The sequence below is a fragment of the Rathayibacter oskolensis genome, from assembly GCF_900177245.1.
GTDB lineage: Bacteria > Actinomycetota > Actinomycetes > Actinomycetales > Microbacteriaceae > Rathayibacter > Rathayibacter oskolensis.
Genome location: NZ_FXBM01000001.1, coordinates 781244 through 1011929, shown reverse-complemented (window position 1 = coordinate 1011929; position 230686 = coordinate 781244). Strand labels below are relative to the sequence as shown.

Here is a 230686-nt window from a genome sequence, read left to right as displayed (position 1 = left end):
TCCCGCTCGGGCGCGCGGCACTAGGTTTGTAGCCGTGAGTTCCGCCAGAGTCTTCGTCGCGCGATTGGCCGGATGCACCGTCTTCGACCCCGCCGGCGATCGCGTCGGCAAGGTCCGCGACGTGCTGCTGGTCTATCGGCAGAACGACCCCCCGAGGGTCGTCGGGCTGGTCGTCGAGATCCCCGGACGCCGACGCGTCTTCGTCTCGATCGGTCGGGTCACCAGCATCGGCAGCGGCCAGATCATCACCACCGGCCTCATCAACGTCCGCCGCTTCGAGCAGCGCGGAGGCGAGGTGCGCGTCATCGCCGAGCTCCTCGGACGGCGCATGAGCTTCGTCGACGGGTCGGGTGACGCGATCGTCGAGGACGTCGCGATCGAGGAGGTCGGACCCGGGGAGTGGCAGCTCGCTCAGCTCTTCGTCCGCCGGCCCAAGACCAGCCCCTCCCCCTTCGCCAAGGGCGCGACCACGTTCGCCGGCTGGCGCGAGGTGCGCGAGGCCGTCTCGACGGAGGCTCAGTCGGCGGAGCAATACGTGGCGAGCCTCTCCGAGCTCAAGCCCGCCGACCTCGCCAGCACCCTGCTCGACCTGCCGACCCAGCGGATGCTCGAGGTCGCGGGTGAGCTGTCGGACGACCGGCTCGCCGATGTCCTCGAGGAGATGCCCGAGAGCGAGCAGGTCGAGATCCTCGGCGAGCTCTCGGACGACCGCGCCGCCGACGTGCTCGACCAGATGCAGCCGGACGACGCCGCCGACCTGATCGCGCAGCTCTCGGAGGAGCGCGGGGAGGCGCTCCTCGGCCTGATGGAGCCGGAGGAGGCGGACGACGTCCGCATGCTCCTCACCTACGCTCCCGAGTCGGCGGGTGGTCTGATGACGACCGAGCCGATCATCGTCTCCTCCGAGGCGACCGTGGCCGAGGGTCTCGCGCTGATCAGACGGCACGAGCTCGCTCCCGCGCTCGGGGCGGCCGTCTGCGTGACCCTCCCTCCGTACGAGCCGCCGACCGGGCGGTTCCTCGGCATGGTGCACTTCCAGCGGATGCTGCGCTACCCGCCGCATGAGCGGCTCGGCACCCTCATCGACCCGAGCCTCGACCCGATCACCCCCGACACCTCCGCCGCCGAGGTCGCGAGGATCCTCGCGAGCTACAACCTCGTCTCGGTACCCGTGGTCGACGAGACGCACCGCCTCGTGGGCGTCGTCACGATCGACGACGTGCTCGACTACCTGCTCCCCGACGACTGGAGGAGCCACGGCGACGACGACGAACCGCGCAGACCCGTGACGACCGCGACGCAGGGCATCCCCGTCGCGACGCAGCAGAAGACGATGTTCGGACGACGACGAGGACGGAGGGGCACCCGTGGCACGGAGGACTGAGCAGGACAAGCGGCTCGACGCCCCGAAGGGGCTGCGGACGAGGGTCCTCCCCCTGCGCGGCCGCACCCGGAGCGACCGGTTCGGGCGCCTCACCGAGACCTTCGCGCGCGGCATGGGAACCCCGTGGTTCCTCGTGGGCATGACGGTCTTCTGCGTGTTCTGGCTGCTCTTCAACACCTACGGCCCGGAGGAGTCGCGCTTCGACTCCCAGGCCCTCGGCTTCACGGTGCTGACGCTGATCCTCTCGCTTCAGGCGTCGTACGCCGCGCCGCTCCTCCTGCTCGCTCAGAACCGCCAGGACGACCGCGACCGCGTCCAGATCGAGCAGGACCGTCAGCGCGCGGAGCGGAACCTGGCCGACACCGAGTACCTCGCCCGCGAGGTCGTCGCCCTCCGGCTGGCCATCCGCGACATGGCCAGCAAGGACTTCATCCGCTCCGAGCTGAGGAGCCTGCTCGAGGAGCTCGAGAAGGACAGGGCGGAGTCGGGCGCGCCCGAGCGCGGCGATGCCTGACCCCGAGGACCTCGAGCGCGCCGTCCGCGAGTCGCTCGCGCACGTCGTCGACCCCGAGATCCGGAAGCCGATCACCGAGCTCGACATGGTCGAGTCGGTCACCGCCACGGCCGACGGGGCCGTGAGCGTCGAGATCAGGCTCACGATCGTCGGCTGCCCGGCCGCCTCCGCGATCGAGCGCGACGTGCGCGAGGCCGTCGCCGGAACTCCCGGCGTGACGACGGCCCGCATCGAGGTCGGAGTCATGACTCCGGCTCAGCGCACGGCCCTGACCGAGCGACTCCGAGGTGCGCGGCGAGCGATGCCGTTCGGGCCCGACTCCCTGACGCGCATCTACGCGGTGACGAGCGGCAAGGGCGGAGTCGGCAAGTCGACGGTGACGGCGAACCTCGCGGTCGCCCTCGCGCAGCAGGGCCTCTCGGTCGGCCTCGTGGACGCGGACGTGCACGGCTTCTCGATCCCGGGCCTGCTCGGCCTGATGCACGAGGGCCGCGTCGCCGGTCCGACGCGCGTGGGCGAGCTGATGCTGCCGCCCGTCGCCCACGGCGTGAAGGTGATCTCGATTGGCATGTTCCTCGAGGGCGACACCCGCGGAGCGGCCGTCTCGTGGCGGGGACCGATGCTGCACCGGACGATCTCGCAGTTCCTGACCGACGTCTACTTCGGCGATCTCGACGTCCTGCTGCTCGACCTGCCGCCGGGAACGGGCGATGTCGCGATCTCGATCGGACAGCTGCTGCCGCACGCCGAAGTGCTGATCGTGACGACTCCGCAGCCGGCGGCCGCCGACGTCGCGGAGCGGAGCGGGGCGCTCGCCCGGCAGTCCGGTCAGCGCATCGTCGGAGTGGTCGAGAACCTGGCCGGGCTCCCCCAGCCCGACGGCACAGTCCTCGACCTGTTCGGCAGCGGAGGCGGGGCCGACGTGGCCCGACGGCTCTCCGCGACCGGCGACGAGGTGCCGGTGCTGGCCTCCCTGCCGATCAGCGTGGCTCTGCGGGCGGGCGGCGACGAGGGCGTACCGGTAGTGGTCGGTCATCCCGAGGACCCGGCCGCGCGGGCGATCACGGAACTGGCGCGGATGCTCGCTGCGCGGCCCCGGGGGCTGACGGGGAGACGACTCCCGATGTCGCTCGGCTGAGCGCCGACGGATCGACCACTCGTGCACCGGCAGACACTGCGCCGACCGCCGCACCGAACCCGCCGTCACGGCGGAAGGGCTAGGTGGCCTCGGAGTCGATCGGCGGAGGCGCGACCGTGGAGAGCTGCCCCGCTACCGCTGAGCGCTTCATCGCCGTGTAGTAGCTGTCCTGCTTCGAGCCGGCGGCCGCGGTGCCCGCTGCTGCGGTACCGGCCGAAGCGGTACCGACCGAAGCGGTACCGACCGAAGCGGTACTGACCGAAGCGGCGACGGCGGTCGGCGGCTTCACCCGCGGAGCGGGCTCGTCGTCCTCGAGGAGGGCGTCGCGGATGATGCGGCGCGGGTCGTACTGACGGGGATCGAGCTTGCGCCAGTCGACCTCGTCGAACTCCTCGCCCATCTCGTCCTTGACCCGCTCGCGCGCCTGCGTGGCGAACCCGCGCACCTTGCGCACGAGCTGGCCGAGCTGCGCGGCGTAGTGCGGGAGGCGGTCGGGGCCCAGCACGAAGACGGCGATCACTCCGATGATGAGGAGCTTGTCGAACGTCAAACCGAACACGAGACAAGAGTAACCCGCCGCGCCTGCGTCACCGACCCTGCGCGCCACCGTAACCTGGCAAAACGCAGGCGCGATCCGCCGGCGCACCGACGAGAGGAAGTCCATCCGTGTCCGACAAGGATGCCAACTGGAAGTACGCCGAGGACGCCATCGTCGAGCCGGAGGCGATCGCCTCGGCCCGTCGGCTCTCGGTCGAGCTGGGCATCGATGCGGTCTCCCCCTCCATCGGCGCGCAGTCCGCCCTCGTCGCCGCGGCGGCTCGAGCGACCTCCATCATCGAGATCGGCACGGGCACCGGGGTCAGCGGGCTCTGGCTCCTCGACGGGGCACCCGAGGCGATGCTCACCTCCATCGATTCGGAGGCGGTGCACCAGCAGCACGCGCGGGCGCAGTTCCACGAGGCGGGCATCTCCCCGAACCGGCTGCGGCTCATCCCCGGTCGTGCGCTCGAGGTCCTCCCCCGGATGAACGAGAACTCCTACGACATCGTCTTCGTCGACGGCGATCCGCTGCAGGTCATCGAGAACGTCGAGCACGCCCTGCGTCTCGTGCGGCCGGGTGGCACCGTCCTCGTCCCGCACGCGCTCTGGCGCGGTCGGGTCTCCAACCCCGCCCAGCGCGACGAGATCGCCTCCGCCTTCAGAACACTGGTCGCCGAGGTCTGCGCGTCGCCTGCCGTGGTCAGCGTCCTGTCCCCGATCGGCGACGGCCTGCTTCAGGCGAACAAGCGCCGCGCCTGAACGGCACGCCGCCCTCGCGGGGCGAACGGACCCCGGGAACGAGGGAACGCCCGCCGCACGGGGTGCGACGGGCGTTCTCGATGGAGCAGATCAGGCTGGTGCCACCACTGACGCGAGTGCGTCGTGGAGTTCTCTCGCCTCTGCATCGTTGACCGAGACGACGAGGCGTCCGCCTCCTTCGAGCGGAACGCGCACGACGATGAGTCGCCCCTCCTTAACAGCCTCCATCGGTCCGTCTCCGGTCCTCGGCTTCATGGCCGCCATAGAGTTCCCCTTTCGTGACGTATCCCTCTATTATCGTGCATCCGCGGCCCTCACGAAATCCGCCCCTGTACGGACGCGCTCCGGTGCGCCCTCAGGACGCGACTCGGAGCGGACGGACGCCGAGGATCACGGCGGTGTCCAGTCGTATCCGTCGACGGCCCAGCAGATCGTGATCCAGCCGATCTGACCCAGGATCCCGAGTGCCACGAGCGTGACGCGGAAGAGCGGCGACCGGGGGACGGCGAGCGCACCGACCAGCGGGAACATCGGTCCGAGGAGCCGGAACGTGCTCGACTGCGGGAAGAAGAACGCGAAGAGGTAGACGCCGTATCCCGCGACCCAGGCCCGGCTGAACAGGTCGAGGCGCCGCGTCCACGGAGCGGCGAGGATCGCGACGAAGACCGCGACCAGCACGATGACGAGCGCGATCCCCAGCAGGGGCGCGCCGAACCACCAGCTCCCCCACCAGGCGCCGCCCTGGAACCACGACGTGAAGGGGAACAGCTCCTGGTAGCCGATGTAGGCCGCGCGCCACGCGAGCTCCGTGTCGGTGTAGGCGGTCGGCGACCCGGTGACGGCCCACGCCGCCGCCGGCCACGAGAATCCGACGACGAGCCCCCATCCGGTCAGCGCGACGGCGGGCAGCCAGTCGGAGCGCGGGAACGGCTCGCGCGCACGGCGCACGAACCGGTACACGACGTACAGACCCATCGCCGCGGCGAAGGCGAGACCGCTCGGCCGGGTCAGGCCCAGCAGGAGCACGACCGGGAACACCCAGGCGAATCGGCGCCGCACCAGGAGCAGGAGGACGATCGCCGTCAGCATCATCGCCATCGACTCGGCGTACGCGAGCTGGAGCATCGGAGAGGTGGGGGCGACGCAGAAGAGCAGGACCGCCACCAGCGACTGCCCCTCGCTGAGCGAGTGCCGGAAGAGACGGTAGAGCACGAGGCAGGTCGCGGCTCCGCAGAGCACCGACACCGCGACGGCAGCGGTCGCCCAGCCGAGACCGGTGACGGCCATCAGCAGCCGCACGACGGCCGGGTACATCGGCATGAAGGCCCAGGCGTTCTCGCCGATCTCGCCCGCCTCCGTGACGGGGAGCACGGAGGGGTAGCCGGCCGTCGCGATGATCTCGTACCAGCGGCCGTCCCACATCGTCGCGAAGTCGACGTAGGAGGGCGAGGGCCCGGTCCAGGAGTTCTGCGCCTGGTTCGCGGCGAACCCGAGCAGGATCACCGTCGTGACCGCGCGGGTCAGCAGGTAGACGGCGAGGACGCGCACCCACCACGGCACCAGCCGCAGCCTCGCCCTCCGTCGCACCGAGGGCGTCGCAGCCACGGCGCTCACGCCGGACCGCTCAGCCAGCGGCGCAGGCCCGCGGCGCAGGCCGTGATCTCGTCGACCGCCACCCGCTCGTCGTCGGCGTGAGCCCTCAGCGGGTCGCCCGGACCGTAGTTGACCGCGGGGACACCCATCGCCGAGAAGCGGGCGACGTCCGTCCAGCCGTACTTCGGCTTGGCCTCCGCGCCCACCGCGAGGAGGAACTGCTGCGCGAGCGGGGCGTCGAGGCCGGGACGCGCGCCCTCCGCGAGATCGACGACCTCGACCTCGAAGCCCTCGAAGAGCTCGCGGAGGTGCTCCACCGCCTCCGCGCCGCTGCGATCGGGGGCGAAGCGGTAGTTGACGTGCACCGTGCACAGATCGGGGACGACGTTGCCGGCCACTCCCCCCGAGATGCGGACGGCGTTCACGCCCTCCCGGTAGACCAGGCCGTCGACCTCGACCGCGCGCGGCACGTAGCCGGCCAGCCGGCCGAGGATCGGGGCGGCGGCGTGGATCGCGTTCTCGCCGACCCAGCTGCGGGCGGAGTGGGCGCGCACCCCGCGCGTGACGACGTCGACGCGGACGGTGCCGTTGCAGCCTCCCTCGACCTCGGCGCTCGTCGGCTCTCCGAGGATCGCGAAGTCGGCGGCGAAGAGGTCGGGGCGCCGGCGGGCCAGTCTGCCGAGGCCGTTCAGGTCGGAGGCGACCTCCTCGTTGTCGTACCACATCCAGGTGATGTCGACGGCCGGGTCGACGAGCTCCGCGGCGAGCACGAGCTGCACCGCGACTCCGGCCTTCATGTCGACGGTGCCCCGGCCCACGAGGTGCTCGACGCCGTCGAGGGTCTCGGAGCGGACCGGCAGGTTGTCGTTGACGGGCACGGTGTCGAGGTGCCCGGCGATCACGACCCGCTGCGAGCGGCCGAGGTGCGTCCGCGCGACGACGGTGTCGCCGTCGCGGACGACCTCGAGGTGATCGAGGGCGCGGACGGCGAGCTCGACGGCGTCCGCGAGAGCGGCCTCGTCTCCGGACACCGAGGGGATGTCGCAGAGCACCCGCGTCAGAGCGATCGGATCGGAGCGGAGATCCAGCGCCGCGACGGCGGGAGCGGCGGAGGTCGGAGCGGCCATGCGTCCCAGGCTACCCGCCGCGCCCGCCGCGCTACCCTGAGCGCATGACCCCCGAGCACTCCGCAGACTCCGCCGTGCCCACCTCCGCACCCGCGTCGGCCTGGGGCTACGGGCTGGCCACGATCGCCTCGGACGGCACCGTCCTCGACACGTGGTTCCCGGAGCCGCGCCTCGGCGCGATCCCCGCCGGTCGCGACCCGTGGATCGTCCCGGCCGAGTTCGAGGCGCTCGCGGGCGAGGACCCGCGGCGCGAGGTCCGCATCGACGTGGTGACCCTGCAGATCGACACCCAGGCGCCTCCCGCGTCGACTCCGGACGCCTACCTCCGGCTGCACCTGCTCTCGCACCTCCTCGTGAAGCCCAACACCGTCTCGCTCGACGGCGTCTTCGCGCACCTGCCGACCGTGGTCTGGACCAACGCGGGACCGGTGTCGCCGGAGTCGTTCACGCGGCTCCGCCCGTCGCTCCGACGCCACGGGATCCAGGCCGCCGGCATCGACAAGTTCCCGAGGCTGACCGACTACGTGACTCCCGCGAAGGTGCGCATCGCCGACACCTCTCGCGTGCGGCTCGGCGCTCACCTCGCGCCCGGCACCACGGTCATGCACGAGGGGTTCGTGAACTTCAACGCCGGCACGCTCGGCAGCTCGATGGTCGAGGGGCGCATCTCGCAGGGAGTGGTCGTCGGCGACGGCTCCGACATCGGCGGCGGCGCCTCGATCATGGGCACCCTCTCGGGCGGAGGCGTGCAGCGGATCTCGATCGGCGCACGCGCGCTCCTCGGGGCGAACTCGGGGATCGGAATCTCGATCGGCGACGACACCGTCGTCGAGGCCGGGCTCTACGTCACCGCCGGGACCAAGGTCGTCGTGGTCGGCGGCGCCCCGCGCGCCGACGGGCGGCCGCAGACGGTGAAGGCCGTCGAGCTGTCGGGGGTGCCGAACCTGCTGTTCCGCCGCAACTCGCTCAGCGGAGCGGTCGAGGTGCTGCCGCGCACCGGCGCGGGGATCGAGCTGAACACGGCGCTGCACGCCTGACGCTCGAGCAGGGTCCGCGCCCTCGGCCGGCGCGGATCCCGATGCGCCCGCGGCGCGGGCTACTCGATCAGCAAGGGGAAGCCTCCCGCCCGCCTTCTCGTCGGGTGGCCCCGGAGGGGCGTATCGAGACCCGCCTCCGGCTCAGCGGTCGGACGGCCAGTGGCGCTCGGGGGCGCCGATGTAGAGCTGCTGGGGGCGGCCGATCTTCGTCTGCTTGTCGATGTTCATCTCACGCCAGTGCGCGATCCAGCCCGGGAGGCGGCCGATGGCGAACAGCACGGTGAACATCCGCGTCGGGAAGCCCATCGCCTTGTAGATCACGCCGGTGTAGAAGTCGACGTTCGGATAGAGGCGACGCTCCTTGAAGTAGTCGTCCTCGAGAGCGAGGGCCTCGAGCTCCATCGCGATGTCGAGGAGCGGGTCCTTCACGCCGAGCGCCTGCAGGACCTCGGATGCGCTCTCCTTGACCAGCTTCGCGCGCGGGTCGTAGTTCTTGTAGACCCGGTGGCCGAAGCCCATCAGGCGCACGCCCTCCTCCTTGTTCTTCACCCGCTCGACGAAGGTCTGCACGCTCTCGCCCGACTCGCGGATGCGGCCGAGCATGGTGAGCACGGCCTCGTTCGCTCCGCCGTGCAGCGGGCCGAACAGCGCGTTGATGCCTGCCGAGACCGACGCGTAGAGGTTCGACTCCGTGGAGCCGACGAGGCGGACCGTCGACGTCGACGCGTTCTGCTCGTGGTCCTCGTGCAGGATCAGGAGGCGGTCGAGCGCCTTCGAGAGGACGGGGTCGATCTCGTACGGCTCGGCCATGGTGCCGAAGTTCAGGCGGAGGAAGTTGTCGACGAAGCTCAGTGAGTTGTCGGGGTAGAGGAACGCCTGCCCGATGCTCTTCTTGTGGGCGTAGGCCGCCATCACCGGCAGCTTCGCGAGCAGGCGGATCGTGGTGAGCTCGACCGCCTCCGGGTCCTTCGGGTTCGAGCTGTCCTCGTAGTAGGTGGACAGTGCGGAGACGCCGGCCGAGAGCACGGACATCGGGTGGGCGCTGTGCGGGAGGGCGTCGAAGAAGCGCTTGAGATCCTCGTGCAGGAGGGTGTGCCGCCGGATCCGCTCGTCGAAGCCGGAGAGCTCGTCGGGCGTGGGAAGCTCGCCGTAGATGAGGAGCCATGCGACCTCGAGGTAGGTCGCGCTGGTGGCGACCTCTTCGATCGGGTAGCCGCGGTAGCGGAGGATGCCCTGGTCGCCGTCGATGTAGGTGATGCGGGACTTGGTGGCCGCGGTGTTCACGAAGCCGTAGTCGAGCGACATGAATCCGGTCTGCTTCGACAGCGTCGAGAAGTCGATGCTCGAGGCTCCGTCGACGCTGCGCAGCACGGGGAACTCGGCCGTGCGATCGCCGAACGTCAGGGTGACCTTCTCGATCGGGGGCTGCTCCCCCGTCGTTCCGGGCTCGACCGCCGCCTGCGCGCTCTCCGTGGCGGGCTCGGGCGTCTCCACCGTCGCGGTTCCGTCGCTCTGCGTGCCGGATTCGGTCACAACGCCTCCCAGGTCGTCTCGTCGCACTCCTGCACACGCTCGCGCGGGGCGGGCGGCGCCGGGTCTGGATGGTGGAGCAGCCGGGGCCGTGTGAGGCGACGTCGACCGAACCGCATACAGCCTATGGGCAAAGCGGGGGAACAGTGACACCGCTCAGTGCTCCCCGCGAGTACTTGTGGGAACCCGCCAGGCACGGCCGTCGGAGCCGCGCGGCGGGCCTCAGAGACCGACGGCGAGGCGGGCCGCCGCGGCGGCGATCCGCTCGTCGGAGGCGGTCAACGAGAGCCTCACGTGCTCGGCCGAGTGCTCACCGTAGAAGACCCCGGGGCCCGCGAGCACGCCGATCCGCGCGAGGCGCTCGATCGACTCCCACGCCGGTCTCCCCTCGGTCACCCAGAGGTAGAGCCCCGCCTCGCTCCGATCGATCCGGAAGCCGGCCGCCTCGAGAGCAGGACGGAGCACGTCGCGGCGCGACCGGTAGCGCTCCTTCTGCTCGGCCACGTGCGCGTCGTCGCCGAGGGCGACGATCATCGCCTCCTGGAGGGGCGCCGGCACCATCATGCCCGCGTGCTTGCGCACGGTGACGAGCCGCTCGATCAGGGCACGGTCACCGGCGACGAAGGCGGCGCGGTAGCCGGCGAGGTTGGACTGCTTGCTGAGCGAGTAGACGCCGAGGACGCCGCTGCGCTCCTCGCCGACGACGCGCGGGTCGAGGATGCTCGGGATCGGCTCGTGCGCCCAGCGCCCGTCCCAGCCGAGCTCCGCGTAGCACTCGTCGCCCGCGATGACGGCACCGAGCTCGCGCGCGCGCTCGACCGCACGCCGCAGCGCGGGCACGTCGAGCACCGCGCCGTCGGGGTTGCCGGGCGAGTTCAGCCAGACGAGGCGGGTCGACTCCGGCCACTCGTCGGGGTCGTCGGAGGCGAGCACCTCGGCACCCGCGATCGCGGCGCCCATGGCGTAGGTGGGGTAGGCGGCCCGGGGATGGACCACGACGTCGCCGGCGCCGAGGCCGAGCAGGAGCGGGAGCCACGCCACCAGCTCCTTCGAGCCGATCGTCGGCAGGACCTCGTCGAGACCGAGGCCGTCGACTCCGCGGCGCCTGGCGAACCAGGAGACGATCGCCTCGCGCAGGGCCGGCGTGCCCACCGTCGTCGGGTAGGAGTGGGCGTCGGTGGCCCGTGCCAGGGCCTCGCGGATGGGGGCGGGCGTCGGATCCACCGGCGATCCGATCGACAGATCGACGATCCCGTCGGGGTGGGCGGCCGCGGTCCGGGTGACGGGACCCATGAGGTCCCAGGGGTAGTCGGGCAGCGCTCCGAGTGCCACGGCCCGGCTCAGTGGCTCTGGGGAGGCAGGACGGCGATGACCGGGTGGTCCTTCGCGATCACTCCGACCTTCGCGGCACCGCCGGGCGAGCCGATCTCGTCGAAGAACTCGACGTTCGCCTTGTAGTAGTCCGACCACTCCTCGGGCAGATCGTCCTCGTAGTAGATCGCCTCGACGGGGCACACCGGTTCGCAGGCGCCGCAGTCGACGCATTCATCGGGGTGGATGTAGAGCGAGCGCTCGCCTTCGTAGATGCAGTCGACCGGGCATTCGTCGATGCAGGCGCGGTCTTTGACATCGACGCACGGAAGTGCGATCACGTAGGTCACGGTCGTGGACGTCCCTTCGAACAGAGGTCTCTATCGTACGGGGCTCTGCTGCGACCCGCCGCGCGCCTGCTCGCGGGGAGCGCGCACCCTCGGCCAGGCGATCACCACGAGAGCGATCAGGGCGGGGAGGAACGTCCAGGCGATGCCGAGCCCGTTGGCGGGGACGAGCACCGACCCTCCGGCACTGCGCAGGGCCAGGAACCCGATCGCGACGAGGAGCCCCATCGCGGTGCAGAAGGCGACGAAACGGTCGACCATGACCAGGCGCAGCCCGAGCAGGAGCAGGAGCACCGCTGCCAGCGACGCGAGGAGCCCGAGCGGCACGACGACTCCGGCGACCGTCACGGTGCTCTGGTGAGCGATCGTGGTGATCGCCCCGACGACCGCGCCGACGGCGACCGCCACGACTCCCGAGGTGATGCGCGACCGCAGATCGGGGCGCTCGTCGCCGATCGGCTCCGGCTCGATCTCCGTGACCGCAGGGCGGAAGCGCTCGAGGCGGCCGATGGGGAAGGGCGGCCCGCTGGAGAGCCTCGCCTCGTCGCCGTCGACGACGAGCTGGGTCTCGTGAGCCTGCAGCGCGGCGCGCTTGCGCGCGTAGTCCTCGGCGCCGAGCTCGACGACGACGTCGCCGGCGCGGGGCTCGGCGTCGGCGGGGAGCACCGCGAGGAACCGGAGTCCGAGGCGCGCCGCCGCCGCCCTGGCGACGAGGGCCGTCCGGATGTGGTCGGGGTGCCCGTATCCGCCGGTCTCGTCGTAGGAGAGCACAGCGTCGGCGTCCGTCTGGCCGAGGACCGCGACGAGATCCGCGATCGCCTCCTCCGGGTCGGCGCTCGTGAACGAGGCGGGATCGGCCGGCTCCAGCGGCACCGGCACTCGGCCCGGCCCCCACTGCATCCCGGAGTCGCGGTAGACCCGCGGAGGGCGTCCCGGCGCACGCGCTCCCGGATCGCCGAGGAAGCGGTGGTCGGCGACACCCAGCGCTGTCAGCGCCACGACGAGCTCGGTGGTGCGGTGGGAGGCGAGCTCGTCGGAGCCCTCCAGCGTCGCGAGATCGTCGGGGATGACCTCGCCGCGTTCTCCCCGGGTCGCCGTGACCACGGCGACGGCGGCTCCCCGCGCCACGAGCCGGGCGAGGGTGCCGCCCATGGTGATGCTCTCGTCGTCCGGGTGGGCGTGGACCGCCACGACCCGCTCCACCGCCACGTCTCGGCTCGCGTCCACGATGCGCCTCTCCTCCCGGACCTCGTGTCCGGGCCTCTCGTCCGGACCTCGCGTCCGACGTCTCTCCTCCGGGCCTGCCGTCCGGCGCGTTCCCCGGCCCGCGCCGCTTCTGGACAGGCGCGCGAGTGGCGGGATACAGTCGACTCCGGTAAGGCAAGGCTTACCAAACGAAGCGGCCCGAGGCGGGCGCCGTTCCGGCCCTCCCCGCCCTCGATCAAGAGAACACGCGTGCTCCCAAATTACCTCATCGGCCTCCGTGAAGGCCTCGAAGCCGGACTCGTCGTCGGCATCCTCGTCGCCTACCTGACCAAGCTCGGGCGCCGCGACGTGCTCCCCCGTCTGTGGACCGGGATCTCCGCGGCGATCGTGCTGTCGCTCGGTGTCGGCGCGATCCTCACCTGGGGTCCCTACGGGCTGTCCTTCACGGCGCAGGAGCTGATCGGAGGCGGTCTCTCGATCGTCGCGGTGGCACTGGTCACCTGGATGATCTTCTGGATGGGCGCGAACGCGCGCAGCCTGAAGGGCGAGCTCGAGTCGAAGCTCGACGGCGCCGTCGCCGGATCGGCGGTCGGCATCGTCGTCCTCGGCTTCATCAGCGTCGGCCGCGAGGGCATCGAGACCGCCCTGTTCGTCTGGGCGAGCGTGTCCTCGAGCAGCGCCTCCTCCGGATCGAACGCGTGGGTCGGCACGATCGGCGCGTTCCTCGGGATCGTGAGCGCGGTGGTGGTCTCGTACCTGATCTTCCGCGGCTTCGTCCGCATCGACCTCGGCCGCTTCTTCACCTGGACCGGCGGCTTCCTGATCCTCGTCGCAGCGGGAGTGCTCTCGTACGGCGTCGGCGACCTCCAGGAGGCGTCGCTGCTGCCCGGAGGAGGCGCGCCGCTCTTCTCGCTCGGAAGCATCCTCCCCTCCCCCGTCACCGCGGTGCTCGGCGGGCTCTTCAACTACACCCCCGAGCCGACCGCCCTGCAGTTCGCGGCCTGGCTGCTCTACCTCGTCGTCGTCGGCGTCCTCTTCGTCCGCCAGGTCCGCCTCCGCGGTCCGCGTCGGGGCAGCGCGGCCCCTGCCGCCTCCCCGGTCCCCGCCCGCTCCGTCTGACCGCTCCCCGGCACCGCCGGGAAGTCCCTCCCCCACTCCAGGAGAACCATGCCCTCGCGCGCTCGCTTCCGCAGCCTCCCGCTCCCCCGCCTCGCCACCGGCCTCGCCGGTGCCGGCGCCCTCGCGCTCCTCCTCACGGGCTGCGTGCCGAACACCACGGCCGCGTCCTCCTCCGCCGCCCTCGACGTCGCGATCAGCGACGACGCGTGCGAGGTGTCGGCCACGACCGCCGAGGCCGGCGCCGTGACCTTCGCGCTCGAGAACACGGGCTCCGACGTCAACGAGTTCGAGATCCTCGCCGACGACAAGCTGCGCATCGTCGGCGAGAAGGAGAACGTCACCCCGGGGCAGAGCGTGTCGTACGTGGCGCAGCTCGAGCCGGGCACCTACTACACGGCCTGCAAGTACCAGCAGGTCGGCGCCCCGATCGGGCTGGCCGAGTTCACCGTGACGGGCGAGGCGACCGAGCAGTCGGCCGACGAGGAGGCCGCCACCGAGGCCGCGGTCACCAACTACATCGCCTACGTGAAGTCGCAGGCCGGCGAGCTGCTCCCGGCGGTGACGGCGTTCACCGACGCCTATGTCGCGGGCGACGACGAGACCGCACGCAGCCTCTTCGCCTCGGCCCGGGTCTTCTACGAGCGCATCGAGCCGACCGCGGAGGCGTTCGGCGACCTCGACCCGAAGATCGACTACCGCGAGGTCGACGCGGTCGCCGAGGGCCTGGACTGGACCGGCTTCCACCGCATCGAGAAGGACCTGTGGGTCCCGGCTCCGGACGCCCTCAACTCCGACGGCACCAGCGCCTACCTCGACTGGGCGCCGTCGACCACCGAGCAGCGCGCCGAGTTCGGCCAGGGGCTCGTCGACGACGTGCAGAGCCTCTACGACCTGGTGACCGCCTCCGACTTCACCGTCTCGGTCGGCGACATCTCGAACGGCGCGATCGGCCTGCTCGACGAGGTCGCCGCCGGCAAGATCACGGGCGAGGAGGACTGGTGGTCGAGCACCGACCTGACGGACTTCGCCGCCAACGTGCAGGGCGCCGAGGTGGCCTTCGGCAACGTCGAGCCGATCGCGACCGCGACCGGTGACGACGGAGCCGAGCTCACCGCCGAGATCAGCGAGCAGTTCACCGAGCTCGACACGATGCTCTCGCAGTACGGATCGATCGACTCGGGCTTCGTCGCCTACTCCACGCTCACCGCGGAGCAGAAGAAGGAGCTCTCTGACCAGGTGAACGCCCTGTCGGAGCCGCTCTCGCAGCTCACCCACACGGTCCTCGGCGTCGAGGAGCCCGCGGAGTAGTGGTCGAGGACATCACGGTCACGACCGCGGAGGAGCCGACGGCTCCGGCCGAGCAGCCCCGCCGCCTCTCGCGGCGCGGGCTGCTCGGCCTCGTCTCCGCGGGCACGGCGGGGCTCGCCGCCGGAGTCGGCGGCACCGTCGCGATGACCGCGGCGGCGAACGCGGACGGGTCCGGATCGGGCACCACCGTGTCGTTCTTCGGCGCCCACCAGGCGGGCATCACGACGGCCGCCCAGGACCGCCTGCACTTCGCGGCGTTCGACGTCGCCGCAGGGGCGACGCGCGAGGATCTGATCGAGCTGCTCCAGGACTGGACGGTGGCGGCGTCCCGGCTCACCCAGGGCCTCGACGTCAGCGAGGAGGGGGCGGTCGGCGGTCCCGACACCGCGCCTCCGGACGACACCGGCGAGGCGCTCGGCCTGGACGCCTCCTCGCTGACGATCACCTTCGGCTTCGGCCCGACGCTGTTCGCCGACGCCGACGGCGCCGATCGCTTCGGGCTCGCCGACCGCAGACCGGCGCAGCTCGAGACGCTGCCGCGCTTCCGCGGCGACGCCCTCCTGCCTGCGGGCAGCGGAGGCGACCTCTGCATCCAGGCGTGCGCGGACGACCCGCAGGTCGCCGTGCACGCGATCCGCAACCTCAGCCGCATCGCCTTCGGGCGTGCCTCGCTGCGCTGGTCGCAGCTCGGCTTCGGGCGGACGTCGTCGACCTCGACCGCCCAGACGACCCCGCGCAACCTCTTCGGGTTCAAGGACGGAACCGCCAACGTCAAGTCGGAGGAGTCGGACGCCGTCCAGGAGCACGTGTGGGTGCAGGACGACGACGGCCCGGCCTGGCTCGCGGGGGGCAGCTACCTCGTCGCCCGCAAGGTCCGCATGATCATCGAGACCTGGGACCGCAGCCAGCTCGGCGAGCAGGAGCGGGTGATCGGACGCAGCAAGGGCTCGGGCGCTCCCCTGTCGGGCGGCGGGGAGTTCACCGAACCCGACTTCGCTGCGGCCGGCGCCACCGGCGCGCCGCTCATCGACGGGCAGTCGCATGTGCACCTCGCGCACCCGAGCGTGAACGGCGGTGCCCGTCTGCTCCGCCGCGGCTACAACTTCGTCGACGGCAACGACGAGCTCGGGCGACTCAACGCGGGCCTGTTCTTCCTGTCGTTCCAGCGCTCGCCCGAGCAGTTCGTGACGGTGCAGCGCAGCCTCGCCGACGACGCGCTCAACGAGTACATCAAGCACGTCGGCTCCGCGGTCTTCGCCGTGCCTCCCGGCGCCCGCGACGCGAGCGACTTCGTCGGCTCCGCGCTGTTCGCGTAGCGGCGACGCGTCCTGAGGAGACGCGTACACGGTCCCAGCCGCTCCGAGGCTCGCTCTTGGGCTCCGCAGAGAGCGGCTGCCTAGCGTCGCGACGATGTCTGCGAACGGTGCGAAGAGCGGTCTGACCAAGCGCGAGCGTCAGGAGCTCGCTCGCGAGGAGGCGCGGGAGCGCCGCGAGGAGGAGAGGAAGCGCCGGCGGCGGAACCGGATCCTCGGCCAGAGCGGTGCTGCGGTGGCCGTTCTCGCGGTGGTCGCCCTGGTGGCCTGGAACATCCTCTCGCAGCAGGCCGTGGCCAGCATCGGCCCCGCGAACATGCTGAGCGACGGCATCGTCCTGAGCGGCGACGGCTCGACCGTCTCAGCGACCACCACGGCCGCGATCGAGCCCGGAGCCGAGCCCGTCTCCACCGACGAGACCGCGGCGCGCGCGAGCGGAGTCGTGACCGTCGACCTCTACGTCGACTACCTCTGCCCCTACTGCGGCCAGTTCGAGTCGACCAACATGGAGAACCTCGAATCGTGGCTGACGCAGGGGGCGATCACCCTCGAGATCCACCCGATCGCGATCCTCGACTCGTCCTCCGCCGGGTCGGAGTACTCGAGCAGGGCGGCGAACGCAGCGGCCTGCGTGGCGGACGAGGATCCCGACAGCTTCCTCGCCGTGCACAAGGCGCTCTTCGCGCAGCAGCCCCAGGAGGGGACGACCGGCCTCGACGACGACGCGCTGCGGACCCTCGTCACGGACGCCGGGGTGACGGACGAGAACGTGCTCGCCTGCATCACCGGCGGCGAGTTCAGACCGTGGGTCGAGGCCGCGACCGAGCGGGCCACGACGCAGCCGCTCGCGAACTCCTCCCTCGAGAAGCTCGAGTCGACTCCGACGGTGGTGGTGAACGGCGAGTACTACACCGGGGCCCCCGACGACGCCGATGCGTTCGTCTCGTTCATCACCTCGACGCTGGAGGCCGAGGAGTCGACCTCGACGGCCACGCCTGCTCCGACGGAGTGAGGCGGGGCCGGTCCCGACGGCTGCGGTCGTCTCCACCGCCCGGACGACGAGAGACCGGCCGGAGGCGAACCTCCGACCGGTCTCGACGCCACGGGCTCACCAGGAGCCCGAGGGGATCAGTTCTGCTTCTTCAGGCGGCTCGTCGCGCGAGCGCGCGCGTTGGCGTCGAGCTCGACCTTGCGGATGCGCACGATCTCGGGGGTGACCTCGACGCACTCGTCCTCACGGGCGAACTCGAGGCACTCCTCCAGGGTCAGCTGACGCGACGGCGTCATCGACTCGAAGGTGTCGGAGGTCGACTGACGCATGTTCGTCAGCTTCTTCTCCTTGGTGATGTTCACGTCCATGTCGTCGTTGCGCGAGTTCTCGCCGATGACCATGCCCTCGTAGACCTCCTCGGTGGGGTTCACGAAGAAGGTCATCCGCTCCTGGAGCGCGATGATGGCGAACGGAGTCACGACGCCGGTGCGGTCGGCGACGATCGAGCCGTTGTTGCGGGTGACGATGGCGCCGGCCCACGGCTCGTAGCCGTGCAGGATCGCGTTGGCGATGCCGGTGCCGCGAGTGGTGGTGAGGAACTCGGTGCGGAAGCCGATCAGGCCCCGAGAGGGCACGATGAACTCCATGCGCACCCAGCCGGTGCCGTGGTTCGCCATGTTCTCCATGCGGCCCTTGCGGGCGGCGAGGAGCTGCGTGATCGCGCCGAGGTACTCCTCCGGAGCGTCGATGGTCAGGTGCTCGAAGGGCTCGTGCACCTTGCCGTCGACCTGGCGGGTGACCACCTGGGGCTTGCCGACCGTGAGCTCGAAGCCCTCGCGGCGCATCTGCTCGACGAGGATCGCGAGCGCGAGCTCGCCGCGGCCCTGGACCTCCCACGAGTCGGGGCGGCCGATGTCGAGGACCTTGAGCGACACGTTTCCGATCAGCTCGCGGTCGAGCCGGTCCTTCACCATGCGCGCGGTGAGCTTGTGGCCCTTGACTTTGCCGACGAGCGGCGAGGTGTTGGTGCCGATCGTCATCGAGATCGCCGGGTCGTCGACCGTGATGGCCGGCAGCGGTCGGATGTCCTCCGGGTCGGCGATGGTCTCGCCGATCGTGATCTCGGGGAAGCCCGCGATCGCGACGATGTCGCCGGGGCCCGCCGACTCGGCCGGGTAGCGGTCGAGCGCCTTGGTGATCAGCAGCTCGGTGATGCGGGCGTTGGTGTGGGTGCCGTCGTGGTGAACCCAGGCGACGGTCTGCCCCTTCTTGATCGTGCCGTTGAAGACGCGGAGGAGGGCGAGGCGGCCGAGGAACGGCGACGCGTCGAGGTTCGTGACGTGGGCCTGGAGGGGCGCGTCGTCCTCGTAGGTCGGCGCGGGGATGTGCTTGAGGATCGCCTCGAAGAGCGGCTCGAGGTCTTCGGCGTCGGGCAGGGTGCCGTTCTCGGGCTTGTTCGAGGACGCGCGGCCCGCCTTGCCGGAGGCGTAGACGACGGGGACGTCGAGGATCGCGTCGAGGTCGAGGTCGGGGACGTCGTCCGCCATGTCGGAGGCGAGGCCGAGCAGGAGGTCCTGGCTCTCGGCGACGACCTCGTCGATGCGCGCGTCGGGGCGGTCGGTCTTGTTGACCAGCAGGATGACGGGGAGCTTCGCCTCGAGCGCCTTGCGGAGCACGAAGCGGGTCTGCGGGAGGGGGCCCTCCGACGCGTCGACCAGGAGGCAGACGCCGTCGACCATGGAGAGGCCGCGCTCGACCTCGCCACCGAAGTCGGCGTGGCCTGGGGTGTCGATCACGTTGATGGTGATGGGGCCGTCGATCGCGTGCTTGCCGCTGTACGAGACAGCTGTGTTCTTCGCGAGGATCGTGATGCCCTTCTCGCGCTCGAGCTCGTTCGAGTCCATCGCGCGCTCGTCCACGTGGGCGTGCGCGTCGAAGGAGTTCGTCTGCTTGAGCATGGCGTCGACCAGCGTGGTCTTGCCATGGTCGACGTGGGCGACGATCGCGACGTTGCGCAGGTCGGAGCGGGTGGCACTTGCCATGTGAACGGACTCGTCTCGTGTTCTCGTGCAGTAAGGGGGACCATCCATCGTACCGCAGGCGCACCGCGGAACGACGAGGGGCCCCGTTCTCCACCGGAGGCGCCCGCGCGGCGGGCTCTCTCGGCGGGGATCGGGGCCCCTCGTCGGCGCTGGTCAGACCGCGAACTCGATCCCGGCGCCCGGGATGGCGGCGAGCAGCTCGCGGGTGTACTCCTGCTGCGGCGCCTCGAAGACCGCGTCGGTCGACGCGTGCTCGACGATCCGCCCCTTCTGCATCACGCAGACGTCGTCGGCGATCACGCGGACCACCGCCAGATCGTGCGTGATGAACAGGTAGGTCAGGCCGAGCTCGGCCTGCAGATCGGCGAGGAGCCGGAGGATCTGCGCCTGGACGAGGACGTCCAGCGCAGAGACCGCCTCGTCGAGGACGACGATCTCGGGCTTGAGCGCGAGCGCGCGGGCGATCGCCACGCGCTGGCGCTGACCGCCCGAGAGCTCGTTCGGGTAGCGACCGGCGATCACCCGCGGGAGGGAGACCTGGTCGAGCAGCTCGAGGACCCGCTCGCGCTGGGACGCGCGATCGCCGACCTTGTGCACCCGCAGCGGCTCCGAGATGGTGTTGCCGATGTTGTGCAGCGGGTCGAGGGAGCCGTAGGGATCCTGGAACACCGGCTGCATCGACCGGCGCAGCGCCAGCATCTCCTTGCCGCGGAGCTTCTCGGTGCGGCGTCCGTCGATCGAGATGGCGCCCGAGGTCGCCGTCTCGAGTCCGAGCACGAGTCGCGCGATCGTCGACTTCCCCGAGCCGGACTCGCCGACCAGGGCGGTGGTGGTGCCCTTGGGGATCGAGAACGAGACGTCGTCGACGGCGGTGAAGTCCTCGGCTCTCAACCCTCCGCGGCGGATCTTGAAGACCTTCGTCAGGCCCTCGACCTCGATCATCGGCTTGGCGATGACCGGCGCCGCATGGACGTGCGCGCCGGCCGCCCCGACGAGGTCGACCTCGCGAACGTCGGCGGACTCGCCGGGGAGCGACTCCGTCGCCGCGCCCGCCGTCGACTGGATGCGACGCGAGGCCAGGCTCGGCGCCGCCGCGATCAGCCGCTGCGTGTAGGGGTGCTGCGGGTTCTTCAGCACCTCGACCGAGGCGCCCGACTCGACGATGCGCCCCTTGTACATGACGATGAGCTTCTCGGCGCGCTCGGCGGCGAGGCCCAGGTCGTGCGTGATGAAGAGCAGGGCGGTGCCATCGGTCTTCGTCAGGGTCTCGAGGTGGTCGAGGATCCTCCGCTGCACGGTGACATCGAGCGCCGAGGTGGGCTCGTCGGCGATGAGCAGCTGCGGAGACGCTGCGAGGCCGATGCCGATGAGCACGCGCTGCCGCATGCCTCCGGAGAACTGGTGCGGGAACTGCTTCAGCCGCTTCTCGGCGTCGGCCAACCCGGCGTTCTGCAGCACCTCGATCGCCTTGGCGCGCACCTCCTTGCGGCCGGTCGCGAGGCCGTTGGCCTTGATGGTCTCCTCGACCTGGAAGCCGATCGACCAGACCGGGTTCAGGTTGGACATCGGGTCCTGCGGCACGTAGCCGATGCGGCGACCGCGGATGTCCTCGAGCTCGGTGCGCGTCGCCTTGGCGAGGTCCTTGCCGTCGAACAGCACGGAGCCGCCGGTGACCTTGCCGCTGCCGGGGAGCAGGCCGATGATCGCGGCCGCGGTCGTCGACTTGCCCGAGCCGGACTCCCCCACGATCGCCACGGTCTGGCCGTGCTCGATCGTGAGGCTGACTCCCCGCAGGGCGGGGACCAGGCCGCTGCCGGTCTGGAAGCCGACCTCGAGGTCGGTGACCTGGAGCAGGGGGCCCGACGGGTTGTTCGGTGTCGTGGTCGTCATCGGAGGGCCCTCGCCTTCGGGTCGAGCGCGTCGCGGAGCGACTCGCCCAGGAGGATGAAGCTCAGCACGGTCACGGTCAGCGCGATGGAGGGGTAGATCAGCGTCTGCGGGTTGGTCCGCAGATCGCGCTGGGCCTGGCTGATGTCGTTGCCCCACGACATCACGTCGCCGGGGAGGCCTACGCCGAGGAACGACAGGGTCGCCTCCGCGGTGATCGCCGCGCCGAGCGAGATCGTCGTGACGACGATCACGGGGGCGATGGAGTTGGGCATCACGTGGCGGAACAGGATCGCCATCCGGGACAGTCCGGTGGCCGTCGCCGCTCCGACGAAGTCGGACTGCTTGACGCGCAGGACCTCCGAGCGCAGGACGCGCGCCGTGGTGGGCCAGGCGAACGCCCCGATCGCGAGCGCGATGACGAAGACGTTCCGGTACGCCGAGAAGACCGACATGATCACGACCGCCGCGAGGATGTAGGGGATCGAGAAGAAGATGTCGCCCGCGCGCATGATCACGGTGTCCACCCAGCCGCCGAAGAAGCCGGCGAGGGCGCCTCCGATCACACCGGTGATCGTCGTGATCAGGATCACGATCAGACCGACGGTCAGCGAGGTCGACGTGCCGTGGATGATCCGCGAGTACACGTCGCACCCCTGCTTGGTGTAGCCGAGCGGGTGACCGGCCGACGGGCCCTGGTTGCTGAACGAGAGGGCGCACTGCCTCGGGTCGACCGAGGTGAACAGGCCGGGCAGCAGGGCCACCGCGATGATCAGGAGGATCAGCGCGCCGGAGATCCAGAACATCGGGCGGTGGCGGAGATCGCGCCACGCGTCGGTCCAGAGGTTGCTGGGCTTCTCGTCGAGGTTGACGGCGTCGATCGACGCGATCGGCGTGTCCTCGAGCGGAGCCACGAAGTGATCGATGCGGCGGGCCGAGCGGGCGCCGCCGGGAGTCTCATTTGGCATAGCGGATCCTCGGGTCGAGTACGGCGTAGAGCAGGTCGACGAGGATGTTCACCACGAGGTAGAACAGCACCATGACCGTGACGAAGGAGACGACGGTCGGTCGCTCCCCTCGGATGATCGCCTGGTAGAGCGTGTTCCCGACTCCGGGAACGTTGAAGATGCCCTCGGTCACGGTCGCGCCGACGATCAGGAGGCCGAAGTCGGCGCCGAACTGGGTCGTGACGGGGATGAGCGAGTTGCGCAGGATGTGCACGGGGACGACGCGGCGGCGCGTGAGGCCCTTGCTGTAGGCGGTGCGCACGAAGTCGGAGCCCGCGGTCTCGATGACCGAGCCGCGCGTCAGGCGGATCGCGGAGGCGACCACGAACAGCGCGAGCACGATCGCGGGCAGCAGCAGGCGCCCGAAGGTGGCCTGACCGCCCACCGTCGGCGGGAACCATCCGAGCTGCACGGCGAAGAACGACTGCGCGATGAAGCAGAGCACGAAGATCGGGACCGAGACCAGGAGGAGGCTGACGACCAGCGCGCTCGCGTCGAAGAACGAGCCCTTCCGGAGACCGCTGATCAGGCCGATGGTCAGGGCGACGACGATCTCGATGATGATCGCCATCATCGCCAGGGTGAGGGTGACGGGGAAGGTGCGGGCGAGGATGTCGTTGACCGGCTGACCGGAGAACGAGATGCCGAAGTCGCCGCGGACGACGCCGCCGAGGTAGTACAGGTACTGGACGATGAACGGCTCGTTCAGGTGGTACTGCTCCTCGAGGCGCGCGAGCAGTGCCGCGTTCGGCGTCTTGTCGCCGAAGAGCGAGAGGAGCGGGTTCCCGGGCATGGCGAAGACCATGAAGTAGATCAGGAACGTTGTTCCGATCAGGACGGGAACGGCTTGCAGGATGCGTCGGACGATGTAGGCGAGCACGTCAGCCCTGCCTGTTCCGGTGTCGCATGGAGGACCTCATTCGATCGTGACCTGACAAGGCGCTCCGCCCGTGGGAACGGCGATGCCGTCCCACGGGCGAAGCGCCCGTCGTGTCTGATGTCAGCTCTTGGTGATCTGGTAGAACAGCGGAACCGAGTTCCAGCCGAACTCTACGTTGGACACGGACTCGCCGTATCCACCGGTCACGTTGGAGTACCAGAGCGGGACCGCGGGCAGGTCCTTCAGCAGGACCTCCTGAGCCTTCTGGTAGTCCTCGTTCGCGGTGTCGAGGTCGGTCTCGGCCGAGCCGTCCTGCAGGAGCTGGTCGAACTCGGGGCTGGAGTAGTCACCGTCGTTCGAGGAGGCGTTGGTCGCGTACAGCGGTCCGAGGAAGTTGTACAGACCGGGGTAGTCGGCCTGCCATCCGGTGCGGAACGCGGTCTCGATCGTGCGGTCCACGATGAGCGTGCGGGCCTCGGCGAAGGTCGGGTAGGCGACACCGGAGGCGTCGATCCCGAGGGTGTTCTTGACCGAGTTCATGACCGCGTCGACCCAGCCCTGGTGGCCGCCGTCGGCGTTGTAGGCGATCGAGAAGGTGCCGCTCCACGGGCTGATCGCGTCGGCCTGAGCCCACAGCGCCTTGGCCTCGTCGGGGTTGTACGCGAGCACGTCGGCGCCCTCGAGGGAGTCGCTCCAGCCGTCGATCACCGGGGAGGTGAAGTCGGAGGCGGGGGTGCGGGTGCCCTCGAAGATCACGTCGGTGATCTCCTCGCGGTTGATCGACATCGAGATCGCCTGACGGCGCAGCTGGCCCTCTTCACCGCTGAAGTGCTCGAGGCGCTCCGGGATGGTGAAGGACTGGAACACGGCCGCGGGCTGGTTGACCGCACGGTCGCCGAGGTCGCTCTCGAAGGTGCCGAACGCCGAGTCCGGGATCTGGTCGACCACGTCGACGTTGCCGGCGAGGAGGTCGGCGTAGGAGGCGTCCTGGGTCGCGTAGAACACGATCGAGATGCCGCCGTTGACCGGGACGCGGGGTCCGTCGTAGTCGGGGTTCACGACGAGGTCGATCTGCACGTCGTGCTGCCACGCGCCGTCGCCGTCGAGCATGTAGGGGCCGTTGCCGATCGGGTTCTCACCGAAGGCGTCCATGTCGTCGTAGGCGACGCTGGGCAGCGGGTAGTAGGCCGAGTAGCCCAGGCGCTGCGGGAAGTCGGACTTGGGCGAGGTGAGGGCGACGGTGAAGGTGGTGTCGTCGACGACCTTCAGGCCCGTGAGCTCGGTGTCCTCCTCGTAGCTGAAGCCCTCGATGTCCTCGAAGAAGTAGCTCTGGAGCTGCTCGTTCGAGTACTTGGCTCCGTAGTTCCACGCGTCGACGAACGACTGCGCGGTGATCTCCTCACCGTTGGTGAAGGTGCGGCCCGACTGGATCGTGATGGTGTAGTTCTGAGCGTCGTCCGACTCGACCGACTCCGCGAGGTCCGCAACGGCGGCACCGTCGGCGTCGTAGTAGTAGAGGCCGGCGAAGATCTCGTCGAGGATCTTGCCGCCGCCCACCTCGTTGGTGTTCGTCGGAACCAGCGGGTTCTGCGGCTCGGAGCCGTTGGTGGTGATGATGGCGGCGGAGTCGCCTGCCGCGTCACCGCCTCCGGTGTCGCCCGAGCTGGTGCAGCCCGCCAGGACCAGCGTGCTCGCGGCGACGAGCGCCAGAGCTCCGAGGCCGAATCGTCTGATTTTCACTATTCCTCCAGTGATGTGGGGGCGCGCGAGAAGTGGTTTCCCTGACGCGGAGAGGGCCGTGCGCGTGGCGACGGCGTCGGCGCACGAGGACTGTTGGCCACCGCGCGAATGCCTTGCACGAGACTATGTATTGACTCGCTATCTCTGCAAAAGCATGTGGGAACCGTTACACAGCGGTAACCGGGAGGTGGAATCCTTGCGTCGTTCCGCATGAATCGTGCGTCCAGGGGCGCCATCACGCACATCATCGAAGTTTCGAAAGGATCCGGCCGGTGTCCATCGACCTTCCAGGAAGCACCCCGTCGAGGCGGCGGATCAGGGCCGAGATCCTCCTGGTGCTGGGGCTCTCGCTCGGCGCGTCGGCCGTCTACTCGATCGTCTCGATCACCAACAAGCTGACCGGGCCGACCGCGCTCGGCGACCAGACGGCGACCATCAACGGATCCCTCAGCGACCGGCCCGTGTTCGACCTGATCTACCAGCTCCTGGCGCTGTTCTTCGACCTGGTGCCCGTCGCCCTCTGCGCCTTCCTGCTCTGGCAGAGCTCGGGGCGCCCCCTCGGCCGCCTCGGTCTCGACCTGCGCCGTCCGGGATGGGACCTCGGGACGGGCGCCGTCCTCGCGGTCGCGATCGGAGCCCCGGGCATCGGCCTCTACGTCGTCGGCCGGGCGCTGGGCATCACCGTGGCGGTGAGCGCCGCGCCAGAGGACTGGCTCTGGTGGACGGTCCCCGTGCTCGTGCTGTCCGCGATCCGCGCGGGGATCCAGGAGGAGGTGATCGTCGTCGGCTACCTGTTCGCGCGTCTGGAGGATCTGGGCTGGGGACGCTGGCGGATCCTGTTCGCCAGCGCGCTCCTCCGGGGCAGCTACCACCTCTACCAGGGCATCGGCCCGTTCATCGGGAACGTGATCATGGGCGTGGTGTTCGGGCTGTTCTATCAGCGCTTCGGACGCACGCTCCCGCTCGTGATCGCGCACTCGATCATCGACATCGTGTCGTTCGTCGGATACCCGCTGGCGGTCGCGCTCTGGCCGGAGCTGTTCGGCGCGCCGACGCCGCCCGGCACTCCGACTCCGACTCCGAGCGGCTGAGCGGGCGTCGACGTCGGTAGCGTCGGCGCCGCACAAGTAAGGCTGGACACCCGATTCCGGGAATTCCGCGACGGTTCGACGCTTTCAGCCTTCGTTCTGCAGGCGTCGTCGCTGAGACGGCGTCCACAGGTGCACGCGACGACGCACCAGACCGGCGAGGGACGCCTCAGTGGCCGGCCAGTCGTGCAGCACCTGACGAGAGGACAGCCGCACGACGACGAAGCCGCGCGCCTGCAACGCGAGCGTGCGGCGATAGTCCTCTTCGAGCGCAACGGAGCCGGTGTGGAAGGCACGACCGTCCGTCTCGACCGCGAGGCAGTCGCCGATCACGTTGTCGACGGAGCCCACCCCCTCCACCGGAACCTGTGCGCGAACGCGTGTCCGGAGGCGCACTGCGGCCAGGCGGATCCTGGTCTCGAGACCCGACTGGCAGCCCCTCACGACCAAGTCGAAGACCCGTCGTCGCCCAGCGGACGCGAGAGAGCTCAGTTCGATCAGGTCGTCGTAGGGCAGGAGGCCCCTGTCCACCACCGAGTCGAGGGCCATGACCGCCTCCTCTTCGGGGAGGCAGGCGACCGCGTGCAGGGCGCTGGCACGGATCCCGTCGCGCGAGGACGTCTCCTGACCGCATCCCGGCCACCGACTCCAGTGCAGGCGGACACCTCGCGCGGGCGACCGCACCGCGTTCGGTGCGACGGCGACATGCAGCTCCCGCTCTGCGAGGACCCAGACCTTCCGGGAGGCGAGCGCGGACGCGCAGGTGAGCACTCCGCCTGCTGCGACGGCTCGTCGCTCGTCGACAGGGACGGACGGCAGAGCGAACCAGCCCCGTCGCAGTCGGATCACGAGCCCGTCGCGCACGGCCGACTCGAGGAAGTGCCGGCTGCACCCGGCGGAGGCGAGCTGACGGGCTGACGCCACCCCGCCGCGAGCGGCGAGGGCGAGGAGGAGGCGGTCCATGCGGCGAGGATGGCCTCGTGGGCGGGGGCGCGCGCGGCGCAGGCCGGCAACAGTGGAGAGCTGACGGGTGCCATAACCTCGGGAGGAGCGCCCAACCGCCTCACAACTCAGGCTGGATGGCCCGAAACGCCGAGCATCCTCGGGAATCGTGCATCCAGCCTCAGTTGTGCGGGTCAGCAGCGGACGTCAGGCGAAGGCCTCGATCGGCGGGCAGGCGCACACGAGGTTGCGGTCGCCGTAGGCCTGGTCGACGCGCCGGACCGGCGGCCAGTACTTGCCGCGCACGAGCGAGCGGACGGGGTAGACCGCCTCCTCGCGCGAGTACGGGTGCGTCCACTCCTCGGCGACGAGGGACTCGGCGGTGTGCGGCGCACCCCGGAGCGGGTTGTCGTCGACCGGCCACTCCCCCGCGCCCACGCGGTCGGCCTCGGCCTTGATGCCGATCATCGCGTCGATGAACCGGTCGATCTCGGCGAGGTCCTCGCTCTCGGTCGGCTCGACCATCAGTGTGCCCGCGACCGGGAAGCTCATGGTCGGTGCGTGGAAGCCGTAGTCGATGAGCCGCTTCGCGACGTCGTCGACGCTCACTCCGGTGGCCGCGGTGAGCGGTCGGATGTCGAGGATGCACTCGTGAGCCACGAGTCCGTTGTCACCGGTGTAGAGCACGGGGAAGTGCTCGCGGAGTCGCGTCGCCACGTAGTTCGCCGAGAGGACGGCCGCACCCGTCGCGGCCCGCAGCCCCTCCTCGCCCATCATCCGGGCGTAGGCCCACGAGATGGGCAGGATGCCCGGGCTGCCGTAGGGCGCGGCCGAGACGGGTGCTCCGCCGTGCACGACGGTCGCGCCGTCCTGGCCGACGGCGTGCTCGAGGCGCTGCGCGAGCGGGTGCCCGGGCAGGAACGGCGCGAGGTGCGCCTTCGCTGCGACGGGACCGACTCCGGGGCCGCCTCCGCCGTGGGGGATGCAGAACGTCTTGTGCAGGTTGAGGTGCGAGACGTCGCCGCCGAAGTCGCCGAAGCGGGCGAACCCGAGCAGCGCGTTGAGGTTCGCGCCGTCGACGTAGACCTGGCCGCCGGCCTCGTGGACGAGGCGGCAGATCTCGGCGACCTCGTGCTCGTAGACGCCGTGCGTCGACGGGTAGGTGATCATCAGCGCCGCGAGGGACGCCGCGTGCTCGGCGATCTTCACGCGCAGGTCGTCGAGGTCGACGTTGCCGAGCTCGTCGCAGGCGACGACGACGACGCGCATCCCCGCCAGCACGGCGCTGGCCGCGTTCGTGCCGTGCGCGCTCGAGGGGATCAGGCAGACGGTGCGGTCGAGATCGCCGTTCGACCGGTGGTAGCCGCGGATCGCGAGGAGCCCGGCGAGCTCGCCCTGCGAGCCGGCGTTGGGCTGCAGCGAGACGGAGTCGTAGCCGGTCAGGTGCGCGAGCCAGCGCTCGAGCTGGTCGATGAGCGCGAGGGAGCCCTCGACGTCGGACTCGGGCGCGAACGGGTGCAGGTTCGCGAACTCGGGCCAGCTGACCGCCTCCATCTCGGTGGCGGCGTTGAGCTTCATCGTGCAGGAGCCGAGCGGGATCATGCCGCGGTCCAGCGCGTAGTCGGCGTCGGCGAGGCGCTTGAGGTAGCGCATCATCGACGTCTCGCTGCGGTGCGTGTTGAAGATCGGGTGCACGAGGAACGGGGTCGCGCGCTCGAGATCGGCGGGGATCCGGCGCGCGGCGCCACCGATGAAGCCGGAGGAGGTGGGCAGCTCGCCGATCGCGGTGGCGACGGCGATCACCTCCTGGGTGGTGACGGTCTCGTCGATCGACACGGCGACCGTGTCGGCGTCGATCAGCCGCACGTCGAAGCCGGCGTCGCGGGCGCGCACGAGCGCCGCCTCCGCGCCGCCCGGCACGACGACGGCGACGGTGTCGAAGAAGTCGTCGTGCAGGAGGGTGCGGCCGGCGTCGGTGAGCAGGCGGGCGAGGAGCGCGGCGTGCGAGTGCACGCGCTCGGCGATCCGGGCGAGCCCGTCGGGGCCGTGGTAGACCGCGTACATCGCCGCCATGACGGCGAGCAGCACCTGGGCGGTGCAGATGTTCGAGGTCGCCTTCTCGCGCCGGATGTGCTGCTCGCGGGCCTGCAGCGACAGTCGGTAGGCGGGATGGCCGACCGCGTCCTGGCTGACGCCGACGAGGCGGCCGGGGAGCTGTCGCTCGAGCCCCTTGCGCACCGCGAGGTAACCGGCGTGCGGGCCGCCGAAGCCCATCGGGACGCCGAAGCGCTGCGAGGTGCCGACCGCGACGTCCGCGCCGAGCTCGCCCGGCGAGCGGACGAGGGTGAGCGCGAGGAGGTCGGCGGCGACGACGCCGAGGCCGCCGTGCGCCTTGACGGCGGCGAGGACCGCCGACGGGTCCCACAGGCGGCCGGAGGCGGCCGGGTACTGCACGAGCGCGCCGAACGCCTCCGGGACCTCGTCGGGCGGGGTCTCGGACAGCGGCAGCTCGACGATGCGGATGCCCACCGCCTCCGCGCGGCCGCGCAGCAGCGCGAGCGTCTGCGGCAGCGCGTCGGAGTCGACGACGAAGACGTCGGTGCGCGCCTTCGAGGCACGGCGGGCCAGCAGCATCGCCTCGACGACGGCGGTGCCCTCGTCGAGCATCGAGGCGCCGGCGGTGTCGAGACCGGTGAGGTCAGAGACCATCGTCTGGAAGTTGATGAGCGCCTCGAGGCGGCCCTGCGAGATCTCGGGCTGGTACGGCGTGTATGCCGTGTACCAGCTCGGGTTCTCGAGGACGTTGCGCTTGATCACGGCGGGCACGTGCGTGCCGTGGTAGCCGAGACCGATCAGCGGGCGGCGCACCGTGTTGCGCGAGGCGAGCGCGCGCAGCTCGGCGAGCGCCTCCGTCTCGGTCGCGGGGGCGGGGAGGACCGGCTCGAGATCGCGGACCTGGATCGAGTCGGGCACGGCGGCGGCGACCAGCGCGTCGACGGAGTCGTAGCCGAGCGCGGCCAGCATGGTGCGCTGGGCGTCGGCGTCGGTCCCGATGTGGCGCGACTCGAAGTCGCCGGGGATGCGGGGGGACGACATCTACTCTCCGACCAGCTCGCCGTACGCGGCGGCGTCGAGGAGGCCGTCGGGCAGGGTGTCGAAGCGCACCTTGATCAGCCAGCCCTCGCCGAACGGGTCGGAGTTGACCAGCTCGGGGCTGTCGACGACGGCGGTGTTGGTCTCGAGGACCTCTCCGTCGACCGGCGCGAACAGCTCGCCGACCGACTTCGTCGACTCGATCTCGCCGACGACGCTGCCGCCCTCGACGCGGGAGCCGGCGTCGGGCAGCTCGACGAACACGACGTCGCCCAGCTTGTCGGCCGCATAGGCGGTGATGCCCACGGTCGCGGTGTCGCCGTCGACGAGGATCCACTCGTGATCGGAGGTGTACTGCAGGTCGGCCGGAACAGCCATGTCAGTTCTTCTTTCTCGAGTAGAAGGGGAGCTCGGTGACGGTCATCGGGAGGCGGCTGCCGCGGATGTCGACGGAGAGCGTCGTGCCGGGCTGCGCGTGGCTCGGGGCGACGTAGGCCATCGCGATCGGGACGCCGAGCGTGGGCGAGAGGACGCCGCTGGTCACGACTCCGATCGCGTCGGTCGCGTCGTCGGAGGCGTAGACGCTGTAGTTGGCACGGGCGGCGCGGCGGCCCTCGCCGGTGAGGCCGACGAGGACGGGGGCGTCCCCCGCCGGGCCCTCCTCGCTGGCGGCGCGCCCGACGAAGTCGATCGGCTTGCCGAACGCGACGACGCGCCCGAGACCGGCCTGCGCCGGGAAGATCTCGCGGGAGAGCTCGTGGCCGTAGAGCGGCATGCCCGCCTCGAGCCGCAGGGTGTCGCGCGCGGCGAGACCGGCGGGAACGAGCCCGGCTCCGGCCCCGGTCTCGGCGAGCGCCTGCCAGAGGGACGGCGCGGTGTCGGGTGCGACGTAGATCTCGAAGCCGTCCTCGCCGGTGTAGCCAGTGCGCGCGATGAGGATGGGATGCGCCTCGAACGTCGCGGGGACGGCGCGGTAGTAGCGGAGCTCGGCGAGCAGTCGGGCGGCGTCGTCGGTGTCGAGCACCGACTCCGCACCGCGCTCGGTCTCGACGGCCAGTCCCTGCACGTTCTGCAGGATCTCGAGCGAGCGCGGACCCTGCAGGGCGAGGAGCGCGACGTCGTCGCTCTCGTCGAAGAGCTCGCAGTCGAACATCGCGGTGCGGTCGCGGAGCTGCTCGGCGACGACGTGGCGGTTCGAGGCGTTGGCGACGACCATGAAGCGGTCCTCGCCGGTGCGGTAGACGACGAGGTCGTCGATCACGCCGCCGGTGCGGTCGAGGAGGAGCGTGTACTTGGCGCGTCCGACGGCGACGGCGGTGAGATCGCTCGCCAGCGCGTAGTCGAGGGCGTCGACCGCCTCCGGACCGACGACGAGGATCTCGCCCATGTGCGACAGGTCGAACAGGCCCGCCGCCGTGCGGACGGCGTGGTGCTCGGCGAGATCGCCGGAGTAGCGGACCGGCATCTGCCAGCCGGCGAAGTCGGTGAAGGACGCGCCGGCGGCGACGTGCACCTCGTGGAGGGGCGAGTAGCGGGGCTCTGCGGCCTCGGGCACCGGGGTGGCGTCGGGAGACACGGCGCCGGCGTCGGCGGTGTTCTCGGCTGCGGTGGTCTCGCCGGCGGGGGTGTCGGACATGGGAGTTCTCCGTTTCGTCGCAGTGCCGTCTCCGCGTCCGCTGGTCGGCGATGCGTGGCACAGCAGTGCCGTGGGAACTCCCCCTCTGTCGTGGTGCCTGAGAGATTCGCGGCGCCCTCGGAGGGACGTTCGCTTTCACCATGGGCGGATCCGTAGGCGGATCGCTTTCCAGAGTGGCCAGTTCGACGCGGTACAAGACCTGAGAGATTGGCGGGGAGGCTTGCTCCTTCGGTGCCGACCGGAGTCGGCTCTCCCGCGTCGCGTATGCGGCCCGGTATTCGGTTGTCCTGTCAGCCTAGCGGGGGCCTGCACGCACTGTCCCCTCCTCGAGAGGCCACTTCGGAGCGCCTCCTCCGGCGTGTGTCGTTCACCGGTGGCGTCTCGCGAGTCCGACCTGCATGGTTTGGTGTTCGGGTCGGGATGACACTAAGCTCGCTCCAGCACTTAGTGTCACGACGACTCTTAGTAGGGACATCCCGTGGATCGAGACGATCAGCCGCAGCTCGCGGTGTCGACCGTGATCTTCGCGCTGCGCCCGCACCCCGAGACGGGGGCGAGCACGGTGTGGATCCCGGTCGTCCGACGCATCCGTGAGCCGTTCGAGGGTCTCTGGGCGCTCCCCGGCGGGCCGCTCCGTCCCGACGAGGACCTCGCGGAGGCGGCGCGCCGCACTCTGCGCGACACCACCGGCCTCGCCCCCCGCTACCTCGAGCAGCTCTACGCCGTCGGCGGCACGGACCGCTCCCCCGGCGAGCGCCGCGTGGTCTCGATCGTCTACTGGGCGCTCGTGCGCACCTCGGAGGCGGACGAGGCGCTCGACGATGAGAACGTCACCTGGCTCTGCACCGATCTGCCCCTCGAGCTCGCGTTCGATCACGGGGTGATCGTCGAGTACGCGCTGTGGCGCCTGCGCAACAAGATGGAGTACTCCCGCATCGCCCACGCGTTCCTCGGCGAGACGTTCACCCTCGCCCAGCTGCGCGAGGTGCACGAGGCCGTGCTCCAGAAACCCCTCGATCCGGCGAACTTCCGCCGCACGATCGAGGCCTCCAAGACCGTGGTCCCGACCGAGGAGCGCCTGACGGGCACCCGTCACCGCCCGCCCCGGCTGTACCGCTACGACGGGTCAGTGGCACTCGTCGACAACGGTCCGCTCCCCGTCTGAGCGCCCCGTCAGTCCGCACCATCCGAGGAGACACCGTGACATCGGTCGACAGCACCATCCAGCTCATCGAGCGGGGAGCCCCCGGCGCGACCTGCGCCCCCGAGCTCGCCGACGCGCCCTGGTCGTTCGACCTCGGCCTCCCCGCGTACGGTCCCGGCGCCTCCCAGGCCGACCCGATCCCGGCTGCGGCACCGGTGCAGGGCCGACTGCCCGACGAGTACACCTCAGCGAGCGCCGACGAGCTGCACCGCCGCGTCCTGGCGGCGAAGGAGACCCTCGGCGACCGCGTCGTGGTGCTCGGGCACTTCTACCAGCGCGACGAGGTGGTGCAGTACGCCGACTTCGTCGGCGACTCGTTCCAGCTCGCCAAGGCGGCGAAGGGCCGCCCGGAGGCGGAGGCGATCGTCTTCTGCGGCGTGCACTTCATGGCCGAGACGGCCGACATCCTCTCGCGTCCGGAGCAGGCCGTGATCCTTCCGAACCTCGCGGCCGGCTGCTCGATGGCCGACATGGCCGACATCGACTCCGTCGAGGACGCGTGGGCCGAGCTGACCGAGCTCTACGGCACCGAGCCCGACGCCGACGGCCGCGTGCCGCTCGTCCCGGTGACCTACATGAACTCCTCCGCCGCGCTCAAGGCGTTCTGCGGCCGCAACGGAGGCGTCGTCTGCACGTCCTCGAACGCCGCGACCGTGCTCGAGGACGCCTTCGCGCGCGGGCAGCGGGTCCTCTTCTTCCCCGACCAGCACCTCGGCCGCAACACCGCCAAAGCGATGGGCGTGCCGCTCGAGCGGATGCCGATGTGGAACCCGCGGAAGCCGCAGGGCGGCTCCGACACCGCGACCCTGCTCGACGCGCAGGTCATCCTCTGGCACGGGTTCTGCTCGGTGCACAAGCGCTTCACCGTCGCGCAGATCGAGAAGGCGCGCCTCGAGCACCCCGGAGTGCGCGTGATCGTGCATCCCGAGTGCCCGATGGCGGTCGTCGACGCCGCCGACGAGTACGGCTCGACCGACTTCATCGTGAAGGCGATCCAGGCGGCACCCGCCGGCAGCACCTTCGCGATCGGCACCGAGATCAACCTCGTGCAGCGGCTCGCGGCTCAGTACCCGCAGCACACGATCTTCTGCCTCGACGACGTGGTCTGCCCGTGCTCGACGATGTACCGGATCCACCCGGGCTACCTCGCCTGGGTCCTCGAGGGCCTGGTCGAGGGCCGCGTGCTCAACCGCATCTCCGTCGCCGAGAGCGTGCAGGCCGAGGCTCGCGTCGCCCTCGAGCGGATGCTCGCCGCCGTTCCGCCCGCGGGACCCGTCGCCCCGACGGCGGCCTGACGTGCCGCGCGTCGTCGTCGTCGGCAGCGGGATCGCCGGACTCGTCACCGCTCTGCTGGCCTCGCGCCGGAACGAGGTCGTCCTCGTGACCAAGGCCGAGATCGCGGAGTCGAACACGCGCTGGGCCCAGGGCGGGATCGCGGTGGTCACCTCCTCCGCCGACTCCGTCGCCCTGCACGTCGAGGACACCCTCGCCGCCGGCGCCGGGCTCTGCTCGCGCTCGGCCGTCGAGGTGCTCTGCTCAGAGGGCCCGGCGGCGGTCGCGGCCCTGCAGGAGTGGGGTGTCGGCTTCGACCGCGACGGAGGCGACCTCGCCCGCGGTCTCGAGGCGGCGCACTCGCGCTCGCGCATCCTGCACGCCGGAGGGGACGCGACCGGCGCCGCGATCGAGGCGGCGCTCGTCACCGCCGTGCGCGCCGCCTCCGTCACCGCTCTCGAGCGGACCGCGCTCGTCGACCTCGTGCGCCCCGCCGACGCTGTCACCGGCGTCGATGTGCTGCGCGACGGTCTCGTCGAGCGGATCGACGCCGACGCGGTGGTCCTGGCGACGGGGGGTGCGGGCCGGCTCTTCAGCCACACCACCAACCCGTCGGTCGCGACGGGCGACGGGCTCGCGGCGGCGATCCGCGCGGGAGCCGTGACGGCCGACCTCGAGTTCTACCAGTTCCACCCCACGGCGCTCCCGAGCGGCTTCCTCGTCTCGGAGGCCGTGCGCGGCGAGGGCGCCCTGCTGCGCGACGCCGCCGGCGAGCGCTTCCTCACGGCCGTGCATCCGGACGCGGAGCTCGCGCCGCGGGACGTCGTGGCGCGCGCGATCGCCGAGAGGATGCGCCTCCAGGGCGGTCTGCCCGTGCACCTCGACGCGAGGGCCGTCCCGGCGGAGGTGCTGGCGCGCCGGTTCCCGACGATCTCGGCCGCGTGCCGCGCCGGCGGCCTCTCGCTCGCCGACGATCTCATCCCCGTGACGCCCGCCGCTCACTACTGGATGGGCGGGATCGCGACCGATCTCGACGGGCGCACGAGCCTCCCCGGGCTCTTCGCCGTCGGCGAGGTCGCCTGCACGGGCGTGCACGGGGCGAACCGGCTCGCGTCGAACAGCCTGCTCGAGGCCGTCGTGTTCGCCCGACGGGCCGCCGAGGCGCTCGGGAGCGAGCCGACGGAGCCCTCCCCCACGCCCGCCCCTGCCCGCACCGTCGTCCCGCTCGACCTCGACCGGCAGGCGCTGCAGGCCGCGATGTGGGCAGGAGCCGGCGTCTCGCGCAGCGAGGCCGGCCTCGAGACGGCGCGAGCCGAGCTCGCCGGAGGCTCTCCGGCGGCCCTCAGCGTCGAGACCCTCGAGAACGCGAACCTCCGCACCTGCGGGCTCGCCCTGATCGAGGCGGCGCTCGCCAGGGCCGAGTCGCGCGGCGCGCACCACAGGACAGACCACCCCCGGACCTCGGCGACCGCCTACCGCGTCGCCGGAAGCAGAAAGGTCGCCGTGCCGTGCTGACCCGTCAGAGCATCGACCGCCTCGTCACCCTCGCCCTCGAGGAGGACGCGCCCTGGGGCGATCTCACCTCGGACACGCTGATCCCCGCCGAGGCGACCGCGTCGGCCGCACTCGTCGCGCGCGAGCCCGGCGTCTTCAGCGGAGGGGCCGTGCTGGTCGGCACGATGCTCCAGGCCGACTCGCGGATCCGCACGAGCGTCCTCGTCGAGGACGGGACCGTCTTCGACGCCGGAGCCGTCCTCGCCACGATCGACGGGCCGGCCGGCGGGGTGCTCCGCGGCGAGCGCGTGGCCCTCAACCTGGTGCAGCGGATGAGCGGGATCGCCACGCTGACGGCGCACTACGTCGCCGCGGTGGAGGGCACGAGGGCGCGCATCGTCGACACCCGCAAGACCACGCCGGGCCTCCGGGCGCTCGAGCGCCACGCCGTGCGCAGCGGAGGCGGCCACAACCACCGCTTCTCCCTCTCGGACGCGATCCTCGCGAAGGACAACCACCTCGCGATCCTCGCCCAGCGCGGAGTCGACCTCACCGCTGCGCTCCTCGCCGCGCGCGCCGCCGTGTCGCACACGACGCACATCGAGGTCGAGGTCGACCGCCTCGATCAGATCGAGCCGGCGCTCGCGGGCGGTGCCGACACGATCATGCTCGACAACTTCTCACCTGACGAGCTCCGCCAGGGCGTCGCTCTGATCGGCGGCCGCGCGGTCGTCGAGGCGAGCGGCGGGGTGAACCTCGAGACGGTGCGGGCCATCGCGGAGGCGGGAGTCGACGTGATCTCGGTCGGTGCGCTGACCCACAGCGTGCGGTCGCTCGATCTGGGTCTCGACATCGCCGTCGACGCGGCGTGATTTACCTCGACCACGCCGCGACCTCTCCCGTGCGCCGCGAGGTGCTCGAGGCGATGTGGCCGTTCCTGACCGGCGAGTACGGGAATCCGTCGAGCCGCCATTCTCTCGGCGATGCGGCCGCTCGTGCTCTCGAGCAGGCGCGGGCGCGCGTCGCGGCGTTCCTCGGAGGGCGCGCCTCCGAGACCCTGTTCACCTCGGGCGGCACGGAGTCGATCAACACCGCGGTCAAGGGCATCGCGCTGGGGGCGCCGCGCGGCCGCCACCTCGTGATCTCGGCGATCGAGCACGAGGCGACCGTCGAGTCGGCCGATCACCTCCGTCGCCTGCACGGCTTCGAGGTGTCGGTCGCGCCGGTCGACGCCGACGGGCGGCTCGACCTCGACGCCTTCGCCGCGCTGCTCCGGCCGGACACGGCGCTCGCCTCGATCGTGGCGGCGAGCAACGAGATCGGGACGGTGCAGGACGTGCCTGCGATCGCCGCGCTGTGCCGTGAGCAGCGCATCCCCCTGCACGTCGACGCGGTGCAGGCCGCGGGGTGGCTCGACCTCCCGTCGCTCGGCGCCGACGCCGTCTCGATCTCGGGGCACAAGCTCGGCGCACCGAAGGGGGTCGGGGCGCTGATGCTGCGCAGCCGTCTCCCGTTCGAGCCGCTCGTGCACGGCGGCGGGCAGGAGCGCGCCCGGCGCTCGGGCACCGAGAACGTCGCCTTCGCCGTCGCGCTCGGGGCGGCGGTGGGGCTCGCCGACCCGACGCGAGTCGAGCGCACCGCCGCCGTGCGCGACGCCTTCGCCGCGCGCGTCGCCGAGCTGGCGCCGAGCGCCGTGCCGACCGGATCGCCCGCGCACCGGCTCCCGTCGGTCGCCTCCTACGTCGTCCCGGGCCGCGGCGGCGAGTCGATCCTGCTGGCGCTGGAGGAGCGCGGCGTCGTCGTCTCGAGCGGCTCGGCCTGCGCCGCCGGTCGCGACGAGCCGTCGGCGGTGCTCCTGGCGCTCGGGATCGAGCCCGCGATCGCGCAGACGGCCGTGCGGTTCAGCTTCTCCGGGTCCTCGACGACCGAGGAGGCCGAGGCGGCCGCTGCGGCGTTCGCGGCGGTGCTCGCGGGCTGAGGCTCCGGCGACACGCCGCTCGGCGACGGATGTCGGGCGATCGGGAATGTCGGGGGTGCCTGGCAGTGTTCTGAGACTCGTACCATCCGTCGCATCGGCGTCTGCTCCGACGATGCGCCCCTCACACGATCCCCCTCACGACCGGAGACGAACCTGTGACCGAGCGCACCCTGACCGACACGCGCACGACCGCGCCCGACCGCTCGGCGGTCCTCGACCCCAAGAGCAGGCTCGTGATCAGCCTGCTGCTCGTGTCCGCCTTCGTCGTGATCCTCAACGAGACGATCATGAGCGTGGCCCTGCCCGACCTCATGGCCGACTTCGGCGTGGAGGCGCACGTGGGCCAGTGGCTCTCGACCGCGTTCATGCTGACCATGGCGGTCGTCATCCCGATCACGGGCTACCTGATCCAGCGGCTGAACACCCGCACCCTCTTCGCCGCGGCGATGACCCTCTTCAGCATCGGGACGCTGACCGCGGCCCTCGCGCCCACGTTCGCCGTCCTCCTGGCCGCACGCGTCGTCCAGGCGGGTGGCACGGCGATCATGATGCCCCTGCTCATGACGACCGTGATGACCCTCGTCCCGCCGGCGATCCGCGGCCGGATGATGGGCAACATCTCGATCGTCATCTCCGTCGCCCCCGCCGTCGGTCCCACGATCTCGGGCGTCATCCTCAACTTCCTCAGCTGGCGCTGGATGTTCTGGATCGTGCTGCCCATCGCGATCGGAGCGCTGCTGCTCGGGCTCCGCAAGGTCGAGAACGTGACGGAGCCGCGCTCCATCCCCATCGACGCCCTCTCGATCGTCCTCTCGGTCTTCGGCTTCGGCGGCCTGGTCTACGGCCTCAGCAGCCTCAGCGAGGGCGGCGAGGCGATCGTGGCTCCGTGGGTCCCCTTCGTCGTCGCTGGGGTCGGCCTCGCGGGATTCATCCTGCGTCAGCTCTCCCTGCAGAAGAACGATCGGGCCCTGCTCGACCTGCGCACCTTCACCTCGGCCAACTTCACCATCGTGATCGTGATGATGGCGATCAGCATGTCGGCGCTGTTCGGCACGCTCATCCTGCTGCCGCTCTACACGCAGAACGTGCTCGGGCTGACGCCCCTCGAGACCGGTCTGCTGCTGCTCCCCGGCGGCCTGCTGATGGGGCTGCTCGCGCCGTTCGTCGGCCGCGCCTACGACCGGTTCGGTCCGAAGGTGCTGCTGGTCCCGGGCTCCGTCGTCGTCGCCACCGCCCTCTGGGGGTTCACGGCGCTCGACGAGAACTCGACCTCGTGGTTCATCCTCGCCCTGCACGTGGTGCTGAGCCTCGGTCTGGCCTTCGTCTTCACCCCGCTGTTCACCGCGGGTCTCGGCTCCGTCCGGCCCCGGTTCTACTCCCACGGCAGCGCGATCATCGGCACGGTCCAGCAGCTCGGAGGCGCGGCCGGTACCGCCCTGTTCGTCACGGTCCTCTCGATCCAGTCGGCGGCTCTCACCCGCGACGGCGTCGACCAGGTCGCGGCCTCGGCCGGCGGCATCCACTCCGCCTTCGTCTGGGGTGCGTCCATCGCGACGGCGGCGATCGTCGCGGCCTTCTTCGTGCGACGCCCGGCCGAGTCGGACGCCCCGCTCCCCATCGGCCACTAGGCTGCGGCGAGCGCGGAGGCGGCACGCCGCCCGCGCGGCACCGTCCTCGCCGGCGGGGCTCCGGTCGTTCACCTCCGCGTCACCGGGCCGCCCTACCGTGACGCCCCGGCTGCCGCGCGTTCGATCGCGCGGCCGGAACGGAGACGACACGTGGGCGAGACGAGCATCGGGAACCAGGACCTCCTCGACGCCGGAGAGCTCGCGCCGTCGCCGAGGACCCTCGTCGACGTGCTCCGCGGGAGCGCGGAACGGCACCCCGACGCCTCCGCCCTCGAGGATCCCGCCGGAGCACTGAGCTACCGGGAGCTGCTCGCCCGCGTCGTCGCCACGGCCGGCGAGCTCACGGCCGCCGGAGTGCGGCGCGGCGACCGCGTCGGCGTGCGGATGGCCAGCGGCTCGCGCGAGCTCTACATCGCGATCCTCGCCGTCCTGGCCGCGGGTGCCGCCTACGTTCCCGTCGACGCGGACGACCCGGAGGAGCGCGCGCAGCTCGTCTTCACGGAGGCGCGGGTGCGCGGGGTGATCACCGGGTCCGGCCGGTTCGAGCGCCGCGACGGCGAGTCCGACGGCGCCTCGACCCGACTGTTCGTCGGGAGCGCGCCGCACCCCAGCACCGCGTCGATCCCGCTCCTGCAGCCGCCCTCGCTCGAGGACGACGCCTGGATCATCTTCACCTCGGGCTCGACCGGCACCCCGAAGGGCGTCGCCGTCAGTCACCGCTCGGCGGCCGCCTTCGTCGACGCCGAGGCGCGCCTCTTCCTGCAGCACGAACCGCTCGGACCGGGCGACCGCGTGCTGGCCGGCCTCTCAGTCGCGTTCGACGCCTCCTGCGAGGAGATGTGGCTGGCCTGGCGCCACGGAGCCTGCCTCGTGCCGGCGCCGCGCTCTCTCGTGCGCAGCGGCATGGACCTCGGGCCGTGGCTGACGACCCACGGCATCACCGTCGTCTCGACCGTGCCGACTCTCGCGGCGCTCTGGCCCGCGGAGTCGCTCGAGAACGTGCGCCTGCTCATCTTCGGCGGCGAGGCGTGCCCGCCCGAGCTGGGCGAGCGCCTCGCGGTCGACGGCCGGGAGGTCTGGAACACCTACGGGCCCACGGAGGCGACCGTCGTCGCCTGCGCCGCGCCGCTCGGCGGCCCCGGACCGGTCCGGATCGGGCTCCCCCTCGACGGCTGGCGTCTCGCCGTCGTGGACTCCGCGGGAGAGCGCGTCGGCGAGGGCGAGGTCGGCGAGCTGATCATCGGCGGAGTCGGACTCGCCCGCTACCTCGACCCGGCGAAGGACGCCGAGAAGTACGCGCCCGCTCCGCTCCTCGGCTGGGACCGCGCCTACCGCTCGGGCGATCTCGTGCGCTTCGAGAACGCCGGCCTGGTGTTCCAGGGCCGCGCCGACGACCAGGTCAAGCTGGGCGGTCGGCGCATCGAGCTCGGCGAGGTCGAGGCGGCGCTGCAGGCGCTGCCCGGCGTCTCCGGAGCGGCGGCCGCCGTCCGCACCACGACCGCCGGCAACCAGGTGCTCGTCGGCTACCTCGCTGTGCCGGAGGGTCGCGGGTTCGATCGCGACGCGGCCCTCGCACGGCTCCGCGCGGAGCTCCCCGCGGCCCTGGTGCCCCTCCTCGCCGTCGTCGCCGAGCTGCCGACTCGCACCTCGGGCAAGGTCGACCGCGCCGCACTCCCCTGGCCGCTCGAGGACGACGGCGGCGAGGACCACACACTCGATCCGGAGACCGCCTGGCTGGCGGCGCACTGGCGCGAGGTCCTCGGTGTGCCCGTCTCGGAGGCGGCCAACTTCTTCGATCTCGGCGGCGGATCGCTGGCGGCCGCCCAGCTGGTGGCGCGCATCCGCGAGCGCGATCCCGAGTTCACCGTCGCCGACGTCTACGCCCACCCCCGCCTCGCCGCGATGTCGGCCGAGATCGCAGGCCGGGCGACCGGGGTCGGCGAGGTGTCCGAGCACCGCATCGCGCCGGTGCCGAGACGGATGCAGGTGCTGCAGACCCTGCTCGGCGCACCGCTGCTCGTCCTCGGCAGCGCGCGCTGGCTGACGGCGATCCTCACCGTCACCGCGATCCTCGACCTCCTCCCCGGCTTCGACTGGCTGCCGACCGTGTGGCTCTGGGCGCTCGTCCCGGCGTTCGTGCTCTTCTGCACGCCCTTCGGTCGGATGGGCCTCACCGTCCTCGCCGCACGGCTGCTGCTGCGCGGGGTCCGCGCCGGCGACCATCCCCGCGGCGGCGGGGTGCACCTCCGGCTCTGGCTGGCGGAGCAGATCGCGCACCAGCTCGGAGCGGTGAGCCTCGCCGGAGCCCCCTGGGTCGCCTACTACGCGCGCGCGCTCGGCGCCCGCATCGCCGACGACGTCGACCTGCACTCGCTGCCGCCGCTGACGGGGATGCTGACGCTCGGCCGCGGTGCCGCGATCGAGCCCGAGGTCGACCTCTCGGGCTACTGGATCGACGGCGACACCGTGCGCATCGGCGCGGTCCGGGTCGGCGCCGGCAGCACGGTCGGCGCGCGCAGCACGCTGCTCCCCGGCGCTCGGATCGGGAAGAACGCGCAGATCGAGCCCGGCTCCGCCGTCTTCGGGCGGGTCCCGGCCGGTCAGCGCTGGGGCGGCTCCCCCGCGCAGCGCCTCGGCAAGGCGAACGCGGGCTTCCCCGCCGAGCGGCCGCCGCGCCGCACCGCGTGGGTCTGGGCCTACGGGCTCTCGGCGGTCGGCCTGGCAGCCGTCCCCGTCCTCGCCTTCGGCGCCGGGACCGGCGTCGTCGCGATCGCGACGCAGGGCTCGAGCGATCTGGCGGAGGCGCTCCCCCGCGCGCTCGTCGCGCTCGTCCCCGCGGTCGCCGTCACCGGTCTCGTCCTGGCCGCACTCGTGGTCGCCTTCGTCCGCCTCCTCGGCCGCGGGGTCGACCGGGGCACCTACCCCGTCCGCGGACGCATCGGCTGGCAGGTCTGGTCGACCGAGCGCCTGCTCGATCAGGCGCGCACGCTCCTCTTCCCGCTCTACTCCGGGCTGTTCACCCCGGTCTGGCTGCGACTGCTCGGCGCGAAGGTCGGCCGAGACGTCGAGGCCTCGACGGTGCTCCTGCTCCCCGCGATGACGACCATCCGCGACGGTGCGTTCCTGGCCGACGACACGCTGGTCGCCTCCTACGCCCTCGGCGGCGGCTGGATGCGGCTCGCGCGCGCCGAGATCGGCGAGCGCGCGTTCCTCGGCAACTCCGGGATGGCGGCGCCCGGGCACACCGTCCCGGCGGGCGGGCTCGTCGCGGTCCTCTCCTCGGCACCGCGCAAGTCGAAGGCCGGTTCGTCGTGGCTCGGCTCACCGCCCGTGCGGCTGCGGCGGACGGTCGTCGAGGCGGAGTCGGCGCGCACCTTCCGACCCGCGGCGAGCCTCCGGTTCGCCCGCATCGTCTGGGAGCTGCTGCGCTTCGTCCCCGTCGTCGTCTCGGTCGCGATCGGCTTCGGAGTCGTCGTGAGCCTTCTCGCGCTGGTCCCGGTCGTCGGCGCCCTCGTCACCGTCCTCGCCGGCGGAGTCGTCCTCCTCGTGGCGGGCGCCGTCGCGGCGGCGGTGTCGACCGCGGCGAAGTGGGTCCTCATCCAGCGCGTGCAGCCGAGCGAGCATCCGCTCTGGTCGTCGTTCGTGTGGCGCAGCGAGCTCGCCGACACCTTCACCGAGATGGTCGCGGCGCCGTGGTTCGCCCACGCCGCCGCGGGCACCCCTGCTCTCGTCTGGTGGCTGCGCAGCCTCGGCGCGCGCATCGGCCGGGGTGTCTGGTGCGAGAGCTACTGGCTGCCCGAGGCGGATCTCGTCGAACTCGGCGACGGAGCGGCGGTCAACCGGGGCTGCGTCGTGCAGACGCACTTGTTCCATGATCGAATCATGAGCATGGATCTCGTGAGTCTCGACCCCGGTGCGACCCTCGGCCCGCACAGCGTGATCCTGCCCGCGGCGCGCATCGCCGAGCACGGCACGGTCGGGCCGGCCTCCCTGGTGATGCGCGGCGAGCTCGTGCCCGCCGGCAGCCGCTGGAGCGGCAACCCCATCGGCCCGTGGCGCGAGGTCCGTGTCGGCGACTACCACGCACCCGTCGCGTGAGCCCGGCGCCGACCGCCCTCGAGACCGCCGGTGACCCCTACCTCCCGGGCATCGGGAACACGGGCTACCGCGTCGAGTCGTACGACCTCGACCTCGACTACCGCGTCGCGACGAACCGGCTGGCCGCCCGCGCCGTGCTGCGCGTCGTCGCCCTGCAGCCGCTGCGCCGCTTCTCCCTCGACCTGAGCCGGCTGAGGGTGACCCGGGCCAGGGTCGCCGGCCGCAAGGCGCGCACCGAGCAGACCGCGCACAAGCTGCGGATCACACCGGCGGAGCCGCTCGAGGCGGGCGAGTCGTTCGTCCTCGAGATCGAGTACGGCGGGCATCCCGGGCCCCGTTCGAGCCACTGGGGCGAGCTCGGCTGGGAGGAGCTCGCCGACGGCGTGCTCGTCGCGTCGCAGCCGTCGGGCGCCTCCACCTGGTTCCCCTGCAACGACGACGTGGCCCAGAAGGCGCCCTACCGGATCCGCATCACGGCCGAGGAGGGCTACTCCGCCCTGGCGAACGGTGTGCTCCTCGAGACCAGCGAGCGCTCGGGCCGGCGGACCTGGCTCTACGAGCAGCGCGAGCCGACGGCCACCTACCTCGCCGCCGTGCAGATCGGCCGCTACGTGCTCGAGGACCGCCTGCTGGGAGGCGTCGCCGTAACCCTCGCGCGCCCCGCGGCACTCGCCGCCCGGGTCGCCCGCGACTTCGCCCCGCTCCGCGCGATGATCACCTTCTTCGAGCGGGTCTTCGGCCCCTACCCGTTCGCGGGCTACACCGTGGTCGTCACGGCGGACGTGCTCGAGATCCCCCTCGAGGCGCAGGGCATGGCCGTCTTCGGGGCGAACCACGCCGACGGCCGCGGCGGCTCGGAGCGGCTGATCGCGCACGAGCTCGCGCACCAGTGGTTCGGCAACAGCGTCGGCATCGCGCGCTGGCGGCACATCTGGCTCAACGAGGGCTTCGCCTGCTATGCGGAGTGGCTGTGGTCGGAGGAGTCGGGCGGCGCCTCCGCCGACACGCTCGCCCGGCGGCACCACGCCCTCCTCCGCTTCCAGCCGAAGGACCTCGTGCTGGGCGACCCGGGCCCGGTCGCGCTCTTCGACGACCGCGTCTACAAGCGCGGCGCGCTGACCCTCCACGCGCTGCGACTGCACGTGGGCGACACCGCCTTCTTCGATCTTCTGCGCGCGTGGACGACGCGGCACGCGCACACGGCGGTCACCGAGGACGACTTCCGTCTGCTGTGCTCGGAGTCGACGGACGGCGTCGACTCGCTGCTCGACGCGTGGCTGGTGGGCGAGGCGCTGCCTCCGCTACCGAGTCGCTGACAGGAGCGAGTCGGCGAGCGCCTCGCCGTCCTCGCGGCGCCAGCCGATGATCGGCCCGGCGCTGCGGCCGTCCAGCGGCCCCAGTGCGACGCTGACCCGGAACGCCGGATCCAGGCGCGGCTCCGCGAGCCGGAAGCGCGCCTCGTCGATCCTCGCCTCGGCCGTCAGCCGCGACTCGTGGATGCGCACCCGGCGCGGATCGACCTCGAGCCCGCGCCCATCGGCCTTCAGCGCCGCCTCCACCCGCGTCCAGTGCAGGATCGGGTCCGGCGGCCGCATCGCGCCCATCGAGAACGGCGCTCCCGCGATCTGCGTGATCCTGGCTCCCCGATCGGCGGCTCCCTCGACCGGTTCGATGTCGACCCCGACCGTGCCGGCGCTGCTCACGGCCACCACGACAGCACCGGCGCAGTGCGCGATGCTCACGGAGAGGCGCGGCAGCGACGCGTCGCTCCCCTCCAGGCGCGGGCGCCCGTGCGGACCGCCGCAGCGGGGGCAGCACGCGACCACGTCGATCTCGGAGGGGTGCCCGCCGGTCAGCTCGGCGGCCAGCATCCGCAGCAGCACGCGCCCGAACACGAAACGCTCGGCCGTGCCCGCCGCGGGCGTCGACTCGTACCTCTCGCGCTCCAGCGGTGTCAGCAACGGGAGCAGCAGCCCGGCGTCCAGGCTCTGCTCATCCAGCGCCAGCCAGCGCAGATGCACCCCCGGCAGATCGTCGTCGACTGCTCTCATCCTGCGTCCCCCATGCCCTCAGACCCCCGGCCCGCCCTCAGCTCGAGCGAGCAGGAGCGGCCTGCTCGCCGCGCTCGTAGACATCGGCCGCCGAGCCCACGATGAGCGGATCCGGTCCGAGCAGCGAGACGACCTCGTCGTCGCGGCCGTCGTAGTCGTACAGGCTCAGCACGTAGCGCATCGCCTCGAGTCTGGCGCGCTTCTTGTCGTTGCTCTTGACGATGGTCCACGGCGCGTCGGAGGTGTCGGTGGCGGCCATCATCGCCTCCTTCGCCGCGGTGTAGTCGTCCCACTTGTCGAGCGAGGCGAGGTCCATCGGCGAGAGCTTCCACTGGCGCACGGGGTCGATCATCCGGATCGTGAAGCGGGTGCGCTGCTCCTCCGCCGAGACCGAGAACCAGAGCTTGACCAGGTCGATCCCATCGCCCGTGAGCATGCTCTCGAAAAGCGGGGCCTGCCGGATGAACTCGTCGTACTGCTCCGGGGTGCAGAAGCCCATCACGCGTTCGACACCGGCGCGGTTGTACCAGGAGCGGTCGAACAGCACCATCTCGCCCGCGGCAGGCAGGTGCGAGACGTAGCGCTGGAAGTACCACTGGCCGCTCTCGCGCTCGGTCGGCTTCTCCAGCGCGACCACGCGGGCTCCGCGGGGATTGAGGTGCTCGGTGAAGCGCTTGATCGTGCCGCCCTTGCCCGCGGCGTCGCGCCCCTCGAACACGACCACGAGGCGACGGCCGTTCTTCTTGATCCAGTTCTGCAGCTTGAGCAGCTCGATCTGCAGGAGGCGCTTGCCCGCCTCGTACTCCTCGCGCGACATCCGCTCGTCGTAGGGGTAGCCCTCGCGCCAGGTGTCGATCTGCGTGCCGTCCCGCCGCACCAGGACCGGGTCGTCGTCGTCCTCGTCGAGGACGACGAGATCGCGGGCGTCCTCGGGCGTCAGCGTGCGGAGCAGCTCGGGAGTCGGGACCAGCTCGGTGGTCGCGGGGAGCTCGGTGGTCTCGGTCGTCGAGGGCTGAGCGGGGTCGGTGGAGGCAGGCACGGGGCGACGCTAGAGCCCTCGTGCGACGGCACGGTGAACGGCGGGTGTCCCTCGCGGATGTCGGCGCCCGGACGTACCCTCGTCGCATGTGCCGGAACATCCACACCCTCCACAACTTCGAGCCCTCCGCGAGCGACGAGGAGGTGCACGCCGCCGCCCTCCAGTACGTCCGCAAGATCAGCGGGACGACCAAGCCCTCGAAGGCGAACCAGGAGGCGTTCGACCGCGCCGTCGCCGAGATCGCCCACGTCACGGGTCACCTCCTCGAGGACCTCGTGGCGGTCGCCCCGCCGAAGGACCGCGAGGTCGAGGCGGCGAAGGCGCGCGAGCGCTCGGCCAAGCGCTTCGCGACGGCCTGAGCGTCAGAACGCGGCGGGCGGCAGGTCCGTCTCGCCGCTCTCGATCGCGTCCACGATCCTGACGGCGACCGACTCCGGGCTGTGTCCGGCGCCGAACTTCGGGGCCGAGCCGGCGAGCGGGTGCGTCGACAGCTCCGTCTCGGTGTGACCGGGCCGCGCGTCGAGCAGGAGGACGCCCGCGCGCTTGTACTCGCGCTGGGAGGCCCTGACGAACGAGTGCAGCGCCGCCTTGGAGGCGGAGTACGCGGCGAGACCGGCGGTCGGAGCCTCGGCGACGACTCCGCTGATCGTGACCGCGAAGGGCTCGCGCCCCTCGCTCGCCGACTGCTGGAGGAGGCGGAAGGCGAGCGTCAACAGGCGGATCGGGGCGAGCGCGTTGACCTCGACCAGCTCCTCCAGCACGGCCGGATCGAGCTCGGCGGACGGCCCGAAGGCGACGACCCCGGAGGCGGCGACGACGCCGTCGAGACGGCCGTGCCGCCGCACGACCTCGTCGATCAGCCGCTGAGGCGCCTCCTCGCCGCGCAGGTCGGCGACGAGCGGCTCCGCCCCCAGCGCTGCGGCGTCACGCCCCGAGCGGATGACGGCCGCGCCTCTCGACTCGAGCTCGTCCGCGATCAGGCGGCCGAGGCCTCCGGAGGCTCCGAGGACGAGGACGACGGCACCATCGAGTCGAGTCATGCTCTCGAGCCTAGGCGGGGGGTCTGTCGCGGATCGCCTCTACCGCCCTCGGTCAGGCGCACCTAGCCTGTTCGGCATGTCGAGCCTCGCGACCCGTGCCTCGCTCCGCCGTCTCCACGAGGTCCTCGAGGATCCGGCACCGATCAACCGGGGTCACGCCCGCTACGTCCGGCGCCTGATCACCGGCGCCTCCCTCGCCGAGGCGCGGCCGCGGAGCGGCTCGGGTGCCACGGAGCAGCGCGCGGCGATCGCCCCGGACGACGCGGCGGAGGACCCGGCGCTCTGAGCCCCTCCACTCCTCAGAAGTTGCGGTAGTGGCGCGCGATCACCGCAACTTTCGAGGAATCGGGCCTGCCCGCGCTCCCCTCGTAGACTCGATCGGCCGAGAGAACGGGGAGCCGGTGGACGAGAACGTGAGCGCCCCGGCGGGCTGGTACCCCGAGGGCGGCGCGATGCGCTGGTGGGACGGCACCCGGTGGACCGAGGACCGCATGTCCGCCGACGACCGCATGCCCGCCGTCGATCGACCGTTCTCGCCCCTTTCTACTGTCCTCCGCCTCCCGAACGCCGACGGCACCCCGACAATCGATGCGATCGACGAGGCTGAGCGGATCGAGGAGATCGCCGACGCCCTCGGCCGACCGGTGCGTCCCGGCGAGGTCGTCGAGGAGTGGCTCGACGTCGAGCTGATCCCCGAGCCCGACCATCCCACTGGCGCGCCCGCCGTCTCGATCCGCGCGCGTGGGCGGGTCATCGGCTACCTCCCCGAAGCGGCGTCCTACCGGCCCTCGATCGACCGCATCGTCGCGAGCAGAGCCGTCCCCGTGACCCGCGCCCGCCTCCGGGTCGAGCGCGGGGAGGAGGGGCTGCGCGCCTCACTCCGCATCGCGCTGCCGTCGCCCGACCTCGTGGTGCCGCTCAACTCACTCCCGACGTCGCGGTACTCCGTGCTGCCCTGGGGTCGCGGGCTGCAGGTGCTGCGCGAGGACGAGCACTTCGCGCAGCTGACCGGCATCGTCGAGGGCCGCGGGCTCGTCCTGGTGACGCTGCACCTCCTCCCGAGCGACCTGATCGAGGTGCGACTGGACGGCGACCGGGTCGGCGAGCTGTCGGCAGGCACGTCTCCGAACTTCGCACCCACGGTCCGCCACCTCAAAGGGATGGGCCTCACGCCGACCGCGTACGCCGCCCTGCGCAGCTCACCTCTGAAAGCCGAGCTGACGCTCCAGGCCGCGCGCGCGTCCGAGCTGCCCGCGCACTGGGTGGACGGGCCCGCGGTGACACTGCCCGCGCTCGTGCCGACGGCCGCACGGTACGACGTGCCCGCCGCCTATGTCCGCCCGCTGCGGCGCTCCTCCCGCACCTCGGAGGCGGTCACCCGCTCGACCCGCCGCGTCATCGCCTGGGTCGTGGTCGGCATCGCGACCCTCGTCGGTCTCTCGAGCTGGATCATCGGCGACCTGCTCAACTGACTCCGGAGGCACCTCCGGCTCGCAGAAACACGTTCGGCTCGCAGAGTAGGTCAAATGCGAGAAACCGGCCACAATTCGACGAACCGATGGTCAAACGGACCTCCACCGAACGATGTCCTCACATCATCTGGTGCTGCACCATCGACATCCGCCCCAGCCGCGATAGCGGCGGAGAGCGGTCGGGCGTGAAATGCCAGTGGAGAGCAAGCCGGACCATCTCACCGCCCTCAATCGAACGGTTTGCGCGAGATATTTGGAAATGGGCAATGGGCCGTAACGAACTGGTTCCGTCCGGCCAATTTGTTGCGTGCCCGGAACCGGGAAGTATGCCGAGACACAAAAGCTGGAAGCGAAAGCGTTAGCTGCTTTCCGGACCGACAGGACCGACGCTGAGTACGCCACCAGGACAGCAACGGCCGACGCCGGCCGTCAATAAGGAACGCCAGAAAGTTGCACGGCATGCGGTGAGGCAATCCGGGGAGCCCGCGCGCAGGTTGTCAATGGGGTCTATGGAGGCGTGGGCGTTGCCGTGCTGAAAGCAACTCAGGCCACTGCAGTCGTCCTTAACTGCGGGATGCCCGCAACTGAAATGCCCTGGCTCGTGACCATCAGTTCCGTGCCTACTCGCTTGACGGCGGCGGTGTAATTCAGGTCGAACGCATACTGAGGAAAGCCCGCATACAGATCTTGGATCTGTGGTACTAGATCATATGTAAGCACCCATGGTTGCCCGAGACCGCGCACCACATTCGATAGCGCTGCATGGTCTTCGTCGGTGTAAAAGTTTGTGTAAAGGCCGGAACCCTTACCGAAGTAGGGCGGGTCAATGAAGTACACGACCCGGTCGGTTCGGTGAGACATGCCACGCAGAAAGTCCTGACCATCACTCCGTGCAATAGAGATTGATCGCTTGTATCGCGCAATGCGCTCGATCTTTTCGACAATTATAGGCTTCTGAAAGCGGCAGTCGAGCTTGTACTCGCCCTTTTGCTCAAGGCCGCCGATGACGCCACCCTTGATAACTCCCGATCTGTTGGTGCGATTCAGAAACAGGGTTGCGAACGCAAGCTCAAGTGACGGAACATCCTTCATAGCGCGGTAAATTTCTCGCTGCCGGTACCACTCATCCATAGTGATCGGCGTCCTGGTGACCAGCTGCGTCAAAGCGTCGGTTCGATTCAGCATCGCATCCCAAAGAGAGTAGATACCAGGATCGATGTCGTTAAGGACGATACGACGCACCATGCCCTCAAAGAGAAGGGAGAGCGCCAGCCCACCACCACCCGCGAAGGGCTCGGCGTATGTCGTCTTGCGCAGACCGTTCCACTCCAAGAGCGGTTCTGCAAGCTTGAAGAGGGCGGTCTTACCCCCCGGGTATCGCAGGGGTGAAGGCGTTGAGGGCATCCAGGTCCGTCCAGTCCGACTCGTGGTCACCGGGAACGCTACAGGGTTGCGTCCACGTTGGCCAGCAGGGGCGCCTGTTTGCTACGCGGGTTCGATGGCAGGTTCCGCGTTCGAGGCGATGTAGCCGAGAATCGGCTCGATTTCATCCCACTTCTTCGTCAACACCTCCCACTGCGGGAACGCAGAACCGTGGGCGATGAGGCCCAGATAAAATGCACTATAGACATAATCGGGCGCCGTCACCTGACCTTTGAGGAGACCAAGTGCGCCATTCTCCGCCTTCGTGAGGTGAATCGCACCACTCTTCCTCTCCTTTTCGATCTGTGCCAGGACATTATGTACGAGGAGGTGCAGTTTGTCGTTGTGATTGATCTGCGAGCCGCGAGTCTCCAAGTACACGACCGTGACCGACTCCATGAACACGCGCACTACGAGCGCCGCTGCTATCGGACTGAAACGCCGAACCGACTCGAGTTCCGCGAGGATGCGTTTCAGCCGTTCGTCCCGCAGGCTGGGTGCGAACGAGTCCGGCACAAGCTTGAGTCGCTTATCGGGGTGAAGGCCGCCCCCGCCCGGCTTACTGTCCCCGTCGGTTTGCGGTTCGTCCTCTGCGGAAGGATCGTTCTGTTGCTGATCAGAATCAGACGAAGATGCGTTCTCCGGCTCCTCCGGCAGGTCAGAGTCAGACCCACCCGAGGACTCCACTGACGGCTCAGTGAGGTTCACGAGGTGGTCTTGCGCGTACTTGGTGCGGTCCGCGCTGGACGTCCTCGAAGTCGCGCCATTTTCGCGCGCGACAATGTCCTCCAGAAGACGCCGCAGGCGAAGATCGAACAGGGTCTGGGTACCTAGAAACTTGAACTCAGGATCAGACGCACTCGTCGCAATACCGAGGCCGTGCTTTCGAACAAATGGGTTCGAAACGAACCGAGTAATCGTGGTGAGGATGTCTGCGGACTGGGCCTTCGTCAGGATTCCGTGCTTTTGACCGTAGTCGAGAAGGGCTAGCGCGAGGGCGTTGCCAGTCCGATCTCCGTACCGCCTAGCCAACTGCACCGGGTTCCAAGGCCGAGGACCGTTTCCTGAGCCAGACCCCGCATGCTTTCTATCGATCCAAACGTCGGCTTCGTCCTCATCCTTGAACACGGTCAACTCGATCGTGATGTGCTCGGAACTGAACGAACGAGTCAATCGCTCAAACGCCCGCCGCTCGGATGACGGGGCGAGCGTCGGATCATGAAGGAGGATCAAGGCGCAGAGTCTGCGATTGCCCTCAAGGATGACGTAACCGCCTCCAGGAGCGGAAATCGCCCCGAACATGTCCAAGGGGCTGAGGCCTACCTTGACGATGTCCCTCGCCAGGCCAAGTACGCTTTCTTTCTCTACCAGGTATTTGATGATGTCGCGACGCGGCATCCCAGGATCGTGCCGGGGGTTGTCCGGATCAAGGTCCAGGTCAGCCAGGTCGTCCCAGTCGATCACCACTCGTTCCGGCACTTCATCCCCCATCGCCACGACGCCATTTCTAGAAATCTATCGGCTGTCGCGCTCCGTGGCTACACCACAGAGCAGACCGGGGCGGTCCACACGGCCTGAGAACCCGGATGCGCTGCGTCGTCGCTGGGCGTGGCGATGTAGCCAGCGCCCGTTGAGGCGCTGATGCCATGTGTCGTGGCGATACCGGAGGTGTTCACACCTTCGTCGCTCAGGCCGACCGGGAACGCTGCCGACTTGCCGTCCAGAGCGCGGGTTTCCCCCAAAAACATCCTGGCCTTTCCCCTACAAGTCCGACCTTCGCGCGGCGCTCGACGAAGCGGACTCCGATCTGCATAAGAGATAGCACATCGCTTCGCCTATCCTATTCAAAGCCGCACCATCGGCGCATGCTTGGACGTAAGTGCCTCTAGTGGATGAGTTGGTACTATTGATGACGGCTTACACGCGTTAGGGCCAACGCCACTGATTTCCGGAACTGCGACGACATCGCCGGTTGACAGGTCCCCTCGCATGCGCGCAAAGCCCGGCTGACCGCACTTCACCTGACCCGTGATCGGTATGGAGCGCGAACTGTTGATACGAGCAACTTCTGTGGTCGCTAGCCAAGTTCTTCGTTGTCGGCGCCGTCGCGAGTGTACCCCAGAATACGGCTGGTCGCGGCAAAAGGGATAGTCTCGGTGTGAATCAGATTTTGAGATACTAGGCTGTACAAATGATAATGTTGTCAACTCTGCGTTGACCACTGGGACCAGTGCTAGGCGCATGCCCCCGCGTTGCCAATGTTCGTTTCGCGTGGGATACCATAGGACAGTATTTGCATCTTGTGGTTCGCGTGCGCTAGGTGCCGATAAACCTACTACGTCTTGCCTTTATTAGGGGCGGTCAACCAGTTCCTGCAAGTATGAACGGATAGTGCGAACGCTGCCCCCTATTTGCTCGACCTCGATTGCACCGTCCAGGCTCTCCCGCTTTCGATTGAGAGGCGGATCGGTGATTAAAATAGCGATAGCTTCGAGCGTCTCGACCATCTGCTTGGTGCTCAGGTGTCGAGAGCCCGCGATGTTCACGGCCAGAGTTGTCTTGCTCGGCTTCGAAAGCGAGTACCACGAAAACATATCCCACCGACCAACGAGACGATCCGATAAGTGGTCCGCGAGCCTCTTCCCAACACCTGAACTGTCAGCGAGCGCCTTGCCAACATACAGCGGCTTGAACTCTTGGTAGAGCACGTAGATGCCCTTTGCGCTCCAAAAGTTATTCTGTTTGTTGCTCCCTGCATTGCGCCACGTGCCCAGCAGTTCCTTCGCTCCCCAGTTTACCGCGTCTGGATTCCAGAACTCCCCATAGCTCTTCACGATAGACATTCAATCCCCATTTTTTCGGCGAGATTTTTTCTACGAGCACAGACACTTCTACACGTTGAAGCGGAACTCCACCACGTCGCCGTCCTGCATCACGTAGTCCTTGCCCTCGATGCGGGCCTTGCCCTTCGCGCGGGCCTCGGCGATCGAGCCCGTCTCGACGAGGTCGTCGAACGAGATGATCTCGGCCTTGATGAAGCCCTTCTGGAAGTCGGAGTGGATCACACCGGCCGCCTGCGGGGCGGTCCAGCCCTTGCCGATCGTCCAGGCGCGCGACTCCTTCGGACCCGCCGTCAGATAGGTCTGCAGGCCGAGCGTGTCGAAGCCGATCGTCGCGAGCTGGTTCAGGCCCGACTCCGTCTGGCCGGTCGACTCGAGCATCTCGGCGGCGTCGGCCGCGTCGAGGTCGATGAGCTCCGACTCCAGCTTCGCGTCGAGGAAGATCGCGTGCGCGGGCGCGACGAGCGCGGCCAGCTCGGCCTTGCGTGCGTCGTCCGTCAGCACGGCCTCGTCGACGTTGAACACGTAGATGAAGGGCTTCGCGGTGAGCAGCCCCAGCTCGCGGATCGGCTCGAGGTCGATCGAGGAGGCGGACAGCGGCTTGCCCTGATCGAGGAACTCGCGCGCCTTCTTCGCCGTCTCGAGGACGATCGGCTCGATCTTGCGGCCCTTGAGCTCCTTCTCGTAGCGCGCCTCGGCCTTCTCGAGGGTCTGCAGGTCGGCGAGGACCAGCTCGGTGTTGATCGTCTCCATGTCGCTCGCGGCGTCGACCTTGCCGTCGACGTGGACGACGTCCGAGTCCTCGAAGCCTCGTATGACCTGCGCGATGGCGTCGGCCTCGCGGATGTTCGCGAGAAACTTGTTGCCGAGCCCCTCCCCCTCGGACGCACCGCGGACGATGCCCGCGATGTCGACGAACGAGACGGGGGCCGGGAGGATGCGCTCGGAGCCGAAGATGCCGGCGAGGACCTCGAGGCGGGAGTCGGGCAGGTTCACCACGCCGACGTTGGGCTCGATCGTCGCGAACGGGTAGTTCGCCGCGAGCACCGTGTTCTTGGTCAGGGCGTTGAAGAGCGTCGACTTGCCGACGTTGGGGAGTCCGACGATTGCGATAGTGAGAGCCACGGGCGACCATCCTACGCGGGCCCCGCGTGCCGCGAGCGGCGCCGTCGGTGGTGCGTGAGAGGGTGCAGTCGTGCCCATCGACTTCACTGCCATCGACTTCGAGACCGCCAACTCCCACGGGGCCTCGGCCTGCTCGGTGGGCCTCGTGAAGGTCCGTGACGGCCACATCGTCGACCGGGCCGGCTGGCTCATCCGCCCTCCCTACGGCTTCGACGACTTCCTCGAGTGGAACACCCGGATCCACGGCATCCGCAAGCACGACGTGCACGCCGCCGCCTCGTGGGCCGAGCAGTTCGCCGACCTGGTGGCCTTCGCGGGTGACGACGTCTTCGTCGCCCACAACGCCGGCTTCGACATGGGAGTCATCCGCGCCGCCTGCGCCGCGACCGCGCTCGAGCACCCCGAGTACGACTACCTCTGCTCGCTCCAGCTCGCCCGCAAGACCTACGAGCTCGAGTCCTACCGCCTGCCGGTCGTGGCGATGGCCGCCGGCTTCGAGGACTTCCGCCACCACGACGCCTCGGCCGATGCCGAGGCGTGCGCGGCGATCGTCGTCCACGCCGCGCGTCGGCACGGTGCTGCGAGCATGGCCGAGCTCGGCGACCTCGCCGGCGTCTCGGTCAAGCGGCTCCGCCCGAAGACGCCGGTCGCCGCCTGACGGCGGACGTCACTCCCCGGCGCGCGGGTCCCCGAACCAGTTGCTGAAGATGCGCCAGAAGTTGCGGTTGCCGTACGCCGAGCACGCGTCGCCCTCGCCGTAGAGGTTCTCGAGCGCCGCCTCGTTCGGCTGGTACGGCGTGTAGTAGTAGAGACCGGCCGTCGCGGCGTTCTCGATCACGACCGGCGCCGTGCCGCAGGTAGCGTCGGGCGAGAACTGGATCTCGCTCGTCTCACCCACCGGGTACCAGTCGAAGCTGCTGTCGGGGTTCCGGTAGCGCTGGAACTGCCAGGCCGCGCCGTAGACCTGACCGAAGAACCCGAAGTAGTCGCTGTCGCAGTCGGCCGTGTCGGGGCAGCCGTAGCCGGTGGCGCTGCGGAACTGCCGCTCGCTCGGCGCGTCGTCGGTGACGAGCGACTGCTCCTTCTGCAGCAGCACGAGCAGGACCGACGGACTCACGTCGCACGCGACGGCGACCGAGCCGATGATCTCGGCGGCCGAGCGGCCGACTCCGCCGCGGTAGTCGCCGCACTGCTCGTCCGCGGCGACGTCGCCCGTGTCCTCCGCGTAGTCGCGCAGGCAGGGCACGTCGACACCGGCGCACTCGGGGACACGGGCGTTGAGGAACGCCTGGATCGTGAGTGGTCCGAGAGCGCCGCCGTCGAAGAAGACGGCGTCCGAGACGATGTCTCCCGGCTCGAAGCCCGACCCGTCGACTCCGCCGGCGAGGTCGGTCCACATCCGCACGCTCGATGCCGCACCCGGAGGCGCCGCCCGCGCGGTGAGATCCGTCGCCCCCGCGAGGAGCAGGACGAGGACCAGGGCCAGCAGAGCGGCCGCCCCTCCCCTCCGACGTCGGGCGTCGGTCGGGGACGGGGCGGCCGAGCTCATCCCTCCACGCTACTTGCCCGGAGGTGGCCGATCGGACGCGCGATCAGCCGCACGGAGTGAGTCGCGCGACCGCGTCCGAGAGCGTTCCCGTCCCACCGAGCAGCACGACCTTCTTGGCGCCGAAGCGCGTGATGTCGTCGAGGACCGCCTGGGGGACGCACGTCGGCGGGACCGCGAAGAGCGGGCTGCTGGTGTAGCCGGCGGCGGTGGCTCCCGCGAGCGCATCGGGGAAGTTCTCGCCGGTCGCCAGGAACACCGTGCCCGCCCTCGTGAAGGCGGCCCGGTTCAGCTTCTCGGAGGTGTCGTAGCGGTCCGACCCGGCGATGCGGGTGATCGAGGCCACGGGGAGCGAGCGCTGGATGCCGTCGCTCACCGAGAGCGAGTTGCCCGCGATGGTCAGCGACCTCACTCCGAGGCGCGACAGCAGCGACTTGGTCGTCGCGTCGGCCGTCGAGAGCCCGCCGTTGACGAGGAGGACGGGAGCGTCGACCGCTCCGGCCGCGGCACTGGCGCCGAGGGCGTCCGGGAACTTCTCGCCCGTCGCCAGCCACGCCCTGCTCGAGCCTCCGGAGAAGGCGTACTCGATGACCTTCCTGGCCGTGTCGTAGCGGTCGACCCCGCCGAGCCGGGTCGGGGTGGCACCGGTGCGCACGTACTGCTTCAGGTCGTTGAGCAGTGCGTCGCTGACGCTCAGCGACGAGCCGACCACGACGATCTTCGCCGGCTTCAGGCGGGTCAGCTCGGTGCGCACGGTCTGCGACATCGAGTTCCGGTCGACGAGGAGCAGCGGCCCACCCTGCTTGGCGGCGGCCGGCGCCGCGCTGAGCGCGTCCGGGAACGCGCCTCCGGTGGCGATGTAGACGACGGGCACGTTCGCTCCGAAGGTCGCCTTCGAGATCTCGACGGCGGTGCCCTGACGATCGCTGCCTGCGAGGCGCGTCACGCTCACCGCGCCCTGCGAGCTCACACTCGAGCAGCCGAGGTCCTTCGAGCCCGGCGCCTTACTGTCGCCCGAGCCGGTCCAGAGGTTCCAGTCGACGGAGGCGGCGGTGGCGCACACCGTGTAGGTGCCGACGGCCGAGGCGGGCGCGGTGGCGGTGAAGCCGTGGTTCGATCCCGCGGCGGGGTACTCGCCGGGGATGTCCCCGCGGGCGCCGTTCGCGGTCTGCGTGCGGACGGTCCTGGAGCCGTCGGGGGCGGTGATGGTCACCGTGGTCGTGAGGCCGGCCTGCTGCGTGGTCGGGTCGACCGCCCAGCCGGTCGCGGTGAGCGTGCCGCCGGAGATGCGGGGAGCGTCGACCCGGCCCGCGGGGGCGACTCCGGCGTTCGCGAGCGAGCCGTTCCAGTCGCTGAAGATGTACCAGAAGTTGATGTTGCCGTAGGTGGCGCAGTTCGCGTCGCCCGTGTTGGTGAGGGCGTACTGGTTGGGCTGGTAGGGCGTGTAGTAGTAGAGGTTCGCCGTGGCCTGGTTGCGGATGGTCACCGGGGACGAGCCGCAGGCGGTGTCGGGGTGGTAGAGGATGCTCGCCGTCGTGCCGGGAGCGTAGGCCGTGAAGTTCGCGCCGGATCCGGGCGGGTTGGCGTAGCGCTTGAACTGGCGGGCCGCGCTGTAGACCTGGGTGAAGAAGCCGGCCGAGCCGGGGTCGCACTCGGCGGTGTCGGGGCAGTTGTACCCCGTCGCCTTCGCGTAGTCGGCCGAGGTCGGCGAGGTGGTGGTGACGAGGCTCCGCTCCTTCTGCACCAGGACGGCGAGCACGAGCGGGTTGATCCCGCAGGCCTCACCGACTCCGGCGAAGATCGAGGCAGCCGACTCGACGACGCCGCCGCGGTACTGCTTGCACATCGCGTCGGCGGCCTTGGTCGGCGTCACCTGGCTGAAGGCCTTGAGGCACGGAACGCCGTTGGGCGTGCCGCTGCAGTTGCGGCCCTTGTCGTCGAGCAGGGCCTGCATCTGCGAGGCGGAGCGAGCGTCGCTGTCGAAGAAGTTGGCGTCGCTGAAGATGTAGCCGGCGCGGAAGCTCTTGGTGCTGCTCGCCGGGTACTGCACCTTCTGGTCGGGCAGGTCGCTGCCGTCGGCGACCGAGAGCGTGGCCTCTCCCGCTCCGGGATCGACGAGGACGGACGCCGGCGGGAGCGTCTCGTCGGCGGCGGACGCGGCGGCGACCGGGACGAGGGCGGTCCCGAGACCGACGGCGAGGGCGAGCGCGGCGGTGAGCAGGCGCGATGGACGGCGGTGATTCCCCATGATCTCGAAGCCTAGGGGCAGGGACCGGCACGACCGTCATCCGCCTCTCTCACCCTTCCGAGGGGTACAACGGTCGATGTCGGAGGTCCGTGATCTTCTTCGACCATGGACTCCAGCTTCGTCATCGGCCTCGCGCTCGGCGCCCTCCTCGCCGCCGTCGTGGCCGTGCTCCTCGCCCGATCCCGCACTCCGGATGCGGCGCTCTCGCTCGAGCTCGCCACCGCGCGCGCCCGGGCCGAGGGTCTCGAGGAGCGGCACGACGCCGTCGTCGAGCAGCACCGAGAGCACCTCGGCTCGGCCCGCGAGCAGATCCGGGAGCTGCAGGAGCAGCTGCGCGTCGTCGCCGAGCGCGAGCGCCACGACGCCCGGATCCTGCAGACCCTCTCCCCCGTCGCCGAGAGCCTGCGCGGCATGCAGGAGTCGGTGCGCCGGCTCGAGCGCGAGCGCGCCGCGCAGTTCGGTGCGATCACCGAGCAGCTCGAGGGTCAGCGCGCGGCGGGCGAGCGGCTCCGGTCGACGACCGAGACGCTCGCCTCGGCGCTGCGCTCGAACACGAGCCGCGGCGCCTGGGGAGAGACGCAGCTGCGCAACGTGGTCGAGGCCGCCGGACTCACCCAGAGGGTCGACTTCGACGTGCAGTTCGGGCTCGAGGGCGAGGCGGGTCGCGGGCGCGCCGACATGGTCGTCCGCCTGCCGGGAGGCAAGGCCATCGCCGTCGATGCGAAGGTCCCGTTCGACGCCTACCTCGAGGCGAGCGCGATCCGGGCGGGCGCGGGAGCCGACGAGGAGGCGCGTCGCACGACGCTGCTGCGCGCGCACGTGAAGGCCCTCCGCGGCCACATCGACGAGCTGGCCGCCCGCGAGTACTGGAGCGGCCTCCCCGCGAGCCCCGAGTTCGTGATCGCCTTCGTGCCGAGCGAGCCCCTGCTCGCGAGCGCACTCGACGCCGATCCGAGTCTGCTCGAGTACGCGTTCCGCAAGCGCGTGGCACTGGCCTCCCCGGTCACCCTGTGGTCGGTGCTGAAGACCGTCGCCTACACCTGGCAGCAGGACGTCCTGACCGACGACGCCAAGCGGCTCCTCGATCTCGGCAAGACGCTCTACGCCCGTCTCGGAACGCTCGCCGACCACGCCGAGGGGCTCCGCCGCTCGCTCGAGAAGACGGTCGACTCCTACAACGCCTTCGCCGGCTCGCTCGAGAGCCGCGTGCTCGTGACCGCGCGCCAGTTCGACTCCCTCGACGAGTCGCGGGTGATCGCCCCGATCGGAGGCGTCACCACGTCGCCGAGGAGGCTCACCGCCGTCGAGCTCGTCGACCCCCCGTCGCTCGACGACGAGCGGAGCGCGTGATCCGGTGCCCGGACGCCCGAGGAACGGCCTAGATCCACTTCTCCGCGAGGTGCTGCGCGGTGACTCGGCGGATGGTGCCCGAGCGCGAGCGCAGGACGATTGACTCCGTCGTGATGACGTGCCCCTCCTTGCGCACGCCCTTCACCAGGCCGCCGTTCGTCACGCCTGTGGCCACGAAGTAGGTGTTGTCGCTGCGGACGAGGTCGTTCGCGTGGAGCACCCGGTCGAGGTCGTGCCCCGCATCGAGGGCGCGCTGGCGCTCGTCGTCGTCCTTCGGACGGAGGATCCCCTGGATCACGCCGCCGAGGGCGCGGATCGCGCACGCCGTGATGATCCCCTCCGGCGTGCCTCCGGTGCCGACGCACATGTCGAGGCGGGAGTCGTGACGTGCGGCGTTGATGCCTCCGGCCACGTCCCCGTCGAGGAGGAGTCGCGTGCCCGCTCCCGCCGCGCGGATGTCGTCGATGAGCTGCGCGTGCCGCGGGCGGTCGAGCACCGCGATGCGCATCTCGTCGACCGGCTTGCGCTTGGCGCGGGCGAGCGCGCGGATGTTCTCGCCGATCGGGCGCTGGATGTCGATGATCCCGACGCCCTCGGGCCCAGTGACGATCTTCTCCATGTAGAAGACTGCGGAGGGGTCGAACATCGCCCCGCGGTCGGCGACGGCGATCATCGAGAGGGCGTTCTGACGACCGGCCGCGGTGAGCGAGGTCCCGTCGATCGGGTCGACGGCGATGTCGGCGGCCGGCCCCGAGCCGTTCCCGACGTGCTCGCCGTTGTAGAGCATGGGCGCGTTGTCCTTCTCGCCCTCGCCGATGACGACGACGCCGTCGAAGTTCACCGTGCCGAGGAAGGTGCGCATCGCGTCGACCGCGGCACCGTCGGCGGCGTTCTTGTCGCCCTTGCCGATGAACGGCACGGCGCGGATCGCCGCGGCCTCGGTGGCACGGACCAGCTCCATGCCGAGGTTGCGGTCAGGGTGGAGATACAGAGAGTCGTTGTCGGTCACAGCGCGGAGTCCTTCGCGGTCGATTTCGTGCGTACGGCGTCGTCGCAGGACCCGCTGGAGCGGATCCCCATCCCGGTCGAAGCCTAGCGGAGGAGCCCCTCACGCCCCGGGGGACGGCTCAGCCCCGCCTCGCTAGACTCGTCGGCGACGCGGGCCTCGCCCGACCCACTCCCGTTCATCCGTCAAAGGAGATGCCATGCCCGTCGCTACCCCCGACCAGTACGCAGAGATGCTCGACAAGGCGAAGGCCGGCGGCTACGCCTACCCCGCATTCAACGTCTCGTCGTCGCAGACCGTCAACGCGGTGCTGCAGGGCCTCACCGAGTCGGGTTCCGACGGGATCATCCAGGTCACCACCGGAGGCGCCGACTACTTCGCCGGACACACCGTCAAGAACCGGGCAGCGGGAGCGATCGCCTTCGCGAAGTTCGCCACCGAGGTCGCCAAGAACTACCCGGTCACCGTCGCGCTGCACACCGACCACTGCCCGAAGAACGCGCTCGACGGCTTCGTCTACCCGCTGATCGCCGCCTCCGAGGAGGAGGTCAAGGCCGGTCGCGAGCCGATCTTCCAGTCGCACATGTGGGACGGATCCGCGGTGCCGCTGGACGAGAACCTCGCCATCGCCCGCGAGATCCTCCCCCGCGTCAAGAACATCAACGCGATCCTCGAGGTCGAGATCGGCGTCGTCGGCGGCGAGGAGGACGGTGTCTCGCACGACATCAACGAGCACCTCTACACCACCCTCGACGACGCGATCGCGACCGTCGAGGCGCTCGGCTTCGGCGAGCAGGGCCGCTACATGGCGGCGCTCACCTTCGGCAACGTCCACGGCGTCTACAAGCCGGGCAACGTCCGCCTGCGCCCCGAGCTCCTCCGCGAGATCCAGGACGGCCTGCAGCAGAAGTACGGCACCGCCGCGCTCCCGCTCGACCTCGTCTTCCACGGCGGATCGGGCTCGACCGACGAGGAGATCGCGGAGGCCGTCCGCAACGGCGTCGTCAAGATGAACATCGACACCGACACCCAGTACGCCTTCAGCCGCGCCATCGCCGGCAACGTGCTCTCCAACTACGACGGCTTCCTCAAGGTCGACGGCGAGGTCGGCAACAAGAAGGTCTACGACCCGCGCGCCTGGGGCAAGATCGCCGAGACCGCCATGGCCGCCCGCGTGGCCGAGGCCACCCGCCAGCTCGGGTCCGCCGGGCACTCCGGAAAGTAGGACACCGCTCCGTGACGAACGCACACGACCAGCCGGGCCGCGCCGAGCGCCCGAAGCCGCAGTACGGCGAGTACGCGCCGCCCGGCTGGTCGTGGCAGCCTCCGGAGGACGCCGTCGTGGTCCCGGATCCGCGCGGCTCCGACACCGACCCGCGGCCCGCCTCGCAGCCGGCCGCCCCGGGCGTCGCCCACCCCGTCGATCGGCTGCTCACCATCGTGCTCCTCGCGCTCGGCGTGTTCTTCGCCGTGCCGACCCTGCTCGACCCCTCGAGCTTCGCGACCACCCTCGAGCAGCTGTACACGAGTCAGGGCATCGGCACGTATGCCTCCCCCGAGCTCGCTCGCGCGCTCGGAGTCGTCATCGCGCTGGCGCAGTCGCTGACCGTCGCCTTCGCCGTGTGGATCTCGATCCGCCGGCTGCGCGCCGGCAAGCGCGCCGTGCTCGTGCCGGTCGTGGGGATCGCCGCGACCGTCGTGCTCTCGATGATCGTCGCCGCGATCGCGATCCTCGGCGATCCGACCTTCGCCGAGTACGTCTCGCGGATGTCGACGCAGGGGGCGACCGGTCAGGGCGTCTGACCCGCCACCGCTCGGAACGAGCACCGATACGAACGAGGCCGCCGCTCCGGAGGGAGGGCGGCCTCGTTCGTACGAGTGGCGGTGTCAGCTCGCGGCGCTGATGCGACCGCCGACGGCGCGCGCGTCGCGCTTGCCTGCGACGTCCTTCCGGAGCTCCTTGGGGAGCGAGAACATCAGGTCCTCCTCGGCCGTCTTGACCTCTTCGACGTCGCCGTAGCCGGCGGCGGCGAGATCGTCGAGCACCTCGCGCACGAGCACCTCGGGCACGGAGGCGCCGCTGGTGACGCCGACGGTGCGGATGCCGTCGAGCCACTCCTGCTTGATCTCGCTCGCGTAGTCGATCCTGTAGGCCGCCTTCGCGCCGTACTCGAGCGCGACCTCGACGAGGCGGACCGAGTTGGACGAGTTCGCGGAGCCGACGACGATCACGAGCTCGGCGCCCGCGGCGACCTTCTTGATCGCCACCTGGCGGTTCTGCGTGGCATAGCAGATGTCGTCGCTCGGCGGGTCCTGCAGGTTCGGGAAGCGCTCGCGGAGGCGGCGCACCGTCTCCATCGTCTCGTCGACCGAGAGAGTGGTCTGCGAGAGCCAGACCACCTTGTCGGGGTCCTTCACCTGGATGTTCGGCACATCGTCGGGGCTGCCGACGAGGGTGACGTGATCGGGCGCCTCGCCTGCGGTGCCCTCGACCTCTTCGTGGCCCTCGTGGCCGATGAGGAGGATCTCGAAGTCGTCGCGAGCGAAGCGGACGGCCTCGCGGTGCACCTTCGTGACCAGGGGGCAGGTCGCATCGATGGCCTGGAGTCCGCGGTCGGCCGCGCCCTGCACCACGGCGGGCGAGACGCCGTGCGCGCTGAAGACGATGTGCGACCCCTCCGGGACCTCGTCGACCTCGTCGACGAAGATCGCACCCTGGCTCTCGAGCGTCGAGACGACGTGGACGTTGTGCACGATCTGCTTGCGGACGTAGACCGGGGCGCCGTAGTGCTCGATGGCCTTCTCGACGGCCACCACCGCGCGGTCGACGCCGGCGCAGTAGCCGCGAGGAGCGGCGAGGAGGACGCGCTTGGGTCCGTCGACGGGAACGTCGCGCAGACGCCCCGAAGCGCGGGGCATGCGCGGCATGGGCAGACTGATCAGGGCTTCACTCACCTCACGATTCTACGTGCTGCATCCTGTGCGGGGGCCGTCGCGGTGTCGGAGGCATCCCGTACCGTGGTCGTCGCGGCACCGCCCTCCCGCTCCCCCCGCCCGCCCGCACCGAAGGCACCGATGACAGACGCCCCTCCCACCGCCGATGCTCCGTGGCCGGTCGCTCTGCTCGCGAGCAAGATCAAGGGCTGGATCGAGCGCCTGGGCACGGCCTGGGTCGAGGGCGAGATCACGCAGTGGGGCGTCTCGGGCGGCAACGTCTACGGCAAGCTGAAGGACCTCTCGGGCGAGGCGACCGTCGGATTCACGGTGTGGTCCTCCGTGCGCTCCCGGCTCCCGGTCGATCTCGCTCAGGGCGATCGCGTCATCGCGCTCGTGAAGCCCAACTACTGGGTCAAGGGCGGCACGCTCTCGATGCAGGTGTTCGAGATGCGGCACGTGGGTCTGGGCGACCTGCTCGAGAAGCTGGAGCGGCTCCGGCGCCAGCTCGCGTCGGAGGGACTCTTCGAGCGGAGCCGCAAGAAGCCGCTCCCCTTCCTCCCCCACGGCGTCGGTCTGATCACCGCGAAGGACTCCGACGCCGAGAAGGACGTGCTGCGGAACGCCCAGCTGCGCTGGCCGGCGGTCCGCTTCCGAGTCGTCCACGCCGCCGTCCAGGGCGAGCGCACCGTCCCGGAGGTGCTCGCCGCCCTGCGAGCGCTCGAGTCCGACGAGAGCATCGACGTGATCGTGATCGCCCGCGGGGGCGGCGACTTCCAGAACCTCCTCGGCTTCAGCAACGAGAGGCTGATCCGCGCGGTGGCGGCCTGCTCGACCCCCGTGGTCAGCGCGATCGGGCACGAGGCCGACCGGCCGCTGCTCGACGACGTCGCCGACCTCCGCGCGTCCACGCCGACCGACGCCGCGAAGCGCATCGTCCCCGACGTCTCCGACGAGCTCCTGCGCGTGCAGCAGGCGAGGCTCCGGATGACCACCCGTGTCAGCGGGCTGGTCTCGCACGAGGTCGACCGCCTGTCGCAGCTGCGCTCGCGGCCGGTGCTGGCCCAGCCGCGCGTCCTCGTCGATCGTCACGCGGAGGAGCTCACCCGCTGGGTCGCTCGCGGTGCCGAGCTCGTCGAGCGGAGGATCGAGCGCGCCCACCTCGAGGTCGAGCGCCTGCACGGCCACCTGCGCGCCCTCTCCCCGCAGCACACCCTCGACCGCGGCTACGCCATCGTGCAGAACGCGAGCGGTCACGTGGTCCGGACACCCGACGACGCGACCGCCGGAGAAGCGCTCGTGCTGACCCTCGCGGCGGGCGCCGTCTCGGCCCGGTCCGAGGGTCCCGCGGCCGATCCGGCCGGACGCGGCTGACCGCGCAGCCGGGCTCCCCCTCAGCACCGATCGATAGGATCTCCCCCATGGCCGACGCCCGCACCGACTCCCCCTCCGCGGAGCGCACCGACTCCGCCGCCCCCGGCCCGAGCGTGTCCGAGCTGAGCTACGAGCAGGCCAGGGACGAGCTGGTCCGCGTCGTCTCGGAGCTCGAGCAGGGCAGCTCCACCCTCGAGCGCTCGCTCGCCCTCTGGGAGCGCGGCGAGGCGCTCGCCGCACGCTGCGAGGAGTGGCTCATCGGTGCTCGCGCGCGCCTCGACGCCGCCCGCTCCGGCGGATCGAGCGCCGGATGAGCCGCAGCAAGCCGCCCCGCGTCGTCGCCGAGCTCGGACGACCGGAGACCCCGGCCGAGATGGCCGCCCGCAAGGCCGAGAACTCGCGCCTCTACCGCCAGCGCAAGACCGTCAACAACCTCGTCTTCTCCCTGCTCGCGACGGTGGGCGTGGTCGCCCTGATCGTGCTGATCGTCCCCCGCGGCGACGGCACGGAGCGTCCGCCCGTCGACGTCGCGGCCGTCGCCTCCCAGCTCCAGCCCGGTGAGGAGCAGACGCTCGCCGTCCCCGATCTGCCCGAGGGCTGGTCGGCGAACGCCGCCGAGGTACGCACCGACGACGGGGTCGACTTCTGGTACGTCGGCCTGCTCACGCCGAAGAACGGCTACATCGGCCTCAGCCAGGGCTTCGACGCCGACGAGGACTGGGTCGCCTCGCAGCTCGATCGCGTCGGAGCGACCGGAGTCGAGCAGATCGACGGCCGGGAGTGGACCGTGTACGACCGGCGCGACTCCGGTGCGGACACGGGGAACACCCCGTACGCTCTCGAGACGACGGACGGGGTCAGCACCTACCTCGTCTACGGCACGGCCCCGGTGGAGGAGATCCTCGAGGTCGTCGACGCGATCGCCCCCCAGATCGGCCAGGAGGAGTCCCGATGAGCCACGACCTGAGCACCCCCGATCCGGAGGCGCCGCAGACGATCCCCGTTCCCCGCGAGTCCCGCCCACCGGCCTGGGTCTGGAAGGAGATGCTCCGCGGCAACCAGCGCTTCGTCGCCGGCGAGCCGCGGCATCCCCGTCAGGACGTCGAGCGCCGGGCCGAGCTCGCCGCCGAGCAGAAGCCCCTCGCCGCCCTCTTCGGCTGCAGCGACTCCCGCCTCGCCGCCGAGATCATCTTCGACCTCGGGCTCGGCGATCTCTTCGTCGTCCGCAACGCCGGGCAGGTGATCGCCGACTCGATCATCGGCTCGCTCGAGTACGGGGTCGCCGTCCTCGGCGTGAAGCTGATCCTCGTGCTGGGGCACGACGAGTGCGGCGCGGTGAAGGCGGCCATCCAGTCGCAGGCCCCGGGAGCCGAGCGGCTCCCGCCGCACATCGAGCACCTGATCGAGCCGATCATCCCCGCGGTGCGGCGCATCGTCGGGCAGCAGCCCGACGGGCGGGTCCTCGTGGATCCCTCGTCGACCGATGCGCTCGCGGTGGGTCGCGAGCACCTGCGCGACACCGTCGCCGAACTGCTCCAGCGCTCCCCTCTCATCGCGGACGCCGTCGCGACGGGCGAGCTCGCCGTCGTCGGCGCGAACTACCGCCTGTCGGACGGCACGGTGATGTCGGACGTGATCCTCGGCATCGACCCTCCGCAGCTGAGCCCCTACCGCTCCGAGCACGAGCGCACGCACAGCCCGCTCCAGAGCGTGGCATCGGCCGACGCGTCCGACGAGGAGTCGTCGACGCCGAGCCCCGCCCCCCTCCACTAGACAGCACTCCCCGCCGCCGGCACGACAGACGACGGCACGACGCACGACGACACGACAGACGACGACACAGAGACAAGGACGAACACAGCGTGGTGGATCACTCCCCGACCGATTCCGATTTCCGCATCGAGCACGACACGATGGGCGAGGTGCGCGTCCCGCGCGACGCGCTCTACGCCGCGCAGACGCAGCGAGCGGTCGAGAACTTCCCGATCTCGGGAGCCGGCCTCGAGCCGGCGCAGATCGCGGCACTCGCCCGCATCAAGAAGGCGGCAGCGCTCGTCAACGCCGAGCTGGGGGTCCTCGATGCCGAGATCGCCCGCTCCATCGCCGACGCCGCCGACCTCGTCGTCGCGGGCGGCTACGACGAGCACTTCCCGATCGACGTCTACCAGACCGGCTCGGGCACCTCGTCGAACATGAACATGAACGAGGTGCTCAGCACTCTCGCGACCACCGCGCTCGGCCGTGCAGTGCATCCGAACGACCACGTCAACGCCTCCCAGTCCTCGAACGACGTGTTCCCCACCTCGGTGCACGTCGCCGTCACCGGCGCCCTGATCGAGAGCCTGATCCCCTCGCTCGAGCACCTCGCCGAGGCTCTCGAGACCAAGGCCGACCTGTGGTCGGAGGTCGTCAAGTCGGGCCGCACCCACCTGATGGACGCCACGCCCGTGACCCTCGGCCAGGAGTTCGGCGGCTACGCCGCGCAGATCCGGCTCGGCATCGAGCGCGTCCGCTCCGCCCTCCCGCGCGTCGCCGAGGTGCCCCTCGGCGGCACCGCCGTCGGCACGGGCATCAACACCCCCGCCGGGTTCCCGCAGAAGGTGATCGCCCGCCTCGCCGACGAGACCGGGCTCCCGGTGACCGAGGCCCGCAACCACTTCGAGGCTCAGGGCGCCCGCGACTCCCTCGTCGAGGCCTCGGGAGCGCTGCGCGTGCTCGCGGTCAGCCTCACCAAGATCAACAACGACCTCCGCTGGATGGGCTCCGGCCCCAACACCGGTCTCGGCGAGCTGCACATCCCCGACCTGCAGCCCGGGTCCTCCATCATGCCCGGCAAGGTCAACCCGGTGATCCCCGAGGCGGTGCTGATGGTCTGCGCCCGCGTGATCGGCAACGACGCGACCATCGCCTGGGCCGGAGCCTCCGGAGCGTTCGAGCTGAACGTCGCGATCCCGGTCATGGGCACCGCGCTGCTCGAGTCGATCCGGCTGCTGTCGACCTCGTCGACGCTTCTCGCCGACAAGACGATCGACGGGCTCGAGGCGAACATCGAGCGGGCCAGGGCCCTCGCGGAGTCGTCTCCGTCGATCGTCACGCCGCTCAACAAGGTCATCGGCTACGAAGCCGCCGCCAAGGTCGCCAAGAACTCGGTCGCCAAGGGCATCACGGTGCGCGAGTCGGTCGTCGACCTCGGCTTCGTCGAGCGCGGCGAGGTGACGGAGGAGCAGCTCGATGTCGCCCTCGACGTCATGCGGATGACGCACCCGGGCTGAGCGGTTCCGTGCTGTGCTGTTTCGTCGGGTCTGCGCCGGCGCAGACCCGACCGCGGTCGGCGGGGTGGATGGTTGCGGACCGGAGAGCGGGGTGCGTTCGGCTACGCCGAAACGCTGGGACGCGTTTCGCCGGTTCGCCTCCGGCGGGGCGGGCGGTCCGGGGACCGGGGGTCTACGGAGGTGGCTGTCTTCCTCCCGCCTGCCTGCTGGTCGAGTAGCCACGCAGCGGCGTGTCGAGCCCCGTCTCTCGGGTGCTCAGTCGGCGTCGTCGGGAGCCGCGGGGTCGCGGCGCGACCAGGCGGGAGCACGCTCCGGGCGGGGGCCGACGCCGACCAGGAGGGCGGGGAGCACCGCGAGGGCCGGCACCAGCCGCAGCGCCGCGACGAGCGCGCGGGGCGGGCCCGAGAGGCGCCCGCTCAGCGCGGGCATGATCAGGCGGGCGTGCAGCACCCGCTGCAGCAGCTGGATCAGCGCCGCGGGCAGGGCGCGCCTGCGCTGGACGCGCTCGAGGAGGTCCTCACCGCCTCCCCCTGTGAACACCCCGCGTCGGAGCGGGCCCGCGAGCAGCCGCGCGGTGGCGACCGCGTCCTGGACCGCCAGGTTGATGCCGACGCCTCCGACGGGTGACATCGCGTGCGCGGCGTCGCCGATGCACAGGACGCCGCGCGCGTGCCAGCGGCGGAGCCGGTCGAGGCGGACGTCGAGATGCTTCACCTCGTCCATCGAGGCGATCCCGTGCACGTCGCCGGCGACCTCGGGGAGCATGCCCGCAGCCTCCGCACGGAACGCGTCGATGCCGCGGGCCCGCAGCGCAGCGTCGGTCCCCTTGAGACCCAGCCGCGCGACCTGCAGGTAGCCGGTGCGCGGGATCGCGATCACCGCGCGCCCCGCCGTGAGGCGCGGGAGCAGCGACTCGCCCACGTCGCGCCGGGTCGCGATCCGGTACCACCAGACGTCGAAGCCGACGGCGGACTCCCGCGCCTCGAGCCCGACTCCGCGTCGCACCGTCGACCACCGGCCGTCGCACGCCACCGTCAGGTCGGCGGTGAGTCGCCCGGGACCCGCTGGCGACGTGAAGTCCACGCCCGTGACGCGACCGCCCGCGCGGACGACCCCCGTCACCTCGTGCTCGCGGAGGAGGGTGAAGGTCTTCTCCGCCGCAGCGGCGTCGGCGAGGAGATCGAGCAGATCCCACTGCGGCACCATCGCGATGTAGGGATGCCGGACCGGCAGCCTCGAGAAGTCGGCGAAGGCCACCTCCGACCCGTCGCCGGCGGGCACGCTCACCCGCTCGATCCGGGAGTGCGCGAGCGCGTCGAACCGGTCGAGGAGGCCGAGGTCCTCGAGCAGACCGAGCGTCGTCGGATGCACCGTGTCGCCGCGGAAGTCGCGGAGGAAGTCGGCGTGCTTCTCGAGCACCGTCACCTCCACCCCGGCCCGGGCGAGCAGCAGGGCCAGCACGAGGCCCGCCGGTCCTCCCCCGACGACCACGCAGGTCGTGTGATCGCTCGTGACGGCCCTCCCCTCCGGCGGTGTCCCGCCTCCGCACACGGTCTACACCCGCGACCCCGGCCGGAGGAACGGGTGCGCCGCAGGTTCACGGCACCGAGAGGACGATCCAGAACGCCGCCAGCTGGAACGGGCCGAACGGGATCCGCGCCCGGTCGCCGCTCAGCACGAGGGGAAGCGCCCAGAGCCCGCCGAGCAGGAACGCCAGCGCGGGAGCCGCGAGCACCTCGAGGGGACCGGCGTCGGCGAGGGGGAACGCCAGACCGATGCCGAGCTTCACATCCCCCATCCCGAGGCCACCGACGAGGTGCAGCGCACCGAGCACGACCGCCGTCGCCAGAACCGCGGGTACCGCGCCCCCGCCCGAGGTGATCGCCTCCGCGGCACCCGCCAGCACGACCGGCACGGTCAGCGCGTTCGGGAGCAGCCGCTGCCGCACGTCGGAGAGGACGAGCGGCACCGACACCGCGCCCACGACCAGCGCCGCGGTCCCCGAGCCGCGCAGCAGCGCCACGGCGACGAACGCGACGCCTCCGAGCACGACCGCGACGACATCGGGCAGGGGCTGACGCATCCGCCGACCCTAGGCCGACCGCGCCCGACCCCGCGGGAGTTGTCCACAGGCGCGGACGGGCCTCACTCCCGCGGCGGGACCGGGCCCAGCCAGGCGTTCGCGAAGGTCGCGTGCGCCGACTCGTCGTCGGAGGGGTGGAAGAGGCCCGCGAGGACATCGCGGTACAGCCGTGACAGCTCCGATCGGCGGGAGTACGCCGACCCGCCGGAGGCGCGCACGGCGCTCTCCACGATGCGCAGCGCCGCCTCCGTGGTGCGGATCTTCACCCCGACCAGAGAGGGGAACCAGCGGGCTCCGCGGTCGACGAGCCCGTCCACATCGGCGGCGGCGGTGCGCAGCGGCGCCTCGAGGCCGTCGAGGAGGATCGCCGCGTCGGCGATGCGCCACCGGATGTCCGGATCCTCGGACAGCGGTCGTCCCCCCGCACGGAGCGACGTGCGACGACGAGCGGCCTCGACCGCGAGGGCGAGGGCCCGCTGCGCGATGCCGAGGTAGACCGAGGCGATCAGCAGCTCGAAGTCCGCGAAGATCGCGAAGACGAGAGGGTCGGCGGAGGGGCCGACGGGCAGCGAGCGGATCATCCGATCGGCGGGCACCTCGACACCGTCGAGCACCGTCGTGCGGCTCTGCGTCGCCCGCATCCCGAGCATGTCCCAGTCGTCGCGCACCGTGAGACCGGGCACGGACGACTCCGGTGACTCGCGGTCGACGAAGCCGTGCACCAGGCGGGGCTCGGGGCCGCTGTCGTCGCGGCCGAAGACGCCGAGTCTCGTCCAGGCGGGTGAGAGCGAGGTGAAGATCTTGGTGCCGGTGAAGCGGTAGCCGCCCCCGGGGAGCGGCTCGGCGCGGGTCAGGGAGTCGGAGAGGACGAGGTCGTTGCCCGCCTCGCTGTTCCCGAACGCGAAGACGTGACCCGCGGCGGCGTCGCGCAGCACGTGCGTCAGCGAGTCGTCGCCCCGCTCCCGGAGGACGCGCGCGACCCCCGTCCAGACCAGGTGCATGGTGACGGCCAGCGCCGTCGCCGGGGCGGCGGTCGCCAGCCGGGTGTGCTCCGCGGCGACGTGCTCGAGCCCCAGACCGGGCCCTCCGAGATCCGCCGGGACGAACATCTCGAGGTAGCCGATCGCGCGCAGCTCGTCGAGGTCCTCCGCGAAGAAGGCGTTGCGCTCGTCGTAGTCGGCCGCACGGAGTCGGAAGCGCTCGAGGAGCGCGTCATCGAGGATGGTCACCGTCCCACGGTACGCCGCCCGGTCCTCGAGGGACTCCGGCACGCAGAAACGCGTCCGGCTCGCAGGAATCCACGGATTCCACGAGCCGGACGCGCTGCGGCGAGCCCGAGATCGGCTCGGGCGGGCGCTAGGCCAGCTCGTTCGACTCCAGCATCTCGGTGACGAGCGCGGCGATCGCCGAGCGCTCGGAGCGGGTGAGGGTGACGTGCGCGAACAGCGGGTGCCCCTTCAGCGTCTCGATCACGGAGGCGACGCCGTCGTGCCGGCCGACCCGCAGGTTGTCGCGCTGGGCGACGTCGTGGGTCAGCACCACCCGTGAGTTCTGCCCGACCCGCGAGAGGACGGTCAGCAGCACGTTCCGCTCGAGCGACTGCGCCTCGTCGACGATCACGAACGCGTCGTGCAGCGATCGGCCGCGGATGTGGGTGAGCGGCAGGACCTCGAGCATCCCGCGCTCGATCACCTCGTCGAGCACGTTCTGCGAGACGAGCGCGCCGAGGGTGTCGAACACCGCCTGCGCCCAGGGGTTCATCTTCTCGGCGGCGTCGCCGGGCAGGAAGCCCAGATCCTGTCCGCCGACCGCGTACAGCGGGCGGAAGACCATGATCTTCTTGTGCTGGCGCTTCTCGAGCACCGCCTCCAGGCCCGCGCAGAGCGCGAGCGCCGACTTGCCGGTGCCGGCGCGGCCGCCGAGCGAGACGATGCCCACCTCCTGATCGAGCAGCAGATCGATGGCGAGGCGCTGCTCGGCCGAGCGGCCGTGCAGCCCGAACACGTCGCGGTCGCCGCGGACCAGCGTGATCTGGCGCTTGCCCGTCACCCGCGCGAGGGCGGAGCCGCGGTCGGAGTGCACGACGAGCCCCGTGTTGATCGGGATGCTCGCGACCTCGTCGGTGAAGAGCCGCTCGCGGTCGTAGAGCTCGCTCATCGCATCGCCGGCGAGGGTGATGTCGTCCATCCCCGTCCAGCCCGATTCCGGTGCGAGCTCGGCGAGGTACTCCTCGGCGGCGAGACCGATGGAGGCGGCCTTCACGCGCATCGGCATGTCCTTCGACACGACGGTCACCAGAGCGCCCTCGCTCTGCAGGTTCATCGCGACGGCGAGGATCCGGGCGTCGTTGTCGCCGAGCTGCAGGCCGCTCGGGAGCACCGACATGTTGGAGTGGTTGAGCTCCACTCGGAGCGTCCCGCCGCGGCCCACCGCGATCGGGAAGTCGAGCCTCTCGTGCTGCACCCGCAGCTCGTCGAGATTGCGGAGGGCCTGGCGCGCGAAGTACCCGATCTCGGGGTCGTTGCGCTTGCCCTCGAGCTCGCTGATCACGACGACCGGCAGGACGACGGCGTGCTCCGCGAAGCGGAACATCGAGGAGGGATCCGACAGCAGCACCGAGGTGTCGAGGACGTAGGTGCGTTGGAGCTGATCGGTCGGATCCGACGCACCGTGCTGCGCGCGGCGGTGGACGCCGCTCTGCGCTGCGGTGTGCGGATCCATGCCCTGGGGAACTGTCACGTCGACTCTCCACATCCCGGGGGCCGAGGCCCCCGGCTCACGCTGCGAGCCGGCCCCTTGGGTGCGTGTCCGCACCGCGCAGTTCCCTTCGGTGGTCTGCGCGATATCGAGCCGTACTTGTGTGGCCGTCTCGACCAGGCGCTGTACCTGATGTCTTGAACCTAACCCCGCGAATGACAGCCGTGTGCTTTCTTGCGCTACGAACGTGTAACCAGTATGTGAACGGCGATCGGCAGAACCTCCGGAGGCGCCGGGCTCAGTACTCGACGACGGTCGCCGCGGAGGTGAGCGCGGCGCGCAGCATCGCGAGGGTCTCGTCGTCGGTGCTCGCGTGCGCACTGAAGCGCACGGTGCTCGGCCGGATCCGTGCGGTGACAGCGTGCGCCTCGAGTGCCGCTGACAGCGGCCCGAGCTCCTCGGGAGCGGGCTCGACGACCACGATGCCCGCCCGGTCCTTCTCGTCGCGCGAGCCCACGACGGCGAGGCCGAACTCGTCCGCGAGGTCGATGATCGCGTCGACCCTGTCCGCCATCCGCTCGGCGATCGTCGGCACGCCGACCGCCAGGACGTCCTCGAGCGCGCCGGCGAAGCGCGCCTGGGCGATCGGATCGGGATTCGTGACGCTGAACGCGCGGGCATCGGAGGCCGGCGCCGCCACGTGGTCCCAGGGCTCGGGCGTCCCGGTGCCGGTCCACCCCGAGAGGGCGGGGGTGAGCCGCGCCAGTGCGCGCTCGCTCAGGGCGAGGAACCCCGTCCCCCACCCGGCCCGCGCCCACTTCTGGCCGCCCGACACGACGACGTCGGCCAGCTCGTAGGGTGCGTCCACCACTCCGAAGCCCTGGATCGCATCGAGGATCAGGAGGCGATCGCCGATCACGTCGCGGATCCCCTCGACGTCGGCGACGTGACCGGTCCGCGAGTCGACGAGGCTGAGCGCGACGGCCGTCACGTCGTCCGCCAGCTGGGCACGGACGCCGCCGGGCGTGACGCGCCCGGGTTCTCCGCGGAGCCACACCGGAGTGGTCTCCCCGCGCACCTCGCCCGCGCGCACTGCTGCGAACGGGAGGCTCGGGAACTCGCCCGGTGAGAGCAGGACCGCGCCCGAGAGCCCGAACAGGGCCTGCATCAGGCCCGACGACGTGTTCGGCTGGAACACGACCTGATCGGCAGGGAACCGCGTGAGGGCCGCGACGGCGGCGCGCACCCGCGCGTCCTGGCGGAACAGCTCGTCGAGAGTGCCGCTGCGCACCCGCGAGAGCAGCTCGGAGGCGGCGTCCTGCTCGGCCAGGGCGGTCGCCGAGATCGGACCCACCCGCGCGAAGTCGAGGTATCCCGCCTCCTCGTCGAACGTCGCGAGGAACGCGTCCAGATCGAGGTCGTTCGAGCTCATGCCGGCCCTTCCGGTCGGTGCGGCGGGGCCGCGGGTTCAGCTGCCGAAGCGGCGGTGACGCCCGGCGTAGTCGCGCAGGGCCCGGAGGAAGTCGACCTCGCGGATGTCGGGTCCGAGCGCCTCCATGAAGTAGAACTCGCTGTGCGCGCTCTGCCAGAGCATGAAGTCCGACAGGCGCTGCTCGCCGGAGGTGCGGATCACCAGATCCGGATCGGGCTGTCCGCTCGTGTAGAGGTGCTCGCCGATGAGCTCGGGCGTCAGCAGCTCGGCGACGTCCTCGATCGACGAGCCGCGCTTGCCGTGCTCGTCGAGGATGCTCCTGACCGCCTGGGCGATCTCGTGCCTGCCGCCGTAGCCGACGGCCAGGTTCACGTGCAGCCCGGTGTGCGCGGCCGTGCGCTCCTCCGCGCTGTCGAGGGCGGCGATGAGGGAGGCGGGCAGACCGTCGTCGGAGCCGACGTGCTGAACCCGCCAGTTCGGCTGCTGCGAGACCTCCTCGGCGAGGTCGGCGATGATCGCGATCAGCTCGGTGAGCTCGGAGGTCTCGCGCCCCACGAGATTGTCCTGCGAGAGGAGGTAGAGGGTGACGTGCCGGATGCCGAGCTCGTCGCACCACTGCAGGAACTCGTGCACCTTCGCAGCACCCGCACGGTGGCCGTGGGCCGCGGTCTCGAGAGCGCGCTGACGCGCCCAGCGCCGGTTGCCGTCGATGATCATCGCGACGTGGTTCGGCAGGGTCCCGGGAGCGAAGCTCGACCGCAGGCGCTTCTTGTAGACGCCGTAGAGGAGGTCCCTCCCCACAGGCAGTCTCGACTTCGGCACGGTGTCAACGGTAACAGGGCCACGGGGAACAGGGCCGCGGCTACGGGGCGGGCGCGCACCCGCGGCCCGGTTCCCCGAGAGGCTCAGGTCGTATCCTGTGCCGTATGAGCTCGACGCCCCCCTCCCCCGATCCGGCAGAGGGGTCGACGTCGCGCGACGCCGATCTCGCGGTGGCGGAGGACGACGCGGCCGGCCCCGAGCTGCCGAATCTGCCGCTCGTCGACGACGAGATCGATCACGCCTCCTCGGTCGAGGGCAAGCCCAGCTGGCGCGGCTGGATCCACGCCGGGCTCTTCCCGCTGGCCGCCGTGGCCGGAGTCGTGCTGATCGGCGTCGCCGACGGCACGACGGCGAAGTGGGCGGCCGCGGTCTTCACGACGACGTCCCTGCTGCTTTTCGGCGTCTCCGCGCTCTACCACCGCGTCGACTGGTCGCCGCGGACGAAGGTGATCCTGAAGCGGTTCGACCACGCCAACATCTTCCTGCTCATCGCGGGCACCTACACGCCGCTCGCCGCGCTCGCCCTGCCGCCGTCGCAGGGCTGGCTGCTGCTCGCGCTGGTCTGGGCGGGCGCGCTGCTGGGCATCGGCTTCCGCGTGTTCTGGATCTCGGCGCCGCGCTGGCTCTACGTGCCGCTCTACCTGCTCCTCGGCTGGGCGGCGGTGATGTACCTGGGCCCGCTGTTCGAGGCGAGCGCGGCGATGATGATCCTCGTCCTGGTCGGCGGCCTCTGCTACACGGTCGGCGCCGTGGTCTACGGCTTCAAGCGGCCCAATCCCGTCCCCGGGGTCTTCGGCTTCCACGAGATCTTCCACGCGCTCACCGCGGTGGCGTTCCTCTGCCACTGGACGGCGGCGCTGCTCGTGTGCATCGACCCGGCCTACAACGCCGACTGAGAACCGAGCGGGTCGGAGCGGTCAGCGCTCGGCGGAGTCGCTCGCGCGCTCCTGCTCCTCGGCGTCGAGCCGCTCCGCCACCTGCGCGCGGTAGGTGTTCCGGCGGACGCGCCGCACCATGTCGACCGCCAGGAGGACGGCCGCGAGGGCGATGACGAGCATCGTGACGAAGCCGAAGATGCCGGGCGTCACCGTGTCCTCGTTGAACTCGGGTCCGCTGGTCGGGACCGGGGTCGCCGACGCGGCGCGCACGAACGCGAGCGTGGCGGCGTCGACTCCGGAGGAGAGGGCTGCGGCGATCATGCGGTCGTCTCGTTCCTGTGGGAGCCGAGGTCGACTCCGGCGAAGAGGTCGGTCTCGGGGGTCGGGGCATCGACCCGGCTCTCGACGAGCTGGAAGTCGTCGGTCGGCCAGGCCGCGTCGATCGCCTCGTGCGGGAGGAAGAAGAAGGCGTTGTCGGGCGCCACCTGGCTCGCGTGGGCACGCAGGGCGGCATCGCGGCGGTCGTGGTAGCCCGAGATCACGATCTGCGTCGTCGCGAGGAACGGCGTCTCCTCGCCCCAGCGCTTCATCTCCTCGAAGGTCGCCAGTCGCGGGTCCTCGGGGTCGAGCGAGCGCAGGTGCTCGGCGATCGCGCGGAGCTTCTGGCCGCTGAAGACGCGGTCGTAGTAGAGCTTCGAGACGCTCCACGGCGCGCCGAGATCCGGGTACTCGTCGGCCTCCCCCGCCGCGCGGAACGCCTCGACCGCGACCTGATGCGCCCGGATGTGATCCGGGTGCGGGTACCCGCCGTTCTCGTCGTAGCTGATGATGACGTGCGGTCGGAACCGGCGCACGAGGCGCACGAGCGGCGCGGCCGCGATGCGCAGCGGCAGCCCGGCGAAGGACGCGGACGGGACGGGCCCCTCCTCGGGCATCCCCGAGTCGACGAAGCCGAGCCAGGTGTGCTCGATGCCGAGCACCTCCTGGGCCGCGGCCATCTCGAGGCGGCGGAGCCCCCCGATGTCGCGCTCGGCGTGGGCGCGGGCCGCGAGCCCCTCGTTCAGGACCGAGCCGGCCTCGCCTCCGGTGCACGAGACGACCATGACCTCGGCGCCGCGATCGGCGTAGGCGGCCAGCGTGGCCGCGCCCTTGCTGGACTCGTCGTCGGGATGGGCGTGCACGGCGAGGAGGCGCGGGGCGTCCCGCACCTCCGAATCGACGGAGACCTCGGCGGCCTGGGACACGATCGCTCGATTCCTCGGGGTTTAATGGGATCGACGGCGGCTCGATGAGAGCCCGGCGTCGTCCATCCAGAGTAGACGCACCACCCGGGGAGTTCCGTGGCCGCCCGCACGTCCGAGAGCGCCGAGTCGAGCGACTCCGCGATTCTCGACCCGGACGAGGTCCGCGCCGCCGGCCCGCTCGCCTCCCGCTACGGACGCACGCGACGCACCCGGCAGGCCAACCGCTGGCTCTTCGGCGGGGTGGCGGTCGCCTTCGTCGCCGTGTTCGCCGCGTGGGTGGTCTGGGCCGGGCTCGACGGCGCACGCGACGGTGTCGATGTGCAGGACACGGCGCACGTCGTCGTCGACGACCGCACCGTCGAGGTGTCGTTCGATCTGACCGCGCCGACCGGCACCGAGGTCGCCTGCGCCGTCCAGGCGCTCAACGAGCAGTCGGCCGTCGTGGGCTGGCTCGTGGTGGAGTACCCGGCGTCGACCGAGCGCTTCCGCTCCTCCACCGAGACCGTGCGGACCACGGAGCTCGCGACCACAGGTTTGATCTCCTCCTGCTGGCTCCCGTAGGGTTGCCGGGTGCCCTGACGGACTCGTCGGGGCCTTGTCTTTTCCACCGCCGCCGGACTTCGGCCGACACGGCCGCCGGGCGCGGATGCGCTCAGGCGTCGTCGGACGACGCGAACGCGGCCGTCATGTGAGGAGCCCACCGTGGCAGACCAGCCTCAGGTCACCTGGATGACCCAGGAGTCGTACGACCGCCTCCAGGCGGAGCTCACCGAGCTGTCCACCGCCGGACGCGAGGAGATCGCGAAGCGCATCGAGGTCGCCCGCGAAGAGGGAGACCTCAAGGAGAACGGCGGCTACCACGCCGCGAAGGACGAGCAGGGCAAGATCGAGGCGCGCATCCGCCAGCTCACCGCTCTGCTGCGCGAGGCCGAGATCGGCACCCCGCCCGAGAGCCACGGAGTCGTGGAGGCGGGCACCATCATCACCGCCGAGATCGCGGGCGACGAGTCGCGCTTCCTCCTCGGCAACCGCGAGATGGCGGGCGAGAGCGACCTCGACGTCTACAGCCCGCAGAGCCCGCTGGGCTCGGCGATCATGGGCCTGGCCGTCGGCGACGCGACGAGCTTCACCGCTCCCACGGGCCGCGAGATCACCGTCAAGGTCACCAACGTCGAGACCTGGAACGGCCACTGATCGCGGGCCGACGCCCGTAGCGGGGTCGGTCTCGAGACGCCGCCTCCGGCGGCTGCTCGACCAGCAGGGTTCCGCGCGTCCCCGTCCCTCGGACCGGCGGCGTCAGCAGGAGCCCGGAGGGACGTCGGTCGCTCAGAGGCGGCGGGCGATCAGGCGTTCGAGATGCGGGGGTCGTAGCCGGCCTCGGTCAGGACCTGCAGGACGCGCTCCGCGTGCTCGGGTCCGCGCGTCTCGACGCTGATCTCGAGCTCGACCTCGCTGATCTGCAGGCCGCGGCCGTGGCGGGTGTGCAGCACCTCGACGACGTTCGCGTTCGCCTCCGAGATCAGCTCGGCGATGCGGGCGAGCTGCCCGGGGCGGTCGGGCAGGCCGATGCTCATCTTGAGGTAGCGCTCGGAGGCGGCGAGGCCGCGGCTGATCACCCGCTCCATCATCAACGGGTCGATGTTGCCGCCGGAGAGGATCACCGCGGTGCGACCCGCGTCGCGGATCTTCCCGGTCAGGATCGCGGCGATGCCGACGGCTCCGGCCGGCTCGACCACGAGCTTCGCGCGCTCGAGCAGGACCAGCAGGGCGCGGGCGATGTCGTCGTCCTCGACGGTCACGACCTCGTCGACGAGCTCGCGGATGATCTCGAAGTTCAGCAGTCCGGGCTTGGCCACGGCGATGCCGTCGGCGATCGTCGGAGTGATCGTGATCGCGGTCGGCTCGCCACTGGCGAGCGACAGCGGGTAGGGGGCCGCGTTGGCGGCCTGCACGCCGATGACCCGGAGCGTGCGCCCCTCCTCTGCCGCCTTCTGCTTCGCGGCCGACGCGACGCCTGCGATCAGGCCGCCGCCGCCGATCGGGACGACGATCGTCTCGACGCCCTCCGCCTCCTCGAGGATCTCGAGACCGATCGTGCCCTGGCCGGTGATGACGTCGGGGTGGTCGTAGGGCGGCACGAAGACCGCCCCGGTGCGCTCGGCGAACTCGGCCGCCGCCGCGAGTGCCTCGTTGAAGATGTGGCCGCTCAGCACGACCTCGGCCCCGTAGTCGCGGGTGGCCGAGAGCTTGGGCAGGGCGACGCCGATCGGCATGAAGATGGTCGCCCTGATGCCGAGCTCGCGGGCGGCGAAGGCGACTCCCTGCGCGTGGTTGCCGGCGGAGGCGGCGACGACTCCGCGGGCGCGCTCCTCCTCCGACAGCCGGGAGAGGCGGAAGACGGCTCCGCGGATCTTGTACGACCCCGTCCGCTGCAGGTTCTCGCACTTGAGGAACACCGGCGAGCCGAGGACCTCGGCGAGGAAGTTGCTCGTCTCCATCGGGGTCGAGGCGATGACCGGCGCGATGACGGTTCGGGCCGCCTCGAACTCACGGAGGGTGGGACCGACGACGCGGCTAGTCTGCATGCTCTTCGGCAACTTTCTCGGGGGTTCGGGTCGGCGAGCGCCAGGCACCGCTCGCGACGTAGTTGACCATGACGTTGAGGGTCGCGACGAACGGCACCGCGAAGAACGCTCCGGGGATGCCGGCGACGATGGAGCCTCCGGCGACGGCCAGGACGACGGCCAGCGGATGCACCTTGACGGCCGAGCCCATGATCAGCGGCTGGAGGATGTGCCCCTCGAGCTGCTGCACGGCGAGGACGACGATGAGGAGGATCAGCGCGATCAGCGGTCCGTTGTAGACGAGCGCGATGAAGACGGCGAGCGCCCCCGTGACGACCGCGCCGATGACCGGCACGAACGAGCCCAGGAACACCAGCACGCCGATCGGGATGGCGAGCGGCACGCCGAGGAAGAACGACCCCAGCCCGATGCCCACCGCGTCGACGAAGGCGACCAGGATCTGCACCTTGACGAAGTTGGTCAGCGTGACCCAGCCCGCACGCCCGGCGCCGTCGACCGCGGCGCGGGCGCGGCGCGGGAACAGCCGGACCACCCAGCGCCAGATGTTCGGCCCGTCGATGAGGATGAAGAGCGTCGAGAACAGGGTGAGCAGCACCCCCGTCAGCACGTGCCCGACGGTCGAGCCGACGCTGAGCGCCCCGCTGACCAGCATCCCGGAGTCCTGCTGCAGGGCGGACAGCGCCTGCTGGGCGTACTCGTTGATGTCGCCCTCTGTCAGGTGCAGCGGCCCCTCGAGCAGCCACGCCTTGAGGTCGTCGTACGACTCGACGGTCTGCCGGCTGAGGTCGTCGAAGCCCGCGTACACCTGTGTGACGACCAGGAAGAGCAGCCCGCCGATGACGACGACGATGCCGAGCTCCGACAGCACGATCGCCGCCCACTTCGGCCAGCGGTGCCGCTGCAGGAAGTTCGAGAACGGCACGAGGAGCGCCGCGATGACGATCGCGAGCAGCAGCGGGATGACGATCAGCCGCAGCTCGATCACCAGCAGGCCCAGGACGGCGAGCGCGGCGGCCACGACGAGCACTCGCCAGGCCCACGCCCCGGCGATGCGCATCCCGTCGCTGACGAGCGCGGAGTCGGGAGTCGAGGGGGGCGGAGTCGGGGCGGTGGGGGTCGTGATCGCCGGCGTGGGGCGGTCGACGGCGCGCGAGCCGGAGGTGCGGCGAAACCTGCCCAGTCTCATCTGCTCAGACTAATCCCCGGTGCATTCCGCGGGAGGAATCGGTGCGCTCACGACGCGGACCGGACCGCGACCGGGCGCAGCGCCAGCGAGAGTCCGACGCGCTCGCCCGCCTCGAGGCGCTGACCCGCCGTGTGCTGGACGACGAGCTCCTCGCCCTGGTCGGTGCGCACCGTCGAACGGCGGACCGGCCCGAGGAAGCTGGAGGAGAGCACGACGGCCGGGAGGGCGCCGGCGGTGCTCTCGGTCACGATGTCGATGTCCTCCGGCCGGAGGAACGCCGAGACGGCACCCTCGGCGACGGAGGGATCCACCAGCGGCAGCCGTGACCCGAGGACGGCGACCTCGCCTCCCGAGACGACACCGGCCACGGCGTTCGAGAGCCCGACGAAGTGCGCGACGAACGGGGTCGAGGGCCGCGCGTACAGGTCCTCCGGCGCCCCGAGCTGCTCGATGCGGCCGGCGTTCATGACGGCGACGCGGTCGGCGACGGCGAGCGCCTCCTCCTGGTCGTGGGTCACGAAGAACGTCGTGATGCCGATCTCGGTCTGGATGCGGCGGATCTCGTCGCGCAGCTGCACGCGCACCTTGGCGTCGAGCGCCGACAGCGGCTCGTCGAGGAGCAGGACCCGCGGCCGGGTGACCAGGGCGCGGGCGAGGGCGACCCGCTGCTGCTGGCCTCCGGAGAGCTGGTGGGCGTAGCGGTCGCCGAGGGCGCCGAGCCCGACCAGGTCGAGCGACTCCTGGGCGAGGACGCGACGCTCTCGGGCGGCGATCCCGCGCGTGCGGAGGCCGAACTCGACGTTCTCGCGGGCGCGCAGGTGCGGGAACAGCGAGTACGACTGGAAGACCATCCCCATGTCGCGGCGGGCCACGGGGACGTCGGCGACGTCGTCCTCGTCGACGAGGATGCGGCCGGAGTCGATCCGCTCGAGTCCGCTGAGCGCCCGAAGCGCGGTGGTCTTGCCGCATCCGGACGGGCCGAGGAGCGCGACGAACTCGCCCGGCGCGACGTCGAACGAGACGCCGTCGAGGGCGCGGGCGGAGCCGTAGTGCCGGGCGACGTCGACGAAGCGCACGCGCGCTCCCGGCGTCGAGGGAGAGGGCAGCGCGGTCACGAGGAGCCTTTCGAGGTGGCGCGGTCGCCCAGCGGCAGGCCGATCCGCGCGAGGCGGCCGATCCCGAGCAGCAGGGCGAACGCGAAGAGGAGGGAGAGCAGCGAGAAGATCACGGCGACGTAGGCGTCGGACTTCGACACCTGGACGAGGCCGGTCTGCAGCGTGGTGCGGCTGAGCAGGGAGGCGATGGTGTACTCGCCGAGCACCACCGCGACCGTGATCAGCGCGGCCGCGACGAGCCCCCTCCGCAGGTTCGGGAGCAGGACGCGCGTCAGCACGCCGAACCAGCCGGCGCCGAGCGAGCGGGCCGCCTCCGACAGCGTGACGGCGTCGAGCCCCGCGAGGTCGGCGGCGATCGCGCGGTAGGCGTAGGGCAGCACGAGCACGCCGTAGGCGAGGGCGAGCGTCCAGGGCGCGGAGCCGACGAGGCGGGTGACCACGGAGTAGACCGGGGCCAGCCCCACGACCAGCACGATGGCGGGGACCGTCAGCGGCAGCAGGCAGATCAGCTCGAGCGGACGGCGCAGCCGCGGCAGGCGGATCTCGACCAGGAGCATCGTCGGCACCAGCAGGACGAGCACGATCAGCGCAGTGACCACCGCGAGGATCAGGGAGTTGCCGATGCCCTGGAAGAGGGAGCGGTAGCCGCGCTCGTTCTCGGGGTCGAGGATCGCGGTCCAGTGCGAGAGGTCGTAGCCGCCCGCACCGCGGAGGGTGAACTCGGCCATCGCGATCAGCGGGATCGCGAAGACGATCCCGGTGACGATCAGGACCACGCGGGACAGGAGCCGCCGGCTCATCGCTGCCACCGCCTCGCCCGCCGCTGGAGCAGCGCGTATCCGGACATCAGGACGATCATGACGACCAGCATCCCCAGCGCGAGCGCGCCGGCCATGTTCTCGCGACCCAGCACGGTCTCGCTGACCAGAGCACCGCGGATCTGCAGGGGCACGATCTGGGCGCCCTGGCTGATCAGCGCCGCCGCGGTCGCGAACGACGAGAAGGCGTTCGCGAACAGCAGCAGCACGGAGCCGAGGAAGGACGGCGCGAGAACGGGGACGGCGACGCGCCACCAGTAGCTCGGTGCACCGCCTCCGAGCACGGCGTTCGCCTCGGCCCACTCGGGTCGCAGACCCTCGAGAGCGGGCAGGAAGGTCAGCACCATCAGCGGCACCTGGAAGTAGAGGTAGGGCAGGACGAGGCCGGGCACCTGGTAGAGCCAGACGCCGTCGGCGTAGAGGTCGACTCCGGCGCCGGCGAGGAGGCTCGTGACCAGACCCTGGACGCCGATCGTGGCGATGAAGGCGAAGGCGAGCATGACGCCTCCGAACTGCGCGAGGACGCTCGCTGCCGCATCGACGACCGTGCGGAGCGGACCGCGCGGGTCGGCGCCGAGGAGGGCGAGGCAGACCACGGCTCCGAGGATCGCGCCGACGACGGCCGTGAACGCCGAGAGGCCGAGCGAGGCGCCGAACGCCGAGAGGACCACCGGGTCGCCGAGCGCGGCGACGTTCGCGAGGGTCGGTGCGCCGTCGCCGTCCACGAAGCCGGTGCCGACGGCGAGAGCGGTCGGCACCGCCAGGAACAGCAGCACGTAGACCGCGAACGGGACGACTCCGAGACTCTCGGGGAGGCCGCGCCGACCCCGGGGCGCAGAGGCCCCGGGGACGGCGCGGACGGAGGCGGACGTCACTGGATCGCCGCTGCCCACTTCTCGGCGAGCAGGGCCGAGGCCGCCTCGGTCTGCTCGGAGGTGAACTGGACGAGGTCGGCCGGCGCCTCGCCGACGGCGTCGAGCGCCTCCTGGTCGACCGTGCCGGCCTCGACCATCGCCGCCAGGCGCACGGGGTACGCCCCCGCGGCGAGGTAGAGGTTCTGAGCGGCGTCGGAGTAGAGGTACTCCTGCCAGAGGCGCGCGGCCGCGGGGTGCGGCGCGTCGGCGTTCACGGCCTGGTTGTAGTAGCTGCCGATCGCGGTCCCCGAGAGGACCGTGGTCGTCCACTCGCGCGTGCCCTCGTTCGCCTTCGCGGCGGCGAGGTTGTTGTAGCTCCAGTCGAAGACGACGGGAGTCTCGCCGGAGGCGATCGTCGCGTCGGTCGGGTCGAGCGGGAGGAAGTTGCCGGCGTCGTTGAGCTCGGCGAAGAAGTCGATGCCGGGCTGGATGTCGTCGGCCGAACCGCCCGACTGCACGGCGGCAAGCTGCACGGCGGCAGCAGCGGCACCGGCCTGGGTGGGGTCGCCGTTGATCGCGACGGAGCCGCGGTAGTCGGCTCCGAGCAGGTCGTCGAGCGAGGCCGGCTCGGGCACGGCGTCGGCGTCGTAGCCGATCGACATCAGGCCGGTGTAGTCGTTGACCCAGAGGCCGGTCTCCTCCTTGTTCTCGTCCGGGATGTCGGCCCAGGTCTCGACCTGGTAGGGCGCGAACAGGTCGGTGTTGGCGAGGGCGACGGCCGCGCCGAGATCGAAGACGTCGGGGGCGGTGTCCTGCCCGGCGAGGTTCTGCGCCGTGCTGATCTCCTCGGCCGAGGAGACGTCGGGGTCGGCCGAGTTGACGGTGATGCCGTACTCGTCCTCGAAGCCGGCGATGAGCTCGCCGTAGTTCGCCCAGTTGTCGGGCAGCGCGATGACGTTGAGCTCGCCCTCGGCCTTCGCGGCCTCGACCAGGGCGTCGAAGCCGCCGAAGTCCTCGGCGGAGGTCGCGGTGGCGGCGTCGACGTCCGACGAGCCGTCGGAGGTGCCGCCGGCGTCGGCGTCGCCGGAGCAGGCGGAGAGCGTGAGGGCGAGGGCGGTGGTCGCCGCGGCGATCGCACCGAGGCGCGAGATGCGCTGGATCTTCAAGGGTCCTCCAGGAGTCGGGTGGGCGGGCCCGACGGGCCGCCGCGTCGCACCGTAGGAGCGGCCCGCGACGCGGCGGAGACGCGGGGATGAACCGGCGGCCAACACCGGGCGGCGGAGCGGCGACGAGGCGGGGCGCCGATGTCGGAGCCGTTCGCTAGCGTGGAGCGCATCATGACCGAGCAGCTCTCCCCCGCGCTCGCGCGACGCATCGCCCTGGCCGCCCAGGGCTTCGGCACCGCGCGTCCGGCACGGGTCGGCACGCGGCAGATCCTCGGAGTGATCGATCGGATCCGCCCGCTGCAGCTCGATTCGGTTAACGTCTTCGAGCGCAGCCACTATCTGCCGGTCTTCGCGCGCCTCGGCGCCTACGACCGGGGTCTGCTCGACGCGGTCGCGTTCACCCCGAAGGGCCACTACCTCGAGTACTGGGCGCACGAGGCCGCCCTCATCCGCCGCGCCGACGTGCCGCTCTACCGCTGGCGGATGGAGTACTACCGCCGGGTGCGGCTCCCCGAGCACGAGGGGTGGGCGGCCGAGAACCGCGCCACGCTCGAGTGGTTGCGCGCGGCGCTCGCCGACGGCCCCCTCCGCGCCTCCGAGATCGAGCACGAGGCGAACACCCGCACCGGCCCGTGGTGGGGCTGGTCCGACATGAAGCGCGGGCTCGAGGTCCTGTTCCGATGGGGCGAGGTGGTGACGGCGGGGCGCACGCGCTTCGAGCGGTCCTACGCCCTGGCCGAGCAGATGCTGCCCCGCGAGGTGCTCGATGCCGAGGTCTCGACCGAGGAGGCGACCCGCGAGCTCGTGCGCCGCGCGGCCCTCGCCCACGGCATCGGCACCCTCGGCGACCTGGCCGACTACCACCGGCTCCTGCAGGCGCCGACCCTCGCGGCCGTCCACGACCTCGTCGACGCAGGCGAGCTCGAGCCCGTCGAGGTGCGCGGCTGGAACCGCTCCGGGCGACCGATGCCCCTGTGGCTGCACACCGGCGCCCGTCGACCGCGGTCGCTCCGCGCCGACGCCCTCCTCTCGCCGTTCGACCCCGTCGTCTGGCACCGCCCGAGGGCCGAGCTCTTCTTCGACTTCCACTACCGGATCGAGATCTACACTCCGGCGGCGCAGCGCGTGCACGGCTACTACGTGCTGCCCGTGCTGCTCGACGACGTCATCGCGGCGCGCGTCGACCTCAAGAGCGACCGGCAGCGGGGGGTGCTCCTCGTGCAGGCGGCCTGGCTCGAACCCGGTGCGCCGCCCGACACCGCCGAGCGCCTCGCCGCTCTGCTCGTCGACGCCGCGAGCTGGCAGGGGCTGGAGTCGATCGAGGTCGTCGGCCGGGGAACCCTCGCGCCGGCCCTCGCCTCCGCGCTCGCGCGTCCCACCGCAGGGGTCGTCGCATGAGCGCCGCGACCGTGCAGCGGCAGGGGACCATCGCGCTCGCGCTCTCCGAGAAGTGCGTGAGCCTCCTCCTCGAGCGGGGCACGACCAAGGGAGTGAGCTCGATCGACCTCGCGCACGCCGCGGGGATCTCGGTGCGCACCTTCCACCGCTACCTCGGCAGCAAGGAGGACTGCGTCCGCCCCGTCCTCTACGCGGCGATCGCGGCGATGGGTCGCGCTCTCACCGCGCGTCCCGCCTCCGAGCCGCTCAACACCGCGCTCGGTGCGGCGTTCGCCGCCGCCGCCTCGGGCCCGCAGCTCGAGCGCACCCTCCGCCTCATCCCGCTGCTCACCGAGACGCCCGCGATGCGCGCGGTCTGGGCCCAGTCGCTCCACGACGGCGAGGCCGCGCTGACACCGAGCATCGCCGAGCGGATGGGCCTCGGCCCCGCGTCGTTCCCCCGGGCCGCCGTCCTCGCCACGGTGGTGCTGGCGCTCGTGCGCCGGGCGCTCGTCGACGCGGTCGCGACGGGAACCGACCCGGCCCCGGTCTTCGAGGAGTACCTCACCACGCTCGACGGAGGCCCGCTGGCGGCGACCACGCCCGCCGTGAACTCCCCCGTTCCTGCTGAGGAGTACGACATCTGAGCTGCGCCCTAGAAGCGCGATCCCATCTCGGTGAGCCGTGCGACCCGGTCGGCGATCGGCGGATGGGTCGCGAACAGGCGTGCGATCGCCCCCGGCTTCGCGGGGTCCGCGATCCACAGGTGCGCCATCGAGGAGTTCTGCCGCCGCATCGGGCGGCCCGCCGACTCCAGCTTGAGCAGAGCGCTCGCGAGCGCATCCGGATGCCGGGTGGTCAGCGCGCTGGTCGCGTCGGCGAGGTACTCGCGCTGCCGCGAGATCGAGAGCTGCACGATCGTCGCGACGATCGGAGCGAGGACGAGCGAGACCAGGCCCACGATCATCAGGATCGGATTGCCGCCCCCGCGCCGTTCTGGTTGCCCCGCCCGCCGAAGAAGGCGAAGCGGAGGAAGACGTCCGACAGGAAGCCGACCGCGACGACGAGGCCGAAGACGATCATCGAGACGCGGATGTCGTAGTTGCGAACGTGCCCGATCTCGTGGGCCATCACGCCCTCGAGCTCCGCATCGTCCATGATCGCGAGCAGGCCGGTCGTCGCGGCGACGACGGCGTGCTCGGGGTCGCGCCCCGTGGCGAACGCGTTGGGCGCCGGGTCGTCGATCAGGTAGACCTTCGGCATGGGGGTGCCGGTCGCGATCGACAGGTTCTCGACGACCCGGTAGAGCCGCGGCTCGTCGCTCTTCTCGATCGCGACGCCCCCGCTCAGCGCCACCGCCTGACTCGCGGCGAAGAAGTACTGGAAGACGGCGTACGCCGCGGCCACCACGAGGACCACGATCACGATCGTCGTCGAGCGGTAGATCGCGGAGGCGAGGGCTCCGAGCCCGCCGATGATCGCCAGGAACAGCACGAGGATCAGCACAGTGTTCCGCTTGTTGCGGGCGATCGCGCTGTACAACGGAGCTCCTAGAACTGGACGCGCGGCGGCTCCGAGATCGCGGCGAGATCGCCGACCTCGAAGAACTCGCGCTCCGAGAAGCCGAGTCGACGCGAGAAGAGCGTGTTGGGGAACACCTTCACCTTGGTGTTCATCTCGCGGACGCCGCCGTTGTAGAAGCGGCGCGCCGCCTGGATCTTGTCCTCGGTGTCGACGAGCTCGCCCTGCAGCTGCAGGAAGTTCTGGCTCGCCTGGAGCTGCGGGTAGGCCTCCGCGACGGCGAAGATCGACTTGAGCGCCTTCTGCATGTGGTCCTCGGCGACGGAGGCCTCTGCCGGCCCCTCCGCCGAGAGCGTCTCGGCACGGGCGCGGGTCACCGACTCGAAGACCTGGCGCTCGTGCGAGGCGTAGCCCTTCACGGAGTCGATGACGTTCGGGATGAGATCGGCCCGCCGCTTGAGCTGGACGGTGATGTCGCTCCAGGCCTCGTCGACCCGGACGTTGAGGGTGACCAGGGAGTTGTACGTCGCCCACAGGTAGATCCCGAGGACGACGACGAGGGCCACGACGATGATGAGCGGGACGAGCCATTCCATGCCGACAAGTGTAGGAGTGCGCCCTCGCGCGCCCTCGCCGGTTCGGCGCATTCGCAGTGTCGGGCGGGGGTGCCGACTCCCGGAGGGAGGTCGTCTCGAGACTCCGCCTGCGGCGGTCACTCGACCGGCAGGGTGCTGCCGGTCGGATCGAGGCGCGACCGCTACTTCAGGGTCTTCTGCATCAGCACGGTGCTGAGCCAGCGCCCGAACTTGAAGCCCACCCGGCCCATCCGGCCGACCTCGACGAAGCCGTACTGCGCGTGCATGCCCAGCGACGCCTCCGCGCCCTTGTCGGCGATGACCGCCATGATCTGACGGATGCCGACAGCCTTGGAGCGCTCGAGGAGCTCCGACATCAGCGCCTTGCCGAGACCCTTCCCGGTCGAGGCGGCGCGGAGGTAGATCGAGTTCTCGACCGTGAACCGGTAGGCGCGCTTGGACGACCAGGGCGAGACCATCGCGTAGCCGAGGATCTGACCCGACGGGGACACCGCCACGATGAACGGGAGCCCGGCCTTCTGATTGCGCGCGAACTTCGTCCGCCACTCCTTGATCGTCGAGTCGTCCTCGTCGAAGGTGACGACCGTGTTGCGCACGTAGTGGTTGTAGATCTCGCGGATGTCGGGGAGGTCGGCCTCCCGGGCCTCGCGGATCTCGTAGGAGAAGTCGGGCTCCGGAGCCGGGACCCGGCGCAGGTGCGGCGGCAGGACGCGGCGCTGCTCGTACTCTTCCTCAAGCATCTGGGCTCCCTTTCACGGAACACTCGGGGACCGGCGCGTCGACGACCCGGTCCCGGACCCGAGCCAGCGTAGCGGCGGACTCCCCCGCCGCGCCGACACCCCGCTCAGTCGGCGAGGCTCCAGTCGACCGGCTCGGCGCCCCGCTCGATCAGCAGGGTGTTCGCACGGCTGAACGGCTTCGAGCCGAAGAAGCCGCGCGAGGCCGACAGCGGGCTGGGGTGGGCGCTCTCGATCACGCCCGCGTCGCCCAGCAGCGGCCGGAGGTTCGCCGCGTCCCGACCCCACAGGATCGCGACGAGCGGCCGATCGCGGGCCGCGAGGGTGCGGATGGCGTGCTCGGTCACCGCCTCCCAGCCCCTGCCCCGGTGCGACGCCGGCGCGCCGGGAGCCACGGTGAGGACCCGGTTCAGGAGCATCACCCCGTTGCCGGTCCAGGCGGTGAGATCGCCGTGCGACGGCGGCTCGACGCCGAGATCGTCGCGGAGCTCGCGGTAGATGTTCTGGAGGCTCCGCGGAACCGGGCGGACGTGCCGCTCGACCGCGAAGGAGAGGCCGATGGGATGCCCGGGTGTGGGGTAGGGATCCTGCCCGACGATCAGCACGCGGACGTCGGCCAGCGGCGCCGCGAAGGCGCGCAGCACGTCCTTGCCGGCCGGAAGGTAGGGGCGGCCCGCGGCGACCTCTGCGCGGAGGAAGTCGCCCATGGCCGCGATGCCCGGGCCGACCGGCTCGAGCGCCTCCGCCCAGCCCGGATCGATCAGTCCCGCTCCGGCCAGCTGCTGGAGGTCCACCGGTCAGCTCGCCGCGAGGGTCGCGACGACGACTCCGGAGTCGCTCCCGCTGGCGCGCCAGACCGAACCGGCCCCGCCGACCCGCAGGGCGCCCGTGCCGACGATGAGCACCGTCGACTCGTCGATCGCGACGCCTCCGTCGACCAGGCCCGACTCCACGGCGGCGACCAGCCGGCCGAGAGTGCCCCATTGCGCCGCGTGCACGTCGATCGAGACGTCGACCAGGCCGATGCCCTCGAGCACCGTGACCTCGTCGAGCTCCTCGGCCGCGGCCTCGGGGGCCACGGCGACCCCGCCGACGCGGAAGCCGCCGACGATCGCGCGGTCGGCCGCGATGGCGGCGCCCGCCGAGAAGCCCGCGTACGGGAGCCCCGACGAGACGAGGTCGCGCAGCTTCGCGAACGAGGGCTCGAGCGCGTCGCGGTAGGCGGGGGTGAGTCCGCCGCCGACGAGGATCCCGTCGACGCCGTCGAAGACGCCCGGGTCGATGCGGCCGCCCTCGGGCTTCAGCACCGCCACGGGCTCGAGCGGGGCGACGGCCGCGAGGAGCGCCGAGTAGTGCGCGTACGCCTCGGGACCGAGACCGTCGTGCACGATGACGATCGCGATCCGCGGGCCCTCGATCCGCCCCGCGTCGACGGCGCGGGTCCGCGCCTCGGCCAGGAACGCGCCGTAGAGCTGGGCGTCGTGCTCGGCCCCGCCGCCACCGCCGATCAGGTGGACGCTCACTCGTCGTCCTCGGCGAGGGCGCCGTCGACCGGAGGAAGGGCCGACCACGGGAACACGATCCAGCGCGGAGTGCGCCGCCAGAAGAAGTCGGGCTCGAGGACCGTCCGCGGCTTGGTGTAGAGCGTCACGGTGCGCACCTCGGCACCCATCGCCTGGATGAGCCCGACCGAGAGGGCGAGGGTGTGACCGGAGTCGGACACGTCGTCGACGAGAAGGACGCGCTTGCCGCGCACGGACGCCTCGTCGAGGAGGGGAGGGAGGACGACGGGGGCGGCGAGACGCGCCTCGACTCCGGTGTAGAACTCGACGTTGAGAGCCCCGCAGCTCTTGATGCCGAGTGCGTACGCGACGGCGCCGGCGAGCAGCAGCCCGCCGCGGGCGATCGCGACGACGAGCTCGGGGCGGTAGCCGGAGGCGACCACGTCGTCGGCGAGATGGCGTGCCGCGTCACCGAATTCGAGCCAGCCGAGCACCTCTTTCTCCGTTGCGGCGAGAAGGGCGGCGGAGTCGTCGGCGTCGGAAACCATGAGGGACAGGCTAGGGCGTCGCGCCCCTCCGCGTCACATCGCGACGCTCGCGCGAGCGCCGCCCGTCGCCCCCCGACAGGGCGGCGGATCAAGTGCTCGCAGAGGATCAGCCCCTCGGGGAGAGGGGCCCCCTGGCGACCTTGTGCGGTGCCGCCTGCGCGACCGGCTTGATCGTCACGAGATCCAGGTTCACGTGTGCCGGCAGCTCGACGGAGGAGACGATGGACGCGGCGACGTCCTCGGCGACCAGGGGCGCCGGCACCTCGGCGTAGACGGCGTCGGCGCGATCGCGGTCCCCGCCGAAGCGCACGAGCGAGAACTCCTCGGTGTGCACCATTCCGGGAGCGATCTCGATGACCCTGATCGGCTCGCCCGAGAGCTCGAGGCGGAGGACCGCGACGAGAGCGTGGGCCGCGAACTTCGCCGCGTTGTAGCCGCCTCCGCCCTCGTAGGCGACGTGACCGGCGATCGAGGTGACGGTGACGATGTCGGCCGAGCCCTCCGATCCGGAGTCGGCGATGCCGGCCCGCAGCAGCGGAAGGATTGCGCTGGTCACCAGCTTCACCGAGAGCACGTTGATCTCGAACATGCGGAGCCAGTCGGCGGGGTCGGACGCCTCGACCGAGTCGAGACCGAGCGCGCCACCCGCGTTGTTCACGAGAGCGTGCACCGCACCGCTGCCCGCGAGGTGGTCGCGCAGCGCGTCGACCTGAGCCGCGTCGGTGAGATCGGCGACGAAGAACTCCGCGCCGGTCTCGGCGGCGAGCGCCTCGAGCCGCTCGCGACGACGGGCGACCGCGACGACCTCCCAGCCGTGGTCGCGGAAGAGGCGGACCGTCGCCGCACCGATCCCTGAACTCGCTCCTGTCACGACGACGCGTCGAACCACGATCGTCCCCTTCCGTCAAGCATCGGACACCAGAGACTCCGTCGTCGGGCCCAACGCTAGCCTGGCCCCATGCACCCCGCCGACCCGTCTCCCGCCACGGGAGCGGTGACGGCTCCCCCCAAGCGGCGCGTCCCCCTCTGGGACAACGCGCGCTTCGTCTGCGTCACCCTCGTCGTCATCGGCCACGGGATCCAGAGGCTCACCGCCAACTCGGACACCTCGCTGATCGTCTACCTCACGATCTACGCGTTCCACATGCCCGCGTTCGCGATCATCTCGGGCTACTTCTCGAAGGGCGGGCCGCCGAACGCCCGCGCGATGCGCCGGGTGATGACCGACATCCTCCTGCCCTACCTGATCATGGAGACGGTCTGGACGCTCGTGCAGTTCGCCGTCGAGGGCAAGCAGGAGTTCAACCCGACGAAGCCGAGCTGGACCCTGTGGTTCCTGCTCGCGCTGGGCATCTTCCGCCTCGTGCTCCCCTACCTCGCGCTGCTGCGCTGGCCGCTGCTGATCAGCGTCGTGCTCGCGGTGGGCGTCAGCTACTACGACAACATCGACTCGACCTTCTCGCTCGCCCGCGCGATCGGGATCCTCCCCTTCTTCGTGTTCGGCTGGCGCCTGCGCGGCTGGAGGGTCGGCGCCAGGACTCTCGTCGACCGGTGGCTCGACCTGCGACCGGCGCAGCTGCTGGGCTGGCGCATCGGAGCGGCCGCCGTGTTCGCCGTGACCGTCGTGGTGATGACGGTGAACGTCGACGCGTTCCGGGCCGCCGACCTGCGCTACTGGTTCTTCTACGATCGGCCCTATGACGCCCTCGGCGAGACGCAGTGGTGGGCGGGGCTTGTCCGGCTCGCCCTGATGCTGACCGCCGTCGTGCTCTCGCTCGCCCTGTTCTGCCTCATCCCCCGCTCCCGGAGCGTGCTGACCACCTGGGGCCAGTCGACGATGTACGTCTACCTGCTGCACAGCTTCGTGCTCTACCCGCTCCGCGAATCGGGGATCCTCTCGGCCGCCGACAGCACCCTCGCGCTCGTGCTGATGATCGTGCTCTGCATCGCCGTCTCAGTCGCGCTCTCCCTGGGCTGGGCGCGCACCGTCTTCCACAAGCTCGTGGAGCCGCGCGCCGCGTGGCTGTTCGCCCCGGTCCCGGAGGAGCGGCCGGAGCGAGCGCACCGCACCGATCCGACCGGGTCCAAGCGCGATCGCCGACCGGCCGAGCAGCACGGCTCGCCGCGCTGACTCGCGGCGGTTACCCCGTGTGTCGGGCGCCCTCGCTCCCGCCCCGACCCGCGCCTAGGCTCATCGGCGACGGAGAACGGCCTCCGTCCACCGACTTCGACCCCGATTGGACGCACCATGACCGACCCCACGCAGTGGCAGTTCGAGACCAAGCAGATCCACTCGGGAGCCGCTCCGGACCCGGTCACGAAGGCCCGCGCGACTCCGATCTACCAGACCACCTCCTACGTCTTCGACAACGCCGAGCACGCGAAGAACCTGTTCGCGCTCGCCGAGTTCGGCAACATCTACACGCGCATCCAGAACCCGACCCAGGCGGTGGTCGAGGAGCGCCTGACCGCTCTCGAGGGCGGCTCGGGAGCGCTGCTGCTCGCCTCCGGTCAGGCGGCCGAGACCGCGGCCGTGCTGAACATCGCGCAGGCGGGCGACCACATCGTCTCCTCCTCCTCGATCTACGGGGGCACCTACAACCTGTTCAAGTACACGCTCGCGAAGCTCGGCATCGAGACGACCTTCGTCGAGAACCAGGACGACCAGGAGGAGTGGCGCCGCGCGGTGCGGCCGAACACCAAGCTCTTCTTCGCCGAGACGATCGGCAATCCCAAGATCAACATCCTCGACATCCGCTCGGTCGCCGACGTCGCGCACGCGGCGGGCGTGCCGCTCATCGTGGACAACACGATCGCGACGCCGTACCTCATCCGGCCCTTCGAGCACGGCGCCGACATCATCGTGCACTCCGCGACCAAGTTCCTCGGCGGGCACGGCACCGTGATCGGCGGCGCGATCGTCGACGGCGGCCGCTTCTCCTGGAGCGAGAACTCGGACCGCTTCCCGGGGCTCACCACGCCGGACGAGTCGTACCACGGGGCCGTCTACACCGCGGCGGTCGGCGACTCCCTCGCCTACATCATCAAGGCGCGCGTGCAGCTGCTGCGCGACCTCGGAGCGTCGATCGCGCCCGCGAGCGCGTGGCAGCTCATCCAGGGCATCGAGACCCTGTCGCTGCGCATCGAGCGCCACGTGCAGAACGCACAGGAGATCGCGGAGTACCTCGAGAACCACTCCGACATCGCCTCGGTGAACTACTCCGGCCTGCCGACCTCGCCGTGGTACGCGGCGGCGAACCACTACGCGCCCAAGGGCGTCGGAGCGGTGCTGTCGTTCGAGCTCAAGGGCGGCGTCGACGCGGGGCGGGCCTTCGTCGACTCGCTCACGCTCTTCTCGCACCTCGCGAACATCGGCGACGTCCGCTCGCTGGTCATCCACCCGGCGTCGACCACCCACTCGCAGCTGAGCCCGGAGCAGCAGCTCACCGCCGGAGTGACGCCCGGCCTCGTGCGCCTCTCGGTGGGCCTCGAGAGCATCGACGACCTCCGCGCCGACCTCTCACAGGCGCTCCAGGCCGCGCGAGCGGTCGTCGAGGCGTCGCGCGCGAACGCCTGAGTCCGCTCCCGGGAGCTCCTCGGAGGGACGGGGCCCGCGCCGCGGCGCCCGGTCTCGTCCCTCCCGCGGGAACAGGAGCTCTCGGGGCGTAACACGGAGGCGGCGCGTGCCGCCTCCGTTACACCATGGATCCCGCTATGGACTGGCAGCAGACACTCGAGGACACCGTCCCGTCGGCGTTCATCACCGAGCGCCAGCTCCGCTCGGTAATCGGGAAACCGCCCGCGACCGGCGCCTGGCGCGACGGGGACCACCCGGGCGGGCGGCGCTTCGTCGACCTCGGTCCGTTCTCGTTCGAGGCCGGCGGCCACCTCCCCCACCTGCGAACCGCCTACGAGACCTGGGGCGAGCTCTCGCCCACCGGCGACAACGCCGTCCTCGTCCTGCACGCCCTGACCGGCGACTCCCACCTGCTCGGACGCGGAGAGCCCGGCCACGCGACCGACGGCTGGTGGTCGGGGCTGGTCGGTCCGGGCAAGGTGATCGACACCGACCGCTACTTCGTCGTCGCTCCGAACATGCTCGGCGGCTGCCAGGGGACGACGGGGCCTGCCTCCCTCGCCCCCGACGGCCACGAGTGGGGCGCGAGGTTCCCGTACACCACGATCCGCGACCAGGTCCGCGCGCAGGCCCTCTTCGCCGATCGGCTCGGCATCCACCGCTGGCACACCGTCATCGGCGGCTCGATGGGCGGGATGCAGGCCCTCGAGTGGGGCATCGAGCATCCGGACCGGGTCGCCCGCCTCGCCGTGCTCGCGGCCCCGCCCCGAGCCACCGCCGACCAGATCGCGCTGAACTTCGTGCAGCTCGAGGCGATCCGCAACGATGCGGGCTTCGCGGGCGGCTCCTACTACGACGCCGGCGACGGTCAGGGCCCCTACCACGGCCTCGCGCTCGCCCGGCGGATGGCGCTGCTCAACTACCGCAGCCCCTCCGAGCTCAACGACCGGTTCGAGCGGAGCTGGCAGTCGGGCCTCAGCCCGCTCGGCGGCGGCGGGCGCTTCGCGGTCGAGTCGTACCTCGACTTCCACGGCAACAAGTTCACCCGGCGCTTCGACGCGAACAGCTACATCACCCTCGTGGAGGCGATGAACTCCCACGACGTCGGCCGCGGCCGGGGCGGAGAGGCAGAGGCGCTGTCGCGGATCACCAGCCCGACGCTCGTGCTCGGCATCGACAGCGACCGGCTCTTCCCCGTCGACGGGCAGCGGATCATCGCCGCGCACGCCCCGGGCAACATTGACGGCGACGACGTGGCCGTGATCAGCTCCACCTTCGGCCACGACGGCTTCCTCATCGAGGACGACGCGGTCGGAGCGCACCTCGCGAGACTCCTGGCGATCTGAGCCGATCCCGGGCCCCGCGCGGGTGCGGGGCGAACCAGTGGCTATCGTGTGTCGGGGGTCAGCCCCGCTCAGCCGATCGGAGGGACGACGCCCGTGCCGATGATCCGCAGTGCGCGCGAGAGGGACCGGCTCCTGCGGCAGTCGGCGTGCGGGATCGGCCTCCTCGTCGACGCCGCTGCGCTCGCGATGGTCGTCGTGCCGGGAACCCTGCACGCGAAGACGGTGCCGTTCGCGGTCGTGCTCCTGCTCGGCCTCGCCGCGGCGCACGTCGAGCTCGGGCGCACGGGCGGCCGACGCTGGGTCGTCGCGATCGCCCTCGGCGGGCTCGCGCTCAGCGCGGGACTCGCGCTCGATCTCACCCCCGGCAGCGGATTCGCCGGCTTCGTCGTGGTGAGCACCGCGAACGCCATCACCGCGAGCATCGCCGTCGCGGTGACGACGTCCGCGCGACGCCTGGTGCTCCTCCTGCCCGTGATGGTGCCGAGCATCGTGCCCTCGGTGCTCGTCGCCGGCGACGCGATGCTGCTGAACGTCATCGTGCAGAGCGTGCTCCCGTGGGGGGTGCTCAGCGGATTCGCGCTGTGGATCAGCACCGCGGTACCCCGGGTGGTCCGCCGCATCGACAGCATCGGCAACGCCCACCGGGTCGAGCGCCTGGCGAGCGAGACGGAGGCGCAGCGCCGGCAGGGCGCGCGCCTCCTGCACGACACGGTGCTCGCCACCCTCACTCTGCTCGCCCACTCGGGCCGCGGCGTCTCGGTCGCGGCGCTCCGGCAGCAAGCCGCTGAGGACGCTCAGCTCCTGCGCCAGCTGCGACTGGGCGGGGCGCCCAGTCCGAGCGTGTCGGGGTCGTACCGGCTCACCAGCGTCACCAGCGCCCCTGCCGCGAACTCCCTCGAGAACGTGAAGAGCCGCTTCGGGCGCATGGGGCTCGAGGTGGTCCTGCACGGGTCGGGTCAACTGGTGCTGACGGGGGCCGCACTCGACTCGTTCCTGATGGCGCTGTCGGAATGCCTCGAGAACGTGCGGAGGCACTCGGGAGTCGTCTCCGCCGACGTGACCATCACCGAGGACGAAGCGACCGTGAGGGCGATGGTGACCGACGCCGGCGTCGGCTTCGACATCGCGACCGTCCCCGACACCAAGCTCGGCTACAAGGAGTCGGTCGTCGCGCGGCTCGCCGACGTCGGCGGCCGGACGCGGCTGTTCAGCGCGCCGGGCTCGGGCACCACCGTCGTCCTCGAGGTGCCGAAGTGAGCGACGGCCCCGAACGGGTGGCACCGCTGCTGAGCGGACGGTCCTCGCGGGCGGCGAAGTCGGCGAAGGGCCAGCAGGACGGACTCGGGACCAGCTACCTGGGCAGCGGACTCAACGGGATCGCGGCCGCCCTCCTGGGCTACGAGTTCCTCATCTTCCTCTCCTCGATGGAGTCGTACGCACGGCCCGGCCTCGCCGCGACCGCCTGGCTCGTCCTCATCGCCTCGTTCGCCACCGTCGTGATCGCGATCCAGGTCGCGGGACGGCGCCTGCCGAGCGCGGCCTACCTCGTCTTCCTGATCGGCATCGCCGTCGCCGTCGTGCTCGACACGCTCGCCGTCGTCGAGCCCGGGCCCGGATCGGTCGCGCCGACCGCGGCGGTCGCCGCTGCCGTGGCGCACGCCGCGATGATCGTCCACCGCAGGAGCGCGGAGATCATCGGGGTGGCTCTCGTCGTCGGGGTCGTCGAACTCGTGGCGTTCGGAGCGATGGGCGCCGGGGACGCCACCTCCTTCTCGGTGCGGGTCAGCGCACTCGTGGTGACGGTCGCCCCGGCCGTCGTGGTCGTCGTCATGATGCGCGGCTTCCGGCGGATGGTGCAGCACGAGATCGACCGCGCGCTCGTGCAGAGCACCACCCTCGGGCCGCGCTACGCCGTCGGGATGCTGGCCTCGGAGGAGCTGGCGCGCCTCGACCTCGCGGCCGAGCGCCTCCTCGCCGAGGTCGGCGACGGCAGCGTCGCGCTCCCCCTGGACGATCAGCGGGCCGCTCACGCCGCCTCCCTCGCCACCCAGCTGCGGCTGCACCTCATCGAGGGACGCCGCGAGACCTGGCTCCACCACGCGATCCTCGAGTCCGACCTGCTCGCGCCGCTGGTCGACCTCGACGACCCCGACGGGGCCGCCGGACTCCTCGACCACGAGCAGCGCGACGGTCTGCTCTCGGCGATCTGGCTCATCCTCGACGGAGCCGTCGGCCCCTCCGCCGCCCTGCACGTCGAAGCGGGCGCACCCCGCGATCCGGGGCCTGGCGCCCGGCCGCGGACGCTGCTCGTGCCCCTCGCCCTCCGCTCGGAGGGCGTGCCACTGCGCGGAGTCGACCCCGCGACATGGGAAGCTATCGCACAGGTCGGCACCTTCCGGGAGCCCTCCCGCGACGGAGAGCTCCTGATCGAGATCGACTGTCTGGTCGAGAACCCCGCCGACCGTTGAACAGCAGCAGATCCCATTCGACGACACGCAGAGCCGAAGGACCCCGATGACCAACACCGCCGATACGAAGATCACCCTCGCCGTGGTCGACGATCACAAGATGCTCCTCGGCGCCCTCACCGAGTGGATCCGCGGCGCGGCCTCCGACATCCAGCTCGTCGCGGCGGTCGCCTCGTGGCCCGAGCTGCTCACCCACCCCGAGTTCCCCGTCGACGTCGTGCTGCTCGACCTCGACCTGAAGGACAACATCCCGATCTCCGTGAAGCTCTCGACGCTCAAGACGACCGGCGTGAAGACGGTGCTGATGAGCACCTACTCCGAGCCGGCCGTCGTCCGCGAGGCGCTCGCCTCCGGAGCGCTCGGCTACCTCGTGAAGACCGAGGACGCCGACATGATCGTCGAGGCGATCCGCGCCGCGAAGGACGGGCACTCCTACATCTCGCACGAGCTCGACATGGCCCTCTCGACCGGCGACTCCGACGGGGCGCCGAAGCTGAGCGCGCAGGAGCGCCGGGTGATGGCGCTCTACGGAGGCGGCGAGCCGGTGAAGTCGGTGGCGTTCGAACTCGGCATCTCGGAGGAGACGGCGAAGTCGTACCTCAAGCGCATCCGCGAGAAGTACCGTGTCGTGGGCATCGACGTCGGCACGAAGGTCGCGCTCCGCAAGCGCGCCATCCACGACGGGATTCTGATCGAGACGGACTGAGCCTGTCGTGCACGGCGGTCCTCGCCCGCCGTGCCGCGGTCGGCTCACGCAGATGGCCGCGTAGCGCAGAGCCTCTTGCGACGCCTGCGGGAATCCGCTGGCACGCGGATTCCCGTCCGCGGCGATCCCGTTGCGCACGGCGGTCCTCGCCCGCCGTGCCGCAGTCGGCTCACGCAGATGGCCGCGCTCCGCAGAGCGTCCCACGGCGCCTGCGGGAATCCGCTGGCACGCGGATTCCCGTCTACGGCGATCCCGTTGCGCACGGCGGTCCCCGCGCGCCGTGCCGCAGCCGGCTCGATCAGATGGCCGCGTTCCGCAGAGCGTCCCACGGCGCCTGCGGGAATCCGCTGGCACGCGGATTCCCGTCCGCGGCGATCCCGTTGCGCACGGCGGTCCTCGCCCGCCGTGCCGCAGTCGGCTCACGCAGATGGCCGCGCTCCGCAGAGCGTCCTGCGACGCCTGCGGGGAGCGGAGAGCGCCGAGACACCAGGAGTTGTCGCAGTCGATGGTCGAGTACGACGACTTCTGGAGGGTCGGGCGCGGTCAGCGCGCGGTGACGGGGACGCCGCCCGTGACGGGCGCGGCGGGCTCGCGCTGAGCGGGGTAGACCGTGCCCCGCGCGCGGTCGATCGCGAGGCTCGCGACGGCCAGGAGGATGCCGGCGAGCGTCAGGACGACTCCGACCCAGATGGGCGAGACGTAGCCGAGCCCTGACGCGATCGTCACGCCTCCGAGGGCAGCGCCGACCGAGTTGCCGATGTTGAGCGCGGAGTGGTTCAGTGCCGCAGCGATCGTCTGGCTGTCGCGCGCCACATCCATGAGGCGCGTCTGGATCGCCGGGGAGGCACCCGCCGAGAAGCCGGCGGCGAGGAAGGTGAAGACCAGGAGGCCGGCGAGCGTCGTGGCGGTCAGCGCGAGCCCGATCAGCGACACTCCGACGCCGGCGAACAGGACGAGCAGCGCCCGCTTCACGTTCTTGTCGGCCGCCCACCCGCCGACGAGGTTGCCGAGCGTCATCCCCAGACCGATCACGACGAGGACCCACGGGACGGCGCCGAGCGGCAGCCGCGTGACCTCGGTCGAGAGCGGGGTGATGTAGCTGTACATCGCGAAGAGCCCGCCGAAGCCGATCGCCCCGATCGCGAGGGTCATCCACACCTGGAGCCGGCCGAAGGCCTTCAGCTCGTTGCGCATCGTCGCACCGGGGTTCCCCTGCTGGAACGGCACGAGCAGCCACACCGCCACGACGGTCGCCGCGAAGATCGCCGCGACGACGAGGTAGGCGCTGCGCCAGCCCGCGTTCTGGCCGACCCAGGTGATCGCGGGGACGCCGATGACGTTCGCGATCGTGAGGCCCGAGAGCACGAAGGCCACTCCCTTGCCGCGCTTGCCCGGCCCCATCAGGTCGGCGGCGACGAGCGACGCGATGCCGAAGTACGCACCGTGCGGCAGCGCCGACACGAAGCGCGCCGCGAGCACGAGCGGGAACGTCGGCAGCAGCGCCGAGGCGATCGTCCCCACCGTGAAGGCCACCAGGAGGGCGAGGAGGAGGCGCTTGCGCGGCCAGCGGGCCGCAGCGGCGGCGATGGTCGGGGCGCCCACGACGACTCCGAGCGCGTAGGCCGAGATCAGGAGCCCGGCCTGCGAGTTCGCCTGCTCGGAGCTGGCCGCGTAGACGCCGGGCAGCAGATCGGCGGCGAGCTGCGGGAGGAGGCCCATCGCGACGAACTCGGTCGAGCCGATCCCGAAGCCTCCCATCGCGAGTGCGAGCAGGGCGAGTCGGGTGCGGGCCGGCGAGAGTGTCACCAGGCAAGGGTACAGAGGATCCGAGCCTGATCGAAACGATTCGAGGAACGGACTCGACGGACTCCGCTACTCGTCGAGCGCGCGCTCGAGGCGCTCGACCTTCGCGTCGATCTCGCCCGAGTACCCGGGGCGGATGTCGGCCTTGAGCACCAGCGAGACGCGCGAACCGAAGGCGCCGACCGCCTCCGTGGCCCGCTTGACCACGTCGAAGACCTCGTCCCACTCCCCCTCGATCTCGGTGAACATCGAGGTGGTGCGGTGCGGCAGTCCGGAGTCGCGGACGATGCGCACCGCCGCCGCCACCGCGTCGTGCACGGAGGCGTCGGGGCCTTCGCCGCCGGACGGAGCGACCGAGAACGCGACGAGCATGATGACCTCCCAGCGGGCCCGACCGCCGAGCCCCCGATCAGCCTAGGCCGGGACCGGTCAGCGGGCGCCGACGGATCCGGTCGCGCCCGCCTCCGCGACCACGGCGCCCGAGGGCTCCGAGGCGCGGCGCCCGAGACGCCACAGCTCGCGCAGCACCCAGCCGAGCAGCACGAGCAGCAGCGCGTTCCTGACCGTCAGCACGACGACCATGACCGCGTTCGAGTAGAGCAGGAACAGGTAGAGGTAGGGGTAGACGAGCTGGGTGAGAGCCGCGATCAGGAGGGTCAGCTTCGCCGGAGTCGCGAAGTCGCGGGCCCCGACGACGAGCCCCGCGATCACCGGAGGCGCGAGCCAGACGATGTACTGGGGCGAGAGCACCTTGTTCGTGTCGATCAGGACGAGCACGAGCGCGAGGCTCAGCAGCGGCAGGAGCCGGGTCGGCGGCGTCTTCGCGAGGAGCGCGCGCACTCCGAGCAGGAGCGTCCCGAGGACGGCGAGAGCGAGCGCGGGATTCATCAGCGCGGCGGCGACCTCGGTGCCCGGCCCGTGCATCTCGAACGTGTTGATGTCGGCCGCGTAGTAGACGTAGCTGGTCGAGGTGGTGTCGATCGACAGCCACATCCAGACGGTGCTCACCGGCGCCTCGATCTGCAGGCCGCGCGTCGTCTGGTCGGACACGAAGCTGAAGACGTGGGCACCGCCGCCGAGCGCGACGACCCCCAGCACGATCGCCGCCGAGACACCGGCCGCGACGACCACCATCCGGAGGCGCCCGCGCAGGAGCAGGACGGCCGCGGCCAGCAGCGCCGCCGGCCAGACCTTGATCCAGGTCGCGATCGTGAGGGCGAGCGCCGCGACCGCGGGCCGGCTCGACGCCCACAGGAGGCCGGCGATCGCGAGCGGGACCGTGAACGCGTCGATCCTGCCCACCGCGATCGGGCCGAGGAGCACGAGGAAGAGCAGCCACCAGCGGGCGGCGGCGAGGCGCACCGCCCGGCGCCCGTGCAGGAGGAGCGCGAACGCCGCGGCATCGACCGCGACGACCCCGATCAGCCAGGTCAGGTCGTAGCCGGCCGCGCCGAACAGCCAGGCCGACCCGATCGGGACGAGCGCGAGGATCGGGTAGACCCAGTCGACGTCGAGCCCGACGACTCCGCCGCCGTCGACCGCCGTCTGCATCCAGTTCTTGTAGATGATGCTGACGTCGCCCATCGGCAGTCCCGGCGCGTAGAGCGCGAGGAGCGAGAGCAGCAGGTGGATGAGCGCGAAGGCGCCCCAGAGCACGGAGGGGGCATCGCGGTTGTCGCGGAGCCACGCGACGGGGCGGTGGGGCGCTCGGGTTGCTGGGGTCGACACGGCGTCAGTGTAGAGGGGCTGTGCGGTGCTGTCCCTGGCAGCGATCCGCGCTCCCTTCGAGGGTCAGTACCCGGCGAACGAGTCGGTGCGGATCCGCTTCGCGCCCGCGGCTCGGAGCGCCCCGCGGACGGAGTCGACGAAGGAGGGGGAACCCGAGACGAGCCCTATCCGGCGGGGAGCATCCGGCACCGCGTCCGCCAGCGTCTCGGAGGTGATCCGCCCCGAGAGGTGCGTCCAGCGCTCGGGGAGCGACGAGGGCGTCTCGCGCGAGGCGAGCACCACCCGGGCCCCCGAGTCGCGGAGGAGCTCGCGGTAGGCGACGTCCTCGATCCTCGGGGCGGCGTAGACGACGACGACGTCCCGCGGCGGCCCGTCGGCGATCGCCCGCAGCTGGCTCGCGAACGGGGTGATGCCGATGCCGCCGGCGACGAGCAGGAGCGGAGTGGCCGGATCGGCGGGGAGGACGAAGTCGCCTCCGACGCTCGTCGCCCGGACGGCGGATCCCGGCTCGAGCTCGGCGAGAGCGCGCTTGAAGCTGCTCGCCCTCTCGGGCGTGCGGGTCGCGATGGCGATCTCGCCGTCCGCCGGCGCGGAGGCGATCGAGAACGTCCGGCGGCTCCCGCGCCCGTCGGCACGGTGCGGGATCTCGAGTTCGAGCCACTGGCCGGCCTCGAAGGGGACGGGGACGCGCGGGCGGAAGCGGTACTCCGTGACGCCCGGGGCGATGACGTCCGAGGATCGGAGCTCGAGCGAGAGCCGACGCCGCTGCCGGTAGGCGAACCCGAAGGCGATGGCGTTGCCGACCACGAGACCGAGCTCGGGACTCGCGTAGAACGGGCCGAGGTCGAACGGGACGCTCGTCAGGAGCGCTGCGACCACGGCGACGACCAGCTGCTGCGAGCGGCGGGGCGCGAGCGTCAGCGGTTCGGTCAGCATGAAGGCGCCGGCGAAGACGAACGGGTACGCCGTCACGACCGAGGCGAGCGCCGCACCCGCGTCCTGCCCGCTGAGCACGGATCGCGTGACCGAGACGGCGGCGGCGACGAGGACGAAGACGGCGAAGATCGACCAGCGCCGCACTCTCGCCACGATCAGCAGCGCGGCGACGAGCACCCAGGGCCAGATCGCGCCGGTCGGCAGCACCCACGCGGCCGCGGTCAGCGATCCCTCGGCCGCTGTGCCCTCGAGCAGCCCCTGGGCGAGGGCGATCAGCAGGACGGCGACGGCGGCCGGGTTGAAGATGTGCCGTCCGCGCCAGGCGAGGACGTACTTCGAGGCCGCGGCGATCGCCCCGACCAGAGCGACCACGAGCAGAGCCCGGGGCTCGGCCGTCGGGAAGAGCAGGAACGCGATCAGGAGCCCCGTGACGAGCGAGGACTCGAGGTGCGCTGGCGAGCGCACCGCCTTCGCGAGCAGCCAGGTCACCGCGGTGGTCGAGGCGACGGCGACGACCGCCGTGGCCACGATCTCGAGCGGCGTGAAGAACACCAGCCCGGCAGCGGAGTAGGCGACGGCGACGAGCAGGAGCGCGGCGAGCGTCATCCACACCAGGCGGTACATGGTGATGCGCCCTAGGGCGCGATCGAGGGTGCCGATCATCGGAAGACCTCTCCGGGGAAGCGGGGCGAGTAGTGGAGGGTGCCGTCGGTGAACACGCGGACGAACTCGAAGTCGAACTGCTCGGCGAGCCTCTCGGGCGAGCAGACGAAGAGGGCGGTGGCCAGGCCGTCGGCGACGAGGGCGGTGTCGGCGATCACCCAGGTCGCGACGACCGTGTCGACCGGGCGGCCCGTGCGGCCGTCGAGCACGTGGTGCAGTCCGTCACCCCAGGCGCGCCGGTTGCTGGCGGAGGCGCAGAGCGCTCGCTCGCCCGGAACGGCGACTCCGATCGCCCGGCGGTCGTCGTACGGGTGCTCGAGTGCGACGCGGAAGCCGCCCGCTCCCCGGGCACGGAGGTCGCCGCTCGCGTCGACGACGGCCGCGCCGACTCCGGACGCCCCGAGCTCGGCGAGCACGAGGTCGACGAGCTGACCCTTGCCCGCCGCTCCGACGTCGAGCACGACCCCGGTCGAGGTCGACAGGCCCGCACCGCCCGGGGCCCTCGCGTCGCGCCACGAGGGAGCGGGTGCGACCGGGCCGCGGGGGACGAGCGAGTAGGCGGCGTCGTAGCCGAGCTGCTCGAGCGCGTCGCCGACGAAGGGGGTGACGGCGCCTCCGGTCAGCGAGAACAGCCGGTCGTAGAGGTCGAACAGCGCCTCGGCCTCGGGCGGGAAGAGGTGCTCCCCCGGCCCGGTGCGGAGTGCAGAGGCGGCCGAGTCGTCTCGGAAGCGGGACCAGGTGCGGTCGTAGTCCTCGACGCGCGTCTCGATCTGCTCGCGCGTGCGCCCGTCGAGAGGCTCGTCGGTGTCGATCAGCCACTCCGTGCCGATCGCCTCGAAGCGCCAGACGTGCTCGAGCACCCCGGAGGCGTCAGGCCGCGGCATCGGCCTTGATCGTCTCGACCGCGTCGTTGAAGCCGGTCGAGGTCAGCGAGGAGCCGGAGACCTTGGACACGTCGATCTCGTCGATGCTCTTGCCGACGACCTCGCCCGCGATGCCGCCCGCGAAGCGCTCCTGGTACTGCTCGCCCGTCGGGTTCTCGGACTCGGGGGTGACCGTCACGGCCGTGACGACTCCGCCCTCGAGGGTCAGCGAGACGCCGACCGTCTCGCTGCCGCCGGGCGACGTGTAGGACCCCTGGGCGTCGTAGGTGCCGTCGGCGTAGGCGCTGTCGCTGGAGGCGGCCGCGGCGGAGTCGTCGGTCGCGGCCGCGGTCGACTCGGTCGTCGCCTCGGAGGTGGCGGTCGTGCCGCTCGTCTCGTCGGCGGAGTCGGTGCCGGCGGTCGCGGTGCTGGAGCACGCTGCGAGGGCTGCGAGGGTGCCGGCTCCGGCCAGGAGGGTGAGGGCGTAGCGGACGGGAGTCGTGGTCTTCGCGGTCATGTCTGATCTCCTGAGGGGGGTGCGGACGCGGCTGTCGATCCCGACACTACGGTCGGGTGCTTCGAGGTTCCGATGAGCGTGCAGTGCGGCTCCGATGGGCGATGCCGGCGGGAGCCGCCTCTCCCCCTGATAACGGCGGGACGCCGGGAATGGTTCAGCGCCGCTCGGGCGCCTCGTCGGAAGGCCGGAGCGATGCGGCCGGCCATCGGATCAGCGCAGCAGCTGCGCGACCACGCCGGGCAGATGCTCGGCGATGTCCAGGGCCGCGATCGGCCCGCCTCCGGAGGCGGCACTGCCCGCCTCCGCGTGCAGAACGGCCGCCGCCGAGGCGGTCGTGGCGATGTCGTCGTCGGTCAGCGAGCGCCCGTCGCTCTCGGCATCGGCGGCGCGCCCGGCGAGGAGGGCGCCGAGCACTCCCCCGAGCACGTCGCCGCTGCCCGCCGTCGCCAGCCAGGGGGTGGATCCGCTCACCGCGTACGCCGAGGCGCCCGCGACCACGTGCGTCGTGCCGCCCTTGAGCAGGACGCACACGCCGAACCTCTCGGACGCCCGCCGAGCCCATCCGCTCGCGTCCGCGGCGACGTCGCGGCTCTCGACGTCGACTCCGGCGCGAGCGAGCATCCCGGCGAGCTCTCTCGCGTGCGGGGTCACGACGACCGGACCGGCGACCTCGCCGACCAGGTCGAGCGCGCCCGCGTCGAGCACCACGGGGACACCGGAGTGCAGCTGCTCGAGGAGTGTGCTCCGTTCCGCCTCCGAGCGGTCGCCCGCGTCGGTGCCTGAGCCGACCAGCCAGGCCTGCACGCGTCCGAGCGACGTCACCACCTCCGGCCGCCGCGCGAGCACGAGGGCCGACGGCCGCTCCGGTCCGAGGTAGCGGACCATCCCGATCCCGGTCCGCACCGCGGCCTCCACGCCCAGGACCGCGGCCCCGGGATAGCGGTCGGAGCCGGTCGCGACTCCGAGCACGCCCCGGCTGTACTTGTCGTCGTCGGCCCGCGGGGCACGCAGGACCCGCGTCGCCTCCACCGGCCCGAATCGCACGAACCCGTCGGTCATGCGCTCCACCCTAGGGCGATCGCCTCCTTGGCACGGCGCGATCGGGTCCGATAGGCTCTCGGCGTTTGTCACCTGACAGAACAAACACGAGGGAGTGGACGTGCCAGCAGTCGACGACATCCGGGCCGACGAGATCGAGCGACTGACGGCGGTGCGGCCAGAGCCCCGCCAGCTCGCGTGGCAGAGGCTGGAGTTCTACGCCTTCCTGCACTTCGGGATGACCACCATGACCGACAGGGAGTGGGGCCTCGGACACGAGGATCCGGCTCTCTTCGACCCCGATGCCCTCGACGTCGATCAGTGGATGCGCGCGATCGCGAGCGCCGGCATGACCGGGATCATCCTCACCGCGAAGCACCACGACGGCTTCTGCCTCTGGCCGAGTGCGATGACCGGGCACACGGTCGCGGCGTCGCCCTGGCGCGGAGGCGAGGGAGACCTCGTGGCGGAGGTCGCTGACTCCGCGCGTCGGCACGGGCTCCGGCTCGGCGTCTACCTGTCCCCCTGGGACCGCACAGAGGCGAGCTACGGATCCGGATCCGCCTACGACGACTTCTTCGTCGCTCAGCTCACCGAGCTCCTGACGCAGTACGGCGACGTCTTCTCGGTGTGGTTCGACGGCGCGAACGGCGAGGGGCCGGACGGGCGCGTCCAGACCTACGACTGGGACCGCTACTACGAGGTCGTCCGCCGGCTGCGGCCGGGAGCGGTCATCAGCGTCTGCGGGCCGGATGTCCGCTGGTGCGGCAACGAGGCCGGCCACACCCGCGCCGACGAGTGGAGTGTGGTGCCCGGCTCCCTCCGCGACGCCGAGCGCATCGCCGAGCAGTCTCAGCAGATCGACGACGGAGAGTTCTCGAGGCTCGTGCGCAGCGACGAGGAGGACCTCGGCAGCCGACGCGCGCTCGAGGGCCGGCTCGACGACCTCGTCTGGTATCCGGCGGAGGTCAACACCTCGATCCGGCCCGGCTGGTTCCACCACCCCTCGGAGGACGGCGCCGTCCGTTCGGCGGAGGAGCTGTTCGAGATCTGGTGCAGCTCCGTCGGCGGCAACGCGACCTTCCTCCTGAACGTGCCGCCGAACGCGCACGGACTCGTGGCCGACCCCGACGTGCGCGAGCTGGAGCGGCTGGGCGCCCTGATCGCCGACTTCCGCGGGCGGGCACTGCCCGCCCGCCTCGAGCCGTCGTCGCGCTCGGAGGAGGGAGCCGCCGCCCCCGCCGCCGGGTTCGGACCGGTCGCCGAGACGACCTGGCGACCGGCCGACGACGACCCGGCGCCCACGATCACCGTGCAGCTCCCGTCGGTCCGCGCCGTCGAGGCCGTGGTGCTCAGCGAGGACATCCGCCTCGGTCAGCGCCTCGAGGCCGTGACCGTGCGCGCCGTCGTCGACGGCGAGCTGCGCGACGTCGCTCGTGCCCACTCCGTCGGCTACCGCCGCATCCTCCGCTTCGACCGCGCCGTCGCCACCGACCGCCTCGTCATCGGTCTGGACGAGACCAGGGGCCTGCCCGCCGTGTCCTCGGTGGCGACGATCGGAGCCTCCACCCCCGCCTCCGGATCCGCCTGATGCCGCGGCGCCCGGCGGGGCCGGGCGCCCGCGGACGCCCTGCTATCGTTGCCGCGATGAACCAGGGCGGGGCCGCCGCGAGGCCGAACGGCATCGCGCGCTGGCCCGAGATGCATCCGACGACCCAGGCCGCGTTCAACAGGGTCCTCTGGAGCGGCGGCCTCCCGCGGACCGAGATCGCCCGCAAGCTCGGCCTCTCGCGCACACGCCTCACCGCCATCACGCGCGACCTCGAGGAGGCGGGCTTCCTCGTCGAGGGCGGCCGCGAGCAGCGGTCGACCACTGGCCGCCCCGCCGAGATGCTGCACGCGGTCACGACGGCGTACCAGTTCCTCGGGCTGCACCTCCACGGCGCGTCCGTGACGGCGGCACTCGTCGACCTCGACGGCCGCGTCGTCTGGGAGGACGACGCCGCGCTCGGGACCGACTCGCCCGAGGAGCTCGTCGAGCTGGCCGGCCGGATGCTGCGAGAGGTGTCCGAGGCGTTCCGGGTCGCCGCTGTCACGATCTGCGGACCGCTCGCGCGGGTGGGTCTCGATTCCGCGGCGGCTCGGATCCGCGCGATCGACGACTCCCTCCGCGACCGCTTCGAGGTGGAGTGGGGTCTCCCCCTGTGGGTCGACGACGACGTCATCGCGCTCACCGCGTTCGAGCAGTGGCCGCGGCTCGGCGAGGGACAGGACAGCATGGTGCTGATCTCGGTGGGCGAGGAGATCGGCTTCGGCCTCGTCACGCACCTGGCGATCATGCGCGGAGCCCGGCGCGCGGCGGGACGCTTCGATCACATCCCCGTCGTCGCCGACGGACCGGAGTGCCCGCTCGGACACCGGGGCTGCCTCTGGAGCGTGTGCTCGACGACCGCCGTCCTCCACGCCGTCCCGGGCGCCGGCAGTCTCTCGGAGATCGCGGAACGGGCCGACTCCGGCGACCCGCTCTGCGCCGCCGTGCTCGAGCGCGCGGCGACGGGCCTCGGAACGGCCGCGGGCCATCTCGTGAACCTCCTCGACCCGCACAAGCTCGTCCTCACCGGCGAGAGCCACACCGTGCTGCGCAATCGTCAGTCGGCGTTCGACTCGGCCCTCGCCATCACGCGACTGGGCGGAGGAGAGATCGAGATCGACCTCCAGGAGTTCGATTTCGTCGAGTGGGCGCGGGCCGCCGCGGCCCTGGGGCTCTACCGCTGCCTCGCCCCCGAACCCTTCTGAACGCGCTCTCCCGACTATTTGTTTCGTCACTTGACAAACTCCGCGACCGTCGGGGATGCTGAGGGCGGCCGCACGGACGCGGTCCTTCGCAGCAGTCAAAGGAGACGTCTTGCGCACCTCACGCATCACCGCCGCGGCCCTCGCCCTCGGCCTCTCGACCCTCGCCCTCGCCGGATGCACGGCCTCCTCCGGCGACTCCGGAGGCTCGGACGGCGGGCCCGTCACCCTCGACTACTGGGCCTGGGCGCCCGGGTCGCAGGAGGAGGTCGACGCCTTCAACGAGTCGCACCCCGACATCCAGGTGAAGCTCACCGATGCCGGAGGCGGAGAGACGTCCTCGGCCAAGCTCGTCACCGCGCTCCGCGCCGGGAACGCTCCCGACATCGCTCTCGTCGAGAACACCTCGCTCCCGCGCATGATCGTCGCCGGGGTGCCGCTCGACATCACCGACTACGTCACCGACATCCAGGACGCCTTCGCCGAGGGCACCTGGGCGCAGACCACCTTCGACGGCCGCACCTTCGGCGTGCCCCAGGACATCGGGCCCATGGCGCTGGTGTACCGCGTCGACGTCTTCGAGAAGTACGGGATCGAAGCCCCGGTCACCTGGGAGGACTACCGCGAGGCCGCCGCCACCATCAAGGCGCAGGACCCGAGCCTCACCATGGCCTCGCTCAGCACCGACGGTTGGGGCTGGTACGCCCCCGTCGCCGCTCAGGCGGGCGAGGACTGGTGGTCGCAGGACGGCGAGACCTGGACCGTGAACATCGACGGCGAGAAGTCGCGCCAGGTCATGGACTTCTTCCAGGGCATGTACGACGACGGCCTGATCACGGCCGACCCGATCCTGACCCCGACCTACAACCAGCAGCTCAACGACGGCACCATGCTCTCCTGGCCCTCCGCCGTGTGGGCACCCGGAGTCATCGAGGGCGTCGCGCCGACGACCGCCGGCAAGTGGGCGCTCTCGCCGCTGCCGCGCTGGGACGCCGACGACCCCACCGTCTCGTTCCAGGGCGGCTCCTCGGTGGTCGTCACCTCGACCAGCGAGCACCCGGAGGAGGCGGCGGAGTTCGCGAAGTGGCTGAACGCGAGCGAGGAGGGGGCCGAGATGATCCTCAACGTGCAGAACGGCTATCCGGCGGCGCTCTACGGCCAGGAGATCGCGACCGAGCAGGAGCCCCCGGCCCTCATGCCGCAGCAGACCGACTACTACGACGTCGTCGCCGAAATCTCCCAGAACACCAAGCCCGTCACGTGGGGCCCGAACACCGACGTCGCCGCCGCCGCCTTCACCGACGCGATGAACGCCGCGGTGCAGAACGGCACCTCCTGGGCCGATGCGCTCACCGCCACACAGGACGCGGTGGTCGCCGACATGGAGGAGCAGGGGTTCACCGTCGAGGAGGGGAGCTGATCCCGCGCACCCCCGCGGAGATCCGACCATGACAGACGTCACGCTCGTCACGACCGACGAGGTCGGGACCCCGGCGGTGCCGGCGAAGCTCGACCGGCACCGCCCCAGGCCCCGCCGCTCGTCGCTGCGCTCGAGGACCGCCCCCTACTTCTTCAGCGCCCCCGCGATGATCCTCTACCTCGCATTCACGGTCGTCCCGCTCTTCTACGCCCTCGGGACGAGCTTCTTCGCCCAACGCCTCACCGGCGGCGGGATCCTGGGGACGAAGGAGTCGGTGTTCGTCTGGTTCGAGAACTACGCCAAGGTCTTCACCGACGCGAGCCTCGTCGCGGGGCTCGGCAGGCTGGCGATCTACGGCCTCATCGCCGTCCCCCTCACGCTCGGGCTCGCCCTCCTGTTCGCCCTCCTCCTCGACGCCCAGGGCACGCGGTTCACGCGCTTCGGCCGGACCGCCATCTTCATCCCCTACGCCGTCCCGGGCGTGGTCGCAGCGCTGATGTGGGGCTTCATGTACCTGCCGAGCACCAGCCCGTTCTCGTACGTGACCCGCTCCCTCGGTCTCGGGAGCATCCCGTTCCTCGAGCAGGAGGGGCTCTACGGCTCGATCGCGAACATCACGATCTGGGGCGGCATCGGCTTCAACATGCTCGTCATCTACACCGCTCTGCGGAGCATCCCGAACGAGCTCGTCGAGGCGGCCCGGATCGACGGGGCGAGCGAGACGCAGATCGCCCTGCGCGTGAAGGTGCCGCTCGTCGGGCCCGCGCTCATCCTGACCGCGATCTTCGCCCTCCTCGGAGCCCTCCAGCTGTACGGCGAGCCGGCCATGCTGATGCCGCTGACCAACACCATCTCGACGACCTGGGCGCCGCTCATGTCGATTTACCGCGACGCCTTCGTCCTCGACAACCTGTCGTCCGCGTCCGCGTCGTCGATGATCCTCGCGATCGGCACCGCAGCGGTCTCGCTCGCGGTCCTCGCCGTGGTGCGTCGACTCAGCCGAAGGGGGATGGCATGACCGCCATGACCACCCGTCCGACGAGCTCCGCAGCACCCGGGCGCCCCTCGAGGTCCCGGCTGACGTCGGAGCGGGCGAGGATCCTCCCGACGATCCTGCTGCTGATCGGCGGCGTGTACTGCCTGATCCCCGTGGCGTGGGTCTTCGTCGCCTCCTCGAAGGCACCGGGCGAGCTCTTCAACTCGTTCACGTTCGCGCCCGGCTCCGGGCTGCTCGGCAACCTCACCGATCTCTTCGCCTACAACGACGGCGTCTACGGGCTGTGGGCGATGAACTCGCTGCTCTACGCCGGCGTCGGCGGAGTGCTCTCGACACTGGTCTCAGCTGCGGCGGGCTACGCGCTCGCCAAGTTCGACTTCCCCGGCGGGCGGATCTTCTTCGGCGCACTGCTGGCCGGGCTCCTCATCCCCGGGATCACCCTCGCCGTCCCGCAGTACATGCTGCTGTCCGAGCTGGGCCTCGCCGGCACCCGCTGGTCGGTTCTGCTCCCGAGCATCATCAGCCCGTTCGGCATCTACCTCTGCAAGGTGTTCGCCGAGGGCGCCATCGCCCAGGAGGCGCTCGAGGCCGCTCGCATCGACGGCGCGAACGAGTGGCGCATCTTCTCGGAGATCGTGCTGCCGCTGATGGTGCCCGGCATGGTGACCGTCTTCCTGCTGCAGTTCGTCGGCATCTGGAACAACTTCCTGCTGCCGTACATCATGCTCGCCGACTCGACCACCTTCCCGCTCACCGTCGGCCTCAGCTCGCTGCTCTCGCAGGGCTCGGGCTCGCCGGCCCTCTACTCGCTCTCCATCATCGGCGCCGCCGTCGCGATCGTCCCGCTCATCGCCCTCGTGCTGTTCCTTCAGCGCTTCTGGCGACTCGACCTGATCTCCGGAGGAGTCAAAGGATGACCCGATCGCACACCGATCTCGACTGGCCCACAGCAGGCATCAGCTTCGGGGGCGACTACAACCCCGAGCAGTGGGACCGCGCCGTCTGGCGCGAGGACGTCGAGCTGATGAAGCGGGCCGGCGTCTCGATGGTGTCGCTGGGCATCTTCTCCTGGGGCCTGCTCGAGACCGCGGAGGGCGTCTACGACTGGGAGTGGTTCGACGAGATCGTCGATCTGCTGGGAGAGAACGGGATCGCGATCGACCTCGCGACGCCGACCGCCGCTCCCCCGAGCTGGCTTCTCGCCGCGCACCCCGAGTTCCCGCCCGTGGACCGCGATATGACGCGGCACTGGGCGGGCGCCCGTCTGGGCTGGTGCCCGAGCAACCCCGACTTCCGCGCGCACGCGCTCAGGATCGTCCGCGCCGTGGCCGAGCGCTACGGCTCGCGGGAGCACGTGGTGATGTGGCACGTCAGCAACGAGCTCGGAGGCGGCAACGGCCACTGCTACTGCGACGTCTCCGCGGCCGCGTTCCGCCGCTGGCTCGGAGAGAGGTACGGCACGATCGACGACCTCAACGCGGCGTGGGGAACCGCCTTCTGGGGCCACCGCTTCACCTCTTTCGACGAGGTGCTCCCCCCGCGCGGGAACGACGCCAAGAATCCCTCGCTGATGCTCGACTTCGACCGCTTCTCGTCCGAGCAGCTGTTCGACCACTACCTCGCCGAGCGGACGCTGCTGCTCGAGATCACGCCCGACCTCCCGGTCACGACCAACTTCATGGTCGGTGCGGAGTCGGACGCCGTCGACTACGCACGCTGGGCGCCGCTGATGGACATCGTCGCGAACGACCACTACACGCGGTCCTCCGACCCGCTGCCGCAGCAGGACGTCGCGTTCTCGGGCGACCGGATGCACGCCCTGACCACCGAACGGCGGCCCTGGCTGCTGATGGAGCACTCGACGAGCGCGGTCAACTGGCAGCCCCGCAACCGGGCGAAGAACCCGGGCGAGCTGATCCGCGACTCCCTCAGCCACGTCGCGCACGGGGCGGACGGCGTGCTGTTCTTCCAGTGGCGGGCCTCCCGAGCCGGTGCCGAGCAGTTCCACTCGGCGATGGTGCCGCACGCGGGCGTCGACACGAAGGTGTTCCGCGAGGTCGAGGCGCTCGGCGCGCACCTGCGCAGCCTGGCAGCGGTCAAGGGTTCGCGGGTGCGGCAGGCGAGCGTCGGCATCCTCTTCGACAACGAAGCGGGCTGGGCGATCCGCGAGGGAGTGAAGCCGAACAACTTCCTGTCCTACGGCGCCGCGGTGCGCGCCTGGCACGCCGCGTTCTGGCGCAGGGGCGACGCCATCGACGTCCTGCCGCCCTGGAAGGACTTCTCGGGCTACGAGACGCTCGTCGTCCCGCAGCTCTTCCTCGTCTCGGACGACACGGCGGCTCGGGTCGCGGCCTTCGCCCGAGAGGGCGGGACAGTCATCGTGACGGCGTTCTCGGGGATCGTCGACGAGAACGATCACGTCCGCCTCGGCGGCTATCCCGGTGCGTTCCGCGAGCTGCTCGGAGCCTGGTCGGAGGAGTTCCACCCCCTGCAGAACGGGCAGGGCTTCGTCCTCGACAACGGCTGGGCCGGAACCGAGTGGACGGAGCACGTCCACCTCGAGTCGGCCCGGGCGCTCGCTCACTACCGCGGTGGTGCGCTCGACGGAGTGCCGGCCGTGACACTCCGCACCCTCGAGGGAGGCGGCCGAGCGGTCTACGTGTCGGCCGGCCTGGACGACTCCTCCATCGAGGCGCTGGTGGCCGAGCTCGTCACCGCTCCCTCCGGCCTTCCCCGCCACGACGGCAGCGACCTCGAGATCGGGATCCGCGAGAACGACGACGAGCGCTTCGTCTTCCTCCTCAATCACGGCCCCGCCGACGCCACTGTCGACATCGCCGGCGACGAACTGCTGACGGCCTCGGCCGTCACCTCCTCCCTCATCGTCCCCGGAGGCGGCGTCCGGGTCGTCCGCACGCCGCGGGTGTAGCGGGGCCCGCTGCTCGAGCAGCCCGCGCAGTGGCGGATCGAGATCCACGACTCCGGAGGACGCAGGTCGCGATGGCCGCTCCGCAGCTCCCAACCAGAGCGAGGCGCGGGCCGCGGAGGGGTCGGCTGCAAGGCGGACGAGGGAGCGATACCGGCGGTATCGCGACCGAGGACAACGCCGCAGACGGCCCCTCCGCGGCCCGCGCCGCTCAGCGGCGGGTGGCGTCGTCGACTTCGCCTACGAGCTCCTCGATGATGTCCTCCAGGAACAGCACTCCGGTGGCCTCCCCCTTCTCGTCGAAGGCGCGGGCGAGGTGGGCGCCGGTGCGGCGCATGATCGCGAGCGCGTCCTCGAGGTCGGTCGCCTCGAAGATCGAGGCGAGCTGACGGATCCGCTTGGTCGGGATCGGCAGGCGGAACTTCGCACCCTCGGTGTCGCCGTCGAGGTCGAGGACGTCCTTGAGGTGGATGTACCCGTCGGGCTGCCCGTCGTCGCCGAGGACGACGTAGCGCGAGAAGCCGTGCTTCGCGACGGCGCGTTCGACGTCGGCGGGCGTCGCTCCGGCCGGGAGGCTGACGATGCCGTCGAGCGGCAGCGCCACGTCGTGCACCTTCTTCTCGGTGAACTCGAACGCCGCGAGGAGGGTGCCCGTCGAGTCGCGGAGGGTGCCCTCGCGGGTGGACTGGTCGACGATCGTCTGCACCTCCTCGAGGGTGAAGGTGCTGTTCGCCTCGTCCTTCGGCTCGACGCGGAACAGGCGGAGCACCGCGTTCGAGATCGCGTTGAGCGCCACGATGATCGGCCGCAGCACGCGGGCGATCGCGACGAGCGGCGGCGCGAGCAGGAGCACGGCGCGGTCCGGCATCGAGAACGAGATGTTCTTGGGGACCATCTCGCCCAGCACCACGTGCAGGAACGAGACGATCAGCAGCGTGATGACGAAGGCGACGGTGCCCGAGAGCTCGTCCGGGATCCCGACGGCGTGCAGCGGCACCTCGAGCAGGTGGTGGATCGCCGGCTCGCTCACGTTGAGGATCAGCAGCGAGCAGACGGTGATGCCGAGCTGGGTCGTGGCCAGCATCAGGGTCGCGTGCTCCATGGCGGCGAGCGCGGTGATCGCGCTGCGGCGACCGCTCTCGGCGAGGGGCTCGATCTGGGAGCGGCGCGCGGAGATGACCGCGAACTCGGCGCCGACGAAGAAGGCGTTCGCGGCGAGCAGCACCACGAGCCAGGCGATTCCGGCCCAGTCACTCATCGCCGGCCTCCTTGCGTGCTCGGTGCGGGCGGCCGACGTCGGCCAGGGGGTCGGGTATCTCGTCGGGGCCGGCCTCGGGGTCGGGCGTGTAGCGGATCCGGTCGATCCGCCTCCCGTCGAGGCGTTCGACCCGGAGGGAGCCGCCGTCCACGACGACCTCGTCGCCGACCGCCGGCAGGCGGCCGAGCTCGCTCATCACGAAGCCGGCGACCGTCTCATAGGGGCCCTCCTCGGGGATGTGCACGCCCGCGCGGTCGCGGACCTCGTCGGGTCGGAGCATCCCGGGGAAGGTCGTCGACCCCGGCAGCTTCACGACGTCGGCGCGGGAGCGGTCGTGCTCGTCGGCCACCTCGCCCACGAGCTCCTCCACGAGGTCCTCGAGCGTGGCGACACCGGCCGTGCCGCCGTACTCGTCGACGACGACGGCCAGCTGGAAGCCCCGGCCGCGGAGCTCGGTGAGGAGCACGTCGAGCTTCATCGTCTCGGGGACCCGGAGGGGCTCCGAGCGCAGAGCGGTGACGGGAACCTCCGAGCGCTTGCCGCGCGGGACGGCGACGGCCTGCTTGACGTGCACGACTCCGACGATGTCGTCGATGTCGTCGTCCGTGATCGGGAACCGCGAGAGCCCGGTGGTGCGCGCGAGATCGAGGACGTCCTGCGCGGTGCTCGCGCGCTCCAGGGTCGAGACGCGCAGTCGCGGAGTCATCACGTCTCCGGCGGACAGCGCGGAGAAGCGGAGGGTGCGCCCGAGCAGATCGGCGGTGTCCTCTTCGAGCAGGCCGGCGCTCGCGGAGTGGCGGACGAGGCTCGAGAGCTCCTCGGCGCTGCGGGCGCCCGAGAGCTCCTCCTTCGGCTCGATGCCGACCAGGCGCAGGAGCGCGTTGGCGCTGCCGTTGAGGAGGGCGACGGCCGGCCGGAACACGGTGGTGAACGCGGTCTGCAGCGGCACGACGAGCTTCGCCGTCGCCCGCGGCAGCGCCAGCGCGAAGTTCTTGGGCACGAGCTCGCCGAGGATCATCGACAGGAGGGTCGCGATGATGATCGCGACGACCGTCATGACCCCCGAGAGCACGTCCTCGGGGAGCCCGAGTCCGCTGAACGGCTGCTCGAGGAGCGTCGACAGCGCCGGCTCCATCGTGTAGCCGGTCAGCAGCGTGGTGAGGGTGATCCCGAGCTGCGCGCTCGAGAGGTGCGTCGAGGTCACCTTGAGGGCCGCGATGGTCATGCCCAGGCGCGTCTCGCCGCGGTCGCGACGGGCTTCGAGGTCGGCGCGGTCGAGGTTGACCAGGGCGAACTCGCTGGCGACGAACACGCCGGTGCCGAGCGTCAGCAGCAGGCCGACACCGAGGAGGAGCCACTCAGTGCCCACGGAGGTCACCCCCGGTCACGGTGCGGGAGTTCGAGGAGTGCCGGACGAGCCGGTCCGAGCGCGGATGGGCAGAAGGGGGGTCGTCCATTGTGGCGTCGAGTCTACCCGGCCGCGACCTGCACCACAGCCGTCGGTCGGCGCCCGATCAGAGCCATTTCTTGCGCTTGAACACGGCGTAGAGCGCGAAGCCGAACACGAGCATCAAGCCGATCGCCCACGGGTAGCCGAGCCGCCAGTGCAGCTCGGGCATCTCGTCGAAGTTCATGCCGTAGATCCCGGCCACGAGGGTCGGCGCGAAGAGGATGGCGGCCCACGACGAGATCTTGCGGACGACGTCGTTCTGAGCGAGCCCGGTCTCGGTCTGGCGCCGCGAGACCAGCGTCGAGTGCACAGTGAGGGCCTTGTCGAGGATCGCCCGCAGCGCGTCGACCGCCTCCGTCACGCGGATGGTGTGGTCGAGGACGTCGCGCAGCGAGCGGTGCAGCTCGACGTGCTCGGGAGTCGCCCTCGCCCCTGTCGGCGTGGTCGAGTCGTCGGCCAGCAGGTGCAGCAGGGCCGTCAGGGGCTGCACCGAGCGCTGGAAGTGGATGACCTCGCGAGAGAGGCGGTAGATGCGCTCCGAGAGCCCGTCGTCGGAATCGGTGCCGAAGAGCTGGTCCTCGATCTCGTCCACGTCGCCCTGCACTCCCTGGACGACCGGCGCGTACTCGTCGACGACCTGGTCGAGGATGGCGTAGAGGACCGCCTCCGGTCCGCGCGCCAGCAGCGCCGGATCCTCCTCCAGGCGCCGCCTGACCCGAGCCAGGTCGGGCGAGTCCGCGTGCCGGATCGTGACCACGAAGTCGGGACCGACGAAGACGTGCAGCTCGCCGAACACGACCGTCTCGGCGGAGTCGACGTAGCGCGCCGGGCGGAGGACGACGAAGATCCCGTCGTCGTAGCGCTCGAGCTTCGCCCGCTGGTGGCCGCTGAGCGCGTCCTCGACCGCGAGCGGATGCAGCCCGAACTCCTCGGCGACCGCCTGCACCTCCTCGCGGCTCGGGCGGTAGAGCCCGATCCACGCCATCCCGTGCTCCTCGCGCATCAGCTCGAAGGTGTCCTCGAGCGAAGCGGGGTTGCGGATGCGGTGGCCGCCGACGTACACGGCGTTGTCGACGATGGTCATGCGCTCGGTTCTAGCAGACGGGGCGGTGGTGGGCGGACCGGGGGCTCGGCGGGCGGGACCGGGTCACCAGCTGACCGGCAGCGCCTTCCCCTCCTCGTAGCCCGCCGCCGACTGCAGACCGACGAGGGCCCGCTCGTGGAAGTCGGCGACGCTGCGGGCACCGGCGTAGGTGAACGACGAGCGGACACCCGAGGTGATCATGTCGAGCAGGTCCTCGAGCGAGGGACGCAGCGGGTCGAGGTAGATGGTCGACGACGAGATCCCCTCGGCGAAGAGGCGCTTGCGGGCGAGCTCGTAGGCGTCGAGCCGGTCGAACCGCTCCTGCACCGCCTTCGCGGAGGCCATCCCCCAGCTCTCCTTGTAGACCCGGCCGGCCGCGTCGCTGCGCAGCTCGCCGGGAGCCTCGATGGTCCCGGCGAACCAGGAGCCGATCATGACGGAGGATGCGCCCGCGGCGAGCGCCAGCGCCACGTCGCGCGGGTAGCGCACCCCGCCGTCGGCCCAGACGTGCGCGCCGAGCTCGCGGGCGCGATCGGCCGTCTCGAGGACCGCCGAGAACTGCGGCCGCCCGACGGCCGTCATCATCCGGGTCGTGCACATCGCGCCCGGTCCCACTCCGACCTTCAGGATGTCGGCACCCGCGTCGACGAGGTCGCCGACGGCCTCGGCCGTCACCACGTTGCCCGCGGCGATCGGCACGCCGAGCTTCAGTGCCGAGACGGTGCGCAGCGCCCGCAGCATCCCCTCCTGGTGGCCGTGAGCCGTGTCGAGGACGAGGACGTCGACTCCCGCGCCGACGAGCGCCCGGGCCTTGGCCGCGACGTCGCCGTTGATGCCCACGGCGGCGGCGACCCTGAGGCGCCCGCCGGCGTCGAGCGCGGGGTCGTAGAGGGTGGAGCGGAGCGCGCCGGTGCGCGAGAGGGTGCCGACCAGGGCGCCGTGGTGGAGCACGGGGGCGAAGTCGAGGTCGGCCGCGACCATCAGGTCGAAGGCCGCGCGCGCGGTCGGCACGTCGTCGGCGTCGATCGCCGGCGCCGCACCGTGCACCAGGTCGCCGAGCTGCGCATCCGGGAGGGCGGTCGCGAGACGCGACGCCGGCACGCAGCCGAGGATCGAGCCGTCGGCCTGCTGGATCACGAAGCCGTGGCCCGCGACCGCGGGCAGGATCGCGAGGGCCTGCTCGACCGTCGTCTCCGGAGGCGCCGTCAGCGCACCCGAGAAGGCGACCGGCTGGTCCTTCACCCAGCGGATCGCCGCGTCGAGCGCCTGCAGCGGCATGTCCTGCGGGAGGACGCCGAGGCCGCCGCGCCGGGCGAGTGTCGCGGCCAGGCGCTGGCCGGTCACCGAGTTCATGTTCGACGAGACGATCGGGATCGTCGCGCCGGTCCCGTCTCCGGGGGCCAGCGACACGTCGAGCCTGCTGGTCACCGAGGACCTGCCGGGGACCAGGAAGACGTCGGAGTAGGTGAGGTCGCCCGAGGGCGATCCGCCGTAGAAGCGCATGCCTGAGACGCTACCCCGACCCGCGCGCGGGGGGCGTCGCGACCGGGATCGGGGCTAGGCTTGACGACCGGGACGGGACCAGGCGACGAGGCCGGTCCAGGTGGACGAGGACGACCTCCTCTCCGCCGGGATCCAGGCGTCGAGGGATGCGGCGGGCCCGTCCGAATCAGCGCAGAACACTGATCGGCGCTGAGCACATGAACGCAGAGCGAATCAACGGAGAGAGTGGGCGATCGGCTGTGTCGAGCCAATTGACCGGTGTGGGTACGGACCAGGGCTCGGAGGACTTCGGAGCCAACGAGTGGCTCGTGGAGGAGCTGTACGAGCAGTACAGCGCCGACAAGGCCTCCGTGGACGAGTCCTGGTGGCCGATCCTGGAGCGCTACGGACAGCAGCTGGCGGGCAAGGGCGCCGCGACTCCCCCGGCGGCCGAGAAGGCCGAGAAGGTCGAGAAGCCCGCCGCCGAGCAGAAGCCCACGGCGGAGCGCACCTCGAGCAGCGCAGGGGCGACGGTGACCCATCCCGTCACCGCCCCCGCGGCCGGGGCTCCCGCGTCGAAGACGACGTCGAAGCAGCCCAAGCCCGCGCCGATCCCGGCCGACGCACCGGTGAGCAAGCCCGCCGAGGCCGACACGGCTCCGGCCGAGGAGGACGTGGTCACGCCGCTCCGCGGCATGGCCAAGAGCCTCGCCACCAACATGGACGCGAGCCTCACCGTCCCGACCGCGACGAGCGTCCGCACGATCCCGGCGAAGCTGATGATCGACAACCGCATCGTCATCAACAACCACCTGCGCCGCACCCGCGGCGGCAAGGTGTCGTTCACGCACCTGATCGGCTGGGCGCTGATCCGCGCGCTCAAGGACTTCCCGAGCCAGAACGTCTTCTACGACGAGCCCGACGGCAAGCCCTCGGTCGTGGCGCCCGCGCACGTCGGACTCGGCATCGCCATCGACATGCCCAAGCCCGACGGCAGCCGTGCCCTGCTCGTCCCGAGCATCAAGCGCGCCGACACGCTCAGCTTCACCGCCTACCTCTCGGCCTACGAGGATCTGGTCAAGCGCGCCCGCGCCAACAAGCTGGTCGCGGGCGACTTCGCCGGCACCACCCTGTCGCTGACGAACCCCGGAGGCATCGGCACCGTCCACTCCGTGCCGCGCCTGATGAAGGGCCAGGGCTGCATCATCGGCGCCGGCGCCCTCGAGTACCCCGCCGAGTTCCAGGGCTCATCCGAGAAGACCCTCGTCGAGCTGGGCATCGGCAAGACCATCACGCTGACCTCGACCTACGACCACCGCGTCATCCAGGGCGCCGGTTCGGGCGAGTTCCTCAAGATCGTGCACGAGCTGCTCATCGGCAAGCGCGGGTTCTACGAGGACATCTTCGCGGCGCTGCGGATCCCCTACGACCCGATCCACTGGTCGACCGACATCGCCGTCGACCTCGCCGAGCGCGTGTCGAAGACCTCCCGCGTCCAGGAGCTCATCAACTCCTTCCGCGTCCGCGGCCACCTCATGGCCGACGTCGACCCGCTCGAGTACGTGCAGCGCTCGCACCCCGACCTCGAGATCGAGAACCACGGCCTCACCTTCTGGGACCTCGACCGCGAGTTCGTCACCGACGGCTTCGGCGGCGCGCGCCAGCTGAAGCTGCGCGACATCCTCGGCATCCTCCGCGACTCCTACTGCCGCACCGTCGGCGTCGAGTACATGCACATCCAGGACCCGGAGCAGCGGGCCTGGATGCAGCAGAAGCTCGAGCGGGGCTACGAGAAGCCCGGCCACGACGAGCAGCTGCGCATCCTCGGCCGGCTCAACGAGGCGGAGGCGTTCGAGACCTTCCTGCAGACCAAGTACGTCGGTCAGAAGCGCTTCTCGCTCGAGGGCGGGGAGTCGCTGATCGCGCTCCTCGACGCCGTCCTCCAGGGAGCGGCCGACGACGGCCTCGACGAGGTCGCCATCGGCATGGCGCACCGCGGCCGTCTCAACGTCCTCACCAACATCGCGGGGAAGACCTACGGGCAGATCTTCCGCGAGTTCGAGGGCACTCAGGACCCCAAGACGGTCCAGGGCTCCGGAGACGTGAAGTACCACCTCGGCACCGAGGGCACTTTCCGCGGTGCCGGCGGCGAGGAGATCCCCGTCTACCTCGCGGCGAACCCCTCGCACCTCGAGGCCGTGAACGGCGTGCTCGAGGGCATCGTCCGGGCGAAGCAGGACCGCAAGCCCATCGGCACGTTCACCACCCTCCCGGTCCTCGTGCACGGCGACGCCGCGATGGCCGGCCAGGGCGTGGTCGTCGAGACCCTGCAGATGTCGCAGCTGCGCGCCTACCGCACCGGCGGCACCATCCACATCAACATCAACAACCAGGTCGGCTTCACGACCCCGCCGCACGAGGCGCGCACCTCGATCTACTCGACCGACGGCGCGAAGACGATCCAGGCGCCGATCTTCCACGTGAACGGCGACGACCCCGAGGCCGTCGTGCACGTCGGCCAGCTCGCCTTCGAGTACCGCCAGCGGTTCCAGCGCGACGTGGTCATCGACCTGATCTGCTACCGCCGACGCGGGCACAACGAGGGCGACGACCCCTCGATGACCCAGCCGCTGATGTACAGCCTGATCGAGGCCAAGCGCTCGGTGCGCAAGCTCTACACCGAGGCGCTCGTCGGTCGCGGCGACATCACCGAGGAGGAGTACGACCGCGCCCACCAGGACTTCCAGGACCGCCTCGAGCGCGCGTTCGCCGAGACGCACGCGGCGCAGACCGGCGCGATCCCCGTGATCACCGCCGACGGCGACTCCGTGGCCGACCTCGAGCTGCCCGACGCCCAGCAGGGCGAGGACTACCCCGGCGAGCCGGAGGTGACCGGGGTGAAGACCGAGGTCGTCACCCGCATCGGCGACGCGTTCAACTCGCCGCCCGAGGGCTTCACCGTCCACCCCAAGCTCCAGCAGCTGCTCACGAAGCGGCAGGAGATGAGCCGCTCCGGCTCGATCGACTGGGCCTTCGGCGAGCTCCTCGCGCTCGGGTCGCTCCTGCTCGAGGACACCCCGGTGCGCCTCGTCGGCCAGGACACCCGCCGCGGCACGTTCGTGCAGCGCCACGCCGTGCTGCACGACCGCGACAACGGCCAGGAGTGGCTGCCGCTGATGAACCTGTCCGAGCAGCAGGCGAGGCTGTGGATCTACGACTCGCTGCTCTCGGAGTACGCCGCCCTGGCGTTCGAGTACGGCTACTCGGTCGAGCGGCCCGACTCCCTGGTGCTCTGGGAGGCGCAGTTCGGCGACTTCGCGAACGGCGCCCAGATCGTCATCGACGAGTTCATCTCGTCGGCCGAGCAAAAGTGGGGCCAGCGCTCCTCGCTCGTGCTCCTGCTCCCGCACGGCTACGAGGGTCAGGGACCCGACCACTCGTCGGCCCGCATCGAGCGCTACCTGCAGATGTGCGCGGAGCGGAACATGACCGTCGCGCGCCCCTCGACTCCGGCGTCGTACTTCCACCTGCTGCGCCGACAGGCGTACTCGCGGCCGCGCCGCCCGCTCGTCGTCTTCACCCCGAAGGCGATGCTGCGTCTGCGCGGGGCCTCGAGTCCGGTCGAGGACTTCACGTCGGGCCGCTTCCAGCCCGTGATCGACGACGCCCGCATCCAGGACGCCTCGGCGGTGAAGCGCGTGCTGCTGCACGCCGGCAAGGTGCACTACGACCTGAAGGCCGAGCTCGAGAAGAAGCCCGACGAGGCGATCGCCCTCGTGCGGATGGAGCAGTACTACCCGGCTCCGCTCGACGAGCTGCGCGGCATCGCGGAGCGCTACCCCGATGCGGAGTTCGTCTGGGTGCAGGACGAGCCCGAGAACCAGGGCGCGTGGCCGTTCATCGCACTCGAGGTCGCGCCGCAGCTGGGCCGCCCGATCCGGGTGGTGTCGCGGCCCGCAGCCGCCTCGCCCGCGGCGGGCTCGGCCAAGCGCCACGCCTCCGAGCAGGCCGACCTGCTGTCGCGGGCGCTCACCCGCTGACCTCCGGAGACGACGGAACCCCGGTCCATCGAGGGAGCCTGCTTCTGCAGGCCGCCTCGACGGACCGGGGTTCGTCCGTCTGGAGTGGTGGGCGCTAGACGCGCGCCGGCGCCGAGGCGTGGGCCGCCTGGGAGTCGCGGAGCATCCCGAGGACCTGCGCTCGGAGGTCCTCCGGCGCCGTCTCCTTGCACGCGCGCTGGACGGCGACGGTCAGCACGACGCCGACCTTCGCCTCACCTGAGCAGTCCGGGCAGTTCGCCATGTGCTCGCGGATGTCGGCGGCGTCCTCCTTGCACAGTTCGTTGTGCAGGTACTCCTCGAGCTCGGCCTTCGCCTTCGTGCAGCCGCAGTCGGTCATTTCGTGCTCCCGGTGGTGAATGCGGCGCGGATCCCGCGCTCGCGTGCGTAGTCGGTGAGTCGTTCGCGCAGCATGCGCCGGCCGCGGTGCAGCCGGCTCATGACGGTCCCGACGGGCGTCTTCATGATGTCCGCGATCTCCTGGTAGGAGAATCCCTCGACATCGGCGAAATAGACGGCGAGACGGAAGTCCTCCGGGATCGCCTGCAGGGCCTCCTTGACGGCGGTGTCGGGGAGGTGGTCGATCGCCTCGGCCTCGGCCGAGCGGCTCGAGGTCGCGGTCGTCGACTCCGCGCCGCCGAGCTGCCAGTCCTCGAGCTCGTCGATCGCGCTCTGGTAGGGCTCGCGCTGCTTCTTGCGGTACGAGTTGATGAAGGTGTTCGTGAGGATGCGGTAGAGCCACGCCTTGAGGTTCGTGCCCTGCTCGAACTGCTTGAACGCACCGAACGCCTTGGCGAAGGTCTCCTGGACGAGGTCCTGGGCGTCGGAGGGGTTCTTGGTCATCCGCAGGCCCGCGGCGTAGAGCTGGTCGATGAAGGGCAGCGCCTGCTGCTCGAACAGCGCGCGCAGATCGACCGGAGCGTCGGGTGCGACGTCGCCGAGGGACTCCTCGACGGTCTCCTCGGCCTCTGCGGAGGCCGGCGCCTCCTGATCGGTGCGGGGGCGTGTGCTGTCGTCGCGTGTCATCACGAGCGATTCTAGGCCGCGGCCCGCCCGACGGATCGGGGTTGCAACGGCACGGGGCCGTACCAGGACGACTGCGGGGTCGTTCGTGCGGACCGCTTCCGCCAGTGCTGACGCCATGCTCCGCCTCCGTCCCTCGCTCGCCGACTACTCTGATAACCGATGGTCTTCTCGCGTTATTCCGCTCCCGAGTTCGATCCGTACGGCGACGCCCGCGCGCTCCCCGGAGAGGACGTCTGGACCGCGCCCACCGCCGCGGGCGCTCTCGACGCGGTGATCGAGCTCCCGGGCTCCAAGTCGCTGACGAACCGCGAGCTCGTCCTCGCCGCCCTCGCCGACGGCCCCTCGACGCTGCGCGCTCCCCTGCACTCGCGCGACAGTGCCCTGATGATCGAGGCGCTCCGCTCGCTCGGCACGACCATCCGCGACTCCGGAGCGACCGGCTCCTTCGGCGCCGACCTCGTAGTCGAGCCCGCCGACGAGCTGCTCGGCTCGACCACGATCGACTGCGGCCTCGCCGGTACCGTCATGCGCTTCGTCCCCCCGCTCGCCGGTCTGGCGCTCGGCCCGACGACGTTCGACGGCGACGCCTACTCCTACCAACGGCCGATGGGCGCGACCATCGCGTCGCTCCGCTCGCTCGGGGTCGACGTCGCCGACGACGGCCGCGGCTCGCTGCCCTTCACGGTGCACGGCTCGGGATCCGTCCGCGGAGGCGACATCGTCATCGACGCGTCCCGTTCGAGCCAGTTCGTCTCGGCTCTGCTGCTCGCCGCTCCTCGCTTCGACGAGGGCCTCCGGCTCCGCCACGAGGGTGCGCACCTGCCGAGCCAGCCGCACATCGAGATGACCATCGCCGCGCTCGCGGCGCGCGGGGTCGAGGTCGGCGTGCCCGCCCCCGGGCAGTGGAGCGTCGAGCCCCAGCCGATCGCCGCCGCCGACACCCTGATCGAGCCCGACCTCTCCAACGCCGCGCCGTTCCTCGCGGCGGCCCTCGCGACCGGGGGCCGGGTGCGGCTGCGCAACTGGCCCGCCGAGACGACGCAGGTCGGCGCGCACCTCGAGCACCTCCTCCCCCTCTTCGGCGCGAGCGTCGAGCGCGACGGCGGCGACCTCGTGGTGACGGGCGGCGACGAGATCCTCGGAGTCGATCTCGACCTCTCGGAGGGCGGCGAGCTGGCACCCGCGCTGGCGGCCCTGGCGGCGCTCGCCACCGGCCCGAGCACCCTCACCGGCATCGGCCACATCCGGCACCACGAGACCGACAGGCTCGCCGCTCTCGCCGCCGAGATCAACGGACTCGGCGGAGCGGTGACCGAGCTCGAGGACGGCCTGCGGATCGAGCCGGCGGTCCTCCACGGCGGTCGCTGGAAGACCTACTCGGATCACCGCATGGCGCACGCCGGCGCGCTGCTGGGGCTCGTCGTCCCGGGTGTCGAGGTCGAGGACATCGCGACCACGTCGAAGACGCTCCCGCAGTTCCCCGAGCTGTGGGTCGCGCTGGCAGGGTCGGTCTGAGCCGTGTCGTGGTGGACGGACAGCGGCCTCGACGCCGACGGAGCGCTCGACGACTTCGACGGCTACGACGAGTCGGACGCGAAGGTCCGGCCGAACCCGAAGGGCACCAAGCCGCGCACGAAGCAGCGTCCCGCCTACGAGGACGCCGAGATCGCGATGGTCCTCGGCGTCGACCGCGGCCGCTACACCGTGATGATCGGCGACGGCACGCCCGAGGAGCACGAGTTCACCGCGGCGCGCGCCCGTGAGCTGCGGCGCCAGGCGATCGTCGCCGGAGACCGTGTCGACGTGGTCGGCGACTCCACCGGCGACGAGGGCACCCTCGCCCGCATCGTCCGCATCCGCGAGCGGACGACGCTGCTGCGCCGGAGCGCGGACGACACCGACGCGATCGAGCGGGTCATCGTGGCCAACGCCGACCAGATGCTCTGCGTGGTCGCGGCCGCCGACCCCGAGCCGCGCACCCGACTCGTCGACCGCTACCTCGTCGCGGCCTTCGACGCGGGGATCACTCCGATGCTCTGCATCACCAAGACCGACCTCGCCGACCCCGGCCCGTTCCTCCGCAACTTCGAGGGCCTGGACCTGCGCGTGTTCCTCTCGAGCCAGGAGGAGCCTCCGGTGGACGAGATCGCCGAGGCCCTCCTCGGGCACGAGACGGTCGTCGTGGGCCACTCCGGAGTCGGCAAGTCGACACTCGTGAACAGGCTCGTCCCCGACGCGCACCGGGCGATCGGCCGGGTGAACACCGTGACCGGACGCGGCAGGCACACCTCCTCCTCCACCGTCTCGCTGCGCGTCGAGCGCGGCGACCGGCACGGCTGGGTGATCGACACCCCCGGCGTGCGCTCCTTCGGACTCGGGCACGTGAACGTCGACAACATCCTCGGCGCGTTCACGGCGCTGGCCGCGCTCGCCGAGGACTGCCCGCGCGGCTGCACCCACCTCCCCGACTCCCCCGACTGCGCGATCATCGAGGCGGTCGAGGAGGGGCGCCTCGGCCCGACCGGACCGGAGCGGCTCGACTCTCTCCAGCGACTCCTGACCACCTTCGCGCCCTCCGACGGAAGCAGACGATGACGAACACCGCCCTCCCCCCGATCCCCGTCGACCAGCGCCTCGCGGCCGGAGACGTCGCCCCGGAGTTCACGCTCGCGGACCAGGACGGTCGGCCGGTGTCCCTGGCCGACTACCGCGGGCGACGCGTCATCGTCTTCTTCTATCCCGAGGCGGACACGCCCGCCTGCACGAAGGAGGCGTGCGACTTCCGCGACAACGCCTCCTCGCTGCGCTCCTCCGGCTACGAGGTGCTCGGCGTCTCTCGCGACACCCCGGACGCGCTGCGCCGCTGGGCGGACGCGCAGGGCATCGACTACCCCCTCCTCAGCGACCCCGACCGCGCCGTGCACCTGGCGTGGGGCGTCTGGGGCGAGAAGAGCATGTACGGGAAGACCGTCATCGGCGTCCTCCGCTCGACCTTCGTGGTCGGCCCCGAGGGCGTGCTCGAGTTCGCGCAGTACGGCGTCCGGGCCACCGGGCACGTGCAGGCTCTGCGCAAGAAGCTCAAGCTCGTCTGAGGCACTCGCGCAGCGCCGGGGGAACCCGTTCTCGCCCAGGGAGCCCGTTCAGCGCGGTGTCTCGGCGGTAACGGGTTCCCCGGCGTCGTCAGAAACCCTCGTTGAAGCGCGGGGCGTAGTCGGCGCCGAGCGCCGTCAGCTCGTCGTCGGTCAGCTCGAGGTCGACCGACGCCACGGCGTCCTCGAGGTGCTGCATCTTCGTCGCCCCCACGATCGGCGCGCTCACCACGGGCTGCTGCCGCACCCACGCGAGCGCGACCTGCGCGCGCGGGATGCCGCGCTCCTCGGCGATGCGGGCGACGGTCGCCGCGGTCCGGCGGTCCCCCTCCTCCTGCTGGTGGTAGAGCGTCTTGCCGTAGAGGTCGGTCTCCGTGCGCGCGGTCGTCTCGTCCCAGTCGCGCGTCAGGCGGCCTCGGGCGAGCGGCGACCACGGGATGACGCCGACGCCCTGATCGAGGCAGAACGGGTGCAGCTCGCGCTCGTCCTCGCGCTGGATGAGGCTGTACTGGTCCTGCATCGAGACGAAGCGGGTCCAGCCGCCGAGGTCGGCGGTGTACTGAGCCTTCGCGAACTGCCACGCCCACATGCTCGAGGCGCCGATGTAGCGCGCCTTGCCCGAGCGCACGACATCGTGCAGGGTCTCCATCGTCTCCTCGATCGGCGTCTCGGGGTCCCAGCGGTGGATCTGGTAGAGATCCACGTAGTCGGTGCCGAGGCGGCGCAGGCTGTCGTCGATGGCACTCAGGATGTGCCGGCGAGAGAGACCGCCGCCGTTGGGTCCGGGGCGCATCGTCCCGTGTACCTTGGTCGCGATCACGACCTCCTCGCGGACGGCGAAGTCGGCGAGCGCGCGGCCGACGAACTCCTCGCTCGTGCCGTCCGAGTAGACGTCGGCGGTGTCGAATGTGGTGATGCCGAGCTCGAGCGCCCGGCGGAGGAAGGGCCGCGACTCCTCCTCCCCCATGCTCCACGCATGCGCGCCGCGGTCGGGAGCGCCGTAGCTCATGCAGCCGAGGATGACCGAGGAGACCTGGAGGCCGCTGGCGCCGAGTCGGGAGTAGTCCATGGAGGAGCGTCGCTTTCGTCGCGGGGAGAGGGGCCCCTCAGCCTCCCACCGGGAGCAGGCCCGCGCTACCCGACGGGAGGATCGCGGCGGGTCGCGGCGACGACGCTCGGGAGGAAGATCATGACCACGGCGACGAGCGCCGGGGCGAGCAGCGCCCAGCCGACGTCGGGGACGGCGTACTGACCCTGGAAGGCGCCGAGCGCGACGGCCATCTGCACGAGCTGCATCGTCAGGGCGGAACCGCGCATCCAGCTGCGCCGGCGCACCGCCCCGAGAGTCGTCGCGGCCGCCCAGCAGAGCGCGATGACGGCGAGCACGACGATCGCGACGCCTCCGCCGATCGTGTCGGCCCGCGTGGTCACCAGCTCGACCACGAGCCAGGCGGTGAGGGCTGCGACGGCGAGCGTCTCGAGCGCGAGGACCGCGATCAGCACCAGCAGGCCGGGGGGTCGCGAGGCCGATTCAGGGCCGGTCGGAGGCCAGTTCTCCTCGATCATCACAGCCACATCCCATCCTGGACTCTTGATTCGGTCTCACCACCGTGAGAGGCTACTGGGGTTCGTTTCACCGCTCACAGGGTCGTGGGTTTCCGCCGATGTGAACAACCCGATCCTGTCGAGCCGCGAGGCCCGACGTGCCGCAAGGCGTGACGCGCCGAGAGGCACGGCACGGAGCCGGGCGAGCTCGTCCGGAAGAACTGAGCGACACCCCGTCCACCCCCTCGAACCGCCTTGCGCAGCTGCGCGGGGCTTCGTGGCGTGCGCCGGTGAGTGCGCGAGGTGCTTCCGCCGTCGAGGTCGATCGTCGGCGTGATCCGATCATCTCATTCGAACACTGCGTGGTTCCTCCACGCACGCCTGCACACAAGGAGCACCTGCATGGACTGGCGCGACAAGGCCGCTTGCCTCACCGCTGACCCCGAGCTTTTCTTCCCGGTCGGCAACACCGGACCCGCCGTCGACCAGATCGAGAAGGCCAAGACCGTCTGCGGACGCTGCACGGTGACGGAGGTGTGCCTGCAGTACGCCCTCGAGACCGGCCAGGACTCGGGCGTGTGGGGCGGCCTCAGCGAGGACGAGCGCCGCGCCCTGAAGCGCCGCGCGGCCCGCGCCCGTCGCGCCTCCTAGCGCTCCGCACCGCACGACCGACCCCCGCTCGCCTCACGGCGGCGGGGGTCTCGTCGTCTCCGGAGCAGGAACCCCGCTCCTCGGCTGCTCAGGCCTTCGGTCGCGCGAGCCAGCGCAGCGGCATCTCGATGGTGACCTCGGTGCCGCGCCCGACGAGCGTGTGCCAGTCGATGGTGCCGCCCAGCTCGCCCTGGATGAGCGTGCGCACGATCTGCGTGCCGAGTCCCGAGCCGACCTTGCCCTCCGGCAGTCCGACTCCGGTGTCGAGCACCTTCACCGTGAGGACGTCCTCGGTGCGGGTGGCCACGATCTCGACGTCGCCCTCGCGTCCGGCCAGCCCGTGCTCGACGGCGTTGGTGACCAGCTCGGTCAGCGCGAGGGCGAGCGGAGTCGCGTACTCGCTCGGCAGGTTGCCGAAGCTTCCGCTGAGCTTGGGATGCACCGTGGTGTTGTGGGTCGACGCCACCTCGGCGATGAGCAGCAGGACCCGGTCGAACACGGCATCGAAGTCGACGTTCTGGTTGAGCCCCTCCGAGAGGGTGTCGTGGACGACCGCGATCGCCGCCACGCGCCGCATGGCCTGGGTGAGGGCCTCACGGGCGAGGTCGGAGTGGGTGCGCCGCGCCTGGATCCGCAGGAGCGAGGCCACGGTCTGCAGGTTGTTCTTCACCCGGTGGTGGATCTCGCGGATCGTCGCGTCCTTGGTGATGAGCTCGCGCTCCTGATGGCGCAGCTCGGTGACGTCGCGGCAGAGGACGACGGCTCCGACACGCTCCCCGCGATCGCGGATCGGGATCGCCCGGAGCGACACCGTCACTCCGCGTGCCTCGATGTCGGTGCGCCAGGGCGCGCGGCCCGTCACGACCAGCGGGAGGGACTCGTCGATGACGAGCTTTCCGGTGAGCAGCTTCGTCGTGACCTCGGCGAGCGACTCCCCCTCGAGCTCGTCGGCGAAGCCGATCCGGTTGAAGGCCGAGAGCGCATTGGGGCTCGCGAAGGTGGTGATGCCGTCGACGTCGAGCCTGATCAGACCGTCGGAGGCGCGCGGGGCGCCGCGCCGCGGACCGGTGGGAGCCCCGAGGTCGGGGAAGTCGCCCGACGCGATCATCGAGAAGAGGTCGTTCGCGCAGTCGTTGAAGGTCAGCTCCTGGCGGCTCGGGGTGCGCGTCTCGCTGAGGTTCGTGTGGCGGGTGACGACGGCGATCGGCCGATCGGCGGTCTGCGAGTCGGAGGCGCTGAGCCGGCGGATGACCGGTACCGCTCGCACCCGCGTGGGAGTCTCCTCGAACCAGTCCGGAGCCGAGGTGTCGACGATGCGCGCGGTCTCGAACGCCTCGACGACCTGGGCGCGCCACTCCGACTTGATGCGCTGCCCGACGAAGTCGCGGTAGAACAGCGTCGCTGCACTGGAGGGCCGGGCGTGGGCGACGGCGACGAAGCTCTCGTCGGCGGTCGGCACCCAGAGCACGATGTCGGCGAAGGCGAGATCGGCCAGCAGCTGGGCGTCGCCGACCAGGAGGTGCAGCCATTCGACGTCAGCGTCCGTGGAGCGGCCGTGGGCGAGGACGAGATCACTGAGGGTCGACACGCGACCAGCCTAAGCGCTCGCCGCCGGGCCCTTCGCGGCAGCGGAAGCAGCGTCTGCGGCACGCACCGCACCGGGCGCACTGCGCGCCGTGTTATCCACAGTGTCGCGTTCCCGAGTACGTGAGCATCCCTCGACTGCTTCGATGAGGTCGTCCCTTCGCGCCCCACCCTGAGCGCACCACACCGTTCGAGCCGAGAGGTGACCCGACACATGAGTCGCTCGTCATGCCACTGGAGCATCCTGTATGAGCCGCCCTTCGAACGCCTTCGACTACCGGACGCTGCCGCTCGAGGCCGCGGCGACGACGCCACGATCGCCGACCGCGGCGTTCTTCGCGGCGCAGCCCGCGACACGCGCCGAGCTGCCCGACCCCGAGCCCGTTCTCGCGCGTCTGACACTCCTCGTGATCGAGATCCTCGCCGGGTCGCGCGAGATCGATCAGATCGCGCGATGGCTGACGGACGACGTCTACCGGCACCTCCAGAAGCGCGTCGTGCTCGCGGCGCGGGCACGGGCCCTGCAGGGCCGCCCGGCGCATCGCATCCCGTTCACCGTGGGCAGGGTGGTCCTGTCGGAGCCGCGTGACGGAGTGGTCGAGGCCGTGGTGCTCGTGCACAACCGGGTCCGCACGCGCGCGGTCGCCATCCGCCTCGAGGGGCTCGATGCCCGCTGGCGGGCGACGGCGATCAACGTGCTCTGAACGGTCCCCGTCCGCGGGCTCGCGATCCGCGTCCGGGCACCTCCGACGACGACGGCCCCGCTCCTCCGCTGCTGCGGGGGAGTCGGGGCCGTCGTGTCGCTGCGTCGGCAGCTCGGTGGGTCAGCGGCGCTTGGACTGCGCGCGGCGCTCCTGGCGGTTGGTCGGAGCCTCGTCGGTGACCGCGGGCGACTTCTGCCCGAACGCCCCCTTCGTCGTGGGCGCCTCCGGCTCGTCCTGCGGGCGGACCTCCCGCGCTGCGGCCGCACTGGCCTTGGCGGTCGCCGCCTGCTGCACCTGGCCGCGCTGGTTGCGCACCTCGACTCCGCCCGAGTCGCTCGGAGCCGAGTAGCTCAGCTTCTCGACCGGGGCGACGGGAGCCGCGAGGCCCTTGGCGGCGACCGCGGCGACCTCGCCCTGCTTCTGCGTCACCTCGACCTCGAGGTTGAAGAGGAAGCCCACGGTCTCTTCGCGGATCTGCCCCATCATCTGCTGGAACAGGGCGAAGCCCTCGCGCTGGTACTCGACCAGCGGATCGCGCTGCGCCATCGCGCGCAGGCCGATGCCGTCCTTGAGGTAGTCCATCTCGTAGAGGTGGTCGCGCCAGCGGCGGTCGATCACCGAGAGCACGACCCGGCGCTCGAGCTCGCGCATCGCGGGCGCACCGAGCTGCTCCTCGCGGCGCTCGTAGGCGATCTTCGCGTCCGAGAGGATCTCGCGGCGCATGAACTCCTTGTTGATGCGGCCGCGGCTGCCCGCCTCCTGCACGACCTCGTCGATCGTCAGGCTGATCGGGTAGAGCGTCTTCAGCTCGGTCCACAGGGCGTCGAAGTCCCAGTCGTCACCATTGCCGTCGCCCGTGTGCACGTCGAGGATCTCGTCGATCACATCGACGAGGAACTTCTGGGTGCGCTCGTGCAGGTCGTCGCCCTCGAGGATGTGCCGGCGGTCGGAGTAGATCGCCTCGCGCTGACGGTTCAGCACGTCGTCGTACTTGAGGACGTTCTTGCGGATCTCGGCGTTGCGCGCCTCGACCTGCGACTGGGCGCTCCGGATCGCCCGCGAGACGACCTTCGACTCGATCGCGATGTCGTCGGGGACGTTGCCGCGCCCCATCAGGGCCTCGGCCGCGCCGGAGTTGAACAGGCGCATCAGGTCGTCGGTGAGCGAGAGGTAGAAGCGGCTCTCGCCGGGGTCGCCCTGACGGCCGGAGCGGCCGCGCAGCTGGTTGTCGATGCGGCGCGACTCGTGGCGCTCGGTGCCGAGCACGTAGAGGCCGCCGGCGGCCTGCACCTTCTCGGCCTCCTCGCCAACCTTCGCCTTGACCTCGGCGAACACGTCGTCCCAGGCGGCCTCGTACTCCTCCGGAGTCTCGGACGGGCTGAGCCCCTTGCCGGCCATCTCGGTCACGGCGAGGAACTCGGCGTTGCCGCCCAGCATGATGTCGGTGCCTCGGCCGGCCATGTTGGTGGCGACAGTGACGGCGCCGAGGCGACCCGCCTGCGCGACGATCGCCGCCTCCCGAGCGTGGTTCTTGGCGTTCAGCACCTCGTGCCGCACGCCCTTCTTCGCGAGCAGGCGCGAGAGGTACTCGCTCTTCTCGACGCTCGTGGTGCCCACGAGGACGGGCTGGCCCGAGGCGTGACGCTCGACGATGTCCTCGACGACCTGCTCGAACTTGACCTGCTCGTTCTTGTAGACGAGGTCGGGGTTGTCGAGGCGCTGCATCTTGCGGTTCGTCGGGATCGCGACGACCCCCAGCTTGTAGGTCGCCATGAACTCCGCAGCCTCGGTCTCGGCCGTTCCCGTCATGCCGGAGAGCTTGGAGTAGAGGCGGAAGTAGTTCTGCAGCGTGACGGTGGCGAGGGTCTGGTTCTCGGCCTTGACCTGCACGCCCTCCTTCGCCTCGATCGCCTGGTGGATGCCCTCGTTGTAGCGGCGGCCGGCGAGGATGCGGCCGGTGTGCTCGTCGACGATGAGGACCTCGCCGTTCAGCACGACGTAGTCCTTGTCCTTCTTGAACAGCGCCCTGGCCTTGATGGCGTTGTTGAGGAACGAGATGAGCGGCGTGTTCGCCGACTCGTAGAGGTTCTCGATGCCGAGGTAGTCCTCGACCTTCTCGATGCCGGGCTCGAGGACGCCGATGGTGCGCTTCTTCTCGTCGACCTCGAAGTCCTCGCCCTCGATCAGGCGCTTGGACAGGTTCGCGAACTCCGAGAACCAGCGGTTCGCCTCGCCGGAGGCCGGGCCGGAGATGATCAGCGGCGTCCGCGCCTCGTCGATCAGGATGGAGTCGACCTCGTCGACGATCGCGTAGAAGTGCCCGCGCTGCACCATGTCCTGGGCCTGCCAGGCCATGTTGTCGCGGAGGTAGTCGAAGCCGAACTCGTTGTTGGTGCCGTAGGTGATGTCGGCCGCGTACTGCTCGCGGCGCTGCTCGGGGGTCTGGCCCGAGAGGATCACGCCCGTCGTCATGCCGAGGGCGCGGAAGACGCGGCCCATCAGCTCGGACTGGTAGGAGGCGAGGAAGTCGTTCACCGTGACGATGTGCACGCCGCGGCTCGCGATGGCGTTGAGGTACGCGGGGAGGGTCGCGACGAGCGTCTTTCCCTCTCCGGTCTTCATCTCGGCGATGTTGCCCAGGTGCAGGGCGGCGCCTCCCATGAGCTGCACGTCGAAGTGGCGGAGGCCGAGGGTGCGCCTGGACGCCTCGCGGACCGCGGCGAACGCCTCGGGCAGCAGGTCGTCGAGCGACTCGCCGTTCGAGTAGCGCTCGCGCAGCTCGACGGTCTCGTTCTTCAGCTCCTCGTCGCTGAGGTGCGTGAAGTCCTCTTCGAGGGTGTTGACGGCCTTCGCGTAGTTCTCGAGGCGGCGGATGACCCGCCCCTCCCCGACGCGAAGGACCTTTTCGAGAACTGAGGCCACGGGGTACTCCAAAAGGTAGAAGGCAGAGGCTCCGCACCGGAGCGCGGACCGCGACCAGCCTAGCCGGGGCGGGCTGTGCACGGTCTGAGGTGCTGTCCGCCGTCGGCGGACGCGAACGGGCCCCGGCGTGCGCGACGCCGGGGCCCGGGGGATGTCGGACGGGGGTCAGCCCGCCGCCTGCTCAGCGAGCTCGTCGGCCTCGTCGCCGAGACCGATGACGCCGTAGTCCCAGCCCTTGCGGCGGTAGACCACGCTCGGACGGTCGGTGTCGGCGTCGATGAACAGGTAGAAGTCGTGTCCGACCAGCTCCATGTAGTCGACGGCGTCGTCGACGGTCATCGAGACGGAGGCGAAGACCTTCTTGCGGATGACGACGGGGCAGTACGGCTCCTCCTCCACCTCGTCCTCCGCGGGTGCCGCCTCGGCCTGGACGGGAACGACTCCCGTGCTCACCTGCTCGAGGATCGCGGCGTCGGCGGGCTGGATGGCGACGACGCTGAAGTCGTCGGCCGCCGCGTCGCGGAGCGAGGTGGGCCGATGCTGGCCCCGATGCACCTTCTTGCGGTCCTTCGCCCGTCTCACCCGTTCGAGGAGGCGCCCGAGGGCGACATCGAAGGCCGCGTACTTGTCCGCCCCGCTCGCCTCTGCGCGGACCACCGGGCCCTTGCCGATCAGCGTCAGCTCGACGCGGTCGCCTCCGGGGGCTCCCTTGCCCTCGCTGTGGCGGCTCGCCTTGATCTCGAGCGCGAGTGCGCGCTCGGCGAGGTGCTCCACCTTCTCCGCCTTCTCCGTCGCGTACGCGCGGAAGCGATCGGTGATGCCCAAGTTGCGTCCTGTGATGTCGATGTCCATGACAACCTCCCAGTCGAGTACGGCGTGCCGCCTTTCTCTGGGGCGGACCGTTCACGCCGTGCCCCCGAGCGTAGACCTCGGCCACCGGAGTGTCACCGAGTGTTCATGCGGAGGACCCTCGGCGCCTCCGCAGAGTCGCGTGGGGATCCCGTCTCGGTGCGCAGTGCCGCCCCCGCGAGAGCGACGGCACCGCGTACTCTGCCGCCGGCCGCCTCCACGGCGCGTCGCATCTCGAGCAGGGTGGCGCCCGAGGTGACGACGTCGTCGACGAGGAGGATCGGCGACGAGCCCTCGAGCGGGCGGCGCGCGCGGAACGCGCCCTCGAGGTTGCCGCGGCGCTCGACCCTGCTCAGACCCACCTGGTCGAGTGAGCGCCTCGCGCGGCGGAGCGGCCTCGCGGTGCGCCCGCCGGCGGCCCGCACGATCAGGTCGACAGGGTCATATCCGCGGCGGAGACGGCGACCTGGGGAGCCGGGCGGACCGATGAGGTCCACCGGCTCGTCGGTCGCGGCGAGCCGCAGCGCCGGCCCCAGCAGCTCGCCGAGCGGCCGGGCCGCGCCGACCCGCCCCTCCTCCTTGAGCGCGAGGATCAGGCGACGCGCCACCCCCGCGTAGGCCGCGGCGGTGACGACCTCCAGCGGATGCTCCTCGGGACCGAGAGTGCGCAGGCCCGGGCGCGCCGCCGTCGCGAGCTCCTCGCGGCAGAGGTCGCACGGCCCCGAGCGCGCCGGGTCGCCGCAGGCGGGGCAGTCGACGGGGAGGAGGACGGCGAGGGCATCGAGGAGGTGGTCCCGGATCATGCGCTGAGTCTGCGGGATGCGCAGCACGCGGAACGCGCCACGCGCCCTGCTCCGACGCGGGACGACCTGTGGAGGAGCGAGCCCGCACCGCGATGCTGCTCCGACGGTCGGCCCGCCTCAGGACCCCATGCCGGTCTGCACCGCGAGGACGCCGATGTCGGTCGCGATCGTCTGCCACGCCGATCCGCGCTGCTGACGCAGCTCCCCGCCCTCGGCGAGGATGCGGATCTGGGTCGAGGCGTTGCCCGCCGCGATCTGCCGGGTGCCGGTGGTGGTCCCCAGCGCGGTCGCGCCGCCTCCGATCTGGTTCATCGTCACGATGTCCTCCCCCGTCGACGAGCGGACGACCGAGACGACGTCCAGCTCGTCCGACCAGCTCGCCGCGACGGCCGTGCCCAGGGTCGAGCGGAGCACCACGGGCTCGCCGACGGCGAGCGGCTCCCCCGCCGCCGACCGGGTGATCCCGGCGAGGAGGACCGTCGCCTGCTGCCCGTCCTGGGCGAGGGCGAGCACCCGGGTGCCGTCGCGCGACACCGCGAGGGAGGCGATCGAGTCGATCTCGGACCAGGCCGTCGCGACCTGGAACGAGGTCGCCCCGTCGGAGGAGTAGGCGACCAGCTCGGTCGGCGCCGCCGACGGGACGGACCAGACATAGCCGAGGGGGTCGATGCTCGGCGCCGTCAGCCCGGAGCGCGCGTCGAGGAGCACGTCGTCCTGGCCCGGCGCCACGAGGCTCACGCCGGCCGCCGAAAGCACGGCCGCTGCCGCGTCGGCGTCGGCCCCCCTCTGCTCGCCCAGCACGACCGCGGTCGGCGAGAGGGCAGCCACCCGGTCCGAGACGCTGGTCGCGGTGAGACCGGAGGAGCCGAGGAAGCCGAAGTCGCCGTCGGTCAGCACGAGGGGCCGGGTGTCGACCCGCGGGGAGGTGGGGAGCCCGCTGGTCTCGGCCGGCACCTCGATCGGGTTCTGCTCGACCGAGAGGGTGACGCCGGTGACGTTCGAGACGTTCCCGAGACTCCGGCTGAGCTGCAGCGACATCAGCCGCCACTGCCGCTCGTCGGCCTCGAGCGCCGCGGAGTTCAGATCGACGACGGCGCGCTGCGACTCGACCGGCACGGTCTCGGCGGCGAGCGCCGTCCCCGTCGGGAAGGCCGAGACGACGGCTCCGGAGTCGCGCAGCCACGCGGTGGGCCCGCGCAGCAACTCGGTCACGATGGTCGTGCTGGTCGAGCTGTCGGCGCGCGACGCGAACCAGCGGAGGTCGGGCACGAGGAAGCTGTAGCTCGGGTCGTAGAAGTAGAGCGCGTGGGTCGAGAACACCTGCTCGAAGGTCGTCCGGTCGATCACGACGCCGCTCGGAGGGGCGCTGATCCGCCACTCCCCGTTCTCCTGCACGAAGCCGTAGTCGAGACTCAGCGTCGCCGTCGCCGTCACCTCGGTGTACACGCCGCTCGCGTCGACCTCGGCGATCGGCGTGATCGTCAGGGAGAGGCTCGAGGCCGACTGCTGGGTCTGGGAGCGCTGCCCCTCGTCGACGGTCACGTGCTCGCTCGGCGTCCAGTCGGCGCCCGAGGACAGGAACTCGCGAGCGATCTTGTAGTTGTTCTGCGGGCTGGAGGCGGCGTCGATGAAGCCGCTGAGGATGTCGAGCTGGGAGGCGCCGGCCGTCGGTCCCGAGGGCAGGAAGTCGTACTCCAGGTCCTGCGGAGCCGTATCCGGTCGGCCCACGCCGACGTCGCCCCCGCGCGGGATCCCCGCGCAGCCCACGAGCGCCAGCACGAGCAGCAGCGCTCCGGCGAGGGAGCGGAGCGTCCGCCCGCCGCTCACGAGAGCGCCCCCCGATCGGCGGTGTCCGGAGTCGGCAGCGGCGGCATCACGATCGGCCCGGTGAACGCCTGCTCGCCCGCGTCGATCGGCGGGAGCGGCAGCGGCGAGGAGTCGATGCGCTCGCCCCGTCGGCGCGGGATGGTCAGCCGGAAGCACGCGCCGCGGTCGGGCATCGACCAGACCTGCAGCCAGCCGTGGTGCAGCATCGTGTCCTCCTGGGCGATCGAGAGTCCGAGGCCGGTTCCGCCCAGGGTGCGCCTGCGGGAGGGGTCGGCCCGCCAGAACCTGTCGAACACGCGCACGACCTCCTCCGAGCTCATGCCGTGACCGTAGTCGCGGACGGCCAGGGCGACGGCCGTCGCGTTGCTGTCGACGGTGACCACGATCTCGCGGCCGTCGCCGTGCTCGATGGCGTTGCCGAGGAGGTTGCGCACGATCCGCCGGATCCTCCGCGCGTCCATGTCGGCGTCGAAGTAGCCGCCCGGCGCCGAGAGCGTCAGGACGGAGCCGTTCGCCTCGGCGATCCCGCTCATCCCCTCGATCTCCTCGCCCGCGAGGCGCACCAGGTTGACCGGCTCGAGCTCCAGCTCGGCCGAGCCCGCGTCGTGCCGCGAGATCTCGAGGAGGTCGGCGAGCAGGCTCTCGAACCGGCCGATCTGCCCGTGCAGCAGCTCGACGGTGCGCTCCGCGACCGGAGGGAACGCGTCGCGCTGGTCGAAGAGGACGTCTCCGGCGAGCTTCATCGTCGTCAGCGGAGTCCGGAGCTCGTGCGAGACGTCGGAGACGAAGCGCTGCTGCACCCGGCTCAGGGTCGCGAGCTCGCTGATCTGGTCCTGCAGGCTGTCGGCCATGCCGTTGAACGAGCGGGCCAGCGTCGCGATGACGTCCTGGCCCTTCTCGGGGATGCGGACGTCGAAGTCTCCCGCGGCGAGGCGCTGACTCGTCTCGGCCGCGACCCGCACGGGGGCGACGACGATCCTGACCACGACCCAGCTGACCGCGCCGATCAGGAGGATGAGCAGGATCCCGGCGACGTTGAGCACCTGCTGCACGAACTGGAGTGTGCGCTCCGCGTCGGCGAGGGAGTAGCCGATGTAGAGCTCGTAGCGGCCCGCCGAGCTCGGGAGCTCGAGCGTCGAGCCGACCAGGATCCCCGGCTGCTCCTCTCCGGAGGCGTCGAGCGTGACCGACTGCCAGTACTGACCCTCCGGCCCCGCCTGCACGCGCCCGCGCAGCTCGTCGCTGATGACGCCGTCCTGCAGCTCACGGTTGTAGATGTCCTGGGGCGCGAGGGAGGAGGGCTCCTGGTCGGGCGAGCGCACGATGGCGATCAGGGCGGAGGAGGAGTTGTCGCGCACCGCCGTGCGGACCGAGCTCATCACCTCCTCCATGTCCTGCCGGGTCGAGACCGTGGCGGCGTCGAGGTACCCCTGGGCCGCGCGGGTGGCGCGGGAGGTGTCTCCGGTGACCTGGTCGAGGCGCGACTGGAAGAGGTTGTCGCTGATGCTGTAGGAGAGGTAGATCCCCGTGGAGCCGATCGCGATGCCGCTGAGCAGCACGGTGATGGCGACCGCCCGGAACTGCAGTGAGCTGCGCCACGCCCGGATCACCCTCCGCGGCCACCGGCGGATCGCCGGGGCGCCGAACCGGCGCGCGGGGGGCACGGTCAGCTCGGGACGACGGCGCCGGCGCGGTAGCCGACACCGCGGACGGTCATCACGATCCTCGGGTCGTCCGGGTCCTTCTCGACCTTCGCGCGGAGCCGCTGGACGTGCACGTTCACGAGCCGCGTGTCGGCCTTGTAGTGGTAGCCCCACACCTGCTCGAGGAGCATCTCGCGGGTGAACACCTGCTGCGGCTTGGTGGCCAGGGCCAGAAGCAGGTCGAACTCGAGCGGGGTCAGGCCGATGCGCACCTCGCCGCGGCGCACCTCGTGGCCGGCGACGTCGAGGCTGAGGTCGCCCACCTGCAGGACGGCGTTGGCCGCGACCTGGGCCGGCCGCAGACGGGTCTTGATCCGCGCGACGAGCTCCTTCGGATCGAACGGCTTGACCATGTAGTCGTCGGCGCCGGACTCGAGGCCCTGCACGACGTCGGAGGTGTCGGACTTGGCGGTCAGCATGATGATCGGGACGCCGGACTCGGCACGGATGTCGCGGCACACCTCGATCCCGTCCCGTCCGGGGAGCATGAGGTCGAGCAGCACCAGATCCGGGCGCGACCGGCGGAACGCGTCGAGGGCGCCGGACCCGTCGGCGCAGAACGACACGTCGTACTCCTCGGCCCGCAGCACGATGCCGATCATCTCGGCGAGGGCCGCGTCGTCGTCGACCACCAGAATGCGCGCGCTCATGAACCCGTCTTCCTCGTCTCGGTCGCGCTCGCCCTCCGGGCGCCCGCGGTCACGGCCTCAGGCTAACCGACGAGGCAGGGAGGGCGCCCGGCGCGCAGGGGGAGTGCCGGGCGGGCCTGTGACAGCATGGGAGGGATGACCGACGCAGCTCAGTGGCCGCCGCCCGCAGGGCCCACCGGCCGTGACGACGAGGCCCCTCGCCGGGACGACGGGGTGCTCCCGGGCGCGGCTCGACAAGTGCCGCCCGTGTCGCCGGCCCCTCCGGTCGCTCCGGTCGCGTGGTCGTCGACGGGTCCCTGGCAGTCCGGAGCGCCGACGGCCGGCCCTGCCCCCGGCTGGACCCCTCCGCCCAAGCCCGGACTCGTGCCGCTGCGCCCGCTCGGCTTCGGCACCCTTCTCGGCGCCCCGTTCCAGGTGCTGCGGCGCAGCCCCCGCACGACCCTCGGAGTCGCCCTGCTCGTCCAGGGGCTCGGCTCGGTGCTGGCACTGATCGTCTACGGCGTCGTCGCCGTGCTGGCCGTCGGGCGGATCGCGCAGGCGGAGGAGGCCGACCGCGACGCTGTCGGAGCCGGCTCCCTCGCGGTCGTGATCCTCGCCGCCCTGATCCCGCTCGCGGTCTCCCTCGCGACCGGCGCTCTGGTGCAGGGCGTCGTCGTCCTCGAGGTGTCGCGCGGTGTCCTCGGCGAGCGGCCCACGCTCCGCCGACTGCTGGGCCGCCTCCGCGGGAGGTTCTGGGCGCTCGTCGGCTGGACGGTGCTCCAGGGCGTCGGACTGGTGCTGCTCGTCGTGGTCGCGGTGGCGCTGTCGGTGCCGCTCTTCCTCCTCGGCGCGCAGGACGGCGGCGCGGGAGTGATCGTGGGCGGTGTCCTCGTCCTCGTGTTCGCCGGTCTCGCTGCGAGTGCGCTCGGCGTCTGGATCGGCACGAAGCTCGCGCTCGTCCCGAGCATCCTCGTCATCGAGCGGCAGCCCATCGGCCGCGCGATCGCGCGCTCGTGGCGCCTGGTCACCGGCGGCTTCTGGCGCACCTTCGGGTCGCTCGCTCTCATGCTCGTCATCGTCCAGCTCGCGGGCCAGGTCATCGCCACGCCCTTCAGCCTGCTGGTCCCGATCGCGGGGGCCCTGATCGCCCCGACCGACCCGAACGCGCAGATCGTCGCCTCCGCGGTGGTCGCTCTGCTCTCCGTCGCTCTCGGCCTGGTGATCGGCGCCGTCGGCACCGTCCTCCAGTCGGCGGTGACGGGTCTCGTCTACCTCGACCGCCGCATGCGCCGCGAGGGCTTCGACCTGGTGCTGCTGCGCCATGTCGAGGACCGCGCGGCCGGCCGCGACACGCCCGACCCCTTCCCCGCTCCGGAGCGGGCGCCCCGGTGATCCTCGCGTCGTCCTCCGGTGCGCCCCTGGTCCCCGACGCCGAGGAGGCGCGTCGCCTCTTCCTCGAGGAGCTGGCGGATCCCCGGTACCGGGCCGCGGAGCCGAACTGGTTCGACCGGGTGGTGCAGGCGGTCCGCGACTGGTTCGCCTCCCTCTCGCTGCCGACCGACGGAGCGACCGTGCCGGTCGCCGCGATCATCGGGGTCGTCGTCCTGCTCGCCCTGGTCGTCGTGGCCCTCGTCCTGGCCGGGCGTCCCCGGCTCCGCCGCCGGAGCACCGTCACCGGAGCGGTGCTCGCCGAGGACGACGGGCGCTCGGCCGACGAGATCAGGGCCCTCGCCGAGGCGGCGGCCGCTCGGGGCGCCTGGGACGAGGCGCTGGTCGAGCGCTTCCGCGCCCTCGTGCGCTCCCTCGGGGAGAGGACCGTCGTGAGCCTCTCCCCCGGGACGACGGCGCACGGCTTCGCCCGCCGCGCCTCGGCCGCCTTCCCCGGGTCGGCGGACGGCCTCCGCCGGACCGCTGATGACTTCGACCGGGTCCGCTACCTCGGCCTCGCCTGCACCGCGGCCGACTACGAGCGGATCCGAGACCTCGATCGCGTCCTCGCCGACGCGACCCCCGAGCTCGGCGCCCTCGCCGATCCGTTCTCGACGCCCGGCGCCCGACGATGACCGCCGCCACCGACTCCGTGACCACCCCGACCCTGGGCGCGCTGCTGCGGCGGGGCCGGGTCTGGGTCGTCCTGCTCTCCCTCGTGGCGGTGGGCACCCTCCTCCTGACCGTCGCGACCGGATCGACCTCGCTCGCTCCCGATCTCGACGTCGACAGCGCCGCGCCCGACGGAGCACGGGCGGTCGCCCAGGTGCTGCGGCAGCAGGGAGTCGACGTGCTGCGCGCGGACACCCTGGACGAGGCCGTGGAGAGCGTCGACGGCGGAACGACGATCCTCGTCGACGATCCGAGCGGCGTGCTCGACGAGTCCCAGTACGCTCGCCTCGCCGCGGACGCCGTCGTGCTGGTGCAGCCGACGGGGGCCGCCCTCGACGCGCTGCTGCCGGGAGTCGCCTTCGCCGGCGCTCCGCTGGAGGAGGGCGCGCTCGTCGCCGACTGCGCGCTCCCCGCCGCCGAGCGCGCGGGCTCCCTGCCGTCGGGCGGGAGCACCTACCGCGTCGTCGAGGGCGACAGCACCGGCTGCTTCCCCACGGGCGACGACGCCTTCGCGCTCGTATCGGGCCCCTCCCCCGACGGAGGGACCGTGACCGCGATCGGCGACGCCGACCTCCTCCGCAACGGGACCGTCGACGAGGCGGGACGCGCCGCGCTCGCCCTCGGACTGCTCGGCGGCGAGGACACCCTCGTCTGGTACCGCGCGGGCGTCGACGACCTGACCGGCGCTGTCGACCCGGATCCCGCCGACCTCGCGCCCGGCTGGGTGACTCCGGCGCTCCTCCTCCTCGTCTGCGTCTTCCTCGCCTCCGCGGTGTGGCGCGGGCGCCGCTTCGGCCCGCTGGCCGTGGAGCCGCTGCCGGTCGTCGTGCACGCGAGCGAGACCGCCCGCGGCCGCGCCCGTCTCTACGCGCGCGGCGCGACCAGGGTGCGCGCGCTCGACGCCCTCCGCATCGGGACGCTGCACCGGGTCGCGGCGATGCTCGGCCTGTCGCCCTCCGCCGGCGTCGACGAGATCGTGTCGGCGTCCTCCGACCTGCTCGGGCGCGATCCGGGCGCCGTCCGCCGCCTGCTGGTCTCCGACGAGCCGGGCGACGACGGCGCGCTCGTCGCCGCCTCCGACGAGCTCCTCCGCTTCGAGAGCGCGGTCCGCGCGGCTCTCGCTCCGACTCCGCATCCCGCCCGACGACCGGAAGGCCCCCACCGATGAGCGACACGTCCCTCCCTCCCACCGGCCTCCCGCCGCTCGGCGACGACGAGCTGCGCCTCGAGCTCGACCGCGTCCGCACCGAGGTCGGGCGCGCCGTCGTCGGCCAGGACGGCGCCGTATCAGGTCTGCTGATCGCCCTCCTCGCCGGCGGGCACGTCCTCCTCGAGGGTGTCCCCGGAGTGGCCAAGACGCTGCTCGTGCGCGCTCTGTCGGTCTCGCTCGGGCTCGACACCCGTCGCGTGCAGTTCACCCCCGACCTGATGCCGGGTGACATCACCGGCTCTCTGGTCTACGACGCCTCCACGTCGGGGTTCGCGTTCCGCGAGGGTCCGGTCTTCACCAACCTGCTGCTCGCCGACGAGATCAACCGGACCCCGCCCAAGACCCAGGCGGCGCTGCTCGAGGCGATGGAGGAGCGCCAGGTCAGCGTCGACGGGCGGACCCTCCCTCTGCCCGACCCGTTCCTGGTCGCGGCGACGCAGAACCCCGTCGAGTACGAGGGCACCTACGCGCTGCCCGAGGCGCAGCTCGACCGCTTCCTCCTCAAGCTGGTGCTCGACGTCCCGCCGCGGGAGGTCGAGGTCGAGGTGCTCGCGCGGCACGCGGCCGGGTTCGATCCGCGCGACCTCGCCGCGGCGGGCGTGCACCCGGTGCTCGACGCCTCGCGGCTCCGCGCGGCTCAGGCCTCGGCGCGCCGCGTGGGCGCAGGGCCCGACGTCCTCGGCTACATCGTCGACGTCGCCCGAGCGACGCGGGAGAGCCCGAGCGTGAAGCTCGGCGCGAGCCCCCGCGGATCGACCGCGCTCCTGGCCGCCGCTCGAGCGTGGGCGTGGCTCAACGGCTACGGCTCGATCACCCCCGACCACGTGCAGGCGATGGTGCTGCCCGTCCTCCGCCACCGCATCCAGCTCCAGCCGGAGGCGGAGCTCGAGGGCGTGCGCACGGAGGCGGTCCTCGGCGGCATCCTCCAGCAGGTCCGCGTCCCGGTCTGACCCGTGCACCTCACCGGCCGCTCCGTCGTCGTCCTCCTCGTCGGCCTCGTCCCCGTCGTCCTCTTCGGAGGGCGCGCCGAGGTCGCCTTCGGGGTGCTCGGGCTCTGGCTGCTGCTCTGGGCGGCCCTCGTCGGCGTCGACCTGCTCGTCGCCGGCTCCCCCCGGTCCGTCGGTCTCGAGCGCCGCGTGCCCGACCGGGTGCGGCTCGGCGAGCGGGCCGAGGCCACCCTCCTGCTGACCAGCACCGGCCGTCGGAGGATCTCCGGAATCGTCCGCGACGCCTGGGAGCCGTCGGCCGGCGCCGTCGCGACGCGGTCGGCGCTGCGTCTCCCTCCGGGTGAGCGCCGCGCGGTCACCACGGTGCTCGTGCCCGTCAGGCGCGGTGAGCGGCGGGCGCTGCACGTCACCGTCCGATCGGAGGGGCCGCTCGGCCTCGCCGGACGGCAGGCGACGCACGCCGCTCCGGCCGCCATCCGCGTCCTCCCGCCCTTCCGCTCCCGCCGCCACCTGCCCTCCCGCCTCGCGCGCCTCCGCGAGCTCGAGGGGCGCACGAGCGTGATGATCCGCGGTCAGGGCACCGAGTTCGACAGTCTGCGCGAGTACGTCCGCGGCGACGACGTCCGCTCTCTCGACTGGCGGGCGACGGCGCGACGCCGCGAACCGGTCGTGCGCACCTGGCGTCCCGAGCGCGACCGCCGGGTGATCCTCGTGCTCGACACGGGCCGCACCTCGGCAGCGCGCATCGAGGACGAGCCGCGCCTGGACACCGCGATCGAGGCGTCCCTGCTGCTCTCGGCCCTGGCGGCCTCGGCGGGCGACCGGATCGACGTCCTCGCCTTCGACCGCACCCGCCGGGCGCGCGTGCACGGGGCGACCGGCACGGAGGTGCTCGGGCGCGTCGTCGACGCCCTCGCCCCGATCCAGCCCCAGCTCGTCGAGACCGACTGGTCGGCCGTGCCGGCGCAGGTGCGGGCGCTCGCCTCGCAGCGCTCCCTCGTCGTCCTGCTCACCGCCCTCGACTCCGTGGGCGCCGCGGAGGGCATGCTGGCGGTCCTCCCCCAGCTCACGCGGCAGCACACCGTGGTCGTCGCGTGCGCGCTCGATCCGGAGCTCGTCGAGATGGCGGCGGATCGCGGTGACCGTGCCGCCGTCTACACCGCCGCCGCCGCGGAGCGCTCGCTCACCGACTCCGACCGCCTCGCCGCGGCGGTGCGGCGGCTGGGCGGGGACGTCGTGCTCGGGGAGCCGCAGCGGCTGCCTCCGCTGCTCGCCGACCGCTACATCGCGCTGAAGGCGGCCGGCCGGCTCTGAACCGAGCCCGTCGCTCAGCCCTCGGCGATGCTCCGCGAGCCGGCCGCGAAGCGGTCGAGATCGCCCGTCTCCCCCGCGCGCGCAGCGCGGCCGCCGAGCACGATCATGTAGGCGAGGAACGCGAGCAACGCGAGCGCGCCGATGCCGATCTTCAGCCACCACGGCCAGGGGGCGGGAGTGACGAAGCCCTCGATGACCCCCGAGACGAAGAGCACGAAGACCAGGCCGATCGCCACGGTGAAGAGGCTGCGCGCGTCCTCGGCGAGAGCCTGGCCGCGGGTCCGTGCGCCCGGGGCGATCCAGGCCCAGAAGATGCGCAGGCCGGCCGCCGCCGCGACGAACACCGCCGTCAGCTCGAGCTGCCCGTGCGGGGCGATGTAGAGGAAGAAGGTGTCGCCCTCGCCGACGTGGAACATGACCGCGATCGAGGTGCCGAGGTTCTGCGCGTTCTGCAGCAGGATGTAGGGCACGTAGACGCCGACGATCCCGAAGGCGACGCACTGCGCCGCGATCCAGGCGTTGTTCGTCCACACCTGGCCGGCGAACGACGCGGCGGGGTTCTCGGAGTAGTAGTCGATGAAGTCGTTCTGCGCGAACCGCCGCAGCTCCTCGTCGTCGCCGAGGGAGGCGAGCAGCCGCGCGTCGCCGAGGATCCAGACCGCGTAGAGCGTCGCCACGAGCGCCGTGGCCAGGGCGACGGCGAGGGTCAGCCAGCGGAGGCGGTAGAGGGCAGCGGGGAGGGACACGACGACGAACCTCGACACGGCGGCGAGCGGCTCCTCCCTCGTCCCCGTCAGGCGCCCGCGTGCCCGCGACAGCGAGACGGCGAGCCGGGTGCCCGCGGCGGTGGAGCCGGCGGTCGAGGTGATCGCGGCGAGATCGGCGGAGGCGGACTGGTAGCGCTCCACCAGCTCGTCGGCCTCGTCACCGCTCAGACGGCGCCGGCGGGAGAGCTCGTCGAGGCGCGTCCACTGCGCGCTGCGCGCGGCCGAGAGAGCGTCGATGTCCATCTGTTGAGATGATAGCCGGGGCGTTCCGCGCCCGGGCGCGGCCGTTCGTCGCGGTGGCCGGCACCGGAACGGCCGGGAGGAGCACCATGGGCGGGCAGCGGATCGACGAGCGCGACGACTCCGGGCTGATCACCGGCGAGGCGATCGCGCTCGACGTGCCCGTGACCTCGTTCGTCCTCCGCGCGTCCGGCGCGATCATCGACCTGCTCGCCGAGTTCGTGCTGGCCTTCGGCCTCCTCTACCTGGTCGCCGCGCTCGCGGGCGAGGGCGGACTCGACGATGCGGCGCTCGCGGCCGTCGGCATCGCCGCTCTGGTGGTCTCGCTCGTGCTCGTGCCCGTCGCGGTCGAGACGGCGACGCGCGGGCGCTCCCTCGGCAAGCTGGCTGTCGGTGCGCGCATCGTGCGCGACGACGGCGGCGCCATCGGCTTCCGGCACGCGCTCGTGCGCGGCCTCACCGGGGTGCTCGAGATCGTGATGACGGCCGGCGGTCTCGCCGCCGTCGTCGGGCTCCTCTCGCAGCGCTCGCGCCGCCTCGGCGACATCCTCGCCGGAACGCACAGTCAGCTCGAGCGGGTTCCGCGGGTCGCGCCGCTGCAGGTCGAGGTCCCGGCGCCCCTGCTCGGCTGGGCGGCGACCGCCGACGCGGCCCGGCTGCCCGACGCGCTCGCCCGCCGGCTCGCGCAGTTCCTCCGGCAGCGCGGCGGGATGACGGAGCCGTCGCGGTCGCAGCTGGCGGCCTCCCTCGCCGACGAGGCAGCGGCGTTCGTCTCGCCGATCCCGAACGCACCGGCCGAGGACTTCCTCCTCGCCGTGGCAGCCCTCCGTCGCGCCCGGGAGGAGAGGGCCCTGCGTCTCGCCGATCAGCGGCTCGCCCGCCTCGGTCCGGTCCTCGCGAGCGCCCCGCGGGGGTTCCCGCAGCGGGAGCGGCCCGCGCCGGCACTCCGCGATCAGCCGGCGCCGGGCGGGGACGGCTCGCTGTAGCGCACCGTCTGCCAGCCCCTGGGCACGAGCAGGCGCCGATCGTGCTCGGCGCAGAGGTCGTAGCCGTGCGGGTCGGGAGCCGGACTGAGCGGTCCGACGGCCACCAGCGAGTCGCGGTAGTCGTAGGTGAGGGTGACCACGGCGTCGGAGGCGCAGCCCGTCCGCGAGCACAGCCGTCCGTTCATCAGGCACACAGTAGCAAGGCACGCGGCACCCGCTCCGCGCGGCCGTAGTCTTGACGCATGCCCCGCGCTCGTCGTTCCACCGCACGTCAGGCGACCACGGTCCGCGGCGGGTCGAGGGACCGGCACGGGCGCGGCATCCGCGGCCAGGTCACCGGCCCCCACCTGCCTCCGCTGCAGACGCGCACCGATTTCTTCGAGATGACCATCGGCTCCGCGATCGACTACCTCCGCGGCGCCTGGCCCGAGGAGCTCGCCGGCATCCACGTCGACGTCGCGGCGACCCCCGACGTCGATCCGGCCCGGCTGCAGGGAACGGGCATCGCCCGCTGGCGCGTGGATCACGCGGCGCGGCGCATCACGCTGTACCGCGTCCCGATCGAGCGCCTCGCGAAGCTGCACCGCCGCGACGACTGGCACCAGCGGATGCTGATCGAGAGCTACGTCTTCCGTGCGGTCGCCGAGCTGCTCGGCCGCGACCCGTGGGACATCTCGCCGGACCGCTTCCGCCACCTCTGACGCGCTCCGCCGCGCGCTGAGCGGCCGGGCCGCCCGAACCGTGCCGGTCGACTCAGTGCGAGTAGACCGTGACCGGGGACGAGAGCGGCCCGGGCGGGACGATCGGGTACGACGCGATCCTGCCGTCGCTGGAGATCGAGACCGAGGCCTGCACGGGCTGGTCGCTCGACACGACGACGGAGTCGGCTCCGAGCTCCGTCGACGCCGCCGCGAACGGGCCGATCTCGAGCGTCCGCGATCCCGCGTCCGACTCGATCACCACGGAGGCCGACGAGTCGCTGGCGTTCGCGAGGTGCAGGCGGGAACCCGCCTCGCCGGTGTTCCCGACGCCGAAGGGCACCGACGTCGCCGTTCCGCTCGCGAACCAGGCGAAGTCGGTTCCCGCCGGTCCGGTCGAGGTCGTGCGTCCCGCGGCGACGATCGGCTGATCCGACCGGAGGGTGATCCGGTACGAGCCGTCCGCGAGACCCGTCAGCGGGACCTCGCCGACGCGCCCGGCCGCGGCGACCACCTGGGTGGACGTGCCCAGTCCGCTCGGGTCCTCGTTCGCGACCTCGATCGACACCGTGGTGTCCTCCCCGCCCGGGGCGAGGATCCTCAGCACGGGGGTGCCGGAGCCGCCGCTGCCGTCGTCGCTCGCGGTGTCGGCGGGCGGCGTCGCGACGGTGAAGCCCGAGATGACGGTGATCGTGTCGGCGCCGGCCGAGGGAGAGGACGTCTCGACTCCCTCCGGAGCGAGTCCCGCGATCGCACTGCTCTGGAGGGTCGCGGCGACCTCGCCGCCGCGGGCGGTCATCCGGATCACGGGCTGGACGACATCGGGCGCGAGCCCGGCGAGCGGGAGGACGCGCACGGATCCCGCCGGGACGACGATCCCCGTCGCTCCGGTCGCCGTGATCGGCCCCTGCTCACCGTAGAGAGCGAGGTCGACGGTCGCGGCGACCTCGCTGGCGTTGGCCAGGACGAGGACGGAGGTGAGTCCGACGTCGGTCGATCCCGCGACGAGCCAGCTGTCGGCCGACGGCTCGGCGCAGCCCTGCGCGGCGAGCCCCGAGACCGACTCGTTCGCGATCGACTGCGTGGTCGCGCCTCCGGGGGTGGGGTCGGACTCGGCGGGCACGCTGAGCGCGTCGATGCCGGTCCCGCCGGTCGCGACGTCCGGTTCTGCCAACGGCGCGGACGACGAGGTGGCGTCCCGAGGCCAGACGGCGGTCCCGGAGCCCGGGAACGAGCGCAGCTCCCGGGGCTCGCTCGCGTCGATGAGGTCTCCGCCGCAGACGAGGGTGCTGTCGGCCGCGACCGGAGCGACGACGACCCCCTCCGCCGTGCGGGTCACCGCGGGGAGCGGGATCAGCTGCGGCAGGACGACGGCGGCCGCTGCGATCACGAGGCCCGTCACTCCGGCGATCGCGCGCAGGGCCGACCGGCGCCGGCGAGCGGCCGACGGCGCCTCCCGGCGGCGGGTCGACGCGGTCGAGCCGGCCGATGCCGCGCGGGAGCGGCGTTCGGCTCGCCGATCGCCGCGGGGCGCGCGAGCCGGGGATCCGGTGTCGGTCGGCATTTTCTTCTCCTGGTCGGCGGGATCAGACATCGTCGGTCCCGTCGTCGAACTGGCCGGTCGCCTCGCCGGGCTCGTCGTCGATCCCCGCGACCGGGGCGCCGGAGCGCGCGCGCTCGAGCGAGAGCCCGGTGGGGACGGCGAGGAGGAAGGCGACGAGGAACACGATGAGGGCGGCGATCGTGTAGGCGATGCCGAAGGGGCCGACGACTCCGGTCGGGGCGGCATCGACGCGGTCGCCGTCGGTGTCGACCGCCGTCCACAGCAGCCCGTAGCGGGTGTCTCCGACGGCCGAGAAGGCGGCGTTGCCGTCGAGGGAGACGGCGGCGCGGGAGCGGACGGCGGAGGCGGCGGCACCGGCCTGGGCGCCGGGATCGGTGAGCACCACGAAGCGGACACCGAGATCCTCGAGGGCGGAGCCGACGTCGAAGCCGGTGCGCGAGACGAGGTTGCCCGCGAGCTCGTCGATCTCGTCGGTGCTCTCGGCGCCGGTGGCGGCGAGGGTCGACTGCTGGTCGAGCGTCGCACCCGCTCCGCGCTCGAGGCGGGCGAGGACGCCTCCGTCGGACTGCGGGACGAGCACGATGGTGCCGACCCGCGGGTCGTTCTGCGCCTCGGCGGCCACGTAGGCGGGCAGCGAGCGGTCGGCGGCGGTCGTGACCGAGCTGCTCCCCGCCGGGAAGGCGACGGCGAGGGGAGCGACCGCGATCGCGACGGCGACGGTGACGACGATCGCCGGGACCAGGCGGAAGGACGGCAGCGCGGCCACCGACAGCGAGAACCCGATCACGAGGCCGAGCCAGTAGAGGCTGAGCCCGGTGCCGCTCCAGACGGCGACCGGCTCGGAGCCGCTGGTCGTGAGCTGGAGGCCCTGGGCGAGGGAGGCGGTCACGAGACCGAGCGCCGCCACGCCCACCCCGCCGAGCGCCGAGAGGTTGTTCGGGAGCAGGAGCGAGGCGAGCGCGGCGACGATCAGCGGGAGGACGAGCACCGCGGTGGCGAGCGGAGCGGCCGAGGCCGAGATGTTCAGCGTGCCGAGGAACTGCAGCCACCCACTCGACAGACCGCTCGGGACGCCGGCGAGGAGCGAGAACAGGTCGGCCCGGGTCGAGGCGAGCGGGACGCCGGGGTCGGCGAGGACCGCGAACCAGTCTCCGCGGGCACCCTGCGCGACGACGATCGGGAAGAGCAGGACGAGCGCGGGGATCGGCAGCCCGGCGAACCGGCCGATGCGCCGGCCCGCCGTCGCGAGCACCACGAGCCAGACGGCCAGGAGCGGCAGCGCGAGGATCGGGGCGCACGCGACGACCGCGGCCGCGAGGATCGACGCGGTCGCGGAGGAGGACCACGACCGGTAGGCGCCGAACCCGGCGAAGAAGAGCCAGGGCAGCAGGACGTGCACCAGGATCGCCGCGGGTCGTCCGTCGGACTGCGCTGCGAAGAACGCGGGGGCGAGGATCCAGACGAGTGCACCGGAGGCGCGGGCGATGGGCCGCGGGGTGATCCGCGCCACCATCAGCCAGGCGCCCATCGCCGCGATCGGCAGCGCGACGAGGTAGAGGAGGACCATCGAGAAGCTCGGCGACCAGAACGTCAGCGAGCCGAGGACCGCGAGCACGGCCGCGAACGGATCGGCGGCGCCGATGAATCCGGAGCCGAGATCGCGCCATCCGTAGGCCGCGTTCCGCCAGAGCTCGGCCACCGTCGGCGAGAGCGTGAGCAGCCCGCCTCCGCTGATCGCGGACGCGGCGAGGAGCGGCGTGTAGAGGATGAGCCCGGTCAGGGCGGCGACGAGCACGATCCAGACGCCGCCGCCCTGGAAGAAGTGCAGCGGGTGGCGCTCACGGGTGGCCTGGACTCTGACCGCGTCGTGCCGCACCGAGCGGAGCTGCCGGACGACGTCGAGCGGGATCCGCAGGGGGGCGACCGCCTTCCAGCCGACGTTCTTCGACGAGCGGAGCACCCTGCGCGCCCGGAGCACCTTGGTGCCGCCGAACGCGACGACGAACGCGGCGATCAGCTCGCCTCCCACCAGGCCCGGCTGCTTGCGGAGGAGCCGGACGACCGCTCGGCCGATCGCGAGCGGGACGAGCGAGAGCCAGTGCAGGATCAGGAGCGGGACCGGAGCGTAGGCGAGACGCCGGTGCAGCTGCGCGGTGCGGTGCTGACGGGCGCGACGGCGCTCCCCGCTGTCGATGCGGCGGCCGTCGGGGCGCTGCAGGCCGATGCGGGCGGTGGTCACCCGGGCGTCGGGCACACGGCTGACCCGGTGACCGGCGAGCCGCGTGCGGATCGAGAAGTCGAGGGCGTCGTCGACGACGGGCAGCCCGGGATCGAAGCCGCCGAGCTCCTCCCACAGGCTGTGACGGACGAGCATGCCGCCCGCCGAGACCGCGAGGACGTCGGGCGTCGCGTCGTGCTGGCCCTGGTCGAGCTCGTCCTCGACGAGGTGGACCGTCGTGCCGTAGCGCGTGATCGACTCCCCGTAGCTCCGGATGTAGCCGGAGCGCGTCCAGTCCATGACCTTCGGGCCGGCGACGGCGACCGACGGAGCGACCTCGACGGCACCGAGGAGCGCGGCGAGGGCACCGGGCTCGGGTGCCGAGTCCTGCGCGAGGAGCCAGAGCCACTCGTCCTCCCCCGCCGGCGGCTGCATCACGCGCACCGCGCGGGCGACGGCCTGGCCGAAGGGCAGGTTCTCGGCGACCTGCACAAGCTGCGTGGGGCCCCATCCCGAGAGGAGCTCTCCGGTCGCGTCCCTCGAGCCGCCGTCGACGAAGACCGTGGCATCGGGTTGACGGGTCTGCGCCCGGAGCGCCGCGAGGGTTCGCTCCAGGTACGCCGCGCCGTTGCGCGCGACGAGGACGGCGGTGACTCGTGGATACATCGCGGACCACCCTAGGTGATGGCGACTCGGTGCCCGCCTGCGGCTCGCCGCCCTCTCGGAGCCGCGGCGATCGGGCCCGGGTCCGGGCGAACGCTCCGGTGGATCGCTACGCGCGGCGTCGGAGCTTGCGGCGCTCGCGCTCGGAGAGCCCGCCCCAGATGCCGAAGCGCTCGTCGTTCTCGAGCGCGTACTCGAGGCACTGCGAGCGGACCTCGCACGAGGTGCAGATCTTCTTCGCGTCGCGGGTGGATCCGCCCTTCTCGGGGAAGAACGCCTCGGGGTCGGTCTGCGCGCACAGCGAGTCGACCTGCCAGGAGAGGGCTCCGCCGGGAGCCTCCGTCTCGGTGTCGATGCCGGGACGGACGCCGGGGACACCCAGTCGGACGGGATCGACGAACCAGTCGTCGGGGACTCCGGAGCGAGAGTCGGGAAGTGCCATGTCGTCTCCTACCCCGCCTGCGACCGATGAACCGCGAGCCGCTCCTCACCGGAGTAGCTCGCCAAGGTAATTACACCGGTGTCATTCGCCCAGGTCAAGTCGCGGACCATAAACCCTCAACCCGCCCTGGAGGGTTCACGACACACCGGCGTGTCGCGACTGTGTCGATCCTCGCGGGAGACGTCACGCCGTCGACGCGCTCCTCGCCTGCCAGGCGCTCTCGACCATCTCGGCGATCGAGTGCCGCATCTCCCAGCCGAGGTCGCGCGCGGCGGTCTCACCCGACGCGACGATGCGCGGCGGATCGCCGGGGCGACGGGCGGCCACCTCGGGGGTGAAGTCGATCCCGGTGCTGGCCGCGATGGCGCGCATGATCTCGCCGACGGACGCACCGGTGCCGCTGCCCAGGTTGTACACGGGCTCGATCGGCTCCCCCGCGGCGAGTCGTCGCGCTGCAGCGACGTGCGCGAGGGCGAGATCGGCGACGTGGATGTAGTCGCGCACGCAGGTGCCGTCGGGAGTGGGGTAGTCGTCGCCGTTGATCCGGGGGGTGCGACCGGCGAGGAGCGCCTCGAAGACGAGCGGGAAGAGGTTGTGCGGGCTGGTGTCGTAGACGTCGGGGTAGCCGGAGCCGACGACGTTGAAGTAGCGGAGGGAGGCATGGCGCACGCCGTGGGCACGTCCCGCGTCGGCGAGCAGCCACTCGCCGATCAGCTTCGACTCGCCGTAGGGCGACTCCGGGCTCTTGGGCGTGCTCTCCGTGACGAGGTCGACGTCGACCGCGCCGTAGACGGCCGCACTCGAGGAGAAGACGATCGACGACACCCCCGCGCGCTGCATCGCACCGAGCACGCGCATCGTCCCCGTGACGTTCTGCTCGTAGGTGTGCAGGGGGCGCTGGACCGACACTCCGGCGTACTTGAAGCCCGCCACGTGCACGACGCCCTCGATCGAATGCTCGGCGAACACGGAGTCGAGCAGCTGCTCGTCGAGGATCGACCCGCGGTGGAAGGGAATCCCCTCCGGCACGAACGAGTCGTGCCCCGAGGACAGGTCGTCGACGACGACGGGGTCGATCCCCTGCTCGGCGAAGGCCCGCACGACGTGCGCCCCGATGTACCCGGCTCCTCCGGTGACCAGCCATGCCATGCGAATCCTCCTCGTTACCGGCGCCCGCGCCGCGCGCCGGAGCCACCCTATCGGCGACCGGAGAACGCTCCGATCCGGCAGGAATGCGTCGCCTGGCGATATCCTGCCGACATGCTGCACTCGGTCGCGCTCGTCGCCCTCCCTGACCTGGCCCCGTTCGAGTTCGGAGTCGTCTGCGAGGTCTTCGGCATCGACCGGAGCGAGCAGGGCGGCCCGGCGTTCGACTTCACGATCGTCACCGCCGACCCCGGTCCGGTCCGCACGAGCCTCGGCTTCGACATGATCATCACCGACGGCCTGGAGGCGGCGGAGGGCGCCGATCTCATCGCCGTTCCCGCGCACTCCCGAGGCGACGTCGACGAGCGCGTCCTCGCGCTCCTCCGCCGCGCCCACGCGCGGGGCGCCTGGATCCTCAGCGTCTGCAGCGGCGCCTTCACGCTCGCGCAGGCCGGCCTGCTCGACGGGCGGCGCGCGACCACGCACTGGATGCACGCCGAGGAGCTCGCGCGCCGGCACCCGGCCGTGAGCGTCGATCCCGACGTGCTGTTCGTGCAGGAGGGGCGCATCGTCACCAGCGCCGGCACCGCAGCCGGGATCGACGCCTCGCTGCACATCGTGCGGGAGGAGCTGGGCGCCGCGGTAGCGAACGTCGTCGCTCGGCGGATGGTCGTGCCGCCGCAGCGCCACGGCGGCCAGGCGCAGTACATCCGCACCCCGATCGCCGAGGTGCGGGCCGATTCGTTCGCGGACGTCACGGAGTGGATGCTCGACAACCTCGACCAGGACCTGACGATCGAGACCCTCGCCCGGCGCGCGCTCATGTCGCCGCGCACGTTCGCGCGTCGCTTCCGCGCCGACCTCGGCACCACTCCCCTGGCGTGGCTCAACCGGCAGCGGCTGCTGCGCGCCCAGCAGCTCCTGGAGGAGAGCGACCTGCCGCTCGAGACGATCGCCGGACGCGTCGGCTTCGGCACGGCGGCGGTCATGCGGCACCACTTCGTGCGGGTCCTCCAGACGACGCCGGCCGCCTACCGCCGCACCTTCGCGTGCGCGGAGGCGTCCTGACGTCCCGCGCGATCCCGTCGAGCAACGGGGCTGTCGAGAGACGCCACTTCCCGGCCGCGGTCAGACGGTCGCGACGAACAGCGTCCCGCGCCCGGTGACCTCGAGCGCCTGCTCCGACGGGGTGATGTAGACGCTCCCGCCCCGCTCGACGCGCGTCTCGCCCTCCGCCCCGCGCAGCGAGAACGCGCCGGCGGTCGCGATCGCGATCGCGGGACCGGTCAGGGCGACGGGCACGGGCTCGTCCGAGACCGGCTCGACGACCGCCAGTTCGAAGTCGGGAACGTCGGGGCGGTAGACGCGCAGGCCGGCGGCCGGCTCCTCAGGCCGCAGGTAGGGCACGGGCAACGGCGAGAAGTCGAGCACGACGACCAGTTCGGGCACGTCGATGTGCTTGGGGGTGAGACCGCCGCGCAGCACGTTGTCGGAGGCGGCCATCAGCTCGACCCCCGTGCCCAGCAGGTAGGCGTGGATGTTCCCCGCCGGAAGGTAGAGCACCTCGCCGCGGGCGAGCCGCACCCGGTTGAGCAGCAGCGAGAGCGCGATCCCCGGGTCGCCGGGATAGGCGGCGGCGAGGTCGCGGACCGTCGCCGCCTCGAGCCGGTCATCGCCCTCCGAGGCGCGGATCACGGCGTCGACCAGGCGGGTGACCTCGGCCCGGTCGCCGTCGGCGAGGAGCCAGGTGACGGCGGTGCGGAGCGACGCCTCGGGCTCGCCCTCGAGCAGGGAGGCGAACCGCACGATCGCCGCGGAGTCCTCCGCCGGCGCGCGATCGGCGAGCTCCGCGAGCAGCTCGCGCGTGGCCTCCGGCTCGCGGAACCCGCAGAGCGCGTCGAAGCTCTCGCTCAGCGCGTAGATCAGCTCGGGCTTGTGGAACGGGTCCTTGTAGTTGCGCTCGGCGGCGTCGCGGGCGATCCCCGCGGCGTCCTCCTCGACGAAGCGGCGCTGCGCCCGCTCCGACGAGGGGTGCGCCTGCAGCGAGAGCGGGCCGCCCGCCGCGAGGATCTTGAGGAGGAACGGGAGCCGCGGCTCGCCGGAGACGGGGTCGACCGAGCCGTCCACCCCAGCGAGCGCCGTCTCGGGATCCCGGGCGATCCACTCCGCGAGGGTCGACGCTCCGACGGTGCCGGGGTCGAGGATCCGCGCCGGCGAGCCGGGGTGCGCCCCCAGCCACAGCTCCGCCTCCGGAGCGCCGGACGCCGTGGTGCCGAGCGCTTCCGAGATGCCGGTGAGCGAGCCCCAGGCGTAGTCGCGGGGAGTGTTGCCGATCGGGATGAACACGGGGCGGCCGCCTTCCGTCCTGGAGTGGGTCGGAGCCGCACGTCCGGACCCTGGCCCGGGCCGCTCCGCCCCGACGCTAGCAGGATCTACAAGGGCGACCGCCGAAGACGGCGAGCGCCTTGGCGCACTCCGCCAGCGGGTGCGACGGCCGCCCCGAGTCCTTCGTACGCTGGCACGAGCCGCATCGTCGCCGCTGTCGCGGCCCCGGCGATGCGTCACCGAGCAAGGGAGCGATGGACATGGACAGCACGACCTTCGAGATCCTGGCGGCCGACTTCTACGGCTTCGCCGGGCGGCTCTCGCCCGACGAGAAGCAGCTCCTCGTCGGCGTCCGCGCCTTCCTCGAGGAGCAGGTCCGACCCGTCGCCGACGACTTCTGGGAGCGGGCGGAGTTCCCGCGCCACCTGATCCCCGGGATCCACGCGACCGGCGTGATCGGCCTCTCGTGGCCCGAGACGCGGGCGATCGAGAACTCGGCCGTGTTCCGCGGCTGGGTCGCGCTCGAGCTCGGTCGCGTCGACGCCGGCATCGCGACCTACGTCGGGGTCCAGAACGGTCTGGTCATGGGCACCGTCGGCGTCGCCGGCTCCGAGGAGCAGCGGGCCGAGTGGCTCCCGAAGCTCGCCTCGGGCGAGGTGATCGGCGCGTTCGGACTCACCGAGCCCCAGTCGGGGTCGGACTCGGCGCAGGGCCTGCGCACGACCGCGCGCCGGGAGGGCGACAGCTGGGTGCTCGACGGCGCCAAGCGCTGGATCGGCAACGCGACCTTCAGCGACATCACCGTCATCTGGGCCAAGGACGTCGCGGACTCGCAGGTGAAGGGCTTCCTCGTCCCCACCTCGACGCCCGGCTACCGTGCGACCGCGATCGCGCGCAAGCAGAGCCTGCGCACCGTGCAGAACGCCGACATCGTGCTCGAGGGCGTCGTGGTCCCCGAGTCGCTCCGCCTCCAGGGCGCGAACTCCTTCCGCGACACCGCGAAGGTCCTCCGGCTGACCCGCGCCGAGGTCGCCTGGCAGGCGATCGGAGTCGCGATCGGCGCCTACGACGCGGCCCTGCGCTACGCCCGCGAACGGGTCCAGTTCGGCAAGCCGCTCGTCGAGCACCAGCTCGTGCAGGACCTGCTGGTGAAGAGCATCGGCAACATCACGGCGAGCATCGCGCTGGCCACGCGCGTCTCCGAGATGCTCGACGACGACGAGCAGCGCGACGAGCACTCCGCGCTCGCCAAGGCCTACACGACGACGCGGATGCGCGAGACCGTCGCCTGGTGCCGCGAGGTGATGGGCGGCAACGGCATCGTCCTCGACTACGGCGTCGCGCGGTTCTTCGCGGACGCCGAGGCGCTCTACTCCTACGAGGGCACGCGCGAGATGAACACCCTGATCGTCGGACGCGCCATCACCGGCAGCGCGGCCTTCGTCTGAGCCGCGGCCGCCCGCCCGCTCCCTAGACTGTTCGCCATGATCCGACGCGCCGCGCCCGCCGCTCCCCGAGCGCTCGCGGTCGCCGTGCTCACGGTCATGGTCGGCGGTCAGGCGCTGCGGAACCTGGCCGGCTGGTGGGGCTGGGGCGCCGTCGTCGTGACTCTCCTGATCGCCCTCGTGGTCGTCGTCCTGCGCGAGCGCCCACGGCTGCGCTGGAGCCGCACACCGAAGGCGCTCGTCGCGTTCCTCGCGCTGGTCGTGCTCTCGCTGCTGTGGTCGGCCTACCCCGGGGCGAGCGCGATCGGCGTCGCCGCGCAGCTCGCGACGAGCTTCGGCGGCGTCGTCCTCGCCCTGACGCTGAGCGCGGGAGCCTTCGTCACCGCCCTCGGGCGCGCCCTGCGGATCACGGTCGGCCTCTCCCTCCTGTTCGAGCTGGTCGTCGCCGTGTTCGTGCGCGCGCCCGTCCTCCCGCTCGTGATCGACCTGCCGGAGGGCCGGATCCCGGACGCGTTCTACTGGTCGCTCTCCGCTCTCTTCACGGGAGAACCGATCCAGGGTCTCGTGGGCAACCGCAACCTGCTGGGCTTCGCCGCGCTCCTCGGGCTGATCGTGGTCGTGATCGAGCTGGCGGCCAGGAGCATCGGGCGGCGCTGGGGCGTCCTCTGGATCGCGCTCTTCGTCGCCACCCTCCTGCTGACCCGCTCCTCCACGGTGATCCTGTGCGTCCTCGCCGTCGCCCTGGCCGTGGTCTTCGCGCTCTGGGCGAGGCGACGCGGAGAAGCGGGGCGGCGCCCGGTGTACGCGACCGCCGCGGGAGTCGCCCTCGCCGTGGTCGTCGGGACGGCCGTCGGCTGGAGCGCGCTGCTGGGCGTCCTCGGCAAGAGCGAGGACGCGACCGGGAGGCTCGACATCTGGAGGGCGGTCTGGGGACTCGCCTCGGAGCGCCCGCTCCTCGGCTGGGGCTGGGTGAGCTACTGGGCACCGTGGGCCGCTCCGTTCGACACGCTCGCCGAGCGCAAGGGCGTCCTCTACCTGCAGGCGCACGATGCGTGGCTCGACGTCTGGTTCCAGCTCGGGCTCGTCGGCCTCGTCCTCTTCGTCGCTCTCACCGCGTCGACCCTGTGGCGCTCCTGGTTCCGCGCCGTCGATCGGCCCCGGCGCAGTGCCACGACGACCCTCCCCTACTCGGCGCTCTCGCTCGCGCCCCTGCTGCTGGTCGTCGCGCTGCTCGCCCAGTCCCTCGCCGAGAGCCGGATCCTGATCGAGGGGGGCTGGCTGCTCCTCGTCGCCCTCGCGGTCCTCACCAAGCAGCCCGCGAACGAGTCCGAGGACGTGCTCACCGCCGAGCCGATCCCCCTCGCCGTCGAGCGCCCCGGTCGATGAGCGGCCGGACGCCGTCCGCGCTCCCGGCGTCCCTCGCGGATGCGATGGCCTCGCCGCAGTTCGCGGCGGCGCTCGCGCAGACCGCCCTCTTCGCCGTTCTCTGCGCTCCCGCCGTCCGCGGCGTCATCGGCTGGCCCGGGTACATCGCCGCGATCACCGCGCTCACGATCCTCGCGGGAGGGATGCTGGTCCTGCGCTGCGGCACGCTCGACTGGGAGGGGCTGCTGCCCACGAGCATCCTGGTGTTCCTCGGGTGGATCGGGCTCAGCGTCCTCTGGAGCGGCTACCAGTGGGCGACGGTCTCGAGCGTCGCCTACCAGTTCGCGCTGGCCTTCCTGGCGATCGCGATCGGGCTGACCCGCGACATCATCCAGATCATCCGCGCGGTCGGCGATGTGATGCGCGTGGTGCTCATCGGCTCGATCGCCGTCGAGGTGCTCGCGGGCGTCCTCATCGACCGGCCGCTGCGCTTCCTCGGCGTCGAGGGACTGCTGGCGTCCGGCGGTCCGATCCAGGGACTGGTCGGCACCCGCAACCAGCTCGGCCTGGTCTGCCTGATCGCGATCGTGACGTTCTCGGTCGAGCTGATGACGCGGTCCGTCGCCCGCGGTCCGGCCGTCGCCTCGATCGTGCTCGCCGCCCTGACGCTCCTGTTCACCCGCTCCGCCGTCAGTGCGGGCGTGCTCGTCGTCGCCGCGGTGGTGGCCCTCGCCCTGCGCTGGGTCCGCCGCGGCGACGGGGCCGGCCGGCGCACCCGGCAGTACGTGACGCTCGGGGTCGCGGCGGCGGCCGCGCTGACGGCCTGGATCTTCCGCTCGCAGGTCATCGACCGGCTCAACGCCGGCAGCGAGTTCGAGTTCCGGCTCACCCTCTGGCAGCAGGTCTGGCGCTTCACCGACCTCGCCCCGATCATCGGCTGGGGGTGGGTCGGCTACTGGCGCACCGATCTGTACCCGTTCACCGCGATCGACTACCTCTCCCGCCGGCCGCACTCGTCGAGCCTGAACGCGGTCTTCGACCTCGCCCTCCAGGTCGGGGTGGTCGGAGTCGTCCTCTTCCTGGTGCTCGTCGGCCTCGCGCTGTGGCGCTCCTGGCTGATCGCCTCCGAGCGCAAGGCCGTCGTGCACGTCTGGCCGGTGCTCGTGCTGACCGTGCTGATCGTCACCGCCCTCGCCGAGAGCTCGATCCTGCTCGACGCGGGCTGGCTGCTGCTGGTGATCTGCGCGATGCGGGCCGCGCAGGGGCTCAGCTGGCGCCGCCTCCTGCACGCGCGCGACTGACACCGCGACGCTCGGCGACGGCGCGGAACACCGCGAGGTGCTCCTCGCGGCAGCGCTCCCAGCTGAAGCGGGCGGCTCGCTCGACTCCGAGGGGGGCGAGCTCGGCACGCCGGTCGATCGCCTCGAGGATCCCGTCGGCGATCGAGCGCGGTTCGAGCGGGTCGACGTAGACGGCCGCGTCGCCGCAGATCTCGGGGAGCGACCCCGAATCGGCCGCCGCCACCGGGCAGCCCGACGCCATCGCCTCGATCGGAGGCAGGCCGAAGCCCTCGTAGAGGCTCGGGAACGCGAGGACCGCGGCCCGGCGGTAGAGATCGGCGAGCTCCTCCGGAGAGACGTGGCCGCGCCAGTCGACGAAGTCGGGCAGCGGCGCGAGCCGGTCGAGGTCGCCTCCCGTGAGCACGAGACGGAGCGGGTGGCCCTCGGCCCGCAGGAGCCGGAGGGCCTCGAACAGCCGCTCGTGGTTCTTGTGCGGCCACGCGCGCGCCGGATAGAAGACGAAGTCCTCGCGCTCGGCGAGATTCGGCCGGAACCGCGAGGTGTCGACTCCGAGGTGCGAGACGTGGATCCGCTCCTCCGGGATGCCGAGCAGCTCGACGATGCGGCTTTTCGTGAAGGCGCTGATCGTGATCACGGCGTCGGCGCGCCGCGCCGTGGCCTCGTAGGCGACGCGTCGGAAGACGCGCTCGACGAGCGGGAAGAGCTGCGGCAGATCGCGGTGCTGCAGGTCGAAGAGCATCTGCACGTGCCCCTGCCTGCGCGAGGGGTAGGGCAGGGGGACGGTGAACGGGAAGTAGAGGATCTCCCCCGCGCCCAGCGTCCGGCGCAGCCGGACGGTCCGCACCAGAGCCTGGAGCATGCCGATCGCCCGCCGGCGGTGACCGGCGCCGCTGACGACCCCGTCGGCGACGATCTCGGGAACTCCCTCCGAGAAGCCGCGGGCGTTCTCGGGCACCAGAGCACGCACGCGCAGCCCCTCCTCGCCGGGTCGCGGGACGAGCAGCCGGGTGAGCGCCCGCGCGTAGGTCTCGCCTCCGCCCATGCCGCCGGGATCGACGGTGAGCACGGCGAGCGTGACGGCGAGCTTGTCCGGCATGGCGTCCAATCGTGACGGCGGGTGCACGTGTCCGAGCCGGGTCAGGATACCGGCGCACGCCTGCACCGCGGCCCCCTGCGCGCTCCTGCTCCCCGGCGCCGGGGAGGCCGGTGGGTAGTATGTAGCCCGCTGTCATCGACCCCGACGAAACGGACCACCACGTGCCCCGCGCTTTGATCACCGGAATCACCGGCCAGGACGGCCTCTACCTCGCCGAGCTGCTGCTCTCGAAGGGCTACGAGGTCTTCGGCCTGGTCCGCGGGCAGAACAACCCCAAGTACGAGCTCGTGCGCCGCACCGTCCCCGAGGTGAAGCTGCTCACCGGAGACCTCACCGACGTCTCGAGCCTCGTGCGCGTGCTCGCGGTGGCCCAGCCCGAGGAGGTCTACAACCTCGGCGCGATCTCGTTCGTCGCCTACTCGTGGGAGAACGCGTCCCTCACCACCGATGTCACGGGCAAGGGCGTCCTGAACATCCTCGAGGCGACGCGCCTCTACGCCGGCGACGACATGTCGCGGGTCAAGTTCTACCAGGCCTCCTCCTCCGAGATGTTCGGCAAGGTCCAGCAGGTCCCCCAGAGCGAGGAGACCCTGCTCTGGCCGCGTTCGCCCTACGGCGTCGCGAAGGTCTTCGGTCACTACATGACCATCAACTACCGCGAGTCCTACGGGATGCACGCCTCCTCCGGCATCCTCTTCAACCACGAGTCGCCCCGACGCGGCCCCGAGTTCGTCACCCGCAAGATCAGCCTCGCGGTCGCGCGGATCAAGCTCGGCCTGCAGGAGTCGCTCGAGCTGGGCAACCTCGACGCCAAGCGCGACTGGGGCTTCGCCGGCGACTACGTCGACGCGATGTGGCGGATGCTGCAGCAGCCCGAGGGGGACGACTACGTCGTCGCGACGGGCGAGACCCACGAGATCCGCGAGTACCTCGACATCGCCTTCAACCACGTCGGCATCGAGGACTGGACCCCCTACGTCACGCAGAACCCCGCGTTCATGCGTCCGGCCGAGGTCGACCTGCTCATCGGCGACCCGGCGAAGGCCCGCGACGTCCTCGGCTGGGAGCCGAAGGTCTCGTTCCCCGAGCTCGTCTCGATGATGGTCGAGAACGACCTCGCCGAGCAGTCCGCCCTGATCAGGTAGCGGTCGTGCCGATCGCCTTCGTCACCGGGGCGAGCGGGCAGGACGGGGGCTACCTCGTCGAGCGCCTGCTCGCCGACGGCTGGGACGTCTCCGCCCTGGTGCGCGGGGGCGACGACGCCGCGCTGCCCGCGGCCGTCCGTCCCCTCGAGGGCGACCTCCGCGGTCCCGAGGGTCTCGGCCGGGCGGTCGCGGAGGCGGCCCCCGACGCGGTCTTCCACCTCGCCGGCATCTCCTCCGTCGCGCAGTCGTGGCAGGAGCCGGTGCTGACCGCCGAGGTCACCGGCACGGCGGTCGCCGCACTCCTCGAGGCGGCGCTGACTCTGCAGGAGTCCTCGGGTCGCGAGGTCCGGTTCGTGCAGGCCTCCTCCTCCGAGATCTTCGGAGCGGCCACCGAGAACCCGCAGACGGAGTCGACTCCGATCCGCCCGGTCTCCCCCTACGGAGCCGCGAAGGCGTTCGCGCACCTGCTGGTCGGCGTGTACCGCGGGCGGGGGCTGCACGCCTCCTCCGCGATCCTCTACAACCACGAGTCGCCGCGCCGGCCCGAGAGCTTCGTCACCCGCAAGATCACGGCGGGCGTCGCCGCCATCGCCGCCGGCACGGCGGAGGAGCTCTCGCTCGGCAACCTCGACGCCCGGCGCGACTGGGGGTGGGCGCCCGACTACGTCGATGCGCTCCTGCGCGCCTCCCGCGCCGACTCGGCCGACGACTACGTCGTCGCGACGGGAGTCTCGCACTCGGTGCGCGAGTTCGTCGGTGCGGCGTTCGCCGCCGCCGGGATCGACGACTGGGAGGGCCGGGTCGTCATCGATCCGCGCTTCGCCCGGCCCGTCGACGCCCCGGAGATGCGCGGGGACGCTTCGAAGGCCCGGAGGGAACTGGGCTGGGCGCCGACCGTGGGTTTCGAGGAGATCGTCGCGAGGATGGTCGAGAACGACCTCGATCTCGCACGGCGAGCGGGCTGACGCGCCGCCACCGCCCCGCGCCGCCTCCGCTCGGCGCTCGGGCGGGTACGTACAATGATCTGGCTGCCGTCACGGCAGTGCTATGGCTGGGAGACCGATGAGCAGCAGGAAATCGACGATCACGCGCGCGGTCGACCGCGTCGACGCGATCTCCCGGGAACCGTTCCACCAGAGCGGTACGCAGCCCGGCGAGGGCCGCTCCAGCGGATTCGTCTCGGCCCTGGTCGACATCTTCCGGCACCGCGAGCTGCTCAAGCTCCTCGTCAACCGCGAGCTGAAGGCGCGCTACAAGGACTCGAGCCTCGGCTTCGTCTGGACCCTCATCCGCCCGCTCGTCATGCTGATGATCTACTACGTCGCGATCGGGCAGTTCCTCGGCGCGGCCCGCGGGATCCCCGTCTTCGCGATCTTCGTCTTCTGCGGCCTGACGCTGTGGAACCTCTTCAGCGAGATCGTCGCGACCGGCACCACCTCGATCCTGGCGAACGCCGGCCTCATCAAGAAGGTGTACCTCCCGCGCGAGATCTTCCCGGTGGCGACCATCGGCGCCGCGCTGTTCAACTTCGCAGTGCAGTTCCTGGTGCTGATCGTCGGGGCGATAGCGCTCGGAGCGTTCGAGTTCAGCTGGCAGCTGCTCTTCATCTTCCCCGCACTCGCGGTGACGCTGGTCTACGGGCTCGCGCTCGCCCTGGCGCTGTCGGCGCTCAACGTCTACCTCCGCGACATCCAGTTCCTCGTCGAGGTCGGGCTGCTCATCTTCTTCTGGCTCTCGCCGATCACCTACGCGTGGTCGTTCGTCGTCGAGACGGTCCCGGCGTGGCTCGAGCAGATCTACCTCCTGAACCCGATGACCAACGCGATGCTCGCCTTCCAGCGCGCCATCTGGGGGCCGGGCTCGCGCGAGACGCAGATCGAGCAGAGCGACGGGAGCATCCGCACCATCGCCGGGCAGCCCTGGCCGGCGGACATGGCTCTGCACCTCTTCATCGTCTTCCTCGTGGGCGTCGTGCTGGTGTGGGTCGCGCACCGCATCTTCCGCCGCCTCGAGGGCAACTTCGCCCAGGAGATCTGATCGCATGACCCTCGAGACCGAGATCGCCCTCCCGGATGCGGCGCAGATGCCGACCATCATCCGCGTGCAGAACGCCTCCAAGCGCTTCGTCATCCGCAAGGACAAGAGCCTCAAGGAGCGCGTCGTCAACTTCGGCCGCGGCAAGCAGCACCGAGACGACTTCTGGGCGCTGCGCGACATCGACCTCGAGATCCCCCTGGGATCCACGGTCGGCCTGATCGGCGCCAACGGGTCGGGCAAGAGCACGCTGCTCAAGCTCATCGGCGGCATCATCCAGCCGACGACCGGCACCGTCGAGCGCCGCGGGCGCCTCGCCGCGCTGCTCGAGCTCGGAGCGGGATTCCACCCCGATCTCACCGGCCGCGAGAACGTCTTCCTCAACGGGGCGATCCTCGGCCTGTCGCGCCGCGAGCTCGAGGAGAAGTTCGACTCGATCGTCGACTTCTCCGAGATCGCCGACTTCATCGACACGCAGGTTAAGTTCTACTCCTCGGGCATGTACGTGCGGCTCGCCTTCGCGATCGCCATCCACACCGACCCCGATCTCCTCCTCGTCGACGAGGTCCTCGCCGTCGGCGACGAGCCGTTCCAGCGCAAGTGCATGGATCGCATCCGCGCCTTCCAGCGTGCGGGCAAGACGATCGTCCTCGTGACTCACTCGCTCGAGCAGGTCGGGGAGCTCTGCGACCGCACCGTGGTGCTCGAGCACGGCGCCGTCATCTACGACGGCGAGACCGCGCGCGGGCTCGAGGTGCTCCGCAACGGCTTCGAGTCGTCCCGTCAGGAGCGCGTCGAGCGCGAGACCGCCGAGGCGGTCATCGAGGCGGAGGAGTCGGGCGAGGAGCCGGAGCAGGTCCAGCCCGCCGAGATCGTCGGCATCGAGCTCGAGGGCGGCACGCTCGAGGAGGGCAACCGCACCCTCCGGCCGGGCGACGACCTCGAGATCCGGGTGACCCTCCGGCCGCTCAGCTCCACGCCCCTCGAGAGGTGGTTCGTCGGGATCGGCGTCGACACCCCGCTCGGCCAGGTCGTGTTCGGCACCAACACGATGCGTCTGGGCTTCGAGCACCCGCCGCTCACGGAGGAGACCACCGTCATCTTCCACCTCCCCGACACCCACTTCGGCGGCGGGACCTACGCGGTCCACGCGTCGGCGTCGACGCTCGAGAACGGCGAGTTCACCCGCGTCCCCGTGGGCGCCCGCTTCACCGTCGAGCGCACCACCAAGCGGGTCGGCCTGGTCGACGTCAGCGCGTCGGCGACCGTCGGCGGCGTCACCCGGGCGTGACCGTCCGGCGCGTCCGGCTGCTCGTCGACGCCACTCCGCTCGCCGCCGACCGGCTGACCGGAGTCGGGCACGTTCTTCTCGAGACGCTGCGCGCACTCGGAGACGACCGCTTCCGAGACCGGCTCGAGGTGGTCCTCTTCGCGCCGTCCTCCGAGACGGCGGCCGTGCGGCGCCGGGGGCTCCCGTTCGCGGTCCGGGGCGTCCCCCTCCCCCGCCGCGTCGTCGGGCTCCTGACCCGCACGGCCCTCCCCCTCGACCTGCTCGTCGGTCGCGGTGTGTACTTCTTCCCCAACTACCGCAACTGGGCCGTGAGCCGGCGCTCGAGCTCGATCACCTTCGTCCACGACGCCTGCTTCGCCGTCGCGCCCGAGCTGGTCCCGGCGGCGCGACGTGCGCTGCTGACCACGCGGATGCCCGGGTGGCTGGCCAGGTCGGACCTGGTCGCGACGGGGACCCCGTCGGCGGCGGCCGAGATCGCCGAGCACCTCGGCGTCCCCGAGAGCCGGCTCCGGGTGCTCCCCACCACAGTCGACGCGACGGCGTTCCACCCGCGGTCGGCGGAGGAGGTCGCCTCCGTGACCCGGAGGGTCGGCGTCGACCGCTACCTCCTGTTCGTCGGAGCGATCGAGCCGCGCAAGAACGTCGCCGCGCTCGTGCGCGCCTTCGCGGCGGCCGATCGGCCGGCCGGCCGCACCCTCCTCATCGTGGGCGCCGCCTCCTGGGACGACGACGACGTCCGCGCCGCGGTCGACGAGGCGACGGCCGGGGGCGCCGACGTCAGGCTCTCGCCGGTGTTCGTCGAGGACCACGAGATGCCGGCTCTGATGACCGGGGCGGACGCCCTGGCGCTGGTCTCGTTGCACGAGGGCTTCGGGCTCCCCGCACTCGAGGCGGTGGCCACGGGCACCCCCGTCATCGTCTCCGACATCCCGGGAATCCGGGACGCGCTGCGCGGTCACGAGGAGGCGGCGCGCTTCGTCCCTGTCGGCGACGAGGAGGCGCTGCGGGACGCGATCCGGACAGCGCTGGCGACGCCTCGGCGCGTCGATCCCGGCGTCATCCGACCCTGGACGGAGGCTGCCGATGCGCTCGCCGACGCGGCCGTGGGGCTCGCGCGCGCCTGATCGGCCGCGAGCCCGAGCGTCCGCGAGCGCCCGACCCGCCGGTCAGACGACCGAGACGCCCGCCGGAGCGACCTGCGTCACGTAGCTCCACAGCTCGTCCGCGTACTCGCCCCAGGTGCGGTTCACCCGGGCGTCCGCCTCGGCGCTCAGCCGGGCGTGCACCTCGTCGTCGGTGAGCAGCGTCGCGAGCGCGTCGCGGATCGAGTGGTCGTCGCGCGGGTCGACGAGCAGGGCGCCGCCCTGGGCGGCGATGTCCTTCATGCTGCCGAAGCCCGAGGTGATCACGGGTGTGCCGACCGCGAGCGACTCCGCGACGGGCAGGCCGAAGCCCTCGTTGAGCGACGGGAAGACCGTGCACCTCGCGCTGCGGTAGGCGTTCCAGAGCAGCTCGTCGGTGATGGCCGAGAAGGAGTCGACGGAGCGGCCCTCGTCCTGGAGGGCCCGCATCCGACCCTGGAACTCCTCGCTGCTCCACGCGTTGCCGCCGATGAACGCGAGGGTGAAGTCGACGCCCGAACGCCAGACGAGCTCGGCCGCGTGCAGGACGGCGAGGTGGTTCTTGCGGGGCTCGTGACTGCCGATGCAGACCACCAGAGGGAGTCCCTCCCCGGCACCGAGCGCCTCGCGGGTCGCCGCATCGTCGAAGTCGACGTCGCCCCCCGCGGAGGCGGGCAGCGGGATCGCGTCGACGTCGGGGCCGCGCTCCCCCTCGAGCATCCCGCGCCAGCCGCGGAACTCGGTCTGCGAGGCGAACGAGACGGTCGCGACGCGGTCCATGTGCGAGACCGCGACGAGCGTCCGCGGGAACTGCCCGCTGATGCCGCCGTGGGCCGTCTCCGCCGTCGTGAGCGGGACGCAGTCGTGACCGATCATGGTCGTCGCATTGCCGCTGAACTCGGTGAAGGCCGCGAGGCGCGCACTGCGGGCGTCCTCGATCGCGAGCTCGGGGAGCACGTACAGCGACTCCCACGGCACGACCACGGGAGCGTGGGGGTCGAGCTTCGCCTCGGGCGCCGAGCCGTAGAGGGCGTTGGTCCGCAGCTCGTTCCCGACCTCGCGGAAGCCCGTCATCGCGTCGTCCCAGACGATCAGGGTGATGTCGTGCCGGCTGTTCCACTCGACGATCGTGTTGCGCACGACGCGCTGGATCCCGGTCGCGAGGCCCGTCCGCGCGGTGTGGTGGACGTCGACCAGTACCGCGTGGCGGGCGATCACGACGGCACTGGGCGCGCGCACGGCGTCGAGCACGCGCGAGGCCGGAGTCGGCTTGATCAGCGCCTCGAGCAGCGCGGCGACGCCGTCGAGCCGTGCGGAGCGGCGCGACTCGACGACCTGCTCGCGGTCGGGGAGCTCCGCGGTCACGACCGCGAGGAGCAGCCAGGTCTGCTCGAAGCTGGGCTCGCCGAGGGCCGCGTCGAGCTGACCGATCAGGGTCGGCAGGTCGCGCGCCGGCGCGGTGGTCGGCTCGAGGGTCTCGAGCAGCAGGGTCAGGCGCTCGAGAGCGGTGGGCTCACGCATCGTGCTCCTCCTCGTGGTGCTCGCCGGTGGAGGGCACCAGGGCGTCCCAGAGCTCGGCGGAGTAGTCGTTCCAGGTGCGCGCCGGGCGGGCGAGCGCCTCGGCGGTGAGCTCGGCGACGCGCTCGTCGGAGTCGAGCAGCTCGCGCATCGCGGCCACCAGCTGGTCGTCGTCGTAGGGATCGACGGTCAGGCAGCCGCCGTCGGCCGCGATCTCGGCGAGCGAGCCCCGGTCGGAGGTGATCGCGGGGATGCCGAGCGCGAGCGCCTCGGCGACGGGCAGGCCGTAGCCCTCGTGGGTGGAGGGGAAGACGAAGAACCGCGCGCGGCGGTACGACGACAGCAGCACGGCGTCCCCGGCTCCGCGGATGACCTCGACGGTGCGGCCGCGGCGCTGGGCCTCGCGGATGCGCACGTCGAACACCTGCGTCGCCCACGGGTTGCCGCCGCCGATGAAGCGCACGCGGAACCGCTTGCCCTCCCGCCAGAGGATCTCCGCCGCGAAGAGGATGGCGAGGTGGTTCTTGCGCGGCTCGTGACTGCCGACCGAGAGCACGAGCGGGAGGTCGTCGGCCTCCTCGACGCTCGCCTCCTGCAGCGGCGGCGCCTCCACCGGGAGCGACACGGTCGAGAGCGCGGGACCCTCGAGTCCCTGGGCGGGCAGGGCGGCGTTGAAGCCGGCGAACTCCTCCGTCGCCGCCGCGCTGATGCCGGCGACGCGGTCGGAGTGCTTCACGACCGTGAGGTAGTTGACGAACCGCAGGCTCTCCTGCGGCGGGACCGTGTCGGCGCTCACCACGGGGATCGCGTCGTAGCCGATGAGGCTGACGGTGTTGCCCGAGAACTCGGCGAGGGCCGCCAGGGGTGCGCAGATCCCCATCGCGGGAACCTCGGGCAGCACGAGCGTCGAGCGGAACGGGACGATGAAGTCGACCCGCTCGGGGCGACCCGGATCCCAGTCGCGGGCGGAGCTCGTCTCGAAGTCGACGACCCGCTCGAGCTCGCCCGCGCCGAGCCGGCGCAGCGACATCGAGCCGTGCTCCCACGCGGTGAGGATGGGGTCGTAGTCGCGGTGCCAGCGCTTCATGGTCTGCCGCACCACGCGCTGGATGCCGGTCGCGTGCGAGTTCCGCGCGCAGAAGTCGACGTCGACGACCACGGCGCCGGTGACGACCGACAGCGTCGTCGACAGGTCGTGGTAGCCGGTGGAGGCGCGCGTGCCCGCGACCATGAAGACGCGCATCGCCTCGTGGGGCTTCGCGAGCTGGAGCGAGCGCTTGAACCAGCTGAAGAGGTGCGGAACCGGGTAGACGCCGAGGAACGCCGTGAGCGAGAGCCAGGTCAGGTCGTCGGCGTCGCGGCGCTGCACCGCGCGCGCAATCTCGTCGAGGAACGGGCCGGGACCGCGGCGGGCGAGGCCGGCCGACTCCTCCGGATCGTCGAGGACGAACGGAGCGATCTGCTCGAGTCGCTGCACCACGAAGGCGCGGCGGGCGTCGCGGCCCGCGAGATCGACGTCGCTCACCGGCCCCGACCGCCGAAACGGCGCTGCGCGTAGCGGATGGAGTGGCGCACCGCTCCCGGGAGGCCGAGCTGCCCGACCCTGATCTGGAAGGTGCGTGCGGCGCGCAGGGGGCGGGTGACCTTCCACGAGAGCGTGCTCTCGAAGTCGGCGACGAAGTGCGCTCCCCCGAAGTGCATGTTGGCGGCCCACTCGTCGAGCGGATCGTTCAGCAGCTCGTCGAGCCGGGCGCGGAGCTGCTCGACGGTCTCCTCTCGAGCGTCCGGGCCTTCGCCGGGGGAGGTGATTGCAGTCGTCTCTTCAGGCACCCAGCCATCTTAGGCGGGGCGCGCGGCCGAGCAGGGCAGCGACTCCCGCCGGCCGCTCGCGACCTCGGGTCAGAGCAGGCGCCGGAGGGACGCCGTGTCGTTGACGGCGGCCTCGTCGCTCTCGAAGAGCGCGGCCGCGGCGATCTCGGCCTCTCTGGCCTCGACGACTCCACCGGAGCGGTGGTGCCCGAAGACCCAGTACCGGTAGAGGACGAAGCGGAAGCCGGTGGCCAGCGCGAGCCCGATGACGTTCGCCGAGATGTTGTCGGCCACGAGGTTGTCGAACCCGAGCACGTAGTGCGAGATGTAGAGCGGGAGCAGGTTCACGGCCATGCCGGCCGTCGCCACCACGCTGAACTCGACCAGCTCGAGCAGGTAGTTCTTGCGCCGGTGCTCGCGGAAGGTCCAGTAGCGGTTGCCGAACCAGGTCACGACGGTCGCTGCCGCGACGGCGACCACCTTCGCGCCGATCGGCCCCGAGAGCAGGTGCTCGCCGCCGATCCCGCCGACGCGCAGCAGGTTGAAGACGGTCACGTCGACGACGAGACCGAGGATCCCCACGACTCCGAACTTCAGCGCGTAGGTGATCAGGCCGCGGTAGATCGCCTTGAGGCGCCCCAGGAGGCCCGGCCGAGCGGCGGCGGCGCCCCCGTTCACGTCTCCCACGTCAGGCCGCGGGGACCTGCGGCGGGCGGGTCCGGGAACCCTCGCGCACGCGGATCTTGAGGAGGATCCAGAGGGCCTCGAAGCCGTCCTTCACGGTGATCTTCTTGCCCTCCTCGCGGGTGCGGGCCTTGTAGCTGATGCCGACCTCGTACGGGCGGTAGCCGCGGGCGAGGAGCTTCGCGGTGACCTCCGCCTCCATGCCGAAGCCCTTCTCCTTGATGTCGAGGGAGCGGTAGAGCGCGAGGGGCATGAGCTTGAAGCAGGTCTCGACATCCGAGACGTAGGCGTTGAACAGGATGTTCGTGACGAGGTTGACGCCCTTGTTCCCGATCACGTACCAGTACGAGAACGACGTGTGGCTGCCGAACGTGCGGCTTCCGTAGACCAGCTGGGCGTCGCCGTCGAGAACGGGCTGCAGGAGGGAGGGGATCTCGCTCGGGCGGTACTCCTCGTCGGCGTCGCAGATGATGACGTAGTCGCCCGTCGCCTCCTTGACGGCTCGGCTGATCGCCGCGCCCTTGCCCTGGTTCACGCTCTGGTGGAACACGCGGATGCGCGGATCCTCGAGCGCATCGAGGATCTGGCGGGTGCGGTCCCTGCTGCCGTCGTTGACGATCACGAACTCGATCTCGACCCCCTCCTGGAACCGGATCGCGAGAACGCGGTCGACGGCCTTCTGGAGCGTCGCCTGCTCGTTGTACACGGGCATGAGGATGGAAAGCTTCACGGGTCGTCGGTTCTCTCTCTACTTCGCGGCGGCGACGACGGTCGACTCGAACCAGGCGATGGTGCGGGTCAGTCCGTCCTCGACGGAGACGGTCGGCTCCCAGCCGAGGATCTCGCGGGCCTTCGTGATGTCGGGCTTGCGGCGCTCGGGGTCGTCGACCGGGCGCGGCTCGTAGTGGATCTGCGAGTCGCTGCCGATGATCGCGACGATCCGGCGGGCGATCTCGCCCAGCTCGAGCTCGTCGACCGAGCCGAGGTTGATCGGCCCCGAGTCCTGCGAGTCGGCCATCCGGAGGATCCCGTCGACGAGGTCGTCCACGAAGAGCAGCGACCGGGTCTGGGTGCCGTCCCCGTGCATCGGGATCGACGCACCGGTCAGTGCGGCCTTGACGAACGCCGGCACGGCGCGACCGTCGTCGATGTCCATGTTCGGGCCGTAGGTGTTGAAGATCCGGATCACTCCGGTGTTCACCTCGAAGTAGCGGCGGTACGCGAACGTGATGGCCTCGGCGTAGCGCTTGGCCTCGTCGTAGACGCTGCGCGGCCCGTTGGGGTTCACGTTGCCCCAGTACTCCTCGTGCTGGGGGTGCACGTGCGGGTCCCCGTACACCTCCGACGTGGAGGAGACGACGAAGCGGGCGCCGTCGCGCTTGGCGACCTCGAGCAGAGCCTCGGTGACCGTCGATCCCGCGTGGAGGGTCTCGATCGGGTGCGCGAGATAGCGCGGAGGCGACGCGGGCGAGGCGAAGTGCAGCACGACGTCGAAGGGACCCGGGAGATCCATCGCGGACGCCGCATCGGCCTCGACGAACGTGAGGGAGGGGTGCGCGAGGAGTGGAGCGAGGTTCCGGGTCGATCCGGTGATCAGGTTGTCGAGGACGACGACCTCGTCACCTCGGCGGAGGATCTCCGCGCAGAGGTTGGAACCGAGGAATCCCGCTCCGCCCGCGACGAGGAAGCGACGGCGCATGGAGGGCACGGCTGCCTTTCGGTCAAAGGGGGTGTCAGGGCCGCCTAAGCGGGCAATTCGAGGAGATTATCATGACGCACAGAAGTGGAGCGGTCGCCGCGCGCCGGTGCCGCCACCTCGCGTGCGCGACCATGGGCTAGGTTTTCTGCGGCTGCGACCGGGCGGCCCACGAGCAGACGGAGCGGACCATGTCGACCCAGGAGCGGGCCACTCGCGAGGATCGCACCCTCGAAGGCTCCGCCGACCGCGCGACACGCCGGTCCGCGGTCGGCTTCGCCCGCGCGCACGCGTACGGCCTGGTCTTCTGGAGCCTCGCCGCCGTCGGCCTCGTCCTGCGCATCCTCTTCATCGTCAGCCCGGGGCACGTCCTCGATGCCGACCACGCCGTGGTCTACCTGATGGCGAAGCACGTCGCCGACGGCGAGTTCCCCGCCTTCTTCTGGGGCCAGTCCTACGGAGGCACGCTGCTGCAGACCACCGCGGGCCTCGTGATGACGGTGTTCGGCGCGCACATCGAGGTGCTCGCCATCGTCTCGAGTCTCTGGTTCCTCCTCTGCGCGGTGCTGCTCAGGAGCATCGCCGCGCGCGCCGCCGGCCCCGCCGCCGGGCTCGCCGCGGGGCTGCTCTTCTGGTTCCCCGGCGTGGTCCTGCTGCAGGTGAGCACCCGCGACCCCGGCTTCTACGGACCGAGCATCGCCGTCGCGCTCGGCGTGGTCGCGGTGGCCTCCGCGCCGCTGCGCCGTCCGCTGCTCTCATGGCTCCTCGCGGGCGCGCTGAGCGGGCTCGCCCTCTGGTCCTCGCCGATGAGCGTCGCACTGGCGGCACCGGCGGTGCTGGCCCTCGTCGTCCGCGACATCCGCCGACCTCTGCACTGGCTGCTCGGGATCGCCGCCGCGGCCGTCACCGCCTCACCCTGGATCGTCGAGGCGCTGCGCAGCGAGAAGGCCACGCAGCCCCTCGGCACCGGCGACTGGCATCCGACCGTCGACAGCGTCACGGCCCTCTTCCACGACATGCTCCCTGTCGCCTTCCGCACCGAGCCGGGTGACTTCTCGAGCTCCGTCATCGGCTGGACCGCCGTGGTCCTGATCGTCGGGCTCCTGGTTCTCGGCGTCGCGGTGCGCCGCGTGGCCTTCCTCCTCGTGGGCGCGGGGACGATCCTCGTCGTCGCGGTCCTGGTGATCGGCGCCGGTCTCGACCTCGGACCCGATTCCGTGCGCTACGGCGTGTTCCTCCTGCCCGCGTTCGCGCTCGCGGGCGCCTGGCTCGTCTCGCGCTGGACGCCGGTCGCCGTCGTCGCGGTGCTCATCGCCGCGGCGGTGACCACCTCGGGCGTGTGGGACCGGAGCGACCACTTCCGGGTCGACACGGCGAACCGCTTCGACGGCGGCTTCGTCCCCGTCGCCGAGCTGCTCGAGAGCCGCGGTGCCGACCACGTCTACGGCAACTACTGGCTGAGCTACGCTCTCACGGCCTCGACCAACGAGGAGGTCACCGTCGCGGCGCTGGTCACCCGCCGCTACCCGGGCTACGAGACCCTCGCCGCCGAGGCGGGCGCGCCCGTGATCGTCGTGAACACCGGGCAGTACAACGACGAGGAGCTGAGGACCTCGACGGTGCTGCCCGCGCACGAGCGCGTCGAGCTCGGCGGCTACACCGTCTACTTCTACGAGGAGCCGTTCGACGTCTACGCTCAGCCCTGGGGACTGTTCTGACCGGGAGTCGTTCTCACGGGACCACGGAGAAGACGAGCCACCGACCCGACGAGGACTGCGCCACCGGAGTGAGCGACCCGCTCACCGCGACGACGTCGTCGTACCAGGCGCCCTCGCTGTCGACGTAGGCCGCGGTGTCGACGAAGACCGCGCACGCACCGCTCTCCTCCACGGCCGCGGCGAACTCCTCCGGAGTGCCGACCCCGCCGAAGACGTCGTAGCCGGTCGTCCCGCGGATCGAGCCGTAGCTCCACGACAGATGGTCGCCCTCGGTGTAGAGGTAGGGCAGCGCCTCGTCGTAGTCGGCCATCTCGCCGATCGCGCCGCTGTCCGGGAAGCTCTTGATCGGCAGCTGCACGACTCCGCAGCCGTCCGGGAGCGCGGCATCGGCCTCGGCGACGAACGAGGTCATCTCCTCGTCCTCGGTCGGCGCGATCGGCACCATGCGCGCCACGCCCGCGAGCTGGTCGAGCACGCCGACCACCACGAGCAGAGCGATGACGGCGAAACGGACCCAGCGCCGTCCGATGCGGGCGAGACCGATGGCGACCGCGCCGAGGGCGAGGAGCGCGATGACGATCGACAGGCGCGACCACGCTCTGATGGTCGTCCCCGCGATCAGGGCCACCGCCATGCCGAAGCCGGTCACCACGTAGAAGAGGAGCGTCCACAGCAGGGCGACGGCGAGGACCCGCACGTGCTCGTCCGAGACGAAGCGGCCGAAGGCCGTGGTCCGCAGGGCCCGCCCGCCGACCAGCCCCAGCATCGGCAGCGAGGCGAGGAGGAGGCAGAGGCCCACGATGGCGATCAGGGACATCCCCGGCGGTTCGGTGTTCACGGCGACCGCCGTCGCGTTCTCGTAGATGTTCGGCAGCGCGCCGATCTTCGGCACCTCCGTGCCCTGCCAGGGCAGGAACAGCGACAGGATCTTGCCCGCGAAGTCCTCCGACTCGCCCACTCCCCTGCTCTCGAAGTAGGGGGCGTAGCGCTCGCCCCAGTCGCCCCCGAGCAGCACGAGCTCGGCCGCGACGAGCACGCCGAGGACACCGAGCGGGAGGACCCGCGCCAGGATCGCGCGCACCGGCACCCTGCTGGCGAGTCCGGCGAGCGCACCGAGGAGCCACACGCCCCCGAGCACGATCACGGTGAACACGTAGTAGTAGCCGCCTGTCGTCGCGATCATCGCCGGCAGCAGCACGACGGGGACGGCGCCGCGGAGCAGGCGGGCTCGAGGAGTGGCTCCCCGCGAGCGCCAGGCTCGGAACGGGTCGGTCCGCTCCCCCGCGACCACGAGCACGAGGATCCCGAGGAGCGGGATCGCCCAGTAGTTGGCGAGGAACGCGTGGCCCGCGCTGATCCGGAGGAAGTGGTAGGGAGCGAGGCTGAAGACCGTCGCGACCAGGGCGGCGGTCCACGGCGGCACGCGCAGACAGCGGAAGAACGCGTAGCCCGTCACGGCGACGAAGGCGAAGGTGAGGAGGTAGAAGACGTTCAGGAGCAGGAAGCCGTCTCGGATCACGAGGGCGAGCACGCCGGCGACCAGGGCCGACGCCAGGTCGAACTGCGCCGTGAAGAAGGCGTTGAAGCCGTCGGGGAAGCCGAGGGCGCCGTTCTCGGCGAACGGGAACGACTGCGTCGCGCTGCGGAACAGCATGTAGTGCAGGATCTGGTCGTCGCCGCCGACCCGCCACCGCTCGGAGAGCGTGCCGGGCGAGGCGCCCAGCGCGATCATCGCCGCGAGGACGGAGACGAGCGCCGCCGCGAGGGCCCAGACGGCCTCGCGCACCCACCTCCGCGCGCGGCGACGGACGGGGGCCGGCCCGTTCTGCTCAGAAGCCACGCTCGTCCCTCGCCTTCTCGATGCTGCCGTCGATGATCCTGTTCAACTCCGCCTCTCCGGGGGTGCCCGCGTAGTCGTAGACGTCGAAGGTGGGGCACGCGGTGATCGACGCGGGCTCGCCGAGGTGGCCGAGCGCGAGCGCCGCCCAGTCCGGCTCCCGGTCGGCGAGCACGTAGCTGAAGGTCGTGCCCTGGTAGGAGGCCGCGTTGTTCATCCAGAGCTGAGCGGTGAAGTCGAAGTTGACCTGCTGCACGTCGACGCGGTCGCCCCCGTAGAGCTCGAGGGGGCGGGTGCTCCAGAACGAGCCGACTCCCGAGACCTCGCGGTCCCCGATCCAGCTCTCGAGGCAGGCCCGCTCGGGAGTGCTGCCCGCCTCGGCGGCCGCCGTGCGCACGGCGGGACCGGCGACGACCACCGCACCGACGACGACCAGGGCGACCGCGACCGCCAGTCCCCCTCGCGCGGCCGACCCGATCCGCCAGGGCCGGAGCATTCGGAACCGTGCGGCGATGCGGGGCGGGATCCACTCCTGAGCGGCCGGGAGCACCATCAGTGCCGGGAACACGGCGAGCGGGAGCAGATAGCGGCTGACGAGGCTGCCGGTGATCACCTGCCCGACGAGCAGGGAGGCGGAGGCGACGAGCACGAACGTCGCGATCACGACGCTCGAGTCGGCGACCGACCACGGCGACTCCGGCCGCACCTGCGTCGCGACGGCGAGCACCAGGGTGAGGCAGGCCGCGAGCAGCAGCAGCACGACGATCAGGATCTCGAGCTTCCCGAGGCGGGTCGAGCCGACGTCGCGCATCTGGAGGATGAAGCCGTCGACGGCGGTGCCCGCGCGCTCGATGTGAAGGTACGTGGCGGCGTCGACCGCGACGAACCGGGCCAGCGCCCCGCGCGCGACGTAGCCGATCCCCGCGCTCGCCACGAGGACGGCCGAGATCAGCAGCACGCGCCGCCACGACATCCGCCTCAGGATCAGCACCGCCAGCAGCGAGACGACGGCGGGGGCGGTGAACTGGAGCGCGAAGAGCGGATTCGAGAGCGTCGTCGCTGCCGAGACGATCGCGAGGCCGAGCAGGGCCAGGGCGGTCCGCAGGGGCCGGGGCGGGCGAGCCGGGTCGAAGCCGCCGCTCGCCTCGGCCATCAGCGCGAGCGCGAGGACGGCCGCGAGCGCGACGCCGGAGTAGTAGGTCGTGAGCAGGATCCCGCTCGCGAACGCGCCCGCGTTGATCAGACCGCGTCCCTCGGTGGCCGAGAGCAGCACGACGATGCCCGTGGCGACGGTCGCGGCTCCCACCCGCCAGAGCTGCGGGCGCCCGGCGAGCACCCGGGCCGCGAGCCAGCGCACCGAGAGGTGCAGCACGGCGACGTTGACGAACGCGTTGACCACCAGGGCGCCCACCGCGCCGCCGCCGGCGAGCACGAGGCTCAGCAGATACAGCGGCAGCTCGGGGAATACCAGGAGCTGGCTCGTCATGACCCACTGGAAGGGCTCGCCCCGCTCGACCGACTGCACGAGCAGCGGCAGGGCGAGGGAGTCGCCGTCGGAGAGCAGGTAGCTCCACCACGGAGTGCTCGAGAGGCGGCCCAGGACGAGCAGAGTCGCCGAGAGGACGAGCAGCAGACCCGCGGCCTCGAGACCGAGCACGGTCCACCGGCTCCGCCGCCCGGCGGCTCCCGCGATCACGACCCGTCTCGCCCGAGGCGGATGCGCAGGACGAGCAGGAGGCTCTTGAGCAGCGTGTTGCCGGGGATCTTCGAGGTCCCCTCCGTGCGGTCGAGGAAGACGATGGGGATCTCGCGGACGCGTTTCGCCGAGGCGAGAGCGCGGTGCTTCAGCGCGATCTGGAAGCCGTAGCCCGCGGCGTCGACCGTCTCGAAGTGGACGCGCTCGAGCAGCTCGTGGCTGAAGAGGTTGAAGCCGCCCGTCCAGTCGGTCAGCCGCGACCCCAGCAGGGCCCGCGTGTAGATGTTGCCGCCCCGGCTCAGGATCTTGCGGTCGAGCGTCCAGTCGGGCGTGCCTCCTCCGGGGATGTAGCGGGAGGCGACGACGAAGTCCGCGCCCGCGCGCACCTCGCGCAGGAAGTCGGCGATGTACTTCGGGTCGTGCGAGAGGTCGGCGTCCATCTGCAGCACGTAGTCGGGGGCGTCCGCGCCGTCCAGGACCACCCCGAACGCCCAGAGGTAGGCGGCCCCGAGTCCCTCCTTCTCGGTGCGCACGAGCACCTCGACCGAGAACGTCTCGCTGCTGAGCTCCGCGGCGAGGGCCCGGGCCTTCTCGGCGGTCCCGTCCGGAGAGGAGTCGTCGACGATGACGGAGCGGATGCGCACCCCGGGCTCCCTGGCCGCCGCGGCGGCGATGCGCCGGAGCAGCTCGCCGATGTTGTCCGCTTCGTTGTAGGTGGGGGTGACGATGGTGAGCGAGAGCATCAGAATCCGATTCGGGCGAGGCGTGGGCGGTCCGGCGGGGCGGAGGCGGTCGAACATTACCAGCGTGCACCATCCCCTCCGGATGAGAGGGAGCGGTGCGCCGCGCCCCTGTTCTCAGGTTCAGTTCGCACGGGGAGGGGCTGCAGTTCAGATCCGACGCGTACTCTCGGCCGGGCCGCGCTCGATCGGGCGGGGGCTGGCAGGAGGAGGACCCGTGTCGCGTCGGTCGGGAACGTGGTGGGAATCGCAGAAGGTGCGGTTCATCGTCGCCGGATCGCTCAACACGGCGCTCGACTTCCTCATCCTCAACGCGCTGTCCCTGCTGGTCGGCCTGCCGACCCTGGTCGCCAACCTGATCTCGGTGACCGTCGGCATCTCGGTCTCCTATCTCCTCAACCACTTCTTCGTGTTCCGGCACCCCGAGCGCCCGACGCTGCGCACCTTCGCGACGTTCTTCCTGGTCACCGGCTTCAGCTCGCTCGTGCTGCAGTCCCTGATCATCTACGGCTTCGAGCGCTTCTTCGACACCCGATTCGGCACCTCGCTGCTCTTCCTGCCGAGCGCGGGCGAGAAGGCGTTCCTCGCGATCAACGCGGCGAAGCTCGTCGCGGTCCTGGTCGGCCTGGTCTGGAACTTCTGCCTCTACAAGTTCGTGGTGTTCAGGCAGCCGGCCGGGACGAGCGACATCGCTCCCGACCTGGGCGGGATCGTCGACGAGATCGAGCCCGCCGCCCGCTGAGGCCCGCACCGCGCGAGACGCCGCCCGCGGCGCTCACTCCGCCGAGTGCCTCGCGGGTCGCCGCGGTCCCGGCCTGCTAGCCTCGGTGAGTTCTTCCGACGGTGCCCCCGCCCGTCGACGCCGCACTCCCGGAGGCTCTCATCGCCCGCTCGACGTTGCCCATCGCGGTCGTCGTCGTCACCCACTTCTCGGGTGAGGTCCTCCGCGCCTGCCTCGAGTCCATCCCGGAGGCGACCGAGCACGACGTCCGCATCGTGGTCGTCGACAACGCCACCACCGACGACTCCGTCCGCCGCGTCGTCGAGCGGCTCCCCCACGTGCTGTTCCACGAGACGGGGCAGAACCTCGGCTACGGCAAGGCGGTCAACTACGCCGTCGACCGCCTCGGGCCCGAGATCGAGTGGATCCTGGTGACGAACCCCGACACGGTGTTCCTCCCGGGCTCGATCGACGCCCTCTACGAGGCGGCGATCGCCGACGAGGGCATCGGGTCGATCGGACCGCGGATCCTCGACTCCGACGGCAGCATCTACCCCTCCGCGCGGGCCCTTCCGTCGCTCGGCACCGGGATCGGCCACGCGCTCCTCGCGCACGTCTGGCCGGGCAACCCGTGGTCGAGGAGGTACCGGCGCTCGCGCGCGGTCGAGACCCTCGAGCACGGCAGCATGACGGCCGGCTGGCTCTCCGGCGCGTGCGTGATGGTCCGCCGGAGCGCGTTCGAGCAGATCGGCGGCTTCGACGAGCGGTACTTCATGTACTTCGAGGACGTCCAGCTCGGCGACTCCCTCGGCCGCCGCGGCTGGTCGAACGTGTACCTCGCCGACGCGGTCGTCTCCCACCTCGGCGGCCACTCCACGCGCCTCGCCTCGGCCAGGATGCTCGCGGTGCACCACCGCAGCGCCTACCTCTATCTCGCGCAGAAGTACGACGCCTGGTACCAGGCGCCGATCCGGGCCGCGGTGCGCCTCGGCCTCGGCGCCCGGGTCGCGCTGATGCGCCTGCGCCCGACCCGCTGAGGCCGAGGCGCTCTAGCGTCCGAGCTCGAGGAGGCGGTTGAGGTAGGCGCCGTAGCCGCTCTTGACGAGGGGGGCGGCGAGGGCGGCGAGCTGGTCGTCGTCGATCCAGCCGTTGCGCCAGGCGATCTCCTCGATGCAGCCGATCTTGAACCCCTGACGCTGCTCGATCACCCGCACGAACTCCGTCGCCTCGATCATCGAGTCGAACGTCCCCGTGTCCAGCCACGCCGTGCCCCGGTCCAGGACCTGCACGTTCAACGTCCCCGCCTCGAGATACCGCTCGTTCACGGTCGAGATCTCCAACTCGCCCCGCGCCGACGGCTCGATCGTCTTCGCGATTCCCACGACGTCGTTGTCGTAGAAGTACAGACCCGGGACCGCGTAGTTGCTCTTGGGCTTCTGGGGCTTCTCCTCGATCGACAGCGCACGGAACGCGTCGTCGAACTCCACCACCCCGTACGCGCGAGGATCCGCGACCTGGTAGGCGAAGATCACCGCTCCCGAGATGTCCGTGTTCGCCGCCAACGCGGTCCCCAGCGCGGTGCCGTGGAAGATGTTGTCGCCCAGCACCAGCGCGACGGAGTCGTCACCGATGAACTCCTCCCCGATCAGGAACGCCTGCGCGAGCCCGTCGGGAGACGCCTGCACCGCGTACGAGATCGACATGCCCAGCGCCGACCCGTCGCCCAGCAGAGCACGGAACTGATCGTTGTACTCCGGAGTCGTGATCACCAGCACCTCGTCGATGCCCGCCATCATCAGCGTCGACAGCGGGTAGTACACCATCGGCTTGTCGTAGATCGGCATCAACTGCTTCGAGATGCCCTTCGTGATCGGCCACAACCGCGACCCCGACCCACCCGCCAGGATGATCCCCTTCACGACTGCGCTCCGTCCAGCTCGGTGTAGAACGCCCGCGCCTCGTCCCAGGTCGGCAGGATCCCCTGCGCCTCGGCCTCGGCGAGCGTGGGCGCCTCGGTGTCCTTCGGCGAGAGCAGGAGCTCGCCCGCCTCCTCCGGGAACCGCAGGCCGATCTGCTCGTCGAGCGGATCGATGCCCTTCTCGCGCACCGGGTCGAAGGTGGCGTTCACGAGGTAGGAGACGACGGCGCCCTCGGTCAGCGCGACGAACGCGTGCGCGATGCCCTCGGCGATGTAGACCGAGCGGCGATCGACGTCGTCCAGCAGGATCGACTCCCACTTCCCGAAGGTGGGCGAGCCGACCCGCACGTCGATCACGTAGTCGAGGACGGCCCCCGAGAAGCACGAGACGTACTTGGCCTGCGACGGGGGGATCTGGGCGAAGTGGATCCCGCGGACCGTTCCGCGGCGCGAGACCGAGGTGTTGCCCTGGCGGAGCGAGAGCGGGTGGCCGACCTTCTCGGCGAGGTGGTCGAAGCGGTAGAACTCGTAGAACACCCCCCGGTCGTCGGGGAACTGGCGCGGAGTGACTTCGTACACGTCGGGGATGTCGAGCTCTCTGATCTGCACGGACGCCAGTGTAACGAGAGCGTGTTGCGCCCGGATGTCACTGCCACGGCAGCGGAGCCTCCGCCGCCGCGGGTGCCGCCTCCGGCATGATGAACGGGTGACCTTCCTCATCACGGGCGCCTCGGGCATGCTCGGCACCGACCTCCGCGCCGTCCTCGGCGACCGCTCCTTCACGGCTCTCGGCCGCAGCGATCTCGACGTGACCGACCTCGACGCCGTGCGCTCGGCCGTCGCCGGCCACGACGCGGTCCTCAACTGCGCCGCCTACACGCGGGTCGACGACGCCGAGAGCGACGAGGAGGAGGCGCGGCGGGTCAACGCCGTCGGCGCCCGCCATCTCGCCGTCGCCGCCGCCGAGATCGGCGCCGCGATCGTCCAGGTCTCCACCGACTACGTCTTCGACGGCTCGGCGACCAGCCCGTACTCCGAGTCGCACCCGCGCGAGCCGATCTCCGCCTACGGCCGGACGAAGGCCGAGGGCGAGGAGCTCGTCCTCGAGGCGAACCCGGAGCGCGGCTACGTCGTGCGCACGGCCTGGCTCTACGGCGCCCACGGCGGCAACTTCGCGAAGACGATGGTGCGTCTCGCCGGCTCCCACGACACCCTCACCGTCGTGGACGACCAGCGCGGGCAGCCCACCTGGACCGGCGACCTCGCGGCGCGACTGGTCGAGCTGGTCGACTCCGGAGCGCCCGCCGGGGTGTACCACGGCACGAACGCCGGAGAGACGACCTGGTTCGGCTTCGCCCGCGCCGTGTTCGAGAAGGCGGGCCTGGATCCCGAGCGCATCCGTCCGACCGACAGCGGCAGCTTCGTGCGTCCCGCTCCCCGCCCCGCCTACTCCGTGCTCGGACACGACGGCTGGAGCCGCGCCGGCCTCGCGCCGCTGCGCTCCTGGCAGGACGCGCTGGCCGCCGCCCCGCTCGAGGCCGTCACCCCGTGACCACGACGCTCAGGGTCGTCGTCGACCAGATGCTCGCCCGGGTCCCGGGAGGGATCGGGCGCTACACCGAGGAGCTCACGCGGGAGCTCATCAGCACGGCCCCCCGCGGCTGCGAGGTCGAGGCCGTCGTGTCGGCCTACCCGCCCGAGAAGGAGGAGGAGCTCCGCCTCCGGCTGCCCGGTCTCGCCCGCATCCACCGCCTGCACCTCGGCCGCCGCGAGCTCTCCCGCGCCTGGCAGTTCGGCATCGGCATCCCGGTCGGCGGCGGCATGATGCACGCCCCGAGCCTCTTCGCCCCCCTCCGCAGCCACGAGGGCCGCGAGGGCGAGCAGATCGCCGTGACCATCCACGACACGGTGCCGTGGACGCATCCGGAGACCCTGACGCCGCACGGCGCGAAGTGGCACCGGGCGATGGCCAAGCGCGCGCGCAAGTACGCCGACGCCGTCGTCGTGCCCACCCACGCGGTCGCCCAGCAGCTCTCGCAGGTGCTCGACTTCGGCGACCGGCTGCGGGTCATCGGCGGCGCGGTGGGCTCGGGCCTCGTCCTCCCCGATGACGCCGACGCGCGGGCCGAGGCGCTGCGCCTCCCGGGCGAGTACGTCCTCAGCGTCGGGACGCTCGAACCGCGCAAGGGCCTGGTCTCGCTGATCACCGCCTTCGGCGGCTCCTCGGCGCCCGACATCCCGCTGCTGATCGTCGGACCCGCCGGCTGGGGCGAGCTCGACATCGCCTCCGTCGCCGACGAGCAGGGTCTCGACGAGCACCGCGTGCGCGCCCTCGGCGTGCTCAGCGACGCCGATCTGGCCGTCGTCCTGGACCGGGCCACCCTCTTCGTCTACCCGAGCATCGCCGAGGGGTTCGGCCTGCCCGTGCTCGAGGCGATGCACTTCGGGGTCCCGGTGGTCCACTCCGACGACCCCGCGCTGCTCGAGGTGGCCGCCGATGCCGGAGTCGCGGTCGAGCGCGGTGACGCGAAGGACTACCCGGAGCGACTCGCACTCGCCATGAGCAGCGTGCTCGGCGACCGGGGCCTGCGCGAGCGGCTCTCCGTCGCCGGCCGCGACCGGTCCCGGGCGTTCAGCTGGCGCGACTCCGCCGAGCGCGTCTGGGCGCTGCACGCCGACCTCTGAGCACCGCCGCTCCTGCTGAGAGCACCGGCTGCTACTGGCCGGAGTCGTCCGGGAACAGCGCTTCCTGCACCATCGAGTGCACGAGGTCGTAGTCGGGCTCCTCCGGGTCGATCGCAGGCGGAGTCAGTTCGAGGCTCGCGATCGGCTGGGACTTCGTCTTCAGTCCGAGCTGGACGAAGTAGCCGAGCATCCCCTGGGGCACGTCCGTCTTGATCACCTGCGAACCCGCCTCGGCGACGTCCTGGAACTTCGAGAGGACGTTCGCCGGCTCGAACTGGCGCACCAGCGCCTCCTGCACCTGACGCTGCCGCTGCATCCGGGCGTAGTCGTCGGAGGTGATGCGGGACCGCGCGTAGGCGAGCGCCTGCTCACCGTTGAAATGCCAGTCGCCGGGCTCGATCCACTGGTTCACGCCGTAGGGAACCCCGTCCGAGTCGAGGAGGCCGCCCAGCGGCAGCGGCTCGGTGCCGTCGTAGCTGATGTCCACCCCGCCGAGCGCGTCGATCAGCTGGGCGAAGCCCTCCATGTCGATCAGCGCGAAGTACTGGATCGGCAGGCCCAGGATCGATTCGACGGCGTCGCGCATCCCCTCGATCCCCGGCTCGCTCCCCTCGGCGACCGCATCGGGATAGAGCTCGGGACTCTTGAGCTCGACCTCCGTGTAGACCGAGTTCAGCTTGCACACGCTGACGTTGCAGTGGTCGTAGTTGTAGCCGTCCGGGTAGAGCTCGTGCATCGGACTGTCCTCGGCGAAGGTGAAGTCCCTGAACTCGCGCGTGACGCCGATGATCGTCGCCGCGCCCGTGGAGGCGTCGATGCTGACCACTGAGATGCTGTCGGGGCGCAGCCCCTCGCGGTCCTCTCCGGCGTCTCCGCCGAGCAGCATGATGTTGTACCGCCCGTCGATGGGCGCCTCCATCGCACCGCCGCCGAAGATCGACGACAGCGTGCCGCGGGTGACCCCGACCAGGTACGTGCCGTAGGCGGTGGAGCCGACCGAGACGGCCAGCAGCGCGATCGTCGCGAAGGCGAGCACCGCGCGCATCCGGGGCCGGACCCGCACGACGCGGATGAGCCGGAGGGTGTCGAGGGTGAGGACGAGCCACACGACGCCGTAGGCGACGAGCGCCGCCTGCAGCACGAGCATGGACAGGTCGAAGGTGGCCAGCGTGTAGAGGCCGGTCGGGAAGACGAAGTAGAGGACGACCGCCACCAGAAGCGCGACCCACAGTCCGAGCGTGAAGCCGAGGCCGAGCCTCCCGAGGCGCCGGTTGCCGGCGAGGACCTGGGCGGAACCGGGCACCAGGAAGTTGCCGACGAGGAGCCACCAGGCGCGTCGCGTCATGACGGCGCTCGAGCGCACATCGGGATGACGCAGCGGCAGCGTCATCGCCGTCACAGGCTCGCCACCAGCGCGTCGTTCTTGGCGGCGACCTGCACCTCGAGGTCGGCCGCGAAGGCGTCCAGCCGCTCCGAGAGCGACTCGTCGGCCGTGGCGAGGATCTTCACCGCGAGCAGGCCCGCGTTCCGGGCACCGCCGATCGAGACGGTGGCGACGGGCACCCCCGCCGGCATCTGCACGATCGAGAGCAGGGAGTCGAGACCGTCGAGGCGCGCGAGCGGCACCGGGACGCCGACGACGGGGAGGCTGGTCACGGCGGCGAGCATGCCCGGGAGGTGCGCGGCACCGCCGGCGCCCGCGATGACCACCTTCAGTCCACGCGAACGCGCCCCGCGGCCGTAGTCGATCATCGCCTCCGGGGTGCGGTGCGCCGACACGACGCGGACCTCGTGGGCGACGCCGAACTCGGAGAGCGTCGTCGACGCGGCCTGCATGACGGACCAGTCGGAGTCGGAGCCCATCACCACGCCGACGAGGGGGAACGAGCCGTTCACGAGCGCGCCCGCGCTCACGAGGGATCTCCGACGGCGCGGGCGGGGGCGGTCTTCTGGCTCGTCACGGAGCCATGGTACGGGTCAGTCCGTGAGAATGGCCGCCGCGGCACGCGCCTCGTAGACGACCAGATCGAGCTCGTCGCCGGTCGCGTTCACGTGCCCGACCTTGCGCCCGGGGCGGGGCTGCTTGCCGTAGTTGTGCACCTTCACGGCCGGATGCTCGGCGAGGACGCGGGGGTAGCGGTCGGTCAACGACTCCCCCACCGGGCCGCCCAGCACGTTCACCATCACGGTCCACGGATCGCGGCAGCCTGTCGCTCCCAGCGGGAGATCGAGCACCGCCCGGAGGTGCTGCTCGAACTGGGAGGTGGTCGAGCCGTCCATCGTCCAGTGCCCGCTGTTGTGCGGGCGCATCGCCAGCTCGTTCACCAGGATGCGGTCGTCCGTCGTCTCGAAGAGCTCGACGGCGAGCACTCCGGTGACGTCGAGGCGCTCGGCGATCGTCTCGGCGATCTCGGCGGCGACCGCGGCCACCCGTCCCGCAGAGGCCGGCGCCGGCGCGAAGACCTCGGCGCAGACTCCATCGCGCTGGACCGACTCGACGACCGGCCACAGCAGGGTCTCCCCCGACGGCCGTCGGGCGACGAGCTGGGCGAGCTCGCGCCGGAAGTCGACGAGCTCCTCGACCAGCAGCGCGCCGCCCCGGCCGTCCTCGGCCAGGGCCTGGAACCAGTCGTCGGCCTCGCGGGCGCCGCGCACCACGCGCACGCCCTTGCCGTCGTAGCCGCCCCTGGCGGTCTTGACGACCGCGCGGCCGCCGTGGTCCTCGAGGAACGCGGCGAGCTCGTCCGCGGTGCTCACGGCGGCCCAGTCGGGCACCGGGACGCCGAGGTCGCTCAGCCGCCGGCGCATCAGCAGCTTGTCCTGCGCGTACAGCAGGGCATCGGGGCCGGGGTGCACGGCGACACCGCGCGCGACCAGCTCGCGCAGGATCGGCTGCGGGACGTGCTCGTGGTCGAAGGTCACCACGTCGACCGTCTCGGCGAAGGCGAGCACGGTCTCCTCGTCCCGGTAGTCGCCGACGACGGTCGCGGCGAGTGCGGCCGACGCCCCGTCGGCCTCCGCGAGCACCGCGATCTCGATGCCGAGCTCGACCGCCGCGGGGATCATCATCCGGGCGAGCTGGCCGCCTCCGATCACGCCGACGCGCATGACGCTCCTCCGTCTCCGCCCGCCGTCGCGGGGCGCATCCATGGTAGCGACGAAGCGTCGGGCGCCGGGGTCGGTGTCAGACCGGGGCGGGCCCGTCAGGCCACTCGTGCGCGGGCGCGGCGGCGATCGCCTCGCGCAGCACGGCGGCGGCGAGATCCGGGTCCGGCAGGTCGCGCAGCACGAAGAGCGGCTCTCCGCCCTGCTCGATCGCGACGTCCCCGCAGCGGGCGATCCGCTGGGCGAGGCTGCGCGTCACGGTGACGACCATGCGCGGATCGAAGACCAGCTCGGCCCGGCGCGCGCTCAGCACGCCCCTGCGCGCCCGGAGCCCGCGGTCGGTGATGCGGTACCGGATGCTCGCCCAGCGGGCGACGCCGGGAGCGCAGAGGAGCAGCACGAGGACCGCGGTGCCGAGCGCGATGATCCAGCGCTGGAGGTCGAGCTCGAACTGGGCGGCGAAGTAGAAGCCCGTCCAGGTCAGCAGGAGGAAGCCGACGACGGGAGCGAACGCCGAGCGGGCCCGCGGCGTGAGCCGTGCCAGCTCGCGCTCGGGAGCGCCTGGATCGGTCATCGGCCGGCACTCACTGCCGGAGGTGCGTGACGTCGCCCGCCGAGAAGGCGGTGCGCCGCCCGCCCTGCTCGAGCACCAGCCGGCCGTCGGAGTCGAGAGCCACGGCGGTCCCCTCTTCAGTGCTCCCGTCGGGGAGCTCCACCCGCACCGGGCGACCGAGCGTTCCGCAGTGGGCGCGCACCGCGTCGGCCGTGCCGGACGCCTCCGCATCACCCAGAGAGAGGAAGGAAGCGAGCAGTGCGGAGAACTCCGTGAGGAAGGCCGACAGGACCGTGTCGGGGTCGCTCGCCGCCGCTCCGGCGAGGGCGAGCGACGTCGCCGTCGGCACCGGCAGCTCCTCCTCGGTCAGGAGGAGGTTGACGCCGGTGCCCACGATCACCCGTCCGTCGGGGAGTCGCTCGGCCAGGATGCCCGCCGTCTTCCGGCCCGCCAGCAGCACGTCGTTGGGCCACTTGACGGCCACCGGCACGTCGACGGAGGGGGCGAGCGCGCGGGCGAGTGCCGCACCGGCGATCAGGGGCAGCCAGCCGACGGCTCCGGGCGCGAGGTGCGAGCCGTCGACGAGGGTGGACGCGGCGAGGGTCCGCCCCGCAGGCGCCTGCCAGACCCGGCCGAGCCGCCCGCGACCCGATCGCTGGTCGTCGGTCGCGACCACCGACAGGTGCGGCCAGTCCGAGGGGTCCGCCGTCGCCCGGACGCGGAGCTCGTCGTTGGTCGAGCCGGCGCTCTCGAGCCAGAGGACCTGCGGAGAGACGGATCGCGAGAGCGGGAGCTGCATGCGGCCACGCTACCGGCCGCCTCCGGGAGGAGCCCGGGGCCGGTCGATGCGGTCCGATCCCGCGGTGCGGACCAGCGTCGGGAGGCGGCGAGCGGCCGACCTCGTTGTGCCGATCCTCCTGCCCAGGCGCCCCCTCCCTGTGCCGTCCCGACAAGGGGGGTGCCCCCGCACCCGCCGGTAAGGTGAGCGAGTGACCGCGAACATCGAACGTCCCGCGCCCGATCTCTACACGACCGCGGGGAAGATCGCGGACCTGAAGGCCCGCTACCACGAGGCGGTCACCGCGAGCGGCGAGGCCGCCATCGAGAAGCAGCACGCCAAGGGCAAGATGACGGCGCGCGAGCGGATCGACACCCTCCTCGACCCGGGATCGTTCGTCGAGCTCGACGAGTTCGTCCGGCACCGCACCCACGCCTTCGGGATGGAGAAGAAGCGTCCCTACGGCGACGCGGTCGTCACGGGCACCGGCACGATCCACGGCCGCCAGGTCGCCGTGTACTCGCAGGACTTCACGATCTTCGGAGGCTCGCTCGGCGAGGTCGCCGGCGAGAAGATCATCAAGGTGATGGACCTCGCGCTGAAGACCGGCGTCCCCATCATCGGCATCCTCGACTCCGGCGGAGCGCGGATCCAGGAGGGCGTCGTCGCCCTGGGCAAGTACGGCGAGATCTTCCGCCGCAACACGGCCGCGAGCGGCGTCATCCCTCAGATCTCGATCATCTGCGGACCGGCGGCGGGCGGCGCCGTCTACTCCCCCGCGCTCACCGACTTCGTGATCATGGTCGACAAGACCAGCCAGATGTTCGTCACCGGCCCCGACGTGATCAAGACCGTCACCGGCGAGGACGTCGGCATGGAGGAGCTCGGCGGCGCGCTCACCCACAACAAGATCTCGGGCGTCTCGCACTACCTCGCGAGCGATGAGAACGACGCGCTCGACTACGCGCGGACGCTGCTCTCCTTCCTCCCGGACAACAACCTCTCGCAGGCCCCCGTCTTCGACACCGAGGTCGACCTCGAGACCACCGACGCCGACCGGTTCCTCGACACGATCATCCCGGACAGCCCCAATCAGCCGTACGACATGCGGCTGGTGATCGAGCACATCGTCGACGAGGGCGACTTCCTCGAGGTGCAGCCGCTGTTCGCTCCGAACATCGTCATCGGCTTCGGCCGAGTCGAGGGGCGCTCGGTGGGCATCATCGCCAACCAGCCGAGCGCGATGGCCGGCACTCTCAACATCGAGGCGGGAGAGAAGGCGTCCCGCTTCGTGCGCTTCTGCGACGCGTTCTCGCTCCCGATCCTCACCCTGGTCGACGTGCCCGGCTACCTTCCCGGGACCGACCAGGAGTGGACGGGCGTCATCCGCCGCGGCGCGAAGCTCCTCTACGCCTACGCCGAGGCGACGGTGCCGCTGGTCACCGTGATCCTGCGCAAGGCCTACGGCGGCGCCTACATCGTGATGGGGTCCAAGCAGCTCGGCGCCGACATCAACCTCGCCTGGCCGACCGCCGAGATCGCGGTCATGGGCGGTCAGGGCGCCGTCAACATCCTCTACCGCGGTGAGATCCGCAAGGCGGAGGAGGCGGGCGAGGACGTCGCCGCCGTCCGCACGCGGCTCGCGAACGAGTACACCTACAACGTGGCGAGCCCGTTCCTCGCGGCCGAGCGCGGTGAGCTCGACGGCGTGATCGAGCCGTCGGCGACGCGGGTCTCGGTCGTCAAGGCGCTGCGCGCGCTGCGGACGAAGCGGGCGAACCTCCCGGCGAAGAAGCACGGCAACATCCCGCTCTGACCCGGGGGCGCGGCGACCCCGCGCCCGGCCGGCTGCTAGCGTGATGCGACTCGGCAGCGACCGGTCCGAGGGAGCGGAGGATCGATGCCGGCCGACGCACTGACCCGGTTGTGCACGCCCTACGTCGACGACTTCCCGGTGGGCGGTGCCGCGATCTCGACGATCGGGTCCTCCTTCGCCGGCGAGACGCTGGCCGCCAGCGATCCTGCGGCCGCGCGGCTCGACGAGATCCAGCTCGACCTCGGCGAGGGCCCCTGCTGGGACGCCGTGCGCAGTCGAGGCCCGGTCCTCGTCGACGACGTCCGGGAGGCAACTCCCCGCTGGCCGCTGTTCGCGGACGAGGCGGGCAGGATCCCCGTCGACGCCGTCTACGCCTTCCCGCTGCGCGTCGGCGGCCTCGACGTCGGAGTCGTGGAGCTGTACAACCTGCGGCCCGGCCCGCTCGCCGCCACGGTCGTCGACCGCATCCGCCGGCGCACGACGGGCACGGCCCTGCAGCTGGTCGCGCAGGTCCTGGCCGACAACGACGCCGAGGGCCGCGGCAACCCCCACTCCCGGCGCGTCATCCATCAGGCGACGGGGATGATCCTCGCGCGCTACGGCACCACGGCGGCCGACGCGCTCCTGCTCCTGCGGGCGCACGCCTTCGCCCTGGGCCGGACCGTCGCCGATGTCGCCGAGGAGATCACCGATCGCCGCACCGGATTCCCACCCTCACCCCCCGAAACCTAGGATCGACACCATGACGGCCCGCTCCCGAGAGCACGATCTCATCGACACCTTCGTGACGCTCTCCGACACCCTCGTCGACGACTACGACACCGTCGAGCTCGTCCAGACCCTCGTCGACCGGAGTGCGTCGCTGTTCGAGGCCGCCTCCGCCGGCCTCGTCCTCCGAGACCACCGCGGGGTCCCCGAGGTCCTCGCGTCCACCGACGAGGACTCCCGGCTGATCGGTCTCCTGCAACTGCGGGACGACGCCGGCCCGTGCATGGAGTGCCTGCGGTCAGGCGAGGCGGTCGTCGTCGCCGACGTCGAGGAGGTCGCTCCCGCGTGGTGGAGCTTCCGCGACCGCGCGCTCGAGCTCGGACTGCGCTCGGTCCACTGCGTCCCGATGAGGCTCCGCACCGAGTGCATCGGCTCGCTCAATCTGTTCCGCACGGCTCCGGGGCTCCTCGCCGACGAGGACATCGCGGTCGTGCAGGCGTTCGCCGACGTCGCGACCATCGGCATCCTGCACCAGCGCGCGCTCGAGGAGAGCGACACCGTCCGCAGCCAGCTGCAGCGCGCACTCGACAGCCGCGTGGTGATCGAGCAGGCGAAGGGCGCCGTCGCCTACTCCCGCGACATCAGCACCGAGGAGGCGTTCGACGTCCTGCGCCGGTACGCCCGCTCCACGTCGACGGCGCTCACGGTCGTGGCCGACCGGGTCCTCCGCGGCGAGCTCCACCCCTGAGCTCCGGCGGTCACCGCGCCTTCTCGGCGGCGGGCGCCCGCTCCTCCGGCCGTGCTCCGAGGGCGCGGGCGAAGGCCAGCGCCTCCGCCGCAGAGACGTCGGGCAGGTAGGCCCGTCCGAGGGCCGCACCGATCCTCGGCAGCTGCAGCGAATCCGGGTAAGCCATCCAGAGCCCGGCGTAGCGCGGGTGGAACTTGGCCTTGAAGCGGAACAGCGACGTGAATCCGTAGGCCGGCTCAAGAGTACGGGCGAGGAACTCGAGCAGGCGCGACAGCACCGTCGGCTCCGGCGGCTCCTGCCCCTCCTCGACCGGTGCGGTGGCGAGCGGCGCTCCGGACAGCGAGAGGATCTCGGCGCCCTCCTGCTGGGCGTGCAGCGCCGCGGAGGCGATCAGGAACTCCATGATGCCGGGCATGGCGTCGTCCGAGCGCCGCATGAAGTCGAGGGTCCAGCCGATGACGTTGCCGTCACGGTGCACGGGCAGCCAGCTCGTCACGCCCTGCAGCACCCCGTCGGGACCGACGGCGAGCAGCAGGGCGACATCCGGATCGCGGACCTCGTCGATGCCGCCGAGGGTGAAGCCCATCTCGGGCAGCGCCTTCTCGGCGACCCAGCGCTCGGAGAGGTCGATGATCTGGTTCGCCATGCCGAGCGAGAGCTCGGGCCAGCTCGTCCAGACTGCCTCGATCCCCAGCTTGATGCCGCGGTTGAGCGGGTAGCGCACCTTCTGCCACTGCTTGCCGGTCAGCTCGAACCCCGAGAGCTCGATGATCGTCTCCTCGCCGACCGAGATCCGCGGCCAGCCGAGGGAGTCGAAGACGGGCAGGAGCTCGTCGTGGATGCTGTAGAAGACAGGGGTCCAGCTGCGCTCGTCGCAGAAGCGGACGAAGCCCGCGACCACCTCGGCGCGTCTCTCGGGCGCGCAGGCCGGGTCGGACAGCGTGATCGCGACTCCGCCGACGACGCGATAAGCCACGCCTCCCTCTCCGTCGGGCGCGATCCAGTGCTCGTTCCCCTGCCAGGTGCCCTGATGGCCGAGGCTGCCGGCGCCGTAGCGGGCGAGCAGCGAGCGGTAGCGCGCCTCGTCGCCGCGCACGCGCTGGACGTCGGTCGCGCGCAGCAGGGACAGCACGGCCGCGATCACCAGTAGCCAGAAGACGGGGCCGACCCACTCGAACACGAGCCGTGCGACCGGCTCGCGCGGCACGGCCATCAGGCCCAGGCCGCCGAGGAAGCTGACGGGCACGAAGCGGAGCAGGCCGTCGAGCAGGAGGCGCCCGATCCCGATCGCGGGCTCGAAGCTCGTGCGGGCGGCGACGGCGAGGGCGAGGTAGCCGCCGAGACCCACTGCGAAGGCGGTGCCGACGATCCGCGACCACCGCCGCGTCGCCCGACGCGGGGCCCGGATGCGGAAGTGCCGTCGGCCGAGGGCGAGCATGACGACCACCGCGAGCGGAACGAGCACCGTGGTCGCGACCCAGAGGAGGTACTCGGCGTAGTACTCGAACTCGGAGTGGTGGGTCGCCCGCTGCAACGAGAACACCTCGAGCACCGCGATCGCCGTATTGACGCCGATCGCGAGCAGCAGCCCGAGCCGTCTGCCCGAGCGGAGGCCGGCGGCGGCGACGAGCAGGAGGATGAGGGGCACGAAGGTGAGGACGATCGGCCCGGGCGCCACGAGGCTGAGCTGCACGTGATGGGTGCAGTGCCGCACGAGAGCGCCGCAGGGATCCTCCAGATCACCCGTGCCGGTGAAGGCGCTCTGCAGCAGGCGCCCGAGGAACGAGAACGGACCGTAACCGGAGTCGGACAGGACGGCGACCAGCGGGCCGATGGCGGTCACGGCGACGACCGACGCGATCAGCGCCCGCGACTCCCGGTGCGAGCTCCTGACCGGTCTCCTCGGCCGCAGCGCCGCGACTCCTCCCGCCAGCACCGCGCCGAGCCCCAGACCGGCCAGGCCGGCGATCATCCGGTAGGCGTCGGCGGAGTCACCCGCGTAGAGCACGAACATGAGGACGATCGAGAAGGTCGTCACGCGGATGCGGCGTCGCCAGAGCGCCCCCATGAACGCGGTAGACGCGAGCAGAGCGCCGACCGCCCCGATCAGCGGGTCGAAGGTGGCGTCGCCGACGGTGTCGCTCGCCCACCACTCACCGACCGCGGCACCGCCCGCCTGCAGGAGGGAGCCGACCGTCGTCCCGACCGCTCCGGTCGCGAGGAACACCGCGACCGTCCGCGCGGGGCCGAGGCGCCTCTCCGCCGCCGCCAGCAGTGCGAGCACGAGTGCGGCGTCGAGCACGAGCTGAAGCGGGTCGGAGGACACCAGGAGCGAGGTGACCGCGGTCCACGGCCGACCGCCGAGCGTCGTCCCCGCTCCGGCGGCCCACGTCGAGCTGGTCTCGGCGCTCGCCGGCCCGCTGAGCGTCCCCGCGGTCGCGCTGGCGACGAGGAGCACGGCGGTGACCCAGACGGCTGCGGGCGAGCGGCGCAGCAGGAGGCGCAGGGCGCGGACGACGGCCGTGCCGCGCCTCGAGAACCACGACGGCATCCGGTGCGCTCCTGTTCGAGAACCATGGGAGGCGCCGCTCCCGCGACGTCCGGCGCCAGCATAACGGCGCTCCGCCGACTCCCGGCCGGGAGGGGCATGCGGTACCGTCGCGGGATGAGCGCCCAGGATTCCGCCCCCGACGTCATCATCTCGACCCCCGGTCTCGACGCCCGCCAGATCGCGGCCGTGACGGCCGTCGTGGCCGCGCTGGCGTCGCGGACCTCGGCGCGGCAGGAGCCCTCGCAGGAGGTGACGGGCGGCTGGAACGCCCGATCCGGAGCCGTCAGGGCAGCGCTCCACCCCGCTCCCGGTGCCTGGCGCTCGTTCTCTCTCTGACCGATTCGACGGTGTCTGTCCCCCGATTTCGCTCGATGCTCGAGCTAACGTGAGATTTGTACCCCGATTAGTCCCCTAAAGTGCCGACTACCTGGACTGTTCCCGGGTGAGCATGATTATGCGTGTTAGGTGTTCACTCCTCGGAGGGGGCACTGCCAATCACTCGCCGACCAGGGTAAGCGGGCGGGTGTTTTGGGGGCGAGTGAGGGTGATATTCGGGTTATCACCCTCACTCGGGGTTTGACGGCGGGCCGGGCCCCCTCTTCGGAGGAGTGGACGGCCCGCCGCACTCCGTTAACAACCGTGTCATCGCCACCTCACGACCGACGAGGGCGGGTCTCGGTGCGCCCGCTCCGCGGGCTCCTCGATCAGCAGGCAGGCGGCCGGGTCGCTCAGGCGGAGGGCGTGCGCTCGTCGCGCCGGATCTCGACCCAGGCGTCGACCTCGTCGGCCGCGTCGTCCGAGCCGAGGGCGCCGGCGCTGCCGTCTCCCGCGGTCCTCAGGCCGACCACGGTGACCGCCGACGGCGAGTCGGCCGATGCCGTGCGGACGACGATGCGGTCGACTCCGTCCCTGATCCCCCCGAGGGCCCGCGCGAGCTCGCGCAGCACCCGGCCGCTCTCCTCCTCCGAGGTGCGGTCCAGCCCGCCGTCGTCGAGCACCGAGACCGTCACCCCGCGGCGCCGAGCGTCGAGCACGAGCCGGCGCACCTCGTCGTCGAGGAGGCGCCGACCGCGGATCTCGTCGCGCACGGACGCCTCGAGGAGGCGGCACTCGCGGCGCTCCTCGTCGCTCAGCTCCGAGCCGCTCGCCGCGATCCGTCGCAGCATGTCGGAGGCGATGGCGCGGGTCTGCTCGAGCCGCACCTCCCGCTCGCTGAGGTGCGCCTCCTCCGCCGCCCGCCACGAGGCGGCCGCGCGTTCCGCCGCCTCGAGGACTCGCGCCTCGGAGCTCGCCCTGCCGAGCTCGATGATCAGCAGCTGCGAGATGCCGACCCACGCCACTCCGCCGATGACTCCCAGGGTGGCGAGGGCGACGGGGCCCGCCCAGACCGTGGTGTGGACGACGAGGAACACCACTCCCGCCCAGGCGGCCAGGGACCGCCTCCTGGCGCAGACGATGGTCATCAGCGTGCCCACCGCCGCGATGTACCAGGTGGAGTAGCCGTTCGAGGCACCGGGGTCGAGCGACGGCGCGACCAGCAGCGGGAGGGCGATGGCCACCGCCGTCATCCCCACGGCGACGGGCGCGCTCATCCGGAGCGCCGGGCCCGGCCACAGGGCGATCACGGTCGCGGCCACGTAGAGGGCGACCGCGACGAGGTCGGCGGGGTTCGGCGGCGAGCTGCGGTACGAGAAGAAGGCCAGCACCACGTGGTAGAGCGAGAAGACGGCGCCGAGGGCGTAGAGGAGCGGGCGGGGGTAGGTGATCACGACGAGCGCTCCCCGGGGGAGACGGTCGGCGGCCAGGCGATGACGACCCGCGTGCCCTCGCCGGGGGTGGACTCGACGTGCGCCGCGCCTCCGACGTTCTGGACCCGCTCGAGGATGGACAGTCGGATGCCGAGGCGCTCGCGCGGGACCTCTGCGACGTGGAACCCCCGGCCGTCGTCCTCGACCACGACGCGCACGGCCCGGTCGTCGAGGACGCCGCGGACGCTCCTGCGCACCTGGTCGCTGGGACCCGCGTGCTGGACGCTGTTCGTGAGGGCCTGCCAGACGGCTCCGAGGACGGCCTCCGCGACCGGGCGGGGCACGCTGCTCGACCGCGGGTCGGCGCCGTCGGCGAGCTCGATCGAGCAGTCGGCGGCGAAGGTCGACCCGGCATGGGCGAGCTGCCGCTCGACGAGCTCGAGGGGCACGTCACCGTCCGCGACCTCGGTCTCGCGTTCGGGGAGGAGCACCGCGAGCGTTCGCCGCGCCATCGACGAGACCAGGGCGCGCTCGGCGGGCGACTCGGCCGTGGCGGCGGCGAGGAGCGTCGCGAGGACGTTGTCGTGCACGAGAGCGTCGACCTCGACCCGCTCGACCTCGCCCGCGTGCTGCCGCATCGCGGCCTCGTACTGGTTCATCGCGGTGGTCTGGGCCCGATCGACCTCGTCGGCCGACTGCCTCAGCACGGTGATCAGCACGAGCATCACGACGCCGACGATGCCGACGTAGACCGCGTCCAGCACGGCCCGAGTGGGCTCGGCCGCTCCGCCCGACGGCAGCACCCGCAGCACTCCGAACAGCGCCGGTGTGACGAGCGCGTAGGCGATCGCCACCCGGAGCGGCGCCACGATGGTGCAGAACGCGGTCCCGATGGTCATCAGGTAGAAGATCCAGGGCGCGTCCGTCGAGGTCGCGTCGGCGCGCACCGAGAACGGCCAGGTGAGGAGGGCGACGAGGAGGCTGCCGGCGACGAGCACCGCGGTCACCCGCATCCCACGCCGCAGCACCGCCGTCACGACCGAGGCGGCGAGCGCCCCGAAGACCAGGGTCAGGACGGGCCACGCCACCGCAGGGAGCAGGTCGGGGAGCTGAGCGAGGATCGGCAGCACCGTCTGCAGGGCGAAGCCGAAGCCGAAGAACGAGACGACGGTGGCGATGATCCGGTCGATGCGCTCCCGGTTGGCCGGGGCGCGGACGATCTGCTGCGACTCAGCGCCCGGCATCGCCGTCGTCCGGATCGATGCCGGGGAGGATCCCGTCCTCCACCGCGCGGCGCAGGAGGTCGACCTTCGTCGGGGCGGGGCGACCGATCTCGACGTACTTGTCGCGGATGCGGTCGAGGTACTCCTTCGCCGTCGAGACCGAGATCTGCAGCCGATCGGCGACGAGCTTCAGCGGCAGTCCGGAGGCGTAGAGGTGCAGCACGTCGCGCTCGCGGCGGCCGAGGACGGCCCGGGCGAAGTCGTCGTCGGCGTCGATCGCGGACGCCCACTCGAGATTGTTGAGGACCTCGCCGCGGGCGACCGTCCTGATCGCCGCGACAACGGTCGACATCGGCGACGACTTCGGGATGACTCCGGCCGCGCCCGCGGCGAGCGCCTCCCGCACGGCGACCACCCGGTCGGCGATGCTGTGCACCAGGACCGCCGAGCCGCGCACCTGCCCCCACTTGACGTTCGCGGTGATGCTCGAGCCGTCGTTGAGCGAGAGGTCGAGCACGAGGACCTCGATCTCGGTGCCGCCGAGGACCTGCTCGAGGGCGCCGACCGTCTCTGCGGCGGCGACGACGTGCATGCCGGCGCTCTCGATCGCGGCGGCCACGCCCAGGCGCACCGACTCGTGGTCGTCGACGATGGCCACGCGCACGCGGGGCTCTGCGGCGGGCTCAGCGTTCATCGTCGACTCCATCGGGGCCCATCTTAAGCGAGGAGGGTGCTCACGCCGAGCGGCGCACGAGCCGAGCGACGGCCTCCACGTGCGAGGTGTGCGGGAAGAGGTCGAAGCCGTCGAGGCGCTCGAGCTCGTATCCGCCGCTCGCGAGCGATCCGACGTCGCGGGCGAGGGCGACGGGGTCGCACGCCACGTAGACGAGCTGCGCGGGCGCCAGCTCGATCAGCGCGTCGGTGACGGCGCGGCCCGCACCCGATCGGGGTGGGTCCAGCACGACCGTCGCCGCCCGCCAGCGCTCGCGCTCGCGGGAATCGGCCTGGGCGATCGCCTCGCGGAGGTAGCGGTCGACCCGCGCGGTGACCGCTCGCGCGCCCGCCTGGTCGGCGAGGTTCTCGAGCGCGTGCTCGGTCGCCCGGGCGTCGCTCTCGACGCTGGTGATGCGCACGCCCGCACCGAGCCGGTCGGCGAGCGCCGCTGCGAGCAGGCCCACCCCTCCGTAGAGGTCGTGGTTGGCCGCGCGGGGGTCCGCGAGACGTGCGTCGACCGCCTCCTGCACGGCCTCGAACAGAGTCGCCGCCGCGCCGCGGTGGACCTGCCAGAAGCCGGCGCGATCGACGCGGAACGTGCGGTCGGCGACGAACTCGGCGACCACCGTGCGGTCCCTCCGCGCGCGCTTGTCGCTCGGGTCGTGCACGAGGACGGCCGCCCCCTCGGAGCCGGCGGCGTCGACGAGGTCGACGACCGAGCCCGGAGCGAGCCGCTGGCCGAGCGGCGCCGCGACCGAGGAGGCGGCGGTCGCGAGCGGGAGGGAGTCGACCGTCACGACATGGTGGCTCCGCGCCGCGTACGGGCCGACCCGGCCGTCGTCGTCGACGTGGAGGCGGTTGCGGGTGCGCCAGCCGAGCCCGCCGTTCTCGACGTCGCCGGCGACGGGCGCCACCTCCACGGTCACCTCGCGCCGGGCGAAGCGGAGGAAGGAGTCCTCGAGGACCGCACGCTTGAGGCTCCGCTGGTGAGCCGGGTCGGCGTGGCCGAACTCCGCTCCCCCGACGCGCTCCTCGGGAGCGCGGTCGAGCGCCGCCTCCGGCCAGACGTGCGGGACCCTGTGGGGCGAGGCGTCGAGCACCTCGAGGGCCTCACCGCGCCAGAAGCTCGCGTGCCTGACCTCGCTGACCCGCACCCGCACCCGCTCGCCGGGGAGGACGTCGGGGACGAACACGACGCGGCCCTCGTGCCGGGCGACGAACACGCCGCCGTGGGCGACGTTGCTAATGTCGAGCTCGATCTCGGTCCCGAGTGCGTCGTCGGCCCCCTCCGGGCCAGGCGATGCGAGAGCCGGAGTCTGTGCCATCCGTCGAGCATCCCACAGCGTGGGCCCGGCCGCAGGGAGCCCATCGTGCGCCTCTACCTCGCCTCCACCTCACCCGCACGGCTCGCGCTGCTGCGGGCCTCGGGGATCGAACCCGTCGTGGTCCCGTCGCACGTCGACGAGCCGACCGCCGTCGCCCGGGCCGAGGCCGAGACCGGGTCGCCGCTCGACGCGGACGCCACGGTCTCGCTGCTCGCCCGCGCGAAGGCCCTCGCGGTCCTGGGGCCCGAGGTCGACGGACTCGTGCTCGGAGGCGACTCCGCCTTCGTCCTCGACGGGGTGGTTCACGGGAAGCCGCACGAACCCGAGCGCGCCCGGGAGCGCTGGCTCGCGCAGCGCGGACGCACGGGGCGCCTCCACTCCGGGCACTGGCTCGTCGACCACCGCGGCGGACGACTGAACGCCGAGGCCGGGGTGGTGACCTCGGCCACCGTCGAGTTCGCGGCCGACATCGACGACTCCGAGATCGACGCCTACATCGCCACCGGCGAGCCCCTCGAGGTCGCAGGCGCCTTCACCATCGACGGACGCGCCGCCGGATTCATCACCCGGATCGACGGCGACCCCTCGACGGTGATCGGGATGTCGGTGCCCGCTCTGCGCTCCCTGACCCGCCGACTCGGGGTCGACTGGACCTCGCTCTGGAACCTCTGAGCACGCCACCGCGGGCTTGTGGGGAACCGACGAAGCCCTCCGGCTTCTTTGTGGGGCGCCGCCACAGGCAATGCGAGACCGACCCCTAGGGTTGGGGAACATGTCACGCATTACGAAGGTGCTCATCGCCAACCGAGGCGAGATCGCCGTCCGAGTCATCCGTGCCGCCCGTGACAGCGGGATCGCCTCCGTCGCCGTCTACGCCGACCAGGACCGTGACGCCGTGCACAGCCGCCTCGCCGATGAGGCCTACGCGCTCGGCGGCACGACGAGTGCCGAGACCTACCTCGTCGTCGAGAAGATCCTCTCGGTCGCCCGCCGCTCCGGCGCCGACGCCGTGCACCCGGGCTACGGGTTCCTCGCCGAGAACGCCGAGTTCGCCCGTGCCGTGATCGATGCCGGCCTCGTCTGGATCGGACCGGGCCCGGAGGCGATCGAGCGCCTCGGCGACAAGGTCTCGGCCCGCCACGTCGCCGAGAAGGTCGGTGCGCCCCTCGCACCCGGCACGCTCAACCCCGTGTCCGGCGCCGCCGAGGTGCTCGAGTTCGTCGACCAGTACGGCCTGCCCGTCGCCATCAAGGCGGCGTTCGGAGGCGGCGGGCGCGGTCTCAAGGTCGCCCGCGAGCGGGACGAGGTCGAGGAGCTCTTCGCCTCCGCCACCCGCGAGGCGATCGCGGCGTTCGGCCGCGGCGAGTGCTTCGTCGAGAAGTACCTCGACCAGCCCCGCCACGTCGAGACCCAGTGCCTCGCCGACTCCCACGGGAACGTCGTGGTCGTCTCGACCCGCGACTGCTCGCTGCAGCGCCGCCACCAGAAGCTCGTCGAGGAGGCGCCCGCGCCGTTCCTCACCGAGGCGCAGAACACGGAGCTGTACCGCGCGTCCAAGGCGATCCTCCGCGAGGTCGGCTACGTCGGCGCGGGCACCTGCGAGTTCCTGATCGGCAAGGACGGCACCGTCTCGTTCCTCGAGGTCAACACCCGCCTCCAGGTCGAGCACCCCGTCTCGGAGGAGGTCACCGGGATCGACCTCGTCCGCGAGCAGTTCCGGCTCGCCGAGGGCGGCGTCCTCGACTACGAGGACCCCGAGCCGCGCGGACACTCGTTCGAGTTCCGGATCAACGGCGAGGACGCCGGCCGCGGCTTCCTGCCCGCGCCCGGCCCGATCCACGTCTTCAAGGTCCCCGGCGGTCCCGGCGTCCGCGTCGACTCCGGAGTCGTCGCGGGCGACGTCATCTCGGGCTCGTTCGACTCCCTCCTCGCCAAGCTCATCGTCACCGGGCGCACCCGCGAGGAGGCGCTCGAGCGCTCGCGGCGCGCCCTCGCCGAGTTCGAGGTCACCGGACTGCCGACGGTCCTCCCCTTCCACCGCGCGATCGTCGAGGACCCGGCGTTCGCGCCCGAGGGCGGCGAGCCCTTCAGCATCTACACGCGCTGGATCGAGACCGAGTTCGCGAACACCATCGAGGCCTGGAGCGGCGAGCCGGGCGCGATCCCCGACCAGGCCGCCCGCCAGGACGTCGTCGTCGAGGTCGACGGACGCCGCGTCGAGGTGTCGCTGCCCGCTTCCCTCGTCGGTGCCGCGCAGAGCCGGGGCACCGCGGCCACGGCGCCCAAGCGCCGCGGGTCCGGCTCAGTGAGCACCGTCACCGGCGACTCGGTCACCGCGCCGATGCAGGCCACCATCGTGAAGGTCGCGGTCGCCGAGGGCGACACGGTCGTCGCCGGCGACCTGGTCGTCGTCCTCGAGGCCATGAAGATGGAGCAGCCTCTCACCGCCCACAAGGACGGCACGGTCCGCGGCCTCGCCGCCGAAGCCGGAACCACCGTGTCCTCGGGGCACGTGCTGCTTTCCATCGTCTGAGTTTGTTTCTGAGCCGCTCCGTGCGCGGCTCAGCGCGGTCGGCTTCTCAAGACGGTGCGTTCCGCAGAGCGGGGTGCGTCGCGCTGCCTCGAATCGCTGACACGCGATTCTCGGACGCGCGCTCGACCGTGTTCCCGTCCGAGCCGCTCCCTGCGCGGCTCGGCGCAGTCGGCTTGTCGACGGGGTGCGTTCCGCAGAGCGGGGTGCGTCGCGCTGCCTCGAATCGCTGACACGCGATTCTCGGACGCGCGCTCGAACGTGTCCCCGTCCGAGCCGCTCCCTACGCGGTTCGGCGCGGTCCGCTTCTCGACGGGGTGCGTTCCGCAGAGCGGGGTGCGTCGCACTGCCGAGAATCGCTGACACGCGATTCTCGGACGCGCGCTCGACCGTGTTGTCGACCGAGCCGCTCCCTACGCGGCTCGGCGCAGTCGGCTTGTCGAGGTGATGCGTTCCGCAGAGCGGGGCGCGTCGCACTGCCTCGAATCGCTGACACGCGATTCTCGAACGCGCGCTCGACCGAGTTTCCGTCCGAGCCGGTCACTGCGAGGCTCGGGGCAGTCGCCATCTCGACGGGGTGCTCACCATGGAGCGGGTTGTGCGATCCGGTGGGAGGGGCGCGGGTGCGCCGCCGGGGGGTCAGTTCGCGCAAGGGCGTGAGTACGGGGGGCGGGGCGACGTCCCACCAGCATGGCTGTCACTCGCAAGAAGATCCTGCTCGTCGACTCCCGTGTGAGGCGACGAGCCCCACTCCGCTCCAGGCGTTCGAGGCGGCGGCACGACCTGCTCGCGATCGCGACCGCGGCGCTGGTGAACGAGCGCTACCTCGACCGCCGATTCACGATCGCCGGTCTCGCCCGGGAGCTGCGCGTGTCGACCGTGATGCTGCGCCTGCGATTCCGGCGCTTCTACTCCCTGCCGCTGGAGGAGCATCTCGCGTCACGGCGCCTCGAGCGCGCCGGAACGCTCATGGCCCGCACACCTCACCGCCCGGGCGCCCTCGAGGACATCGCCCGCAGCGCCGGCTATCGAAGCACAGCCGACCTCGACCGCGACTTCGTCCGCTACCGGCGCACCCCCGCGCTCGCCGCCTGGTTCCGGACGAGCGTCACCCGGGAGGGGCCCCTCGCGGCGACGGCGGACGAGGGCCGGTCGTGAACGCCGAACGACGGTGGACCGCTCTCCCGATCGCGGAGGGGTTCGACGACGAGGACCCCGACGAGCGCGGTGAGCTGTCGACGCTGCCGAGCAGCAGCAGCGGCCTGATCCTCGGCCTCGCGCTCATCGCCGGCCTGTCGTGGATCTGCACCGCCGCCCTCGTCGGAGTCGCTGCCCCGCGGGCGACGGTCCTCCTCGTCGCCGCAGCACTCCTGGCGCTGCTCCTCGCCCCCGGCGCGCTCCGCGCCGGAGCCGGTTCGATCGAGATCCCGCGGCGGACCGCGGCCCTCCTGTACGGCGGGTCGGCTCTGCTCGGATTCCTCGGGTGGTCGACGCTGCTGTGGGCGCCCGAGGAGACCTGGGCGGCCATGGCGGCGGCCGGCGTCCTGCAGACCGGCTGCACCCTCGGGGTCGCCCTCACAGCACTCCAGTCCCGGCTCGCGGGGGCCTACGACGACTGACCGGGTGCGCACCCTGGCGACCATCGACCTCCCTCGATGCCGCAGCGCTGCTGCCGTCTGCGGCGATCGCGCCCGGAGCGTCAGCTGACGATGTGCATGGCGCGCGCCGCGTCCGAGATGGAGCCGGTGAGGCTCGGGTAGACGGTGAAGGCGCGGGCGACCTGGTCGACGGTGAGCCGGTGCTCGACGGCGAGCGCGAGGGGGAAGATCAGCTCGCTGGCCTTCGGGGCGACGATGACGCCTCCGATGACGGTGCCGGAGCCGGTGCGCGCGAACAGCTTCACGAAGCCGTCGCGGATCCCCATCATCTTCGCGCGGGGGTTCGCGGCGAGCGGCAGCTTGTAGATCTCACCCTGCGCGATGCCCTCCTCGATCTCGCGCTGGCTCCAGCCGACGGTCGCGATCTCGGGCTGCGTGAAGATGTTGGCCGCGACGTTGCGCACCTCGGTCGGGTTCACGGCATCACCCATCGCGTGGAAGACCCCGGTGCGCCCCTGCATGGCGGCGACGGAGGCGAGCGGCAGGAACGTCGTGCAGTCGCCCGCCGCGTAGATCGACGGCACGCTCGTCCGGGCCACCCGGTTGACGCGGATGTGACCGGACTCGGTCAGCTGCACGCCGGCGTCCTCGAGGCCGATGCCGGCGGTGTTCGGCACGGAGCCGACCGCCATCAGGCAGTGCGACCCCTCGACGACGCGACCGTCGGACAGGATCGCCCGCACGCCCGTCTCCGTGCGCTCGACACGGTCGGCCCGCGACTTCGAGAGCACGACCATCCCGTTGCGCTTGAAGACGTTCTCGATGACCGCTGCGGCGTCGGCGTCCTCGCCGGGGAGGACCTGGTCGCGGGAGGAGATGAGGGTCACCCTCGCGCCGAGCGCGCGGTAGGCGGAGGCGAACTCCGCGCCGGTCACGCCGGAGCCGACCACGATCAGGTGCTCGGGAACCGACTTGAGGTTGTAGAGCTGGGTCCAGCTCATGATCCGCTCGCCGTCGGGCGCGGCGGTCGGCAGCACGCGCGGGCTCGCGCCGACCGAGACGACGATCGTGTCGGCCTCGATCCGGTCGAAGTCCATGCCCTCGCCGCCGGCGGCGGTCGACACGATCAGCGCGTTCGTGCCGTCCAGGCGCCCGTCGCCCTGGATGATCTTGACGCCGTGGTGCACGAGGTTCGCGCGCATGTCCTCCGACTGCTGCCGCGCGAGCCCGAGGAGGCGCTTGTTGACGGTGGCGAGGTTCACGGCGACCTCGGGCCGGACCGGCTTGTTGGTCTGCTCCGAGCGCGTGAAGAACTGCACGCCCAGGTCGGCCGCCTCGCCGATGGCGTTCGTCGCCTCCGCAGTCGCGATGAGCGACTTCGACGGGACGACGTCGGTGATGACCGCGGAGCCGCCGACACCCACCCGCTCGACCAGCGTCACCTCCGCGCCGAGCTGGGCTCCCGCGATGGCTGCTTCGTAGCCGCCGGGTCCCCCTCCGAGAACGGCGATCCTCTGCGTGCGCTCGAACTCGTAAGCCATGCCTCCATCATCCCCTCCCGCTGAGAGTTCGCCCAATCGCGGGGCGGGACCGCAGCGACTCTGCACTCCCGCGCGCCCTGGCTAGGGTGGTGGGATGTCCGATCAGACCCCGAATCCGCTCGACTCCCCCGACGCCGATCCCTTCGCGATCGCGGCCGACGCCGCCGCCCGGATCGCCGAGGCGACGGGCGTCGAGAGACACGACATCGCCCTCACCCTCGGCAGCGGCTGGGGCAAGGCCGCCGACCTGATCGGCGAGACCACGGCCACGGTGCCGGCCACCGAGATCCTCGGCTTCTCGAAGCCGGCGGTGCACGGGCACGGCGGGAGCCTGCGCTCGGTGCTGCTGCCGTCCGGCAGGCGCGCGCTCATCATCGGGGCGCGCACCCACTACTACGAGGGCTACGGTGTCCGCCGCGTCGCCCACAGCGTGCGCACGGCCGCGGCGACCGGCGCCACGGTCATGATCCTGACCAACGGAGCGGGCGGCATCAAGGAGCACTGGACTCCGGGCACGCCGGTGCTGATCAGCGACCACATCAACCTCACCGCCGACTCCCCGCTCGAGGGCGCCACCTTCGTCGATCTCACCGATCTCTACTCGGCACGCCTGCGCGCGCTCGCGCGCGAGACCCGCGCGGACCTCGACGACGGCGTCTACGTGCAGTTCCGCGGCCCGCACTACGAGACCCCGGCGGAGGTGCAGATGGCCCGCATCATGGGCGGGCACATCGTCGGCATGTCGACGGCGCTCGAGGCGATCGCCGCGCGGGAGGCGGGCATGGAGGTGCTCGGCATGTCGCTGATCACGAACCTGGCGGCGGGCATCCAGAAGACGCCGCTCAGCCATGAGGAGGTGCTGGAGGCGGGACGCAACGCCGAGGACGACCTCGCGCGCCTGCTCGCCGGCATCACGGCCGCGCTGTGACGGCCGCGATCCGAGCACTGGCGGAGGACTGGCTCGCCCAGGACCCCGATCCCGAGACCCGTCAGGAGCTCGTCGCGCTGCTCCAGGCGGACGCCGCGGGAGACGCGTCGGCCGCCACCGAGCTCGCGGACCGCTTCGGGGAGCGGCTCGCCTTCGGCACCGCCGGCCTCCGGGGCGCGATCGCGGCGGGCTCGAACCGGATGAACCGCGTCCTCGTGTCGCAGGCCGCCGTCGGGATCGCCGAGCACCTGCTCGCGCGCGGCGGCGATCGGCCCGTCGTCGTCATCGGGTACGACGGGCGCAAGAACTCCCGCGTGTTCGCCGAGGACTCGGCGGCGCTGATGGCGGGGGCCGGCGTGGACGCCGTCCTCCTCCCGCGGCTGCTGCCGACACCGGTGCTCGCGTTCGCGGTCCGGCACCTCGACGCCGACGCCGGTGTGATGGTGACGGCGAGCCACAACCCGCCCCAGGACAACGGCTACAAGGTGTACCTCGGCGGTGCCGACGAGGGCTCGCAGATCGTGCCGCCCGTCGACTCCGAGATCGCCGACCGGATCCTCGCCGTCGCCCGCGAGCGACGGGTCCCCGAGCTGCCCCGGGGCGAGTACCGGATCGCCGACGAGTCCGTCGTCTCGGGTTACATCGAGGCGACGGCCACGGTGGGCGCGCAAGCGGCGCCGCTGCGCGTCGTCTACACGGCGATGCACGGGGTCGGCTGGGAGACGACGCACCGGGTGCTCTCGGCCGCCGGCTTCGACGAGCCGGCCGTGGTCGTCGAGCAGATCGATCCCGACGCCGCGTTCCCGACCGTCGCCTTCCCCAACCCGGAGGAGGACGGTGCGCTCGATCTCGCCTACGCCACCGCCCGCTCCGGGCGCGCCGAGCTGATCGTCGCGAACGATCCCGACGCCGACCGCTTCGCCGCGGCGATCCCCGACCCGTCCGCGCCGGAGGGATTCCGCCGGCTGACCGGCAACGAGGTGGGTTCACTGCTCGGCTGGCGTGCGGCGGAGCAGGCAAGGGCCGGCGGCCGCTCCGGAGGCGCGCTGGCGTGCTCGATCGTCTCCTCCCCCGCGCTCGCTGCCGTCGCGGCCGACTACGGACTCTCCTTCGTCGAGACGCTGACCGGCTTCAAGTGGATCTCGCGGGTGCCCGATCTCGTCTTCGGCTACGAGGAGGCGCTCGGCTACCTCGTGGATCCGCGGATCGTGCGCGACAAGGACGGCATCTCAGCAGCGGTGGCGTTCCTCTCGCTCGCGAGCTCGCTCGCCGAGGACGGCCGGACGATCGCCGACGAGCTCGACGCCTTCGCCGAGCGCTTCGGCCTGTTCGGCTCGGCGCAGATCTCGCTGCGGGTCACCGACCTGTCCGAGATCGGCCGGATCATGGCGCGCCTGCGGGCCGAGCCTCCCCGCTCGATCGGCGGACTCGCCGTGGAGCGGTCCGAGGATCTGCTCGCCGCCGGCGGCGCGCTCGGGGCGACGGATGCGCTGCGCTTCAGCCTCGACGGCGCCCGTCTGATCGCCCGGCCGAGCGGCACCGAGCCCAAGGTGAAGCTCTACCTCGACGCCTGGTCGTCCGAACCCGACGCCGCCGCGCGCCGGACCGCCGTGGAGTCGCGCCTCGCCGCCCTGCGCGAGGGCGCCGCCGACCTCCTCCGCTGAGTCGAGCGGCTCGTGCTGCGTGGGCCCGCTCGCGCGAAGTCTCGATACGCCGCTGCGCGGCTACTCGACCAGCAGGTGTCCGCCGCGACCTCGCGCAAGGTAGAGCGCGCGACCGAGAATCGCGTGAGAGCGATTGGAGGCAGCGCGACGCGACCCGCTCTGTGGAACGCACCACCTCGCGGAGCCGACCGCGCTGAGCCGCGCGGGGAGCGGCTCAGAAAATGGTGCCGCGGTGGGCTGAGCCGACGGCTCAGCCCAACGCGCGCTCGATCTTCTCCGTGATCTCCGTCTGGTCGAGGTAGTTGTCGATGACGACCACTTCGGCGAAGGTCTGGCCGATCCGGTCGACGAGCTCGCTCGAGGTGAGGATCACCTGCGCGTCGGCGGCGAGAGCACCGATCGACGCGACGTCCGAGGCGATCACCTCCGCTTCGAGGTCGAGGGCTTCGAGGGCGCGCTCCGCGCCGAGCTTCAGGATGGCCGAGGTGCCGATGCCGGCTCCGCAGAGGGTGACGATCTTCATGAGCTTCTTCCGTGGTGCGGGGTGTCGTCCGTGAGGACGGCGTTGATGCTGCCGACCGTGCGTGCGGCAGCCAGGGCGCCGATCGCGTCGGGTCTGCTGAGGACGTCGGCCAGGCCCGAGATGAAGCCGACGTGGCCGTGCGCCTGGGTGGCGGCGATGCCGATGACCACCGAGACGGGGTCGTTGGTGCTGTGCCCGAACGCGACCGGCTCGGCGAGCGTGACCACCGAGAGGCCGTCGGCGTGCACGTCGTTGCCCGGTCGGGCGTGGGCGAGCGCGAGTCCGGGGGCGATCACGATGTAGGGACCGAGGACGTCGACCTGCTCGACCATGCGGCGCGAGTAGGGGGGGTCGACCGCTCCGCTCCGCTCCAGCGCACGGCCGGCCTCGAGGACCGCCTCCCGCCAGCTCGAGGCCTCGTGCCGCAGTGCGATCGCGTCGTCGGTGAGCGGGTCGAGCGGCACGGTCAGGCCGCCTCGAAGCCGGAGGTGATGGCCTCGACGAGCTCGCGCCGCTCGTCGAGCGGCAGGAAGGCGGCGTGGGCGGCGTTGACCTGGAAGGCCTCGAAGTCGTCGAGGTCGTAGCCGAACGCGTCCGACAGCAGCGCGAGCTCGCGGCTGAGCGTCGTTGCGCTCATGAGGCGGTTGTCGGTGTTGACGGTCACGCGGAATCCCAGCTGGTACAGCAGGTCGAAGGGGTGGTCGGCGAGCTCGGTCCCCCAGGCGGCGATCGCGCCGGTCTGCAGGTTGGAGGACGGGCTCAGCTCGAGGGCGATCTCGCGGTCCTTGACCCACTCGGCGAGCTCGCCGAGGGTGACGTAGCTCGCGTCGTCGTCCTGCCGCTCGATGCGGACGTCCTCGGCGAGGCGCACACCGTGTCCGAGCCGCAGCGCGCGGCCGTCGAGGAGCGCCGAGCGGATGCTGTCGAGTCCGTCGGCCTCGCCCGCGTGGACGGTCGTCGGGAAGTGCGCGGCCGCGAGGAGCTCGAACGCGGGACGGTGCAGTGACGCCGGGAAGCCCGCCTCCGCGCCGGCGATGTCGAAGCCGACGGCCCCGCGTTCGCGGTGCCGGAGCGCCAGCTCGGCGACCTCGAGCGACCGGTCGGTGTGCCGCATCGCGGTGATCAGCTGGCCGACACGGAGGCGGGAGCCGTGCGCGGCCGCCTCCTGGACGCCCTGCTCGATCCCCGCCTGAACGGCTTCGACGGCGGCGTCGAGAGTGAGGCCCTGGCGCTGGTGCTGCTCGGGCGCCCAGCGGACCTCGCCGTGGATCACGCCGTCGGCCGCGAGGTCGAGCACGAACTCCCGCGCCACGCGCTCGAGGGCGGGAGCGGTCTGCATGACCGCGACGGTGGTCTCGAAGGTGGCGATGTAGTCGACCAGCGAGCCCGAGTCGGCCGTCGTGGTGAACCAGTCGCGGAGCGCGCCCGGGTCGGTCGCGGGCAGAGGGAGGCCTGCGGCCTCCGACAGCTCGATGATCGTCTCGGCGCGCAGACCGCCGTCGAGATGGTCGTGCAGCGACACCTTCGGCAGGTCGTCGATGAGGATGCCCTCCCCCGGAAGGAGGTACTCCTCGGTGATCTCGGTCACGGTGCTCCTCGGGGTCGGGCGACGGTTCGCGGACCACCTTAGAGGGTCGCCTCGCAGCCGGCGCCTCCGGTGGCGCCGCACCGACGCCGCGTCAGCTTCGAGCGGACCCGGAGCGAGCCGCGCGCGTCAGGCGATGCGCTCGGCCACCAGTGGGCCGCCGTCGAGAACGGGCTCGCCCTCGTCCCCGATCCGGTAGGCGCCCTCGAGCGCACCCAGCGCGCGCTCGAACCGCGCGGGCTCGTCCGCCGAGAGCGTGAACAGGGGGTCGCCCGCCCGCACGCGGTCACCCGGCTTCGCGTGCAGGTCGATGCCCGCTGCGTGCTGGACCGCGTCCTGCTGCCGCGCGCGCCCCGCGCCGAGCCGCCAGGCGGCGATGCCGAACGGCAGCGCCCGCTGATCGACGAGCACGCCGTCCCGCTCCGCGACGACGACGTGCGTCTCGCGCGCGACGGGCAGCGCCGCGTCGGGATCGCCTCCCTGGGCCCTGATCACGGCGCGCCACGTGTCCATCGCCGCGCCGCCGTCGAGAGCACCCTCGACGTCGGCGTCGGGCAGCCCGGCGAGCGCGAGCATCTCGCGGGCGAGGGCGAGGGTCAGCTCGCGGACGTCGGCCGGCCCGCCTCCCGCGAGCACCTCGACCGACTCCCGGACCTCGTTCGCGTTGCCGATCGCGAGGCCGAGGGGGACGTTCATGTTGGTGAGCAGCGCCGTGGTCCGCACGCCCGCGTCGTTGCCGAGATCGACCATCGCCCGTGCGAGCTCGCGCGAGCGCTCGATGTCGACCATGAAGGCCCCCGAGCCGAACTTGACGTCGAGGACCAGCGCATCGGTCCCCTCCGCGATCTTCTTCGACATGATCGAGGAGGCGATCAGCGGGATCGCCTCGACCGTGCCGGTGATGTCGCGCAGGGCGTAGAGCTTCTTGTCGGCCGGAGCGAGCCCCGACCCGGCGGCGCAGACGACGCCTCCGACCGTGCGCAGCTGCTCGAACATCTCGTCGTTGCTGAGCTCGGCGCGCCATCCCGGGATCGCCTCGAGCTTGTCGAGCGTGCCGCCGGTGTGGCCGAGGCCTCGGCCCGAGAGCTGCGGCACGGCGACGCCGAAGGAGGCGACCAGCGGCATCAGCGGCAGCGTGATCTTGTCGCCCACCCCGCCCGTGGAGTGCTTGTCGACGGTGCGCTTGCCCAGCCCGTCGAAGTGCATCCGCTCGCCGCTGGCGATCATCGCCAGGGTCAGATCGCGGATCTCGTCGCGGTCCATCCCGTTGAGCAGCACGGCCATCGCGAAGGCGGCCATCTGCTCGTCGGCGACGTAGCCGCGCGTGTAGGCGTCGACGAGCCAGTCGATCTCGGCGGTCGAGAGCGTCCCCCGATCGCGCTTGGTGCGGATGATGTCGACGGCGTCGAACGATTCGACGGGGGCGGTGGTGCCGGTCATGCGGGTCCTCTGATCAAGGTGGCGGGGGGCGACGAGAGGAGGGCTACTCCCCCGCGAACGCCTCGAGGGTGCGCGGGCCGAACGCGTCGGGGATGACCTCCTCGATCGTGCGGACGCCGGAGACGGTCTCGAGGAGCATCCCCTCGGCCGAGTGCTCGAAGAGCAGCTGGCGGCACCGGCCGCACGGCATCAGGGTCGCCCCGTTGCCATCGACGCAGGTGAAGGCGACGAGGCGCCCGCCGCCGGTCATGTGCAGGGACGAGACCAGCGCGCACTCGGCGCAGAGGGTCAGTCCGTAGGACGCGTTCTCGACGTTGCAGCCCGAGATGACGCGTCCGTCGTCGACCAGCGCCGCGACCCCCACCGGGAACTTCGAGTAGGGCGCGTAGGCGCGCCCCATGGCCTCGAGGGCGGTGCTGCGCAGCGCCGCCCAGTCGATGTCCGTCATGTCGACTCCTCTCAGGACTTCAGGTAGGGCTTGCCCGCGGCCGCCGGGCCGCGCGACTGCCCGACCAGGCCCGCGACGGCGAAGATCGTCACGACGTAGGGCAGCATCAGCATGAACTCGCTCGGGACCGGCGAGCCGATGACTCCGAGCACGTTCTGCAGGTTGGTCGCGAAGCCGAACAGCAGGGAGGCGAGCGTCGCGCGGATCGGGTCCCAGCGCCCGAAGATCACGGCGGCCAGCGCGATGAAGCCCGCGCCCGCCGTCATCTCCTTGCCGAACGCCCCGACCGCGTCGAGCGTGTAGTAGGCGCCGCCGATCCCGGCGATCGCGCCGGCGAGCGAGACGTTCCAGAACCGCGTGCGCGCCACGTCGATCCCGACCGTGTCGGCCGCCTGCGGGTGCTCACCGACCGCGCGGAGGCGCAGCCCCCCCTTGGTCTTGTACAGCCCCCACCACACCGCGAAGATCGCGAGGTACATCAGGTAGACGATCACCGTCTGGTTGAAGAGCACCGCGCCGACGATCGGGATCTGGCTCAGCACCGGGATCGGCAGGCGCTCGAACTGGACCGGCGAGTTGAAGGTCGCCGAGTCGGCCGTCAGCACCTGCGAGTAGAGGAAGCTCGTCAGACCCGTGACGAGGACGTTCAGGACGACTCCGACGATCACCTGGTCGACCACGTACTTGATGGCGAAGGCCGCGAGCACGAACGAGACGAGCACGCTCGCGAGCATCGCCGCGACGAGCCCGAGGACGGGCTGGCGGGTGATGGAGGCGACCATCGCCGCCGTGAACGCGCCCGCCAGCAGCTGGCCCTCGATCGCCACGTTGACGACTCCGACCCGCTCCGAGATCACTCCGCCGAGGGAGCCGAAGATCAGCGGGGTCGCGAGCCCGACGGTGCCCAGCAGGAGTCCCGAGACCGGGAGCGTCGCACCGGCGGACGCCCACACGAGGAAGCCGATCAGGAAGACCAGAGCGAAGACCGTCGACAGCCAGAGCGGGATGCGCCGCGCCGCCCTGGTGAGCACGAACGCGACCACGGCGAGGCCCACGGTCAGCAGCGCCACCACGGCACCCGTCGCACGGGTCGGGAACGGGATGTCGGGCAGGGCGAAGAAGTCGTCGCCCGCCGCGAGCCGGAACGCGCTCGTGCCGTCGCGCCCGAAGACGACGAACAGGACGACGGCGAGCAGGGCGAAGACGCCGAAGGCGATCGGAGCCTTCCAACTGCGGATCGCGACGCGGGAGGACGAGGGCGCCGGAGCGACTGCGGTGGTCATGCGGACACCTCCGAGGTGCGGCGCGAGCGACGCTTCGGGGCGGCCCCGGGCGTCGGGAGGCGGAAGACGGCGCGCACGAGGGGCGGCGCGGCGATGAAGAGCACGATGAGCGACTGGACGACCAGGACGACGTCGATCGGCACGCCCTCGGCGGCCTGCATGGAGTAGCCACCCGCCTTGAAGGCACCGAAGAGGATGCCGGCGAAGAACACGCCCCACGGACGCGAGCGGCCGAGGAGGGCGACCGTGATCGCGTCGAAGCCGATGCCCGCGTCGATCCCGGAGGTGAAGCCCGTGGTCACGGTGCCCATCACCTGCGCGCTGCCCGCCAGGCCGAGCAGGCCGCCCGAGAGCAGCATCGCCCAGATGTAGCTGCTCTTGACGTCGATGCCGGCCACGCGGGCGGCGTGCGGGTTCTCGCCGACCGCCCGGAACTTGAAGCCCGTGCTGGAGCGGGTGAGCAGCCACCAGACGAACACCGTCGCGAGGATCGCGAACAGGAAGCCGAGGTTCAGCGAGTAGGCGGGCCCCAGCAGGTCAGGGAAGATCGCGGTCTCCTTCATCCCCGGCGCCTTCGGGTTGTTCGAGCCCGGCGCCTGGAGGGCTCCCGGTGTGCGCAGGAGGTAGGAGATGAGGTAGAAGGCGACGTAGTTGAGCATGATCGTCAGGATCACCTCGTGCGCGCCGGTCCGCGCCTTCAGGAGGCCGACCAGTCCTCCCCAGAGGGCACCGCCGAGGATTCCCGCGGCCAGGGTGACGACGAGGTGCACTCCCCAGGGGAGGTCGAAGGAGAAGCCGACCCAGCCCGCGCAGGCGGCGGCGATCAGCATCTGGCCGCGGCCGCCGATGTTGAACAGTCCGACACGGAACGCGAGCGCCACTCCGAGACCGCCCGCGATCAGCGGCGTCGCGAAGGCGAGGGTGTCGGTCAGCGGCTTGATGCCGTTCGCGAACCCGTCTCGGCGGAAGTTGTAGATCGAGCCCTGGAAGAGCGAGGAGTACGCCCCGGCGACCGACTGCCAGATCGCCTGGAGGGTGTCGAGCGGGCGAGCGAAGAAGTACCCGGCGGCGGCCTGGACATCGGTGTCGGTCGCGGCGATGAGCACCCCGCCCGCGATCAGCGAGAGCAGCACGGCGAGCACCGACATCAGCGCGGTCCCGGAGAGGATCTCGCGGAGGACGCGCGACGCGCCGCTCTCGACGGGGCCCGGTCGAACCTCCTGACCCGGCTTCTGACCCGGCTCGAGTCCGGACGCCTTCTCGCTCTCCGCGTCGGGATCGACCGCGGGCAGTTGCGCATCGCTCACGCCGCCGCTCCCTTCTCGGCGGGCGACTGCCCGGCCATCATGAGCCCCAGGACTTCGCGGGGGGTGTCGGCGGGGACGATGCCGATGATGCCGCCCTTGTACATGACCGCGATGCGGTCGGCGAGCGCTGCGACCTCGTCGAGCTCGGTCGAGACGACGATGACGGGGACGCCGGTGTCCCGCGTCTCGACGATGCGCTTGTGAACGAACTCGATCGATCCGACGTCGATGCCGCGGGTGGGCTGCGCCGCGATGAACAGCCGCAGGTCGCGGCTCAGCTCCCGCGCGAGCACGACCTTCTGCTGGTTGCCGCCGGAGAGCCGGCCCACGTGGGTCCCGATCCCCTGCGCGCGCACGTCGAACTCGCGCACGCGCTCCTCGGCGAAGCGGTCGAGGTCCTTCAGCTGCAGGCTCAGGCCCTTGACGAAGGGCTCGCCGTCGCTGCGGTCGAGCATGAGGTTCTCGGCGATCGTGAACTCGGCCACCAGGCCGTCCTCGGTGCGGTCCTCGGGCACGAAACCCACTCCGGAGTCGAGCACGCGGCGGACCGTCAGACCGTCGAGCCGCTTGCCGTCGAGCGTCACCGAGCCCTCGACCCGCTCCTGCAGTCCCATGATCGCCTCGGCGAGCTCGGTCTGACCGTTGCCCTGGACGCCGGCGATCGCGAGGATCTCGCCGCGTCGCACCTCGAACGAGACGTCGTCGACGACGGCCTGGCCGTTCGCGTCCCTGACGGTGAGATTGCCGACGACCAGCGCCTCGTCGCCGGCCCGTGCCGGCTCCTTCTGCACGGTCAGCTCGACCGCACGGCCGACCATGAGCGACGCCAGCTCGGCGTTGCTCGCCGTCGGCGACGCCTCGCCGACGACCTTGCCGAGGCGGATGACCGTGATGCGGTCGCCCACCTCCCGCACCTCGCGCAGCTTGTGCGTGATGAAGACGATCGCTGTTCCGGAGGCGCGCAGCTGTCGCATGATCGCGATCAGCTCGTCGGTCTCCTGCGGGGTCAGCACGGCCGTCGGCTCGTCGAAGACGAGGACTCTGGCGTCGCGCGACAGCGCCTTGATGATCTCGACGCGCTGCTGGACGCCGACCGGGAGATCCTCGACGATGGCGTCCGGGTCGACGTCGAAGCCGAACCGCTCCGAGATCTCGCGGACGCGGGCGCGCGCGGCGGCGAGATCGAGGCGACCGCCCGACTTCGTCTGCTCGTGCCCGAGCATGACGTTCTCGGCCACGGAGAAGACGGGGACGAGCATGAAGTGCTGGTGCACCATCCCGATGCCCGCCTTCATGGCGTCACCGGGGCCCGAGAAGTGCTGGACGGCGTCGTCGAGCAGGATCTCGCCCTCCTCGGCCTGGTACAGGCCGTAGAGCACGTTCATGAGAGTCGACTTGCCCGCACCGTTCTCGCCGAGGAGGCAGTGGATCTCGCCGGGTTCGACCGTGAGGTCGATGTGATCGTTGGCCACCAGGGCGCCGAAGCGCTTCGTGATGCCCCGCAGTTCGAGCTTCATGTCACCAATCTAACTTCGGCGGTGCTCGCCGACTCGCCGCGAGCCGGGCGCCCCGGCGCGGCGCACGGCGTCCGAGTCGCGACGTCGGGCTCGGGAGTCGGCCCCGGGAACGGGAGAGGCCGGTCGGCTCCGAGAGGACTCGGGCCGACCGGCCTCTGACTGCCGCGCCTAGGAGGCGGCGGGAGCGGACGGCGACTCGACGGTGATCGAACCGTCGATGATGCCCTCCTTGATGGTGTCGAGCTCGCCCTGCAGGTCGGCCGACACCTTCGACTCGAAGTCGTGGAACGGCGCGATGCCGACTCCGTCGTTCTCGAGCGTGCCCACGTAGGGCGTGGCGTCGAACTCGTCGGCGCCAGCGGTGCTGGTCACATCGTTCGTGCCCGCCTCGATCCCCTTGAGGATGGAGGTCAGGTAGAGGTCGGAGCCGTCCGGGTAGGTCTCGTACAGGTCGGCGTCGACACCGACCATGGCGATCTCCTTGCCGGAGTCGCGGATCGCCTCGATGGCCGACTGGAAGATCGGACCGCCGACGGGGAGGATGACGTCCGCGTTCTGGTCGATCAGCGACTGCGCGGCCGACTTGGCCTCGACACCGGCCGCGAAGCCTCCGGTGAAGGAGCCGGTCTGCGCGTCGACGTCCCAGCCGACGACCTGGACGTCGGTCCCCTTCTGCTCGTTGTGGTAGTTCACGCCGTCGGCGAAGCCGTCCATGAAGATGGTGACGGTCGGGAACTGCTGGCCGCCGAAGGTGCCGACGACGCCGGTCTTCGAGTAGGACGCCGCGGCGTAGCCCGCGAGGAACGCGGACTGCGACGTGTCGAACGTAATCGGCTTGACGTTCGGCAGGTCGATCGACGCGTCGTCGATGATGGCGAAGTCGATGTCGGTGTTCGCCTCGGCAGCGGCCGCGGTCGCGTCCGCCAGGGCGAAGCCGACGGTGATGATCAGGTTGCAGCCCTGGTCGATGAGGCTCGTGATGTTGGGGTCGTAGTCGGTCTCGGACTCCGAGGTCACGGTGATGGGCTCGACACCCAGCTCCTCGGCCGCGGAGGTCAGGCCGTTGTAGCCCAGCTCGTTGAACGACTTGTCGTCGAACCCGCCCGAGTCCGAGACCATGCAGGGCAGGAAGTCGCCGCCGGCGGCAGCGCTCGAGTCGCTCTCCTCGGGGGCGGAGGCGCAACCGGCGAGAAGCGCGGTGACGCCGAGGGCGGCCAAGCCGCCGAACGCGGCCTTACGCGTGGTGATGGTCAAGATTCGTCCTCCAGGATGCGGCCCCGCGCGACCAGCGCAGCGGGGCGTCGATCCGCTCACGTTACCCAATGTGACGGTTCGCTCAGCCGCCGGGCAGGCCTCCTGCGGGAAGCGTTACACAGTGTTGATCTGGGGAGGAGGCGCCACGCCTCCTCCCCCGCGGTCGGCTCGGCGACATGGTGCGTATCGCAGAGCGGGGCGCGTCGGGCTGGCGGGAATCGCTCGCACGCGATTCCCGCTCGCGGCCCTCCCTCCTGTGTCACTCGAGTCTGTGCGCTCGCTTGTCGCGGTGAGCCTCGGGCCAGGTCGGGCTCGTGGGCTCCGCGCTGCGCGCGATCGGACGCAGGGCAGGCCGAGAGCTCCGCGCTGCGCGCGATCGAACACCGGGCAGTCCGAGAGCTCCGCGCTGCGCGCGATCGAACACCGGCCAGGCCGAGAGCTCCGCGCTGCGCGCGATCGGACGGTGGGCAGGCGGAGGGCTCCGCGGTGCTGACGAGGGGCTCGGGGCGCGGGCGGGCGGGGCTAGAGGACGTCGGTGCGGCCGGAGAGGCGGAGGGCGTCGACGACGCCCTTGACCTTCTGGGCGTTCTCGGTGGTGGTGACCAGGAGGGCGTCGGGGGTGTCGACGACGACGATGTCCTTCACTCCGATCAGCGCGATGGTGCGGTTGCCGCCGCTCACGACGATGCCGGTGGCGGAGTCGACCAGCACGCGGGCGTCCTCGCCGAGGATCGCCAGATCGGAGCGCAGACCGCTCGCGTGCAGCTTCGCGATGGAGGCGAAGTCGCCCACGTCGTCCCACGAGAAGTGACCGGGCACGACCGCGAGCTTGCCGGCGGCCGCGGCCGGCTCGGCGACGGAGTAGTCGATCGCGATCTTCTCCAGTCCGGGCCAGATGCGGTCGACGGCGGCACCGCGCTCGGGGGTGTCCCACACCTCCGCGAGCTCGAGAAGGCCGGCGAGCAGCTTCGGCTTCGACCGGCCGAGCTCCTCGAGCAGGCGGTCGGCGCGCGCGATGAACATCCCCGCGTTCCAGAGGTACTGACCGCTCGCGACATAGGTGCGCGCGGTGTCGGCGTCGGGCTTCTCGACGAAGGAGTCGACGGCCAGCGTGTGGGCGGCGCCGTCGATGCCGAGGTGCTCGCCCGTCTTGATGTAGCCGAAGCCGACGGCGGGCTCGGTCGGCGTGATGCCGATCGTGGCGATGAAGCCGGCGTCGGCGGCGACGACCGCCTCCGCGACCGCGTCGTGGAAGAGGGGCTGGCCGCTGATCACGTGGTCGGCGGCGAACGAGCCGATGATGACTCCGGGCTCGCGGCGCTCGAGGATCGCGGCGGCGAGGCCGATCGCGGCCGAGGAGTCGCGCGGCTCGCTCTCGAGGACGACGTTGCGGTCCTCGAGGTGCTCGAGCTGCTGCTCCACCGCGGCGCGGTGCGCGCGACCGGTGACGACCATGATGCGGTCGGCGCCCGAGATCGGCGCGAGCCTGTCCCAGGTGTCGCGCAGGAGCGTCTGACCCGAGCCCGTCAGGTCGTGCAGGAACTTCGGGGCGTCGGCCCTCGAGAGCGGCCAGAGCCTCGAGCCGATCCCGCCGGCGGGGATCACGCTGTAGAAGCGGTCGAGCGGGGCGCGGCCATCGGTCTCAGGTGATGTCATGACCGCAGGATACAAGGGCGCCCGACCGCGACCGTCCGTTCACCCGGCCGCGCGCCGTCGTTCACACGCGGCCCGTAGCGTCCGGGGTGTGAGAGTCGCGGTCGTCACCGAGAGCTTCCTTCCGTCGTTGAACGGAGTGACCACGAGCGTCCTGCGGGTGCTCGACGAGTTCACGGCGCGCGGCATCGAGGCCCTCGTCGTGTGCCCCGCCGCGGGTGCGCCCGCACGCTACGCCGGTCACCGCGTCGTCGAGCACCCCGCCATCGCCTACCGGGACTTCCCGGTCGGCATCCCCACGCTCGCCCTCACCCGCGAGCTGGCCGACTTCGAGCCCGACGTCGTGCACGTCGCCTCGCCCTTCTTACTGGGGGCACGGGCCATCGCCTCCGCGGGCCGCCTCGGCGTGCCCAGCGTCGCCATCTACCAGACCGACGTCGCGCGATTCGCCGCCCGCTACGGCATCCGGGGCGCCAGAGCCCTCGCCTGGAAGGTCATCCGCCAGATCCACGCGGGCGCCGACCTGACGCTCGCTCCCTCGAGCAGCGCCCTCGACGATCTCGCGGCGGCCGGCATCGAGAGGACCGCGCTCTGGGGGCGCGGCGTGCAGAGCGACCGCTTCCACCCGCGGATGCGCTCCTCGCCCTACGCCCTCGACGTCCGCGCGACTCTCGGCGAGGGCGACGCACTGGTGGGGTACATCGGCCGGATCTCGCCCGAGAAGCGGGTCGAGCGGCTCTCGTCCCTCACCTCTCTCCCGGGAGCCGAGATCGTCGTCGGCGGCTACGGCCCCTCCTCCGCCCGCGTCGCCTCCCGTCTCGGCCCGCGGGCCCGGATGCTCGGCCGCCTCGACGGCGAGCGGCTGCCCGCGGTCTTCGCGGCCCTCGACGTGTTCGTGCACACCGGCACGGAGGAGACCTTCGGCCAGACGGTGCAGGAGGCGCAGGCCTCGGGCACCGCGGTCGTCGCACCGCACGCTGGCGGACCGACCGACCTCATCGAGCACGGAGTCGACGGCCTGCTCTACGCGCCCGAGAGCGACTCCGATCTGCGGAGGCAGGTGGAGCGCCTGGTGCGCGACCCCGGGCTCCGCGCCCGACTCGGCGAGGCCGGCCGCCGGCGCGTGCTGCACCGGACCTGGAGCGCTCTGACCGACGAGCTGCTGGTCCACTACGCGACGGCCGGCGCGGGAGCCGCACTGGCGGGCCGTAGCTAAGGCTCGCCTTAGCCGCGGATCCGGGCGGCCCCGCTTAGAATCGGAGGGCGAGTTTCTCGTCGCTCCCCCGCCCCGCCCCCGTCCTCGAGACGCGGGTCCGGTCAGGCCGTCGGAGCACACAACCAGGGAGGGTTGTTCGTGTCAGTTCAAGCTGCTCAAACCCTCGCACCCCGGAAGCAGAGGAAGATCCGGCGTCCGGCCGGCACCCTGTACCGGGGTCGCGAAGGCATGTGGTCGTGGGTGCTGCACCGGATCACCGGTGTCGCCATCTTCTTCTTCCTCCTCGTGCACGTCCTCGACTCGGCTCTCATCGCTGTGAGCCCGGAGGCGTACAACGCGGTCATCGGAACGTACAAGAACCCGATCATGGGCCTCGGCGAGACGGGTCTGGTGGGCGCGATCGCGTTCCACGCCCTGAACGGCCTGCGCATCATCCTGGTCGACTTCTGGAGCTGGGCGACGCGCAACCAGCGCGTGCTCTTCTGGGTCGTCATCGGCCTGTGGGTCGTGCTGATGCTCGGCTTCGCACCCCGCCACCTGATCAACGTCTTCAGCGAGTGAGGTCACTGTGAGCACCGTCGCAGCACCGCGAACCCCGCACACCCCCGTCCGCTCCTCCGGCACGAACTGGGAGAAGTGGGGGTGGATCTACATGCGCGCCTCCGGCGTCGTGCTGATCGTCCTGATCTTCGGGCACCTGATCTACAACCTCCTCCTCGGCGACGGCATCAAGGCCATCGACTTCGGCTTCGTCGGCGGCAAGCTGGCCAACCCGTTCTGGCAGTGGTGGGACGTCCTGATGCTCTGGCTCGCCCTGATCCACGGCGGCAACGGCATGCGGACCCTGGTCAACGACTACGCGACCTCGCCGCTGCTGGCGCGGGCCTTCAAGGGCGGCATCCTCGTCGCCGTCGTCTCGCTGATCGCCCTCGGCACCTGGGTCGTCTTCGCGTTCGACCCGTGCCCGCCCGGCGCCGACCCCGCACTGCTGGCGTCGTTCTGCTCGGCCTGATCCCGCCGAGCCGCGCCACTCCCGTCCACCTCCCTCCCTTCCCGCACATCGGAGCATCTCCCCAGTGAGCACAGCAGGCCACACCCACGGCGGCGCCGACCAGAGCGCCTTCACGCAGACCGTCGGCCCCGACGGCGTCCACTACCACCAGTTCGACGTGGTGATCGTCGGCGCCGGCGGCGCCGGGATGCGGGCGGCGATCGAGGCCGGCCCGAAGGCGAAGACCGCCGTGATCTCGAAGCTCTACCCGACGCGCTCCCACACGGGAGCCGCGCAGGGCGGCATGGCCGCCGCCCTCGCGAACGTCGAGGAGGACAGCTGGGAGTGGCACACCTTCGACACCGTCAAGGGCGGCGACTACCTCGTCGACCAGGACGCGGCCGAGATCCTCGCGAAGGAGGCCATCGACGCGGTCATCGACCTCGAGAACATGGGCCTGCCCTTCAACCGCACGGAAGACGGCAAGATCGACCAGCGCCGCTTCGGCGGGCACACCCGCGACCACGGCAAGGCGCCCGTCCGCCGGGCCTGCTACGCCGCCGACCGCACCGGGCACATGATCCTTCAGACGCTGTTCCAGAACTGCGTCCGTCTCGGCATCAACTTCTACAACGAGTTCTACGTGCTCGACCTCGTGATGACCGAGATCGACGGCGTGCAGAAGCCCTCGGGTGTCGTGGCCTACGAGCTCGCGACCGGCGAGCTCCACGTGTTCCAGGCGAAGGCGATCATCTTCGCCACCGGCGGCTTCGGCAAGATCTACAAGACGACCTCCAACGCGCACACCCTCACGGGCGACGGCGTCGGCATCATCTGGCGCAAGGGTCTGCCGCTCGAGGACATGGAGTTCTTCCAGTTCCACCCGACCGGGCTCGCGGGCCTGGGCATCCTGCTCACCGAGGGAGCGCGAGGAGAGGGTGCGATCCTCCGCAACGCCTCCGGCGAGCGCTTCATGGAGCGCTACGCCCCCACCATCAAGGACCTCGCGCCGCGCGACATCGTCGCCCGCTGCATGGTCCAGGAGGTGGCGGAGGGACGCGGCGCCGGCCCGCACAAGGACTACGTGCTGCTGGACTGCACGCACCTCGGCGCCGAGGTGCTCGAGACGAAGCTCCCCGACATCACCGAGTTCGCCCGCACCTACCTGGGCGTCGACCCGGTCGTCGAGCCTGTGCCGGTCATGCCGACCGCGCACTACGCGATGGGCGGCATCCCGACCAACGTGAAGGCCGAGGTCCTCTCGGACAACAGCACCGTCGTCCCCGGGCTCTACGCCGCGGGCGAGTGCGCCTGCGTCTCGGTCCACGGCTCGAACCGCCTCGGGACCAACTCCCTCCTCGACATCAACGTGTTCGGGAAGCGCAGCGGCAACAACGCCGCCGACTACTCCCAGACGGTCGACTTCACCCCTCTGCCCGCCGACCCGGCCGGAGCGATCCGCGACATGCTCGCCTCCCTCCGCGGCGCCACCGGCACCGAGCGGATCGCCTCGATCCGCAAGGAGCTGCAGGACGAGATGGACAAGAACGCTCAGGTGTTCCGCACCGACGAGTCGCTCGAGTCGGTCACCGACACGATCCAGCGACTCCGCGACCGGTTCCGCAACATCTCGGTGCAGGACAAGGGCAAGCGCTTCAACACCGACCTCCTCGAGGCCGTCGAGCTGGGATTCCTGCTCGATCTCGCCGAGGTCGTCGTCTACTCCGCTCGTAACCGCAAGGAGAGCCGGGGCGGTCACATGCGCGACGACTTCCCCAAGCGCGACGACGACAACTACATGCAGCACACGATGGCGTACCTCTCCGGTGACGCCCACTCCTCCGACGCGGGCGACCACATCCGCCTCGACTGGAAGCCCGTCGTGATCACCCGGTACCAGCCGATGGAGAGGAAGTACTAGCCATGTCGACAGCTACCCTCGAGCAGCTCCCCGCCGCCCCCGCGGCTCCGGAGGCGTTCACCGTCACCTTCATCATCCGCCGCTTCGACCCCGAGGTGGACGCTGAGCCGCGCTGGCAGGACTTCGACGTCGAGATGTTCTCGACCGACCGCGTCCTCGACGCCCTGCACCGCATCAAGTGGGACCAGGACGGTTCGCTGACGTTCCGCCGCTCGTGCGCCCACGGCATCTGCGGCTCCGACGCGATGCGCATCAACGGCCGCAACCGCCTCGCCTGCAAGACGCTGATCAAGGATCTCGACATCTCGCAGCCGATCTACATCGAGGCGATCAAGGGGCTGCCCCTCGAGAAGGACCTCGTCGTCGACATGGAGCCGTTCTTCGCGTCGTACCGCGAGGTGCAGCCGTTCCTGATCGCGAACACCGCGGCCCCCAAGGGCAAGGAGCGCGTGCAGTCGGTCGCCGACCGCGCCCGCTTCGACGACACCACCAAGTGCATCCTCTGCGCCGCGTGCACCTCGTCGTGCCCGGTGTTCTGGACGGACGGGCAGTACTTCGGCCCGGCCGCGATCGTGAACGCGCACCGCTTCATCTTCGACTCCCGCGACGACGCGGGTGGAGCGCGCCTGGACATCCTCAACGACAAGGAGGGCGTGTGGCGCTGCCGCACGACCTTCAACTGCACGGAGGCGTGCCCGCGCGGCATCCAGATCACGCAGGCGATCGCCGAGGTGAAGCAGGCCGTCATCCGCGGCCGCGCCTGATCACCCTGCACGACCGGAGCCGTCGTGCACGCTCGATCCTCGGATCCGGCGTGCACGGCGGCTTCTGCCGTGCACGGCCTCTCCTCCACAGGCGGTGATCGGCCTCCGATGTGCACGGAGACGCCCGGCAGCCGCCCGACGGGGTCGCGGCGTGGGGCGCGTCGACCTGCTGATCGACGACTGGCTGGTGATCGAGCTCGACGGCCGCCGGTGGCAGGGGACCGCCGACGCGTTCACCCGCGATCGGCGGCGCGACGCTGCGGCCGTCCTTCGCGGGTACACCGTTCTCCGATTCGGGTACGCGGCTGTCGTCCACGACTGGAGCCGGACGTCGGCGACGATCCTCGCGACTCTCGCCCGCGGCCGCACCCGCTGAGCTCGCACGTCGGATGCCGCCGTGCACGCCCGTTCCGCCGATCGGGCGTGCAGGGCGACATCGAGCGTGCACGAGCGTCCTACGCTGGAGGCATGACGGAGGCGGCATCCGACGGCCCGCGCGGGATACCGGCGCTGTTCGAGAGGCTCATGCGCACTCGGCCGGTGCGCGTGTTCCTGCACTACTCCGAGACCGGCGGGCCGCTGTTCGCCTCGGGGCTCGCCTTCCAGGCACTGTTCGCGGTGTTCGCCGCCCTCTTCGTCTTCTTCGCGGTGTTCGGGTTCTGGGTGCGCGACGACGGGGTCCTCCGCGACTCGCTGATCGAGCTCGTGAACCGCTCCGTCCCGGGGCTGATCGGCGACGGCGATTCCTCGCCGGTGTCCGTCGACCTGCTCCTCGACTCGTCCATCCTCGGCTGGACGGGAGCGATCGCGGCCGCGGGCGTGATCCTGACGGGTCTGAACTTCCTCGGGAGCCTGCGCCAGGCCGTCCGGATCCTCTTCACCCTGCCCGGCCCCACCACGTTCTTCCTCCTGCTCAAGCTGAAGGACGCGGGCCTCGCACTCGTCTTCGGCGCCGTCCTGCTCGTCTCGGCCGTCCTCTCGGTCGTCTCGACCTCGTTCGTCGACGTGGCCTTCGACGTGCTGGGGATCAGCAGCGACTCCGCCGTCGGCCAGATCGTGGGAACCGTCGTCGGGCTCCTGCTCATGCTCGTCCTCGACACCGCGACGCTCGCGGGTGCCTTCCGCATCCTCTCGGGGATCCCGATCCCGTGGAAGAACCTCTGGGTCGGCTCGCTGATGGGGGGCATCGCGCTCGGAGCGCTGAAGATCCTCGGATCCCAGCTTCTGGGCGGTGCGTCGCGGAACCCCCTGCTCGCCTCCTTCGCCGTGCTGATCGGTCTGCTGATCTGGTTCAACCTCGTCTGCCAGGTGATCCTGATCGCCGCCTCCTGGATCTCGATCGGCATGAGCGACGCGGGCATCTCGGCGCGACGACTCACGCCGGAGGAACGCGAGCGCGAGCAGGAGGAGCAGCTCCGCGCGGCCCGCCGGACGCTCGCCGAGGCCGAGCGGGACCGGATCCGCCGCGCGCTCGACGACGCGTCGGTCTTCAAGCGGCGTCGTCTCGAGCGCCAGCTCGCCAAGCTCGACGACGAGCTGGACGACATCGCGGCGTGACGTCCCGGCCTCGACCGGCTGCGCTGTTCCACGCCTGTCGGACATGTCCGTTTCTGTTGACAAGCCACACGAACGGGTCTAAAAAGATGTAAACGCAGATCCGAGGTCGGAGACGACACCGCGGATCGCGAGCATCATCAGAGCGAGACGACGGAGTCCACATGTACGCACCGGAGCGGCACCAGGCGATCCTGGACCGCGCTCGCACGAACGGGCGGGTCGAGGTCCGCGACCTCGCGCAGTCCCTCGCGGTCACGCCCGAGACAATCCGACGCGACCTCACGAGCCTCGAGAAGCGCGGACTCCTCCGCCGCGCCCACGGTGGAGCGATCCCGGTCGAGCGGCTCGGCATCGAGCCCGAGGTCGCCGCCCGCGAGGGTCACCTCGCCGCCGAGAAGGACCGCATCGCGACGGCGGCGCTGGCCGAGGTCCCCGACGGCGGATCGATCGCGATCGACGCCGGGACCACGACGGTCCGCCTCGCCGAACTCCTCCCCCTGAACCGCCGGCTGACGGTCGTCACCCACTCCCTCCCCGTCGCGATGGCGCTCGTCAGCCGGCCCAACATCGACCTCCACCTCATCGGCGGTCACCTGCGCGGAGTGACCCAGGCCGCAGTGGGTCCCTGGGTCACCCAGGTGATCTCGAGCGTCTCGGTCGATGTCGCCTTCATCGGCACGAACGGCATCAGCCGGGAGCGGGGACTCACGACCCCGGATCTCGACGAGGCGGTCGTGAAGACCGCGATCATCCACTCCGCCCGCCGCGTCGTCGTGCTCGCGGACCACTCGAAGTTCGGCCGCCAGGACTTCGGCCACGTCGCGCCGCTGTCGGCGATCGACACCGTCATCACCGACACCGACGTCGACGACGAGCTCGCCGACGACATCGAGTCGGCCGGCCCGGAGGTCGTCCGCGCATGATCGTCACCGTCACCGCCAACCCGAGCATCGACGTCACCCTCTCGACGAGCGGATTCGCCGTCGGCGAGGTCAACCGGGCCCACGACGTGCGCCGCGATCCGGCCGGCAAGGGCGTCAACGTCGCCCGCGCCCTCGCCCGCAACGGGGTCGACGCGACCGCGGTCTACCCGGCGGACGCCTCCACGGGCCTCGATCTCTCGGCCATGCTCGAGGCGGCGGGAGTCCGCTCGGCGAGTGCGCCGATCGCGCAGCCGATCCGGACGAACATCACCGTGGTCGACGACCGCACCGGCCGCACGACCAAGATCAACGAGCCGGGCCCGGCCGTCACGCCCGACGAGGCGAAGGCGTTCTCGGAGCTCATCTGCGACCACGTCGTCGCGGCGCCGCGCTGGCTCGTCGCCTGCGGCAGCGTCCCTCCCGGCCTGGGCGACGACTTCTACCCGGCCCTCGGCCGTCTCGCCCTGCACTTCGGCGTCCCTCTCGCCGTGGACACCTCGGGGGCACCGCTGACCACGATCATCGCGGCCGGCACCGCCACCCTGGTGAAGCCCAATCTCGAGGAGCTCGAGGAGCTCCTCGGCCGCTCCCTGCCGACGGTCGGAGACGTCGTCGCCGGGGCCCGCGCCCTCCTCCGACTCCCGGACGCGCGAGCGCTCGTGAGTCTCGGAGAGCACGGCGCCCTGCTCGTCACGACGGAGTCGTCGTGGTGGGCGGGCGCACCCGCCGTCGTGCCCCTCTCGACCGTCGGCGCCGGCGACAGCACCCTCGCGGGCTACCTGTCGGCGACCGACGCCACGGAGGCGGAGCGCCTCGCGACCGCCGTCGCGTGGGGTACCGCAGCCGTCCAGCTCCCGGGCAGTGAAGCCCCGGGACCCGATTCCCTCCGCCTCGACGACGTCACTGTCGTCGAGAACCCCGATTCACACCTCCCGATTGGAGAACTGAGCGCATGACTGCTCTCACCGAGGCGTCGACGGTCATCGTCGACCTCACCGCCGCGACGAAGGACGAGGCCACCGCGCAGCTCGCGAAGACGCTCGCAGACGCCGGCCGCGTCACCGACCTCGACGGCTTCCTGGCCGACGTCCGCGACCGCGAGTCGCAGATGGCCACCGGCATGCCCGGCGGCATCGGCATCCCCCACGCCCGTTCGGCGCACGTCGTCTCGCCGAGCGTCGCCGTCGGCATCGCGAAGCAGGGCGTCGACTTCGGCGCCCCCGACGGCCCCGCCGACCTGATCTTCCTGATCGCCGCGCCCGACGGCGCCGACCAGGCCCACCTCAAGATCCTCGCCCAGCTCGCCCGGAAGCTGATCCACGAGTCCTTCACCGGGTCCCTCCGCGCCGCGACCAGCGGCCAGGAGGTCGCGGACATCATCGCCAGAGAGGTCGTCGTGTCATGAGGATCGTCGCCGTCACCAGCTGCATCGCCGGCATCGCCCACACCTACATGGCGGCGGAGGCTCTCGAGCAGGCCGCGAAGAAGAAGGGCTACGAGATCCAGGTCGAGACCCAGGGCGCGGCCGGCTCCGACCCCATGTCCGACCGGACGATCGCCGACGCCGACGTCGTGATCCTCGCCGCCGACCTCGAGGTCCGCGGCAAGGACCGCTTCGCCGGCAAGCCGACCCTCGAGGTCGGCACCTCGGAGGCGCTCGCCAAGGCCGCGGACGTCATCGACCGGGCCGTCGCGAAGGTGCAGGACGCGCCCGCCGCGGCGACCGCCTCCTCCGACGCCCCCCGCTTCGTCGCGGTGACCAGCTGCATCGCCGGCATCGCTCACACCTACATGGCGGCCGAGGCTCTCGAGCAGGCCGCGAAGAAGCGCGGCTACCCGATCCACGTCGAGACCCAGGGGGCAGCGGGCTCCGAGGAGATGACCGCAGGCGACATCGCCGCCGCCGACGTCGTCATCCTCGCCGCCGACCTCGAGATCCGCGGCAAGGACCGCTTCGCCGGCAAGCCGATCCTCCAGGTCGGGGTCGCCGAGGCGCTGGCCAAGCCCGACGAGGTCCTCGACCGCGCCCTCGCGCTGCGCTCCACGACGCCGGCCGGCGGCGCTCCGGCCCGCAGCGCTGCCCCCGCGCCCGCCGCCGCACCCAAGAAGGTCGGCGTCGGCACGCGCATCCGGCAGAACCTGATGACCGGCGTCTCCTACATGATCCCGTTCGTCGCGGCGGGCGGACTGCTGATCGCGCTGTCGTTCCTCTTCGGCGGCTACCAGATCGTCAGCTACACGCCGCAGCAGATCATCGACAACGGCTTCGACGCCTTCAACATCACCGACTGGGCCGGCGTGATGTTCCTGATCGGAGGCGCGACGTTCGCGTTCCTCGTCCCGGTGCTGTCGGGCTTCATCGCCTTCGGCATCGCCGACCGCCCCGGCATCGCCCCGGGCTTCCTCGGCGGTGCGGTGGCGGTCACCGTCGGCGCCGGGTTCCTCGGCGGTCTCGCCTCCGGCTTCATCGCCGGCTACGCGGCGCTCTACATCTCGCGGATCAAGCTGCCGGCGGCCTTCAAGTCGCTGATGCCCGTCGTGATCATCCCGCTGATCGCGACGTTCATCACCGGGTTCCTGATGTTCGTGGTGCTCGGCGCTCCCCTCCGCGCGCTCAGCGAGGGCCTGTCGGCCTGGCTGTCCGGCCTCTCCGGCGGCAACCTGATCATCCTGGGGATCATCCTCGGCCTGATGATGGCGTTCGACATGGGCGGACCCGTCAACAAGGTGGCCTACGCCTTCGCGACGACCGGTCTCGCCTCCGTGCCGGCCGACGGCGACCCGAACTCGGTGCAGTTCAAGG

The 230686-nt window shown here is 71.4% G+C and carries 204 protein-coding genes, 3 pseudogenes and 2 riboswitches (1 of these 209 only partly in view); of the genes and pseudogenes, 95 read left to right on the top strand and 112 right to left on the bottom strand.

The window, feature by feature from the left end:
* Positions 1-34: 34 nt before the first annotated feature.
* From B9Y99_RS04965 to B9Y99_RS04955, 3 genes are read left to right on the top strand one after another with little or no spacing between them, the layout of a single operon-like run.
* Entirely contained in the window at positions 35-1384 is a 1350-nt protein-coding gene (locus B9Y99_RS04965) for a magnesium transporter MgtE N-terminal domain-containing protein (protein WP_085475438.1), read from the top strand.
* Positions 1368-1898 (top strand): DUF1003 domain-containing protein, encoded by a 531-nt coding sequence (locus tag B9Y99_RS04960; protein WP_085475437.1) that lies wholly within the window; start codon positions 1368-1370, stop codon positions 1896-1898. The genes B9Y99_RS04965 and B9Y99_RS04960 overlap by 17 nt, the downstream gene beginning before the upstream one ends.
* Complete coding sequence (locus B9Y99_RS04955) at positions 1891-3036, top strand: Mrp/NBP35 family ATP-binding protein (protein ID WP_085475436.1); 1146 nt, start codon at positions 1891-1893, stop codon at positions 3034-3036. The genes B9Y99_RS04960 and B9Y99_RS04955 overlap by 8 nt, the downstream gene beginning before the upstream one ends.
* A gap of 79 nt (positions 3037-3115) precedes the next feature.
* On the opposite strand, the gene B9Y99_RS19440 is transcribed toward B9Y99_RS04955, so the two are convergent.
* Complete coding sequence (locus tag B9Y99_RS19440) at positions 3116-3595, bottom strand: twin-arginine translocase TatA/TatE family subunit (RefSeq protein WP_129587896.1); 480 nt, start codon at positions 3593-3595, stop codon at positions 3116-3118.
* Positions 3596-3702: 107 nt separating this feature from the next.
* On the opposite strand from B9Y99_RS19440, the gene B9Y99_RS04945 reads away from it, so the two are divergent.
* Complete coding sequence (locus B9Y99_RS04945; protein ID WP_085475435.1) at positions 3703-4335, top strand: O-methyltransferase; 633 nt, start codon at positions 3703-3705, stop codon at positions 4333-4335.
* Between the two features lie 90 nt (positions 4336-4425).
* On the opposite strand, the gene B9Y99_RS04940 is transcribed toward B9Y99_RS04945, so the two are convergent.
* The 3 genes from B9Y99_RS04940 to dapE all read right to left on the bottom strand — a co-directional run bounded on the left by B9Y99_RS04940 (position 4426) and on the right by dapE (position 7055).
* Positions 4426-4599, bottom strand: coding sequence for a DUF3117 domain-containing protein (locus B9Y99_RS04940; protein WP_085475434.1), 174 nt, complete (start codon positions 4597-4599; stop codon positions 4426-4428).
* A gap of 126 nt (positions 4600-4725) precedes the next feature.
* Entirely contained in the window at positions 4726-5949 is a 1224-nt protein-coding gene (locus tag B9Y99_RS04935) for a hypothetical protein (protein WP_244274774.1), read from the bottom strand.
* Positions 5946-7055: a succinyl-diaminopimelate desuccinylase gene (dapE, locus tag B9Y99_RS04930; RefSeq protein ID WP_085475433.1), complete on the bottom strand. Its 1110-nt coding sequence runs from the start codon at positions 7053-7055 to the stop codon at positions 5946-5948. The genes B9Y99_RS04935 and dapE overlap by 4 nt, the downstream gene beginning before the upstream one ends.
* Before the next feature lie 44 nt (positions 7056-7099).
* On the opposite strand from dapE, the gene dapD reads away from it, so the two are divergent.
* Complete coding sequence (dapD, locus tag B9Y99_RS04925; protein WP_085475432.1) at positions 7100-8092, top strand: 2,3,4,5-tetrahydropyridine-2,6-dicarboxylate N-succinyltransferase; 993 nt, start codon at positions 7100-7102, stop codon at positions 8090-8092.
* Between the two features lie 141 nt (positions 8093-8233).
* Here the strand turns inward: dapD and B9Y99_RS04920 are convergent, their stop codons facing one another.
* From B9Y99_RS04920 to B9Y99_RS04905, 4 genes are all read right to left on the bottom strand, one after another.
* On the bottom strand, positions 8234-9511 hold the full coding sequence (locus tag B9Y99_RS04920; RefSeq protein ID WP_085476252.1) for a citrate synthase: 1278 nt from the start codon (positions 9509-9511) through the stop codon (positions 8234-8236).
* 333 nt (positions 9512-9844) lie between these two features.
* On the bottom strand, positions 9845-10954 hold the full coding sequence (dapC, locus tag B9Y99_RS04915) for a succinyldiaminopimelate transaminase (RefSeq protein WP_085475431.1): 1110 nt from the start codon (positions 10952-10954) through the stop codon (positions 9845-9847).
* Between the two features lie 8 nt (positions 10955-10962).
* On the bottom strand, positions 10963-11283 hold the full coding sequence (gene fdxA, locus B9Y99_RS04910) for a ferredoxin (RefSeq protein WP_085475430.1): 321 nt from the start codon (positions 11281-11283) through the stop codon (positions 10963-10965).
* A gap of 30 nt (positions 11284-11313) precedes the next feature.
* On the bottom strand, positions 11314-12507 hold the full coding sequence (locus B9Y99_RS04905; protein ID WP_085475429.1) for a PIG-L family deacetylase: 1194 nt from the start codon (positions 12505-12507) through the stop codon (positions 11314-11316).
* A 228-nt stretch (positions 12508-12735) separates the two neighbouring features.
* On the opposite strand from B9Y99_RS04905, the gene efeU reads away from it, so the two are divergent.
* From efeU to B9Y99_RS04885, 4 genes are all read left to right on the top strand, one after another.
* On the top strand, positions 12736-13605 hold the full coding sequence (gene efeU, locus B9Y99_RS04900; protein ID WP_085475428.1) for an iron uptake transporter permease EfeU: 870 nt from the start codon (positions 12736-12738) through the stop codon (positions 13603-13605).
* A 48-nt stretch (positions 13606-13653) separates the two neighbouring features.
* Positions 13654-14913: an iron uptake system protein EfeO gene (gene efeO / locus B9Y99_RS04895; RefSeq protein WP_085475427.1), complete on the top strand. Its 1260-nt coding sequence runs from the start codon at positions 13654-13656 to the stop codon at positions 14911-14913.
* Entirely contained in the window at positions 14913-16229 is a 1317-nt protein-coding gene (gene efeB, locus B9Y99_RS04890) for an iron uptake transporter deferrochelatase/peroxidase subunit (protein ID WP_425298471.1), read from the top strand. Before efeO ends, efeB begins: the two co-directional genes overlap by 1 nt.
* Positions 16230-16323: 94 nt before the next feature.
* On the top strand, positions 16324-17238 hold the full coding sequence (locus B9Y99_RS04885; RefSeq protein WP_085475426.1) for a DsbA family protein: 915 nt from the start codon (positions 16324-16326) through the stop codon (positions 17236-17238).
* 116 nt (positions 17239-17354) lie between these two features.
* Here the strand turns inward: B9Y99_RS04885 and typA are convergent, their stop codons facing one another.
* The 5 genes from typA to B9Y99_RS04860 all read right to left on the bottom strand — a co-directional run bounded on the left by typA (position 17355) and on the right by B9Y99_RS04860 (position 24773).
* The gene (gene typA / locus B9Y99_RS04880; RefSeq protein ID WP_085475425.1) at positions 17355-19259 is read right to left on the bottom strand and encodes a translational GTPase TypA; all 1905 of its coding nucleotides are present in this window, start codon (positions 19257-19259) and stop codon (positions 17355-17357) included.
* 153 nt (positions 19260-19412) lie between these two features.
* Entirely contained in the window at positions 19413-21149 is a 1737-nt protein-coding gene (locus tag B9Y99_RS04875; protein ID WP_085475424.1) for a dipeptide ABC transporter ATP-binding protein, read from the bottom strand.
* Positions 21146-22114 carry an ABC transporter permease gene (locus tag B9Y99_RS04870; RefSeq protein ID WP_085475423.1) on the bottom strand — a complete coding sequence of 323 codons (969 nt, stop codon included), beginning with the start codon at positions 22112-22114 and terminating at the stop codon, positions 21146-21148. Before B9Y99_RS04870 ends, B9Y99_RS04875 begins: the two co-directional genes overlap by 4 nt.
* Positions 22104-23033 (bottom strand): ABC transporter permease, encoded by a 930-nt coding sequence (locus B9Y99_RS04865; protein ID WP_085475422.1) that lies wholly within the window; start codon positions 23031-23033, stop codon positions 22104-22106. The genes B9Y99_RS04870 and B9Y99_RS04865 overlap by 11 nt, the downstream gene beginning before the upstream one ends.
* A 120-nt stretch (positions 23034-23153) precedes the next feature.
* Positions 23154-24773: a peptide ABC transporter substrate-binding protein gene (locus B9Y99_RS04860; RefSeq protein ID WP_085475421.1), complete on the bottom strand. Its 1620-nt coding sequence runs from the start codon at positions 24771-24773 to the stop codon at positions 23154-23156.
* A 272-nt stretch (positions 24774-25045) separates the two neighbouring features.
* Between B9Y99_RS04860 and B9Y99_RS04855 the strand changes: the two genes are divergently transcribed.
* Entirely contained in the window at positions 25046-25864 is an 819-nt protein-coding gene (locus tag B9Y99_RS04855; RefSeq protein WP_244274773.1) for a CPBP family intramembrane glutamic endopeptidase, read from the top strand.
* 84 nt (positions 25865-25948) lie between these two features.
* Here the strand turns inward: B9Y99_RS04855 and B9Y99_RS19135 are convergent, their stop codons facing one another.
* From B9Y99_RS19135 to gcvT, 5 genes and pseudogenes are all read right to left on the bottom strand, one after another.
* Positions 25949-26410, bottom strand: coding sequence for a DUF559 domain-containing protein (locus tag B9Y99_RS19135; protein WP_244274772.1), 462 nt, complete (start codon positions 26408-26410; stop codon positions 25949-25951).
* 276 nt (positions 26411-26686) lie between these two features.
* Positions 26687-26824, bottom strand: a pseudogene (locus B9Y99_RS19435) (type IV toxin-antitoxin system AbiEi family antitoxin domain-containing protein); the annotation flags it as partial.
* A gap of 186 nt (positions 26825-27010) precedes the next feature.
* Positions 27011-29899 carry an aminomethyl-transferring glycine dehydrogenase gene (gene gcvP / locus B9Y99_RS04845; protein ID WP_085475418.1) on the bottom strand — a complete coding sequence of 963 codons (2889 nt, stop codon included), beginning with the start codon at positions 29897-29899 and terminating at the stop codon, positions 27011-27013.
* Positions 29900-30274, bottom strand: a complete 375-nt coding sequence (gene gcvH / locus B9Y99_RS04840) for a glycine cleavage system protein GcvH (RefSeq protein WP_085475417.1) — start codon at positions 30272-30274, stop codon at positions 29900-29902.
* A 1-nt stretch (position 30275) separates the two neighbouring features.
* The gene (gene gcvT / locus B9Y99_RS04835) at positions 30276-31532 is read right to left on the bottom strand and encodes a glycine cleavage system aminomethyltransferase GcvT (protein ID WP_085475416.1); all 1257 of its coding nucleotides are present in this window, start codon (positions 31530-31532) and stop codon (positions 30276-30278) included.
* 78 nt (positions 31533-31610) lie between these two features.
* A riboswitch (glycine riboswitch) is annotated at positions 31611-31709 on the bottom strand.
* Between the two features lies 1 nt (position 31710).
* A riboswitch (glycine riboswitch) is annotated at positions 31711-31798 on the bottom strand.
* 212 nt (positions 31799-32010) lie between these two features.
* Here gcvT and B9Y99_RS04830 point away from each other — a divergent pair.
* The 8 genes from B9Y99_RS04830 (at position 32011) to B9Y99_RS04795 (ending at position 44522) form a co-directional block, all read left to right on the top strand.
* On the top strand, positions 32011-32697 hold the full coding sequence (locus B9Y99_RS04830) for an NUDIX hydrolase (RefSeq protein WP_085475415.1): 687 nt from the start codon (positions 32011-32013) through the stop codon (positions 32695-32697).
* 35 nt (positions 32698-32732) lie between these two features.
* Entirely contained in the window at positions 32733-34031 is a 1299-nt protein-coding gene (gene nadA, locus B9Y99_RS04825) for a quinolinate synthase NadA (protein ID WP_085475414.1), read from the top strand.
* Between the two features lies 1 nt (position 34032).
* Positions 34033-35523 (top strand): L-aspartate oxidase, encoded by a 1491-nt coding sequence (nadB, locus tag B9Y99_RS04820; protein WP_085475413.1) that lies wholly within the window; start codon positions 34033-34035, stop codon positions 35521-35523.
* Complete coding sequence (gene nadC, locus B9Y99_RS04815; protein ID WP_085475412.1) at positions 35517-36374, top strand: carboxylating nicotinate-nucleotide diphosphorylase; 858 nt, start codon at positions 35517-35519, stop codon at positions 36372-36374. Before nadB ends, nadC begins: the two co-directional genes overlap by 7 nt.
* On the top strand, positions 36371-37480 hold the full coding sequence (locus B9Y99_RS04810; protein ID WP_085475411.1) for a cysteine desulfurase family protein: 1110 nt from the start codon (positions 36371-36373) through the stop codon (positions 37478-37480). The genes nadC and B9Y99_RS04810 overlap by 4 nt, the downstream gene beginning before the upstream one ends.
* Before the next feature lie 155 nt (positions 37481-37635).
* Entirely contained in the window at positions 37636-39108 is a 1473-nt protein-coding gene (locus B9Y99_RS04805) for a DHA2 family efflux MFS transporter permease subunit (protein ID WP_085475410.1), read from the top strand.
* A gap of 150 nt (positions 39109-39258) precedes the next feature.
* A complete protein-coding gene (locus tag B9Y99_RS04800; RefSeq protein ID WP_342097145.1) occupies positions 39259-43206 on the top strand; it encodes a Pls/PosA family non-ribosomal peptide synthetase in 3948 nt (1315 codons plus the stop codon).
* On the top strand, positions 43203-44522 hold the full coding sequence (locus tag B9Y99_RS04795; protein ID WP_085475409.1) for a M1 family metallopeptidase: 1320 nt from the start codon (positions 43203-43205) through the stop codon (positions 44520-44522). Before B9Y99_RS04800 ends, B9Y99_RS04795 begins: the two co-directional genes overlap by 4 nt.
* On the opposite strand, the gene B9Y99_RS04790 is transcribed toward B9Y99_RS04795, so the two are convergent.
* The gene (locus B9Y99_RS04790; RefSeq protein WP_129587894.1) at positions 44508-45257 is read right to left on the bottom strand and encodes a 4'-phosphopantetheinyl transferase family protein; all 750 of its coding nucleotides are present in this window, start codon (positions 45255-45257) and stop codon (positions 44508-44510) included. The genes B9Y99_RS04795 and B9Y99_RS04790 overlap by 15 nt on opposite strands.
* A 37-nt stretch (positions 45258-45294) precedes the next feature.
* On the bottom strand, positions 45295-46209 hold the full coding sequence (gene ppk2, locus B9Y99_RS04785; protein ID WP_425298478.1) for a polyphosphate kinase 2: 915 nt from the start codon (positions 46207-46209) through the stop codon (positions 45295-45297).
* A gap of 173 nt (positions 46210-46382) precedes the next feature.
* On the opposite strand from ppk2, the gene B9Y99_RS04780 reads away from it, so the two are divergent.
* On the top strand, positions 46383-46655 hold the full coding sequence (locus B9Y99_RS04780) for a DUF2277 domain-containing protein (protein WP_085475407.1): 273 nt from the start codon (positions 46383-46385) through the stop codon (positions 46653-46655).
* A 3-nt stretch (positions 46656-46658) separates the two neighbouring features.
* Here the strand turns inward: B9Y99_RS04780 and B9Y99_RS04775 are convergent, their stop codons facing one another.
* The gene (locus B9Y99_RS04775; protein WP_085475406.1) at positions 46659-47336 is read right to left on the bottom strand and encodes an SDR family NAD(P)-dependent oxidoreductase; all 678 of its coding nucleotides are present in this window, start codon (positions 47334-47336) and stop codon (positions 46659-46661) included.
* Between the two features lie 76 nt (positions 47337-47412).
* Between B9Y99_RS04775 and B9Y99_RS04770 the strand changes: the two genes are divergently transcribed.
* Together B9Y99_RS04770 and B9Y99_RS04765 are read left to right on the top strand one after the other, a co-directional pair.
* Complete coding sequence (locus tag B9Y99_RS04770) at positions 47413-47622, top strand: hypothetical protein (RefSeq protein ID WP_085475405.1); 210 nt, start codon at positions 47413-47415, stop codon at positions 47620-47622.
* Positions 47623-47737: 115 nt separating this feature from the next.
* Entirely contained in the window at positions 47738-48808 is a 1071-nt protein-coding gene (locus B9Y99_RS04765; protein WP_085475404.1) for a DUF2510 domain-containing protein, read from the top strand.
* Positions 48809-49351: 543 nt separating this feature from the next.
* On the opposite strand, the gene B9Y99_RS04760 is transcribed toward B9Y99_RS04765, so the two are convergent.
* The 4 genes from B9Y99_RS04760 to ychF all read right to left on the bottom strand — a co-directional run bounded on the left by B9Y99_RS04760 (position 49352) and on the right by ychF (position 54195).
* A complete protein-coding gene (locus tag B9Y99_RS04760) occupies positions 49352-50212 on the bottom strand; it encodes a DNA adenine methylase (protein ID WP_085475403.1) in 861 nt (286 codons plus the stop codon).
* An 81-nt stretch (positions 50213-50293) separates the two neighbouring features.
* Positions 50294-51727 (bottom strand): hypothetical protein, encoded by a 1434-nt coding sequence (locus B9Y99_RS04755; protein ID WP_129587892.1) that lies wholly within the window; start codon positions 51725-51727, stop codon positions 50294-50296.
* 854 nt (positions 51728-52581) lie between these two features.
* On the bottom strand, positions 52582-53073 hold the full coding sequence (locus B9Y99_RS04750; RefSeq protein WP_129587891.1) for a hypothetical protein: 492 nt from the start codon (positions 53071-53073) through the stop codon (positions 52582-52584).
* A gap of 48 nt (positions 53074-53121) precedes the next feature.
* Positions 53122-54195 (bottom strand): redox-regulated ATPase YchF, encoded by a 1074-nt coding sequence (gene ychF / locus B9Y99_RS04745; RefSeq protein ID WP_085475400.1) that lies wholly within the window; start codon positions 54193-54195, stop codon positions 53122-53124.
* Positions 54196-54265: 70 nt separating this feature from the next.
* Here ychF and B9Y99_RS04740 point away from each other — a divergent pair, with 70 nt between their 5' ends.
* On the top strand, positions 54266-54853 hold the full coding sequence (locus B9Y99_RS04740; protein WP_085475399.1) for an exonuclease domain-containing protein: 588 nt from the start codon (positions 54266-54268) through the stop codon (positions 54851-54853).
* A gap of 9 nt (positions 54854-54862) precedes the next feature.
* On the opposite strand, the gene B9Y99_RS04735 is transcribed toward B9Y99_RS04740, so the two are convergent.
* Together B9Y99_RS04735 and B9Y99_RS04730 are read right to left on the bottom strand one after the other, a co-directional pair.
* Positions 54863-55744: a hypothetical protein gene (locus B9Y99_RS04735; RefSeq protein WP_085475398.1), complete on the bottom strand. Its 882-nt coding sequence runs from the start codon at positions 55742-55744 to the stop codon at positions 54863-54865.
* A 43-nt stretch (positions 55745-55787) separates the two neighbouring features.
* Complete coding sequence (locus B9Y99_RS04730; RefSeq protein WP_085475397.1) at positions 55788-57989, bottom strand: cell wall-binding repeat-containing protein; 2202 nt, start codon at positions 57987-57989, stop codon at positions 55788-55790.
* Between the two features lie 105 nt (positions 57990-58094).
* On the opposite strand from B9Y99_RS04730, the gene B9Y99_RS04725 reads away from it, so the two are divergent.
* Positions 58095-59339, top strand: a complete 1245-nt coding sequence (locus B9Y99_RS04725; RefSeq protein WP_085475396.1) for a DNA recombination protein RmuC — start codon at positions 58095-58097, stop codon at positions 59337-59339.
* A 28-nt stretch (positions 59340-59367) separates the two neighbouring features.
* Here B9Y99_RS04725 and glpX read toward each other — a convergent pair whose 3' ends face one another.
* Positions 59368-60300, bottom strand: a complete 933-nt coding sequence (glpX, locus tag B9Y99_RS04720; RefSeq protein ID WP_085475395.1) for a class II fructose-bisphosphatase — start codon at positions 60298-60300, stop codon at positions 59368-59370.
* 244 nt (positions 60301-60544) lie between these two features.
* Here glpX and fbaA point away from each other — a divergent pair, with 244 nt between their 5' ends.
* Both fbaA and B9Y99_RS04710 read left to right on the top strand, forming a co-directional pair.
* Entirely contained in the window at positions 60545-61570 is a 1026-nt protein-coding gene (gene fbaA, locus B9Y99_RS04715; protein ID WP_085475394.1) for a class II fructose-bisphosphate aldolase, read from the top strand.
* A gap of 11 nt (positions 61571-61581) precedes the next feature.
* The gene (locus tag B9Y99_RS04710; RefSeq protein WP_085475393.1) at positions 61582-62148 is read left to right on the top strand and encodes a DUF6264 family protein; all 567 of its coding nucleotides are present in this window, start codon (positions 61582-61584) and stop codon (positions 62146-62148) included.
* 84 nt (positions 62149-62232) lie between these two features.
* Here the strand turns inward: B9Y99_RS04710 and B9Y99_RS04705 are convergent, their stop codons facing one another.
* Positions 62233-63273, bottom strand: coding sequence for a 4-hydroxy-3-methylbut-2-enyl diphosphate reductase (locus B9Y99_RS04705; protein WP_085475392.1), 1041 nt, complete (start codon positions 63271-63273; stop codon positions 62233-62235).
* A 147-nt stretch (positions 63274-63420) separates the two neighbouring features.
* On the opposite strand from B9Y99_RS04705, the gene xseA reads away from it, so the two are divergent.
* The 5 genes and pseudogenes from xseA to B9Y99_RS04680 all read left to right on the top strand — a co-directional run bounded on the left by xseA (position 63421) and on the right by B9Y99_RS04680 (position 67925).
* A complete protein-coding gene (gene xseA / locus B9Y99_RS04700; RefSeq protein ID WP_085475391.1) occupies positions 63421-64653 on the top strand; it encodes an exodeoxyribonuclease VII large subunit in 1233 nt (410 codons plus the stop codon).
* A gap of 47 nt (positions 64654-64700) precedes the next feature.
* On the top strand, positions 64701-64967 hold the full coding sequence (locus B9Y99_RS04695; RefSeq protein WP_244274771.1) for an exodeoxyribonuclease VII small subunit: 267 nt from the start codon (positions 64701-64703) through the stop codon (positions 64965-64967).
* Entirely contained in the window at positions 64964-65608 is a 645-nt protein-coding gene (locus B9Y99_RS04690; RefSeq protein WP_085475390.1) for a DUF4245 domain-containing protein, read from the top strand. Before B9Y99_RS04695 ends, B9Y99_RS04690 begins: the two co-directional genes overlap by 4 nt.
* Before the next feature lie 89 nt (positions 65609-65697).
* A pseudogene (locus B9Y99_RS04685) lies at positions 65698-66303 on the top strand (carbonic anhydrase); the annotation flags it as partial.
* A gap of 212 nt (positions 66304-66515) precedes the next feature.
* Positions 66516-67925 carry a class II fumarate hydratase gene (locus tag B9Y99_RS04680; protein WP_085475389.1) on the top strand — a complete coding sequence of 470 codons (1410 nt, stop codon included), beginning with the start codon at positions 66516-66518 and terminating at the stop codon, positions 67923-67925.
* A 255-nt stretch (positions 67926-68180) separates the two neighbouring features.
* Here the strand turns inward: B9Y99_RS04680 and B9Y99_RS04675 are convergent, their stop codons facing one another.
* From B9Y99_RS04675 to B9Y99_RS04650, 6 genes are all read right to left on the bottom strand, one after another.
* Positions 68181-69416 (bottom strand): FAD-dependent oxidoreductase, encoded by a 1236-nt coding sequence (locus B9Y99_RS04675; protein WP_244274770.1) that lies wholly within the window; start codon positions 69414-69416, stop codon positions 68181-68183.
* Between the two features lie 106 nt (positions 69417-69522).
* Positions 69523-70008, bottom strand: coding sequence for a prepilin peptidase (locus B9Y99_RS04670; RefSeq protein WP_085475387.1), 486 nt, complete (start codon positions 70006-70008; stop codon positions 69523-69525).
* Between the two features lie 62 nt (positions 70009-70070).
* Entirely contained in the window at positions 70071-71237 is a 1167-nt protein-coding gene (locus B9Y99_RS04665) for an acyl-CoA dehydrogenase family protein (protein WP_085476246.1), read from the bottom strand.
* Positions 71238-71364: 127 nt separating this feature from the next.
* A complete protein-coding gene (gene phoH2, locus B9Y99_RS04660; protein WP_085475386.1) occupies positions 71365-72729 on the bottom strand; it encodes an RNA 5'-3' helicase PhoH2 in 1365 nt (454 codons plus the stop codon).
* Positions 72730-73003: 274 nt separating this feature from the next.
* A complete protein-coding gene (locus tag B9Y99_RS04655; RefSeq protein ID WP_085475385.1) occupies positions 73004-74137 on the bottom strand; it encodes an aminotransferase class V-fold PLP-dependent enzyme in 1134 nt (377 codons plus the stop codon).
* A gap of 36 nt (positions 74138-74173) precedes the next feature.
* Positions 74174-74959, bottom strand: a complete 786-nt coding sequence (locus B9Y99_RS04650) for an isoprenyl transferase (RefSeq protein WP_085475384.1) — start codon at positions 74957-74959, stop codon at positions 74174-74176.
* Positions 74960-75063: 104 nt separating this feature from the next.
* Here B9Y99_RS04650 and trhA point away from each other — a divergent pair, with 104 nt between their 5' ends.
* Positions 75064-75855: a PAQR family membrane homeostasis protein TrhA gene (trhA, locus tag B9Y99_RS04645; RefSeq protein WP_085475383.1), complete on the top strand. Its 792-nt coding sequence runs from the start codon at positions 75064-75066 to the stop codon at positions 75853-75855.
* 21 nt (positions 75856-75876) lie between these two features.
* On the opposite strand, the gene B9Y99_RS04640 is transcribed toward trhA, so the two are convergent.
* Together B9Y99_RS04640 and mca are read right to left on the bottom strand one after the other, a co-directional pair.
* Entirely contained in the window at positions 75877-76158 is a 282-nt protein-coding gene (locus B9Y99_RS04640; protein WP_085475382.1) for a hypothetical protein, read from the bottom strand.
* Positions 76155-77081: a mycothiol conjugate amidase Mca gene (gene mca, locus B9Y99_RS04635; RefSeq protein ID WP_244274769.1), complete on the bottom strand. Its 927-nt coding sequence runs from the start codon at positions 77079-77081 to the stop codon at positions 76155-76157. Before mca ends, B9Y99_RS04640 begins: the two co-directional genes overlap by 4 nt.
* Positions 77082-77177: 96 nt before the next feature.
* Here mca and B9Y99_RS04630 point away from each other — a divergent pair, with 96 nt between their 5' ends.
* Positions 77178-77642 carry a DUF4307 domain-containing protein gene (locus B9Y99_RS04630; protein ID WP_244274768.1) on the top strand — a complete coding sequence of 155 codons (465 nt, stop codon included), beginning with the start codon at positions 77178-77180 and terminating at the stop codon, positions 77640-77642.
* Between the two features lie 141 nt (positions 77643-77783).
* Complete coding sequence (greA, locus tag B9Y99_RS04625) at positions 77784-78275, top strand: transcription elongation factor GreA (protein WP_085475381.1); 492 nt, start codon at positions 77784-77786, stop codon at positions 78273-78275.
* 149 nt (positions 78276-78424) lie between these two features.
* Here the strand turns inward: greA and ilvA are convergent, their stop codons facing one another.
* Genes ilvA through B9Y99_RS04595 form a run of 6 tightly spaced genes read right to left on the bottom strand, consistent with a single transcriptional unit; the run spans position 78425 to position 84799 of the window.
* Positions 78425-79666, bottom strand: coding sequence for a threonine ammonia-lyase (gene ilvA, locus B9Y99_RS04620; protein WP_085475380.1), 1242 nt, complete (start codon positions 79664-79666; stop codon positions 78425-78427).
* Positions 79656-80852 (bottom strand): AI-2E family transporter, encoded by a 1197-nt coding sequence (locus B9Y99_RS04615; protein ID WP_085475379.1) that lies wholly within the window; start codon positions 80850-80852, stop codon positions 79656-79658. The genes ilvA and B9Y99_RS04615 overlap by 11 nt, the downstream gene beginning before the upstream one ends.
* Positions 80853-80899: 47 nt before the next feature.
* Positions 80900-81967, bottom strand: coding sequence for an ABC transporter ATP-binding protein (locus B9Y99_RS04610; RefSeq protein WP_085475378.1), 1068 nt, complete (start codon positions 81965-81967; stop codon positions 80900-80902).
* Complete coding sequence (locus tag B9Y99_RS04605) at positions 81964-82767, bottom strand: ABC transporter permease (protein ID WP_085476243.1); 804 nt, start codon at positions 82765-82767, stop codon at positions 81964-81966. The genes B9Y99_RS04610 and B9Y99_RS04605 overlap by 4 nt, the downstream gene beginning before the upstream one ends.
* Positions 82764-83660: an ABC transporter permease gene (locus tag B9Y99_RS04600; protein ID WP_085475377.1), complete on the bottom strand. Its 897-nt coding sequence runs from the start codon at positions 83658-83660 to the stop codon at positions 82764-82766. The genes B9Y99_RS04605 and B9Y99_RS04600 overlap by 4 nt, the downstream gene beginning before the upstream one ends.
* On the bottom strand, positions 83657-84799 hold the full coding sequence (locus B9Y99_RS04595) for an ABC transporter substrate-binding protein (protein WP_085476242.1): 1143 nt from the start codon (positions 84797-84799) through the stop codon (positions 83657-83659). The genes B9Y99_RS04600 and B9Y99_RS04595 overlap by 4 nt, the downstream gene beginning before the upstream one ends.
* Before the next feature lie 177 nt (positions 84800-84976).
* Here B9Y99_RS04595 and B9Y99_RS04590 point away from each other — a divergent pair, with 177 nt between their 5' ends.
* Together B9Y99_RS04590 and B9Y99_RS04585 are read left to right on the top strand one after the other, a co-directional pair.
* Entirely contained in the window at positions 84977-86203 is a 1227-nt protein-coding gene (locus tag B9Y99_RS04590; protein ID WP_085476241.1) for a winged helix-turn-helix domain-containing protein, read from the top strand.
* Positions 86200-86829 carry a TetR/AcrR family transcriptional regulator gene (locus B9Y99_RS04585; protein WP_085475376.1) on the top strand — a complete coding sequence of 210 codons (630 nt, stop codon included), beginning with the start codon at positions 86200-86202 and terminating at the stop codon, positions 86827-86829. Before B9Y99_RS04590 ends, B9Y99_RS04585 begins: the two co-directional genes overlap by 4 nt.
* A gap of 8 nt (positions 86830-86837) precedes the next feature.
* Here B9Y99_RS04585 and B9Y99_RS19430 read toward each other — a convergent pair.
* The 7 genes and pseudogenes from B9Y99_RS19430 to B9Y99_RS04550 form a co-directional block, all read right to left on the bottom strand.
* Positions 86838-87724, bottom strand: a pseudogene (locus tag B9Y99_RS19430) (M48 family metalloprotease).
* An 8-nt stretch (positions 87725-87732) separates the two neighbouring features.
* Positions 87733-88299, bottom strand: coding sequence for a LemA family protein (locus B9Y99_RS04575; RefSeq protein ID WP_085475375.1), 567 nt, complete (start codon positions 88297-88299; stop codon positions 87733-87735).
* A 161-nt stretch (positions 88300-88460) separates the two neighbouring features.
* Positions 88461-89039 carry a GNAT family N-acetyltransferase gene (locus B9Y99_RS04570; protein WP_085475374.1) on the bottom strand — a complete coding sequence of 193 codons (579 nt, stop codon included), beginning with the start codon at positions 89037-89039 and terminating at the stop codon, positions 88461-88463.
* Between the two features lie 104 nt (positions 89040-89143).
* Positions 89144-89830: a uracil-DNA glycosylase gene (locus B9Y99_RS04565; RefSeq protein ID WP_085475373.1), complete on the bottom strand. Its 687-nt coding sequence runs from the start codon at positions 89828-89830 to the stop codon at positions 89144-89146.
* 3 nt (positions 89831-89833) lie between these two features.
* Positions 89834-90559 (bottom strand): type 1 glutamine amidotransferase family protein, encoded by a 726-nt coding sequence (locus tag B9Y99_RS04560; protein WP_085475372.1) that lies wholly within the window; start codon positions 90557-90559, stop codon positions 89834-89836.
* Entirely contained in the window at positions 90556-91086 is a 531-nt protein-coding gene (locus B9Y99_RS04555; RefSeq protein ID WP_085475371.1) for a phosphoribosyltransferase, read from the bottom strand. Before B9Y99_RS04555 ends, B9Y99_RS04560 begins: the two co-directional genes overlap by 4 nt.
* Positions 91087-91192: 106 nt before the next feature.
* Complete coding sequence (locus B9Y99_RS04550; RefSeq protein WP_244274767.1) at positions 91193-91975, bottom strand: SDR family NAD(P)-dependent oxidoreductase; 783 nt, start codon at positions 91973-91975, stop codon at positions 91193-91195.
* Positions 91976-92044: 69 nt separating this feature from the next.
* Between B9Y99_RS04550 and B9Y99_RS04545 the strand changes: the two genes are divergently transcribed.
* From B9Y99_RS04545 to B9Y99_RS04520, 6 genes are all read left to right on the top strand, one after another.
* The gene (locus B9Y99_RS04545; RefSeq protein WP_129587890.1) at positions 92045-93217 is read left to right on the top strand and encodes an acyltransferase family protein; all 1173 of its coding nucleotides are present in this window, start codon (positions 92045-92047) and stop codon (positions 93215-93217) included.
* Between the two features lie 117 nt (positions 93218-93334).
* On the top strand, positions 93335-94663 hold the full coding sequence (locus B9Y99_RS04540; protein ID WP_085475369.1) for a bifunctional o-acetylhomoserine/o-acetylserine sulfhydrylase: 1329 nt from the start codon (positions 93335-93337) through the stop codon (positions 94661-94663).
* 137 nt (positions 94664-94800) lie between these two features.
* Positions 94801-96009, top strand: coding sequence for a homoserine O-acetyltransferase MetX (gene metX / locus B9Y99_RS04535; protein ID WP_085475368.1), 1209 nt, complete (start codon positions 94801-94803; stop codon positions 96007-96009).
* A 99-nt stretch (positions 96010-96108) separates the two neighbouring features.
* Positions 96109-97266, top strand: a complete 1158-nt coding sequence (locus B9Y99_RS04530) for a sensor histidine kinase (RefSeq protein ID WP_085475367.1) — start codon at positions 96109-96111, stop codon at positions 97264-97266.
* Positions 97263-98477 (top strand): hypothetical protein, encoded by a 1215-nt coding sequence (locus B9Y99_RS04525; protein WP_085475366.1) that lies wholly within the window; start codon positions 97263-97265, stop codon positions 98475-98477. The genes B9Y99_RS04530 and B9Y99_RS04525 overlap by 4 nt, the downstream gene beginning before the upstream one ends.
* 46 nt (positions 98478-98523) lie before the next feature.
* On the top strand, positions 98524-99183 hold the full coding sequence (locus B9Y99_RS04520) for a response regulator (protein WP_085475365.1): 660 nt from the start codon (positions 98524-98526) through the stop codon (positions 99181-99183).
* 543 nt (positions 99184-99726) lie between these two features.
* Here the strand turns inward: B9Y99_RS04520 and B9Y99_RS04515 are convergent.
* From B9Y99_RS04515 to B9Y99_RS04485, 7 genes are all read right to left on the bottom strand, one after another.
* Positions 99727-100941 (bottom strand): MFS transporter, encoded by a 1215-nt coding sequence (locus tag B9Y99_RS04515; protein ID WP_085476239.1) that lies wholly within the window; start codon positions 100939-100941, stop codon positions 99727-99729.
* Between the two features lie 114 nt (positions 100942-101055).
* Entirely contained in the window at positions 101056-101358 is a 303-nt protein-coding gene (locus B9Y99_RS04510; RefSeq protein WP_085475364.1) for a thiamine-binding protein, read from the bottom strand.
* Between the two features lie 57 nt (positions 101359-101415).
* Positions 101416-102714, bottom strand: coding sequence for a glycosyltransferase 87 family protein (locus B9Y99_RS04505; protein WP_129587889.1), 1299 nt, complete (start codon positions 102712-102714; stop codon positions 101416-101418).
* A gap of 63 nt (positions 102715-102777) precedes the next feature.
* Positions 102778-104313 (bottom strand): FAD-dependent oxidoreductase, encoded by a 1536-nt coding sequence (locus B9Y99_RS04500; RefSeq protein ID WP_085475362.1) that lies wholly within the window; start codon positions 104311-104313, stop codon positions 102778-102780.
* Entirely contained in the window at positions 104310-105197 is an 888-nt protein-coding gene (locus B9Y99_RS04495) for an FAD:protein FMN transferase (protein WP_085475361.1), read from the bottom strand. Before B9Y99_RS04495 ends, B9Y99_RS04500 begins: the two co-directional genes overlap by 4 nt.
* Positions 105184-105693: an FMN-binding protein gene (locus B9Y99_RS04490; RefSeq protein ID WP_085475360.1), complete on the bottom strand. Its 510-nt coding sequence runs from the start codon at positions 105691-105693 to the stop codon at positions 105184-105186. Before B9Y99_RS04490 ends, B9Y99_RS04495 begins: the two co-directional genes overlap by 14 nt.
* Positions 105694-105903: 210 nt before the next feature.
* Entirely contained in the window at positions 105904-106752 is an 849-nt protein-coding gene (locus B9Y99_RS04485) for an ADP-dependent NAD(P)H-hydrate dehydratase (protein WP_085475359.1), read from the bottom strand.
* A 100-nt stretch (positions 106753-106852) separates the two neighbouring features.
* On the opposite strand from B9Y99_RS04485, the gene B9Y99_RS04480 reads away from it, so the two are divergent.
* From B9Y99_RS04480 to B9Y99_RS04455, 6 genes are all read left to right on the top strand, one after another.
* Positions 106853-108322 carry an alpha-L-fucosidase gene (locus tag B9Y99_RS04480; protein WP_244274766.1) on the top strand — a complete coding sequence of 490 codons (1470 nt, stop codon included), beginning with the start codon at positions 106853-106855 and terminating at the stop codon, positions 108320-108322.
* A gap of 56 nt (positions 108323-108378) precedes the next feature.
* Entirely contained in the window at positions 108379-109527 is a 1149-nt protein-coding gene (locus tag B9Y99_RS04475; protein WP_165759532.1) for an ROK family transcriptional regulator, read from the top strand.
* 109 nt (positions 109528-109636) lie between these two features.
* Positions 109637-110944, top strand: a complete 1308-nt coding sequence (locus tag B9Y99_RS04470; RefSeq protein WP_244274765.1) for an ABC transporter substrate-binding protein — start codon at positions 109637-109639, stop codon at positions 110942-110944.
* Positions 110945-110972: 28 nt separating this feature from the next.
* The gene (locus tag B9Y99_RS04465) at positions 110973-111962 is read left to right on the top strand and encodes a carbohydrate ABC transporter permease (RefSeq protein WP_085475356.1); all 990 of its coding nucleotides are present in this window, start codon (positions 110973-110975) and stop codon (positions 111960-111962) included.
* Complete coding sequence (locus B9Y99_RS04460; protein WP_085475355.1) at positions 111959-112858, top strand: carbohydrate ABC transporter permease; 900 nt, start codon at positions 111959-111961, stop codon at positions 112856-112858. The genes B9Y99_RS04465 and B9Y99_RS04460 overlap by 4 nt, the downstream gene beginning before the upstream one ends.
* Complete coding sequence (locus B9Y99_RS04455) at positions 112855-114870, top strand: beta-galactosidase (RefSeq protein ID WP_085475354.1); 2016 nt, start codon at positions 112855-112857, stop codon at positions 114868-114870. The genes B9Y99_RS04460 and B9Y99_RS04455 overlap by 4 nt, the downstream gene beginning before the upstream one ends.
* A 208-nt stretch (positions 114871-115078) precedes the next feature.
* Here the strand turns inward: B9Y99_RS04455 and B9Y99_RS04450 are convergent, their stop codons facing one another.
* The 4 genes from B9Y99_RS04450 to guaB1 all read right to left on the bottom strand — a co-directional run bounded on the left by B9Y99_RS04450 (position 115079) and on the right by guaB1 (position 120162).
* A complete protein-coding gene (locus B9Y99_RS04450) occupies positions 115079-116125 on the bottom strand; it encodes a hemolysin family protein (RefSeq protein WP_085475353.1) in 1047 nt (348 codons plus the stop codon).
* Positions 116118-117503, bottom strand: a complete 1386-nt coding sequence (locus B9Y99_RS04445) for a hemolysin family protein (RefSeq protein WP_085475352.1) — start codon at positions 117501-117503, stop codon at positions 116118-116120. Before B9Y99_RS04445 ends, B9Y99_RS04450 begins: the two co-directional genes overlap by 8 nt.
* Before the next feature lie 136 nt (positions 117504-117639).
* Entirely contained in the window at positions 117640-118659 is a 1020-nt protein-coding gene (gene corA, locus B9Y99_RS04440; RefSeq protein ID WP_085475351.1) for a magnesium/cobalt transporter CorA, read from the bottom strand.
* 63 nt (positions 118660-118722) lie between these two features.
* A complete protein-coding gene (gene guaB1 / locus B9Y99_RS04435; RefSeq protein WP_085475350.1) occupies positions 118723-120162 on the bottom strand; it encodes a GMP reductase in 1440 nt (479 codons plus the stop codon).
* A gap of 239 nt (positions 120163-120401) precedes the next feature.
* On the opposite strand from guaB1, the gene B9Y99_RS04430 reads away from it, so the two are divergent.
* On the top strand, positions 120402-124181 hold the full coding sequence (locus B9Y99_RS04430) for a multifunctional oxoglutarate decarboxylase/oxoglutarate dehydrogenase thiamine pyrophosphate-binding subunit/dihydrolipoyllysine-residue succinyltransferase subunit (RefSeq protein WP_208856882.1): 3780 nt from the start codon (positions 120402-120404) through the stop codon (positions 124179-124181).
* 94 nt (positions 124182-124275) lie between these two features.
* Here the strand turns inward: B9Y99_RS04430 and B9Y99_RS04425 are convergent, their stop codons facing one another.
* Both B9Y99_RS04425 and B9Y99_RS04420 read right to left on the bottom strand, forming a co-directional pair.
* A complete protein-coding gene (locus tag B9Y99_RS04425; protein ID WP_085475348.1) occupies positions 124276-124539 on the bottom strand; it encodes a zf-HC2 domain-containing protein in 264 nt (87 codons plus the stop codon).
* Positions 124536-125225, bottom strand: coding sequence for a sigma-70 family RNA polymerase sigma factor (locus B9Y99_RS04420; RefSeq protein ID WP_085475347.1), 690 nt, complete (start codon positions 125223-125225; stop codon positions 124536-124538). Before B9Y99_RS04420 ends, B9Y99_RS04425 begins: the two co-directional genes overlap by 4 nt.
* Before the next feature lie 159 nt (positions 125226-125384).
* Between B9Y99_RS04420 and aroA the strand changes: the two genes are divergently transcribed.
* From aroA to bcp, 3 genes are read left to right on the top strand one after another with little or no spacing between them, the layout of a single operon-like run.
* The gene (aroA, locus tag B9Y99_RS04415; RefSeq protein ID WP_085475346.1) at positions 125385-126740 is read left to right on the top strand and encodes a 3-phosphoshikimate 1-carboxyvinyltransferase; all 1356 of its coding nucleotides are present in this window, start codon (positions 125385-125387) and stop codon (positions 126738-126740) included.
* Between the two features lie 3 nt (positions 126741-126743).
* The gene (rsgA, locus tag B9Y99_RS04410; protein ID WP_085475345.1) at positions 126744-127820 is read left to right on the top strand and encodes a ribosome small subunit-dependent GTPase A; all 1077 of its coding nucleotides are present in this window, start codon (positions 126744-126746) and stop codon (positions 127818-127820) included.
* A complete protein-coding gene (bcp, locus tag B9Y99_RS04405) occupies positions 127817-128317 on the top strand; it encodes a thioredoxin-dependent thiol peroxidase (RefSeq protein WP_085475344.1) in 501 nt (166 codons plus the stop codon). The genes rsgA and bcp overlap by 4 nt, the downstream gene beginning before the upstream one ends.
* Before the next feature lie 88 nt (positions 128318-128405).
* On the opposite strand, the gene B9Y99_RS04400 is transcribed toward bcp, so the two are convergent.
* Positions 128406-129383 (bottom strand): aldo/keto reductase, encoded by a 978-nt coding sequence (locus B9Y99_RS04400; protein ID WP_085475343.1) that lies wholly within the window; start codon positions 129381-129383, stop codon positions 128406-128408.
* Between the two features lie 65 nt (positions 129384-129448).
* Positions 129449-129889 (bottom strand): hypothetical protein, encoded by a 441-nt coding sequence (locus tag B9Y99_RS04395; RefSeq protein WP_425298470.1) that lies wholly within the window; start codon positions 129887-129889, stop codon positions 129449-129451.
* Between the two features lie 372 nt (positions 129890-130261).
* Here B9Y99_RS04395 and B9Y99_RS04390 point away from each other — a divergent pair, with 372 nt between their 5' ends.
* Positions 130262-130510: a WhiB family transcriptional regulator gene (locus B9Y99_RS04390; protein WP_056045195.1), complete on the top strand. Its 249-nt coding sequence runs from the start codon at positions 130262-130264 to the stop codon at positions 130508-130510.
* An 88-nt stretch (positions 130511-130598) separates the two neighbouring features.
* Here B9Y99_RS04390 and B9Y99_RS04385 read toward each other — a convergent pair whose 3' ends face one another.
* Entirely contained in the window at positions 130599-132098 is a 1500-nt protein-coding gene (locus B9Y99_RS04385; RefSeq protein ID WP_085475341.1) for a sensor histidine kinase, read from the bottom strand.
* Between the two features lie 244 nt (positions 132099-132342).
* Here B9Y99_RS04385 and B9Y99_RS04380 point away from each other — a divergent pair, with 244 nt between their 5' ends.
* Entirely contained in the window at positions 132343-132798 is a 456-nt protein-coding gene (locus B9Y99_RS04380; protein WP_244274764.1) for an Rv3235 family protein, read from the top strand.
* Positions 132799-132918: 120 nt separating this feature from the next.
* Here B9Y99_RS04380 and secA read toward each other — a convergent pair whose 3' ends face one another.
* The 6 genes from secA to mtrA form a co-directional block, all read right to left on the bottom strand.
* Positions 132919-135720, bottom strand: coding sequence for a preprotein translocase subunit SecA (secA, locus tag B9Y99_RS04375; RefSeq protein WP_085475340.1), 2802 nt, complete (start codon positions 135718-135720; stop codon positions 132919-132921).
* Between the two features lie 165 nt (positions 135721-135885).
* Complete coding sequence (hpf, locus tag B9Y99_RS04370; protein ID WP_085475339.1) at positions 135886-136572, bottom strand: ribosome hibernation-promoting factor, HPF/YfiA family; 687 nt, start codon at positions 136570-136572, stop codon at positions 135886-135888.
* A 92-nt stretch (positions 136573-136664) separates the two neighbouring features.
* Positions 136665-137372 carry a ComF family protein gene (locus tag B9Y99_RS04365; RefSeq protein WP_129587888.1) on the bottom strand — a complete coding sequence of 236 codons (708 nt, stop codon included), beginning with the start codon at positions 137370-137372 and terminating at the stop codon, positions 136665-136667.
* A gap of 117 nt (positions 137373-137489) precedes the next feature.
* Positions 137490-139199 (bottom strand): LpqB family beta-propeller domain-containing protein, encoded by a 1710-nt coding sequence (locus B9Y99_RS04360; protein WP_085475337.1) that lies wholly within the window; start codon positions 139197-139199, stop codon positions 137490-137492.
* Positions 139196-140863 carry an MtrAB system histidine kinase MtrB gene (gene mtrB / locus B9Y99_RS04355; RefSeq protein ID WP_085475336.1) on the bottom strand — a complete coding sequence of 556 codons (1668 nt, stop codon included), beginning with the start codon at positions 140861-140863 and terminating at the stop codon, positions 139196-139198. Before mtrB ends, B9Y99_RS04360 begins: the two co-directional genes overlap by 4 nt.
* A gap of 2 nt (positions 140864-140865) precedes the next feature.
* Positions 140866-141552, bottom strand: a complete 687-nt coding sequence (gene mtrA / locus B9Y99_RS04350) for an MtrAB system response regulator MtrA (protein WP_085475335.1) — start codon at positions 141550-141552, stop codon at positions 140866-140868.
* 135 nt (positions 141553-141687) lie between these two features.
* Between mtrA and B9Y99_RS18700 the strand changes: the two genes are divergently transcribed.
* The 5 genes from B9Y99_RS18700 to B9Y99_RS04330 are packed head-to-tail and all read left to right on the top strand — an operon-like array spanning position 141688 to position 147102.
* On the top strand, positions 141688-142923 hold the full coding sequence (locus B9Y99_RS18700) for a hypothetical protein (protein ID WP_165759531.1): 1236 nt from the start codon (positions 141688-141690) through the stop codon (positions 142921-142923).
* A complete protein-coding gene (locus tag B9Y99_RS18695) occupies positions 142920-143594 on the top strand; it encodes a DUF4129 domain-containing protein (protein ID WP_165759530.1) in 675 nt (224 codons plus the stop codon). The genes B9Y99_RS18700 and B9Y99_RS18695 overlap by 4 nt, the downstream gene beginning before the upstream one ends.
* Positions 143591-144799 (top strand): DUF4350 domain-containing protein, encoded by a 1209-nt coding sequence (locus B9Y99_RS04340; protein ID WP_085475334.1) that lies wholly within the window; start codon positions 143591-143593, stop codon positions 144797-144799. The genes B9Y99_RS18695 and B9Y99_RS04340 overlap by 4 nt, the downstream gene beginning before the upstream one ends.
* Positions 144796-145791, top strand: a complete 996-nt coding sequence (locus tag B9Y99_RS04335; RefSeq protein ID WP_085476235.1) for an AAA family ATPase — start codon at positions 144796-144798, stop codon at positions 145789-145791. The genes B9Y99_RS04340 and B9Y99_RS04335 overlap by 4 nt, the downstream gene beginning before the upstream one ends.
* 3 nt (positions 145792-145794) lie before the next feature.
* Positions 145795-147102: a DUF58 domain-containing protein gene (locus B9Y99_RS04330; protein WP_085475333.1), complete on the top strand. Its 1308-nt coding sequence runs from the start codon at positions 145795-145797 to the stop codon at positions 147100-147102.
* A 14-nt stretch (positions 147103-147116) separates the two neighbouring features.
* Here B9Y99_RS04330 and B9Y99_RS04325 read toward each other — a convergent pair whose 3' ends face one another.
* The gene (locus tag B9Y99_RS04325; RefSeq protein ID WP_085475332.1) at positions 147117-148112 is read right to left on the bottom strand and encodes a stage II sporulation protein M; all 996 of its coding nucleotides are present in this window, start codon (positions 148110-148112) and stop codon (positions 147117-147119) included.
* An 86-nt stretch (positions 148113-148198) separates the two neighbouring features.
* Between B9Y99_RS04325 and B9Y99_RS04320 the strand changes: the two genes are divergently transcribed.
* Entirely contained in the window at positions 148199-149095 is an 897-nt protein-coding gene (locus B9Y99_RS04320) for an RDD family protein (protein WP_085475331.1), read from the top strand.
* Here the strand turns inward: B9Y99_RS04320 and B9Y99_RS04315 are convergent.
* Complete coding sequence (locus B9Y99_RS04315; RefSeq protein WP_085475330.1) at positions 149062-149280, bottom strand: DUF3499 family protein; 219 nt, start codon at positions 149278-149280, stop codon at positions 149062-149064. The genes B9Y99_RS04320 and B9Y99_RS04315 overlap by 34 nt on opposite strands.
* Before the next feature lie 57 nt (positions 149281-149337).
* On the opposite strand from B9Y99_RS04315, the gene B9Y99_RS04310 reads away from it, so the two are divergent.
* A complete protein-coding gene (locus B9Y99_RS04310; RefSeq protein ID WP_085475329.1) occupies positions 149338-149796 on the top strand; it encodes a metallopeptidase family protein in 459 nt (152 codons plus the stop codon).
* 52 nt (positions 149797-149848) lie between these two features.
* Here the strand turns inward: B9Y99_RS04310 and B9Y99_RS18690 are convergent, their stop codons facing one another.
* The 4 genes from B9Y99_RS18690 to galE form a co-directional block, all read right to left on the bottom strand.
* Positions 149849-151357 (bottom strand): DUF5719 family protein, encoded by a 1509-nt coding sequence (locus B9Y99_RS18690; RefSeq protein ID WP_085475328.1) that lies wholly within the window; start codon positions 151355-151357, stop codon positions 149849-149851.
* Between the two features lie 22 nt (positions 151358-151379).
* A complete protein-coding gene (locus B9Y99_RS04300) occupies positions 151380-154241 on the bottom strand; it encodes a glycosyltransferase family 2 protein (RefSeq protein WP_085475327.1) in 2862 nt (953 codons plus the stop codon).
* A gap of 106 nt (positions 154242-154347) precedes the next feature.
* Positions 154348-154680 (bottom strand): WhiB family transcriptional regulator, encoded by a 333-nt coding sequence (locus tag B9Y99_RS04295; protein ID WP_085475326.1) that lies wholly within the window; start codon positions 154678-154680, stop codon positions 154348-154350.
* 183 nt (positions 154681-154863) lie between these two features.
* A complete protein-coding gene (gene galE / locus B9Y99_RS04290) occupies positions 154864-155829 on the bottom strand; it encodes a UDP-glucose 4-epimerase GalE (protein WP_085475325.1) in 966 nt (321 codons plus the stop codon).
* Between the two features lie 111 nt (positions 155830-155940).
* Between galE and B9Y99_RS04285 the strand changes: the two genes are divergently transcribed.
* Entirely contained in the window at positions 155941-156894 is a 954-nt protein-coding gene (locus tag B9Y99_RS04285; RefSeq protein WP_085475324.1) for a GlxA family transcriptional regulator, read from the top strand.
* A gap of 60 nt (positions 156895-156954) precedes the next feature.
* On the opposite strand, the gene manA is transcribed toward B9Y99_RS04285, so the two are convergent.
* Positions 156955-158172, bottom strand: coding sequence for a mannose-6-phosphate isomerase, class I (gene manA / locus B9Y99_RS04280; RefSeq protein ID WP_085475323.1), 1218 nt, complete (start codon positions 158170-158172; stop codon positions 156955-156957).
* 239 nt (positions 158173-158411) lie between these two features.
* Between manA and B9Y99_RS04275 the strand changes: the two genes are divergently transcribed.
* From B9Y99_RS04275 to B9Y99_RS04265, 3 genes are read left to right on the top strand one after another with little or no spacing between them, the layout of a single operon-like run.
* Positions 158412-159599: an acyl-CoA dehydrogenase family protein gene (locus B9Y99_RS04275; RefSeq protein WP_085476234.1), complete on the top strand. Its 1188-nt coding sequence runs from the start codon at positions 158412-158414 to the stop codon at positions 159597-159599.
* 36 nt (positions 159600-159635) lie between these two features.
* Entirely contained in the window at positions 159636-160982 is a 1347-nt protein-coding gene (locus tag B9Y99_RS04270) for an O-antigen ligase family protein (RefSeq protein WP_085475322.1), read from the top strand.
* Between the two features lie 44 nt (positions 160983-161026).
* Positions 161027-162262: an O-antigen ligase family protein gene (locus B9Y99_RS04265; protein ID WP_165759529.1), complete on the top strand. Its 1236-nt coding sequence runs from the start codon at positions 161027-161029 to the stop codon at positions 162260-162262.
* Here B9Y99_RS04265 and B9Y99_RS04260 read toward each other — a convergent pair.
* Positions 162228-163358, bottom strand: a complete 1131-nt coding sequence (locus tag B9Y99_RS04260) for a glycosyltransferase family 4 protein (RefSeq protein WP_085475320.1) — start codon at positions 163356-163358, stop codon at positions 162228-162230. The genes B9Y99_RS04265 and B9Y99_RS04260 overlap by 35 nt on opposite strands.
* 161 nt (positions 163359-163519) lie before the next feature.
* Between B9Y99_RS04260 and B9Y99_RS04255 the strand changes: the two genes are divergently transcribed.
* From B9Y99_RS04255 to B9Y99_RS04235, 5 genes are all read left to right on the top strand, one after another.
* Complete coding sequence (locus B9Y99_RS04255) at positions 163520-164503, top strand: GDP-mannose 4,6-dehydratase (RefSeq protein WP_085475319.1); 984 nt, start codon at positions 163520-163522, stop codon at positions 164501-164503.
* A 5-nt stretch (positions 164504-164508) separates the two neighbouring features.
* Entirely contained in the window at positions 164509-165468 is a 960-nt protein-coding gene (locus B9Y99_RS04250; RefSeq protein ID WP_129587887.1) for a GDP-mannose 4,6-dehydratase, read from the top strand.
* Between the two features lie 97 nt (positions 165469-165565).
* Positions 165566-166540 carry an ABC transporter permease gene (locus B9Y99_RS04245; protein ID WP_085475318.1) on the top strand — a complete coding sequence of 325 codons (975 nt, stop codon included), beginning with the start codon at positions 165566-165568 and terminating at the stop codon, positions 166538-166540.
* A 4-nt stretch (positions 166541-166544) separates the two neighbouring features.
* Positions 166545-167828: an ABC transporter ATP-binding protein gene (locus tag B9Y99_RS04240; RefSeq protein WP_244274763.1), complete on the top strand. Its 1284-nt coding sequence runs from the start codon at positions 166545-166547 to the stop codon at positions 167826-167828.
* The gene (locus B9Y99_RS04235) at positions 167825-168952 is read left to right on the top strand and encodes a glycosyltransferase family 4 protein (RefSeq protein WP_085475317.1); all 1128 of its coding nucleotides are present in this window, start codon (positions 167825-167827) and stop codon (positions 168950-168952) included. Before B9Y99_RS04240 ends, B9Y99_RS04235 begins: the two co-directional genes overlap by 4 nt.
* A gap of 42 nt (positions 168953-168994) precedes the next feature.
* On the opposite strand, the gene B9Y99_RS04230 is transcribed toward B9Y99_RS04235, so the two are convergent.
* The 6 genes from B9Y99_RS04230 to B9Y99_RS04205 all read right to left on the bottom strand — a co-directional run bounded on the left by B9Y99_RS04230 (position 168995) and on the right by B9Y99_RS04205 (position 174659).
* Positions 168995-170470 carry a glycosyltransferase family 4 protein gene (locus B9Y99_RS04230; RefSeq protein WP_085475316.1) on the bottom strand — a complete coding sequence of 492 codons (1476 nt, stop codon included), beginning with the start codon at positions 170468-170470 and terminating at the stop codon, positions 168995-168997.
* A complete protein-coding gene (locus tag B9Y99_RS04225) occupies positions 170463-171992 on the bottom strand; it encodes a glycosyltransferase family 4 protein (RefSeq protein ID WP_085475315.1) in 1530 nt (509 codons plus the stop codon). The genes B9Y99_RS04230 and B9Y99_RS04225 overlap by 8 nt, the downstream gene beginning before the upstream one ends.
* Entirely contained in the window at positions 171989-172297 is a 309-nt protein-coding gene (locus tag B9Y99_RS04220) for a hypothetical protein (RefSeq protein WP_085475314.1), read from the bottom strand. The genes B9Y99_RS04225 and B9Y99_RS04220 overlap by 4 nt, the downstream gene beginning before the upstream one ends.
* Positions 172298-172366: 69 nt before the next feature.
* Positions 172367-172954 (bottom strand): GtrA family protein, encoded by a 588-nt coding sequence (locus B9Y99_RS04215; protein WP_085476231.1) that lies wholly within the window; start codon positions 172952-172954, stop codon positions 172367-172369.
* 10 nt (positions 172955-172964) lie between these two features.
* Complete coding sequence (locus B9Y99_RS04210; RefSeq protein ID WP_085475313.1) at positions 172965-173690, bottom strand: glycosyltransferase family 2 protein; 726 nt, start codon at positions 173688-173690, stop codon at positions 172965-172967.
* Between the two features lie 18 nt (positions 173691-173708).
* Positions 173709-174659: an NAD-dependent epimerase/dehydratase family protein gene (locus B9Y99_RS04205; protein WP_085476230.1), complete on the bottom strand. Its 951-nt coding sequence runs from the start codon at positions 174657-174659 to the stop codon at positions 173709-173711.
* Positions 174660-174847: 188 nt separating this feature from the next.
* Between B9Y99_RS04205 and B9Y99_RS04200 the strand changes: the two genes are divergently transcribed.
* The gene (locus tag B9Y99_RS04200; protein ID WP_085475312.1) at positions 174848-176374 is read left to right on the top strand and encodes a glycosyltransferase family 39 protein; all 1527 of its coding nucleotides are present in this window, start codon (positions 174848-174850) and stop codon (positions 176372-176374) included.
* 13 nt (positions 176375-176387) lie between these two features.
* Here B9Y99_RS04200 and B9Y99_RS04195 read toward each other — a convergent pair whose 3' ends face one another.
* The 3 genes from B9Y99_RS04195 to B9Y99_RS04185 are packed head-to-tail and all read right to left on the bottom strand — an operon-like array spanning position 176388 to position 180650.
* On the bottom strand, positions 176388-178214 hold the full coding sequence (locus B9Y99_RS04195; RefSeq protein ID WP_129587885.1) for a hypothetical protein: 1827 nt from the start codon (positions 178212-178214) through the stop codon (positions 176388-176390).
* Positions 178204-179907: a hypothetical protein gene (locus tag B9Y99_RS04190; RefSeq protein ID WP_085475310.1), complete on the bottom strand. Its 1704-nt coding sequence runs from the start codon at positions 179905-179907 to the stop codon at positions 178204-178206. Before B9Y99_RS04190 ends, B9Y99_RS04195 begins: the two co-directional genes overlap by 11 nt.
* Positions 179904-180650, bottom strand: coding sequence for a polyprenol monophosphomannose synthase (locus tag B9Y99_RS04185; RefSeq protein ID WP_085475309.1), 747 nt, complete (start codon positions 180648-180650; stop codon positions 179904-179906). The genes B9Y99_RS04190 and B9Y99_RS04185 overlap by 4 nt, the downstream gene beginning before the upstream one ends.
* Before the next feature lie 214 nt (positions 180651-180864).
* Here B9Y99_RS04185 and B9Y99_RS04180 point away from each other — a divergent pair, with 214 nt between their 5' ends.
* Both B9Y99_RS04180 and B9Y99_RS04175 read left to right on the top strand, forming a co-directional pair.
* Positions 180865-181389 carry a GtrA family protein gene (locus tag B9Y99_RS04180; protein WP_244274762.1) on the top strand — a complete coding sequence of 175 codons (525 nt, stop codon included), beginning with the start codon at positions 180865-180867 and terminating at the stop codon, positions 181387-181389.
* Positions 181390-181490: 101 nt separating this feature from the next.
* On the top strand, positions 181491-182405 hold the full coding sequence (locus tag B9Y99_RS04175) for a glycosyltransferase family 2 protein (RefSeq protein WP_244274761.1): 915 nt from the start codon (positions 181491-181493) through the stop codon (positions 182403-182405).
* A 12-nt stretch (positions 182406-182417) separates the two neighbouring features.
* Here B9Y99_RS04175 and rfbA read toward each other — a convergent pair whose 3' ends face one another.
* Positions 182418-183287: a glucose-1-phosphate thymidylyltransferase RfbA gene (rfbA, locus tag B9Y99_RS04170; RefSeq protein ID WP_085475307.1), complete on the bottom strand. Its 870-nt coding sequence runs from the start codon at positions 183285-183287 to the stop codon at positions 182418-182420.
* A complete protein-coding gene (locus B9Y99_RS04165; RefSeq protein ID WP_085475306.1) occupies positions 183284-183895 on the bottom strand; it encodes a dTDP-4-dehydrorhamnose 3,5-epimerase family protein in 612 nt (203 codons plus the stop codon). The genes rfbA and B9Y99_RS04165 overlap by 4 nt, the downstream gene beginning before the upstream one ends.
* A gap of 97 nt (positions 183896-183992) precedes the next feature.
* Between B9Y99_RS04165 and rfbD the strand changes: the two genes are divergently transcribed.
* Positions 183993-184838 carry a dTDP-4-dehydrorhamnose reductase gene (gene rfbD / locus B9Y99_RS04160; RefSeq protein WP_280157838.1) on the top strand — a complete coding sequence of 282 codons (846 nt, stop codon included), beginning with the start codon at positions 183993-183995 and terminating at the stop codon, positions 184836-184838.
* On the top strand, positions 184835-185971 hold the full coding sequence (locus tag B9Y99_RS04155) for a glycosyltransferase family 4 protein (protein WP_244274760.1): 1137 nt from the start codon (positions 184835-184837) through the stop codon (positions 185969-185971). The genes rfbD and B9Y99_RS04155 overlap by 4 nt, the downstream gene beginning before the upstream one ends.
* Before the next feature lie 31 nt (positions 185972-186002).
* On the opposite strand, the gene B9Y99_RS04150 is transcribed toward B9Y99_RS04155, so the two are convergent.
* The 5 genes from B9Y99_RS04150 to B9Y99_RS04130 form a co-directional block, all read right to left on the bottom strand.
* Positions 186003-187361, bottom strand: coding sequence for an LCP family protein (locus B9Y99_RS04150; protein WP_085476227.1), 1359 nt, complete (start codon positions 187359-187361; stop codon positions 186003-186005).
* Positions 187362-187366: 5 nt separating this feature from the next.
* Positions 187367-187834, bottom strand: a complete 468-nt coding sequence (gene purE, locus B9Y99_RS04145; RefSeq protein WP_085476226.1) for a 5-(carboxyamino)imidazole ribonucleotide mutase — start codon at positions 187832-187834, stop codon at positions 187367-187369.
* Between the two features lie 114 nt (positions 187835-187948).
* Entirely contained in the window at positions 187949-189079 is a 1131-nt protein-coding gene (locus tag B9Y99_RS04140; protein ID WP_129587884.1) for a 5-(carboxyamino)imidazole ribonucleotide synthase, read from the bottom strand.
* 76 nt (positions 189080-189155) lie between these two features.
* The gene (locus tag B9Y99_RS04135) at positions 189156-189650 is read right to left on the bottom strand and encodes a PH domain-containing protein (protein ID WP_085475303.1); all 495 of its coding nucleotides are present in this window, start codon (positions 189648-189650) and stop codon (positions 189156-189158) included.
* Between the two features lie 10 nt (positions 189651-189660).
* Positions 189661-190428 (bottom strand): biotin--[acetyl-CoA-carboxylase] ligase, encoded by a 768-nt coding sequence (locus B9Y99_RS04130; RefSeq protein WP_085475302.1) that lies wholly within the window; start codon positions 190426-190428, stop codon positions 189661-189663.
* Positions 190429-190618: 190 nt separating this feature from the next.
* On the opposite strand from B9Y99_RS04130, the gene B9Y99_RS04125 reads away from it, so the two are divergent.
* From B9Y99_RS04125 to B9Y99_RS04115, 3 genes are all read left to right on the top strand, one after another.
* Positions 190619-192223 carry an acyl-CoA carboxylase subunit beta gene (locus B9Y99_RS04125; protein ID WP_085475301.1) on the top strand — a complete coding sequence of 535 codons (1605 nt, stop codon included), beginning with the start codon at positions 190619-190621 and terminating at the stop codon, positions 192221-192223.
* A gap of 84 nt (positions 192224-192307) precedes the next feature.
* Entirely contained in the window at positions 192308-192955 is a 648-nt protein-coding gene (locus tag B9Y99_RS04120; protein ID WP_085475300.1) for a GAF domain-containing protein, read from the top strand.
* 10 nt (positions 192956-192965) lie between these two features.
* Entirely contained in the window at positions 192966-193679 is a 714-nt protein-coding gene (locus tag B9Y99_RS04115) for a GAF and ANTAR domain-containing protein (RefSeq protein WP_085475299.1), read from the top strand.
* A 10-nt stretch (positions 193680-193689) separates the two neighbouring features.
* Here the strand turns inward: B9Y99_RS04115 and B9Y99_RS04110 are convergent, their stop codons facing one another.
* Positions 193690-196230, bottom strand: a complete 2541-nt coding sequence (locus B9Y99_RS04110) for a bifunctional lysylphosphatidylglycerol flippase/synthetase MprF (RefSeq protein WP_085475298.1) — start codon at positions 196228-196230, stop codon at positions 193690-193692.
* Positions 196231-196344: 114 nt separating this feature from the next.
* Between B9Y99_RS04110 and B9Y99_RS04105 the strand changes: the two genes are divergently transcribed.
* Positions 196345-196566 carry an acyl-CoA carboxylase epsilon subunit gene (locus B9Y99_RS04105; protein WP_165759528.1) on the top strand — a complete coding sequence of 74 codons (222 nt, stop codon included), beginning with the start codon at positions 196345-196347 and terminating at the stop codon, positions 196564-196566.
* A 392-nt stretch (positions 196567-196958) separates the two neighbouring features.
* On the opposite strand, the gene B9Y99_RS04100 is transcribed toward B9Y99_RS04105, so the two are convergent.
* The 4 genes from B9Y99_RS04100 to B9Y99_RS04085 are packed head-to-tail and all read right to left on the bottom strand — an operon-like array spanning position 196959 to position 201240.
* Positions 196959-197999 (bottom strand): hypothetical protein, encoded by a 1041-nt coding sequence (locus B9Y99_RS04100; RefSeq protein WP_085475296.1) that lies wholly within the window; start codon positions 197997-197999, stop codon positions 196959-196961.
* Positions 197996-199222, bottom strand: coding sequence for a sensor histidine kinase (locus B9Y99_RS04095; protein ID WP_085475295.1), 1227 nt, complete (start codon positions 199220-199222; stop codon positions 197996-197998). The genes B9Y99_RS04100 and B9Y99_RS04095 overlap by 4 nt, the downstream gene beginning before the upstream one ends.
* Positions 199209-199895: a response regulator transcription factor gene (locus B9Y99_RS04090; protein ID WP_244274759.1), complete on the bottom strand. Its 687-nt coding sequence runs from the start codon at positions 199893-199895 to the stop codon at positions 199209-199211. Before B9Y99_RS04090 ends, B9Y99_RS04095 begins: the two co-directional genes overlap by 14 nt.
* A 40-nt stretch (positions 199896-199935) precedes the next feature.
* A complete protein-coding gene (locus B9Y99_RS04085) occupies positions 199936-201240 on the bottom strand; it encodes a class I SAM-dependent RNA methyltransferase (RefSeq protein ID WP_085475293.1) in 1305 nt (434 codons plus the stop codon).
* A 45-nt stretch (positions 201241-201285) separates the two neighbouring features.
* Here B9Y99_RS04085 and B9Y99_RS04080 point away from each other — a divergent pair, with 45 nt between their 5' ends.
* From B9Y99_RS04080 to B9Y99_RS04065, 4 genes are all read left to right on the top strand, one after another.
* Complete coding sequence (locus B9Y99_RS04080; RefSeq protein ID WP_085475292.1) at positions 201286-201912, top strand: Maf family protein; 627 nt, start codon at positions 201286-201288, stop codon at positions 201910-201912.
* A 100-nt stretch (positions 201913-202012) separates the two neighbouring features.
* Entirely contained in the window at positions 202013-203773 is a 1761-nt protein-coding gene (locus tag B9Y99_RS04075) for an acetyl/propionyl/methylcrotonyl-CoA carboxylase subunit alpha (RefSeq protein WP_085475291.1), read from the top strand.
* A 687-nt stretch (positions 203774-204460) separates the two neighbouring features.
* On the top strand, positions 204461-204928 hold the full coding sequence (locus tag B9Y99_RS04070) for a helix-turn-helix transcriptional regulator (RefSeq protein WP_085475290.1): 468 nt from the start codon (positions 204461-204463) through the stop codon (positions 204926-204928).
* Positions 204925-205389: a hypothetical protein gene (locus B9Y99_RS04065; RefSeq protein WP_085475289.1), complete on the top strand. Its 465-nt coding sequence runs from the start codon at positions 204925-204927 to the stop codon at positions 205387-205389. Before B9Y99_RS04070 ends, B9Y99_RS04065 begins: the two co-directional genes overlap by 4 nt.
* Positions 205390-205469: 80 nt before the next feature.
* On the opposite strand, the gene B9Y99_RS04060 is transcribed toward B9Y99_RS04065, so the two are convergent.
* Positions 205470-206909 carry an NAD(P)H-quinone dehydrogenase gene (locus B9Y99_RS04060; RefSeq protein WP_085475288.1) on the bottom strand — a complete coding sequence of 480 codons (1440 nt, stop codon included), beginning with the start codon at positions 206907-206909 and terminating at the stop codon, positions 205470-205472.
* 94 nt (positions 206910-207003) lie between these two features.
* Between B9Y99_RS04060 and B9Y99_RS04055 the strand changes: the two genes are divergently transcribed.
* Both B9Y99_RS04055 and B9Y99_RS04050 read left to right on the top strand, forming a co-directional pair.
* Positions 207004-207837, top strand: coding sequence for a purine-nucleoside phosphorylase (locus B9Y99_RS04055; protein WP_085475287.1), 834 nt, complete (start codon positions 207004-207006; stop codon positions 207835-207837).
* Positions 207834-209501 carry a phospho-sugar mutase gene (locus B9Y99_RS04050; protein ID WP_085475286.1) on the top strand — a complete coding sequence of 556 codons (1668 nt, stop codon included), beginning with the start codon at positions 207834-207836 and terminating at the stop codon, positions 209499-209501. The genes B9Y99_RS04055 and B9Y99_RS04050 overlap by 4 nt, the downstream gene beginning before the upstream one ends.
* Positions 209502-209751: 250 nt before the next feature.
* On the opposite strand, the gene B9Y99_RS04045 is transcribed toward B9Y99_RS04050, so the two are convergent.
* From B9Y99_RS04045 to B9Y99_RS04000, 10 genes are all read right to left on the bottom strand, one after another.
* Positions 209752-210024: a PTS sugar transporter subunit IIB gene (locus tag B9Y99_RS04045; protein WP_085475285.1), complete on the bottom strand. Its 273-nt coding sequence runs from the start codon at positions 210022-210024 to the stop codon at positions 209752-209754.
* Positions 210021-210488, bottom strand: coding sequence for a PTS sugar transporter subunit IIA (locus tag B9Y99_RS04040; RefSeq protein ID WP_085475284.1), 468 nt, complete (start codon positions 210486-210488; stop codon positions 210021-210023). Before B9Y99_RS04040 ends, B9Y99_RS04045 begins: the two co-directional genes overlap by 4 nt.
* A 2-nt stretch (positions 210489-210490) precedes the next feature.
* A complete protein-coding gene (locus B9Y99_RS04035; protein WP_085475283.1) occupies positions 210491-211612 on the bottom strand; it encodes an adenosine deaminase in 1122 nt (373 codons plus the stop codon).
* Between the two features lie 126 nt (positions 211613-211738).
* A complete protein-coding gene (locus B9Y99_RS04030; RefSeq protein ID WP_085475282.1) occupies positions 211739-213049 on the bottom strand; it encodes a thymidine phosphorylase in 1311 nt (436 codons plus the stop codon).
* Positions 213050-213092: 43 nt separating this feature from the next.
* Positions 213093-213497 (bottom strand): cytidine deaminase, encoded by a 405-nt coding sequence (locus B9Y99_RS04025; RefSeq protein ID WP_085475281.1) that lies wholly within the window; start codon positions 213495-213497, stop codon positions 213093-213095.
* A gap of 11 nt (positions 213498-213508) precedes the next feature.
* Positions 213509-214780, bottom strand: coding sequence for an ABC transporter permease (locus B9Y99_RS04020; protein WP_085475280.1), 1272 nt, complete (start codon positions 214778-214780; stop codon positions 213509-213511).
* Positions 214777-216087 carry an ABC transporter permease gene (locus B9Y99_RS04015; protein WP_208856881.1) on the bottom strand — a complete coding sequence of 437 codons (1311 nt, stop codon included), beginning with the start codon at positions 216085-216087 and terminating at the stop codon, positions 214777-214779. The genes B9Y99_RS04020 and B9Y99_RS04015 overlap by 4 nt, the downstream gene beginning before the upstream one ends.
* Positions 216084-217604 (bottom strand): ABC transporter ATP-binding protein, encoded by a 1521-nt coding sequence (locus B9Y99_RS04010; protein ID WP_085475279.1) that lies wholly within the window; start codon positions 217602-217604, stop codon positions 216084-216086. Before B9Y99_RS04010 ends, B9Y99_RS04015 begins: the two co-directional genes overlap by 4 nt.
* A gap of 168 nt (positions 217605-217772) precedes the next feature.
* A complete protein-coding gene (locus B9Y99_RS04005) occupies positions 217773-218858 on the bottom strand; it encodes a BMP family lipoprotein (RefSeq protein ID WP_085475278.1) in 1086 nt (361 codons plus the stop codon).
* A gap of 522 nt (positions 218859-219380) precedes the next feature.
* On the bottom strand, positions 219381-220514 hold the full coding sequence (locus tag B9Y99_RS04000) for a mannose-1-phosphate guanylyltransferase (RefSeq protein WP_085475277.1): 1134 nt from the start codon (positions 220512-220514) through the stop codon (positions 219381-219383).
* 88 nt (positions 220515-220602) lie between these two features.
* On the opposite strand from B9Y99_RS04000, the gene B9Y99_RS03995 reads away from it, so the two are divergent.
* The 11 genes from B9Y99_RS03995 to B9Y99_RS03945 form a co-directional block, all read left to right on the top strand.
* Positions 220603-221727, top strand: coding sequence for a glycosyltransferase family 4 protein (locus tag B9Y99_RS03995; protein WP_085475276.1), 1125 nt, complete (start codon positions 220603-220605; stop codon positions 221725-221727).
* Positions 221728-221865: 138 nt separating this feature from the next.
* The gene (gene sdhC, locus B9Y99_RS03990) at positions 221866-222288 is read left to right on the top strand and encodes a succinate dehydrogenase, cytochrome b556 subunit (RefSeq protein ID WP_085475275.1); all 423 of its coding nucleotides are present in this window, start codon (positions 221866-221868) and stop codon (positions 222286-222288) included.
* A 7-nt stretch (positions 222289-222295) separates the two neighbouring features.
* Positions 222296-222739: a succinate dehydrogenase hydrophobic membrane anchor subunit gene (locus B9Y99_RS03985; RefSeq protein WP_085475274.1), complete on the top strand. Its 444-nt coding sequence runs from the start codon at positions 222296-222298 to the stop codon at positions 222737-222739.
* A gap of 157 nt (positions 222740-222896) precedes the next feature.
* Positions 222897-224639: a succinate dehydrogenase flavoprotein subunit gene (sdhA, locus tag B9Y99_RS03980; protein ID WP_244274828.1), complete on the top strand. Its 1743-nt coding sequence runs from the start codon at positions 222897-222899 to the stop codon at positions 224637-224639.
* Between the two features lie 2 nt (positions 224640-224641).
* A complete protein-coding gene (locus tag B9Y99_RS03975; RefSeq protein WP_085475272.1) occupies positions 224642-225403 on the top strand; it encodes a succinate dehydrogenase iron-sulfur subunit in 762 nt (253 codons plus the stop codon).
* A 151-nt stretch (positions 225404-225554) separates the two neighbouring features.
* Positions 225555-225779, top strand: coding sequence for a DUF559 domain-containing protein (locus B9Y99_RS03970; protein ID WP_165759527.1), 225 nt, complete (start codon positions 225555-225557; stop codon positions 225777-225779).
* A 92-nt stretch (positions 225780-225871) separates the two neighbouring features.
* A complete protein-coding gene (locus B9Y99_RS03965) occupies positions 225872-226960 on the top strand; it encodes a YihY/virulence factor BrkB family protein (protein WP_085475270.1) in 1089 nt (362 codons plus the stop codon).
* 161 nt (positions 226961-227121) lie between these two features.
* Positions 227122-227883 (top strand): DeoR/GlpR family DNA-binding transcription regulator, encoded by a 762-nt coding sequence (locus B9Y99_RS03960; RefSeq protein ID WP_085475269.1) that lies wholly within the window; start codon positions 227122-227124, stop codon positions 227881-227883.
* Positions 227880-228839 (top strand): 1-phosphofructokinase family hexose kinase, encoded by a 960-nt coding sequence (locus B9Y99_RS03955; RefSeq protein ID WP_085475268.1) that lies wholly within the window; start codon positions 227880-227882, stop codon positions 228837-228839. The genes B9Y99_RS03960 and B9Y99_RS03955 overlap by 4 nt, the downstream gene beginning before the upstream one ends.
* Positions 228836-229288 (top strand): PTS sugar transporter subunit IIA, encoded by a 453-nt coding sequence (locus B9Y99_RS03950; protein WP_085475267.1) that lies wholly within the window; start codon positions 228836-228838, stop codon positions 229286-229288. The genes B9Y99_RS03955 and B9Y99_RS03950 overlap by 4 nt, the downstream gene beginning before the upstream one ends.
* Positions 229285-230686, top strand: the 5' portion of a protein-coding gene (locus B9Y99_RS03945; RefSeq protein WP_085475266.1) for a PTS fructose-like transporter subunit IIB. 431 nt of this gene lie beyond the right edge of the window; 1402 of the gene's 1833 nt are visible here — the first part of the coding sequence; its start codon is at positions 229285-229287; its stop codon lies beyond the right edge, outside the window. Before B9Y99_RS03950 ends, B9Y99_RS03945 begins: the two co-directional genes overlap by 4 nt.

Bases quoted from the DNA above. Each gene is read 5' to 3' on its own strand.
- B9Y99_RS04955 (WP_085475436.1), top strand. From the start codon at position 1,891: ATGCCTGACCCCGAGGACCTCGAGCGCGCCGTCCGCGAGTCGCTCGCG.
- B9Y99_RS04940 (WP_085475434.1), bottom strand. From the start codon at position 4,599: ATGGCGGCCATGAAGCCGAGGACCGGAGACGGACCGATGGAGGCTGTT.
- dapE (WP_085475433.1), bottom strand. From the start codon at position 7,055: ATGGCCGCTCCGACCTCCGCCGCTCCCGCCGTCGCGGCGCTGGATCTC.
- dapD (WP_085475432.1), top strand. From the start codon at position 7,100: ATGACCCCCGAGCACTCCGCAGACTCCGCCGTGCCCACCTCCGCACCC.
- efeO (WP_085475427.1), top strand. From the start codon at position 13,654: ATGCCCTCGCGCGCTCGCTTCCGCAGCCTCCCGCTCCCCCGCCTCGCC.
- B9Y99_RS04885 (WP_085475426.1), top strand. From the start codon at position 16,324: ATGTCTGCGAACGGTGCGAAGAGCGGTCTGACCAAGCGCGAGCGTCAG.
- typA (WP_085475425.1), bottom strand. From the start codon at position 19,259: ATGGCAAGTGCCACCCGCTCCGACCTGCGCAACGTCGCGATCGTCGCC.
- B9Y99_RS04875 (WP_085475424.1), bottom strand. From the start codon at position 21,149: ATGACGACCACGACACCGAACAACCCGTCGGGCCCCCTGCTCCAGGTC.
- B9Y99_RS04870 (WP_085475423.1), bottom strand. From the start codon at position 22,114: ATGCCAAATGAGACTCCCGGCGGCGCCCGCTCGGCCCGCCGCATCGAT.
- B9Y99_RS19135 (WP_244274772.1), bottom strand. From the start codon at position 26,410: ATGGCCCTCGACTCGGTGGTGGACAGGGGCCTCCTGCCCTACGACGAC.
- gcvP (WP_085475418.1), bottom strand. From the start codon at position 29,899: ATGTCGTCCCCCCGCATCCCCGGCGACTTCGAGTCGCGCCACATCGGG.
- gcvH (WP_085475417.1), bottom strand. From the start codon at position 30,274: ATGGCTGTTCCGGCCGACCTGCAGTACACCTCCGATCACGAGTGGATC.
- gcvT (WP_085475416.1), bottom strand. From the start codon at position 31,532: ATGTCCGACACCCCCGCCGGCGAGACCACCGCAGCCGAGAACACCGCC.
- B9Y99_RS04790 (WP_129587894.1), bottom strand. From the start codon at position 45,257: ATGAGAGCAGTCGACGACGATCTGCCGGGGGTGCATCTGCGCTGGCTG.
- B9Y99_RS04780 (WP_085475407.1), top strand. From the start codon at position 46,383: ATGTGCCGGAACATCCACACCCTCCACAACTTCGAGCCCTCCGCGAGC.
- B9Y99_RS04775 (WP_085475406.1), bottom strand. From the start codon at position 47,336: ATGACTCGACTCGATGGTGCCGTCGTCCTCGTCCTCGGAGCCTCCGGA.
- B9Y99_RS04770 (WP_085475405.1), top strand. From the start codon at position 47,413: ATGTCGAGCCTCGCGACCCGTGCCTCGCTCCGCCGTCTCCACGAGGTC.
- B9Y99_RS04760 (WP_085475403.1), bottom strand. From the start codon at position 50,212: ATGCCCTCAACGCCTTCACCCCTGCGATACCCGGGGGGTAAGACCGCC.
- B9Y99_RS04750 (WP_129587891.1), bottom strand. From the start codon at position 53,073: ATGTCTATCGTGAAGAGCTATGGGGAGTTCTGGAATCCAGACGCGGTA.
- B9Y99_RS04735 (WP_085475398.1), bottom strand. From the start codon at position 55,744: ATGAGCTCGGCCGCCCCGTCCCCGACCGACGCCCGACGTCGGAGGGGA.
- B9Y99_RS04730 (WP_085475397.1), bottom strand. From the start codon at position 57,989: ATGGGGAATCACCGCCGTCCATCGCGCCTGCTCACCGCCGCGCTCGCC.
- B9Y99_RS04725 (WP_085475396.1), top strand. From the start codon at position 58,095: ATGGACTCCAGCTTCGTCATCGGCCTCGCGCTCGGCGCCCTCCTCGCC.
- glpX (WP_085475395.1), bottom strand. From the start codon at position 60,300: ATGGAGCTGGTCCGTGCCACCGAGGCCGCGGCGATCCGCGCCGTGCCG.
- fbaA (WP_085475394.1), top strand. From the start codon at position 60,545: ATGCCCGTCGCTACCCCCGACCAGTACGCAGAGATGCTCGACAAGGCG.
- B9Y99_RS04705 (WP_085475392.1), bottom strand. From the start codon at position 63,273: ATGCCGCGCATGCCCCGCGCTTCGGGGCGTCTGCGCGACGTTCCCGTC.
- xseA (WP_085475391.1), top strand. From the start codon at position 63,421: ATGACAGACGCCCCTCCCACCGCCGATGCTCCGTGGCCGGTCGCTCTG.
- B9Y99_RS04695 (WP_244274771.1), top strand. From the start codon at position 64,701: ATGGCCGACGCCCGCACCGACTCCCCCTCCGCGGAGCGCACCGACTCC.
- B9Y99_RS04690 (WP_085475390.1), top strand. From the start codon at position 64,964: ATGAGCCGCAGCAAGCCGCCCCGCGTCGTCGCCGAGCTCGGACGACCG.
- B9Y99_RS04670 (WP_085475387.1), bottom strand. From the start codon at position 70,008: ATGCGTCAGCCCCTGCCCGATGTCGTCGCGGTCGTGCTCGGAGGCGTC.
- phoH2 (WP_085475386.1), bottom strand. From the start codon at position 72,729: ATGGATCCGCACACCGCAGCGCAGAGCGGCGTCCACCGCCGCGCGCAG.
- B9Y99_RS04655 (WP_085475385.1), bottom strand. From the start codon at position 74,137: ATGAGCTCGAACGACCTCGATCTGGACGCGTTCCTCGCGACGTTCGAC.
- trhA (WP_085475383.1), top strand. From the start codon at position 75,064: ATGAGCTCGACGCCCCCCTCCCCCGATCCGGCAGAGGGGTCGACGTCG.
- B9Y99_RS04640 (WP_085475382.1), bottom strand. From the start codon at position 76,158: ATGATCGCCGCAGCCCTCTCCTCCGGAGTCGACGCCGCCACGCTCGCG.
- ilvA (WP_085475380.1), bottom strand. From the start codon at position 79,666: ATGCAGACTAGCCGCGTCGTCGGTCCCACCCTCCGTGAGTTCGAGGCG.
- B9Y99_RS04615 (WP_085475379.1), bottom strand. From the start codon at position 80,852: ATGAGACTGGGCAGGTTTCGCCGCACCTCCGGCTCGCGCGCCGTCGAC.
- B9Y99_RS04605 (WP_085476243.1), bottom strand. From the start codon at position 82,767: ATGAGCCGGCGGCTCCTGTCCCGCGTGGTCCTGATCGTCACCGGGATC.
- B9Y99_RS04590 (WP_085476241.1), top strand. From the start codon at position 84,977: ATGACCGAGCAGCTCTCCCCCGCGCTCGCGCGACGCATCGCCCTGGCC.
- B9Y99_RS04585 (WP_085475376.1), top strand. From the start codon at position 86,200: ATGAGCGCCGCGACCGTGCAGCGGCAGGGGACCATCGCGCTCGCGCTC.
- B9Y99_RS04575 (WP_085475375.1), bottom strand. From the start codon at position 88,299: ATGGAATGGCTCGTCCCGCTCATCATCGTCGTGGCCCTCGTCGTCGTC.
- B9Y99_RS04570 (WP_085475374.1), bottom strand. From the start codon at position 89,039: ATGCTTGAGGAAGAGTACGAGCAGCGCCGCGTCCTGCCGCCGCACCTG.
- B9Y99_RS04555 (WP_085475371.1), bottom strand. From the start codon at position 91,086: ATGGTTTCCGACGCCGACGACTCCGCCGCCCTTCTCGCCGCAACGGAG.
- B9Y99_RS04545 (WP_129587890.1), top strand. From the start codon at position 92,045: ATGCACCCCGCCGACCCGTCTCCCGCCACGGGAGCGGTGACGGCTCCC.
- B9Y99_RS04540 (WP_085475369.1), top strand. From the start codon at position 93,335: ATGACCGACCCCACGCAGTGGCAGTTCGAGACCAAGCAGATCCACTCG.
- metX (WP_085475368.1), top strand. From the start codon at position 94,801: ATGGACTGGCAGCAGACACTCGAGGACACCGTCCCGTCGGCGTTCATC.
- B9Y99_RS04530 (WP_085475367.1), top strand. From the start codon at position 96,109: ATGATCCGCAGTGCGCGCGAGAGGGACCGGCTCCTGCGGCAGTCGGCG.
- B9Y99_RS04520 (WP_085475365.1), top strand. From the start codon at position 98,524: ATGACCAACACCGCCGATACGAAGATCACCCTCGCCGTGGTCGACGAT.
- B9Y99_RS04515 (WP_085476239.1), bottom strand. From the start codon at position 100,941: ATGGGAGGCTTCGGGATCGGCTCGACCGAGTTCGTCGCGATGGGCCTC.
- B9Y99_RS04510 (WP_085475364.1), bottom strand. From the start codon at position 101,358: ATGCTCGTCGCGTTCTCGGTCGCTCCGTCCGGCGGCGAAGGCCCCGAC.
- B9Y99_RS04500 (WP_085475362.1), bottom strand. From the start codon at position 104,313: ATGATCGGCACCCTCGATCGCGCCCTAGGGCGCATCACCATGTACCGC.
- B9Y99_RS04495 (WP_085475361.1), bottom strand. From the start codon at position 105,197: ATGCCGCGGCCTGACGCCTCCGGGGTGCTCGAGCACGTCTGGCGCTTC.
- B9Y99_RS04490 (WP_085475360.1), bottom strand. From the start codon at position 105,693: ATGACCGCGAAGACCACGACTCCCGTCCGCTACGCCCTCACCCTCCTG.
- B9Y99_RS04485 (WP_085475359.1), bottom strand. From the start codon at position 106,752: ATGACCGACGGGTTCGTGCGATTCGGGCCGGTGGAGGCGACGCGGGTC.
- B9Y99_RS04475 (WP_165759532.1), top strand. From the start codon at position 108,379: ATGAACCAGGGCGGGGCCGCCGCGAGGCCGAACGGCATCGCGCGCTGG.
- B9Y99_RS04465 (WP_085475356.1), top strand. From the start codon at position 110,973: ATGACAGACGTCACGCTCGTCACGACCGACGAGGTCGGGACCCCGGCG.
- B9Y99_RS04460 (WP_085475355.1), top strand. From the start codon at position 111,959: ATGACCGCCATGACCACCCGTCCGACGAGCTCCGCAGCACCCGGGCGC.
- B9Y99_RS04455 (WP_085475354.1), top strand. From the start codon at position 112,855: ATGACCCGATCGCACACCGATCTCGACTGGCCCACAGCAGGCATCAGC.
- B9Y99_RS04450 (WP_085475353.1), bottom strand. From the start codon at position 116,125: ATGAGTGACTGGGCCGGAATCGCCTGGCTCGTGGTGCTGCTCGCCGCG.
- corA (WP_085475351.1), bottom strand. From the start codon at position 118,659: ATGACCATCGTCGACAACGCCGTGTACGTCGGCGGCCACCGCATCCGC.
- guaB1 (WP_085475350.1), bottom strand. From the start codon at position 120,162: ATGCGCTTCTACGGCGGATCGCCCTCGGGCGACCTCACCTACTCCGAC.
- B9Y99_RS04425 (WP_085475348.1), bottom strand. From the start codon at position 124,539: ATGACCGACTGCGGCTGCACGAAGGCGAAGGCCGAGCTCGAGGAGTAC.
- B9Y99_RS04420 (WP_085475347.1), bottom strand. From the start codon at position 125,225: ATGACACGCGACGACAGCACACGCCCCCGCACCGATCAGGAGGCGCCG.
- aroA (WP_085475346.1), top strand. From the start codon at position 125,385: ATGGTCTTCTCGCGTTATTCCGCTCCCGAGTTCGATCCGTACGGCGAC.
- bcp (WP_085475344.1), top strand. From the start codon at position 127,817: ATGACGAACACCGCCCTCCCCCCGATCCCCGTCGACCAGCGCCTCGCG.
- B9Y99_RS04400 (WP_085475343.1), bottom strand. From the start codon at position 129,383: ATGGACTACTCCCGACTCGGCGCCAGCGGCCTCCAGGTCTCCTCGGTC.
- B9Y99_RS04390 (WP_056045195.1), top strand. From the start codon at position 130,262: ATGGACTGGCGCGACAAGGCCGCTTGCCTCACCGCTGACCCCGAGCTT.
- B9Y99_RS04380 (WP_244274764.1), top strand. From the start codon at position 132,343: ATGAGCCGCCCTTCGAACGCCTTCGACTACCGGACGCTGCCGCTCGAG.
- hpf (WP_085475339.1), bottom strand. From the start codon at position 136,572: ATGGACATCGACATCACAGGACGCAACTTGGGCATCACCGATCGCTTC.
- B9Y99_RS04365 (WP_129587888.1), bottom strand. From the start codon at position 137,372: ATGATCCGGGACCACCTCCTCGATGCCCTCGCCGTCCTCCTCCCCGTC.
- mtrA (WP_085475335.1), bottom strand. From the start codon at position 141,552: ATGAGCGCGCGCATTCTGGTGGTCGACGACGACGCGGCCCTCGCCGAG.
- B9Y99_RS18700 (WP_165759531.1), top strand. From the start codon at position 141,688: ATGACCGACGCAGCTCAGTGGCCGCCGCCCGCAGGGCCCACCGGCCGT.
- B9Y99_RS04340 (WP_085475334.1), top strand. From the start codon at position 143,591: ATGACCGCCGCCACCGACTCCGTGACCACCCCGACCCTGGGCGCGCTG.
- B9Y99_RS04335 (WP_085476235.1), top strand. From the start codon at position 144,796: ATGAGCGACACGTCCCTCCCTCCCACCGGCCTCCCGCCGCTCGGCGAC.
- B9Y99_RS04325 (WP_085475332.1), bottom strand. From the start codon at position 148,112: ATGGACATCGACGCTCTCTCGGCCGCGCGCAGCGCGCAGTGGACGCGC.
- B9Y99_RS04320 (WP_085475331.1), top strand. From the start codon at position 148,199: ATGGGCGGGCAGCGGATCGACGAGCGCGACGACTCCGGGCTGATCACC.
- B9Y99_RS04315 (WP_085475330.1), bottom strand. From the start codon at position 149,280: ATGAACGGACGGCTGTGCTCGCGGACGGGCTGCGCCTCCGACGCCGTG.
- B9Y99_RS04310 (WP_085475329.1), top strand. From the start codon at position 149,338: ATGCCCCGCGCTCGTCGTTCCACCGCACGTCAGGCGACCACGGTCCGC.
- B9Y99_RS18690 (WP_085475328.1), bottom strand. From the start codon at position 151,357: ATGCCGACCGACACCGGATCCCCGGCTCGCGCGCCCCGCGGCGATCGG.
- B9Y99_RS04300 (WP_085475327.1), bottom strand. From the start codon at position 154,241: ATGTATCCACGAGTCACCGCCGTCCTCGTCGCGCGCAACGGCGCGGCG.
- B9Y99_RS04295 (WP_085475326.1), bottom strand. From the start codon at position 154,680: ATGGCACTTCCCGACTCTCGCTCCGGAGTCCCCGACGACTGGTTCGTC.
- galE (WP_085475325.1), bottom strand. From the start codon at position 155,829: ATGGCATGGCTGGTCACCGGAGGAGCCGGGTACATCGGGGCGCACGTC.
- B9Y99_RS04285 (WP_085475324.1), top strand. From the start codon at position 155,941: ATGCTGCACTCGGTCGCGCTCGTCGCCCTCCCTGACCTGGCCCCGTTC.
- B9Y99_RS04275 (WP_085476234.1), top strand. From the start codon at position 158,412: ATGGACAGCACGACCTTCGAGATCCTGGCGGCCGACTTCTACGGCTTC.
- B9Y99_RS04270 (WP_085475322.1), top strand. From the start codon at position 159,636: ATGATCCGACGCGCCGCGCCCGCCGCTCCCCGAGCGCTCGCGGTCGCC.
- B9Y99_RS04265 (WP_165759529.1), top strand. From the start codon at position 161,027: ATGGCCTCGCCGCAGTTCGCGGCGGCGCTCGCGCAGACCGCCCTCTTC.
- B9Y99_RS04260 (WP_085475320.1), bottom strand. From the start codon at position 163,358: ATGCCGGACAAGCTCGCCGTCACGCTCGCCGTGCTCACCGTCGATCCC.
- B9Y99_RS04245 (WP_085475318.1), top strand. From the start codon at position 165,566: ATGAGCAGCAGGAAATCGACGATCACGCGCGCGGTCGACCGCGTCGAC.
- B9Y99_RS04240 (WP_244274763.1), top strand. From the start codon at position 166,545: ATGACCCTCGAGACCGAGATCGCCCTCCCGGATGCGGCGCAGATGCCG.
- B9Y99_RS04230 (WP_085475316.1), bottom strand. From the start codon at position 170,470: ATGCGTGAGCCCACCGCTCTCGAGCGCCTGACCCTGCTGCTCGAGACC.
- B9Y99_RS04205 (WP_085476230.1), bottom strand. From the start codon at position 174,659: ATGCGCCGTCGCTTCCTCGTCGCGGGCGGAGCGGGATTCCTCGGTTCC.
- B9Y99_RS04200 (WP_085475312.1), top strand. From the start codon at position 174,848: ATGTCGACCCAGGAGCGGGCCACTCGCGAGGATCGCACCCTCGAAGGC.
- B9Y99_RS04185 (WP_085475309.1), bottom strand. From the start codon at position 180,650: ATGCTCTCGCTCACCATCGTCACCCCCACCTACAACGAAGCGGACAAC.
- B9Y99_RS04150 (WP_085476227.1), bottom strand. From the start codon at position 187,361: ATGACGCTGCCGCTGCGTCATCCCGATGTGCGCTCGAGCGCCGTCATG.
- purE (WP_085476226.1), bottom strand. From the start codon at position 187,834: ATGGGCTCCGACTCCGACTGGTCCGTCATGCAGGCCGCGTCGACGACG.
- B9Y99_RS04140 (WP_129587884.1), bottom strand. From the start codon at position 189,079: ATGCGCGTCGGCGTGATCGGAGGCGGCCAGCTCGCCCGGATGATGATC.
- B9Y99_RS04135 (WP_085475303.1), bottom strand. From the start codon at position 189,650: ATGACCGATCCAGGCGCTCCCGAGCGCGAGCTGGCACGGCTCACGCCG.
- B9Y99_RS04130 (WP_085475302.1), bottom strand. From the start codon at position 190,428: ATGCAGCTCCCGCTCTCGCGATCCGTCTCTCCGCAGGTCCTCTGGCTC.
- B9Y99_RS04120 (WP_085475300.1), top strand. From the start codon at position 192,308: ATGCCGGCCGACGCACTGACCCGGTTGTGCACGCCCTACGTCGACGAC.
- B9Y99_RS04115 (WP_085475299.1), top strand. From the start codon at position 192,966: ATGACGGCCCGCTCCCGAGAGCACGATCTCATCGACACCTTCGTGACG.
- B9Y99_RS04110 (WP_085475298.1), bottom strand. From the start codon at position 196,230: ATGCCGTCGTGGTTCTCGAGGCGCGGCACGGCCGTCGTCCGCGCCCTG.
- B9Y99_RS04105 (WP_165759528.1), top strand. From the start codon at position 196,345: ATGAGCGCCCAGGATTCCGCCCCCGACGTCATCATCTCGACCCCCGGT.
- B9Y99_RS04095 (WP_085475295.1), bottom strand. From the start codon at position 199,222: ATGCCGGGCGCTGAGTCGCAGCAGATCGTCCGCGCCCCGGCCAACCGG.
- B9Y99_RS04090 (WP_244274759.1), bottom strand. From the start codon at position 199,895: ATGAACGCTGAGCCCGCCGCAGAGCCCCGCGTGCGCGTGGCCATCGTC.
- B9Y99_RS04085 (WP_085475293.1), bottom strand. From the start codon at position 201,240: ATGGCACAGACTCCGGCTCTCGCATCGCCTGGCCCGGAGGGGGCCGAC.
- B9Y99_RS04075 (WP_085475291.1), top strand. From the start codon at position 202,013: ATGTCACGCATTACGAAGGTGCTCATCGCCAACCGAGGCGAGATCGCC.
- B9Y99_RS04070 (WP_085475290.1), top strand. From the start codon at position 204,461: ATGGCTGTCACTCGCAAGAAGATCCTGCTCGTCGACTCCCGTGTGAGG.
- B9Y99_RS04060 (WP_085475288.1), bottom strand. From the start codon at position 206,909: ATGGCTTACGAGTTCGAGCGCACGCAGAGGATCGCCGTTCTCGGAGGG.
- B9Y99_RS04055 (WP_085475287.1), top strand. From the start codon at position 207,004: ATGTCCGATCAGACCCCGAATCCGCTCGACTCCCCCGACGCCGATCCC.
- B9Y99_RS04045 (WP_085475285.1), bottom strand. From the start codon at position 210,024: ATGAAGATCGTCACCCTCTGCGGAGCCGGCATCGGCACCTCGGCCATC.
- B9Y99_RS04030 (WP_085475282.1), bottom strand. From the start codon at position 213,049: ATGACCGGCACCACCGCCCCCGTCGAATCGTTCGACGCCGTCGACATC.
- B9Y99_RS04025 (WP_085475281.1), bottom strand. From the start codon at position 213,497: ATGACGGACATCGACTGGGCGGCGCTGCGCAGCACCGCCCTCGAGGCC.
- B9Y99_RS04020 (WP_085475280.1), bottom strand. From the start codon at position 214,780: ATGACCACCGCAGTCGCTCCGGCGCCCTCGTCCTCCCGCGTCGCGATC.
- B9Y99_RS04010 (WP_085475279.1), bottom strand. From the start codon at position 217,604: ATGAAGCTCGAACTGCGGGGCATCACGAAGCGCTTCGGCGCCCTGGTG.
- B9Y99_RS04000 (WP_085475277.1), bottom strand. From the start codon at position 220,514: ATGACATCACCTGAGACCGATGGCCGCGCCCCGCTCGACCGCTTCTAC.
- B9Y99_RS03975 (WP_085475272.1), top strand. From the start codon at position 224,642: ATGTCGACAGCTACCCTCGAGCAGCTCCCCGCCGCCCCCGCGGCTCCG.
- B9Y99_RS03965 (WP_085475270.1), top strand. From the start codon at position 225,872: ATGACGGAGGCGGCATCCGACGGCCCGCGCGGGATACCGGCGCTGTTC.
- B9Y99_RS03960 (WP_085475269.1), top strand. From the start codon at position 227,122: ATGTACGCACCGGAGCGGCACCAGGCGATCCTGGACCGCGCTCGCACG.
- B9Y99_RS03955 (WP_085475268.1), top strand. From the start codon at position 227,880: ATGATCGTCACCGTCACCGCCAACCCGAGCATCGACGTCACCCTCTCG.
- B9Y99_RS03950 (WP_085475267.1), top strand. From the start codon at position 228,836: ATGACTGCTCTCACCGAGGCGTCGACGGTCATCGTCGACCTCACCGCC.